Below are 230686 nucleotides of genomic sequence, written 5' to 3'. Positions count from 1 at the left end.
CCTAAATAATGTAAAATAACACAGGAAGGGACGTACTCCCTTCTTTTTCTTTTTCTATCTGTTCAAATACATTGCTTCACGCTATAATACCATTGTAAACGGAGGTGGAAGCTATGGCATTTCGCATTGTACACTGTAATATCAATGTTACAGATTTAGAAAGAAGTATTGCCTTTTATGAACAGGCGCTAGGACTTACGGTTGCCAGAAAGCTGGAGGCAGAGGACGGAAGCTTTACATTATGTTATCTGCAGGATGCTACAGGCAGCTTTCAGATTGAGCTGACCTGGCTGAAGGATCACCCGCAGCCCTATGAGCTGGGAGAAAATGAAAGTCATATCGCATTTGCGAGTGATGATTTTGAAGCAGCGCATAAGCTACATGAGGATATGGGATGCATCTGCTTTGAGAATAAGGAGATGGGAATCTATTTTATCAACGATCCAGATGACTACTGGCTGGAAATCGTCCCGGCATAATCTCACTGCATACGGAAAACATCTGCTTGCAGGTGTTTTTTTATATGCATTTCCTTCAGGTATTTTTCACTGTGAATAAACAGAGCAGTATGGTCTGTTTTGAGTCTGTTCCTGAGCTGTTTCATTATAGAGGATTTACTTACTGCCTCTTAAAAGCAGTCCTACACCTGAAAGCATAATTAGAAGTCTTAAACAAAATGCAGGAATACCAGCGTTTGGTATTTCAAAAGCTAAACCATGTCCCCACTCGTTGTATTATTGAATATTCCAGTTAATATGAGGCTGGCAGATCCAATCCCTGTATGCATTCATTTTGATAACTTCTTATAGCGTTAGTATGTAAAAATGAGAGAAAAACAGTTCATACAGGCATATTTAAGAAAAAAAGTAACTTTTTTTGAAAAAATTTAGGAGTTTTGCAGATTTCCTTCGTATAGATATATATAAAGACAAAGGAGGAAACTGTAAATGACGAAAGTGAAGGATAGGGAATATCCGATCCCCTTCCACAATGATGTTTTTTCAAGTACATGCTGATTGGTGAGGACGCAGGCTCTGCGATGCTGAGAAGCAGGATCATCGAGGAGATCTACAAGCTGAAGGTACAAAGGACAAGGGTGCTGAATCCGGAGCTGTTGCCGGAAACTTTTTTCGGTAAGCGGGCGATCCTGGATGTGGTACTGGAGGATGAGGATGGTCATTTCTTCAATTTGGAAATGCAGGTATCCGGGTACACGGAGGATGAACAGCTGCGCTTCCAGCAGTATGGCTACCGCCTGGCGGAAAGACAGCTGAAGAAGGGGGATGATTACACAAAGCTGAAGCCGTTCTATCAGATCATCTTCATGAACTGTAAGCCGAAGGATGGCAAACGAATGATACGCCACTACAAGGTAAGAGATGAGGACAATCAGGAGGAGCCACATGGTACACTGAATCGTGCAATCGTGTTTCTACCGATGATCGAGCAGCGCATAAAGGAGGCTGGAGGAATAGAGAAGCTGACAGAATTTGAGACCTTTTGTTATGTGCTTGCATATAATCCGGATGATGCTATACTAAAGATGAAGAGAAGGATGGTGGATGTAGCGATGGCAAAATATAATGAAATGAGAGAGGATGGACAACTGTTCAGCTGGGCGGAATCAGTGGAATTTGCTGAGCGAGCAGTCCAGGCAAATCTGCGGGAGCAGACTGCAGAAGCCAGAAAAATAGGATTGGAAAAAGGCTTTCAGCAAGGAATGGTAAAAGGAATGGAAGAAGGGTTAGAAAAAGGAATAGTAAGAGGAATGGAAAAAGGCTTTGAAAAAGGCATTGAAAAAGGCTTTGAGGAAGGTCAGGAAAAAAAAGGAAAGACCTTATTAAAGTCACTTGTATTACATAAGTATGGTGTTGATGATGACTGGGTGGAAGCATTGAATGAGCAACAAATCGATGAAGCTGTCATCAAGGTTCTGGAATGTGATACCTATGAAGCTTTGAAAAATAAGATTGCAAATACAGAAGCAAAATAATAGAATAATGAAAAAGCTGCATCCCGTAATATGAGGATTCAGCTTTTTAAGTCTAATAAATGCATATATCAAAAATACCTGTTTCTTGAATAGTGAATAAAACCTAACAATCTGCTTATCACTTTCATACATAAATGCAGATTGTTTCCGCTGACAACACATAATCATTGAATATATCCGACTGGCATATCGTAATATACGCTCTTTTCTATTAAGTCTGTGATTATATGCTTCTATAGCTCAGCAATTAACGTATTATTTTTTATACAATATACGTTTTCTTCCTGTTAGACATAAGACAGCTCCTGAGAACAGAAATAGCAAGATTGCTGCTCCTGTGGAGGTCGCATCCGCTGTATTCGGTGCTTCTGTTTGATTTGCTTGCACGATTGCTTCCTGCTTTTTACCACTTACGGTAAACCTAGTTTCCGCATACTGCCCGTCTTCATAAACAAAACGAACGGTATAGCTGCCCTTTTTCAATGTATCCAGATACTCCGGTTTCAGGGTTAGCACTGTGCTCCCGGATGTCAGCGTATAGGAATCACTGCTGATTGCACTGCCATTGATAAATATAGCATGAAGATCTCTGAGTTCACCGGAGCAGATTAGCTCAAGAGGCTTATTGCTGCCTGCGATATAGGTCTGATTCCCTTTCGTTATCTTTGGTGTTTTATTTCTGGCTTGGATAAGCCATGTACTGCCGGTAGAGTCAACCTTCAGAATACCGCCATTGGACTTGGTGATATATTGTTCTTCAATGGTGATATCAATAATCGCATTGCTGGTTTCTGTCGGTTTTCCACAGAATTTTACTTGTATACTTGTGTTGCCTTCCTTGATCTCGTCAGCAGCTATAACCCGCATTCCTTTCGGTAAAGAGAAAAACCAGGAGGAAATATCGCTACCTTTCGCAATCTTATGAAATGCCGCGTTTTCTAACGAAATTGTGCTGTAGCTTGCAATTTCTTCATTTACATAACCGGTAACCTTAATACTCTGTAGCGTTGCTTTGGGCTCAGTAGAAGCTGCTGTACCATAAATTTCAATCGTTGTGTCCTTATGAATATTCATAATACTGAGGGTATACATTGTATTCTCATCGGCAAACGCTCTCATATCGCGCTTTTCGCCATCAATGATTGCATACGGAGTGGATTCAAATGCTGTTTTCTCATCCGCTTTCAGCGTAAGAATTACATTGTCCCGTGGAGTAATACCTTCATTTTTCTCTAATGTGGCGGTTGCATTCTTCAAATTATCCGTATTCAGAATCAATTTGGAAGAAGTCAGTACGGCAGCTTCCCCTTTCACTGTAATTGTATAGGGATCGGTAACAGCACCATATACAGACACATCATAGCTATAAACCATATCGGTACTATCACCTTTCCTTAACAAGCTTACATAATTACAATCGCAACGAGCAACCGGACTGTCCGCAAAGTAATATCCGTTCTTCGCCTTGACAACCAGGGTAAGCTTACCATCCGCTGCTGTCTGTAAGGTTGCTTCTGCATTCTTCAATCCTGTCGTATCGAGTGATGCTGCTGGAGCCGCTTTTTCCTGTGCTGTGAGCAATGCTTCAGCCGTTTCTTCCTCCGCATGAATGTTTACGCCGCCATTCAGCATAAACAGCATGGCCAGAGCCATACAGGATGCACCTGCTTTTTCTAACATTTTTCTTTTCATATACGTATCCCTTCCGACAGCTCGCTCTGTCTTTTCCAATCACTTTAAAATCTGTGTATAGCGTCATAAGACACTATGGTCTGCTTAACGCTCTTTTTATATAAAGCTGTCATACTGAAGCCGGAGGCCATAAGCATGTACAGCAGCTTTCCTGCAGAAATCACATCTGCTGGATCTGCGTATCGGCAGCAGTTTTCCTGCTTGGTATCATAGCCCTTCTTTCGTTTTCCACATAGGAGCGTTCCCATAAGGCATTGACTTCGTACGCAGCAACACACCAACTGCCACTTGTTTAAAAAAGGCTCTTATACAGCTTCCTCCTCTCTGCTCAATCAGGAATTATAATATCCAAGAGTGTCCTGTGAATGCTTACAGGTAGAAATACTGCCTGGAATTATTCTATATATATATCATAATAGTTTAAAAGAATAATAGCGATACAGTAGGCTCTTTCTTGAACAAATCTTGAATGTTTTATCACACATATATCACGTTTATATGATATAAATCACAGCTGCATGCATATCCTGAAACATCCGCTTCAACATAAAAGAAGATGGATGCCCTCGTTACGATGCCATGCGGCTTTCCCGCTGTAAGACGGACAGGTAACGATTCCTTGTGCAAACATCTTGAAAATTTCATGTTCTGGTCCTATAATGAACAGGAAAAGCGAGGTACTATGAAAAAACTAACACTGGAAAACTGGCAGGAGCTGCAGCCGTATACAGCACTTGCCGATTATCATGAATACAATTCCAATACGATGACAATGCTGATGTGGGCCAGCATGTATGAAGTCCATTTTGAAACACACCCGAATTATGCCATCGCTTATACCTGTATGCCAGGCCGTGAACCGGTATGGCTGATGCCCTATTGCAGGAAAGAACATCGCAATGAAGCCGTTGATGCAATCCGATCCTATTCCCAGGAACATGCCATCGCCTTTGAAATTCATTCTATGACTAAGGAATTTAAGAATTGGCTGATGGATTCCTATCCGATGGAATTTCTTGTATGGGACTGCTATGACGCAAGAGATTATGTATACGACCGAAAACAGCAGGAAACCCTGTCCGGCAAGAAGATGCAGAAGCGCAGAAATCATTTCCATGCCTTTTTAAAGCAGTATGAAGGCCGCTTTGTGTACCGGAAGCTCGATGAAAGCACCAGGGAGGATGTGTATGCTTTTCTGCGCTATTGGCAATCCCTCAAGGATGCGGATGACAGCATATCCGCAGAGGATACCGGCATTCATGTATTACTGGAGCATTTGCAGGAGCTGCCGATTGAGGGTGGCTGTATTTATATCGATGGCAGGCTGGAGGCATTCAACATCGCATCCCGGCTATCAAAGGATATGATTCAGATTCATGTGGAAAAAGCGAATCGTGAAATCCGCGGATTGTATATCGCGATTTTAAAGCTGTTTCTTGAAACTCTGGAGGAGGACATCGTGTATGTCAACCGTGAGGATGATATGGGACTGCCGAAGCTTCGCAAGGCAAAAACAGATATGCAGCCGGTATGTAAAATTCAGAAATTCGGAAGTGCACACCAGACACTGCGCATACAGCAGGCGGATGCTTCCTGGGCAGAGAAAATCCGTGCCTTATGGGAACAGCAGTTTCAGGAGGAAACGGCAGAAAGCACGCAGTTTTATTTTGAGCGCCTCTATCATGAGGAGGATTGTCTGCTGCTGGTAAGTGAGGAGGAGCTGATTTGTATGCTGCAGCTTCGTCCCATGACAATCGTCCTAGATGGAAAGGATGTCCGTGTACCATTTGTTGTAGGGGTTGCCACTAATCCGGAATATGAGGGCTGCGGCTATATGGGCATGCTGATGCGGTATGCATTGCATATGGTTCAGGAGCAAGCACCGTTTGTACTGCTGCAGGCCTATAACTGGGATTTGTATAAGGGCTTTGGCTTTGTCGAGCAATATCATCGCGTATGCTGGAAGCTGAAAAAACAGGGGAACGGTGCAATGGTCGGCACATGGAAGGAGGCAGAGGATGCACAGGTGCTCTTATCCCTGTACCTGCAGTTCTGCGAGCATAAAAACGGCTGGCGGCATCGTGATCTGGCGTATTATAAGAATCAGTTTCTTCCCAATGCAGCGATATGGAAGCAGAAAGTCCGTGTCTATATGGAGAATGACCAGCCTAAGGGATATATTGTACAGGATGAAACAGCTGAGGAGCTTCATATCCGTGAATGTATCTATACAGATGAGGAAGTCCTGCAGCATATGATGCAGCATTTTGCACAGAAAGAAAAAACAGTCTATGTCGATCTGGATGCAGAGGCACAGGTGGAGGGCCGCAGTAAGCAGGAAACCTGCATGATGGTAAAACAGCTTAAAAGTCAGCCATTTCCACAGGAGCATCTGTTTATCCGTGAGGAATTATAAAATACATACTGCCTTATCATAGATTTCACAAGAGGCTGAAGTTTACAATAAGGAAATTCAAAAGAAAGCAGAGCAAGGTAAAAATTCACAGACTGGCATATTAAAGACTTCATACCTGCAGGAAAGACCTGCAATCACCGAAAGCAGACAGGTTCTATGGTAGTGCTCTGGGCAGAAATACCTAAAACAAGTAAGAACCCGTAAAAAGAAAGCAGTCTTATTTTATCAGAAAGAAGTATACAGCATAGATTACTGAGTGAAATGCGATTATAATAAACTCACAAGACTTTACTGATACATACAAAAAGGAAATCCATGCACCTTATCATGCTATAGGATTTCCTTTTTTCATATACGACTGGTCACTGTGCTGCCTTTAATAGCTCCCTCAGCTTTTCCACTGCCTCATCAAAGCTGCGCACAAAATATCCGTGCTTCAAAATTGCCCCCAGCACATAATGATTCATACCGATAGTCGGAACATCGTATCGGTTTGCGGAGCATAGACGGATATCGCTGTTGATACCGATAATGATGCTCGTATTCGTCTTGATTGCGATGCCAAGCTCCACCATGACACCCGCATCCTCGTTTGTCAGATCCGCTATAAAAATATCGCATTCTTCGACTGCCTTTGTATCTCCTTCATAAATCATTTCCGGTGTTGGAAGTGATTGCTTGTTTTCATTAAACGGCTGGTCAATGGGATTGAATATTTCCAGCTGCGGAAATTCTCTTCGCAGAACAGCACCCTCTTTTTTACGCTGTGCAGCCTCAGCCTCATTGAACAGAGAGCCTGCTATATAAACCTTCATCATACGTTCACTCCTTGTCTGTATGAACCGCATTATACTATAGATTATCTTATGCGTAAACCTCAACGCCTTGCTAGCAATACCACAGACGGTAAATCGCATGATATTGCGGACTTGTTTATAAGCCTTAAATCCAACCGACCAACAGATCCCCATATACAGGCCTGTGTTTTTCACAGAAGTATTACAGCATGATACGCATTTTAGCAGTTCTGATGGCTGCTGAGGTAAGCTGCGTGAAAGCTGCGCGTTTTTTCGTTTTTACATGCCACAAAAAAGGAAGCATCTTTTCTTTATCGGTATCCTGCACTGCCTTATCCCCTCTCTGTTTAACACAAATGCATATTGCATGCGCCAGCGACCTGTCAAAAGCAAATACGCCCGCTTGCCAGAAATCCTTCTTTTTTTTATACTATGCTCAGGTCATGACCTGCTGCCTGTAGCTTCTGCACAAGCACGCTGTTGCACTCCCTTCTACATGTGCAAAAAGCCAGGCAGCGCATCTGTGTTCACGACCTTAGCCGGCTCATGTATGCCACTTTCGGATTTCCTATGTATATCCTCCTTAAAATACTAGCAGCATATGTAAAAATCTGCGCAATTTGCGTGAAAGCCGTGAAAAACATGATACAATGGAAACAAAGGAAGGTGGTATACGATGAAAGGCTATCAGCTAAAAATCACCCTAAAAAATACGTCCCCTCCTGTGTGGCGCCGTATATGGATTCCGGCAGATATGACATTCCAAAATTTACATGAAGCAATCCAATATCTTTTTGGATGGATGGATTATCATTTATACGATTTCTACATCGCAAAGAAAAAAGTGAGAATCATCTGTGATGACTGTGAGGGACAATCCTTTGATTGCAATACTGACGTCAGGGATATGGATACCCCGCTGTATACATATTTGACAGAACAGCTAAAGCTTGTATATACCTATGATTACGGAGATAATTGGGAGCATCTCATCACAGTGGAAAAAGAGAGTGAGGAAGCAGCCTCTGAAATAAAGCTGTTAAAATGGAAGCAGGACAATCTTGCCGAAGATGCCGGGAATGTGTGGGGCTATCAGGAAATTGTTGCGATTGCTCAGGATGAGACACATGAGGATCATGAAAGTATGAAGAAATGGCTGGAAATGCAGCATATCCCTTTTGATACGCGTACCGTTCGTGAACAACTGTCCTCCATAGCACAGGAGGATATGTACTTTAGTTTGAGCCAGGAGGCAGGCATGGTGTTGAATGAAGCGCTTGCCAGTTTTATTGATCAGCTTGACAATATGGAGCTTCCCGGTATGAGTCTTATGGTCGCAGATAATCAGGAAACAAGAAAGGTGCTTGTGATTGCTCAATACGAACAGGGCTATAATATGCAGCTATATGAAAATGAAACAGACTATATGCGCGGCGTGGAAAGCACCCCTGCTTTGCCGGGATATAACCTGTATGCCAATGGAATCAGCATTATTTGTCTGGATCAGGGATTCCAGCAGGGAGAGGGCTGGGTTAGTGACGATGGACAGTGTATCGTAAAAATCATGCGTACAGGCTATCTGCCACTCGATCCGGATGATGATACCGCCTATATGGTAGCCTCTGATCTGCATGACTTTCTGGATATCCTGCAGGAATGCGGACATAACAATCTTCCGGATTATGAGGATGGGCATATGCTTTTGGGCGTATGGAAGAAAGACGGTACGCTGCAAATCACCTATCCCGATATCGGCATGGTAAATGACAGTATCACGATTCACCTGCATGCCGCTCAGGCTGAGGCACTGAAAAAGAAGAAGAAAATAATAGAAAAGCTGTATGTTGATCTGATTGCGGATGTTGCCAGTGAATTCAATGATATACGCCTGCCGCTGTATCTGACAATGGAAAATGATGATTATGAGCTCAAAGTACCTCTGGATGATGAAAGCTATCACAGCTATGAAGCATTGAATGCCAATGTTGTATCCCTTGTCTGCGGATTCATTGACGAATATGGCGGTATCATCAATCTGATTGTAAATAACGATAATCTAGCGCAGATGCTCAGCGGTCTATGTGAAGATCTTTCAATGCGCCTTAATATTGAGGATTTTATGAGTGAAGCACAAAAGGCTATTCTGGAGGAAGATATCCACCATGACTTTGAAATGCTGAATACATTGGCAGGCATGAGTGAAGAGGATTTTTATCTGTTTCTGGAGAATCTCGATGAGAATCAGTTAGAGGGCTTTAGTCAAATGATTGAACAGTATATGGATAAATACGGTGTCGATGACGAGGAGACAATAGAAAAAAAGCTTCCGAAATTAAAAACCAAGAAGCACTTTGATGCGTGATACAGGAAATCACATAGTCAGGCTGGTAACGTATAATGAGTGAAAAAAGTGCAATCGCACATAATAACTCTAAACCACTTTCGGATGCTGGAAGAAGGAACACAAGAAGAAAGCAGGCATCCAAATGGTTCTTCCCCGCCGTTCGCTATAAGTGTACACACCTAAAAAGAAGAAGGAACGCTCCCCAATGCATAGGAGTTCTCCTTCTTCTTTTCTTTTTCTACCGATACGCTCTTTCCCCACATCTGTGTGAGAATCAATGTAACTACTGGAGTTTTTTTCTTCCCTTTTACAGGGTGTGCCTTTTCTTCTGCTGTATGTAAGCCTGGTTTTGATAAGGATGCTTCTTATCTTCTGCGTACCTTTTATAAAGGCCTCTTTCCATATCAACTTTTCTGCAGGTATTTGTTGTTCCCTAAAACTTAAAGTCCTCATTATAGAATTCATGCAGCCTTCGCTGATACTGCTGTGGTGTTACCTGGCAGATTTCACGAAAATCATGAATGAAATGTGCCTGATCGTAAAAGCCGCACAAATGAGCGATCATGGTAAGAGAATGCTGCTGTTCCTTCAAAAGTGTAACTGCCTGGTTGATACGCTGAATTTTCTGTATGGTTTTCATACTGCAGCCCAGCCGAGTCTGCACCATCCTCTGCAGCTGCCGACGGCTGTAGCCGAAGCTATCCATGACATCCGCAATCCGCTCATTTCTCTGCAAGCCCTGCAGCAGCTGCTTCATCGCACCATCCTCTGTATGCAGCATGGATAAAAAAATTTCATCCAGCTGGTGAAAGAACATGGTTTCTTTAAACGCACTGTAATATGCAGTCTCTATGCGCTCACAGCAGTTCGCATGCAGCTGCTTTAATGCTATACGTTCATCCCGGTACAAATGCTGCGCTGTCGCAAAAAACGCATGTGATCCCGATGGATGAAATTCCACAAAATACTGAACGCGATCCTCTCCCGGCTCCTTCCATACCGTTACCATTCGGGTTGTCGGGCCCCAGTATTCGATAGTCAATCCACCATCCGATAAAACGGATATAACGATACAGCCGCTGACATCCGGAACCAGATACAGAGGTTCTCTTTTCTGATAAGAGCTGTGACAGATCGTGTAATGTGCAATATACGGGCGCAGCAGCGGATGCGGCAGAAGATACATATGCGTATCCGTTTTCAACATGCTTGTTTGAATATCCTGTTTTAGCTTCATATCATTTTTCTATATACTGTATCGCTATACAGTCAAGACCGGTATGTGCCGCAATCACTGCACTTATGGTATTGATTTTTATTTCCAGACGGCTGTTTCTTTCCAGCAGCAGCTCGCGGATTTCCTCTGCCTTCTCTAAGCAATCGGAATGAATCACATAGACATAGCCCTCTTTCCCAGCCAGCTTTTCACTGACCGTATCCACAGCCAAAGCCGCAGCCTTTTTCTCTGTACGCACCTTGTCAAAGACATCGATTTTTCCATTGGTTGACGGATCTATAATCAGCACCGGTTTGATTTTCAATAAGCTGGCCGCAGCCGCAGCCAGCGGTGTAAGACGACCGCCACGCTTCAAATGCTGTATATCATTGGGCAGTATCACTGTACCGCTTGTCTTGATTACGCTGTGTAACAGCTCCCGGATTTCCTCTCCGGTTTTTCCCTCATCCGCATACTTTTTGGCAAGCAGTGCCTCATGTCCCTGCAAATCACAGGTCGTATAATCCTCAATATGAATAACGGGAATTCCGATTTCTCTTGCCATGATCTGAATCGTGTTAAAGGTAGAGGATAGTCCTGATGATAATGGAACAGATACGATCTCATCATATCCCTGCTCCTTAATGGAACGCAATGTGCTTTCTATCACACTTCCCAAAGGCATACTCGTCTTTGGCGTATGCTGTCTGCGTAATGCTTCATACAATTCCTTTGTACTGATATCTACACCATCCTGATAGGTTCGCTCCTCATCAATCACCTGCAGCGGAAGAAGAAACAAGCCGTACTTCTTTGCCTGCTCTATCGTCATAGCACTACCGCTGTCTGTCAATATCGCTGTTTTCATTCTTAACACCTCTTTCGTATATTACTTATTCATAACATACATCTATTTTACACCTTTTTACTCGGAAATGAAAATGAAATTCCCAGGACAGCCGTAGCCCGACAGAAATGTGATACCATGCACCAGGGAACAAAAAGAGCTACAAAGCATGCAAAGATATGATCAGAATCGTTTTCCATAGCAATTTATCGAATATCAATAACGGCCATATGGCAGCTCCTACTGCCTATCAGCACATAATCATGAACCCCCAAACACGTAAACTCATCAAAAGAAAATTGTGTAATTTTCCGTATATTTAATCACACCGAACAGGAATTTCACCTCTTTGCGACTTTCACTTTGTGTCAGGAGGAACACACACATCTACACACTTTTACACAAAAGCGGTATAATTGCCAATAGATTTACAAATATCAGCTTTACACAGGTGATTTCTGTGTAAAATTTATTATCTTTGACAAGTATTCCTCTTTCCTTTATGATATGCATGTGAGATAACAATCACGTTCGATCAAAGCGTTTTACTACTGTGATAGAAAGGAGTACAGATATTCCTTATATATCTGATAGTGAAACAACATGAAATATTTATGGAAGGGATCCTATGTGGATCAGGAGGATATCCGTATTGATCTGCACGATCGCGGATATCAGTTTGGAGACGGTATTTACGAGGTAACCCATGTGTATAACGGTACTCTCTTTGCCCTGGATGAGCATATTGACAGACTGATCAACAGTGCTGCCTTTATCGAAATGAATCTGCGCCATACCAGAGAGGAAATTGCCGAGCTGTTCAGGGAACTGGCAGCAGTCAATCAGATTGACAACGGCTATGTTTATGTACAGGTAACACGTGGAGACGGCTTACTGCGCAATCACGGCTTTCTCAGCTATGAGGAGCAGCAGCCTGTATTCAGCGGCTTTGCACAGAGCAGTGTGCGAAGTGAGGAAAAGATGATACACGGGGCAGATGCCATCACTGTGGAGGATCGCCGCTCTCTCATGTGTAATGTTAAATCTCTGAATCTGCTGCCAAACTGTTTAGCGAAGCACGCGGCTCAGAAGAAGGGTGTAAGCAAAGCGCTCATGGTACGCGATGGCATTGTAACCGAGGAAAAATCCGGAAACATCTTCATCGTAAAGGACGGGGTTGTCCTCACCCATCCGGACGGGGGAAAAATTCTGCCCGGCATTACAAAAAAACTGATTCTCAACATCCTGCATACCCGGCATATTCCGGTATGGGAAAAGGAATTCAGCGAGGAGGAAATGCTTCATGCGGATGAAGTTATGGTAACCGATACCAACAGCGAGATCGTTCCGATCATCAAAATCAATGATCAAATAATTGGCAGCGGTAAACGGGGTGAAATCACACAGGATATTCAGATTGCCTACAAGGCTCTTATCGAGGAAACGTGCGGCAAGCTGTAACTGCGTAACAACGGGGAAGGAACACACCAAGTTTCTTCCCTTTTTCCATCAGGAGGATTTATGAAGAATTCAAGAAGAAATCAGTTGCTGCAGCATATTGCAGAAATCACATCCATCGCAATCGCAAATAAAGAATATACCGGAATCAATACGGATGCCTTTACCATCAGTCTTGATTTGAAGCTGGACCGTGCAAATGTCAGCCGGATGCAAAATGATTTATGGCGTGAGAATATACTGATTAAGATACAGGGACGCCCAACCTTTTATCTGCACCGGAAAACCATTCTCAAGCGTTATCCGAATTCTTATATACCGGCACTGATTCCCAAGGATGAGCAGCTGGGAAATTATCTGGAGCACTCGCTAACACTTCCTCACGAGACAGCACAGGAGGCATTTACCGGATGTATCGGTTATTCGCAAAGGGAATCTCTATATACCATAATTGAGGATATAAAAATCTATCTTTCCTATCCCCAGACACTGCGTTCAATTTTACTATCGGGGCCGGATAAAAGCGGCAGACACCATCTTTTACACGGCATTCTACAATATCTGAAAATAGATAGGGATCAACTGCTGCATATTGACTGTGCTGCGCTGATGCTTAATAAAACAACGATTGCCGATATCATGGAGCGAATCGATGCCGCACTGGATCAGGAGAAAGATAATATCATCCTATTGGAAAATCTGGATATGCTTGCCATGCAGCCCTCCTGTCTGTGCACGATGGAAACGTTGCTTCGTTTTTATCAGAAGCTAGCAGAGGATAATGACCTGCACATGCTCATACTGGCTGTTGGCCAAGAGAGTGAGCAACTGAAGCCAATGCATGCACTGTTTCAGAAAATTTGTCATATACCTTCTCTTGACGAACGAACACTGAAGGAAAAATACGAATTTGTGCTGTCCTTTATGCAAAATGAGGCGGATGCCATCGGCAAGACGATTTCGCTTTCCTCCTCCATCCTGAACTGCTTTGCCACCGCCCACTATCAGAACAATTTACAAAGCCTGATACAGGAGCTGCGCCATGCTCTTTCCTATGCCTATGTACAATCCGGCAGTCAGCAGGAAACCTTTATCACTATTGATTATCAGCATCTTTCCGATGATCTGCTCGCAAGCATACAAAATGTATCCGACCTCTTACCCATCATTGAAAGCATCACCGCAGCCCTGCAGGAAAAAAATCATTTTCTCATTCCGGAAACAGAGTGCCTTCCACTGCAGAAGCTGCTGCACAGCAGTATACAGGAGGATGGTATCATACAGGCATTTACCAAGCAGGAGCCGAAGCTCTCCGAATATTGCAAGCAGGAGCTGCGCCATGCACAAAAGCTGGAAATCAATCAGCTTTACTCCCTGTCCCTGCAAAAAATCCGGGACTGTATCCTGCCGGTTATGGATGCTTATAGCTTCTCCATGCAGGAAAAGCAGTTAGATAAGCTATGCTACCGGCTAAACAATGTGTTCTCCATCGTAAAGCATCAGACCTATGTTCCTGCCTTTTTACCGGATGTGGAAATGGAGGACGTCGCTATCCGTCCTCTTTGTGAAGCGCTTTGTACAAGTCTCATGGAATGCTTTCAAATTCAGCTTCCGGATATGGAACGGCTGTATCTCTACTGTTATCTTTTATATTCACGGGAGTATAAAAGGAAGGGAAGTATCGCTGTTTTAGTAGCTTGTCAGGGAGAGGGTATTGCCGAGAAGTATGCTACACATGTCAATACGATGAAATATCATGTAAAATGCCATTATATGGATGAAGCCGGCTCGGCATCCGCAAAAAATCTGACAGACTTTTTAACGAGTGTTGTGGATAAGGTCAGGGAAATAGATAACGGAAGCGGTGTTGTTATCATCACTGATCTTAATCCGCTTCTGGATTTTGACGCAACGATAAGAAGCAGCGCAGATATAGAAACCGTTACACTTTCTCCAACCTCGCTTCCCCTGCTGATTCAGATTATGAATATGGTAAACAATCCGCAAATCCATCTGGAAGATATTCGTACGTATGACTTTGGCACTGCGCTGCAGCTGCCGCAAAATGATACTACAGGCTATGGTACGGAAATTCAGAAAACGCTGGATGATGTAGCCGATAAGATTTTATCCGATTCCCTTGTTTTCCTGAATCCAAAGAAAACAACAATGGCTTTATTTCGGGTTCTGATGCAGATATATGAGGATCTCGGCCTGAATTATACAAATGATATTTCGATCCGCTTTATTTTTCACAGTGCGTTCATGATTGAACGTGTCATTCGCCGAGAACCACTCAGCTATAAGAATACAAACAGTATCATTTCAACAAGCCGTGATGTATACACTGCCATTGACCGCAATATGGAGCTGATCAATGATTTATTCGGCATCAGCATCCCTTCCAGTGAGATTGCACGTCTGTCTGAAATCTTTGTTGATTTAATCAACGGCTGTGAGATGGAGGAGGCAGATATGGAGCGGGATTGCCAACAGCAGACTACGGTGTAAAAAAAGCGTCAATGTCATTTTGAACGGGACGCTTCTTTCGTGGATATAGGAGTATAGGGGGAAAGCCTGCACGGAAGGCAGAACAGAATTGTACCACGGATTCACTATCCTCCTTTTAAAAAGGCTGATTTCAATCGTCAGCCTTTTTTCTGTTCTTTCTATAACGATATGAAGCTATATTATGCTGAGCATCACAGTATGGCATACATCAGCTTTATGCAGCACATCTGACTACTCGTCTTGCTTTTCATATCTATATGTCTCTGCAGTTAGAAACAGATCATAACCTTATCAGATTCACAGTCGATAAAGAAAATCTTTCACATCCTTTACACTACATTTTCCAGTATTTTTACAACGTCTGCTCCGTCCGCTCAATGATATCATCCTGTGTTGCCTTGGACAGGACATTAAAGAAGGCAGAATATCCGGCGACACGGACAATCAAATCCTTATGCTTTTCTGGATGTCTTTGTGCATCGAGCAGGGTATCTCTGGATACTACATTATATTGTACATGATATCCCTTTAAACGGTTGAAAAAGGTTCTGATCAGCATCATCAGCTTTTCTTTGTTTTCCTCGGTTTCCAGCATTTGCGGAGTTACCTTCTGATTTAACAGCACCCCTCCTGTAATTTCATGTGTTGGCAGCTTGGAAACTGTTTTAAATACTGCAGTCGGGCCTGCTTTATCGCAGTTATGTGCAGGTGAGCAGCCCTCCGCAAGCGGTGTATGCGCTTTTCTTCCATCCGGTGTACTCATCGTTTGAAAGCCCTGTCCCACGTTTGCACTGATAGAGGAGGTACCCGCATAACGAATGCCGCCGATGGGGCCTCTGCCATATCGTGTATTCGGATACTTTTTCATTTCATCAATATAAGAAGCATAGGCATTCACGACAAGCTCATCCACTTCATCCACATCATTGCCATATTTTGGAGCATCCTCCATCAGCAGCCGCTGAATCCGTTTGTTTTCCTCACTTGTAAAATCATCCGTAAGGGCATCCCAAAGCTGCTTTGGTGTTATTTTCTTTTCCTCATAAACAAGCTTTTTGATTGCCGCAAGACTATCCGCCATATTGGCAATTCCCACCTGCAAGCCGGAAATAAAATCATATACCGCTCCCCCTTCCTTGATTGTTTTTCCACGTCCAAGACAATCCTGCGTCAGCGTTGAGCATAAGATATCCGGCACCTCACGTTCCGATGCCAGATCAATCGCATTCTCCACAATCACACTCGCTCTGGTTAAGGCTCTGACAACATGATCCCATGCATGCAGCAGCTCCTCATAAGAGGTCATATCTGTGAAATGTCCACAGCCGGAGGTAAACCGTTTCCCCGAAGTCAGATCAACACCGTCATTCATCGCAATGAGTAAAATTCTCGGGAAATTCATATAGCTCATTCCTGTACAGCGATATCCCCATTTCCCCGGAACTGCTGTTTCCACACAGCCAATCGCAGAATAATTATACGCATCCTGCTCCATGACACCCTTTTCGATAAAGGAAGGAATGATAATTTCATCATTATTGAATGCAGGCATGCCTGTACCCAGCTTCATGACCTCGACAGCCTCCGCAAAGAAATGCGAATCCATTCCCTTATGATAACGAACCGTTAAATTCGGCTGCGGAAGTCTGGTTTGTGCAATTGAGCGCAGAATGAGGAAGGACAAAGGATTTACAGCATCCTGTTTCTCTGGTGTCTGACCGCCGATAGTCACATTCTGATACATTGGACTTCCCGCACTGCTAAAGGTATGTGCCTGACTGCGCACCTTATTGATTGTCAGGGTTTTGATCCAGAGATTTGTCAACAGCTCCACTGCTTCCTCCTCCGTGAGCCTTCCGCGTTCCAGATCATTCTTCAAATACGGATACATGTACTGATCAAAGCGGCCGTAGGAAAGAGAGTGTCCGTTGGATTCGATTTGCAGCACTAGCTGTATGAACCAGACGGATTGTACAGCCTCCTGAAAGCTTTGTGCCTGCTCATAGGGCACCTTTTCACAAATACGGCTGATTGTCTGTAATTCCTCCCTGCGCTTTCCTTCAGTCTGTTCGCTTTTGGCTCTTGCTAAAGCAGCGTAGCGGTGCGCAAAATCCGTTACTGCATCGATAACGATCAATACAGCGCGGTAGAAATGATATTTATCGATATTTTCAGGAACACAAAGATCCAGCGCCTCCTTTAAGCGTACAGTTCTCTCTCTGTATCCCTTCAAGCCAAGCCGCAGCAGTGCTTCATAATCGACAGCCAGATGGGCATCTCCGGAATTCAGCTTCCCCTCCATACCGAAAAATCCGGTTTCCATGAAAACACTGACCTCCTCGGGAAGCAGCGCTTCTCCTTTCGCACGCAGCGTATTATGTTCCCAATAAGGGGCAATAGAGCGCAGTGCTTCCTTTGTTTCCTCACGAATGTAAAATACATCCCCATCCCGCTTCTCAAAGGTATCCAGCTCATCTATGATAAAGCGCATCGTATATTCCGGAAAGACGGGTGCAGCTCTGTTTGCGGATGCCTGGTTTCCCACTATGCAGGTTTCATCCTCAATATAGATAGACATATGGCTCAGAATATTTTCCAGCATATAGGCACGCTTCAGGACAGCAGGCTCATTGCAGTGCTGCTGATAGGATTGTGTGACCAGAACCGCCCGCTCCGCACAAATATACGGCTTTTGGTCAAGAACAGCTTCTCTGTACTGCTTCATTCGTGGTGTTAATTCGCCGAAATGCTCTGTGTTTTTCATATTGACCTCTCCTTTATAATTTCATTTGAAAGTATAATATCTTTCATTATTCACCTATAGTATACTTCATCTTTTATTTAAGTCAATAATTATTTCATTAAAATATAAATTATATTTCATTTGAAACTTATTCATTTACTTTTCAAATCCGCTGTGCTAGAATACTGTTGTAAAGCGAGGATGGAATGATGGAGAATGGAATTGTTTTCAATATACAGAAATTCAGTATACATGACGGGCCGGGTATTCGTACCACTGTATTTTTAAAGGGCTGCCCATTGCGGTGTCAGTGGTGCTCCAATCCGGAATCCCAGCTGAAACAGATTCAGATTGTATGGAAGCAGCCGGACTGCATACAGTGTCAAAGCTGTGTAAACATCTGTCCAAAGCATGCCATTTCCCTGTCAAAGCAACGTATACAAATCGATCCCGGGCAATGTATCGGCTGTATGCAGTGTCTTTCTGCCTGTCCGGCGCATGCATTATCAAATGAAGGGGAACGCACATCCATTCAGAAAATCGTAGATATCTGTTTACAGGATAAGGATTTTTATGAGGAATCCGGCGGAGGTGTCACCATATCCGGAGGGGAGGGAATGAGTCAGCCTGCCTTTCTGGAAACACTCGTCATACAATTACAGAAGCAGCAGATTCACACCGCTATTGAAACAACCGGATATGTACCACAACAGACATTTCAGCAGCTTGCCCCTCTGTTTGATTTACTGCTGTTTGATATCAAGCATTATGATTCCCAAAAGCATAAAGAAGGAACCTCCGTTCCCAATGAACGAATAATACGAAATCTGCAATGGGCTGTATCCAAAGGATTAACGATTTTGCCACGGATTCCCGTGATACCGGATTTTAATTCTACAGCCGCAGATGCGTTAGGCTTTGCCAGGCTGTTACAAAGATTAGGCATACAGCGCGTGCAGCTATTGCCGTTTCATCAGTTTGGGGAAAATAAATATGAGCTTCTACAGCGGCCGTATTTGTATAAACAAAAAAAAGCCCTGCATCCACAGGAGCTGGAGGACTATCGCCAAGTCTTCCTGGATGCAGGCATAGATTGTTTCTTTTAGGAGCATGTACTGCTCCTTTTTATATGCTTTTATATACTGTGATTCCCTGCTGCTGAAGATAGCTTTCAATTTCTGCAGGAATTCCCTGATCTGTATAAACGCTGTCTATACGCTTGGTATCCATCAGACTGACAACACCCTTTTGATGGAATTTTGCGGAATCGCTCACTACGATAACACGGGATGCCTGCTTCGCCATATCACGCACCGCTTCACTGCGCATATAATCATTTCCGGTAAAGCCGGTTTCCTTTGTAAATCCGTCCGTCCCGATAAACAGCTTATCCACATAGAACGCTTCCGCACATCTTCTGGTCATCGGGCCGACCATAACCTGAGATTCCTTTTGGTACTCACCGCCAAGCAGAATGATGTTTATCGCTCCTGTCTTACGGACATAATCCGCAATGAAGGCAGAGTTTGTTATCAGTGTCACATCCTTTTTCGCAGCTGCGATTTCCAGCGCTACCAGGGCACAGCAGGAGCCTGATTCTATCATGATTGTTTCCCCGTCTTCAATGGACTGTACAGCCTGTTTGGCAATCCGCTGTTTACTAGCATAATGATATGCCATTCTCGTATTGATATCATCGCTGTCATTTAATACCGCATAGCCATGCGCACGAATCAGCATACCGCTGCTTTCCAATGCATCCAGATCCTTGCGTATCGTGACCTGTGATACCTGCAGGAGCTCGGACAGCTTTGTGACCTCTACTTTTTTATTCTCATTTAATAAATCCAGAATCTGTGACTGTCGTTTGTTCATAAAATCATCCTTTTCTATGCCAAATCATAGCACAGGATACCTTCATTTACAACCAGTACAGCTTTCATTTACGCATTCTTATATGTTGTATTGAAGCAGCAATTTACAGTGCTGACTTTTTTCACCGTTTTCCAAAGGATAAAATTTGCATTTCTTGAAGTACTGGCATCGTTGCTGGAAGAGCGTTTTCATTCATAATTATAAAAGCACCTGCCAAAAAACCGCTTTTCTAAATTCTGAACGGCTTTTATTGCTGCTCTTTCTATAGACATACCTAATCTACAATATTATAACTTCTAATAAATATATAATATTTTCTCAAGAAATCATATGTTTCCTTTAAATATGCTTATAACTCTATATTTCTTTTCCCCTTCTCAATATTCATCTCATGTTATAATGTATATAGTGCAAGTCGCTTGTTTATAAGGCAATATTGATAGGAAAAGGATGCATTTCTGCATCCTTCGTTACTTTCTGTACGTATCAATGATACTGCGTATTTTTTCTGCATTTTTTGCAATTTCCGCTTGTGTTCCCTTCGTAAGCAAACCGCCGAAGCCCACACAGGAAATACCGTTTCTCAGCCATTCCTGCAAATTGTCAAGAGTGGCTCCCCCACTTGCCATCAGCGGCATTTTCGGTACTGGCGTCTTAATGATTTTCGCAAGCTGCGGCCCGTAGAAATTGGAAATCGGAAACGCCTTGATATAGGAGGCTCCCACCTCCAGCGCCTCGATCATTTCCGTAATTGTTGTACAGCCCGGGGCATACGGTATCTGATAGCGATTGCACATACGCGCAACCTCTTTACTGAAATTGGGAGCAATTACAAATTTTGCTCCTGCCAGAATCGCTATGCGGCAGGTTTCCGCATCCAGAACCGTTCCTGCGCCAACCAGCATATCCGCTCCAAATGCATGATTCAAAGCTGTAATAACCTCTCCTGCATTGGGAAGTGTATAGCTGATTTCCATGACGTCGATTCCACCCTGTAAACAGCCTCGTGCGATTTCCTTCCCCCGTTCAATACTTTCCGTACGAACGATTGCCATGGCACCGCATGCCTCCATACGGTTTATGATATCTGCTTTAAACATGCTATCTCTCTCCTTCCAGCTCATACTGCTGCAGCATCATCCGGATTTCAGCCGATACAGCCTCATCCGGCATCCTAACCGGCTTTCTGCATTCCCCGGCCGATATCCCTGCCATGTTCATAGCAGCCTTTAATACCGATGGGATGCTGCCCAGCTTCAAAACCTTACGTAAGGGCTCGATTCGCTCCTGCATAGCCTGTGCTTCCGCTAGCCTTCCCTGCTCAAACAGAGTAACAATAGCAACATCTATTTCGGTGAGAAGATTGCTTGTCGCTGCCACAGCTCCCTTCGCTCCCAGCTGCAAGGCCTTCAAAATCAGAGAATCGCTGCCGCTGAGCACGGCAAATTCCATCCCCTTCGTTGCCTCAATATACTGCCGGATCTGTTCGATATTTCCGCTACTGTCCTTAATTCCTACAATATTTTTATGGCACGCAAGAGCGGCTGCGGTTTGCGGCTCGATATTGTTTCCTGTATTCTTCGGTATATTATAAAGGATAATCGGCACCTTTACAGCATCAGCGACTGCTTCATAATGCTGCTGCAGCTCTGTTTGTGTCAGCGGTACAAGAAACGGTGTAATCACACTGAGGGCCGTAATGCCTGTCTGTTGTAAATCCTGAGATAGCTCGATTACCTCCTGGGTGGAATTGCCGCCGCTTCCTGCATAAACCGGTACTCTGCCATTGGCAAAGCGCACCACCATGTCGGCAAGCCTGATCTTTTCCTCTCTGCGCAATACATGGAATTCTCCGTTTGTTCCTAATATAAACAATGCATCCACACCTTTTTGAATGAGACGCTCTACAAGCTGCCGCACACCGGCTTCATCGATTTCTCCATCCTTCATCGGTGTTATCATTGCGGTAATCAATCCTTTGACGGGCATAGCTGTTCCTCCCTTCGTGTCTGTTCTCCCAGGCTTCCTCCCGGATGCCATTTCAGATAATCCTTACCTGTAATGTTCTTTCGATACTGCAGCAATACGCTGAGACTCTGCAGCACCAGCAGCTCCACCAGGATACTCGCTCTTGGCGGCTTGTTGAGGGCATCACCCTCCTGCTCCACATGCGCATACAGCTGTGCATCGCTGTGTGTGTACAGCCAGGAATCCGCATTGCCACTAACGGCGATAATATGTGCACCATTTTGCTTCAGCGTCTGAATGGTCTGCTTCAGCTCTTGCGTATTGCCGGAATTACTGATCGCGATAACCACATCATTGGCAGCAACCTGCCCGGCACTGCCATGAACGGCTTCCGTCCCATCCAGAAAATAAGCAGGGGAACCCGTGGAAGAAAGCAGAGACGCCGCATACCCGGCGAGATAGGACGGCTTTCCGATTCCCGTTACATGAATACGGCACCCCTTCTGCTCTGCAGCCTGTATCATATCTGCCGCTTTTTCCAACTGCTTCATATCATATGTATTTACCACCTCATGCAGCTGCTGTTCTGCCAGCCTCATAAAGCTGTGTGTTTCTTTAATATCCTTCATAGTGCCTCCTTTAAACGATCTGTTTTTGAAAATTTCCATAAACCTGAATCTGCGAGCTGACAATGACAAACGCTTTTGGATCGATTGTCTGTACCAGCCTGACGAATGTCTGCATCTGATCTCTTGTCACAACACTGAGCAGCACATCCTTCTTCGACTCTGTATATGCGCCATAGCCGTTCCAGCAGGTAATGCCGCGTTCACTGCTGGCTAGCAGCTCCTTACGAAGCTCTGTGCTGTTTTCCGTAAAGACCATAATTTCAACCTCAATATTTCGCTTATGTATCCGGTCAACGGCAAAGGATAACAGGGTAGAGCTGATCATGGAATACACGGCTGTTTCAAAGTCATAAAATACCAGACAAATCAGATAGACCGAGGTATTTACCAGCATATAGATGCGGCCGACACTTCCCTTGTTATGCTGTGACAGATAGATCCCGATCACATCAATTCCACCTCCGCTGCCTTTTCCGTTAAAGGTGATTACCGTAGCAATGGCGCATAATACAGAGCCGAATAAAATGGATACCAGGGGATCCTGCAGCAGGAGCTCTTGTTGTATTGGCAGTAGTGACAGCATCAGACTCTGTACGGCGATCGTAAGCAGCGTCATGATGGCAAAGCGCCGAGATACATAGCGAAATGCGAATACAAAGATAAGAATATTCAAAAGAAAATTGATACTGCCGGCAATATCGAAGGGAAACTGTATCCCGCTGCACACACTCACAAAATCTCTGAGCAGCTGTGCGATTCCCATGAATCCTGCACTGTAAACATGTACCGGAATCAGAAATACATTCAACGAAACGGCAAACAGGAGCGAGCCAAGCAGAATCTGTAAAATATCCTTAACAGCTTCCTTCTTCATTCTCATATACTCGCTTTACGCGTTTTCCCATCCCGCAGGTAATTTCCACAGCAGTACCCCCGGTTTCCTTTCCAAGCAGATTGGCGCTGATGTGCTGCTCTCCATCACACCCCAAGACCGTAACGGCATCATTCACCACTGCTTCCGGTATATCCGTAAGATCAATCATCATAACATCCATACAGATTTTTCCTAAAATCCTTGTTTTCTTACCATGTACAAGGACATATACCTTATTGGAGGCATACAGACAGCGTGCATATCCATCCGCAAAGCCAAGCGATACCACGCCGATGCGCATGGGCTTCGGTGTGATAAAGGTACGGCTGTAGCCGATGCCTTCTCCCTGTGCAACCTCACGGATTGCATAGATTCGTGCTTTCCAGTTCACAATGGGCTTCAGCTTTAAGTATTCGATATCGGCATCCGACCCCAGTCCATACAGGTATAGACCCACTCGTACCATATCCAGATGCATTTCAGGATTCGTCAGGGTTGCCTTGGAATTGCAGCAGTGGCGGATTCCTGGATCAATTTGATCCTCTTTCAAGCGCTGTAAAATTTCACAGAACTGTTGGTACTGCCGCTCAAGAAAGGCTTCATCCTGCGCCACCTTACTTCCGGCTGTGGAAAAGTGTGTATAAATTCCAGTGATATGCAGAGCTTCTGTTTCATATAACTGCCGAACTTCCTCATAAGCCTCTTGTAAACGATTTTCATCACAGTCGATTCCCAGCCGGTGAAAGCCGGTATCCAGCTTAATATGCATGGAAAGACGAAGCTTCTTCTGTTCGCATAGGTGTGCCAGATGCATCGCATATTCATAGGATAGCGCACTGCAGGTGATATCCCTTTGCACTGCCTCCTCCACATGACTGTCATCAAGAAAGCCAAAGACTAAAATAGGTTTTGTGATGCCATGCTCGCGAAGCTCCTTCGCCTCATAAAAGGAGGCAACTGCAAACCAGTCACTCTCTTCCTCTATTGTCCGGGCAACCTGTACAGCACCATGACCATAGCCATCCGCCTTCAAAACGGATAACAGCTTCGTCTGCGGTTTCAGCAATGCTTTCACTTTTTTCGTATTTTCCAGCAGCTGCTGAAGATTTACCTGTGCATAGGTGCGGTAAGGCAGTTGTTCGCTTTGTTTATATTCCGTATTCCCTGTTTCTGACATACGCTTTGATATCTCCTTTCACAAAATATGCTGCTCATAAAAAATGAGCCAACATGTATCGGCCCATTCTATGATATTAGAACAATCCGATCAGTACACCAGCTGCGCTGACAGCAGCCAGAATCAGAATGATTTTTACTGCGGATACTTTTTTGTTAAGCAGATATACAGAAAGCAGCACCATACTTAACGGCAGAATATTTTTCAAAATGACATCCAGCACATCTGCCTGTAAGGCAATCTTACTGCCCTTTCCCAGCACAAATTCCAGCGGAGAGGTCAGTGTCACATAGCTGGCAGCCAATGCTCCCAATGTAATACCACCCAGCGTTGAGGTCATTGTGGTGATCCAATTCAGCTTACCGCTGGAGAAAATTTCCTGAATGCCCTCTTTTCCTGTATGATAGGATTTTTTTAGCAGCCAGATAGCAAACGGCCATACGATTGCGACCAGGATACCCTCCAGTAAAAACGGCGCAATCAGATTTCCTGTCTGTCCGATACTGATACAGAAGGCCGTGACGATCGGTGCAATCGTTCCTGCACGCACAGAATCTCCAAGTCCTGCCAGCGGCCCCATAAGTCCAGTTTTTAAAGAGTTGATTGCCTCATCTGTAATCGGTGCTCCGTTGGCACGCTCCTCCTCCAGGGCCAAAGTGATTCCGTGAATCGCAAGACCGCAGTACGGCTCTGAGTTATAAAACTGCATATGCCGCTTACATGCCGCTGTCAGCTCCTCCGGGTTATCTCCATACAGCTTTACCAGCACGGGAGAAATGGCATAGAAGAAGCCCGGTGCCTGTAAACGTTCATAGCTGACACTCGCCTCCTGAAAGAATACCCATCTCCACCAAACCCGCATGAGGTCTTTATTGGTAATCTGTTTTTTCTGCTTCAATTCCTTGTTTGTTTCTTCCATAATTATTCACCTGTCCTTTTTGAAGATAGATCTGTATAGAAATAGGCAATGATGATGGCGAACAATGCGACAACGATCATTGAGAATCCCTGATAAGTCACCATCAGGAAACCCAGCAGGAAGAATAAAATAACGGATTTTTTTGACATCAGCATACGCAGTGTCATACCGATACCTACTGCAGGCAGAACACCGCCGATTACCTCCAGCATATGCAGCGGCATACCGGACAGAGAATCAATCGCAGATTTTGCGACATCCGCACCGAAATATACAACCAGTGCCACTGGAATTGTCATTAAAAGCGCAGTTGTGATCTGTGGCGGCCATACATGCAGAAAGTTCATTTTCTTAACATCACCAGTTTCCGCAGCCTTGTCCATCATATGAACAAAGATACAGTTTTTCGTCATATGAACCGTCCACAACAGATTTCCCAGCAGACCGATTGGCACCGCCATAGATACTGCGACCTCCGGTGAAGCACCACTCGCCAAGGCAAGTGCAGTCCCTACAATACCTGCCAGCGCTGAATCTGTCGGCATCGTGCTTCCAACCATAATAACTCCGATAAAAGGCAGATTGATGGCAGAACCGATAATCAGTCCCTGCACGGGGTCTCCCATGATCAAACCAACGATTGCGCCGTTTACCAGCGGCTGACGGACATAATTCCCCATGAATGCAGTCAGCCATGGCGTACCACTCTGACACAGGAAGTACAGAAATCCGATCAGAATTGCCTGAATAACATTTATATGCATACGTATTCCATACGGCTGTTATACAGCCGTTTCTCCTTTCGTTTTAATAATGTATTGTATTAAAGATATTTCCCTAAATCCTCAGCTTTTTCCGTTGGAACAACCTGTACCTTCATGACAAGCTCACGATTGAGCAATTCACGAAATACCTCACGTTCCTCATCAGAAGCCGCAATATTTTTATAAAGCTTGCTTCTTCCGGCTTTCATTCCCATACCGCCGATATTGAGATATTCCAGTGTAATTCCGTTGTTCATCAGCGTTAACACTGCCTGCGGAGTTTTTACCAGAATCAGGATTTTTTCCCCTTTACCATCCTCCTTTAAATAAGAGGCGGCATCCGCATCATTGAACACCTTCAGGGAGATTGTGGATGGAATCAGTGATTTCATCATCATGACCACAAAGGTATCCTTACATAATTCATTGTCAATAATAACAACCTCATTGGCATCGCATTGCTTCAGCCAGGCCGTCATGACCTGTCCATGAATCAGACGGTCATCAATGCGCGCAAATACAATCTGTTTCATAATTCTATTCTCCTTTTCTATGTGCAAATACGTCCATTTGCACGATTGATCTACAGCAGTGTTTCCAGAGGAATCCCTTTTTCTTCCGGAACAATCTGTATTTTTACAGAAATACCGCTTTTGTACAGCTTTTTTAATACATCCAGCTCCTCGTCCGATGCACAGATATTTTTGTACAACACCTTCCGGTTTTCTCTTGCGCCCATTCCACCGATGATGATTTCCTGAAATTCAATACCGCCCTCCATCAGCAGATAGAAGGTTTGCGGGTATTTGGCAAGTAGCACAAGGCCTGGGCCCTGGTAATCCTGCAGAAAGGAAATCCCGGATTTTGTGTCTAGCACCTGAATCTGGATGCCTCTTGGTACCACCATGGTGATAAAGGATCGGATAAATGCATCATGATAGGTTTCATCGTCGATAATCAAAATGTTTTTTGACTTTACAAAGCGTACCCAGGATGTCATAACCTGTCCATGGATGAGTCTGTCATCAATTCGTGCCAATAGAATATTGCTCATAACGATTCTCCTTTTTACTGAATCATAGCGGTTTTAGAAACCTTGGCGAACTCCTCAAAAAACTCCTGAATCCCTTCCTTACCAGCATTCTGTGCCATCCGGCTGATTGCATCCAGCCCCAGATTCTGCATCCGCCCGCTGAGGGCCTCCAGAATCATCGGCAGATTGGCACCGGACAGGATACGGTATTCATGTTTTCCCTGTAGAGCACGATAGCTCATCGTCGCCTGGTTATAGGGGCTTGCCAGCAGCAGATCACAGAAGACGACAACACCTTCACCATCATCCAGCTCCACAATCTTATCAGTGAGCTCTTTTCCAAACGCATCAATGCTTGTCTCATGCAGAATGGAGATCGTATCAATGCGCTCCTGTCTGCCGGCAATCAGCTCAATGCTGTCAAGAATCCCTCTAGCAAAGCCTCCATGGGTTGCAATTAGAAATCCAACCATGCTTCCTCCTGACTAAAGTAATCAATTACTTTGTATATGTTCTATACATTCCATAGCACGATGTGAGAATTAGCGTCCGATCAAGAAAGCGATTACATCTGCTACACTGATAGTTTACCTATCTGTCCCAGCACTGTCAAACCAGGCATTTTTTACACAAAAGTGGGCTGTGTGGTCTGAAAATAGACGGTTTTTTCACTTCATGCTTACTAGCTGAAGTTTCTGTGTAAAGAAAGCCTGCAGAAAAAACACATAAAGAAATAAACAGGAATACCGTATATCTTCATGTGTGTGCCAATGCAGAAGGAAACCTACACTATTTTTCCTGTATTTCTGCGTAAAAACAGAAAAAAGCAGGATATCCTTCACGGTAAGCAGAGCAGATATTGAAAACGAACAATCCGCACGCAGGAAAATACAATAAGTAAAGATTCTGCTTACGGAAGCAGATATCATAACATCTTTAGAAACAATTAAAGCGCTCAACAGCATAGAAGGTGAATACGTGCAATGAAAAGCAATAGAAAAGCAGTATGGCTTCCTTGCACCGTCACTGTCCTGACTCCATATGGATTGTGGATGATTGTTTCCTTCGTATATTTACTGCATGCAAAAAAAGCCCTCTCGTATTGCCGCTGCAATGCAAAAGAGCTCTTTTCGTATTTGTTATATGCTATATTTTTATGAATCTTCCTGTCGTATCTTTCAGTTTTCAGCCTGCCAGGATAACAGCTTTTCCTGTTTTTTTCTTACTTCAATCCTATATTTTTTCTCATTTCATTCATATATACAATATCTATTAACCGGCTTTGTATTATTGCAGCTGCTGGAAGCGATCCGGTATTTCCGGCTTTTCCTTTGCCTCCTGCAGCATCTCTACATAAACCTCAAAGGCTCTTTCCGCATGTTGATAGATGCCGCTTTTCTTAATGATATTTGCAGGATATGCCCCCTCTATGAGCCAGTATTCATTGCCCGTATCCGTTTCAAGCAGCCAAACATCACTGTCTCCCTCCTGATCGGAAAAGCCTGCTTCATATGTGATGCTTTCCACGATTTCCGGCTGCAGGATGCCTTCCGCATAGCTGCGCAGCTGTTCCTTCTTTACTGTTTCATTCATAACATCTTGCCTTCTTTCTAAATTTCTCATGATTGTCACGCCAGATAGTGCAGAGCATATTGTACAAACACCGCTAAAGACAACAGCATCGCTTCCTCATCAATATCAAACTGTGCATGATGATGAGGCAACGCACTGTTTGCATATTGCTTATTTCTGGAGCCGATAAAGGCATAGCAGCCAGGTACCAGCGCCAGATAATCCGCAAAATCATCCGCCTGCATCATTTTCTCCTGATTGGAAATTACATAACCCTTACCGGCAATGCTCTCTGCAATCGGTGTAACATCTGCGACCACCTGTCTGTCATTGATCAGCGGTGCCGCATAATCCTGAAATTCCACCTCTGCAACAGCGCCATATAATGCTGCACTCTGCTCTGCAATTTCACATACCCTTTGCCTGAGGTAGGCCCTGGTATCGGTTGAAAAGCTGCGGGTCGTTCCCTCCAAAAGGGCTTCCTCTGCCACAATATTATATTGTCTCCCAGCACGCATCGTCCCAACACCGACAACCGCGGTATCCAGCGGCGATAATGACCGTGATACGATGGACTGCAGATTTATCACAAGCTGTGAGGCGATATACAAGGCATCAATTCCCTTGTGCGGAGTGGATACATGAGCGCCCTTTCCCTGGATATGGATACGGAAATAATCACAGCTGGCATTGATTGGTCCCGGCGTCAGGGATATCGTCCCCACATCCAGCGCACTGCACATATGCGCGCCATAAATACGGTCGGCTCCTTTCAGACAGCCCTCCTGTATAAAGGTACGGGCTCCCTGCCCGATTTCCTCTCCCGGCTGGAAAAAGAAGCGCACCTCTCCAGAAAACTCCTTTTTTCTTTCCTGCAGCAGCTTGGCGGCAAGCAGCAGTACCGCTGTATGCGCATCATGACCGCACGTATGTGCACAGCCCGGATGTACACTACGATAGCTTTGATCGAGCAGATCGTCCATGGATAAGGCATCGGTATCCGCCCGTAATACAAGCACCTTTCCACTTCCCTGTTCTCCGTTTATCTGTGCATACACACCGGTTTCCTTAATACGGCGATGTGTGATTCCATACCGGTCCAGCTCTTCCTCAATTTTCTCTGCTGTTTTATATTCCTGCAGACTGGCCTCCGGATGTGCATGAAACCAGCGGCGAAGCATGATTAAATGCTCCCGTTCTTTTTCTGTATATGGGGCAATTTTCATTTGTATTCATCCTTTCCTGATTACGAAACCATCAGATAAACAAGTTTCATGCTCACGCAAGTCTTATATTTCTTTCTGAAATTATAAGACGGCTGCCAGAAAATGGCAAGCAGGTTTTGCATGAGAATAACCCTGATGCTTCTTTTCCATAGCAAGACATAAACGAATACAACATTAGAAACAGGCAGGAAGCTCAATTGTTGCAAAGCACTGCAGAGTTTGAATAGTATACAGAACAAAAAAATGCCTTTTTCAGGAGCCTGCTGAAAAAGTCGCTAATCATAAAATTATGTTCCACAAGTGCTGTAAAAAACATTCATTTTAGATAGTTATCTACCACTTTTACCAGATACACAGTAATTTTTTTTGAAATACATTATAAAATTTGACTTTTTCAGCAGCCTATTTTGCAGGTTTTTTTTGTTTTAGGGTATTTTATAAATAGTATCATACCTGATTGCGTTATCTGCATTAAAAACTCCAGAATATTCATTTTCATATGCTATTATCAGATTTTGCACTTTTCTAATTCTGCCATTACCATAATATGGATATGACAAAAGTGATAAATTGAAATAAGGAAAGTCAATACACCCTTATAATTTTTAATAAAAATTTATTATAACATGTATATAAATAATAAAAAAGCATTGTGTTACATATAAATACGGTATATTATTTAACTATAAATAGATGGATGGGAACGTGAAAATATGGTTAATTTAGACTTTAAATTCATAAATAAATAGGAAAGGAGAAGCTTATGAAAAAATCAATAATTAATAAACACTCAGTCCTTATTCTCGTAATCATATCAGTATGTCTAGCAATCTTTATTTCAACTAATACACAACAGATACAAGCAAATAACAATATTTCTTCTAATCAAAATTATGATTTCAGTGATTTAGAGAAACAGGGTTTATTCATTCAGGACCATGCAATGCCGGTTACTATAAAGCCACTTATTCAAGAATTGGTGATGTATAAATGAAAACTAGAAAGATTGATATATTATTAAAAGTAATATTCTCTTTATGCTTACTTATTTACTTAAGTTCATGGGGTTTGATATCTATTAATCCTTTACTTTTAAGAATAAATTCCTGTATAGGAATCGCGAGTGGTATATATTTGATTTTTTTCAAAAAAAATCAATAAAAAATAATATTCTGTAAAATAATTTTGCATAATTTCAAGTTGTTGTTTATATCAGTGTTTACTTTTTGGTTGTTCTTCAAAAGAAAACAATAGTTTGAGTTCAACTGATAATATGAAACTAATCTATGAAGAAACAATATCTTCCCACAAAGAATAAGCTGAATAACAAGAGGATATTATAAATTATACTGTGAAAATATATCAGGGTAAAGATAATGCTCATGGAAAAGTAAGATATGAAGTTGGGGTAACGTATAGACTTCAACCCTGCCAGATATTCATCCATAATTTCTCGTTTCATATCATCCATTTTAAGGTCATGAAGCTATTTCATGTGACTGATTGTCCATTTTGCTGTACCATCATATGAGAAACCATGTCTTACAAAAAAGTTTAAGGTTATAAACGCTATGAAGAGTATAGATAAAATGCGTTACAGAAGGAGATGCCATTCAAAAAGATAGGATCACTATGATTCCCGTACTGTTTTAGGAAATTAGGAAACATAGTCCTAAAACACCCTTTTAAGTAATTTGAAAAAAAGCCTTGGCATTATCATAGAACACCCTTTGCAATGCCTGATCATCCAGTCCACTTACGATCACCTTTTGCATTTCCACGGATGGATGGTGAAAGGGGCCGTCTGTGCCAAACATAATACGGTCAGCACCGACACGTTCATATGCCTCTTTGATTTTCGTATGCATCGGCATTCCACTCATTTCCAGATAGAGATTTTTATAGCGCTTAGCCATTTTCAGACTCGCATCAATGTACACACCGTGTCCATGTCCCATATGAATCATCATCACTTTAACATTAGGAAAGCGTTCTGCCAGAAGTGCAATACTCCAGGGGAGGGAATATGGCGGATGTCCGCAATGAATGCAGACAGGAACATGATAGTGTTCTGCCAGCTCCATCACCGGGTCAACACACACATCATCCGCCACAAAGGCGTGCCGCAGCGGATTCAGCTTTACCGCATGAAACCCCTTGTCCAGGTATTGCTTTAATTGCTGTGTACAGGTGTCCTCCAGCGGATTTACATACACAGCGCCAAGAAAACGATCCGGCCATTTGTTTACTGCCTGATAAACCGCCTCATTATCCTGCGAGCAAATTACTGTTTTTTCTATTTCATACGTATCCATCAACGTAAGAAGCTGTTCCGGTGTTGCAGCTACATTCGCCCAGCCGCCGATTTCTCCAATATGTGCATGCGCATCTATCTTTTTCATATGCGGTTCTCCTTTTGGTGCTGAAGCAGCTCCGTACGAGACAGCATAGCAGAAAGGACGGTAAAAATCACCAGTCCGATAATCGTCTGCATACAGATTCTCGGTACAGATGCAATAGCCGGAACGAGCCCTGTCAGCGGTATTTTCACAAGTGTATAAGCGATGATCTGAAAGATACCGCCTGCACCAGCCGCAGCCAGCCTGTTTTTACATACGGTTTTCTCCATCAGATATCCCATGATCCAGCCCATTGCATACTTGATAAAAAAGGTTGGAAGAACCCAGATCGCTGCCCCGCTCAGTAAATCAGATAAGGCTCCCCCCAATCCTCCTGCCAAAGCCCCCTGCTTTCTCCCCAGAACCATCACACCCAGAAAAATCATACAGTCTCCCATATGCGTGTAGCCTCCGGTTGCAGGATTAGGTATCTTTATAATATAGGTAGCCGTGAATATCAAAGCTGTCATAAGCGCTGTCATTGCCAGCTCCTTTGTTTTTTCATGCTGCATATAATCTCTCCTCTCTTTGAAATTGTATACATTCTACCATTAAACTGTATATTCAAAAATGAACAGTTTTATATAAATTTTAGAGTACAGATGAATATAAAACATATAGAACGCAATTCTTATGAATATGTTCATACACTTTAACTCACGATAAGAAATCCAATTATATGTAAAATTAAAGTCATATGAGCAGAAAATTTGACAGCCTGCCATTTAAAACATTTTAAATACAGATTACCAAAGCCTGCATCATTCGTTTCCTTTTATTTCCGAATTCAAATATTTCTTAATACAAGCCGTATTTGTATATCGTGATAAACGCTTCTGGTTATGTTAAAAATACTTCCCTTGGATTTAATCAAATGTGACATAGTATTGTCATATTATGTCTGGTACAATGGTATCAGATAGTGAGGAGGGCTTGCATGCAGATACAGAGAATGTTTGAAATCGTATATATACTGCTGCAGAAGCGCAGAGTAACCGCCAAGGAGCTGGCGGAGCATTTTGAAGTCAGTACACGTACCATCTACCGTGATTTGGATGCATTATCCATGGCCGGTATTCCCTTGTATACCAACAAGGGGCATCAGGGCGGTATCTTTCTCATGGAGGACTATGTACTGCATCGCTCCCTGTTCAGTGAGGCAGAGCAGCAAAGACTGATGGCAGCATTGCAGAGCTATCACATCGCCGATCCTCAGGACGTGGATTCCCTGCTCACAAAGCTAAGTGCCACCTTCTCCGCAAAGCTGACCAACTGGATCGATGTGGATTTTGTGGACTGGGGCGATGATAACAGTGCCAACCGTAAATTTCTGCAGCTCAAGGACGCCATTTTGGATAAGCAGGTCATACAGTTTACCTATCATTCCTCCTATGGTGTCAGTACATTACGTACAGTTGAGCCCTTGCAGCTGCTGTTTAAAGGCTCTGCATGGTATGTAATTGGCTATTGTAGAGACAAACAGGCACAGCGCTATTTCAAGCTGAACCGCATGGAAAAGCTGATCTGCACAAACAAGCATTTTCAGCGAGAGCTGAATAAGGAAGAGCTTCCTCATGCACATAACGAATATAAAAAAGAAATGGTCCATCTTGTCTTGGAAATGCAAGAGAATGTCGCTTACCGAATCTTTGATGAATACGATACCTCCTGCTTTCAGCGCAGAGAGGACGGAAGCTTTCTGGTTACGATTGATTTCCCTATGAGTGAATGGGTGTACGGATATCTCATGTCCTTTGGAGATTCCCTGCGCATCCTGGAGCCTGTCGACATACGAGATGAGGTTTGCACAAGGATGCGAAATGCCGTAAAACAATATGAGTAATATGACATGCAGATGTCTTATATGCTGTGATACGATATAGAAAAAGGAGATATGTGGCATGGAAAAAACGACAAAGCTTGATTATAAAAAAGAATATAAGGAGCTGTATCTGCCAACAACGAAAGGAATGCTGATCGACGTACCTACAATTCCCTTTCTGATGGTGGATGGAAGCGGAGATCCGAATGATGCGGATGGTGATTACAGCAAGGCTCTGCAGCTCCTCTATGGTATTATCTTTACCATAAAAATGAGTAAAAAGGGCTCCAAAAAGCTGGAGGGCTATCATGACTTTGTTGTACCTCCGCTAGAAGGACTTTGGGAAATGAAAGGAAGCAGCGAAATGGATTACTCCAGAAAACAGGATTTTCAGTGGACGTCCATGCTTCGTCTTCCGGATTATGTAACAAGTGAGGTATTTGCCTGGGCATGCACTGAGTTTCACAAAAAGCACGCGGATGCGGATATAGACAGAGTACGGATGGAGCTTTATACAGAAGGCTTATGTGCACAGATTTTGCATAAAGGCTCCTATGATGAGGAACCTTCAACACTGGAAAAACTGCATGCATTCCTGGAAGAAAACGGCTGCTGTGTGGATATTGGTACAGCTGCAGCAAGCGGTCAAATCCGCAGACATCATGAAATTTATCTTGGAGACCCGCGGAAGTGCAAACCGGAGAATCTGAAAACAGTATTGCGGATTCCCGTAAGAAAACGATAACAGGGAAAGCCATAAAGGAGGAAACCATGGAATATATACAGCTCACCCCGGAAAATTTGCAGAAGGAACATATCTGCTGCAGTATGACGGAGAAAAAAGGAGATCATAGCGTTACGGATAAGAAGGAATGGCTGAAAAAGCGCATGAAGGAAGGACTTGTCTTTTACAAAGGAAATGTACGCGGTAAGGTTTTTATCGAATACATACCGGCAGAAGCCGCATGGGTACCCATTCAGGCGGAAAACTGGATGCATATCAACTGTCTGTGGGTTTCCGGCAGCTTTAAGGGACAGGGCTATTCGGATGAGCTGCTGCAGCACTGCATTACGGATGCCAGGGCAAAGGGGATGCATGGCATCACCATTCTATCAGGAAAAAAGAAGCTGCCGTTTCTCAGTGATCCATCGTATCTGAAGCATAAGGGCTTTACACCTGCGGATGAAGCCGGTGTGTTTACGTTACTGCAGCTGCCGTTTCATAAAGATGTCAAAGCACCCTGCTTCGCAAAGACTGTCTTTCAGCCAAAGCATCCGGAACACACCTTTGTTTTATACTATACCGATCAGTGTCCCTTCGCTATTCAATATGCCACCAGATTTGCACAATGGATGAATAACTGGGGACAGCCCTGCACCGTACACCATATCACCACGCGAGAAGCTGCACAAAAATGCCCTGCACCGGTGACAAGCTATGCCTTATTCTACGGTAACACTTATCTGACAAATGAAATAATGTCGGAAAAGAAGGCTGAAAAGCTGTGGAGAACATATGGAAGCCAGACAGTGCAGGCTGGATGACAGCTTCCTGGTAGGCTGTGAAACCAGGCTTAGTACATCACTGCAAGGGAATGCCCGTATATCCATGGCTTTTTGGAGAAGCTTTAATGAACAGCTGAAGCTGTATCATGTGAAGCAGGGAAAAACGTTTGTAAAGTATGCACTGACCTTACGGGATCACGGGCAGCTACTGTATGCCTGCGGTGTACCAAGCTCTCAGCTATACCCCGAGCAATTCAGGCTCTATCGTATACCGCGCGGTGAATATCTCTGCTTCGAGCATCATGGCGATATGGCATTGCTGCCGGATACGATCCGTAAAATATTTGAAGAAGAGCTGCCAAAACGGAGTATTACCTGTAGGAAAGGAACACTGGTTTATTTCGAGAAATACACTGAGCGGTTTCATTTTCATCAGGATTCCTCCGTGATAGAAATCTATGTCCCTCTACAGCAGGATACAGTTGCGGAAATGGAGGAAATAGAGGCAAAAACCATTCTACAGGGCGGCGGCACAACGATTGGTCAGTTTTCCTGGTTTGGTATGGATTTTAATATGAATCTGTATAAGGGCTGTAATCACGGCTGTATTTACTGCGATTCCAGAAGCAGCTGCTATCAGGTGCAGGAATTCGACCGCGTACGCAGGAAAAAGGATGAGCTGCTCATACTGGAACGGCAGCTGAAGGGAAAGCGGAAAAAGGGAGTCATCGGTATCGGCGCTATGTCAGATACCTATAACCCTTTTGAAAAGCAGCTGGAAATTACAAGAGGTGCCTTACAGCTCATTGACCGCTATGGCTTTGGTGTGGGGATCGATACCAAAAGTACTATGATTCTGCGCGATCTCGATATATTGTCTCATATATCCTCACACAGTCCTGTCATTGTCAAGGTTACAATTACCTGTGCGGATGATGCACTGGCAGGCATAATCGAACCGCATGCACCAAGCTCCAGTGAACGCTTCCATGTTTTAGAGAAATTGCATCAGGCAGGAATATACGCCGGGATTTTGATGATGCCGATTCTACCTTTTATCAATGACACACCGGAAAATATCATTAACATCGTAGAGCTGGCCGCAAGCCACCATGCGAAGTTTATCTTTCCGGCATTTGGTATGACATTGCGGGATAATCAGCGGGATTATTATTACTATCAGCTTGATCATTATTTCCCGGGAAAACGTAAGCTGTATGAGCATCGGTATCATAATGTTTACAGCTGTGATTCCCCGCATGCTGCTAGACTTTACAAGCTATTCAAGACGGAGTGTCAGAAATATGGTATCCGCTACCGGATGAACGATATCATACGGGGCTACAAAAAGCAGCAGGTGCAGCAGGGACAGCTAAAGCTGTAGGATAGGAGAGTGTATGAAACGACCAGAATTAACAAGAGCATTGACACCTGAGGATTTTCAGAATACTTATTTTCTGAAGGAAGAATTACAGGCGTTTGCGAAAAGCTGTGGAATTTCGGCAGGAGGCAGTAAGGCAGAGCTGAATGAACGAATCCTGCAGCTCCTTCGGGGCGAGTCTGTACAAAACAGCAGGAAGGAAAGAGTACGAAGGAATGTACGGGAGGAGCCCCTTTCTCTGGATTCCATCATCGAGGAAAACATCGTCTGTTCTCAAAGGCATCGCAGTTTTTTTCAGTCTGTCATTGGGAAGCGCTTCTCTTTCAATGTGGAATTTCAGGATTGGCTGAAGGCACATGCCGGACTAACCTACCAGGATGCCGTGGATGCATGGCATATGATTCAGGAGCAGAAAAAGCATACAAGGACTGTTATCGGCAGCCAGTTTGAATATAATACGTATATCCGTGCTTTTTTTGCGGATAATCCGGGAAGATCTCTGCAGGAGGCTATTCAATGCTGGAATTATCGAAAAGCAATACCGGGAGCACATGTATATCAAAAGGAGGATTTGCGCTGTTTGAAGGAGAAGGAAAGCAGATAATCAGGTGAGAATTATTCATAAGCAAAAGAAAGTGTATTTTATGTTGTTAAACTTATCATAAATATACGCTTTTTATTTTGCGGTTTTATAAAAGCTTAGAACAGCGCCGTAAACAGAAAAAAGGATACCCTCATACAAAAAGGTATCCTTATGTCGCTATTGATTGATATCCGTAATTCTCACAACGCGTGTCCCCACCTGCTTCGCAAAGCCCTCATCATGTGTGATAATAAGAATCGCCATCTCCTTACTCAAATCCTTGATGATCGAGGTTACCGAGGCAATGGATTCCACATCCAGCGCACTGGTTGGTTCGTCAAAGCATAGCACGGATGGCTGCAGCATACATGCACGGGCAATCGCCACGCGCTGCTTCTGCCCGCCGCTCAAAGTGGAGGGATAGGCATGCAGCTTATCCTGAATCTGCAGCCGTTTTAATAGCTCCTCAGCCTTTTGTATTGCCTCCTGCTTGCTCATCAGCTTGTGATAAATCGGTGCTTCAATCAGATTTTGCAAGACATCACGATGCGGAAACAACTGATAATTCTGAAACACCATACCGACTTCCTTACGCAGCAGCCTCTTTGTTTGTTTATCCGCATAGACGCTTTTTCCGTTTTCATTCTTCAGCAAATACGTGTCATTGATGATAATCTCACCACTATCTGCACGCTCCAGATCACACAGGCAGCGCAGCAGTGTTGTCTTGCCACTCCCGCTCAAGCCCATTAAAACAACGATTTCCTTCTCCTTCACATCCAGCGTAACACTGCGAAGAACCTGGTTATCCTGAAAGGCTTTGCATAGATTTCGAATTTGTATACTCATACTGCCACCTCTACTTATAATAATTCAGCCGTTTTTCCAGATAGTTTAAACCACGGGAAATCGGCATATTCAATACCAGATAAATCACACCGACATAGATAAACGGAAGCCCTGTCGCATACGTACCAGCCGCAATCTTTGCATAGCGCAACAGCTCATCGATGCCCAGAATGGAAACCAGACAGGTATCCTTCAGCAATGTCAGACTCTCATTGATAAAGGATGGAATACAGTTTCTAAGCGCCTGCGGCAGCAGGATATGCAGAAATGTATAGGCATTGGAATAGCCGAGAATCTTGGCAGCCTCCTTTTGTCCCTCATCAATGGATTGAATACCGCCACGCAGAATCTCTGTGAAATAAGCTGTATAATTCAATAGAAATGCCAGAATTGCCGCCGTCATCCGGTCCAGCCGGATTCCCAGATAGGGAAGCCCGAAATAAACGAACATCAGCTGCAGCAGCAGCGGCGTACCCCGCATGATATAAATATAGAAGCGAACGATGGAAGAAACAACCGCATTCCTAGACAGCCGGATATATACCATGGGGAGCGCCAGAACAAAGGAGCCCGCCAGCGTTACCACCCAGAAAAACAGGGTGATCTTCAGCCCTTCTACAAAGGCCGGAAGCAGCTGTATAAAGAAATCCATAGCTTACTGGAACCAGGTATCCTTAATGGTATCAAAGGTTCCATCGTCCTTCAATTCCTGCATTGCCTTGTTGATCTCCTTGCATAATTCCGTATCATCCTTACGCATACCAATCGCATATTCCTCTGTTCCGAAATTTTCATCCAGTACGACATACTTAACACCGTTATCCTGCTGCTTCATATAGTAACGCGCCAGCGTTTCATCCACAACGATTGCATCGCTTCGTCCGGATTCCAAATCCATGAAGCAGTCATTGTTCGTATCAAACTGTGTCGGCTTTCCACCCTTTAAGTCTGCCACAAAGTCCTTATCCTTCATCACAGCATCATAGGCGCTGGAGTTTTTCTGCACGGATAAGGTTTTACCCTTGATATCCGCCTTTGCCTTGATTCCCGTCTTATCCGTTGTGATAATCAGCTGACGGTTCTCCATATACGGATCGGAAAACAGCACCTGCTTCTTACGCTCATCCGTAATGGAATATCCGTTCCAAATCAGGTCAATATTCCCGGATTCCAGCTCAGTCTCCTTTAAATCCCAGTCAATGTTTTGAAATTCCACACTCTTTCCGATTTTCTTTGAAACTGCTTCTGCCAGCTCTACGTCAAAGCCGACCAGCTTTCCATCCTTTTTGAATCCCATTGGCGCAAAGGTATCATCAATACCGATGGTCAATACCTCCTTATCATCCCCCTTGCCTGCATCTGAACCACAGGCGGTCAAAGAAAGTGTGCACAACAGTGCGAGCATTGTCATTACGATCCTTTTCATACGTTTTCCTCCTCAAATTTCAAGCATGTGATGAAAAAAAGCCTCCATCCTCTGGTTATTCTCCAGAGGACGAAAGCTGTGCTTACGTGGTTCCACCTCAATTTATCAGTCCCTTACGGCTACTGACCTCAATGAGTATCCGATATTCTTTAAAACCAGATTGTTTCAGGAATACCATACTCTGACAGGTAACGGAGTCACCGGCAGATACTACTATTGGTTCGCATCTGCAGCTCCAAGATGTGTTCCACAAGCTGTACATATCCCCTTTCAGCGGATGGGGACTCTCTGTAATGCCAGGCTTTGTGTACTATTTCTTTTCATCGCTTGTATTGTAGTTACAGTATACGGGAACAGAAAGAGGATGTCAATATATTTTGAAAGAAAATGTAAAATGTTTCTAACAATGTAAGAAACAAATGTAAGTCTCTTACAATCATTATACCCAATCTATATCGATCCACTGTTTTATCTTGTAAAATACACAATCTCAAGTATGATACAATATGTATATCTGTTTGACATTATACTGTACAACGATATTCCAAAGTGAATCCATGCATGCATTTCCTTAGTCGTAATGAAAGAACATGCCTCTATTTTCCTGTACTGCTTTCGTGGAAACATCTGCCAAAAAAACAGTTTTTGTCTTACATTATCATAGCACGCCTGCATAATTTTATGTATAAAAATGCTTTTTTACATATTCCGTGTACATAAAGATATTTTAAACAATTCAACATTACATAACATACTTATCCCTCCCCTTATACAACTCATTCTGTACACTCATTTTATACAAAGCTTGAGATCATACACGATATGTAAACAGATTGAAAGAATATGAAATATATTTTGAAAATATATTGACAAACAATGTAAAGCAGCTTTATAATCAAACCAATACAATTCGATTGATTCAGGAAGAGTAACAGAACCCTCGAATCCATAGAGAGCTGATGATGGTGGAAATTCGGCGTGAAGAGATCTCGTGAATGGGCCTGAAGAGAAGCACCGGCGAAAAGGAATGAGTAGCTGGTGACGCAATTCCCGCGTTATCTAAGGAAGCAGACATGTTGGTGTTTGTATAAGAGTGCTTTGCAATTTTTTTCGCAAAGCGTATAGGTGGCTAAACGGAGATAACCTTCGTCCTATGATACAGGACGGAGGTTTTTATTTTATTCTCACTCTTATACAGAAACGAAAAAGGAGAATGAAAAATGAATGATATTTTAGCAAAAGCATTCTGTCAGACAAAGCGATGGCGCAGCCGGTATAACAGCCGCCAAAAGCATATGACAGGAGGAACCTATGATCTATCCCGATTTACAAACCGTGCGTATATACGCCGAAGCATATACACGAATCCCTATCTATTCAGCAATGGACTATGCAAAGGATGATTTACTCGATCTGTATGCAGCCCTGCGAAGACCGTATTCCTTTTTTCTGGAAAGCGGTGTTCTAAATTCCTATGGACGCTACTCTATCATCGCTCTGCCCGCAAAAAAACGTCTTGTTAGCAGAGATGATAAAACCTACCTTATGCAGCATGGGGAAACAAAGCAGCTGGATGGAAACCCGCTGGATATTTTGAAACAGCAGATGCAGGAGCGTGCTCCTATATATCCTGAGCTCTCTGTATTTACCGGTGGAGCGATTGGTCATTTCAATTATGATGTGATTCGGCTATTTGAAGCCATACAGGACAACCAGCTTCCATCCCTTCACCTCCCTCTGATGCAGTTTGCCTTTGTAGAGGAGCTGATCGTTTTGGATCATGAACAGCATCGTCTGTATGTGATCGTCAACATGCAGGAGCCGCAGATCAACCTGGACGTAAAGTATCACAGGGCTATACAGCGCATTCAAGAATTGAGTGCACGCATAACAAAGCAGGAAGCATATCGTAATGAACCGCTTGCGCAACGCAAGGTTACCAGCTCCCTAAGCAAAGAACAGTTTATAACCAGGGTAAAGGAAGCTCAGAAGCACATTCAGGAGGGGGATATCTTTCAGGTTGTGCTGAGTCAGCGGCTGCAGGCGGATTACACTGAGGATCCCTTTGCCGCCTATGTGCAGCTGCGTGCTCTTGGGAAAAGTCCATATATGTATTATCTTGATTTTGCGGATTATGTCATTGCCGGCGTATCGCCGGAGCTGCTGCTGCAGGGGCGGGGGCAATCCATTATGACGATGCCGATTGCAGGTACAAGACCACGGGGAAACAGCGTGCAGGAGGATGAAGCTGCAGCACAGTCCTTACGCAATGATCCAAAAGAAAATGCAGAGCATGCGATGCTGGTCGATCTGGGACGCAACGATATCGGTAAAGTAGCAGCGATTGGCAGTGTACGCGTAGAAAACATGAAACAGGTACAGCTGTATTCCCACGTCATGCATATGACCAGTGAGGTACACGGACGATTAAAAAAAGAATATGACATGTATGATGCGCTGGCATCTGTTCTTCCAGCAGGCACGCTATCCGGTGCTCCCAAAATCAGTGCAATGCAGATCATCGAAAGCCTGGAGCCTGTCAAACGCGAAATCTATGGCGGAGCAATCGGCTTTATTGGCTACAATCAGCAATTCGATGCCTGCATTACAATTCGTACCTTTGTTTTCCATAAAGACAAGGTATATTTGCAGGCAGGTGCCGGTATTGTGAAGGATTCTGTACCGGAAAAGGAATATGAAGAAACTCTGCACAAAGCCAAAGCCCTGTTACGAGCAATCCATGGGGAGGTGGCTGTATGATTGTGTTAGTCGATAATTACGATTCCTTTACCTATAATCTTTATCAGGCACTTGCCGCATACGATGCAGATATTCGCGTACTGCGAAATGATGCCGTAAACAGCAGGGACGTCAAGGCACTGTGTCCGGATGCTATTGTTTTTTCCCCGGGTGCCGGTCATCCAGGGACTGCAGGCAATATGGAGGACATCATACGCTGCTGCTATACGGAAATCCCCATGCTCGGTATCTGTCTGGGACACCAGGCCATAGCAGAGGTCTTTGCCTCTACAATTACCTATGCCAGGCAGATTCACCATGGAGAGGCTGATATCATACAGCAATGCGCCCCCTGTCCCCTCTTTGATAACATCCCGTGTGCATTTGAAGCAGCACGTTATCATTCCCTGGTCGTAGAAGGGTTGGGAACAGAGCTGATTGCCACTGCCAGAAGCCGCAGTGATGAAATTATGGCAATTCAGCATCGCCAGTATCCGGTATACGGCATTCAGTTTCATCCGGAATCTATTCTGACACCATATGGCGCAAGGATTATAGAAAACTTTATGAAAACTGTGAAGCTCCACATGTGAAAGAGAAGGAAATCAGATAAAAAACAATAGAAGCTAATCTTAATATAAAACTGTACCCGCAGAAAGCGGGAGAACGGAGGTCTATATGTTAAAGGACTATATCAGAAAGATCAGTGAGCATCAGGATCTTACAACAAAGGAAATGAAGGATGCTATGAATATCATAATGGATGGCAAAGCAAGCGGTGAACAGGTGAGCGCCTTCCTAATTGCCATGAAAATGAAAAAAGAGAGCCCTGCGGAAATAGCGGCTGCCTCCAGTGTCATGGTGAGCAAGGCTGCACCTCTGCCAACCGCAGTAAAGGGAATTGTAGATATCGTAGGAACTGGCGGGGACTGCCTGAACACCTTTAATATCTCCACAACCTCCTCCTTTGTATTATGCGGAGCCGGACTTCCGGTTGCGAAGCATGGTAACCGCGGTGTTTCCAGCAAAAGCGGCAGTGCTGATACACTGGAAGCACTGCATGTGAACATCACGCTGCCGCCAAAGGAGGCTGCCTATCTGTTGGAAAACGTCGGTATCACCTTTCTGTTTGCCCAGACCTATCATGAAAGTATGCGTCATGTCGGCCCGATCCGCAAGCAGCTTGGCTTAAAAACAATGTTCAATATCCTTGGGCCACTAACCAATCCGGCACACCCGGACACCTATGTCATCGGAGCATACAGTGAGGAAATGGCAGATGTTATGATTCATGTCTATCAGGAAATGGGTGTTAAGCAGGCCGTTGTGGTTCACGGGGACTGTGGCATGGATGAGGTTTCCATGACCGGAGATACGCTTGTTCATGAGCTGAAAAACAACCGTATTTGCACCTACCGCATATGCCCGGAGCAGTTTGGCATGAAGCGCTGTAAGCTGCAGGAGCTGGTTGGCGGTGACAGTGTGGAAAACGCAAAAATTCTTATGGATATTCTGCAGGGAGAACACAGTGCCAAACGAGATGCTGTACTGATGAACAGCGGACTTGCCCTGTATATCAGCGGAAGCTGCGATTCCATTGCAGAAGGCATCAAGCTGGCAGAACAAAGCATTGACAGCGGCTGTGCACTGGCAAAGCTTCAACAATTCCAAAGGCTGTCTCAGGAGGTATGCGCATGATACTGGATACGATTATCGAACAGAAAAGACTGACGCTGGAGGATGAGCTGATACAGCTTTTACCAAAAAAGCGCGGTAAGATAGCAAAGCAGATGAAGCTGTATGATTCTCTATTTGTGATTGGAGAAATTAAAAAGGCCAGTCCTAGCAAGGGCGTAATCGTAGAGGATTTCAGTGCAGCCCGCTTTGCGAATGCATACGATGAGGCAGGCATCAATGCAATTTCTATTTTGACGGAGCGCAATTTCTTCCAGGGTAATCTGGATCATATAACGATTGCGCGTTCTGTTACCGATCTTCCGATTTTACGCAAGGATTTCATCATGGATGCGCGTGAGGTCGTACAGACAAAGCGCGTCGGTGCTAACATGATGCTTCTGATCGTCGCTATGCTTACGGATACACAGCTCAGAGAATTTTATCAGCTGGCCCGCTGTCTGGAGCTGGAATGCATTGTAGAGGTGCACGATGAAAAGGAGCTTGAACGAGCACTGCAGCTACAGCCGGAAATCATTGGCATTAACAACCGGAATCTGCATACCTTTGAGGTTTCCCTGGATACAACAAAGCAGTTGGCCTCCCGCATCCCAGCAGATATCAGCATTGTTTCTGAGAGCGGGATATTCACGCATGCGGATATGGAGTATGTCAAAAATGCCGGAGCGGACGCTGTTTTGATTGGAGAAAGCTTCATGCGTTCCCCTGATATCCGTACGCACCTGCAGGAGCTGAAATATGGCAATCATAAAGCTGTGCGGTCTTAGAACCTATGCGGATGCCTTGCTGGTAAATGAGGTACAGCCGGATTATGCAGGCTTTATCTTCGCTTTCGGCAAGCGCCAAATAACCGTAGAGACAGCCTGCAATCTTTCCAAAGTGATCAAAGGAAGCCGACTGGTTGGGGTATTTGTGAATGAACAGCCTGCCCGTATACTGAGCATTGCAAAGCAGGTCTCTTTGGATGTCATACAGCTGCACGGTGAGGAAACCGATGAGGAACTACGCCTACTGAAGCAGTCGTGCACCTGTGAGATATGGAAGGCTTTGCGCATACAAAGCATAAAGGATGTATCGAAAAACGCATATCCGCATGCGGATCATCTGCTTTTGGACAGCTATGTTCAGGGCATGCAGGGAGGCAGTGGCAAACGCATCGCTATGGATATCCTGCAAAGGCTGGATGTATCTGAATGCATAATCGCCGGTGGTATTTCCCTGGATAATGTGGATGAAGTGCTGGCATTGCGGCCCTATGGCATTGATGTATCGAGCTCTCTGGAGACAGATGGCAAAAAGGATAAAAAGAAAGTACATGCATTTATGAGGCATGTGAATATATGAGGTAATGAAAATGACAAAAGGAATGTATGGAGAGTTTGGCGGACAGTATGCGCCGGAAACACTGATGATTGCTCTGGAGGAGCTGGAAACAGCTTATGAACAGCTGAAGGAGGATCCGGATTTTCAACAGGAGCTGCAGTTTTATTTGCAGGAATATGCAAACCGCCCATCTCTGCTGTATTATGCAAAGAAAATGAGTGAGGAGCTCGGCGGTGCGAAGATCTATTTGAAGCGTGAGGATTTAAACCATACCGGTGCACATAAAATCAACAATGTGCTAGGGCAGGTGCTGTTGGCAAAGCGCATGGGAAAGACAAAAATCATTGCGGAAACGGGGGCTGGACAGCATGGTGTGGCTTCCGCCACTGCGGCAGCCCTGTTTGGCATGGAGTGTGAGGTATTCATGGGTGTTGAGGATATGCGAAGGCAATCCCTGAATGTATTTAAGATGGAGCTGCTGGGAGCTAAGGTAACCGGAGTGTCCAGCGGTACCGGTACCCTGAAGGATGCCTGCAACGATGCAATGCGAGCATGGGCGGCAAGATGTGAGGATACCTTTTATGTCCTAGGCTCTGCAGTAGGGCCTCATCCGTATCCGATGATCGTCCGGGATTTTCAGAAAATCATATCGGAAGAAATGAAGGCGCAGTGTCTGGAAAAGGAGGGACGTCTGCCGGATGTGGTAATCGCCTGTGTGGGAGGCGGCAGCAATGCCATTGGTTCCTTCTATGACTTTCTGCAGGATCAAACTGTGCGTTTAATTGGCTGTGAGGCGGCTGGGAAAGGAATTCATACTGAACAGCATGCCGCAACGATTGCACGGGGTAGTGTCGGTGTTCTGCACGGGATGAAGTCCTTGTTTCTGCAGGACGATGACGGTCAGATCATGCCTGTATATTCCCTATCCGCCGGTTTGGATTATCCGGGAATCGGCCCCGAGCATGCAAATCTGGCAAAAAATGGACGTGTGGAGTATGTTCCTGTAACCGATGATGAGGCTGTGCAGGCTTTCCTGTATCTGACCAAGACGGAGGGAATCATACCTGCGATTGAAAGCAGTCATGCGGTTGCTTATGCAATGAAGCTGGCACCAGCCATGCCAAAGGACAGTATCATAGCTGTAACACTGTCCGGCCGCGGGGACAAGGATGTAAAAAGTATTGCGGAATACCTGGAGGTGGATATTGATGAATAGAATAGATACGACCTTTGCGAAGCTGAAGCAGGAACAAAAAACGGCTTTTATCGGCTTTCTGACAGCCGGTGATCCGGATATGGATACCTGTATGGAATGCGTAAGGGAGCTGGAAAAAAACGGCTGTGATATTATTGAAATCGGAATCCCGTTTTCTGATCCGATTGCGGAAGGCCCCGTCATTCAGGAGGCAAGTCTGAGAGCCTTAAAAAATAATATCACGACGACCGATGTTATGCACATGGTGTCGAAGATTCGCGAGTTCTCCCAGATTCCGCTTGTTTTCCTCCTATATTACAACCAGATATTCAAATACGGAGCTGAACGCTTTCTAAAGGAAAGCGAGCAGGCAGGTATTGACGCTTTGATTATTCCTGATCTGCCTATGGAGCATCGGGATGAAATAAAGCCGCTTGCGGATGCCTGCCATATCGAGCTCATATCACTTGTTACACCGATATCGAATAAACGCAAGAAGCAGATTGCCCAGGAGAGTGAGGGCTTTCTGTATTGTGTAACCTCTTTGGGAGTGACCGGTGAGCGCAGTGTGTTTCAGGCGGATTTGAAAGCATTCCTGCACGAGCTTTCCACCTATAGCGATACACCGAAGGCACTCGGCTTTGGAATTTCAACACCGGAACAAATCACAGAAATGAAGGATTATGCGGATGGTGTCATCGTAGGCAGTGCCATCGTACGACAGATTGGACGGCTGGCAAATAAGGAAATCACACGCGAGGAGCTCGGACGCTTTGTGAAAACACTTGCGGAGGCGGCACATGCATGAAACGAAAAGGACAGTACGTCCTTTTTTGCATTATACTGACAAAAAAAGACACTCTCCTAATAAAAAAAGCAGGTTGCGTGATAGTTGCTAGACGGTTTCGCTGTACTCTGTTATTCTAAAGCCGGGAGTTGATATTATGAATGTAAATGATAAAATCAAAATGCTGCGCACAGAACATCAGCTGTCGCAGGAAAGTCTTGCGGCGCTGCTGGATGTGAGCAGACAGTCTGTAAGCAAGTGGGAAAAAGGTTTGTCAAAGCCCAGTTCAGAGAATTTAGCCCGACTGGCTGAAATCTTTTCAGTACATATACAGGATCTTATGAATGACAGTATACAACTGGAGCGCAGCTTTCATACCACTCATTTTTTCACAGATATGTTGAAAAAGAAAGCCTTTCTGATTCCTTTCTGTATGCTTATTGTATTATTTATTATCATGTTTCTGACGGGAGTACTTCTACGATATTTTAAAATGAGTGAGACATCGGTAATAATCGTGATGACAATTTCCGCAGTTTCTTCTTTGAGCGCCGCAATTATGTTTATCTCCGTAATTCTTCGCTTTGTATATATGGACTGCAGAATACGTAATATCCCTCCGTTGCGGTATGTATTGCTTTCCATAACCTTACCGGGGCTTATATTCTATCTGCTGTGCCGGGATGAATTATCACAAAAAACATCTGCAAGGATCAAAGCGTATGACAAGGAAATATAAAAAAGCATTACCATCTCTCGCCCTGTTCGCCGGGACTGTTTGTAGCTTTTCCATAATCAGTGTACGTATCACGGGTATGGCAGCTTGGCTGCTTTTCATTACAGGGCTCTCATTATACAACCTTGTAAAAGAATATGGGCAAATTCAGAAAAAGGATATTCTGACAGGCAGTATTCTGAGTTTCCTTGTACTTCCTGATAATGCTATACTATCCATTGTAGTTTTTCTTGCTTTTCTCAGTGCTATGACAATACTGCATGGCACTACCAATCCAATTCCCTTTTTCAGCACAGATAAAGCCAATTCAAAATCACAATCGTGCAAAACACTGTTCTGTCTAGGTATTGGTATTGTATTGGCACTTGTTAATGTATTCCTAGCAGCCGGATTGACTCCTTCCCATCCCGGATGGAAGCTATCCTATTTGTTTTCTGCATTGCAGGCTGGTATTTTCGAGGAAATTTGCTTTCGTTTATTCCTGTTCGCATGGACAATGCGTTTGTATGGGAATCGTTCCTTTACATACTTGGATAATTTTCTTATTTATATCATTTTGGTACTGCCTCATGTTCTCCTTCACTTTCCGCAAACCATGGATTTGATGAGTATTCTGATTCTTTCTCTACTGTTTGGACTGCCCTTTTCCATGATGATGAGAAAGGTGAATCTTCTTTCGGCAATAGGAGCACATACAATCATTGATCTAATACGCTTTATCATTTTAGGCGGTTAAATTTAAACAGGATACAGGATGCAGATTTCTTGACACCCCTGCAGAACACCTCTATAATGAACAGTGTTCAAGTTGGAGGTGGTGTATGAATAAGGTAGTTACCTCAAAGGAGGAGCTTCTGGATATCGCACAGCAAATCGTATTTCAGGATGGCATCGATCAGCTCAGTATCCGGAAACTGGCAAAAAAACTAAATATCTCAGTTGGTGCTGTCTACAATTATTTTCCATCAAAATCAGACCTTCTGCTTGCGATTGTGGAAAACTTCTGGAAAAGCATGTTCCATAAGGATATCTGTACCCTGAGTGAAACACTTCCCTTTGCGGATTTTTATGAGCTTGTATATCTGCGGCTTGCGGAGCATATGGAGGATTTCTTCTCTGTACTGCTTGGTCAGATGGATATCCTGCGTACAACGGAAAAAGAACGCGGGAAGCTGATGGAGGAGCAATATCAGGTCCATATGCGAAACGGCTTTCTGTATGCTCTGCAGCAGGATCACAATATTCCTGACAATGTATGGAATGACTGCTTTACAAAAGAGGCATTCATTGATTTCCTTTTTGAACACATGATGCATGATCTCTCCGCTCAGAGAAAGGATTGCAAACTCACAAAGGAAATCATTCGCCGTTTGCTTTATATAAGGAAATAGTCTTATTTTTGTCTCAAAATGAACACCGTTCACAATAAGGAGGATGCCCTATGCAGGCTGTTATGGAAACTGTTTTTGATGCATGTTATTTACTTACTGTTATATTCACAGGCTTTATCATATTGCGAAAAGCAAACAAAAACCCCATGCTATTATTTTTTGGAATCATGGCGGTAACCCTTGGCGTTGGTGATGCTTTCCACCTGATTCCTAGAGCTTATGCGTTATGTACGGATGGACTTGCAGCCCATACCACAGCACTTGGAATTGGGAAATTCATCACATCGATTACTATGACTGTATTCTATGTACTCCTGTATCATATATGGGAAATGCGCTACACAATATATAGCTCAGCCTTGCGGATTTCCATCTACCTGCTCGCAATCATCCGAATTGCTCTGTGTTTTTTTCCACAGAATGCATGGACAAGCGCGCAGGCACCGATATCATGGGGAATCCTGCGAAACCTTCCCTTTGCCGCGATGGGCATTGTAATTATCGTCTTATTTTACCGGCAGGCGAAACAAAACAACGATCACGTATTTCGTTTTATGTGGCTTGCCATAACCCTTAGTTTTCTGTTTTACATTCCTGTCGTATTGTGGGCAGATACGATGCCTCTGATTGGAATGCTGATGATTCCTAAAACACTTGCCTATGTATGGGTTGTATTCATGGGGTATCAATTGATGAAAAAGGAGCTGATTTTAAAATGAAAAAAACAATAAATCTTGCATTTCTATATGCTACTCTCGCTATGGTCAGCGGTGTCTTTTACCGGGAATTTACTAAGCTGAGCGGCTTTACAGGACGCACAGCACTTTCCTTCGCACACACCCATCTATTTTTGCTGGGCATGATGATGTTTCTGATTGTCACCTTCTGTATCCGCTTATTCGCCATTCAGGAATCTAAAAAATACAAAGCGTTTCTCTGGATTTACAATGCTGGGGTTCTTCTGACATCCATCATGCTTATTGTCCGCGGTATTTTAGAGGTTAACGGCAGTGCATTGAGCAGCGCAACAAACGGTATGATTTCCGGCTTTGCAGGAATGGGGCATATTCTTGTAGGTATCGGTATGGTTCTGTTCTTCCTCATGCTGAAGGAACGGGTGAAGGGATGATGTATGTAAATAAAAAATATCTGGTTTTGACCGCAGGCATCGTATGGGCTATCGCCGGCTTTAATATTGTACGAATCGGCTGGCTTAGCACCAGCTATCTAAGTCTGGCAGTCATTGCCGCAGCAGTCGCCACCTTCCTTGTTTTCTACAACATGATATTCAAAAAGCTGATACATAAGCATACAGCACGTATACTGGGAAATGAAGAGGAGCGAATGCATATATTGCGATTCTTCGATACAAAGTCCTATATCATTATGATCTTTATGATGACCTTCGGCATCACATTACGGGCAATGCATGTATGGCCCGATCTCTGTATCAAATCCTTTTACACCGGACTTGGCTGTGCATTACTCGCAGCAGGCATTGGCTTTATCAGACAGTATGTAAAAAATTTCAGCTTTTCTCTCCATGCAGATTAAGGAGTCTTGCGACTTCCTTTTCACAGAATCATGGTATATATAAAAAAGAGAATTCTATGTTACTTCAAAAACGTAGCATCCTGAATTCTCTTTTTATTATACAGCCCTTTCCTTATCTGATGCTTTAGGGAACACTTGTCCGATTACCTGCCGGCTGGAAAAATCGTATGGATTTGTAAATGTCGGTGCTCCTGTCTGGCGAAAACACTTCCCTGCATTCCCTCACAGAGCTCCTTCACAATGGCAAGACCAAGACCGGTATCCCGTCCGGTTCCGGCATTGTTCTTTGTATAAAAGCGCTCAAATATAGCCTCCGCATCCACTTCATCCATAACATCATTTTGAAAAATCAGCTCACATGCTTGATCCATGCTCTTAGCCGTAATCAGAAGCGTCCCACAGCCATGCCGCAGCACGTTGACACATAGATTATGCAGCATCCTTTTCAGATATACGGGATCGGCCTTTAGAACAGCCATCGCATCCACATCCAGCTCCACCTGCAAATCCTGCTTTTTAAAATCCTCATAATAATGCAGCAGAACCTCACTCAGCAGATCATGAATACGCACCGGCTCCGGATGAAATTCAATACTGGCACTGCTCAGGCGGGTATACAAAAACAGCTCCTCCAAAAGATCCTGCAGATATGCCATACGTGCACGAATGACGGTAAAGCAATGTTCCCGTTCCACTTCATTCTCCGCTGTCTCCAGCAGCTGCAGATAACCGCTGATGCTCGTTAAAGGGGTTCGGATATCATGAGAGATATTTGTAATCAGGTGCTTGAAATTATGATCCATCCGCATCGCACGTACGCTTTCCTGCATATAGTATTCCCGCAGCTGCTGCATTTCTTCACATAGCGCCTTCATTTCCGGATCCATGGAATCGGAATAAAACCGGAAGGTACTATGCTCCCGGTTAGTGTAGGTCAGTTGTTCTCTTATATGCCGTAGATTCTTATGCTGAAGATACAAAAGCAGAATAAGGAACAGACAAAGAACGATCATAACTGTCATAATGATTTCCGGCATACTGTTCCCTCCCTTACTTATTTTAAATCCTTTTTTTGCAGCAGTATATAGCTACCTATATTATACAGGATTCCACTTGTAATTGCCACCATAGCAGCACGGCTGTATAACAGTGCATCCCATTGGTATGGCAGCTTGCCGGATACAGCATAAAGTATATAATCTGTATACTCTACCTTCAGCAATGACATGATACCGGTATGCAGCATAAACGTCGTCATACTTCCATAGGCGACAGCTACCAGAATCGTGACAACCCTGCTGCCTGTCGCATGGATCAGCAGATTGAGAAAGGATGCAATCACTGCAAGAATCAACAACTGCATAAAGGAATAGCTGAGAAAGGACACAAGCTCAAAGGCCGCAAAGGAATCCTGATGCCATATGTTTTCCACAGCAACCAGTATGATTACAGCAATCCAGTACACAAAGGCAGCTACGAAGGAAAACAGAAACCGTTCCAGTAACAGCAGCTCTTTATGGTGAATCATTGGATATATATTTTTCACAAATCCGCTGGAATATTCCTCACTGAAAAATAGGGAAAGGAATACCAGAACAGCAATCGTATAAAAGGCGCTTTTTGGAAAATAATAGAGGAAGTCAACCATTGTATCCCTATCTGCATAAAAGGATGCAAAGGGTGTATTGCTCTGCAGTCCCGATGCATTGCTCATCCAGAAATACAACAAGAGCATGATGATCATGGAAATATAAAACGACTTTTGCCGTACCATTCGATACAAATCCATCTTCAGATTATTCCACATGTGCTTCACCCTCCTTTAAGAAATAGGCTTCCAGATCCTGATGATGATCCTCCATGCCGTAAAGTGCTATATTATTCATAACCAGATGCTTTGCAATATGAGAAGGATCCTCATAGTGGTCATACAGGCGCAGTATTCCTTTTGGCAGCACCTCATAGGTTTCCACAAAGCATTTTTCCTCCAATATAACGCTAGCCCTCTTCACATCATCGACCTTTAGCTGGAAGCAGTCACGACAGCGCTCCAGCAATTCATCCTTTGTGAACTGCTCTACGATTTTACCAGAGCGTATCACTGCGAAATCTGTAGCGACCTTATCCAGCTCTGCCAGCATATGGGAACTGATAAGAATGCTCATGCCACGCTCCTCCTGTAGTCGCTTTAACAAATCACGCATATCACAGATTCCCTGCGGATCAAGACCGTTTGTCGGTTCATCTAGAATCAGCAACTCCGGATCACCCAGCAATGCCATGGCAATTCCCAGACGCTGCTTCATTCCCATGGAGAAATTTCCTGCTTTTTTCTTTCCTGTTGTGGAAAGAGAACACAGCTTCAGCAGATTCATAATCAATTCATGATTACAGCACCCCAGCATCAAAGCCTTCATTTTCAGGTTATCATATGCGGTAAGTGCCGGATACAAGCCTACATTTTCAATCAGAGTGCCAATACGACGGAAGATAAACGGGTCCTCCTTCGGATGCTTTCCAAACAGCTTCAATTCTCCCTCCGTAGCGTGCAGCATACCGCTCATGAGCTTCATCATGGTTGACTTACCGGCACCATTGGGGCCAATCAGACCGGTAATCGAACCCTTTTTCATATGAAACGAAACCTGATCCACCGCTGTAAAGCTGCGGAATTTTTTTGTTAATGCATTGGTTTCAACAATCCATTCCTTCATACTATCATTCCTTCCTTGTACATGTAGATTATAACAAATGAAGATTCAGAAACTATCTGGAAAAGGTTAAGAAAGCATAAAGAAATGCTTGTGTCCCTGTTTGTTCTTTATCGCAAAGCACCCTTTTCATATATGCCTTCATCCTCCTGCCATATACAAGTCCAGAATTTCATGAAAAGATCTTTTCATCATTTGCGAAATCAAGGAAGTGCGCAGCCTCCTTTTCTTTTATTCATCAAAAGAAGATTCCCGAAAAAAAAGGACGTTTAGTCCTTCCATTTAAAGCCAATGCCCCATATTGTTTCAATAAATTCACGCTCAGATACCGTACTCAGCTTACTGCGAATATTGCTGATATGCACATTGATCGTTTTATCATCCCCGAGATAATCATCCTCCCAGGCATATTCATAAATTTCCTTCTTGGTGCGTGCCCGTTTCACATCCTGCATCAACAGCTCCAGAATCCGATATTCATGACGGGTGAGTCTGATGCTGCTTCCCTCCAGCTCCATATGACGAAAATCCGGTAAAAGACGAACGCCATTTACAGCCAGCTCCCCTGTCTGCTGCGGATTGCGCTTTCGCAGCTGTACCTGGATTCTGGCTTTCAGCTCCTTTAAATCAAATGGCTTACATAGATAGTCATCCGCCCCCTCATTCAACAACGTGACGCGATCATCAATGCTGTCCTTAGCGGATAATACAATAACAGGAAGCTGCTTCTGCTTCAACTCCTGTAACAGCTGTTCCCCACTCATACCGGGAAGCATGAGATCAAGCAGAACCAGTGAAGCATCCGCCTGTTGTAACAGAAGCTGTGCCTCGGTGCCGGAATAGGCATCCAAACAGGTATAATCCTTCTGCAGATATTCCTTAATCATCTCATGAATCGTTTCATCATCCTCAACAATCAGGATGCGTTCCTCATTGCTCACAGCTTCGTAAAGTCCTTTAAGGGAAGGGTATCGGTAATATTCATACCATAGCTCTTTAACAAAGCGATTCCCGCATCACGGTATGTATCTGTCATTAGCGCTGCCGGTTCATGGGCATCCACACCGATAATTGCAGTATTCCCTACCTCGGCTGCGACCTTCCAAAAGTCTTTGTGCGGATATTGCATGGTATGCATGACATCATTATAGGCAGCTCCTGCAAGATTGTATTCCAGTGGTATCTGCAGTTTTTTTGCGGCCTGACACAGCCGGATGGATTCCCGTTTAGCGACCTCGTCAAATACACGGCGTCCCCGCATAAAAAGGTCTGGATGGCATAGATACGAATACAATCCTGTTTCCATGCCTGCAATCGCTTCATCCACATAGGACACAAGCCATTGCTCCTGCTCACAGGCCGTACCAAAATATACGCGTTCCTCGTCCGTTTTATAATAATGATTTCCAAAAATAATATAATCAACCTTTTTTTCTATGAGAAACTGTTTCAGCCAGTCTATGTATTTTGGAAAATATTCACATTCCAAACCGATTTTGATTGATATCTGATCCTTATATTTTTCTTGCAGGGATGAAATGGAAGCATAGTAATCATCGAATTTTGATAGTGGCATCCGCATGTTTGCCACAAAATCGCTGTCGTACTTCCATGGGGAATGATCAGAAAAGCCGATTTCCTCATAACCGTTTTGAATGGCGCTGAGCACATACTCCTCATCCCTGCCTGAGGCATGCATACAGCGCCTGGTATGCATGTGATAATTTGTTTTACGCATAGCTACTCCCTTCTTATATTAACAGCTATACTATACCACAAGTAAGGGAAGAATAACAAAAAACTGATTGGAAAATATACCGAAGTGCAGTATGCTTCCTATCAGTTTTCCTGTATACAGAATTGTTCCTTATATAAATACGCCTGATTTCTTCCCTTTTCCTTAGCCTTGTAAAGTGCCTGATCACTATGCTGATAAATATGTGTAAAGCTGCAGGGCTTCTGAATCAGGCAGCAGCCAATGCTCATCGTCAGCGTCATATCCAAACCAGGTAGACGAATTTCATGTACCTGCTTCAATATGGATTGCATGATTTTTTGTACCTGTGCTTCCTGCGCAAGACCACAGAGAAAAATACTGAATTCATCCCCGCCAATGCGTCCGCAGATATCTCCTGTCTGCAATACCTTTTTCATAATATCGACAATGCGAAGAATCGCTTCATCTCCTGCAAGATGTCCATAGGTATCATTCACCTCTTTGAAATGATCAATATCCAGAATCAGCAGAGCTCCCCAATTATGTTGATTAACTTTTTTAATCAGCTCATCAGCATGCTCCTGAAAGGCTTTTTTATGATAGATACCGGTAAAGCCGTCCAGCTCACTCGTATAGCGGAGTCGTTCATTCTGCGCCATGATTTTCTTTTGCTGATACTGACTTTCTTCCAGCTCCATCTTTAAAGCCAAACTCTGTCTGCCACGTTTCTGTTCCTCTTTCTTTGCCTGCAAATTAAGCTGATAGTTTTCAAGCAGCGCATCCTTTAGCTTTTCATCCTTAAATTCACTGAGCAGACGGATATACTGATTAGAGAGGCGGGCAAGCATGAGTGGATTATCAACAAGGCTTACCAGATGTTCCATTTTCTGATACACATGGTCGCATAAGCTGCGGTCTTTTTTCGTCAGACAGATATCAAACAGAAAGGAAAGCAACTGAAAGGTATTGTTTACATCCTGCTCCTGGTTCGTAATCGATACAATTTCCCGTACATGCTGCTGCAGGGCTTTGAAATCATTATGATAAGCATCCATATAAGCAAGAGTCAGAAGGTAGTTCAAAAAGGGAGAGGATACGCCCATTTTCTCACTGTTTTCTTCAAACAGCCTCTGCCATGGAGGGATTTGGTCAAATCGCTTTAGCTGTGCATAGGCGATAGTAATATTGGTTATCAGAACTGCATCGGAACGGTCAAAAGGAATTTTATTTTTTCTTCGTTCCTCATAGCCTTCCTGCAAATATTTCAGGGCATTATCAAAATCCTCTACCTTGATAAACAGTGTGCCGAGATTGTTCAAAATCAGATGGTGAAGATGCAGCTTCGGATGCTCCAGCGATTTATAATAGGCATTCAGAAACTGCTGAAGACCGGAGAGCAGATTATCCTGATCACTGTATAATACACCGGAAAAATTAGATAAGAGAATATAGGCTTCACAGCATGCCTCATCATTTTCACAAAGAGAAAGACCGGAAAGACAATCACGCATCGCCTGGGCGTTTTCTTTCTTTAAATAATGATACAGCGTACTATAGTAATAGGCGAGCGCTTCATACGTACGATTATGCTTTGCATGCGAAAGCTTCCGAAGTTCTGCGCTGTACGTTTGCATCCCCTCCAGATCGTTGCATGCCCTTTTCTTTTTTATTTCCTCATCCAGGATTTTCAACTGCTCATCCATTATATATATCTCCACCTTTGTGATAATTGTATCACATTTTCTCATGGTGCGATAGGAAACATTGCATCAACATTACGAATGATGGGGAAACCGGTTTCCACAGGAAATGTTTGTATCCGTCACATAAATTTTCATAACCACTAGTTAACGGTATGAAGTGGAACCGGTGGTTTTACTTTTTCATCAAAAAAAGGGGAACACCATCCATGAGTGTTCCGCCGTTTAATTAAAATACACCAGTTCATCCTCCAGCGGTTGAGCCTCTGACAAGCTTTCGACATACAAGACCGGGACATCCCCCTGATATTCCTCATCGTATTCCACAGCCAGCCTGGCGGTGACACAAACCCAGTCCTTTGGAATCAAATCCAGAGCATGCTCATAATGGCAAAGCAGACCGATCAAAGAGGTATCATCCGCACAGCAGACCATGGCATAGCGTCCAAATACAAATGCTTGCGGTATACCGTCCACATGCGTTGCAATCACCTTTCCCTTTAGCTGTATGCGCTTGCCCTCATATTTACGGGGATGCTCCAAGGCATCCATATACCACAGTCCATAATCGTCATCCTCGATTGCAATAACCTCTGCATGGATGTCGAATGGCAGCTCATCGTCTTTCAAATCTACAATTTGTCCGTCTCTAGTTTCATAAATGAGCTGAGCACCCTTGTTGATTGCCTTAATATTGTTTCGCAGATACAGCTTTTTGGTTGTTTCATCACAACGGTTAAAGATAATCGTTTCCGAGTGAACGAGCTGATCGTATATCATGGAGCGCATATTTCCCAAATACATCGCAAACGTGGAAGCATCCACTGTAGACAGTATCTGAACGAGCAGCCAGTCAAATGGATATTCTACATCCATAAAGCTATTAAGATTCCAAGTTCCGTTAAATTCAATCATAACACGGTCAGGTTCAATCAGACTATCGCATTTTTTCAAAAATTCATAGCTCATTGCTGCTTCGTTATCCACCGTGACCAGAGCAGTATTTGTCTTGGTAAGAAAATCATCATCATATTCTACCAAGCCCTCCTCACAGGCAAGCAGGAGCGTGCGCTCCCCTGTATTGAATCCCGCATCGAGCAATGTTTCCTTAATCAGTGTTGTTTTACCGCTTTCCAGAAATCCGGTAAACAAATATACAGGTACCGTCATAATCGTCTCCTATTCTGCCGCAAAAAGCTCTTTCAGTTTTTGTTCATTCAGCTTGGAGCCAATGACACAGAATCTTCCGGTATAGGTCGGCTGACCCTTACGGATTTCATATTCCTCCGGTACCAAATCAAAGTACAGCCATTCATTATGTTCTGATTTCAGCATACCCTTAGCACGCAGAATGATCCCATAGCCTTCCTTTTCAGATAACTCCTGCAGGATATGCGTAAGCTCCTGCTCCGTATAGGTGCGCACGGTCTCCATACCCCAGCTTGTAAAGACCTCATCCGCATGATGATGGTGATGATGCGTGTGTTCCTGTGTGCAGCTGCAGCTTTCTCCATGTTCATGATGCTCATGGTCATGACAGCATTCTTCTCCATGCTCGTGATGATGCTCATGGTCATGGCAGCAGCCTTCTCCATGCTCGTGATGATGCTCATGGTCGTGGCAGCAAGCTTCTCCACGCTCATGATGATGCTCGTGGTCATGGCAGCAGCCTTCTCCATGCTCGTGATGATGCTCTCCATGTGCATGGTGATGCCCGCATTCCGGACAGATTTCTGTTTCTTCAAGAAGCTCCTTTTCCAAAGAATGCGTATGCTCCATTGCTTCCAGAATCTGATCTCCGCTTAATTCATCCCATGGTGTTGTAATAAAAGTCGCATGTGCATTATGCTCTCTTATATCATGTGTAACAGCCTGCAGCTTATCCTCACTCAGATTCTGTGTGCGGCTTAAAATGATCGTATTCGCATATTCAATCTGATTGTTAAAAAACTCTCCAAAATTTTTCATATACATGCGGCATTTTTGAGCGTCTGCCACCGTTGTAAAGCTATTCATACAAATACCGGCTTCTTCTTCCACACCCTGTACAGCCCGAATTACATCGGATAGCTTACCAACACCGCTTGGCTCAATGACAATACGATCCGGCTGATATTCCTGCAGTACCTTTTTCAAAGCCTCTGAGAAATCTCCCACCAGCGAACAGCAGATGCAGCCGGAGTTCATTTCACGTATTTCGATTCCGGCATCCTTCAGAAAGCCTCCGTCAATGCCGATTTCACCAAATTCATTTTCAATCAGTACAACCTTTTCGTTATGTAATACGTCCTTGATCAGCTTCTTGATCAGCGTCGTTTTTCCAGCTCCCAGAAAGCCGGAGATAATATCAATTTTAGTCATTCAAAATACCTTCTTTCCTATTCCTTAGCAGTATTCCCAACGTCTGTTAGTATAACACCAGGACGTGAAACTTTCAAATATAAAACCATGAATCTCTTTTTGTAATAAAGCATCTAATCACTTATTAAGAACCTCGTGTCTTATGATCAATGAAAGAAAGATAAATTTCATTCTCATTTACAAGGAAGCCTTTCAATATTCTGCTTTTATGAAAGGTAAGAAAAAAGAATCCCTCAGGATTCTGTATATTCCTCATCAATGCTCTCCCAGCATTCTGCATGTTTAATGCCCAGCTTTTCCGGTTCAAATAAAGGATCTTTTCCCTGCTGCTTCTGCTTTGTATAGTCCTTTAATGCAAGGAAAGCGATATTGCCTAACAGCAAAATAACGATAATATTTTCGATTGCCATAAAGCCCATTAGCACATCGGCTAAATCCCATATGGTAGAGAAATCTGCCTGTGCCCCAAAGAAAATCACTACGATTGTCACCAGACGGAATATGAGCAATGCCTTCTTATCATTCATGATAAATTTCAAATTGCTTTCCGCATAGCAGTAGTTTCCTATCAATGAAGAAAATGCAAACAGGATTATAGAAATGGTTATGAAATGGATTCCCCATGCGCCTACCTCAGCAGAAACTGCAGTCTGGACATACGGCATTCCTGTCAGCCCGTCCTCAATACCGTAATTCAGCAGCATGAAGGCTGTCGTTGAACAGATGAGTATCGTATCAATAAATACTGAAATCGTCTGTACCAGTCCCTGCTTTACCGGATGAGAAACGTCTGCGGTTGCTCCGGCATTTGGTGCAGAGCCCATTCCCGCCTCATTGGAAAACAGTCCGCGCTTGATTCCATACATAACACAGGAGCCCGCAAAGCCTCCAAAAATAGCCTGCAGATCAAAGGCTTCCTGAAAAATCTGTGTGAATATCGCCGGTAGTCCGCTGATGTTGGAAGCTGTTATGTAAAGTCCCAGCAGTATATACAGCACGGCCATGATGGGAACAATCGTAGAGCTGATGATACCGATACGATGAACACCACCGAATATGACTGCTGCAGTAGCACCTGCAAGAACAAGCCCTACCATAAGAGAGGCTGTTTGTGTATCCGCTATATAATATTCCAGAGCACTGCTTACATTATACGCCTGCAATCCGTTAAAGCCGAAGATAAAGCAGGCAATCAGCAATACGGCAAACAAAATACCCAGCCATCTTTTCTGCAATGCTTTTTCTATATAATACGCAGGCCCGCCGCGAAACTGATCCCCATCGCGTTCCTTATAGATCTGTGCCAGCGTGGACTCCACAAAAGCACTGGCTCCTCCGATCAAAGCAATAACCCACATCCAGAAGATGGAGCCTGCCCCTCCTGCTGCCAGTGCGGTCGCAACTCCTGCGATGTTACCGGTTCCTACCCTAGAAGCAGTTGATATCATTAACGCCTGAAAAGAGGATACTCCATCATGATGATGTGCCTTTTCCTTTAAAAGACGAATCCCCTCCCCCAGCATACGAAACTGCACAAAGCCTGTCCGTATACTGAAATATAGCCCTGCCGCCACCAGCAGTACAAGCAATATATTACTATATAAAAATGTATTTAGATTTCCTAATAATTCCTGAATGAAATTCACGCATTCACTTCCTTTCCTCTTATCGTACCCCGCACCCGCTACTTCATTCGTATAACTTGCGCAAATAAAAACACGTTACTGGCGTGTTTATGGATGGAAATACCCGTAACAGTATATCATACTTATATAAAAATTGAAATCCTAGAATTTTAGTGATATATGATTACTTATCGCAAATCTTACTGCATCATGGTATACTAATACATATAAAATAACATTGTAAAAAAGGAGAAGCACATGAAATATCCAGTATTACGAACGAGGTTCTTACCTAATTTATATAAGCATTGCAAAAAAGTAAAGGTTCTTCATGTCAGCTATGAGGATATGGGATTCCTTCAACAGGAAGAACTGCGTTGCCAGTGGCTGCAGGAAGCTATAGAAAAATTGTATGAGCATATCGAAAGCAATTTTACCACCTGTCAGGCGACACGGGTGTTTTCCATGGAGCAGGAAACCTTTGTTGTATTCAAAGATAATCTGACAAAGAAGCTGCTTACGGAATTTTTGGAAAATCTGCTGGCAGAAATCAGTCATTATTGTGAGGATCAGGTACAGTTCAGCTATCAGCTGCTTACTGCGATTTTGTTTCAGGATGGCTGTGAGCCAAGAATGACGATGGCAAACAAGCTGGGAGAGGATATAAAAGACAGTGCAGAGTTTGAGAATGCTGCCGTATATTATACAGCAGGTAAACCGCCGAGAGGGAAATATTTCAAGAGCTGGAAAGATTATCAGCAGCATCATGTTGTAAAGGTGAAAAATCAGCCGATTACCACACCGAAAAAGCTGGCGGAGGAAAAGAAGGAAGCAAATAAAAAAGACGAAGCCTATATGTATTATATATGAAATCCAAATGTGCTTTATATATGAAAGGTGGCAATGCTGCCTTTTTTGTTCTTCCTGCTTGGTGAATAAAAAAGCTGTGCAATCATAAGGGCTCATACTCACTTTAGGATATAAGTATATAATGAAAAGGAAGAAGCAAAGCCCCCTGTATGATTAGAGACCTCATTTCCTCCTTCAGTTTTTTATCTATCAGTTCTTCATTACAGAGTAATTTTTTAGTAATTCTTTTTTTGATTTAGGAATTTCTGGATATAAGCTACCCTAATATTGGATTCCTACCATTATCGTTACTCTTTTTCATGTGATACTGCTTTTCTGCCATATCATTTCCACATCTTTTCCGGCATGTGCCAAACTGATGTATATAACCATCCCTGTTAAGTCTATATCATATGTCTGTTTTTGGATTTGCTGAAGCCCTTCCTGTGCCAGTACCTTCAATGCTTCCGGATGCTTCTTATATTCCTCTGTCTTCATATATTTCATTTCCATAACAAACGATGGAAAGCGATTCGTCTTTGCTTTTAATTCGATATCACTTCTGCCTTTGCCTTTCTCTTTATTGCTGGAAATCGTATAATCATTGCTTAACCACGCACACATTCCCAGCATCATCATGTGAAAGGAATTTTCATTCTTTAAATCGTAATAGGAAGGAAGCGTTAACAGAATCGTTCGATAGGTTTCCAGAAAGGCCGTCTCATCCTCTGTTAACAATGCCGCAAATAAGTCATTCAGCAATGTATCGGAAACATGTAGGTAATACGCTGTTAATGACATAAATTCTTCCTGCACTTCCTGATTGGGAATACGAATCCGCACCTTTTTCATGGGTAACTCTTGATCGATTGTTAAATATCCGGCATTCACGAACAGTCCCCATAAATTTTCAGTATTTGACTGTTCGTAGAAGCTCGTATTGATACTTACCTGCGTATCCAGCCATCCCTGTTCCAGTAACTTCTCATACCCCTTTTTGAATGTCCTATCGCTTTGTTCCATTGCATTCTTAATCATCGTATTCGAGCTTGTATTGACCCAATACGGCTTTAATTCCTTTTCATCCACATAATTGATAATCGACCATGGATTATACATATCGAAATCACCGATATGATAACCATCACGCCATGGGTGGGCACCGCCTACATCGCTTTAACTTCATCACTATACGACAAGTCATAATATTCCAGTAACTCTCTGACCTCTGTTTCTGTAAAGCCAAACCACTGCGCATACTCCTTATCCTGTACAGTGAATACCTTTAAATTATTCAAATCAGAGAAAACATTTTCTTTCGCTACGCGCTGTATTCCTGTCAGCATGGCATATTGCAGGGAATCATTATCCTTTAATGCGTTGTGCAGCAGGGATGATAACCCCGCGCGGATATCATGATAAAAGCCATGTACATGCGCTTCTATGAACGGTGTATCACACCAAAGGCGGGCTTTAGCCTATTCATCAATCAGAATTATCACCTTTTTATGATAATATACTCCAGCTTTTTCATAAGGAAGGATACTGCATTATCAATATTTGCAATATCACCATCCTCCGGATTTCCCAGACCATTGAGAATTACCTGATAATACGGCTGGTCAAAAAAGTTGATATCCTCCAGGACGAATTGATATTTCTTATAGGCATCCTTGACTTCCTCTTTTATAGCTTTTACAATAGCTGTAAGATTCCCTTTCGCATTTGCAAAGGATAGAAAAATAACAGGATACTGATTCATTTGAGATATATACTCCGAACCACTGATATTCGTTTTCTCAAATAACTGTTTTGAGCTTTTCGTGATATCAAAAAATTCAGCAAGCACACCAAGGGTGGGCAGCGCCTCGACATATTCGACGTCTTTCCAAACCTTCGCGGGCGGGTGATTAAGGTAACCTTGCTTTTTCGTTCCAGAAATTCCTGAACCATCATCGTTTTATCTACAGTATAATAATTTTCGTATTGTATCTCCCGATAATTCACAACGCCGATCGGCAATGCTTTTTTCACTATAAATCACCTGCTTTCTTGTTTCATTATACCCTATTTCCCTCTATTTAGGTATCACTTCTGTCACCTTTTCTTATTTCACAGCAGGACATGCTATAATAGAAAGCAGGAGGTAATATTCATGTCTGTATATCTGATTCCCATACAAACGGCTCTGCTTTTATTTCCGTTTCTTGCGGCAGTAATCACATTGCCTTATAGTATTGTACAATATAGAAAATATGGCTCTGTTTTGCCTATTCGTGTCTTACTTGTATATTCCTTTATCTTTTATCTGCTTTGTGCGTATTTTCTTGTCATTCTTCCTCTGCCGCCGATAGAGGAAGTAGCAAGCTATACAAAGCCAGTCATGCAGTTGATTCCATTTGCTTCCCTGAAAGAATTCACCATGAACAGCTCCCTGATTTGGAATAATCCCTCAACCTATCTGACAGCATTAAATGAACCAAGTCTGTATCTGATTCTATTCAACATCCTGCTGACAATCCCCTTTGGCGTCTATCTCCGTTATTATTTTCAATGCGACTGGAAGAAAACTCTGCTGTTTACTTTTCTATTAACATTATCCTTTGAATGTCTGCAGCTGAGTGCATTGTTCGGCATTTATCCGCGTCCCTACCGCTTATTTGATGTAGATGATCTGATAACGAATACAATGGGAGGAATGCTTGGTTATGCGATTACGCCATTGTTCGCTCACTTCCTTGTCAGCAGAGAGCGCATGGATGAAAAAGCCTTTGACCGGGGAAGAACGGTATCTCCTCTGAGAAGATCACTGGCCTTTATGTTTGATAACCTGATAATCCTTCTTACGGCATCCGGTATTACAGCATTGATCTTTAGGCTGCAAGAGCAGCTCATGTACAAGCATCCGCTTATGCTTATTCTGTGTATCTATTTCGGAGTGACACTGCTATTTCTGTTCCTGCTGCCAAATCTCACACATGGAAAAACACCGGGTAAGGCAATCGTAAAAATACGCCTGACCCGTACGGATGGAACACGTCCCCACTGGTATCAGTATTTTTTTCACTTCTTCATCCTTTACGATATCATTCTCCCCGCTCCCTTTTATGTCTTCTATGGCGTATTGGGCATACTCACCTGGAATGGTAATATAAAATGGATAACTGCAATCGTTATACTTATCCTAGCAGTCCTGTATATATACACCATGTATCAGTGTATTTTATCCTTATTTGATAAGGATATCCTTCCCTGGTATGACCGCATATTTCCAGTAAAAAACAGTTCTAGTATAGAAAATAAGGATATCGAAACTGCAGCAATAAAATCTGATGATATTACGACAAAAGCCTTAAAAGAAAATACGTTAAAAGAATAAATTATTAAGGACTTATTAAAATAATGTTTCCATAATACCAAAAAGAAGAAATAAATTTTCCTATGAATGATGAGTAGGGGCTTTATTTCTTCTTTAATTTTTTACAACTAAGCCCTATCGCTTTTCCTAAATGGTATTACAGACTTTTATAATTCTTCTCCGTTACTTTTGATAACCCTTTTATACCAATAGAAACTATCTTTTTTATAACGTGCTCCAGTCCCATTCCCATAATCGTCTATATCAACATAAACAAATCCATAACGCTTACTCATCTCTGATGAAGAACAGCTAACGATATCAATTGGAGACCATGCATAATAACCCACTACATTACATCCATCCTTAATAGCACCTTTGACTGCTTTAATATGCTCTCGAAAATATGATATACGATAATCATCATGAACAAGTCCATTATGATCTATAGTATCATATTCACCATATCCGTTTTCCGTAATCATCATTGGTTTATTATAACGATCTTGATACACATTTAATGCATATCGAAGTCCCAAGGGATCAATTCCCCATCCCCATGAAGATGTAGGAAGCAATGGATTAGCATAGCATGTCAGAGTTTCTTTTCTATGTGCTTCATCTGAAACACGTGTGTAGTAATAGGAAAATGTCATAAAATCTGCAGTATGCTTCAATTGCTGTATATCTTCCTGTTTTATAGAAATCTGAATATTTCGTTCTTCAAAATAGCTCCATACATAATCTGGATACTTCCCTTTCAACAAAACATCTCCGCAAAAGAAGTTTTCCATCTGATTTCTTTTTAATGTCCAGTATGCATCCTCTGGACGGCATGTAGCAGGATACGATATTTGACAATTTAACATGATACCAATTTGATTATCAGGATAATGCTCATGCACATATTGATGTATGCGAGCACAAGCCACCATTTCATGATGAAGCGCCTGATACTTTGCTTCCAACATATAATCAACACAATCATCCATAATGCCAAGAGAATTAAAGCACTCATAAACAATTAAATTAATTTGATTCACAGGAATCCAATACTTAACTTTTGTATGATACCGATCAATGCATATCTTTGCAAATTTGAAAAAGAAATCAATCATCTCTCTACTGTACCATCCATTATACTTCTGTGTCAGATTCAATGGCATTTCATAATGGGATAAAGTGATTAAAGGCTCCATCTCGTTTTTTATTATATCATCGATCAATTTGTCATAAAATTTTAACCCTTCTTCATTAGGCTTATCATCATCACCATTTGGAAATATTCTAGCCCAGCTGATCGATGTACGAAATGATTTCATACCTATTTCTTTAAAATACTGTAAATCCTGTGGATATGTATGATAAAAGTCAATTCCTGTTCTTTTTGGAAATACAGAAGCAGTGTCCGTTAACGCTTCCTGTACATCACTTTTACACATACCTAAATTTTCTTTCTCTTTAATATTCTTATCTGGTTCATACTTCAAGATATCCGCGACACTGATACCTTTACCACCTTCCAGCCATGCGCCTTCTATCTGATTAGCAGCTACTGCGCCCCCCCATAGAAAACCTTCCGGAAACTTATCTCTGCTATGCTTCATCCGTTGTACCCTCAAGCTTAACTTTTAGCAAATATATTTCATTTTTCAAAGAAGTGTACAATTGATATATATGGTGTGCTATATTTAATTCTGAATTTATAGTCATTAACGTATCCTGAGCATGCGTAAACAACAGTGTTGTTTCTAAATGGTCATTTTCTATTGACCCCTGGATCATTTCCGTCTGTATTCTGTGAGCTATTGTGATTTCTCCTTTTGCCTTTTTAAATTTATCCTTAATTGTATTTTCTGTATGATTTTCATTTAATGCATCCAATGCTTCTGTTAAAAGCATTCTACAATTACCGGCATGTAAAATTATTTGCATAGCTGCCTCATTCAATTCCTGTATATTATTCTCTATCATTTTAAATTCTCCTTATTTTAGATTGGCATTAAGCTTTATCTTTTTAAGCAATCTCTTTTGCCTGAGCTGCCGCTTCTTCTTCACAACATTGCCGATCATAGATTTTGAAGAATGGATAATAAATTAAACAGGAAAGAGCAAACATAACAAGCCCAAAGGTCAACCCACTTAATCCACCTAAAACATATTGAGAAATAGGTTTCGGTAAGTACCAGAAAGACCACAGTTGTGTAATTTTAGGGATGATATTAAAGTAAAAACCTAAATATGTAAGACTTGAAATCACAAAGGATGCGATCCACATAGGTACCATCATAATTGGATTAAATGCTAATGGTGCCCCAAACACCAATGGTTCGTTTATATTGAAAAGACTAGGTATAACCGTTACTTTACCCATTATTTTAAGTTTTTTTGATTTAGCAAAGAACAGCATCATGAACACCAACCCCAATGTCATGCCAGTACCACCCATTGAAATATAGGTGCCAATTCCATAACAATTAATTGCTGTAGCTGTCACTCCTGCTTTTGCAGCAACAATATTTGCATTTAATGCTGTCATTGTGATAGTAGTGTCAATTGGATCCAGTAGCCATGATGAAATTCCAAATGTGTATAAAAATGCACACAGAAAGTTCAGAATTATAAAGCCTATATAACTGTCTCCCAATGAAATAAGTGGACTGAAAATCGTATAGATAACATCTACCATATTAATTCCCATTTGGAATATCACAAACCATCCAATTAACAAAATGAGCAGCATAGGGATGAATGTGTCAAACCAGACAGTTATGAATTCCGGAATTGTGGTATCTTCTTTGAAAAAAGAATGATTTGCAAATTTGCTCATAACCATACCTACAAGTAAACCAGATAATAAGGCCGCCAGCATGCCCCCCATACCGAGGGAATCGATCATAAAGGATATGCTTCCATCCTCGAATGAGGGTGAAGTTAGCATCAAAAAGAAACCGACACCAACAATTCCTGCTTCTTTTTTTGATTTATTATGACGCTTTTTTTCCATTAATGTATAGGGTACCAGGAAAGCCAAATAAACAGATAGCAGACCCATGGAAAAAGTACTGACAGCGCTGATATCCGGCATAGAAATAAAGTTTCCTAAAATATTAAGCAGTGTCACGATAGAGCCTATAAAAATAACAGGCATAGAAACATTGATAGATTCCTGGATTGCAAGAACCCAAGGATTTCGTGCAATTTTATTCATTTTAGGTGCGAATTTGTTTGTAATCCAATCCATAAATTTTTTCATATACTCTCTCCTCGATTTACAGTTCTTTTAATATCTCACGTATGAGATTCAACACTGCGTCCCCATCCAAGTTACCATAAGATAATTGTGGTATCAATGCGACAGGAACGTGATAAGGTTCAGCAATACACTCCAGATCATGAAGCATATAATTCAAATGTGGTCCAACAAGTAAAAGGTCAATTTCATTTATGTAATCTTCAATTGCTGAATCACCCCTTGCTTTTACATCGATTTCAATATTCTGTTTTTTTGCTGCCTTTCGAATATTTTTTGCCATAAACCCGCTGGATGCGCCTGTTCCGCATACCAATAAAATCTTTTTCATATTCTCCTCCTTTTGTTGAAGCAAGTTCTATGAGGTAAAGCATCTCAAATATATGCAGATCAATACCAATATCCTTGCTTACATTCACAGTTTACAAAAATTATTAGTTTTTCACAAATTTTAAAAGTTCCTCTTATTAGGAACTTTTAAAACTGGTTAAATATCTTACATTCATATATACTAGATTTAGATAAACAAATATAATGGAGGTATCGGGTGGATTTATGTAAAGGAGCAATCTTATGGGAACTTCACAAACATCAAAGCTGCTTACGTATTTATTATCAGAGAGGGAAAGATGGGTCTCAGCTTCATTACTTTCTGAACGTCTTTCTGTATCCACCAGACAAATCAGAAAGTATATTACAAAACTTAATGAGGATGCTGCAGGTATGCTTATAATTTCAAGCAGTATGGGATATCGTTTAGACTTAAAGCGATATCAGGAGTACATAAAAAATAAAATAGACTTTGAAGAAACACCAGCCACAAGACAAAATTATATTCTGCAAAAACTGATCTGTGAAAAAGGCGGTTACGATATTTTTGATTTGGCAGATGAACTCTATGTCAGTAATGCTACAATTGAAAACGATTTGAAAATAGTTAGAAAAATCATAAGGGATTATCACCTTGTTATAAAAAGAGACAAGGATGCAATTCGTATAATTGGAACAGAAATTGAGAAACGAAAGCTAATGAGCCTTCTCATTTCCAGCGATTCCTATGATAATTTTATTCTAAAGGATGAGATTCCTATGCTAACCTTCCATTATAACTATAAGGAGATTTACAACGAAATAAAAAAAATCTTTAATGATGCTGATATATTTGCAAATGATTATACGTTGAATAATACAGTTCTACACCTTGTGATTACCATAGACAGAGTACGTAACCATCACCAGTTAGAAGATAGTGTAGACATGGATAAAATCATAGAAAGCAATCATTTTAATGTGGCAAAGCAGATTAATGAGTATATTGAGAATACATTTGACATATACCTTAATAATGCTGAGTTATATAATTTAGCACTCGTGATTATTAATAATACAACAATGTTGGATTATTCCTCAATTTCACCAGCTAATATTAGTAATTATATTGAGAAAAAATATATTGATATTGCTCATAAAATAATAAGGGATGTTGAAGTCTGCTATTATTTAGACCCTTTTGATGAAGATTTTATAACAAAATTATATGAAATTATATATGTCTTTTTGACTATCTTTTTATATCTTCTCAAATGTCCGCAAAGCCTTATTTTATCGGCTCTACGGGCATTTTGCTTTTGTGGTAAACCTCACATATCTAGGTCTATCTTCTTATATTTTCGCTATCAAGCGTGGTTAAAATCGTGGTAAATACTTCTATGCGATTAGACGCTGAACCTCTGATTTTGCGGTATCTATGGACGCATGAGCGTACCAGTTCATTGTGATACTGATATTTGAATGCCCCATGATATACTGTAAATCTTTCGGGTTCATGTTCTTGCTTGCCAGCCTTGTGCAGAATGTATGGCGTAGCGTATGCGGTGTGATATGTGGCAAAGGGTTATCCCTATGGTACTTGTTGTATTTCTTTACCATACGGACAAAAAGCATATTGTAATCAATCGCAACTTTGGGCTTGCCTTTCTGATTGACAAATAGAAAGTTGCCCCGTCCGTCTATCACAAATGGTTCTGCCTTTGGGCGTTTCTTCATCATTCGTTGAAATGCCTGTATCGTTTCTTTGCTTAATGGCACTTGCCTTGTTCCGCTTTTTGTCTTAGGCGTTTCAATATAATAGCCTTGTTCCTTGCTCTTTAGTAACTGGTGGTCGATAACCACAACCTCATGGATAAAATCAACATCCATGATTGTCAGTCCGCATAGTTCCGAAATACGAAGTCCTGTTTTTAACAGTATCAGCACATCATCATAATACTTGTGATACACGTTGTCCGTCCTGATGAATGACAGTAGGGCTTGTTCCTGTTCCTCTGTCAATGCGACTTTCTCTTTGGTATCATTTTCTAGGACTTCACTTAACTTGAAATCAAAAGGGTTTTTCCTTACACAATCGTCTTGTATGGCGATATAGAATGACGCTTTTAACGAGCGTTTATGGTTGTTAATGGTATTGTAGGAAAAGCCTTTCTCTTTCATGCGTAACGCCCATTCTTTAGCGTCAGAGGGTTTGATTGTATCAATGCTCCTAGCACCTAACTTGTCCTCTTTCAATAACCGCATAAGTTGTTCCCGTTGTTTCTGTGTGCTTTTCTTCACATTTGCCCTCTGTGCGTTCTGTTTGGCGTAGAGTTGGCAAAGCGTCATTTTCTTGCCTGTGCTGTCGATACCGTCCTCAATATCCCGTCTTATCTGCTGTTCCAGTTCACGAAGTGAGGGTTTTTCCCGTTTTCCCTTTGGTGTCGGGTCTGTGGGTGTCAATCTCCAAGCATACACATATTTTGTGTTTCCAAATGCGTCCACATATTTATATAAGTATTTTCCGTCTGTTCGTTGGCTCTCTCCAGTATGCAGGATACGACCTTTGTTATCCCGTCTTTTTTCTTTCATGGTGTCTGCTCCTTTCCTTGTTGGAAAGAGCCTTGATATGACTTGTGTTCATCATAACACATACAAGGCTCATTTGCATTAGATTGCGTCCAATTTATCAATAACCTGTTCAAACTGTCGGCGTTTAATCTGTATGCGGTTGCCATTCATAATGAGCCAGCCAGCGTCCTTGTTTTCCTCTGCCAATCGTCTTAACTTGTTTTCTCCGATACGGAAATATTTTGACGCTTCTTCAATGGTAAGGGTGTATTTTTCCCATACGGGAATATCGTTGTTATTCATCAGATACCCCCTTTCCCATGTTTCGTGTCATATTGGATATAAGGGATAAGGTCGGTGCGGTTTATCCTCTGTAAATGGGCGGTTAATTTACTGGAAAGGGAATTACTGTATCTTGCCTTATCAAGCATAGTTCCCACTTTTTCCAGTCCACCTAATGCGTCATGTTCTTCCAAGAAGTAAAAACTTTTGACAGCGGAAATCACGCCACCCTCTGTGAGCCATTGCTGTGTTTCTTCAAGGGAATTTTGCTGTTTTGGTACTTGCAGTTTTAAGACTTCCACAGCCCCTAAAAAGCGTTCCCAAAACCGACAAGTTTTCCACCTGCTCTTATTACTTTCGTTTCTGTTTGGTACGACAAAGCGTAGGTTGTTTGCCAATAGCCCGAAAGCCAGTTCTCCCAGTTCCAGCGGTCTGTCCTTGAATGTCATGGCAAAAGCATGAGCCTTATCATCACGCAGTTGCATTTCTGTCCGTTTCCAACTGCCGACTTCATCAAGTGTCTTATTATGTTTTGAACAGACTTCCTTATCCTTGTCATAAAAGCGGTAGGACAATCCCGATTTCCCAGCACCGATATAAACGGTCTTTGCGGTGTCGAAATCATCAAACTTGCTTTCGTCAAAGTGGTAGCCCTCACTATTCGAGATAAATTCCTCTTTTTCGCATTTCTTCTTTATCTGCTCTATGGTAAAAAATGGCTTTTCGTTCTTATCATCAATGGCAATATCCAGTCTAGTGAAATGGAAGTTATCCAGTCCATATCTTCGCTCACAATGTTTGAACATATCTCCAAAGGTATAATTCCTACTGTCGAGAATACGGAAAATATCATCACAACCTCTGCCAGTCATAACAAGATAACAGCCTAGCCCTTGTGGGTTGTCCTCTGTCTTTCTTGCGTCCCACGATACATAAATATCTCCAATCTGCCAGCGTGCTTGATAAGTCTTGAATTTAATGCTTGCCGGATAGACATTGAAAATATCAGTCGGTAAACCTAAAATGTGCATGATGACATCTTCGGCGGTTGCAGTATCGAATACAATACTGATGTAATCAATCTTAACGGATAAATTTTTGTGTGTAGTTATAGTGCATTACTCCTTTCGTACTTCCCGTTTTTTTGCGGGGTAAAAATCGTGTTTTTTCCTTTATTTATCACAGTTTCTAGGTACTATGACATGTATGCGCAGGGCGGTGTTACATATACGCCCTTTATAAACGCCTAAAGGCGTTCCCTTTCTTCCTGTGTCTGATCCGTTCTTGACGCTCACGAGCCTTGTAAGGCTCGTGGCTAAACGGAACAGCCCCAGTCAGAAACCTTATTTTCGGTCTGATAGTCCATGCTTATTCATGCTATCAAAATGAAAATACATCTTTCCTATGCTTACTCAAGCGTGTGATTGACCCTAGCGTGCTTAATCACTCAATCTACCACGATAATAACTACATTAGAATTACTTGTCAAGATATTTTTCTTGACTTTTTACAACAAAATAAGTATGATAGGCTTATAAAGGAACGTAAAAGACGGGAAAGGAGAAGCTATACTAAGTTATGGAACGTTATATAAAGAAAATGAGTTTTTTGGGAGAGAACATACAGACCATAAGAAAACACAGAGGAATGAAACAACAGGAACTGGCAGACAAAATCGGTATCAATATGCAGAGCCTTTCCAAGATTGAACGTGGCGTGAATTATCCTACCTTTGATACGTTAGAGAAGATAATGGACGTGTTGGGAGTAACACCCAATGAATTATTGTCGGGAGAATGGAAGTATATCGACCACACCGAGCCCTATATCATGGATATTATCAAACGGGAACAAGACTTCAATGTTTCCTTAGATTACCTGTCTGAAAATGAATTTTTCGATGATGAAAAAGAATGCACATTTTACAAGGCATATAAACTCATACAGTATATCCATAACTACATTACCAATGAGGTTACGGAGTTGGAAGAACTTATGGAAATCAAGCAGTTGATACAGCGTCAAAAACTGGAACGCATGATAAAAGTGCATAAGGAAATGCGAGGGTTAGACCGATACAGAGAACAGCCCAAAGAGTATAAATACCATGACCCTTATGATGATTGGATATTTCGTCAGCTTGCGGATATAGACAACAGAAACAACATTCCCGACACTTCTCCACAAGTAGACTTCAATGAAGCAGACTATGAAGATTATCTAAAGGCGAAATGGAACAGAGGTCTTTAATTTCCTCTTGCATGGAAGATACAGCAAACAAAAAGCCCAGTAAAGAGTGCAAAGCACCACCAATGGTGGCAAGGCTCTTGACAGGGCTTTTTCTTTTCTGTTGTGGGGTAATCAAGAGGAAGAAAGAAAAAGTGTGCATTTTTGTTCCATAAATGCTAAGGGTATGCTGATTTTTATTGTGGCGGATATATGGAACTGTTATAATATGGATATGAAGAAAGCGACAAATTTGAAAGTGTTAATAATTTTCAAACAGCCTCATTGCATGGAAATAAGAAACAGACTATCCTTAAAGTAGGAGGTGGCACAAATGGCAAATGAAGATAAAAAAGATTTTAATGCTATGTTGCATGATAGTAAGGATATGCCAAAATTTCAAATTATCATAGACCAGAAAAGTATTGAGAAATATGGTGGAAACAAAATGTATTTTGCTCCCCCGATTGACTATGACAAAGTAATGAAAAAAGTTCCGTATGGTAAAGTGATTACGGTTGGAAAAATACGAGAACACTTTGCAAAATTGAGTGGTGCAGATTTTACAGAGCCGATTACAGCGGGTATATTTGTTTCTATTGTAGCGTGGGCGAGTTATCAGCGTTCCGAAGATGAAACACCCTATTGGAGAACATTAAAAGCAAACGGAGAATTAAATGCTAAATATCCAAATGGTATTGAAGCACAGAAAGAAAAATTAGAAGCAGAGGGACATACCATTATTCAAAAGGGGCGTAAAAATATACGATACTATGTAAAGGACTATGAAAATTCTCTTTTTGATTTGAAATAGGCAAATTCTATTTCACAATTTCATATCTCTATACACAAAGCAGTTAGTCTTAGGATTGACTGCTTTTTTCATACCTAAATTTCAGATTGGAGTGATGAAATGGTGTTTGTTAGAGCTGTTCAATAAGATTATCGGTGCATAAAATTTTATTGTGGTGCAGATATGAAAATGATATAATGTGGATATGAAGAAACGGACAAATTAGAATTTGGAGTGAAACAGAATGATTATAATAATCGAAACCGTAATTTTATGTATCGCGTTTTTTCTAATATGTTTTTGGGGAACAGGTACAGATAACAAAAATTTAAAAAGCTATTCATCTTATCCAGATGAAGTGCAAAATCGAATAAAGAGTATTGCAGAATATCAAGGAAAATTTAAGGAAAGCAATAAAGTGGTTACATTTATATCCAATTTTCTGTTATTTCTGTTCGTACTATTTATATTAGGGTTGTTTATCAAAGAAAATGGCTTCACACATAATTTTCTTTGTTTAAGTATTATAGGACAGGGATTGAATATCTTTGACTTATTTATTGTAGACCTTTTATGGTGGCGGAATACAAAGCGTGTTCGTTTAAGAAAAATGCCAGAAAAGGAATTGTATCAAAATCCGAAAAAGCATATAGAAGCGTTTATCAGAGCCTTTATTATGTATCTGCTAATTGCTCTGATAGACGGATATATATTGACACTTTTATAGGAATAGATATAAGTAAATCCCAGTTTGACAATTTCATATCCATACACACAAAGCAGTTAGTCTTAGGATTGACTGCTTTTTAAAAAGACACCATTTAGGTGTAATGATGTCTTTTGGGTGTTATTTTATAGGTCATATCAAGGCTCATTCAATCGTGGTAAATTCGTGGTAAAATGAGTTTTTTCTATACTTCAAAATACTTGAAAGTATAGTGTTTATGCGGATAATCGAAAATTAGATATAAAATTTCACAATACATATTAAAAACATGTTTAGCAGAATGAAAAATAATTATTATGCTAAAAATCCTATGACAAATAAAATAAAAGCTACTTATCCTTTGATTTATGATATCGCTGTTTTCATCGCTCAGGAATTAAACCATGATTATAATATCACTTTAACTGAGGATGAAATCACCTTTATAGCTTTTCATATTGGTGCTTATTTTGAAAATAATGTGCAAAGCAAAGCAAAGGTCACATGTGCTTTTGTTTATGCAGACTATTATTCAATGCATAAACATGTATTAGAAAAAATCATTAAAATGTATGGCGATAAAATTGATATGAAGTATGCAATCAGTATAAACAATTATCATCCTGAGCTTTTACATGTGGACCTTATAATCTCGACCATTGATATGCCTTTTGAAAGCACCTATATAACACTTCATCCATTTCTAACAGACAGAGATAACAGAAATATTAGAGATACTATTGATCAAATATCTATAGTAAAAAGAAAAAATGCTATTAAGGATTACTTAATGAATTTTTTTGACGAAAGGCTTTTTTATAAGAATCCAGTATTTCATGATAAAGAAGAAGCAATCGCCTATTTAGCAAAAGATATAGTCTCTTTAGGCTATGCTCAGGACTCTTTATTTCATGAAGTTATAGCAAGAGAAAACCTATCAAGTACGGCTTTTGGAGATATTGCTGTTCCTCACTCATTATCTAAGAATGCGAAGAACAGCTTTATTTCAATCGTTATCAGTGATCAACCTATCAACTGGGGTAGTAAGAGTGTACATATTATTGCTTTTATTGGTGTAAATGAGGATTCGAGAAAAATTTTCTCAAATGTATTTGATGAGATTATTGATATTTTAAGTGAGCCTAGTCATGTCAAAAAGCTGTTACAGGTGCAAAACTTTAATGAATTTATCACACTAATTAAGCAGCTGATTCACAAATCAAGTAAAGTTTGATTTTACACTGAATTTGTATCCAGTAGCGTTTACTATTTAATCATATTCACACTTACCGTAAATAGTATGTATCATATTATATAACAAGTTTTCATATTCAGATTTTCGAATACTCTCTACCCTGCAGCAGCAATGCCTCAATCTCCTGTTCACGCTCCAGATCGTAATCACCCAGCAGTTGTCCTTCGTAATGATACTGAATGCCTGCTTCCTCATTCCGCTTTAAACAATCCATAACCTGCGCCACTCCCGCCTTACACATACAGCGGTTGAATACCTGAACCCTTTTTTTCTGCAGCATTTCCTCACGACATGGAAATTCACTGCATGCATAACAGCCCTCAATTCCCTTTTCCACACAGCAGGATAAAATACGGCAGACATGCGCATCCGCACAGCCTCTTGCATGACATCCAGGACAATCTGCTTCAGAGCATACACAGCAGGCAATCCCGCAATATGCCATTCCTCTTTTCTCAATCATAAACACACCTCTTTTCCTGCCAAGCATAACATAAAAACTACGACAGCATAACGTCATAGTTTTGTAATTACACCTTATACAGCTGCAGGATTTCCTGGCAATCCTTTGTGATTTTATCAATCAGCTCCTGCGGCTCCAATACACGTACACCAGCCCCCATGCCAAGCAGCTTTGCATACCAGAAGTACTCCTGCTTCGGCACGCGCATAGTATACAGAAAGGAGGCATCCGGATTTGTTTTTTCTATCGTCCCTTGAAAATACTCCTTCATTTTACCTGCGGTATCGGGCTGACAAAGCAAGCGTATTGTCCAGTAAGCCTGCGTATCCGTTTCCTCCAGCTTCCTGAGAATCGTGGAAAGTGAGGGATGCGGATGCAGTATTGACTCCTGCTCCTGTACCTGATCCATCCGACTCAGCTTAAACATGCGATAGTCTTGTTTCTTTAGATCCCAGGCTACCAGATACCATGCATACCAGCGAAAGATCAGACCGATTGGTTCACAGCTTCTATGCATAATATTCCCCAGCGCATCCATATAGGAAAAACGAACACCAAGACGCTCCTTTATTGCTTTTCGCAGAAGCTCTCTTTCCTGTGCAGCTGTTTCATCCGCTATGGAAAAATCCATCTGAATACTGGATTCATTTCCACTGCGCTGTGGAAACAGCAGCTTCGCCGTCTGTACCTCCTTTTTTAAGCCTGCACTCTCCATACTCTTTAAAGAGGCCGCTATAATGGCATAATCATGATCTGTCACCATAGCCGTTGGCAGCTTATAGCCCTCCTGCAGCTCATAGCCTCCATTCACTCCGCTGTACGCGATGATGGGAACTCCTGCCATAGAGAGCGTATCCATATCTCTTTGAATACAGCGAAGCGACACCTCGAAGGTTTCCGCAAGACACCTGCCGCTCGCCCGTTTATGATTTAACAGATACAGCGTTATACCATACAGACGATCAGCCTTCACTCTTCCAGCCCTTGCATACATCCACCCACTTTGCATCCGGAAGCAGCTCCTCCAGCTCTGCTATTGTCAGCTTTATAGCCGAATTTGCAGTACCGCACGCCGGATATACATAAGCAAAGCGCTTTAGCGATACATCCAGAAACACCTGTGTATCAGAAGGGACACCAAAGGGACAGACGCCGCCCACAGCATGATTTGTATAGGCTTCCACTTCCTCCCCCTTGAGCATTTTTGCCTTGCAGCCAAAGGTTTCCTTATAGGCATGATTATCCACTCTGCAATCTCCCGCAGCGACAACGATCAGCGCATGCTCCTTTCCCATAAAGGAAAGTGATTTCGCAATCCGCTCTGGCTGTGTTCCCAATGCCTGAGCCGCCAGCTCCACGGTTGCACTCGATGTATCCAGTATTTGTATATCCTGTTCCTTTTGATATTTTCTCAAATATTCTCTTGCCTGCTCTATTGCCATAAAGCCATCCTCCTCATTTAATATTCTACACCCTTACGCGCAGGAATGCCTTTCTGATAAGGGTGTTTTCGCTCCTGCATTTCCGTATGATAATCGCATAGCTCCATCAGCTTCTGTGACGGATTCCTGCCGGTAAGAATAATTTCACGCTCCAAATTCTCCTGTAAAAAGGATATAAGGGCCTCCTCCTTTAACAATCCAAGATGTAAAGCATCCAGAATTTCATCAAGGAAAATACAGTCCCACGCAGAAGCATGCTTCTGTACCCAGGCAAACAGCTCCAACACCGCCTGGCCTGTTTTCTTCCGATCTGCCTCATTCATCTGAAAATAAAAGCCCTTAGGCATATCAGTCGCATGAAGACTTACACCATGCAGCGCCCGCAATGCCCTTAGCTCCCCGCTTGTTCCATCCTTTAGAAACTGCGCAACCCCGATTTGCTTACCATAGCCTGCCATACGCAGTACCAGACCGAACCCTGCTGTCGTTTTTCCTTTACCGTTTCCACTATATATATGAATCATGTCCAACACCTCATTCCTGCAGTATTTCCTACGCTATTATACCACAGCCAACAATTTTGCGTAACGGTTTCAGCTATAAATGCAAATTTGTGAAACTTCATGATAAAAATGTGAAAGATTTTCATGAAAATATTGATTTTATGTACAAAACAAGGTATCATCATAATATCATATAGAAAAGAGAGGTTAGTCATATGAAGAAAAAATTATTGGGAGGACTTGCATTGGCACTGCTTCTTGCAGGATGTGGAAACAGTGGCAGCACCGACAAGGAAAAAACGGATGACGGCAAGAAAACGTACAAAATCGGTATCATCCAGCAGATGGAGCATCCTGCACTCGATAGCGCCAGAGAGGGACTGGAGAAATATCTGAAGGGCAAGACAGATGCAAACTTTGAAATTACAGTGAAAAATGCACAGGGAGATAATGGAACTGCTGATACGATCGCCAAACAGTTTGTTTCCGATGATGTGGATCTGATTTATTCCATTGCGACCAACGCTTCACAGGCTGCGGTCAACGCGACAGGAGGAACGGATATCCCAGTCGTATTCAATGCCGTTACAGACGGTGTGGAGGCCAAGCTGGTGACAAGCAATGAAAAGCCGGGTGGTAATGTAACCGGCGTCAGTGATGCTGCACCGCTGGAGAAACAGGTGGAAATGATTCGTGAATTCCTGCCGAAAGCTAAGAAAATCGGTATGATCTACAATATCGGTGAAGTAAATGGAAAGCTTCAGGTGGAACAGGTGGAAAAGCTGGCACCGAAATACGGCTTTACCGTTGTGAAAAAGGGGATCAGTGCTACAACTGAGGTCGCAACCGCTGCGGAACAGCTGTCCGGAGACGTTGACTGTATTTATAACATTACCGATAATATGATTGTTTCTGCAACTGCATCTATTACGGATAAGGCAAATGCGAAAAAGATTCCAGTATTTGCTGCTGAGGACGGACAGATGAAGGCAGGACTGCTCGCAAGTGATTCTATCAGCTATGAAAAGCTTGGTGAACAGGCAGGAAGTGTTGTTTACGATATTCTGGTAAACGGGAAAAAGGCCGGGGATATCCCTGTGGAAACTGCTAAGGATACGACGCTGTATATTAGTAAAAAGGTCGCAGAGCAGCTGGGCATTGATATTCCGGATTCTCTGGCAGAACGCGCAACATTTGTAGAAGAATAAATTAAGGTGTGATTATTATGGATTTTATATTAGATGTTATGGCGCAGGGACTGGCCTACAGTATCCTCGCCATCGGAGTCCTGTTAACCTATCAGGTTCTGGACTATGCAGATTTGACCGTTGAGGGGAGCTTCCCACTCGGTGCGGCTGCCGGTGCCATGTGTGTTACACATGGCATCAATCCGTTTCTGTCACTGATTGTGGCATTTATTGCAGGACTTGCGGCCGGGTATGCGACCGGCTTCCTGCATGTTAAATTTGGTATTTCCAGTCTTCTAAGCGGTATCCTCGTCATGACGGGACTGTATTCCATCAACCTGGTCGTAGCAGGGGATATGAGTAACATTCCGCTGTTCACCTATGACACGATTTTCTCCTATGGAGCGCTGTTTGGCAACTCTGTTGGAGGCTCGTTTGGTACCTGGATCGTCAAGCTGTGGCCGATTTTCATTCTGCTTGTTCTCGTCCTGCTTTTAAAGCTGCTGATGGACTGGTTCCTGGATACAAAGTACGGCTTTCTGATGCGGATTGCAGGAGATAATCCACAGCTCATCGCAACTCTTGGCAAGGATATCGGACACATTAAAATGAACGGTCTTGCCATTTCCAACGGGTATGCCGCCGTATCCGGTGCTGTTGTTTCACAGTTTCTAAAATACTTTGACATCACGCTGGGTACTGGTATGATCGTCATGGGACTGGCATCCGTCATCATGGGTCTTACATTGTTTAAACGCTTTAAATTCATCGGCTTTACGACAAGTGTCATTCTTGGTGCCATCACCTACCGTCTGACGATTGCGGCAGCCCTGAAGGTAGGCTTACCGCCAAGCTATCTAAAGCTGATCATGGCAGTTATCTTCATTGCGGTGCTTGTACTCGGCAATGGTGTGATGGGAAAATTCTTCCATCGCAAGGTTCAGGAATCGTGAGGTGAGAGTATGCTTAAACTAGAACATGTAAAAAAGACCTTCAACAAGGGCAGTGCCAACGAGGTCGTATTGTATAAGGATTTGAATGTGGAAATCCATGACGGGGAATTTGTTACGATCATCGGCTCCAATGGCAGCGGTAAATCCACATTTTTCAATGTCATCAGTGGGAATATCCGTCAAGATGCCGGAAGGGTTACCTTTAATGGCAAGGACGTATCCCGGCTTCCTGAGCATAAACGTTCCCAGTTTATCGGACGTGTGTTCCAGGATCCGCAGAAGGGAACCTCTCCTTCCTTAACGATCCTGCAAAATATGGCGATGGCATATAATAAGGGGAAAAGCTTTGGTCTTAGTAAGGGTGTCGATAAATCACTGATACCGCTGTTTGAAAGAGAGCTGGCAGATATGCAGCTGGGACTGGAAAGCAAGCTTCATGTCAGTGTCGGCTCCCTGTCCGGAGGTCAGCGACAGGCATTATCTCTGCTGATGGCTACACTGATTACACCGGAGCTTCTGCTGCTGGATGAGCATACGGCAGCTCTAGATCCGAAAACAAGCGATCTAATCATTCAGCTGACTAAGAAAATTGTGGAAGAAAAGAAAATGACAACGATTATGATTACCCACAATCTGAAGCATGCTATCACCTATGGAGACCGACTGCTGATGTTCCATAAGGGTGAGGTTATTATGGATATACCAAAAGAGGAAAAGAAAACACTCACAGTGGAAAAGCTGATTGAAAAATTCAATTCCCTGAATATGATGGATGCGCTGGATGATGAGCTTGCATTCAGTGCTCAGTAAGATAATATTAAGATAATAAAAACAGGTATTTACAGTCCTTTGACATGCGGATACCTGTTTTTTTGTATCAGAAAGACGATTGTCATATCCTACGTCTTCCCCTACCCTCATATGCCTTACGGATAGCTGTATGAATCAAGAGCGTTCCTCTTGCCGGTAATCATACCTTGTGTATGCAGTAGATAGCAGATCCTTCTTTCTGACGCTAAATTCATATTTCCTTACAACGCGCTTAGTTTCCACCCCGGATATCCTCTTTACTCTCCTGATTCAAATAAATTTCCTCAAACACAAAATCACCACCATCACCCAAAGGACTTTGTGCAACCAGACCGACCTTCAGCTCCTCTGCCATTTCCATACGCAGAATACGATGCATCCGCCAGGTTTTACCATCCATAGAATAATGAACAGCAAATACTTGATCCCTGCGGCATAACTGCAGCCATATGTAATCCTGACTTGTTTCCACCCCGTTGCAATCATCGGAAGTGCCATCTGTCATAACAGATACAACTGCTCTGGTATTCAAATCCGTATATTCAAAGCAGACCTTTGCCCATCGTGTTTCCGATTCCATTGCCATGATTGCAGGTGCATCATAGGTGGAAAGAAAGCTCTGTGATACCTTTGCATGGATTACAAAATCACCGGTTATCTTGCGGTAGAGAAAAGCAGCACTCGCATGGACTGTTCCATTTAACGGACTGACAACGAAATCGCTTTTTGCACTGGCATGGATCGTTATACGACCATCCGTTTCTGTATAGGCTGCGTGATTCATACATTCAAATTCCATATTCCTTCTCCTTATAATTTTCTTTTTCATTTCAATGCGTTCTATCAAATTCAAAATTGCTATGTGATAGTTACTATTTCTGCTGCTCATCCTTCGCCTTTAAACGGCAGACGTGGTAAGCCCTGTCTCTGTGTTCAATATTCTTTTCATAATTTTTCTGATAAATCCGGGAATATACCAGATCGAGCAAATATTGTGCGGACACATGTGAAGAAAAGGTTGTTATCTTCTGATAGGAGGACTCAAAGCCGCACAGATACAGACGGCAGGTCGCAAAATAATGCAGCGTTTTATCATGGCTGCTGGATAATAGAAGCACCGTTACCTTATTTTCATACAACTGCTTGACGCATTCCTGTACATGATCGGAAATACCGGCATAGGAGAGGATAATCGCCACATCTCCCTGCTTGGCGGAGGCACAATACAATCTCTGCTGCAGAAGTTCTCCTGCGACATGGATATGAACTCCGATTTCTTCCATCTTTCTTGCGAAATTCTCTGCCACCTGCAAATTGGTATTCGTCGTAAGAATATAGGTGAAGCGTGCCTGATATACATGCTCAGCGAATTTTTCAAGCTGTGCGATATCCAGCAGCCGTATCGTCTCGTCTATGGAGTTTTTGTACAGACTTCCCAGTGTCTGAATCAGCTCTGCCGTAGATTCCTGTGCAGTAAAGGGATAATCATAATTTACAGCGCTGGGGCTGCTCAGCTTTTCATTCAGTTCGCTTGCCAGTTGAATCCGAAAGGCCGCATAGCCGTCAAAGCCCAGCTTGTGACAAAACCGGTAGATACAGGAGGTACTAACCGCTGCTGCCTGTGACAGCCGGGCGGTATTCATGTGGATGACCTCCATGCTGTGCTCCAAAATATAATCACAAAGAACCTGTTCGTTCACACTCCATGTGCGATTATTCTGCAAGGTTTCCCGTATATGCATACACATCCATCCTTTCTTTTTCATTATAGCCTCATGACAAAACTTTGTCATGTGACTTTGCCGCTTTGAAAAAAATTTTTCATCATTTCCCATCTGCATAACGAAACGATGTCAACCTTTTATCAACCGTTCAGTAAGCTATTTACAGCCTTAGCTCTTTCAGGATACACTGAAGCTGTCAAAAGGAGGGCAATAGGATGTATAAACTAATCGTCTGCAGTGTCGATGATACGCTGCTAACCAATAACCACAACATAAGCAAGGATACAAAGGAAGCACTGCTGCAGGCACAGCGTGCTGGTGCCAGACTGGCTTTGATCTCCCGCCGTTCTCCAGAAAATCTTAGAAAAATTGCAGCTTTACTGCATATGGATGAATACGGCGGCTATATCGCAGCCTGTCATGGAGCATATCTGCAGGAAATAAAAAGTGAGCGCGTCCTTCAGCGAAAGGAGGTATCTTTGAAGCTGCTGGATCGTCTGCTTGCCGCAGTAAAAGAACAGGATGTTAATCTATCCATCGTGGAAGACGGACATCTGTACACTACAGGAACAGACCCCTATGTACAACTGGAGGCATTGTTAAATGAAATGAAGCTGCATCCATGGGAGGATTTTGAAGAAATCTGTGATGAGGTTTTAAAAATTTATGTCACAGGAGAAAGCAGTGCGTTGAATGGCTTTATAAGCTGGCTGCCGAAAGAGTTAAGAGAGGAAGTACAGCTGATTCGCAGTGGAAAAAACATGTTCAGTATTGTACATGCCAATGTAGATAAAGGAACGGCATTGCAGTGTATTATGGAAGATATGGGTATCGCAAAGGATGCTGTATTGTTGATTGCGGATAGTGTCAATGATAAGGCGATGGTTCCCTATGCGGGCAGTGTCAGCGTCATGGGAAACGCAGAGGATGAGGTGCGTAAGGATGCCTCCTTCCTTACCCAAAGCAATGATTGTGACGGCATCGTGCGGACACTGGAGGTTTTAACACAGGATGTGGAGGTAATCTAATGGCAATAAGCGGACATCGTAATACGATAACCTGCCGCTTTCCTTCCCCACCTGTAAGTAACAAAAAAGCAGTTATGAAGATGCTTGCAATGTGTGCCATTTTGATAGCATAAATTGAAATTTCGTGTTAAAGAGATACAGATTGTAACACTTACCTGCAGATAAACGGGAATTGTTTCAAAAGCAGTTGGAAAAGTTCCCGTTTTGTTTTATACTGAAATAGATGTAACCGTTAACAATAATGGAGGAATGCTATGAGCAGATTAACTATTATGACCGCTACCAAAGCACAGCGTGTCATCGAGGATCTATATAAGGATCTGGAACGAAGAATCATTGCCAGTCCGCCGGGACTTTGCCCTGTGGATATGGCGAGTGCTTTTCTGAAGCTCTGTCATGCGCAGACCTGCGGGAAATGTGTACCCTGCCGTGTCGGTCTTGCTCAGCTGCAGATGCTGCTGGAGGATGTGCTGGAGGGAAGAGCTTCCCTTTCTACCATTGATTTGATTGAGAAAACAGCACAAAATATTTCGTGGAGTGCCGATTGTGCAATCGGCTATGAGGCAGCGGAAATGGTGCTGCATGGTGTACAGGGCTTTCGTGATGATTATGAGGAGCATATCCTGCACGGTCGCTGTACCGCCAGCTTGAATCAGCCGGTTCCCTGTGTTTCCATGTGTCCGGCAGGTGTGGATATTCCCGGCTATATCGCCTTGGTGAAGGAGGGAAGAAATGCCGACGCTGTACGGCTGATCCGTAAGGATAATCCGTTCCCAACCGTATGTGCGTATATCTGTGAGCATCCGTGTGAAGCGAGATGCAGAAGAAATATGCTGGATGATTCTATCAACATACGTGGAATCAAACGCTATGCAGTAGATCATGCAGGCTATGTTCCACCGGAACCGTGCGCACCGTCAACCGGTAAGCGCATTGCTATTGTCGGAGGCGGCCCCGGAGGATTGAGCGCAGCCTATTATCTGCAGCTGATGGGGCATCAGAGTGTTGTTTATGAAAAAAGGAAACGCCTGGGCGGTATGCTGCGCTATGGCATTCCGAATTACCGTCTTCCAAGAGCGCGGCTGGATGAGGAAATAGAAGTTATTAAATCCGCAGGTGTGGAAATTCATACCGGTGTGGATATCGGAACGGATATCGCCATGTGTGATCTGGATAAGGAATTTGATGCCGTCTATCTTGCCATCGGTGCACAGACAGATAAAAAAGTGGGAATCCCCGGAGAGGATGGGGAAAATGTCATATCTGCCGTGACTATGCTGCGCAATATCGGTGATGATATCATGCCGGATTTCAAGGATAAGCGTGTTCTGGTAATCGGCGGCGGTAATGTTGCGATGGATGTTGCACGCAGCAGTAAACGGCTGGGCGCAAGCTATGTTGGTATTGCCTATCGCAGACGGCAGGAGGACATGACTGCCCTGCCACAGGAAATAGAAGGTGCTCTGGCAGAGGGCTGTGAGCTGTTGCAGCTGCAGGCACCAAAACGCATTGAACTAGATGAGGAAAACAAGGTTGCCGCCCTCTGGGTACAGCCGCAGATTATTTCCACCTACCGCGGTGGACGCCCGGCTCCCAAGCGTGCAGAGGTTGACGAAAAACGGATTCCATGTGATATCGTTGTTGTCGCAATCGGTCAGGGTATTGAATCCCAGCATTTTGCAGAGGAGGGTGTTCCAATACGGCATGGAGCGATTGACGCACTGGATCATTCCGGTGTGGAAAACATGGAAGGAATCTTTGCCGGTGGTGATTGTGTAACCGGTCCTGCAACGGTCATTCGCGCGATTGCGGCAGGCAAGGTCGCAGCGGCTAACATTGATGAATATCTCGGCTTCCATCATATTATAGAATGCGATGCACCGATTCCCCCTGCAAATTATGCTGACCGTCCAAAATGCGGTCGTGTACAGCTGAAGGAGCGAGAAACATCGCTGCGCAATGCGGATTTTGAGCCGATCGAGTATGGTATGAGCAGTGAAGAGGCACAGCAGGAATGCGGAAGATGTCTGCGCTGTGATCACTTTGGATTCGGTGTATTCAAAGGAGGAAGAACGACAAAATGGTAACGATTACGATAGATCATCAACAGATTGCAGTGGACGAGCAGCTGACCATCATGGAGGCCGCAAAAGAGGCACATATCGAGATTCCTCATCTCTGTTATCTGAAGGATATCAATGATATCGGCGCATGCCGCATCTGTGTTGTAGAGCTTCAGGGCAAGGATAAGCTGGTAACCGCCTGTAATACGATCGTTCAGGAGGGAATGGTTATTTACACAAACTCCCCCAAGGTTCGTTATACACGGAAATGCAATGTACAGCTTTTGCTTTCACAGCATGACTGCGAGTGTGCCTACTGTTCCCGCAGTGGTAACTGCTCCTTGCAGAAAATCAGCAATGACCTGGGAATCACCTCCCTTCCTTATGAGAAAAAGGTCGTGTACACCCCATGGAACCAAACGTTTCCTTTGATCCGCGAGAGTAATAAATGTATTAAATGTATGCGCTGTATTCAAATCTGTGACAAGGTACAAAATCTACAGGTGTGGGATGTACAGAATACCGGCTCCCGAACTACTGTAAACGTATCATTAAACCGCAGTATTGAAGAAGCAGATTGCAGTCTTTGCGGTCAATGTATCACCCACTGTCCGGTGAATGCGCTCCATGTGCGGGAGGACAGTGAGCGTGCCTTTGATGCCTTAAATGATCCGGATACGATCACCATTGTTCAGATTGCTCCGGCAGTACGTGCCGCATGGGGAGAATCGCTGGGTCTGAGCCGTGCTGAGGCAACGATTGAAAAGCTGGGTGATGCATTTCGCAGAATGGGCGCCGATTATGTGTTTGACACAGATTTTGCGGCAGATTTAACGATTATGGAGGAAGCGAGTGAATTTCTAAGCCGGCTGCAGCATACAGATGAACACAAGCTTCCCATGTTTACCTCCTGCTGTCCGGGATGGGTGCGTTTTTTAAAGTCCCAGTACCCTGATATGGTATCCCACTTATCTACCTCCAAGTCCCCGCATCAGATGTTCGGTGCAGTCACAAAAACCTGGTTTGCGGATAAGCTGGGTGTTGATGCTTCAAAAATTTATAATATTTCCGTTATGCCATGTGTGGCGAAAAAGCATGAAATTGACATTCCGGTAATGCAGGATTCCGGGTATCGCGATGTGGATGTCGTTTTAACAACCAGAGAAGTCATTCGTATGATACATGCAGAGCATATTGATGTGTCTTATCTGCAGGATATCCCCCTGGATGATCCACTGGGAACCGCCAGTGGTGCAGGCGTGATTTTCGGAGCGACAGGCGGAGTTATGGAAGCTGCGCTACGCAGTGCCTATTATTTCGTCACCGGTGAAAATGCAAACCCGGATGCTTTTACAGCTGTTCGCGGCATGGATGGCTGGAAGGAAGCAGCCTTTGATATTCAGGGGATTACAGTACGCTGTGCGATTGTGAGCGGTCTTGGAAACACACGCAGACTCATTGAGGCAATGCGCAGAGGCGAGGTATCCTATGACTTTGTGGAGGTCATGGCATGTCCGGGAGGCTGCAGCGGTGGCGGCGGTCAGCCGATTCATGATGGTGAGGAGCTGGCAGCAATACGGGCAGAAACACTGTATTGTCTGGATCAGCAGGCAGAGCTTCGTTATTCCCATGAGAATCCATCCATTCATACGCTATATGAGGAATATCTGGGAGAGCCGCTTTCTGAGCTTGCGGAAAAGCTGCTGCATACCGATCATGAGGCATGGCAGATGCCGCATACAAGGTGAGCATAAGATTCACTGGCAAATTTACAAAGAAATGACTGCATAAATTCGATTCTAACGCTGCTATGGTAGAGAATGCATCTGTAATGAGGTAAAGAAGTAGTTAAAAATTTTACAGGGCTCTCTCCTTGAGAATATGGGATTGATAAAACAGTAAAAATAAAGGAAGAAATAAAGCTCCTTATTATTCCATGGGAATTTATTTCTTCTTTTCTTACTATATACCTGATACCTGTGTCATAAATGTATATATACCAAAATATATAATTATATCAAACTGTATGTTTATATCCGAAACGTCTATTATTTCTTAACTGTATTTTATACTCTATTTATACACTAAATGTATATTTGTCCCGAAAATGTATTTCGTACCTTATATGTATAGTAGTACCCTGTCATGCATCCTCCCCTCTTAATACAAAAGCAGAAAGGATATCGCTTCCTTTTGTAAAAAGCAGGTGCTATATTACGTTCTTATGTATTCAAATCCATATTTTTCATATATAATCTTATTATATATTATAATGGAGATGATAGCATGACAGAATCCTTTCAGGAACAAGCACAGACCCTGTATAAAAACCCTCGCTTTCATGATGCCTTTCACAGGGAGCTCCTTCATTCCCTGCGTGTGAACGGATATTATGATTATCATTATATCAGCGGCAATATTGCACGCGCAGACGTCCTCGTCTCACAAACACCGGCACAGCAGCTGCAATATCAGGAGAATGTGCCGGATCGGGAAATTCTGCATTATACGCTGAAGCACGCTGTTCCTTCCGGAAGCCGGCATCTGCTTTTGAAGGAATTACTCAAAGCTGCCTCATATCCTTCAGACTTGCAGGTAAAGGAATCCTTTCTTTTTGATTCTGAAAGCGTTCAGCTTGTTGAAATCACATCCCTGCCCCAATATATTGAAACCATTTTGAAATACAGGAAAAAACATATCTCCTGTTATTTCCGCGGTCATCAGAATATGAATTACCGTCTAATGCCCTCACTGTTTCGCGAGCATGAACTGGCAATACATGAGAATAGCATCTATAAGCAAACACTGATTGAATACCCAACGGATTTTCAAAATTGCAACACACACTTTGAAAAGCTTGTAAAAATGCAGCATTACCAAATTTGTACCCGTCTGCTTGATGTGACCTCCAATCCACTGGTAGCTCTGTTTTTTGCCTGTGAGAATGCGTCTGCAGCATATGGCCGCGTTCTTATGTTTGAAAGTGATACAGCTCCTCTGTTTCCCGACAGCGACAAGGTGTGTATGCTTTCCAGTCTGGGCTTTTTAAAGGAGGAGGTACGGCAGGCTCTGCGCAGAGAATCTTCCAAAGCCTTTTTACACAGCAGTGCCGCACAGACACTTCTGCATGAAATACAGCGGGAACAGCCTGCCTTTCAGCCAATCATGAAGCAGGATGATCTGAAAACCGTTCAGCTTGTGAAAGCCTCCCTGGATAATGAACGGATACGGCGGCAGAATGGACTGTTTTTCCTCTGTGGAAATTATGCAGACGATGATGAGGAACTTCCGCTTGCATTACAAAGGAAGCTGATGCATTATCAGGGGAAACAGATGGTATTTTACATAAAAAAGAAAAAGCAGATACTGGAGGAGCTGCAACTCGCACATATGTCGCATAAGGATCTGTATGGAAACCTGCAGGAAGCCGCATGGGACATTATGAATACCTGCAGGGAACAGGAGTAAATATGGAAACCTATAAAATTTCTCAGATTGCCCGGCTGCTTGGTTTAAGTAGTGATACTATACGCTTTTATGAAAAAAAAGGACTGGTGCATCCTGCTACAAATCCGGATAACCAGTATCGGGAATATGATTTGAACAATATATTGGAGCTATTGGATATCATCTACTATCGGCATCTGGATATATCCCTCAATGACATTCAATCCATCTGTACCAGCGGCAGCATTGAAACTATGCATGAACTACTGTTGAAGAAAAAGCAGGAAACGGAGGAAAGGATTCGTTATGAACAACAGCTGTTAAAAAAGCTTACTCATATTTCCGAAACCTATCAAAGAGTGGAATCCAATCAGAATATATGCAGTATCAAAGCCTTTCCCACTTCTGTTATTCTGTTTGAGAGTGAGAAAACAAGTGATTTTTTTACACAGCAGATTGCACACCTGACACAGGATCAATTTGTGCTGTGTTCCCTGTATAAAACATATCAGCTTCAGCATTCCGATATTTTGCCGGGAAAAACGATCATCGCACTGGAACAGGACATTATGGAAGAGCTGCATATGAGCTATCCGCAGGAGCATATGATGGAAGCACAGCATCAGCCCTGTGTATTTCTCGTCATTCATATGCTGCACAGCCAGATTCAGCCGCAGGATATCGAGCCGCTATTAAGGTATGCAAAACAGCATAATCTCACACTGCAGAACACCCTCTATCTTCGGGAAATTCCTCTGACCAGCTATCAGGATAACCAGAATTATTATGCAGAGCTGTATATTCCTTTGTGTGAGGATGTCAAGCACGTGGATACAGAACAGGAAAAGTGATGAAGGCATAATTTCTTACCGTTTTATCCAGTATATAGTTTTCAATTAACTTTATTCTCCAGCTTCAGCGCTTGTGTATCTCACACTGGCGATATTGGACATGTTTCGTTCAGGTATGTTGTAAGGAAGTACAGGTCTTGTACGCTCGTATGCAGACTGTATCATTTATTTAATATACGCTTATTGCTTATATAGTATATGCGTAAAAATCGCCTGTAATTTTATGTTTTATAATGGAAAAGAAAATTTCAGAGCGGCTTATCAGAAATTACAGCAGCTGGAGGATATAAATTACTGCACAGCCTTACGCTGTAAATCTTTTCAAGGATTATATTATACAAATACACAGTGTACGAATATCATTACTGTGTGAGGATACCTTCCTCACTTTTTTTATATTTTTCTTGACCTTGGAGCTGCTTCAGGGTTTATACTGAAATCCGCACGGAGGTGAAGCTGAAATGAAAAAAGATTATATACATAAACAATTCTGGAAATATGTACTTCCTTCCATGTTCGCTATGCTGTTAAGCGGCTTCTATGCAATTATCGACGGTCTGTTTGTAGGAAATGCCGTTGGGGATACCGCATTGGGGGCAATTAACCTCGCCTATCCGATTCAGGTCATTCTGAATGCAACCGCCATCGGACTTGGAATTGGAGGCTCCGTTGTTATGTCGCGCAGCCGCGGAGATGGCAGGGAAGCTAAGGCACGTCATGCCATGGGCTCGACACTGGCCCTGCTGCTTGTTTCCGGTATCCTGTTATCAGGTATGTTACTGCTCCTGCACCCCAGACTATTGAGAATGCTGGGCGCACAGGATGTTTTATATGAACAGGCACGTTCGTATATATTTGTTGTTTTGCTGGGGGGAATTCTTCCGGTGCTTGGAAACGGTCTGAATCCCCTGCTGCGTAATTACGGAAAAACCTTTCTTGCGACCGTCATTATGAGCAGTGGTTTGATTACCAATATTCTGCTGGATTATCTGTTTGTCTTTCGCTTTCGTATGGGACTCTCAGGTGCAGCATGGGCAACCATTATCGCACAGGGTGTTGTCGCGATCCTGTCTCTTGCCTATATGTATGCAAGAGAGCTGCGCACCTATTCCTGGAAGGATGCCATACCGGATCTTCCCCTTGTCAAATCCATTGTACGCATCGGTCTTTCCCCCTTTGGTCAAACCATGGCACCATCGTTCGTTATCGTTTTAACAAACTGGATGTGTCTTCGCTATGGCGGCAATGCTGCTGTCACCATTTATTCTGTGGTATCCTATGTCCTGTGCAGTGCACAGCTATTATTACAGGGAATCGGTGACGGTGTTCAGCCATTGCTGAGCTTCTATTACGGCGCCGATCAGGAGGATAAAATTCATATATTGTATCGAAAAGCATTTATCGTTACCATTCTTACCTCGCTTATATTATGTGCTGCTGTAGTTGTGTTCCTCAACCCACTGACTGCTCTGTTTGGAATCAGCGATTCTGTATTTGAGGGAGCCAAAACAGCGATACTGATAACCACTCTATCCTTTCCGTTTCTTGGTATTACAAGAGTTACCTCAGCTGTTTTTTATGCGACGGAAAAAACACGAAATTCCACGATACTTGTGTATATGGAGCCATGCTTTTTGCTGCCAGTAAGCCTGTTTATCCTGTCCTGGCTGTTTCAGCTCAATGGAATCTGGATGGCATATCCTGCCGCACAGCTCATCCTTTGCGCGCTTGCCTTATTTATGAAAAATCCATTGCATGCCCATACTTCCATACTGCAAGGTGAGGAGCAGGCAATATGTTAAATAAAGAAAAGAGGAAGCTCTTTATAATGAATAAATAAAAAGGTTGATCCCAACAGCGAAACAATTCTGTATGCTGTCTTGGAATCAGCCTTTTATTCTTTTATTATATATTAACATGGCTTATATATTGCTTATATATGTTACTTTTATATGTGCTGCTTATATATCGCTTTAAAGCTTAACTCTCATTCACGTAAAATCAGCGCTTTCTGGCTGATACCAGCAGCATCATCGGTCTGCGCATTTCATCGCACATACCTTCAATACCCAGCATTTCCTGAGGTGGCTGCGGTTCTATGATATGCTGAAGCTCAAAGCCGCTGCTGAGCAATGTATCCAGATAGCTTGTCAGCGTACGATGATACTTCACCACCTTCTCCCCCAGAAAATTAGCTTCCCGTTTTCCTTCATAATAATAGTTATCGACTGGAAAATGCAAGATAGCTCCTTTGTCATCGTAATACCAGTCCTGTGAACCATAGGATGTGAAAACCGGATGCTCAACAGAGAATACAAACTGTCCCTGCGGTACGAGCCATTCAGCAATGGATAACACCAGCGGCTTGAAGTCTTTTACATAGTGAAATGCCAGCGAGCTGATGACAGCATCAAAGGATGCCGGAGGAAAATGTAAATCCTCCATTGCACTGCATTGATATGTGATATCATATCCTCTGCTTTTTTCCATGGCAACTGCCAGCATTTTTTGTGAAATATCCGTTCCAGTGACAGCTGCTGCGCCATGCTCGGCCGCATATATGCAATGCCAGCCATAACCACAGCCCAGATCAAGAACACGCTTCCCTTTGAAATCCGGAAGCAGACGTTTCAGCTGTGACCATTCACCGGCACCCTCCAGGCCCTGAACAGAGCGGTTCATTTCCTTATATTTATTGAAAAACACATCGTCGTCATATTTATTTTCTTTCATTTTAGCCTCCCATGCAAATCCTGCATCTATGTTTTCTTTTGGTGATTTCCATGGGTCTATGCAATCTTTTGCGCAATGATTCCCTTTCTCACAGGTCAGCACTCCTTTCCGAATCCATGCTTCATATAAAGTATAGCACATAGACTGACCGTTTTCATCACAGGATTTTTATACTGTAAATTTTGTCCTTCTTCAAAAAGCATCTACACTTATCACTGCATAAAGCAGGCAATAGCGCTTTCTAAGGCTTTATAGAAAACCGTCTATTACGCTATAAGATTTCCTATGATAGACAGCTTCCTTTACATATAGTTCTTATTTTATATCGGTTTTTATCATTTATTTGGTTACTTCTCCATATCGAAGCTCCTGGATTTCATCCTGTTTTCATAATCCCATCGCTTTTCCCTTTTGCTTTTTTACGTAACAGCCTTTTGACATTATCCGTGCTTCATATCGGCGATCACTACAGACAAAAAGAAAAAGCCTCCTGATTATAACAGGAAGCCGTTCTCTACTATCTCTCGCTGTTTAAGCTGGAGAAGAAGGAAAGCTGATAAATACCACAGATACCAACCAGAATATAAATTGCTCTGGATAAAATAGATCCGGTACCGAACAGCATATCTACCAGGTTGAAATCAAAGAGACCAATCAGTCCCCAGTTTACACAACCGATAATACTGATAATCAATACGATATAATTTATGACTTTCATATACATCCTCCTTGGTATTTAGTCTGGACATTTTCCATAGGTTTATACCGCTATCTTTTTTCGACGAACGTGTTAAGGAATGGTATAATGAAAGGAGAGGAGTACAAGCCTATGAACATACCATTAACAGTTAAAGACCGCGCAATCAGAATTTTATTTACAGAAGGAGCTGACAGAAGAATGATGGAAGCAGCAATACGTCTGCACAACGAACAGATCCTTACCCCTCTGCTTTATGGAACTACAAAGAAGCTGCAGCAGCTGGCAGCCGATTATGAGCTTTCCCTTGACGGAATCGAAATCATTGATCCTGAACTTTTTGCACACAGAGAAGCCATGGTAAGGCGCATGTTAAAGCTGCGGCGTGGAAAAACAGATGAACAGACATGCCGCAAGTGGCTAATGAAGGATACCTATTTCTGTACGATGTATGTGGAGCTGGGGTATGCGGATGGACTGCTTGGCGGCTCCGCCAATTCAACAGCAGAGACATTGCGTCCTATTATGCAGCTGATAAAGACACGGATGCCACATACCATCGTTTCCAGTTGCTTTCTTATGAGCAGAGGGGATGAGCATTATATTTTCGCAGATTGTTCTTTGAATAGAAATCCAAATGTAGACGAGCTGGTGGAAATTGCATTACAGTCTGCGGATACAGCGAGGACGTTCTGTATGGAACCGAAGGTTGCACTGCTTTCCTATTCCACACATGGCAGCGGGAGCGGTACCGATGTCGATACGATTCATGAAGCAGCCCAGAGATTGAAACGAATGCCTCTGGATTATGCAGTTGACGGTGAGCTGCAGGTGGATTGTGCTTTATCAAAACGTGTAGCCGGCTTGAAAGCGGCAGATTCCCCGGTGGCAGGGACTGCTAATGTTCTAATATTTCCGGATTTGAATGCTGGAAATATCGGATACAAGCTGGTTGCTAATTTGGGTGGCTTTGAGGCACTTGGCCCGATTTTGCAGAGTGTCCGCCTTCCGATGAATGATTTATCGCGCAGTGCAACAACCGAGGAAATATACAAGATGGCGATTATCACAGCTATGCAAAGGGAAGCCTTGACAGAAAGCGAACATGAGGGGAGTATGTATGCAAACGGATTACATATGGGAAAATAACGGTTATACAATGCGATCCTTTCGTTTAGAGGATAAGGAAGAGTATTATATTTGTGGATTTTCAGAATGGGATTGCGAGGTTGCACGTTTAACAGGAAGTAAGCAGCATTATGAAAAAGAAGAGATTGACGCTTATTTTTTAAATTGTCTGACAGATGTCTCCCGCTTTGATTTTCTTATTTTCAATCCACAGGGCAGAATAATTGGAGAAAGCGTCATAAACAATATTGATAACGAAACACGCTCTGCGAATTTCAGAATCTGTATTTTTCATTCAGCTGACTGCGGTCAGGGAATCGGAGGCTGGGCTGTTCGTATGACGCGGGATTTTGCGTTTCGTGAGCTAAGGCTGCACAGGCTTTCACTAGATGTATTCTCTTTTAATCCCAGAGCAAAAAGGGCATATGAAAAAGCAGGCTTCCGTGTAGAGGGAGTCCTGCGGGATGCGATACGTGATGGTGACAGCTATGCGGATGATATTCTAATGTCAATTTTAGAGGATGAATGGAAAAGCCGGAGCAGTACAGAACAGGATATCCGATCATAGTCTGCAGATAGGAGACTGACATCATGCAGCCTGCTAAAAAAGATATGCGGATCGCTGAGCCTTTAGCATAGATTATTGCTTAAGGTGTAATATACAAGAAATAGATTATCTAAAATGCAAAAGAAGAATTAAAGTACCTAAGTGGTTTTGGTGTCAGGGATCATGCGACTCATGATGTCGGGAGATTTGAAAGCAAATGAATAAGGGAAGATGGTGTAAGGCTAATGCTTATTTATTGTAATCTAAACATCCATAGGAAATTTACTTCTTCTTTTTCGTTATGCAGCTCTGTAGCCTAAAGCGAGTAAAGATCAATAACCTGTGCTGCCATATTTTATTTAATAAAAACCAGAAACTTGCATTTGTCTCGGTTAATAACTGATATTCTACACTAGGGAAGCTGCCAATTATAAGGTAAGCTAGATCAGCGGCTTGTCTGATGTGGCAGAGAATACAGCCAGGTATCAATCTTTTTTCTAATGCTCCTCGTTATCAGATAGCTTTCTTAAATAAGGCTCCTTACAGCTTTGCTGCGTAGAAGCTGTATGCTTAACCAGCTATTTGCATATTTTGATATTTCCTTACTTTTATGTTTATCCTTTACTGCTCTTGTCTATCTGTTTTTCCACAAGCCTTTGTCGTATTCTGTACCATATGACTTAACGGGATAGGGTTCCTTCGTCCAGTATTCCCCATGCGGCTTCTGCGTTTGCCTGTGTTTTCTGTATGGAGAATACCACCTGCGTACCCTGAAAAGTAAAGGTTCCGGTTCCCTGCGTACCAAAGCCATCATCGCTGAAGCTGAAGGCTGCCGTATTACCGCTTCGCTGTGCAGTTCCCTCAATCGTAGCTACCTGCTGTGCATCATCCGGATTCAGACTTGTTAATGTATAGGAAAAGGAAGTAGCTGTCACATTGGAAACAACTAGGGTACTGTGACTGCCGCTGTAGCTGCCGGCAATATCATCATTCTCAGACTCCTTCGGTTCTTCCTCTTTCTGCGGATTCTGGATTGCAGTACCACGAGTGAAGATATCCTTTTGATATGGACCACAGCCGATGGATTCTCCCTCGAAGCGCAGCTGATTACTGCTGCGGATTGCGAATGTATACGTTCCCTGCGTATTATGCAGCTTGATATTTTTATCTGTAATGCTCCATGTTCCATCCAGCTCATTCATCACCTGACAATTATTTACTATAAAGGTAAAGGTTCCATCACTTTTCAAAACCAGTGATGCAGGCGTCCCGTCGTGTGCATTCTCAGCCGTAAAGGTACCTGCCATATCCTCTTTACGGTATTTTTCTTTTTGTGAAAACAATTCATCTCCGTATTTCCAATATACATAACCACCTGCTGCTACAGCACCCGCCAGTACCAGCAATAGCAGCAGCACCAGAGGCCATACCCTGCGCTTTTTCACAACAGTTTCCTTTTTTGTTTTATAATCCGTTTTATGTCTTGTTTTCCGTTTCGTTTTCTTTTTCGTCTTTCCTTTTTTCACTTTCTGCTTTTTTTCTTTTTTATCCTGAGCAACTGGCTGCTTCTTTTTTTGTTTATCGCTACTCTCATCTGCATCACACAATTCGCTGACACTTACCTGAAACAGAGTGGCCAGACGATCCAGCTGTTCATCATTTGGAAAGCTTTTTCCCTGTTCCCATTCCTGCAGCTGTTCCTCCTTTATGTGCATATAATCCGCAAGTCTGCGCTGACTGATTTCATATTCAGTTCGCAGTTTTTTTATATTCCTACCAAGCATCTTATCACATCCTGTCTTATTGTCTGTATTATCCCCGAGATGCAGGAATAAAGTCAAGAAATCAAACAGAATCGTAAGAATAATTATTAGATGTAGGAGAGCAGCTCGTTATTTTTAACAAAAAAAAGATTCCTTTTTCACTGACGAATGTAAGGAATCATGAGCATTTCAACAAGATTGGCACTGGCATGATCTTCAAAGGTACGATATACAAGTCTTTGGCAAACAGGCCCTTTCGGAGTAAGATGTTCTCTTTGAAAAAAGGAGTGTATTTTTTCGTGTGTCAGGGCAGAACGCTTATCTGATTGTTCATATGCATATATGACTGCATCCCCGCCTGCAAAGTATTGAAACCCGTATTCTTCACTGACACCAATTGCAACAGCACAATCCTCATAAATACCAAAACCGTTCCTGCTGCTTCTAGCGCCATCCTCCTCACAAAGTAAAGAGCATTGGAAAAACATATCCGCATTTTTTTGAAAGATATTGAATTGTACTGAGTCTTTTGCGTCCTCCTTCATATTCAGACAGTCCTTTTGTGAAATGAAGAAGAAGCCGGGCTTCTGAATGAGAATGCAATTATACAGACAGTATGCGGTCAGCTTTAAAATATCGATATAGTGATCCATATTCATAAGCTTTTGTTGCAGGTGCTGTATTTCCTGAACATAATCCTTGCGCTTCTGATTGACCATTTCCCGATGGGAATGAACATTGCCTCTGAGTATATTCTCACGGATATCAGACAGTGATATTCCCATGTGTGAGAACCGCTGTATATAGAGCAGCTGATCGATTTGTTCATTTGTATAGTAACGATAGTTCGTATCCGGATCTTTGAATGGGATAATCAATCCCAGTCGTTCATAATGCCGGATTGCCTCCGGTGTAACCCCCATGATCTTCGCAATTTTTCCAATTTTATATTGCATGTCATCACCCCGCCTTTTGTATTATACTATACGAAACGAATTTGTAAATATAGTTTTAAAGAATACGGATAGATATTCCTGTTTTGCCAATGATTTTGCTATATCTGCATAACTTTGGCAGAGTAAAATTATGAAGTTATTTCATATTCCTGTGTATTATATGTTGTATGTAGCGGATGTTCAACATCCGCTGTTTCAGTCAAATGCAGGATTACACTGATAGTAATTTTCTGCGTTAAGCTGACTCTGAACGTAGGCAAGTGCTTCCCCGAATCGCTGAAAGTGTACGATTTCACGTTCTCTCAGGAAGCGAAGTGGTGCGATTACATCCGGATCACTGGCAGCACGTATCAGATTCTCATAGGTTGTCCGCGCCTTTTGCTCTGCGCCCATATCCTCAAACAAATCAGTGACAGGATCACCCTTTGACTGATAGTAGGAGGCCGTAAACGGTGCCCCGCTTGCTGCCTGTGTCCACACTCCGGTTGTATGATCGACATAATAGGCTGCAAAGCCGCCTTCTTCAATTTCCTCCACACTCAGATTTCTTGTGAGCTGATAAAGAATGGCAGATACCATTTCCAGATGTGCGAGCTCGTGAGTACCTAAAAGTTATCCGTCTGTAGAAACAGCTGCTTATTGGTGTACGAATACCGTAGATACAAGAGTATCTATTGTGTAGTGCGATATAACTATAAAGACCAATATGCATAATTAAATTTATTATTTTCATAGTAATAAATAAAAATACCTATATAGATAACAGGTTACTATATATTTTTTAATGACACATCGCAATCGCCTTTGCATAGTTTATATCGGAGGTGAGTGAAATGACAGGCACATTAACAATTGAAACTATGGAAGCAAACGGTGCTCCTGTTAATCAGGCAGCTATAAGAGTGTATGAGAGAACAGACAGTGCTTCTAACTTTATAATGGGATGTTATACCGATGAAAAGGGACTAAGTGAACCTATTACTCTCCCTACCCCAGACAGCACACATTCCTTGCATAGCATTCCACAGGCATGTCCTTATGCACAATATGATGTACAAGTTATAAAAGATGATTTTGATAAAGAAATAATCAACGGTGTACAGATATTTCCTAACACAAATTCCACTTTGACCGTTATTATGCAATGCTGTAATGGCAGGACACCAAAGACAAACACAATTGATATAGAGCATCACGAATTATATGATAAATGAATTGATACAAACAATGCTACTCTCCAATGTGGAGAGTAGCAAATTGGCTATTCATATACAGACTCTTAAATTACATTTTTACTGATGCAATCACAAATACACAGTTAAAAGCTAAATCAGAGTGAACAAATATACATTAAGTTTTAGTGCAAGTTACCAATTAGATCCGCACCGGGCATTTCTCATGCAGCGTACAAATTGTCGTGCGCAGCGATTTTCTCTACAGTCACGACGCATTGTGTTGCAAGCTACTCGTTCTGATTCATTCAATGCGTTTGTACCATAATCATCGCATCTACAATTTCTATCACACTCGAATCTGTCAAAATCATAATCGTTAAAGTCATAAGCATTACATTCACATCTGTTACACATATATATTTCCTCCTTACGTGTTATTGAGATACATCTGCGTATCTCAATATATGATATGGAGGAATTAGATGCCTAATTAGGCTTATTATAATACTCATTGATAAAAGATTAAACGTTTGATCACCATCAATTAAAAGACCACCATTAAGGTGGTCAAGTGCCGCAAAATACTGCCTAGGTATCTCTTTCTTTTTAATGGGCGGCAACGTAATCATTATATAGTTTATATGAACATTTGTAAATACGTTATGAATATTTTAGCGTTATTAAGCAAGATAATAAAAAAGTTCGGATAAATCCGAACTTCGCCAAAGATAGTGGCCGCCTTTGTTCAATACCTAGGCAATATACAACAGGCGAAAATATTCTATCATATATATTTTTAATTTCAAGTATTTTGTTTTTTCTGCACTTTTTTTGTGTTTTAACATATATTATAATGAGTGATAGTTATTACTCACACCTCTAATTCTAAGTATTGAAAAGAGTTACACGTTGACGCTCTTTTCTTTATGCCATACCTACATTTAATCAACATTTCATTTGCTTGCAGATTTAAAAAGCCGGTATACACCGGCCTGACTCTCTGTGGGAAAATATTGGGGTATTTCCGAAAGGGGTAGAGAGCCAATAAAAGTATATTACATATTCACATGTATGTAAACTCTAATTATTTAATTTTTCTTAATTTTAATTCGATAATAAAAAGCCAGCTTATAGCCGGCTTTTGTCCCATTGTCACTGCATAAACTGTATGAAAGAGTGACTACGAAATTATATAGCATTTCTTCAAAAATTGCAAATCATTATCGTAGTAAAACATTGGAAGTTCCATATTTAACAAAAAAGGCTACTCTCTGGTGTGGAGAGTAGCTTAATCTTGTTGTAAACACTTTCTATTTTGCCAGTCTTGAGGAAAACCTAATGATGATAAAATATAATTGTGATTTATCGATTTAACGTGTTTAGATAATTGCTGTGCCCTTTTTCGCAACGAATTATTCATTATAGCAAACTGATGCTTTTCAAGAAACATATTCATTGTTATAAAGACATTATAGACATCTTGTCTTGGCGAATCAGGATTGATTTCATAAAATGAATGAAGTTCTGGAAGATATAGCGTATTATTTTTGCATTTAAATCCTAAAAACTTGTTGCCATGTGCTTCAATGTTTCGGACTTCACATATATTATTAAGGTAAGACAATATATGTGTTGGAGTTACTATAGTATTCTCAATATTTAAATTTCCTCTTAAATATTGGCTGAATATTTTTGCTATCTTATTCTGTTCCGCATCCTTCATGTGCTTATAAAACATAATAGTTTGACCAAATGTCATGTAATTACATAATACCCAAAGAGGTACATTATGATGCTTTTTCATATAATGTTTGACAGAATTATCGTCCTTTTCTCGCTGCTTTCTTGTGATGATTTTTGAAAGACATGCTATTGTTTGAGTTACATCTATGATATCGTTGTTCTTAAAACTTTTTGCATTAAGATATGAAAAGTCCTCTTGGTGTTCTTCAGAAAAAACATAGGCAATAATAGATTTGATATGCTTTTCTATTTCCATGATTGTTTTAAAGAAAATTCCTTTTATCTCTTTATCAAAATAATAAACGTGTGAAACTTCATCAAATGTTGCTCCATTTATATAATAATCATTACCATTCATGAAGAATTTACTATAATAGTTTATCACATTATAGTAGTTATTAAGTAATAAATATGACTTCGCTTTCTCCTCATCATCAAAGTATAATCCCCTATTTTTCATCAACTCAACTTGTTCTTCTAAAGTCTTGAATGGTTTAGCCATGTCGATTCCTCCTATACAAAAAAGCCCCTCAATTAAGAGAGGTTTTTTTGCGCAAATAGGTCCGCTTAGGATTCTCTACCGCTGTTCCTTGCACTTACTTTAAACCTTTTTGACAAGATTGTCAATAGGTGTGCAACTTTTTTTGCAAATAGGTCCGCTTAGGATTCTCTACCGCTGTTCCTCTCTAGTATATGTATTTAATGCTAATAAATTCACGAAAATTATATCATATTTACTATAATAATACATCTTTTTTTTACATTTAAAAAGACCACCCATCCCTGAAGGAATGAGTGGTTATTTTATATATTAGACTTCGCGCAACGGTCCGGCATACAGCCAGATTTTACGACCTCCGACATTTGCCTGCACTGAATTTGTAGGTTTATCCACCGCAAGCACCTTAAATTTCTTGTCACATTTCCAGTAATCACCTACGCTGAAAACTTGTGACTTTGTTTCCTTGCCGTTCTTATCACATTTGGTAAGTGGTCCCGCCTGAATGGAGTTACCGCCGTTCCCGGTCATCTCCTCGCACCAGATGCTATCCATGTTGGCCAATACCTGGTCTACGCTATGCACTCCTGGAATGACGAAGTATTCTCCTTTATGCAAAATCTGATCAGGCTGTGCTGGTTTGGATGGTTTGGAAGGTTTATTCTGTGCTGCAGGCTTGTTCCCTGGCTTCTGCTCTGCGCTGTTTGCTTTCAACTGGAAGCCTTCTGCAATGCCGTCTACAATGCCCTGTGCCACGGATTCTTTGTGTGCCTGGTATTCGGCCATGTCCGCCTTGTTATCGATGAAACACGTCTCTAACAGGGCGGAGCTGATGCCTAAACACTTGCATGTATAAATCACCAGCCAGTTTGTCACCTTGACACCGGAACCACCACGCTTCACGAAGTGCTTTCCAAGCTTGTTCATGATGGCCTGTTCCACATCGGTATACTGCTCGCTGTCTGTTACAAAGATTTCTGTACCGTGTCCAGATCCATTGAATGCATTGAAATGTACTTCCAGCACATAATCGTACTTTCCGATTTTGAATGTACCGTTCTGTACATCATAGAATGCGCTGCGGTTTTCGTTGTACACATCCACTGTCGCATACTTTCTCAGCTTCGGCGCAATCAGGTTGACCAGCTCTCTGGTAAGGTTAGCTTCTCTGTATCCGCATCCGGAAGCTCCTGGTTCGCCTGCGCCATGTCCTGCAATAAGCAAAATTTTCATTTTTCTTCGTCCTCGCTTTCTTTGTTAATAAGTTTGTCGGCAACAGCTAAGCCGTTGCTCAAAACTTTTGGTACGTCGAATCCCGCTTCAACGAAGTTTTCACAGATGGAGCGTGCTTCATTCACAATCAAGCTTGCCAGTACGAACCATCCAAGCAGTGTTGTAATCTGCAAGTCTACACCGATTATCTCACCGATTTCGATCAAGCCTGCTGCAACCATAAATGCAAACGTGATCATGATCCAGTATCCAATCTTTTTAAGTACTCCTTGCCAACCCTTTACTGAATTTTCTTTTTTCATGATTCTTGACTTCATCCAACCTGTTACCCAGTCTGCAATATTTAGTGCAAGGAACAACGCAAACAGATACCAGTGTTCTCCGAATATCACGCTGATAACTGCTATAACAGTGCCCACAAATGCGTTGTAGTTGTCTGTGATTGTTTGTGCCATATGTTTCATATACCTCATCTCTTTCCGCCATTCTTGGCAATATGTAGGGCGTTTTACCCTCTTATACTACTTCGTTAATTCTTCGTGACCTATCTCAACCAGAATTTTTTTCACTCCGGCTTCTAGCGCTTTGGGGACATCAGCAAAATCAAGCTTTCCATCTAAGATACGATATACCAGAAAATTTTCCATTATGCTTTACCTCCTGCCGCCATCAGTATCAAATCTTGAACTGCCTGTGCAGTCACCTCTTGCTTAAGTTTCAATTCTTCCAGCATGCTTTCTGCTGTTTCTTTATATAAAGACAAGAAAGCGACTTCACCATAATCAGCTGCTTTTACAACTTCCCCATCACCGCCATATTCAACTGGCGATACCTCATAATGCAAATCTAATGATACGTAGCTGTCTAAAACCACATATCCATCACATACAGTAAGTGTCTCGCCTGTTGCGTTTTCTACACACAATGTCTCAATGTTTTCCTTTTTTGAAAATTCAGAATGAATTTCTTTTAGTGATCTATCAGCAATGAAAGCAAGTTTCACATGATTATCTCCGACATTGAATCCGTCTGTGATCAGCTGATATCTACTGCCATTTTTCAGTTTAATAAATTCCATATCTTAATGCTCCTTTCATTGGATAGTAGACTTGCCCGTCACATAGGTAAGATGCACATTTATTCCTGTATCGCTTGCTAGCTTTTCAAGAGGGGAAAACAAAATAGTTCCATCCTGTTTAATATTTATCTTTGCGATAATTTTTGTACTACCTACGATTTCATAGAAATTTAGATCTACTGTTGGGCGAAAAGCTTCCGGAATCATCGACGGCGTAGCTATCGTAGTCTCTCCGTTCGCTGCCAATTCCTTTTGCATATAACCAGCACACTTTAAATAAACAACTTGCCCACTTCTATACATATTGGCCGGAGGAAGATATACCGAATTAGTTAATTGAACAGTATTTCTGTTTAATTCGGTTTTTATATCATCGAATTTCTTTTTACAATATCCGGCACTAGGTACTTTTGCATTGGATGTTGAATCCGTCGTAACGATATCGCTAGGTGTTAATGCGTCAGGTATTGCATAAGGTAAACTATTCCAAGGTGTTACTCCATCCCCCATTTTCATTTTAACGATTCCCTTTCCAACACCTGCATTCGGTATTTCATAACCGATTTCGCGTTCTTTCAAAACCATATTTGATTGTTCCCATTGTGCCTTTGTTCCAGCACGTGGTCTTATTGTATAAAATGGCATTTCTCATTCTCCTCTCTTTAAATCGGATATCCACCGTTTACATCAATGTCTTCTTCGCTCGCTTGTGTGAACGGGTCACCGCCGTCCATATCGAATGTTTCAAGTTGCAGTGCTGATATAGCATCATAACATTGTGCCACTGCATTTTTTACATCCTTTTGAGATTCGTTAGTTTGGTCTATCAAATCATCTAATTTCTCTTTGCTTTTTTCAAAATAAGGATCAACATTACTCGTATACCATGACTTCATAGCACTTAATACTTCTCTTTGCCAATATTCTTCCGGTGGAGAAACTGCAGCTTTGATTTTGTTGGATACATCTACTTGTAGAGCTAATCTGTTAGATGTGATAACGATTTTATTTTCGTCAATCGCTGCCAAAGACAAATATACATCGCCTTCGTTTTCAAACACCCCATCAGGCAACAAAATGTATGTCCCATCATCCTTTTCTTGTAGAGGGCATACAATCGGCATATCTGATTTCCAGCTGCTACAGAAACCAGATAACACCATTCCCTTAAATGGATTTGTTTCCGATGTGTCTTTAATAAGCTTAATAAAAAGATTGGCTGAGTGCTGATAACCTACAAGACTGTTTCCGTCAAGCATTATCTCTCTACCAATCTGTTTGATTTGTGTTACTACTATATCCATTCAATCACCTCCTACATAGCTTTTAATCTATTCTTCAACGTAGCGTAATCAGCTGGTGTTATTTTTCCATCTCCATTAAAATCATAGTGGTAGACCATATCATCATCAGCATCCACAGTACCCATAATTATCAAACGGATAATATACAGGTCAGCCCATGTATAGATATTGGTGATTCCACTATTCTTAATTTTGACTGTACCGTTATACAAACCGTTGGAATTTATACTCCATCCTCCAATGTCCCCGTCGTTTGTCCTAATAGTTCCGCCATCGAATAATGTTCCTGTTATCATTGATCCTGATATCTTCCCTGTTATCTCTGCATTTGTTGCTTTCAATCCATTTGCAGAGACATTCCCATCCGCATCCACATTAAAGTTGTTACCATTTGTAATCCGGATACCTCTTAATGTTCCGGCTGTTATGAAATCAGCATTGAACTTCCCATCGATCGTCCATGCAGAATTATATGGTCCCTGCCATCCATTCTGACTGAAGGCTATACCTCCTAGATTCATCCTAATGCAATACTTCGCATTCTCTTTCGGTAATGCATCCAAAATATAGATCTCATTCTGTGTCTGGTAGATATATCCTTTCTCTGCCCATGCATTTATCAGCTTCGTTGCCATCTCCTGCGCCTGTTGCAGCACTGATCCTTTCAGTTTTTCACCATCGTTGCCAAGAATGGATATTGCATCATTCACCTTTCCTGTTATGGTTTGCGGTTCTGAAGACAATGTGATTTTGTTCTTCTCTGGTGAATCATGATACCTCTGCAGCTTGATCACCTTTTCAATGATCTCAGTGTGCCCGTCAATAATGACGTGTGCAATATCATACAGCCCCATCTTCAGGAAGCTGTACCTATCATCTGTTTCCGCAAGGTCATTGACCGTGACCTCAAAGGATAATACCGGATATGCCTGTTCCTTCAACTTCTTTTTCGCATCAGCAAGTAGGTTCTCCGGAATCGTATATCGTTCATCCTTCCATACAATCCAGATTGGATGCGCCTTGCCTGCATATGCATTATCTTCAACATAGGTCTTTCCTCCATTTATGGATGCAAAATTGACATAGCTGCCATCCTCATTCTGCTTTCCATATGCTGTGATCCTGGTGGCGAAATCTTTTGAATTGCCTTTCATCTTAACACTTTCCAGATTCAACTGTGGGGTGATATAGATTCCTTTATCTATGACCTGTTCAGGATCCTTTACAACGATCTGTTTATCAAGTGCTCGGATCTCATATGTAACACTGAATATCTCCTGACATTTGAATAACACTTCATAATCAGACGCATCTTCCATCTCTAGGGTCCTTCGATAATCCCGTATACCTGCGTTTAAGATAGACCAGCCAGACGGTTTGATCGCTTCCAGAATCTCTGATAGGCTCTTTGTCTGAAACTTTGCTATATCCTTCGTGTTGAGATAAGGCTCGTTTTGATGCCAGTCATCCATATCCAGGCTGCAGGTTATCGTGCATGCTGTCTTTCTCTTGTTGATATCTTTGATCAGATAGCGGTTCTCTTCATTTCTGACTGGTGTTTCATTAGCGATATACCGGTACATTTCATCACTGGGCGAAATGTCAAAGCATAAAGTCTGGGTACCATCATATTCATATGCTGTATAGTAATTCTGCCGATTGGTAATCGGTAACCAACCTTCCTTTGTGTAAATTTCAAGCATCTTGTTCCTCCTATACGAAAATTGGTGTATATTTCAATACGACTTTTACAGACGTACTGCTCATACTGATTTTTTGACTTCCCGGATCCAATGTAGGAAAGCAGTTCTGTTTCAGCGTACAATCCGGATATTTATTCGGCTCTGTATCTGTATAAACTTTTTTCAATTCACCATCGAAATAGACCGTTCTGTTTGCATACAGCTTCCGGATGGTGTGCCCATCAATAGTGAAGGAATCCATAGCTGCCATTGGCGTTATTTCATACACACATTCTGTTTGCCAATTACCTGCGACAACGATATGGTTGTCAACCTTACTGAGTAACAACTGGCGTCTGCTTCCTTCCTGTATGACGGACAACGGGATCGTCACCCTGTACCAGCCCTGCCAGTATTCGTCTACGGGTTGGCTCAGTTTGGATAGATAGCACCGATATTTGAATCCATCTTCGATGTCGATCATATTCTCTTCATGGTTCAATAGCTCTGCCAGAAAATCAGATATATCCTTCTTGCTGCGAAACTCAGCTATCAGTTGCATACTCTTCGGCGTCAGCACTCTTTTGCCAAGAACAGGACGCAGGGAGCGTTCAGGCTGAAAGACCTCACGCTCTACTGCATAGGGCTGATATGTGAAGGAATTTACTCTCATATGGAATCGTTCCATCCGCTTGTTGTTTATTCGCATGTCACACCCTCCTATCTAAGCTCTGCAAGCTCAACACCCATTTCAGGTGCAAGCCAATGCGCAACTTCTGCACCGTTATCCAATACGAATCTAAACTCATTAACACCATTACGTACTAGCTGCATAGTCTTTGGGAACGCGTTCACGACACTCTGCTGCTGCGTGATCCTGGCATTCGTTTCCAAAGGTACACCGATGTCATTCACGCTGGCATTCACTTGTTTCTGCAATTCCGCATTCATACCGTCAACCTCATTAAGGATATCCTTCGTTGACTTCGGCATGGCCATTTCAAATCCCACGGCAATACCTGGAGGCAGCATCTTACCTACAAGATCACGCAGCAGTCTGGAAGGGGAATGGATGCCGAAGAAATCCAACATACCATCGACGATTCCATCGCAAAACCCACTGATCTTATCCAGGATCCAATCCTTTACACTTCCGATACCTTCCCACAGCCCCTTGATAAGGTTTATACCGATATCTACCATCTTGCCAGGTAATTCCCTAGCTTTCTGAACCACGGAATCGACGAGCTGCTTTGCGGCATTGATACCGGTATTCCAAAGATCAGAACCCCATGCCCTTACTTTCAATATCGTGTTAGATAACCATGTTTGGACCTTTCCTGGCAATGAACGGAACCACTCTACGATCTTATCGATCGTTTTGGTAACCGACTCTTTAGCACTGTTATATGTATCACTTCCCCAGGTCTTGACTTTTTCCCAGGCACTCTTCAACCATTCCCATATCTTTCCTGGCAGTGATTTGAACCATTCAACTACCGAATTTATAAAAGCAGGAATATCTTCTGTAACGAAGTTCTTCAGATCGATGCCCCACTGGATGAAATGACCAATGATCTGTCCGACCATATAACCAATGTTATAAGGAATTTGGTTGAACCAGTCGATCACACTCTGGATCCACGCCGGAATCGTTTCTGTGAAGAAAGCTATGACGCTGTTCCATGCATCTTGAAACCATTGAACGATGCTGTCACACAGCTCCTGCAGGCTTGTCTTGAAATCTTCCCATGCCTGAGGTATCGTCACGGTAAAAAACTCGACAATACTGTCCACTGCACCTGAACACCATTCAACGATGCCGTTCCACAGGTCTATCCAGAACTGCCGGAATTCCTCAGAGGTATTCCAGAAATATACGAAGGCAGCCACTACTGCAGCTATAGCTGCAACGATCAATGTGACAGGCCCACCGGCAGCAGCCACCAAAGCGCTGCCCAGCCCCTTGATACCTCCACCAGCACCGATAGCACTTGTAGCTAATTTAGAGAATGCTCCGCTTCCAGAACCAAGTTTGATAAAAACAGTATTCATCAAACTATTACCATTGCTCATTAGATCAAAGAACCCAGAAATAGACTTGCTCGCTCTGCTCACTGTATTTGTGATCTTCCAAGCAGCGAACGCACTACCCACGCTGATTACGACCGGTAGCAGCTTCTTGATCAATGAGATCAACTCTGGAAGATGCTCTGCAGCATAATTCAATCCCTTTTCCATGACCTTCCCCACATCTGAGATCATTTCCTTCAAGGTTGGCAGACCATTACTCTGCAGCACTTCGTCGATCGATTCTATGATTGCTACCATCCCTCGTGTGATAGCAGCCTTCATATTATCGAATGTTCCCTTCCAGGAAGCACCTGCCTCTTTGGCAGCACCATCAATGGCCGCGAACTTGTCAGTTCCTTTTTCCATCGCATCCTGCAGGACATTCAGAAATTCTTCTGATGAGATGCTGCCATCTGATAATGCTTCGCGTACATCAGAAAAGCTCTGGCCAGTCGCATCCGCAAACAGCTGCACTGCAGGGATACCGGCATCCGTCAATCGGTCCAGCTGATCTCCCTGGACCTTCCCCTGTGCGACCATCTTTGCGATCGCATCTGTTACATTGGCGTATGTCTCATTCGTACCATCTCCATAGAATGCAACCGCATCTGCCCAGGTCTTCACCTGCCCTGTTGCCTTGTCCATCGACATACCGGATGTTACGAACTTCTGACAGCTCTGTGCCGCTACATCAAGTCCGTATGCAGTCCCTGTCACGGTGTCCTTGATCTTGGCCAGTGCCTGTTCTGCAATCTTGGAAGAGCCTGTCATCGTCGTCATGGTACGTGTGAACTGATCCATCGTATCAATGCGGTCCATCGCACTTCCTATGGATGATTTCATGGCGTTGAAGCCTGCAGAGACAGCCTTGGTGATTCCGACTGCACTCAGAAGGCTTTTCAGCTGCGTACCGAAAGATTTCGTTTTCCCCTCCATCGACTTCAGGCGTGATTCATAGTCTTTATCATTAAGATCTACCTCAATGATGATGGAGCCATCACTGTTCCCTAACAATCCGCATCACCGCCCTTCAGTCCTGACAGGATCTCTGCCTCCAGTTCCTCCTGCGACCTATCCTGCGCCTTTTCCTTAGGAAGTGCATAAAACTTTTTCAATTCCGTATAACGCTGTTTCTGTTCCTTATCCAGTTTGGAGATATCCGCAGTACGATAACCTACCACCTGGATGAACTTCGTCTGATCTGTAAGTCCCTCAAATAGACTTTTGAATTCCCACCAGTGCAACTCTGCGGCAAGCAGATCGATGCCATACTGCTGGCGGAATGCAGCTACGATGAGGTCCATATCATAGTCAAAACGATATCCGATTTCACCTTGCTTGCCAGAGGTCTTCCGTATCGGTTTATCTAGCCTGTAGAAAGAAAAAAGAGCCTGTATCAGCTCTTCTGAAATATCATCAGGCATGTTCATGACTCCTCGTATCATGAAATACAATTTATAATCCATTTCGATTCCTGCATCGACCATGATATTCTCAAATTTCATCCAAGTACGGAAATCTGTATCTATCGTATAGTCTCTGTTATCTGCTCTTACGGTTCTTGGCAGGTCGTCTCTTGTTAGCCACATTCTTCATACCGTACTTTCCATCCGCATATTCCATCTGCTTTGTGAACCGCTCCATGCTATTGACGATCCCCTGTACTGCCTGAAGCTCCTTTTCTGCGGACTGCTGACGCTTTTTCATCTGCTCTGTCGTAGCAGCTTCCTCCAGACGTTCTTTCAGTGCCTCTGCAAGCTGCAGGATTACATAATAAGGCTTTAAGTCATCCTTATGGAAGATCTTACGATATGTACCAGCGCCCAACAGTCCGTCAATAGTATTCCGGCAGTCGTCGATAAAGTTTTCCGTTACAAGTCGGTTTCCGCGATATTTATCCATGAAATCGCTGATTGTCTGATGCAATGTGATATCATCCGCATCCATTTCGAAGTGTAGTCCTGCGATATCTAGTGGGATGATGTTTTCCTGTAATGTGATCTTCATCTGCTATGCCCCCACTCCATCTGTTTTGAAGGTACCGGTTTTATAGTCGTACACGCCTTCTGTGAATGTTCCATCAGCGATATTGTATTTACCATGCAAGCTGTCACCCTTTTGTGCGAACGTTCCTTCCAGTGCAATCTTACCGCCACCCTCACCGGATCCTGGATTGGATGGCTGGATCTCATACTCGGATTTATGTGCTGCAAATTCACCTGCAGACCCTTCGATCGGCGCCCATGTTTCTACTTCATAGGCCGTAAACATCTCCCCGATCAGCTTTTTCTTACCTACCTCATACACATGCATGACAAAGGCGTTATCCGGAATAAGTTCTCCCGAATACGAAACTGATGGTGCATATCCTGTCATATTGGAATGCTGGTTCTTCTCATTAATATACTGTCCGTCATCTGTATTCGGTGATGCGTCCTCTGTCCAGTCCGTGATACCGGTTCCGGCAAGGACCGGCTTCTCGATACCATCCCATATAGCATAGTTCAGATTCTCATGTCGATTGACGACGGTACTTTTTGGTGTAAATGCCATTACTCAAACGCTCCTTTCTTTTCATATACTAATTTGTAGGCTGCCACGAAGGTAGCCGTCTTTTCTTTTTCTCCGGTATCATCGACCGGTGTTGATGTCATTTCCAGACTGATCGGCTTCGCATCCGTAAGGTGGAGATTCGGAAAGCCTTCTCTTGTCTCTCGGGCAAATGTCGCAGCCAGGTCATTCAATGGCTTCGTGATGTCCAGATTATGTCTGGTATCCTTAACAGATGCCTGCATGCTTACCGTGAACGAAAACTCTGCCTTATATCCACCGGTGATATACTGCTGAAGGATCGGAACATCATTCATTCGTTTGAAACAGATCGCCGTTTCTTTGGAGTTTGGGAAATACTCCAGATACCATCCCTTTGTGTTTGGGATCCGGATATTACTGATGTATCCCATGAACAGATCTTCTACGATCTGCCTGACATCCTCCAGTGCTACATTAGCCATGCTTGAACCATCCTTTCGTCAATTTCACCCATTTCCCTCTGTTTTTGCTTTTGGAACGGATATACCATTCAGGGCCGGCAAGCGGATGCGTCTTACCATACTTCAATGCCTTGCTCGTAGTCTCTTTGACTTCTCCAAGTCTTGCCCATGCTCTACGTGAACGTATACCGACCATGACCAGCCCTTTATATAAAAATCTAGCATATGGACCATTCCATACGACCTTATCTTTATAGCGGTTCTGATTTGTGATTGCGGATTGGGAAAGATTTCCTTCCTGCATAGGCACATATGGTGTCGTGTCCTTGATGACCTGACTGATGAGCTTCTTTTTACACTTTGTTAGCTTCATCCGGTCTTTCAGCATACGCTTGTTTCCATCGAACTGGACCTTTACCTTGACACTCATTTCCCTGTCATCTCCACTCTGATCGGCTTCGTACCATCGAGAAATATCTCATTCACTCCTGTGATGGTGTATTCATCATCACGGAATTTCAGTGCATCATTGGTACTGATAATAAAATCTGTTCCGTACTGCAGTACACGGTCATTTTCATCATAGGCAGTGTAATCACCAAGCTCTACATACACGATGATCTTGTCATCAGTTGTGATCCCGCGCTTTGACTGCTGCATACCGTAGCTTAGATCTGCTTTCACATGCAGTATTGTGATGACCTGTTCAGCTGCCACTCCGTTATCATCCTCAGGAAGCTGCTTGATCAGCTGTACTGTATGCGGTCGGAATCTTCTCGGTAGCACCCTCACCAGTTCCACCCCAGTTTGAGCAGACCGTTGCGGCGAAGTTCCGCCATGATCACAGACTTAGCGAGCGGAGAAAATGGGATCCCTTTATAGGACTGCCCGCCGTTTCCCATCTGAAATGTATAGCCGCTTGACTGTACCTGCTTCAGATCCAGGTCAGATGCACCGTTCACCGCTGCTGCACCGCCATTTTGATCGATATAATCGACTTCAAAGCACAATGCCTTATCAAAGTTTCCATACCCATCTAATGTATCATGCAATTGATCCGTCCTTACGCGGTCATCTATATACATCTTTAAGACTGCTTCAGCTTTTGGAAGCAATACATTGAACTCCGCTTCTCTGACCGTCCCCTTGTAATCATCTCTATAATACTGATAATCCATTTCAGCACCTCCTTAAAGGTAAGGAGAGGATTCCCTCTCCTACTGGTTCTTGATCAATGCGACATCCTTCGTTACTGCAGTCTTTGCTACGACTACAGTATCGTTGACCGTGATGTGGTCTTTCTTCGTGATCTTCACAGGATAAGTCCCTTCACGTAAATTAAATTCCACAGTACCATCAGCACCTGTCATCAGTTTAGCGCCGTTTACATCGACGCGTGCTTTCTCTACCAGATTAGCATCTTCACCACTGCCATCCTTGACAGTGAAAGTCACCTTTTGTGCCGTATACGGCGTTGCGGGCTCCAGATATGCGAATGCGCAGCCGGTACGATTCTCATCAAGACGGGTTGCTGCGTTCGGCAATGCCCAGCCCATACGGAATACGACACGAAGCGCGATCATGTCCTGCTGTGCAAGGTTATATACGATCTCCTTGGTGACCGGATCCTGAATAACGCCCTGGTCGAGGATCTTTACTGTGATATCCTGACGGATCGCATATACCGCCTGCTTGAAGTCACCGGCTACCAGCTGCGCGATGTTTTTGTCATAGCTGCCATTCGTAGGGAAATACATCGGTGCTCCATCAAGTGCATACTGTGTAGACCCCTGCATATCGCTCTTGAAGATCAATGCCCCATCTGTTGCACGAAGTCCTCGCAGCTTAGCACGCATGCCTAGCGCAGACAGACAGCCGCTTACCATGTAGCCGTCCTCTTCTACCTTGGAGAATACACCGTCTTCACCCAGCAGCTTGTCATACAGATCCTTGTCACCTGTATCAGCGACATTGTTCCCTGCCTGACGTGCCAGTGTGATGATATCAGACTGCCATTCTGCCGGGCGGTTATATCCGAAGATGGTAGCGGAATCGACACACTGTCCGATTGCCTCATTGACACGTGGTGTGATCTCACCCATGATATCAAATTCTGCATCATCAAGAACTGCTTCCGGAATCGGTACGATAACGGCCAGCTCACCTGCTGTCAGATACACGTTGTCCCATGCCTGACGGGTCGTCTGTTTCATACCGGTATCACCATTCACCCAGTATGCGGTCGGTAAAAAGTCCAGAACACGGATGCGTGTCTGTTTGCTCGTCATGTTTGGCAGCTTACGTGCCATCCCCATGAATACGGACTGCTTCGGTGCGTCCTGAAAAATTGTCGATACGACCTGCTCTCTGATAAGAGCTTCCGCATCCTGTCGATTTGTAATATTTACTGGCATAACTTACTCCTTTCCAAACAGCGATCTAAACGCTGCGTTTGCCTGATCTTTCTGATCAGCTGTATTCTGATTTGGCCCCTCTGTCCTCGAAACAACATACGGTGTCTTGGAGTCCTGAAATAGATAGGCGTTGTCTTTTTTGACTGCTTCTAAGGCTGTGGTGATATCTGCCTGACGATTCTTGCTTTTCTTAAGATTAGCTACATCCAGCAAAGCAATAACAGCCTTGTCATTGCGGGCCCCTGCTCCTTTAACAGCATCTTTCAACAGACCGGAAAATTCCAATTCATCAAGTTTTCCCTGCCATTCTGTATCCTTATTCGCAAGTTGAGTATTCAGCGTGGATATCTTTGTCTGCAGTTCATTGACATCAACACCTTCAAAACCTTTCAAAGCAGTTTGTGCAGTTTCATACTGGTTTTTGAAATTATCACGTTCTGTTGTCAGTTTCGTTACATCTTTTCCATGCTCGTCCATGATCTTATCGATCGTTTCTTTTTCGAGCTTGAGATCTTCTAAAAACTTTCTTTTCATTTTTTTACCTTTCCGTCTACGCTTTATTCACATGGGTTGCATCCACTTGACTGCACGCCTTTTTACGCCTTGCGCCGTGGCTATTGAAATGTGGTCCAAAATAGGGCAGCTTCCGCTTCGGTGGATCATTCATATAGCTGAGACGTTCTTCTGTCTTGCGTCCACAAAAAATGCAGGTATCATATTCCCGTATGATCCTGCATCCTTTATCATAATAAATTCGCTGCTTCGTGATATATGCATGCTGGCACATTATCTCACCCTCTTCCAGGTATTAAAAAAGCACCCGCTATGAGTGCTTATCTGCTGCTTCTCTGATTTTCTTTTTGTATACTTCTAATAGTTTTCTTTTCGGTAACACTTTTCTTGTACTAAGCTGCTGACCTTTCAAAGGAGGAAAAGATGCTTCTAACTCCTGGTCTTTCTTGACCCATTCTTCAAAAAGTGCTTTTTGTTTATCATTTAGCTTTTGATTTGACATATTTGATATATCCCTCCTTATCCAGCTGCTTAAAGATCAATTCATGGATATCTCCTTCAATCTCCCCATACATCAACGCTGTTCCAATGTCACCATACATATAGCTGTCATAATCAATTGATGAGATATCTTTCAAGACTTTTACTTCATAACGCAGATTTCCATATGTTGCTCTTAATTTATCGATGACAAGACCATAATTTTGTAAGAACCAGAAATCATCATTTTCAAAAGAATTTGTTTCAACATCTTCTAAAATAGGGTGGTTATGTAGGATAATCGCATCTTTCAGATTGGCTTCATCAAATCTGACTGACTTCTTATCTCCTGTATAATGAAACACTTTACCATCAGCCTGTAAAACATAGGAATGCTCAATCGGTAGATTCTCAATTTTATTTTCATATTTATGGATGTAATTGTCAACATGTTTCATGTCGATTTGCTCAATCAGTATCCCTACAGCATCATTTGCTTTACCGCCAGCACTGCTTCCCAGCATTACTTTACTATTTGATATGCTTTCTCTAGCGTAATTCCGCTTCATATCCGGATGTGCTTTCAGGAAGTCTGCCTGACGTTTCTGCCATGCCCTGACTTTCTTTGCTTCTCTGGTATTGTCTACACCTCCAGCCTTGTTCACGGCCTGCCTGCGCTTCCATTCACGTATCTTCCGCTCGTTGTAACGCTGTTCCTGATCAAGCTTATACTGCTTCGCATTGGCTTCCTCGTCATAGTGTTCAAAGGATAATTCACCATCGAAATTCGGAAAAAAGTTATGCCGACAGTTCCATCCGCATAGACCAGCACCTGTCCCATATCCTGTAGCTTCATAGAAGTTCTGCAATCCATTGACCGGTGTTTTCCGCCAGAACAGCATTCCTTGCCATTTGGCATGCTCCGGTCTTGCCCCCATATGGGATGTCGTTTCCACCAGATTGCAGTCCATCTCATCCAGATTCTGCTCCTGGCATCTGGCCGCGGTCTGATTGACACCTGTCCGCAATGCATTGCGTATGGCACTATCAGCTCTTCTATGTGCACCGGTTGGATAATCTATCCATCGGATCCCGTTTTTTCCTAAATCGTTGACTGCTGTTTTCACTGCATCTGCGAAGGAAAACGCTCCGGAGGATACAGAAAGATATGCCTGATCCAAAGCGTGCTCAAATGCCATGTTAGCTGCAGATGCCATCGAATTGCAGATGTTACGTATTTCTGTATTCGTAGAGCGGATACCATTCAGAATAGCTTGTGTCAGATCTGGATGCGGAGGTTCTATCCCTGCTGCTTTAGCCATATCATTATCTTTCTGCACAGACCGATAAGAGGAATCGTGTATGATCTCCTTCACTTTCGTATCTGTGATGTTCAGAACTTCCGATATCGCCTGTTCTATCTCGGACATCGAAACACCGAGCTCCTCCAGTTTATGCATCTGATATTCAGCTGTACTGGTCATCATGTAATCATTCTGTGAGATCCTTCTAGCAATGTCTTTCAGCATACGTGTTTCCAGTTCGTCGAAATACTCAGCGATCCCCTCCGGTACATCCCTCAGATATCTAGGATTGAGCATTATTCATCACCGGGAAAGTCGATACCCTGCGATTCTTCAGCAGCCAGTTCAGCTTTCGCCTGCTTTTCCGTCAGCCCCTGCCACTTCACCTTGTATTTCCATTTCGGCATCAGCCCCTCACGTACCTCCTGCATGTCCTGTAGACGTTCCTTCTCAGCATCGACCACGATACTGTCATCCCAATCAAATGATACGTCAAAGCTACCGTAAGGGCACAGATTATAGATACTGCAGTAGAAGTCTATCGCATCGATCAGATCTGTCAAGGCATCCTGTAGTGCCATCTGTGTGTCAGACACCAGAGTATAGGACCTCTGCTTACTGCTTTTGATCTCTTCTGCAGTCTTATCCACATTCTGCGGATCACTGATCGTACCATAAGCAAGGCTGCAGTTAAACTCTATGAGCTTCAGCTGCGCATTGAAGCCTTTGAACAGTGGATCAGAGCGTATGTCCGGACTGAAAGTATCCATCAACGGTTTATCTCTTGCTCCGACATCGAATGTCAATGGGCGATAAAGTCTGTCTTTCCCATGTGGATACAGTTTCTTGCTCTTATCGTTTGGGTCATCCTGCAGCATACTTTCTCCGATGTGGACAGCAGCTTCCTTTGCTTCATACTCCCAGCTGATCTGACTGTAGCGTACGTCTGCTTCACGTATCAGATCGACTGCACGGGAATATACTGAGCATCCAAGTGGACTGTCTGTATCATCAGCGTTGGCCAATGGTACCTTAAAATAACCGAAGGGTACTTTCGCAACACCGGAGAATATCACTTCATATTCCAGCCGCGACCATTCCTGAACACTTTGAACCGGTATCTCCGTCCCAAGCGTTGCATCAGTCGTGCTACGGTATGCGTGATTCGTGATACACAGCTTGTCACCTTTCAATTCATGGTCTTCCAGCCTAGTGAAGATCGACTGGCCTTTCCGCATCTGTTCTGCGAACACGCACCTTGTGATATTTCCCGAGTCGTCAAACGATACAGGAAAGAATGCGTCAGCCTGGATGAATTGGATACTGATCCCCTGTTCTGTCACATACGGTTTGAATACCAGTCCGCCCTTTGCACATCCGTATTCAACGTACCTTCGGATGTCCTTCAGCATCTTTGCATAGGGCTTCTGTAGATACTCCGCTCTAGGACTTCCGGATATCTCTGATTTCAATTCCAGAGTGACCAGCCTTGCAATCTCGGAAGCGATGGCTGCGGGCAGGTTGCAGCTCTTCACATTTCTATTCAACCAGAAGGCTTTGTTTTGGAACATCTTAGACCAAAGCTCTATCTGTGTAGCCATCTTCATAGTTAGAGCCATATCTACCTGCGTTTCTGAAGTCTTGTTCAGTTCTTTTGCAATAAGGCTCATCATCCTTGTGAAATTCATTCCATCACCTCCTACTCATACCGGATGAACTTCTTGATATACCGTTCGATCGTATATTCAAATGCATCCAGGGTATCTATATCGCTGGTCCCATCATCCAGCCGCTCATCCACTGTGATCTCCTTAGGATTCCAGATAGCGGTGCATAATGCAGATACCAGTGTGTCACACATCTCTGGCATATAAGAAAAGCGCATCTGCGCCATCATCCTATTGGTGAGGCGGATACGCTCCGTTATTACTTCTTTCAATGCGTCGTCGATACGCAGCCAGCCGAGTCCGTTCTTTCTAGCTGCACTTTTCAGTCCATTGATCAATGTCTGTTCTGCGCTGTCACAATAGACATGTGTGATATTACCATACATGTTCAGTACCTTCAGGCAGAAGTCAATGAATAGCTGCCCCAGCTTGTCCGGATCGATATCTTTCTTGCTGCAATCATGCCATTCCGAAGCCAGTGGAATGATCTCCTGATATCCTCTGGTAATGCCAGTCGCAACGAACGCATGACCGGAACCGTTGCCTCCGAAGTCCACACCGATGATGATCTCCATGAGGTTCTTCGGTTTTTCCTTACGCTTGAACCGGTTCTCACCTGTTTCAGCTTCAGATAGTACGGCATCAGCGAATGCACGATAGATAAGTCCCTCCGCGATCATACGCTTTCCAAGGATATCACGTTGGTACCAGATGCTGTTCTTATCATACTGTGCCATGATCTCCTGAAAACGTTCTTTTGTTACAGTTACGTTGTCGAATATCGTGAAGTGCTGATAGTTGTAGCCACCGATCAGCGTCCCTTCTTCTTCCTGTTTCGCATATTTGTCGATGTAGTCTGTATAGATCTTAGCCTTTGGGTTGTCTGGATTGAGGTCCCAGAATATCTTACGCTTGTCAGCAGCCAGCTGCCGGTTGAATGCCTCACGGATCGTATTCTCGTGATGCAGGTTGATCTCAGTTGCGATCCACATGCCATATGAGTTTCCACGTATCTTCTTGAAGCTGTCTGCCTTGGCCGCACCTGCAAAGATGACGATACGTTGTCTATATCCTGTTGCGGGTCCTTTGATATACAGACAGTCATTGTCCTTGTATTTCCCCCAGTGCGATTGTCCGCGGAAGATGTATTCCAAGCCGAAGCCATTGGCATCACCGATATTCAGTTTCGCGTTGGCTACTGTAGAACCAGTGGCCAGATGGATGCGGTCTTTCGTGAAGCGCAGTTCATGAGCGAACGCATATACGTTATCGACAGTCTTACCGGCACGTACAGCACCTTCAGCTACATTGATCGTACACTGAGCACACTTCCGGATGTAGTCGATATGCTTTTGGCCGAATCTATACCGTATCGTTTTTTTCTTTGTTATCTTCGCCATAGATCATATCGTCCGTTTCTTCCAGGTCTTCAATCTCAGCGTTATTACCCGTAAGCTTATCCGTCTGTGCCTGTATCTGTGCAAGCTGTGCTTTCTGAATCTCACTGGCAGTGTCCCAGTTCTTATGCAGCAGCTCGTCGTATTCCTTGATCATCGACATCAGTGTCTTCATAGACCTGCTTAGAGCACTCATGTTGCCTGCCTGTTTGTCCCAAGCTTGCTGGATTTCATACCCTTCTCCCTTTTCGCCGGAGAACGTCGTTTCTTCTGTCTTATCGTCCTTGTCTTTCACATAAAGGATCTGCTGGGAGTGGATAATATTTGCGTACTGCAGCTGAATGTTATGCCACAGGATATCGAGAGGATTCTCCGGTATCTCTCCAATGATCTCATTGATTTCTTCAGGCAGCCACTTTGAAAAAAGCCCGTGCTTACGGGCATGTTGATTTCTGGGTGGTCCAGTGGCATTCTTATTGCCTGGCTGGCCTCCTCGTTTTTTCCGAACGTTCGCATCCTTTTTATCCGAACGCTCGCTATCCCATTTGTGAGTGGACTTCCAACGCCGAACAGTCCCTTCTGGCAGATCCAGCTGCTTCGCTATATCGATCAATTTCATACCGTCAAGATACATCTGCTTGGCTGGTTCAATACGCTCATCCGGTTTCTTCGGCATCTTATCACACTCCTTTCTAGGTAAAAGAAAAGCACCTCATTGGGTGCTCCCTAAATATAGCCAAGCTCAAATATTTAGTTTCTTCATTAACGCATTTTGCAGTACGTTTGAAAAGTTAACGTTTTTTTCCTCAGCCAATTCATTAAGCCAAGCTGGAATCGTAACATTTTTCCTTATCGCTTTTTTGTTATAACGCTTATTGAATTCAATGGAATCAAATTCAATCATCATAACAAACATTCCGTTTGCACAGTCGATCGTAGATGGATCACTCATCTCAGGAATTTCTTCTTTGTTTTCTTTTCTCACATCCAAACAAAGACCTAAACACTCCTTAGCCATCTCAATCGCCTGCTCTAATGTGTCTCCACACGTAATGGCTTCTGGCAAATCTGGAAACGTAACATTGTAGCGACTATCTTCTTTTTCAAACAAAGCTGGATAAATCACCTTCATAATCATTTCCTCCTTTAATTTTATTTCTTTCGGTATATTCTTATTTCAGGTCAGGGGCTATAACAGCCCCGCCTGTTTTAGAATATTCCTTTCAGTGCCTTTTGGTAAATCTTTTGCATGAAAAGGAACAACGACGCTTCTATTGGTCACAGGATTATTCAATATTTTATGAGAACCTGCCTGTCGTATCTCAATAAAACCGTTTTGTTTAAGCAGTTTGACCATCTGCTTTGAAGTCATTGGCATCGTATGACCTCCCTTCATGTCTATATTATAATACGTACTAATGCGCATGTCAATATTTTCATACACATTTATACACACTGTATGCCATATCAAATTAAAAGCGCCCTTTTCAGACGCTTTACGTAAGTCCGCTTAGGAACCCTTACCGCTATTTCCTTTTGGTCAAAGCAGGAAGTTCTACCTCCCTGCTATATCCATGCTATCATGATAACACACTTGACATGGAAATGATTGGACATTTTAAGAAATTCTCCTTGCAAAGTTCTTAATCAGCCTTTTTGTCGCTTTATATACATTACTTGGAGAAGTGGAGCATAAGTCAGCGACCATCTCAACATTTTCACCTCTGTTGTTAATCAGATACTCCACAATGATATTCTTGTGATCTGGATTTTTAATTTTTGCAAGCCACTTATGTACGACCTCCATAGCCTCTTCATGCTTATCCTGCTCCTGGATCAGCTCGTGTTCCCTTGCCAGCAGTTCATTCTCCCAAGGTGTGCAGCTGCCCTTGTCCTTCGATACTCTGATGATGCTGGTTGAAGTAGATCCGGATGAAAGCTCAGCAGCTATGTTGACCAGTTCCTCCTGGATAAGATCTGAGGCATGCTTATGATACAGGTAATCCGTGAAACAGCTCAACACATGATTTTCTTTGATACTCAGTACGTCTTCTTCTTTTACTTCTTTTACTTCTTTGATTTCGATCATCCTGATCCACCTTTCTATTTTCAACCTCTGATCAATACGACATTCCAATTCAGCTGATAATACAGCTTCACCTTTTTAGGCAGTGACATGAACCAGGCACAATCCACAGTCACTGCTACAGGTCGTTCTTTGTTACGCAGCAGTATGTACCCCTGGTGATGCTCCGGCCTCATGAGGAAACCTCCTGAAGGAGCCACTCCTCTAATTTTTGTGCATTAGCGCAGACACCTTCAAGTACACAGTTTGTACACACAGGCCAATCATCAGGACTCTGTGATGAAATCAAATCCGTAACTGGACAGATTGCAGAATCAGCCAGTATTCCTGCAATCTGTTTGGCATACTTTTCAGCATTCTTCATCTTCTGTCTCCATTTGCACATCAGGCCCTTCACCATAATCTGCGGCACATCTTTTACTGTCTGGCATTAAGTACATGCACTGATCACCGGTCACTTCACAGCAATATCTTCCTTCATCAGGATCATAATACTTAGCGCATTTACATCCCATGTTGTTTACCTCCTTTCAATGGACACCAGCGAGGTGATGTCTTTGTCGGTATAACATTACCTTTCGCCTGTGCTATTCTTCTGTGTGGTTCACACACAGTTCTAGCAATAGCGCACCACCAGTTACTACGTGAATTGTTATGCTGGGATATGCCTGCAATCAGATGTTTACACTCACTGCACTTCATCTTCTTCCTCCTTGTTGCATGACAGATAATCAGCAACGACCTTTGCATATTCAAGATTACCGGTTTCCAAATATCGTTCAAATGCTTCTGCTGCCTGTTGCTTTGTTGTCATTTTTCTTAACTCCTATCTTTTCAGCGCCTCAATCAGCGCTTTTTGTGATACATCTTTCTGCTCTAAAGACTTCATCATATCCTCATCCACCGTCCCTTTTGCAACCAAATGGTAGATTCTTACCGTCTCTGTCTGACCCTGCCTGTGTAGTCTTGCATTGGCCTGCAGATACAGCTCCAGATTCCAATTAGGCAGCGTGTACCAGATGATGATGGATCCTCCATGCTGCAGGTTCAAACCGTGACCGACAGATGCAGGGTGTACGAGCAGCATATCGATCTTCCCGTCGTTCCAGTCTGCTACATCCTGCTGATCTTCGATAGTGCGGATATTGTCATCAGGGAAGTGTTCGGTGATACGTTCATAGTCATGTCTGAAGTAATAGAACACCATGACAGGCTGGCCGTTTGCAGCTTCCAGAAGATCCTCTAAGGCCTCTAGCTTCGCCGTATGTATCTGTCTCACTTTATGGGCTTCGTCGTACACAGCGCCTGCAGTGAACTGCAACAGCTTGTTGGTGACCACGCCAGCATTAGCTGCGGTTATCACTCCGTCCTCACAGATTTCCAGAATCTTTTCACGTTTGAATCTGTGGTACTGCTGCATCGCTTGTTTACTCAATACGACCTCCTGAGTGAGATATTGACAGTCCGGTAGTTTCAGCCAGTCTTCAGCTTTTAAGCTCATACAGATATCTCCAATGGCATCATAGATTCGTCGTTTTGCACCTTCCTGCAGTAGCCATTCATAGATCACATGTCCGTTTCTTCTCCCAGGCATCAGATACCGGCTTCTGAATGTAGACAATGTACGGCCAAGTCGTTTCCCCTGATCCATCAGATACAGCTGTGGCCAAAGATCAGGCAGACCTTTCGGTGCAGGTGTTCCGGTTAAGCCTATGAAGCGGTCTACTAAAGGCATTACCTTCCTCAAAGCTTTGAATCGCTGGGCTTGAGGATTTTTGAAACTGGACAATTCATCAACCACAACCATGTCGAATGGCCAATCACGCCCGACCTCTTCCACTAGCCATGATACGTTTTCCCGATTGATCATGTAGATGTCAACTTCCTGCTTCAATGCATTCAGTCTTTGCTGTCTGCTTCCCAGCACACGGGCGTACGTCAAATGCTGCATATCCTCCCACTTACTTATCTCGTCCGGCCAAGTAGTCTGCGCCACCCTTATCGGTGCGATGATGAGGACCTTCTCAACATTGAAATAATCGTACATGAGCTCGTTGATTGCTGATAACGTGACACTTGTTTTTCCCATCCCCATTGGAAGGAACAGTCCTGATTTTGGTTTATCAAGTACCCACTGGATAGCTTTACGCTGATACTCATGCGGATGATATCTCATTCCGGCAATTCTCCACGCATCATGTGACTTATCAGGTAGTCGATCTGTTCTTTGTTTCGCAATACATACGCCTTCATGCCCTGTCTACGTAATTGATTGATGCGCCACTTCTGCATATCCGAAATTCTCCCACCTGTTGGTCGCTTCAGTTCTACGAAACAGATCTGTCCATTCATGATTACGATCCTATCCGGCACACCCGCTGTACCAGGTGATGTGAATTTCCATGCAAGACCTCCGAGGTTGCTGATACGATCAGTCAAGTATTTTTCAACCTGGCGTTCTGGATCGGTCTTTGTTGTACTTTGCCACCCCATAAAAACACTCCTTTCCTTCCGCAACGGCGCAACATTCTCACGCGTAGGCACTATGTATGTGCGTATTAGGCGTGTGCCCTTATGTGTGTACTCCCTAATAGTATATATTTTATAATTATAGAGATTTATTGTTGCACTGTTGCATTACCTATATTTCGCCTATATTTAAAGTGTTTCCGGCGCAACGCTCGTTTGTTGCACAGTGTTGCGTCTGTTGCACTGTTTTTTCCTAATGTTGCACTTTTTTTCGTGCTGTTACGGTTTTGTTGCAGATTCTATTTCCTTATGAACCCTCTTGCTGCTCCATAAGCCTTCCCATATCTTAGTGATCCGCTTTTATCCCACTTGCCTGTTTCCATGACGATATGTTCGATCTCCTTCTTTTCCTTGGAGCCAAGCGCCTTGATATCTCCACCCAAGGCCTCGCACCAGATTTCCTGAACGCACACCTTGTTTCTTCGGATACAACCTTCCTGCATTGCTGAATCCTGAATGTAGTTCCTTCGTTCATATATGTCCTTGGTGTACCAATCTTCCGTAATCGGGGTATCCAGGTACTCCAGCACCTGTCCTTTATAGGGGGAGACATATTCATGCGCCTTCTGTATTTTGTCTGCCTGAGCCTTTAAATCGCCTTCCAGAATGAGGGATTCACCTTGGTGGTATCTGTATACCGCTTCTGCCCATATTTGATCTATAGTCTCTTGTGTCATCTCAAACATGTTCAGACGCTTCTCATGTAACATGACATCCACAGGCCAGAAACGTCTGTTCCCCGCATAATCTCTCAGATAATCATCATCATTAGCTGTTCCAAACAGCACACACTGCCTTGGATTATCCGTTGTTATTCTTGCATAAGCCTTACGATAGTTGTCGCTGGTGGAAGTTATGAATAGCCTTACGGCCTCGATTTCACTCTTTCTCGTTGCATTCAGCTCCCCAAGCTCTAGGATCCATTTACCATCAAGTGCCTCATAGGCATCCTTACCTTTGATAGCTGGGATCGTGTCACTGAACCACTCCTGTCCTAGTCTTGATATGATGTAGGACTTTCCAACACCCTGAGGACCACTTAACACCAGCACTGTATCGTACTTGCACCCAGGTTCATACGCTCTCTTAACAGCCGCACAGAGCTGTTTACGTGTAACCGCCCGTACATACTCACTATCCTCAGCACCCAGATAATCAATAAAAAGTGTGTCGAGCCTTTCCACCCCATCCCAGTTCAAAGCACTAAGGTATCTGGTAACACTGTTGTATGAGTTTTCTCGATGGACATTGATCAATGCATCCAGTACTCTTTCCTTGCTATTGATTTCATAATATTTTTCAATATAGCTTCTTAAAGCTGAATCATCATCGTCTATCCATTGACTTCGATATTTGTCATACTTCCACCAAGGCAGATTGGCAGTCTTATATACTCTGCTTTTGAATATATCCAGTCCCCCTACCCCATCCTTTAGATTAGGATCATTTTTCAAGATTATTTCAATATTGCTTCTGGTAGGCAGGATATCATTGTTTTTTCCACCACGCTTTAATTCAGACATCCACATATAATTATCTTCTTCAAAATCTTCTTCGAAATCTCTTATGCGCTCCATGTCCATCGTCTTGATAGTTTCCGAATCCTTTCGAATGAAGTCCATCATGGCTACCCAGGAAGGCAGCTTATTCACTGGTGTCTCCGGTTTAGCCTCCGCATCCAGATCATGAAACTTATGAATGCGCACTAAGTCGAAGGCATTGCATAATTGCATACTACACGGATCCGTAGCATGATTGCTATATGCAAAGCGGTCATTGTATGTCACAAGTCCCCCTGCAGTAGATCCTTTTATATACGTATAGCGGTTCTCTTCCCTGCATGGCTCATACACATCAGCCAGGAAAGTGGTTATCGCAGAGCGTATATCATATGTACGGCAGAATGCACCTATCAGTCCATCTTTCTCTAATGGATCCCCTTGCTTCTTCGCTGCGCGTTTCTTGATCTCCTGAACTCTCGAAGACATTGGCCAGAAGCTGATGTCTCTCCAATCCGGATATCTATCAAGGACACACTGCGGATCCAGGACAGGGCCGTCAAGACAATGATAAACATATTCACCGTCTGCAGATGTACTTGGCCAGTACATCAATCTCGAGGGCTGATATGTCGTATCATCGAAATAGTCGATTCCTATATCTTCAGCCAATTTTCGTGCAATTGCTTCATATTGTTCAGGTCCTACTGGAGTTGACAGCGGTATGATCAAACGATAACGAGGACTATCTGGTCTGTGTTTATGTGTACTGTACATACAACAGCTATAACCAAACAGCAGATCGATATCGTCCCATAGGTCTGGTGATGCATAATCTGCATCAAGAGTGATCAGAGTGCGATTCGTGACGTTCGTATCTAGGCGGCGTCCTTCTTTTAGTTGTCCACCAACGAATCCGCCTATATCCTTGATCTCATCCTGTTTCTTCTTTGTCAGCTTTAGATACTCAGACATCGTTTCTCTGGTCCTGTATGTATCCCTGACCTTGTCCAGGAAGGCAGACCACATCATCGTTTGATTTTTCCATTGTTTTTCATAGCGGCTCTTTCCGACCGATATCTGTATCTCCATATCATGCATCTGCCTTTACCTCCATACCATTTAATCTTTTCTGTAATACTCACTGACGAATCCGTCAGCCGTAAGTATAGCACCCGGTGCCCAGCTCAACGGCTCTGCCATGATACTCTCTATTTCCTCTAAAGCGGCACGAGCATTCTCCTTAGGCACCTCCACGACTACCTCATCATGCACATGCATAACTATCCTATAGCCTTGCTGATCAAGGCGCAGCATCGCTGTTGCCAGACAGTCACGTGCAATGGCCTGGATAAGGTTCTCGAACAGTTTGCCGCCCCATGTCTTCTGCCGGCACCACTTTTTTGTTTGTTTACCATCCTGATCAGATCCATATCCTTCATAGGTGAGTTCTTCTCCATACTTGCCTGGTACGAGTTTAGGCCTGATATATGCCAACTTTCGACCGGATGGCAGCTGCGCAAAGAGGACACCCGATTGATAAAAGTAACTCACACCATGTGCCACTTGTACTCTTCTTCGGTCTCTCACAGCCGAATAGGCTGCATCCTGAACCTGATACCACATCTTCTTGATATTTGGAGATGCTAATCTCCATTTATGTACGATATCCTGCATCTCCTCTTCCGATAGTCCCATAGACGCGCCTCCCATACGTTCCAGTGCAGATACACCTCCGCCATAGCCCAGTGCCAACTCCGCCACTTTCCCCTTCTTACGCAGGTCAGAGCCTTTCGTGACCTGTTCGACTGGTACATGAAACATCTGTGCAGCCGAAGCTTCATAGATCTTTCCTGTTGAAGCAAATACATCCTGTCTCCATTTTTCATTACAAAACCATGCAGTGAGCCTTGCCTCGATAGCTGAATAATCTGCTACAGCAAACATATGTCCATCAGGCGGAATAACTGCCGTTCTGATCAGAGTGCTGAATACCTGATTATAGGATCCGTACAGCATATCTATTGTTTCAAAATCTTTTTCCTTGACCAGCTGTCTTGCCAATTCGATATCATCGAAAGCATTTCTAGGAAGGTTCTGAGGCTGAAAGATACGTCCTGCCCAGCGCCCTGTCCGATTTGCTCCGTAGAAGCGGAAGATTCCATGCAATCGGTCATCTTTACATATCGCTCTGACAATTGCATCATATTTCTTTACTGAGGTCTTACCTGCTTCCTGTCTCAGATGCAGAAGTCTCCTTGTTTCACTGGAAAGCGTTTCATCCTGCAGGAGCTCTTTGACTGCATCCTTGTCCAGTTTATCTACTACTCGGTTCTCTCTGTTTCCTATCCATTCCTTCAGCTGAATTACGCTGTTCAGATTGATCCCTCCTGTGATGCGGATGCATTCATCTTTCATCTGCTCGTCTTTTTTCATGCCAAACTTAAGTACGTTTTTTACAAGCTCGGTATCGATCCTTGCCCCATAATCATTCATTCTCTGATCCCAGCACCACAGTTCCTGCTCTTCCTTTGGTATTGGAAACTTGTCAAGCTTATAGCTGATCTCACGTTCTGTTTCTACATCTCGCTGACAGTATTCCTTGAACAGCCGCCATTTCTCAGGCGCATGACGAGGAAGGTTTCTTGTTCTTTGTCCATTCGTTCTGGTCGGTTTACAGGGTTTGCAGAAATAACTGATCAAGGCTGTTCCTGTACGAAGCTTCTGCTTATCTTCGTCCAGCCCCAGTACGATGCCTACGTCCTTCAATGATGCAGGCATACCGAGCATGGAAGCGTGCACCATTGAACAATGCCATTGATCTGCAGTGAAATGCTCGCTTAAGTGTTTGGACAGGCACAGTCGCTCGAATGCTGCATTATGTGCGCACTTGATGATGGAAGGATCTCTAATCAGCACCTGAATCGGCAGGGGGATGATATCTCCCGACACCAGATCAATCACTCTGACGGGCTGATCGTCGATCGCATAAGCAAAGAGGAGGATTTCAAAGTCCTCGCTCTCTACATATTTATATACACCACATGAATTAAGGTCAATCGAGCTATAGGTTTCCAGATCGATATGCAGTGTTTTCATGAGGCTAACCTAACAGATCGTCTTCGGCATCATTGAAACCCGGAAAGCTGCTCTCATCTTTAAATTCATCGGCGAAATCAACTTCACCAGATACACGACCTCCGAGATTATCACCGTCTCTTGTCTTCAATACATTGTTCAATCCAACACCGATGCCGGTATTCCCTGCTTTACTATATGGATAAAGATTAAAGGTCACTTTCCCATAGCAGCCGGAGTAGACAAGTTCCTGATCCTGCAAAGTTAACTTCCTTGTACCAGTCTCTTTTGTGTATACACCGGGAGCCGTAGAACACTTACAATTCATAATGTATTTTCCTGCATATGTATCTTTGTCATCACTATATCGAGGATCAGTATCTCCATCACGCACAAGTCCGGTCTTGTCACCAGGCTTACACATCAGATCATTGACCAACTGACCAAATTTCTGACCGAATTTGTTGATACCGTTCTGCTTTGCGTTCTTATAAGCTTGGCTGATAAATCCAGCAGTTACTTTATCATTCTTATCAAAGATGATCTGCACAGAATACTTAGCTTCCTGCCCTTCATCGAATGCATGTGGTTCGAACAAGTGACAATAAGATAATCTCACTTCACCTGTCTTCACCTTTGTATTTAATTGTCCATTACTTGTCATATTTATTTTCCTCAACTTTCTTATTCATTACTAATCGTATTATTGTATCAGCAAGGTACTCCTTGGAGTTCCTCCTTGAAGTCATTTTCTCCGCTATCGTATTCTGGACGTTTATCTGACTCTGGTGCAATAGTAGGAGAACCTTTTGGCTTTTCGACACAGCCGGCTGATAAGATGGCAAAATCTTTCTTACTGGTCAGCTTCTCCAGCTTCGTGATCGTCAGTAATTTTTTCTCATAGAGAACGGCTTCTTCATACCCTGCATTCTTCAGGTTATCAACCAGCATCTGCTCATCAGTCACCTTACGTATACTACGCCCTTCGACGACCTTGAAACCTGGTATCTGCGCCCCTTTGAGCATGGCATCAAGTGCGAATTCTTTCACATCGTTCGCCCACTTAGTAAGCTCATCAACCCCTGTAAGGATCTTTCCAATCTCCTCATTATTCAGTAGATCTGGATCCATGAAGCCATATCTACGAATCTGTTCATTATGTTCTGCTCTTGCCTTGCATGCACCTTTAGCACGGCACCACCGGCATGTTTCTTCACTTGGATGATAATCTCCTTCGCCTTTCATTGCGAGCACTGAGGCGGGTTTAACGATCTCATCACCCCAAGCTATAAGATCATCGACTGTCATTACTTCATCCCTCACGCCACCGGCACGAGGCTGGAAGATATGCATATGCACTTTTGTGAAATCATAGAGCAGCTGATACTCTTTAACAGAACCTAATGCATAGAGCCTTATCTGTGGGTTATCTCTAGCTTCCACCAAGATACCCTGACCATATTTTAGATCGATGATATGAAGAGTATCGTCTCCGATTATGATAGCATCGGCGGTTCCACCATCTTCTAAGATCCATTCTTTCAGATCGAGATGCTGCTCTATTTTGATGATTGGATCTTTACATGTCTTTTTAACTTGGTTGTATACTTCAATAACATAATCCCGATAATCATCAGTATAAGTATCCATATCCTTATCATCGCAGACAATCTTATTCCTCTTCCGAAGTATCCATTTGTTCAGTTTCTGCTCGGCTATACTGTGCGCAAGTGTCCCTTCCTTGGCAGCTTCACTTGTACCTTTCTCCGGAAAATTCTGTTCCAGTTTGATAGATGGAGTGCAGGCGATCCATTGCTTAGCCTTGGATGGACTGAGATAAGCATGAGCTCCTGGCATGTCATTGTACCTCCTGGAGCAATCTATCATAAAGTTTTGGGTAATCAGCAGCTTCGAATTGTGATAATTTTACCTTATCAAATTCTTGGAAAATACTGTGTAGGGTTTCCTTACCTTTTTCCGTTTGTACTTTTCTAGCTAGCGCTCTCATCTGCTCGATTGTATAGGACTTTGCAGCTTCGTCTTGCACTGTGCAGGCTTTGATGACCTTGTCCCAATTTGCAGGTTGGACACCGCCATACTCACCGTTATCACTGTAGGCGGTCAATACTTCTTTAACTTTAGCAGGTCCCTGCGTCTCTCTCGCATGGTCAAGCGCTTTGCACATATCGTCCCACTTGGTATAGGTGCTTACACCATCTGCCTGCAGCCCATAATGCAGATGCTTAGTTGTCTTTGGCGTTTCTGCCATAATCGTATCGCTCAGCTCACTAGGATCGGTCTTACCGGCTGCTTCTGTTAAGGGCTCAGCGATGGTCTTTGTTAAACTCTTTCCGATATCTTTACCCTCTACTTTTAATTTTCCGGATGTGGCCCCTGTAAGGATCTTAGCCGCTTCAATTAGATCCGGACATGTGAATTTCACCTCCCCGAAATTGATGTTGATTTCAAACTTGTGTTCCATATTCATACTCTTCTCCTTCCTTTGCAATGATGTCATCGATTGCATATGCATTTTCGAACATATCCCTATGCTGCCGGACAAAATCCCTTTCAATCGGATACAGATCTTCGATTTGTGTGCATGCTGCAGTATCGCCACTGTGATACCAGACAAAGGCCTTTGTACCATCTTTGCTGAGGCGTTTGACCTTGCCAAGCTCTACCTTATATCCAGGGTCATACGCGACCAGCATTCCAGGCTTAATCACCGGCAGATAGATTGCCTGCAGAAGCTGCTTGTACCATTCTTCTCCTTCAAGTTCTGCATCCTCATGCGTTGCGGTACCTTCTGGTCCATAGTAGTGAAACTGCTCACCATCATCACTGACGAGTATCGTTGCACTCCTGTCCTGTTTCATTAGTTGGTACGATCCATCAGTGTATCCCATCGTTTCTCGGAAGCCAAGTTTCTGAAGTCTGTGGATAATATTACTTTCAGAACGTGGATTCTTGTACATTTCCATTACTTTTATCCTCCATTTTCATTTACAACATATGCCAACGAAAATATAAACTCTGAATTAGTCATTTTATTTTTGTATGGCGATACGCCGATTAAATTTTTAATTTCTCCATGATCCAAATAGATTGCTTTACTTATTGCATGCCGGATATCCCTCTCTACTCTTACAGGAGTAGAGCAAAATGCTTTGGCTATATCCGGGTAAAGTGTCTTTGTTACATTTCTGTACTTTGCCTTATCCGTTATAACGAATGCTACCGCCAATCTAATATAATCGAATCCTTTCAAATCAGGAGTGATACCCATATCCATCAATAGGGTTGCTGTTGTGCTCATTTATTCCTCCTTTACATAAACTATAGTTTCATATGATTCATAGTGAGGTACACTGCTATAAATATCAATAACATTGCCTTTTACAGCTCCGCCTATATCTTCTGCTATGTATTCATGGCCGTTTATCAGCACTGCACTTCCAGGTGGTATCACGCTTGGATCCACTGCAATCGTATGCCCTTCTATGGCCTTGTGCTCGCCATCACATGGATACTTGCTGATATCACCCCACTCGTCTTCACCTGGCCAGTAATACGTTATCCTCACTTCGAGAGCTGTTCATTTCGGTTGTGATTCCAGCTCGACGATCTTTTTTTCTTTGATTCTTAATTCTGCATTCAGTTCCTTGACCTTAGACTGCAGCATATCGATTTCTTCATGATTTACCTGATTCAACACCTGCAGCTCTTCGATCTTATGTTCCCAGTCAGCTTTGGCCAATAAGGCGCAGGCTGATATGGTCAGGACCGCCACGCTGGCTGCTGACACTCTCCATATCTTCACTGCCGGTATTCCTTCGCCTTCCGGATGATGCTACAAATTTTACATACGGTTTCCAAGTCTTCCATGTCGATAAGAAATGCAAGAAACTTTCTTTCTGCATCATTGAGCGTCAAACCGGATACGGCCTTATCGATTTCTTCATTTTTAGCTTTGCGACATTCTGCATTTATTGATTCATTTGCTGTCATGCGCTACTCCTCCTTGCTTTTCGCATATGTATCCCTTATAATAAAGGCGTATCCTTTTTATAAGGGTTTGAGTTTGGATGCTGCACTTTCGACGGGGTGAGCATCCTTTTCTTTTTGTCTACGCAGACGCGATCTTGTGATGATACCTCTGACACGTTCATAGATGAGCTCCTGCTCCTCTTCTGGTTCTATCGCATCATCCAATATAACGATACGGGTATTCCCTCGCATATAATCTGCAATTACATTTGCTGTCACATCCATTACATCCCTCCTTTATAAGGTATGCGTATTCTTTTGAATTGACCTTTCCTAATCTGAATCACTGGTTTCAAAAATATCTTTACCTCCTGTGTGATATAATATCGTTGAAAGGAGGAATCGATCTATGAAAGACTTTAAACGATTTGTTGAATCTCTCACACCCGAAACCGTTGCTAAAATATTCGACGATGCGGGAAGAAACACGAAATCTGTTACCGTTTATAGTGATGACTTGGAAAAAACGTTGGGCAGCCTCGCCACGTCGCAAGCGACGATTGATTTCAAGATTTCGTTGCGCCTACTTCATCTCTATCATGATTGGCTAAATACGAACGAATAACCTCAGCGGCTTCCTTTTTGTTTATAACCAATGGAATTGAAATAGAAATTGGCTTTTTCAAATTGGCAGATTTGGATGAAGCCTTTTTCTTTTTCCTTTTGTTCATTTTCTCACTTTCTTTCTCTATCGCTCCTGAGGAACTCGCCTTGATACAAATCTGCCACCACTTTATTCATTTCTTCGTTTGCACGGCTAATGGTTAAATCCTCTAATTTCTTGCCAATATTTAAGACTACATTTCTGTCAAATAAATCATGGTACTTGATACAATCCAAATAATTACCACGCAGATCATCAATAAATACTTCTGTTTCTCCACGCTTCTTGCATTCTTCACACGTACAGATTTCGGATACTCTGCCGATTACACCATAAGATAGAACAACATACATATTCAGATACCGCCTTTCTTACCTGGCATATTCATAAAAATAAACACAAACTAATGCGGTAATTATGATTGCGGTTGTTACTGCAAAAACCATTAGCCATATATTCAATTTCTTTTTCGTACATATATACAAGAAACTTACAGAACCACAGGCGTAAGCAAATCCAGAAATTAACCATAATAAGACTATTATCGCACTGGATATTTGCATAAATAAAATCATCAGATTTCTCACTTCCCTTCCTAATCTGAATCGCTGGTTTTAAAAAGCTCGCTTACATTAACACCAAGAGCAAAAGCTATCCGCGGGAGATGTTCCGCCCTGATGAGCTTTCTTCTATCATTCAGCATATTGCTAAACTCACTCTCAGTAAAATGTGCTCTTTTGGCCACTACTCCCTGTTTTATTCCTTTCTCAAATATCAATTTTTTGATATTACTTACTAAGGTTTCGTAGGTGAATTCTTTCATTTCATCTCTCCTTCCTGTTATAATAAGAATAATTGGTGCCTCCGCTAGATAGGAGGTGATTTAGTGAGAAAAAAGAAGTTTTGTACCTCAAAGCCATCTGTTGTAAAGAGTGCAATAGCAAAAGGCTATAAAATCGTTTCAATGGCTTACTGGATAGGCAGTCCAGCTCGTACTTTCTTTTTAGAAAAACAGAACTATTAGGGAAACACCAATTTAATAGTAGGGATGTTAATCACTATGCGGAGGTAACATCCTTTTTAGTTACAAGAATCTTGTAACACCTTTATAATATCAATATTTCTTGTAAAGTCAATACATTTTTACAAGTTTTATGTAAATAAAGTATTGAAAAATCAAAAGTTCTTGTTATAATGAACATATATACAGAAAGTTAGGTGATTTTATGAGCTTGAATAGCAGAATCAAAGAAAGAAGAGAAGATTTAAAGTTAACCCGGATCGAACTAGCTAACTTAATCGGAGTAACCCCTTCTGCCATTGCTAATTATGAAAATGGCGTTAGTTCTCCGAAAGTTGAACTATTGTATAAGCTCTTTGATGCATTAAAATGTGATGCAAATTATCTTTATCAAGATGAAATGACAAAGCTAATAAAAGCTGAAGCACAACTTTCCGAGAGCGAAAGCAGCCACATAAAGAAATATCGCAGTTTAGAAGAATGTGATAAAAAAATAGTTAATGATATTATAGAAAGATTATCTATTTCTCGGCGGACAGAGCAAGCAAAGGAATTCATAATGCTTCAGCCCCCTTTATTAGTACCCTATTATGGCCATGTGGCATCTGCCGGGACCGGGCAATATGTATTCGATGACATCCCACCAGAAATGATTGAAATAGAAAATGAGATGGATAACATGCAAGTGGATTTTGCTATCGGTGTAAATGGAGATAGTATGGAACCTACGTACTATGATGGTGATACGCTACTGATAAAGAAGCAGTCAGAGATATGTGTCGGTGAGACAGGTATCTTCATGATCAATGGAGAAGCGTTTGTAAAAGAACTTGGTGACGGTGTTTTAATTAGCCATAATAAAAAGTATAAGAATATCCCTCTTACAAACAATACCATCTGTATCGGAAAAGTTATATCAACTAAATAAGAAATAAGGTGATATATATGGGAATTTTTGATAAGCTGTTTTCACATAAAACTACTAATGTATCTGTAAATAAAACTAATGAATATTATCAGTTTGACACCATAAATGAAGATGAGCAAAATTTAATTATGAAAATAATTAAGATGTCTAATAAAGCTGATATAAAATCACTAAAATTTTATTCTCTTTCAAACAACGTTATCTATAAATGTCGTTACATATTGTTTGAGCTGATGGTCTTAAAATATAAAGATTCGCCTTTACTTTATGATCAATTAGTAACAGGACTAGCATATAAAGAAAAAGGTGCATTTTATCGTCCTGCAGCAATCGAATATATACAAAATTATGTTGATAAGGCTAATAATGAAGATTGGTTTCGAGTAAACCAACTTATTCCTAAATCGTCAATATTACTCATATTATCGGAACTCTACGAAAAAGAATATGATTTTACTAGCGCTCTTAGTATTTTATCAGATATAGCAATTAACGAAGTGGGTTGGGATTCTTCAATTTTAAGAGCTGCTAAAATACTAAAAAAAATAGATATAAATAAGTGTGTGGAGTATTGTGAAAAAGCATTAACAAAAAGGGAAATTCATGGAATAAAACAGGAGCTTCAAGAATTTTTATATGAAGCAAAAAAATCACAAGCAAAAGGATACGTATATAGACCTAGAAAGAACAGAGTTATAGAAACTGATAAACAAATGGATGATGAAATCAATTCAATAGCTCTCTCTTTTTTGAAATACATGCATTAAAAAACAAAGAATAATTATATGCGTCCATAAAAAAAGAAAGGCACCCTGTTGCAATGATCCATTCCTCAACTATGCAAGAAGAATCCGAAGCTCGTGAGAAACAGCTTTTAAACATATAAAACAAAAAAACACCCCCTGCGCCAACAGAGAGTGTCCGATATCAGCGCCAACTGATATCAAGCATAGAAAAATGACCTACCCAGTCATATCTTTTTCTATGCCTCTATTTTACCACAACTAAGCATAAAATGTAAATGGAGGTATCAACATGCAATATTTAATTTATCTAAGGAAGTCCCGCGCTGACCAGGAAGCGGAGCTGCGTGGTGAAGGAGAAACACTTGCCCGTCATGAAAAAGCGCTCCTGGAGCTTGCCAGACGTCAGCACCTGCCGATTGCTGACATTTATCGTGAAGTCGTATCTGGAGAAACCATTGCCTCCAGACCGATGATGCAGCAGCTTCTGTCTGAAGTGGAACAGGGTGTATGGGATGGTGTACTGGTCATGGAAGTAGAACGTCTTGCAAGAGGTGATACGATCGACCAGGGCATCGTAGCCCAGGCCTTCAAGCTGTCCGATACGAAGATCATCACACCGATTAAAACATACGATCCAAACAACGAGTTCGATGAAGAGTATTTTGAGTTTGGACTTTTCATGTCCCGCCGTGAATATAAGACGATCAAACGCAGACTGAACAACGGCAGACAGGCATCCGTTAAGGAAGGCAAATATGTGGGCAACCGTCCTCCATACGGCTATGAACGTATCAAGATAGAGAACGACAAGGGGTATACTCTAAAGCCGCTGGAGAAGGAAGCACAGGTCGTAAGGATGATGTTTCGCTGGTATGCATATGGAGCACATGGCATCTCCACCATTGCTGATCAGCTGAACGAAATGGCGATCCCATCCAAGACCGGTAAACAATGGGTGTACCCTACTGTCAGAGATATCCTACAGAACCCGGTCTATGTTGGGAAGATCCGCTGGGGGTGGAGAGGACAGCGTAAAAGAGTAAAGAACGGCTCCGTATCTGTAAGCCGTCCCCGCAGTGATGACTATCTGCTGGCTGACGGTATTCATCCGCCTATCGTTGATCAGCAGCTCTTCGACCAGGTCCAGAAGAAATTCTCCATGCATAAACCACTGCCAGCCTCCGCTAGAGAAATGAAAAATCCACTGGCAGGGCTTGTGATCTGTGCGAAGTGCGGTGCCAAGATGCAAAGACGTCCTTATCAAAGAGAAAACATTCGAACCGGGCTGATCTGCCCCAACAATAAATGCAGGAATGTCAGTGCACCTTTTGATGATGTTGAACAGAAGCTCATCGAAGTTCTGGCAGAATATATCAAGGAAGAAAAACTGAGAATCAGCAATGGCCACACACAGATCGACGACAGTGTTCTTCAGATATTGCAGAACCAGCTGGCTGATCTGCGGGAAGAGACAGTGGATTTGAACAAGCAGAATGATAACATTCACGACTTTCTGGAAAAAGGCATCTATGACGTGGACACCTTCCTGCAGCGTTCTCAGAAGATATCCTCCAGAATAACAGAAATCGAAGAGAAGCAGAAGACACTGCAGCAGGAAATAATAGAAGAGAACAAACGCATTGAAAGTGCCACCAGCATCATCCCGATGACAGAGCAGCTTCTCCTGCAGTACGAGAATATGAGTGCCCTTGAAAAGAACTCCATGCTGAAGGAAGTCCTGCGCTGTGTCAAGTATGAAAGAGAGTGTTCCATACGCGATGGCGGCACCGCAGATAATTTCACGCTCTACCTATACCCGAAAATCTCCCATAAATAAAGGCTTTTTTGACGGATAACTTTTATGTACGCATTCCTCCGTACCAATATCCGTCAGCATTGCTCTTACCCTGTCATAAGGCATCGCATAACGCTGATTCAGATATCGCATGGAAGCAGCCAATTCACCATCTGGTCCTCCGATTTGCGAAATTACAATCTTTGCGAATGCAGGATCCGGCTTTTTGATATTCACTGGAAACTGCAGCTTTTTTTCATATGTCCACATAGACTAATCCTCTCTTTCCCATGGCCATGGCCCTTTGATATACTCCCAGCTTTCGCTTTGATTATCCCGGTTCGTCAACGGGCCGTAGCATCTTTCAAAATCACCTGCGATACTCTTACGCTCCCGCAAAGCATTCTGATAATACTGCATCGCATCTTTGTCTTTTGGATGAGAATTTAAAAACAAGGCTGTTTCCTGAATCGCGAAATCCAGTATTTGCAGTCTTCTTAACAATCGTTCTCTGTTCATCAGCACGCCCCCTCATCTCCTAAAAACGGTTTGTCCAGAGCATGGAAGATTGTCCCTCTCTGAAATCCTATCTCCATTTCATACGGTTTTTTCCATACCTGCATCGGTACATATGCCATACCCGGCGTCTGTACCTGCTGAGGTTTTTTCGCAGGCTTCAGATTCATAAAATCCACATCATCATAGCAATACTCTTCTGTATCAGCCTTTTCTCCCTGTAACCAGGGGCAGCAGGCTCCATTTGCATACTTCATATAAAATCCTCCTAACTGAGGCTCTCACCTCATTTCATAGTATGAGGGAGAAAACCTGCCTGGATAGGACAAAGATATAGAAAAAACGATATATGCAGCAGCGTTCCCTTTCCAGTATCAGAGAAAAGTAGCTTTTCATATATCGTTTAATATAGACTAATGAAACTGTGCCAGCGGTGTCTGTTGAAAATGTTCCTCACTGATTCCTGCCTTCCAGTGGTAGAACAGTATGGATAATGCAGAGAACACAATAAGCATACCTGCAAAGACAAGTGCATCAGCCCCAATAGATCCTCCAATCGCCAGTGTATTACGGAAGGCATGTACACTGTAGCTGAACGGCATAAACGGATGAATGGCATTATAAAACCCGGAGGATGTTTCAATCGGATAAGTGCCTGCTGCCCCGCCAAGCTGCAAAACCATAAAAATTAAAACAAGGAAGCTGCCAATTTTTCCGCAGGTGATATTGAAAAACACAATCATTGACATAAAGCCTGCCGATATCAGAGCAGCCATGACAAAGGTCTGGAATGTCTGATACGGAGATAAACCGTTAACCAGCATCAGTACTGTGATCATGATAATTGCCATCAGTGTTGATATTGCATACATGACAGAGGCTTTGGAAAGCCATAGCCGGAAGCCGGAAGTTGTCTGACATGTATTCTTCAGTAACGGATACATCAAGGTAAAAGCCATGCAGGCAACATACAGACCAACCGACATCATATAAGGAGCCATGGCTGTCCCATTGTTTTCCACCTTACTCAGCTCCTGATGACTGGTTGCAACCGGCTGCGCCAGCATATCTGCGGTCTTTGGGGCTGATGAAACAGAGCTTTGCTTTGCTCCTTTCTTCAAAGAAGTGGTTAATGTGCCGGAGCCATCCTTTAACTGCAGTAGCCCGTCCCCCAGTGTATTGGATCCCTGAGCAAGCTGCTGTGCCCCGCTGCTGATCTTTGATGAACCCTCACGAAGCTGCTGTAATCCGTTCACCAAGTCTGCACTGCGGCTATTTAATACGGATGCTCCTTGATACAACCCGTCAGCACCCTGTTGCAGCTGTGTAATACCATTGCGTAGAACAGGAACGGCTGCATAGAGCTGTGCTGCCCCTGATTGCAGCTGTACTGCTCCGTTTGTAAGAGAAGCAGATTGCTGATTCAATGCAGATAGTCCGTTTCCAATCGTATCTGCCCCCTGTGTATAGGCATGGATACCGGTCGACAATCCCTGTTCTCCTGACAGTGATGCATCTGCTGTATCAAGACCGCTCTGTATTTGCTGCATTCCCTGAATCAGTCCCATGGTATCAGCTGTTGTTCCCTGTTTATCCAGTGCCTGCTGCATATTGGTAAGTCCCTGCTGCTGCTTAACCAGAGCCTGATCATTACCGGCAAGAAGCTTCGCCATATCCTCACTTTTAGACACCATACCAGACAGCTTTGCAATCCATGCTGTATAGGTATCATTTTCCTCTTTTAACTGCTCTGCCGCCGCCTCAATGCTTGCAATCGTTTCTTCAGACATCTTGTTATTGTTATCCTTCAATGCCTGTACAGCTGTGTTAAGATTTTGTCTTGTTGTCTCATTTGCTTCGATTTGTGAATTCATCTTCTGCACCAGCGTTTTTGCATCCTGTGAAAGCTGCATTAAATCCAGACTGCCCTCGGTATTCTTTTGATGAAGATCATTCAACAGCTTGGCATTGTAAGAGGCACTGCCCTTTAAGGATGCGGAAGCCTCCTGTAATTTCTGCAGGATTAGATGACTGCCCTTTTTCAAATCTGAGGTGCCCTGCGCAAGAGCATCGACACCCTGATTTAAAGCATTGGAGTTTTCCATGAGCTGCCCGCTGCCCTGTTGTAAAGCAGCAACTCCAGCCGTATAAGCCTGTACACCCTGACGCAGTTCATCACTTCCTGTATCCATAGCAGCTACTCCACTCACCAGCACAGCGCTTTTGCTATCCATGGTGCGTACCCCGCTTCGCAGCTGCTGAGTTCCCTTCTGAAGAGATGCAACGCCGTTTGTATATGCCAGTAAACCATTCTGCACAGCTTCACTACCATCTCGAAATGTCAGCGAGCTGGACGCCAGAGTATTCAGATTTTCCGTAATTGTGCGATTTCCTGAAATACTGTCAGATAAGCCGTTTTGGATTTTCTGACTACCCTGTCCCGCCGTTTTCAATCCGCTGCTCAATACCTTTACATTTGAAAACAATGTATCCGCATAGCTTTTTGTCACAGTGGCAGAAATCTGTTCCCGAATTTTGGATATCGCAGTTTCATCCATTTTCGATGCAATATAATTCGTACCCGGATTCGTAGTATACTTCAACTCCATTTTCTTTGGCTGTTCCTCCAATAGTGTCGTTGCATTGGCTGAAAAATTCTTTGGTATGGTGATAATCATATAATAGGAACCATGCTTCAGTCCCTGCTCAGCCTGCTTTGTATCCACAAATTGAAAGTCCATTTCCTTTGCCTTTTTTAAATTTGAAACCAGATCGTCCCCTATATGAAGTTTGGACCCGTTATAAGATACTGTATGATCCTCGTTAACGACTGCAACAGGAATTTTATCCGCATTCCCGTAAGGATCCCACATAGATCCCAGAAAAATACCTGCATACAGCATGGGAATTACCACAATTGCCGCAAGCACGATTTTTATCCAGGTACTGCTCATAATCTGTTTCCATTCTTCTTTCATCGTATCCTCTTCTTTCTAATCCATAGATATTACATATCCACGGAATACTGGAATTATAGTACATTATATGCAGGTGTCAATGCTATTTACAGAATGTTTAGATTTGTTATGAAAATTTCACAGAGAAATGGACGATCAAAAAAAAGAAAAGGCTTGCAATAGGAAAGTAGATACCGCTATACTATAGCTGTTAGAAGGTGATGCTATGAGGATACGCGGCAGTCTGGAACAAGCTATCTGCATTGTACTGTTAATCAGCACAAGCAGCCGGCCGGTAAAAAGCGGTGAGCTTAGTAAAAAACTGGATGTATCAGATTCCTATTTAAAGAAAATTATGCGACAGCTTGTAAAAGCAAATATCGTTTCCTCCATTGCCAGTAAAACTGGTGGCTTTGTTCTGCTTCGCTCCCCCTCCCAAATCACCTTTCTCGATTTGTTTAACGCCATTGAGGGAGAGGAAGAATTTGCCGTCAGTACAAATCTTGTGGATAAGGTTTTTGATTCTCGTAAGCAGGTTAAGGAAAAGGAACGACAGATTATGCATTATTTATACGGGGCAGAGCTGGAATATCGAAAAAAGCTGAGAGAAATTACAATTCAGCAAATTCTAACGGATGTATAGACGCCTGATATATGTACACAGAAACAGAGCTTTTGAATATGGAGGTTAGGATATAAGGTGTTGCTTTCACAGCTTCAAAAAATTTCATCGAAAAGTGCAGCTCGAAATGAAACCTATCAGATAAATGATTCCTTTTTCTTGATGAAGTTTTTTGTTTCATATACTACCAGTTTCAACCTGCTGTAGTATTAACAGGTGTTTGAAAGCATAATTTCTATGATGTATCTATTTTTCATACACATGTGAGCTGAATTAAAAAAACCGATTGTTCACTCCAAGGATGAAAGCATCGGTCTTTTTTCCTTTGTCAGTTACCGCCAGGCCCGTCTTGACGCTCCCGCTCATCCGGATAATATTTCAGGTTATTACTTGTCCATTGATTATTACCGGCAGTCTTTTTCGCTTCTTCCATATGCAGCAGCTCCTCACTGTTACAGCAGGGTTTCTTTTTTTGTTCCATATCTATCACACTCCGGTCTTAGTATGCATCCTAAGACCTGCCCCTATACACAATCTGTCATATCATAAGGCCCTGTAATCTCCAATTCGTTTCCCTCCGGGTCTGTCAAATTGAAATACCAGTACGGCATGGAAATAGACACATAATACAATGGTGAAAGCTCCCCGATTTTCAGGTACTGTAATCTCTCATATTCTTTTTTCAAATCGTTACACACATAATTCTGAATCATGACATCATTTCCCTGATTCACTTTTTGAATGCAATCTCTGATATACTCCTTATTATAATGCTTTTCTACTTCCTGTTCCCATTGTAGCCGCTCATCATCATACGCTGCATTCATGACAGCAAGTGTATGTCCGCAGGAAAACTCCACCCAGCGATTTGGCGTTATCTCTTTTCCCACCTGCTCCAGCAGCTGCTCATAAAAGGCTACTGTCTCATGAAAATGCTGTGCAGAGATATAGACACAGGCCAGCTTCATAAGAGAACCTCTCCTAACCATATATCCTGTTCCTTGGGATGCTTTTTCATCCATGCAAGGGCATAAGGGCAGGTTGTTATACACTTCCACTGGTTCCCTCGTATGACAGTGGCCGCTTCCCTCATTAGTACCCCTGCCATACCCTGACCGCGTAAATCCGTATGGACAAAGGTATGATTGATATCCACAATCTGATTTTTTACAAACGGAAATGTTATCTCTGCAAGCAACTTTCCTTCCTGTTCCACATACAGGCGATGCTTCTCATTCATTATTATCATAATTACCTCCATTCTCTCGCTACAAACGATTACAAATAATGAAGAATTTGCTTATAATATTTTTATATTATCAAACAAATTTCTTAATTCATTTCTCTTTTTTATACGCTGTAGTTTTTTGAGCTGCAAAACGTAATCAATCTATCATTCTATTCAAATGCTCATCCTCATTGTAGCATATCCGTTTCCTGCGTCAACAGTCCTGTACAGGGAATCCACATGTAATTGCAGGATTACAATAGTTTTCCACATCCTACAGCTATGGTGAAAACATATACGCGTTCTATGAATCTATTTCGATTTAGCACTGTAATCGTTACATTTATGTCAGTATCATCTATTCTCTGCAGCTTGCTTTCGTGATTCATGAATCGGCAATCCTATTTTAGTGGCGATATTGTAAATCATTAACTGAAAAAAAAAGTGAGGATGAAAAAAGGCTTCAACCATGATTGTTTTCGTATACGGTTATGACCGAAAGGACTTGCTTGCCGATACGCCAATGCAAGAAACCATATACTGCGATATTGCAGACCCTTGCTAAACTGTTGATGTGAGCGCCATCCTGTATTTTTTATACTGAATTCATCATAGAATTAGGAAGCAGCATACAAAAAAAGGCATAGAAAAAGCAGAGAATCCGAAATTACTGACATTCTCTGCTTTCTAAATTTAATATGTAAGCGCCAGCTTCTTTGCCAACCGATTCTATTCCTATGACAAAGTACTGTACTTTATGTATTCAGTGTATTGACTTCTTTTCAAACAGAAGCACTGCAATTTATGCAAACAGCGGGATAATTTCCTTTTTCAAAACATTGATCAATCCCAGATCAGACATTTTTGCTTCTGGAATAACCGGCAGTGCCAAGGTGACGATTCTCAGCAGTGGATTTTCCATATCCACTAAACCAAGGGCACGGTTTGCATCCTTCATTTTCGCATTATCTACAGCAAGCTCTTCCGCAGGCTTCAAAGAAATCAGACCAGCAAGCGGCAACTGCAGGGTATGCAGAATCTCGCCATCCTTAACTGCACACATTCCACCGCCGCATGCAATCAGCTCCTTTGCCGCAAGCAGTGCATGTTCTGCATCATCAAATACAATGGTCAGATTATGTGAGTCATGTGATACTGTGGAAGCAAGCGCCCCCGTTGTCGTACCAAAGCCACGCACAACGCCAAGTGCAACCGTGTCGTGCCCCTTGTGACGGTTGACAACAGCTACAAATTTCAAATCCGGATCCTGCAGCTTCAGATATCCGTTTTCCACCGGAAGCTCCTCACAGGAAACCAGAGTACTTGACAGCAGCAAATCCTTATATTCCATCAGATTCACCTTCACTGTTCCGTTTTTCACAGGTGCCTGAATGCGGAAATCCTCTGCCGTTAATTCCTTTACATGCATGGAATTGCGGTGTTCTATAGCATAGCTTTCATCCTTGATTTCAGCCAGCAGCTTTCCATTTTCCGCCACGAGTGTGCCATTGAAGAACACATGACTTGGCTTTAATTCCTCCAGGCTTTCCACAATCAGCATATCTGCCACAAAGCCCGGAGCAATCGCTCCCAGATTCTCGATTTTAATTTCACGCGCCGTATTATAGGTGGCACTCTTGATTGCTGTTACCGGATCCATTCCGCAGCGGATTGCATTACGTACAACATCATTCATATGGCCGTTGTTCAGGATATCATCCGCCTCACGGTCATCCGTACAAAAGCACAGATGATCAAAGAATTTAATATGTTTGACACCTTCCCAGATATCTTTTACATTCTTTGTGATGGAGCTGTCTCTGGCATCCACATACATGGCACTGCGCAGCTTTTCCAGTCCTTCCTCAGATGCACGGGTTTCATGACAGGTATTCGGGCCGCCGCACAGATAGGCTGACAGCATACGCCCGCTTACATACGGAGCATGTCCCTGCATATACAAACCGCGCTCCTCCGCAACCTTCAGTATATCCATCATGCGATCCTCGCCGTGAATAACAGCAAGAAAATCCATGACCTCCGCAAGACCGATTACACGTTCTAAGCCGCACAGCTCTTCAATCTGTTCTGCCAGAAAATCCGCCCCGGCATTCTCCAGACCGGGTACAGCAGGCACACAGCTTGGAATATCAATCAGCTGACGCATCGGCAGACCTTCACCGCTGTCATGCATATACCGTACACCGTCCATTCCCCATACATTGGCAATCTCGTGGGGATCAGTGATAACAGTTGTTGTCCCATGCGGAATCACAGCCTTAGCGAAATTACGCGGTGTCATCATGGAGCTTTCGATATGCTCATGCGCATCCAGAAAGCCGGGAATCAGATAGCGTCCCTGTCCATCCACAACAGTCTTTGCCTTATCCAGATCAGCCTGCAGATCCTTATATTCCACATGGGCGATCATACCGTCATAAACAAATACATTTGCAGGATAAATTTCTCCGGTAATCACGTTGACCAGCTGAATATTTTTAATCAGCAGATCACTTGGTATTTCTCCAAGCGCTGCCTTTAGCAGTTGTTTTTTATTTTTTGGCTGTAGCCTCATATACAACACTTCCTTTCTCAAAAAGATGCATTCTCATGCATCCTTTACTTTATCCAAATACAAAATAGCAGACCAGAGGTATCGCCATCACATACATGATCGGATGCACCTCTTTGAATTTTCCGGTAGCGGTTTTGATAAGAACAAATGCCAGAATACCGGCAGAGATACCGCTGGCAATAGAGCCTGTAAATACCGTAAACATAATCATGACAAAAGGCCCGAAGGATTCTGTGAAATCTGCGAAATCAATATCCTTAAATCCGCTGATCATTAAAAAGCCTACAAAAATCAAAGCCGGTCCGGTTGCAGCATCGGGAATCATCAGTACCAGCGGTGAAAGAAATACCATAACCATAAAAATCACGGATACGACGACACTGGTAAAGCCGGTACGTCCGCCTGCTTCCACACCTGCACTGGATTCTACAAAGGTAGTAATGACCGTATTACCGGTAAGTGCACCTACGCAGGTTCCGATTGCATCGACCAGAAACGGCTGCTGAATATTCGGCAAATCACCATTTTCATCCAGCATTCCGGCCTTTGCACTAACACCCAGAATTGTTCCCAGGGTAGAAAAGAAATCCCCACAGAATGCTGTAAAAATCAGAATAACAGATGAAAAGCTGAATACGGATTTAAAATCCAGATTGAACATGACATTTCCCAGACCAGTGAAATCAGGTACCTTGGCAAAGGTGGACGGAACAGTTGTAACACCTGCCGGAATTCCCACCAGCGTAACAATGATAATACCGATCAGAATGGCACCGTTGACCTTATAAGCAGTCAGAATAGCGATGATGACAAGTCCCAGAACAGCCAGCATAACCGCCGGGTCTTTGAAATTTCCCATTCCCATGCCACTATCTGTAAAGGCTGCGATTCCTGTGTTTTTAAATCCCAGATAAGCAATAAAAAATCCGATTGCAGTACCAATGGATATTTTGATATTCTTCGGTATCGCCTTGACGATCAAATCACGAATACCGAAAATCGTCAAAAGCAAAAAGATTAGACCGGAAATCAGCGTCATAGCCATTGCCCCGCCAAAGGACAGCTTCTGACTCTGAATCAATGCCCCAAACATGAAATTGCTTCCCATACCGGTTGCCAGTGCAAACGGCAAGTTCGCATACAGCGCCATGAAAAGGGTGATTATCCCGCTGATAATGGCACAGGTGACAACGATTGCCTCCTTGGTAATCATGACACCGTTAACATCTGTAATAAACGCGGCATCCCCATAACCGACAATCGCTCCCGGCTGTACGACGAGTACATACGCCATTGTCATAAACGTTGTGATACCGGCAATAAGCTCAGTCTTATAGCTGGTATTGCGTTCTTTAAATTTGAAAAAATCTGCGATCTTGCTCATAATTTCCTCCTATTCCATGTCCTCACCATATTCCATGATAATCATGAAAGAAGAAGCACCATAGTATCTCATTTCCGGTGAGATGTAGAAACTGCCGGCCATATCCCGACATTATATGGTGAGCACAACAGAGTTCATTATACCGATAGTAGAACAAATTGTAAACGGCTATGCATAGGTAATTGTTACCTGATTGTTTACAAATACTTCCTCAATGCCTCCAGCAGTAGCTGACACCCATCTCTGCAGTCCTCTTTGGTACTGTATTCCTCACAGCAGTGAGAGGCTCCCTCATGTTGAGAGCGTACAAAAATCATCGCAGTCGGACAAATATCCCTGAAGTTCATACAGTCATGCCCCGCACCACTGGCAAGCTGCATGGTCTGTAATCCGAGCTGTTCACAGCACTGTTTTAGCTCCTGCTTCAGACTCTCATTGCACAAAGAGGCATTTAGCTTCTGTTCCAGCCGGCGCTGCACCTGTACTCCCTGTTCCTTTTCCAACCGCTTTTCAAATTCCTGCATGACATCTAGAATCCTCACAATTACAAGGTCGTCAAGGGAGCGTAAATCCAAGGAGAAGCGTACATGATCACAAATGATATTACACGCACCCGGAAGGGTATGAATTTCTCCGATCGTTGCCACTGTATGCGGATATTGCGAAGCCAGCTGTGTAATCTGCGTAATCCAGCGTGCCATAGCAGTTACTGGATCATGCCGCCGCTGCATCGGGGTAGCCCCTGCATGTGCACTTCGACCGCTGATGGTAACGGTATAGCGAACAAGTCCGGCAATCCCTTCTACGATTCCTACCGGACAATCATGCGCATATAAAACATCCGCCTGCTCAATATGCAGCTCGTAATAGGCAGCGAGCGGAGCTATACGGCATGAAATATAGCGTTGGGGATGATAGCCCGCCTCCTGCATAGCCTGTGCAAGCGTTATGCCGTCATGATCCTCACTTTGCAGGCCTGCAGCATCTACGTTACCGCAAACAGAGCGACTGCCAATCATACCATAGCCGAAGCGGTTTCCTTCCTCATCCCGAAAGCCGATGACCTTTAAAGGCCGCTTGGGCTGTATTCCTGCTTCCTGTATCGTCTGTAATACCTCTATACCTGCCAGAACACCGAGACAGCCGTCAAAGATTCCGCCCTCCTTCACCGTATCAAAATGTGAGCCGCAGATTACCGGAGCGAGCTTCTCATTCCTCCCCGGTATGGTTCCTATGATATTTCCACACGCATCCACACGAACACACAGACCTGCCTCCTGCATCCAGCCTTTCAACAGCCTGGCAGCAGCCTCATCCTCCTTCGTGAACGGAAAACGCGTCACACTGCCATCCGCTGAGCGTCCAATCTGTCCAAGCTCCTGTATATGTCTCCATAAACGTTCCTCATTGATTTTCATAACCTGCCTCCTGATTATGAACATTATAGCGGATTGTCGCTAAAAAGCCAAGACAGCAGAAAAGACACCGTCTGTTGGGTGCCTTTTGATTTGCCGATTCTAATGACTGCTGGAATTAAAGGATTTGGTTATACTGATGAAATCCAGTGTAAGACGTACCTTTGTAGTCTCATCCTTAACACTTCGCAGCTCACGAATCAGATTTAATTCAATAGGAAGCAGTACCTGTTCCGTTTTCACTCCACAGACTCTGCTGATATCCATATTCAGATAATTTGCGATTTTCAAGGCCGCATGCAGAGGCATAGCCCGTTCCTTTTTCAGATATTTTGTGACAGAATTTTTATCCAGACCGACACTTCTTGCCAGAGAAGACTTTGTCATATCCAAATCCTCTATTCTGTCATTTACATAATCAATGAATTTTTCAATCATAACGTCATTTTCCATAGTATCACCACTTATATATTTTATTATAGTATAAGTGTTACCAGTATTTTCTGATTTAAACTTATATTATGCTATTTGTAACATTTCTTATGATTATTAGCATATTTTTAGTTACTATATTATAAATAATATATTGCATTTTGTGCAAAAATCGTTTATAATAACCATACCGTCATCGAGATATCTGGCTTTTAACTTCATTCTCACAAATCAGTTTCCCGATGATGGCCTGCCTAGGTTTCTGACAGTGATATGCTGTCGGATTTTTTTATTTTTATGGAAAAAATTTACATTTAAAAAGTTATCAGAATCATATCCTATGTATGAGAAAAAGTGATATGATATACATATGGAGGCGTTTACTATGAAAAAATTATTGTTTGCTTTACTTGCAGGAATGCTCATCCTTACCGGATGCAGTAATGGGGATAATTCAAAGGGTGATTCTGAGAAAAGCAGTGAAAGCTCATCCGAGCTGTCAGTAAAGGAAGTGAAGAATAAGCTGCGTGAAATCAACGACTGGTATATCACGGATATCTGGAATTTGGGTCTATGCGATATGGCCTATTATACATCCAGTGGTACTTCCGCGACCGGACAGGAGTTGGACATTGAGCTGACGCTGAAGCAATACAAGGAAGCTGTCGCAAAGCTTGAAGAGTATAATACATTTATAACCGGATTGAAGGATAAAACGTATGATGATGTAAAATATGCGTGGAAGAAGCTGTACGACGGTATCAAGGAATCGGATCAGATTGTACAAAATAATGAAATCAAGGCGAATTCCGGACTGGATTTAAAAACAGACAAGCTCAGTCAGTATCAGACAGCGTTCCAGAAATATGTCAATCAGCTGGGTGAGGAGTAGCAGGTCAGCATAAAAAAATTCACAGCGTAAAGCATCGCAAAATGATAAGATTCTTCTTATATGAGGACATAAAAAAGAATGCTTTTATCCATTGTATCGACAATGGTATAAAAACACTCCGCAGCTTATGTTCTGTAAAGGAATCACTTCATACGCGATGCTTTTTCCTTTGATTTTCAGCTTTTTTGTCATGAAGCCTATAATAGTCTGAGCTCCATATACACATCACCCTGGTATGACCGGTATCCATATTTCCATATGAAAATCCTGTGCTTCACAATTCCCTTCTCCATACTTTTCCACTGTTGGTAATGCCGTATTTCTATCATAGCCGCATGCGGGCAGCACTTCGGTGTAAATCGTTTTCCACAGAGCAGGCAATCTGGTGGATACAGGGCCGGTATTCTGAAATACCATCCACTGTGCTGCAGGAAGCACATATGTTTCAAGCGGCTTTGCCAGCAGTCCCTCCACCGCAATCATATAGCGATTGCTTCCATCTGGTTCATAACCAAAGCACAGGCCATAAGAAATAGCTGTACCCGCTTCCTTCATCATGCTTTGCAGAGTGCCATCCGCTTTAACCTTCGCCCAGAAGGCTATGGAGCGGTTTTCATTTTGTGAAGAAATCACAGACAGCCCGCACAGCTTTATGGCTGCTTTTGTCATACATTCATATTTCATTCCTTTATCACCATGAATGGCAAGGTCAAAGGTTCTTGGCAGAAACAGCTGTAGCTGCATATTTTGCTTCCGAGCCTTACTGGGGGAACAGCCATAGGCTTTGCGAAATGCCATCGCAAATGCATCACCGCTTTCATATCCGTACTCCAACGCAATATCCAGAATCCGCTTTTTTGTATGAAGAATATCCACAGCTGCCTGTGACAGCTTTCTCGCTCTGACATATTCCAGATAGCTCATATTATTTATTAAAGAAAACATGCGCTGAAATTCCGCATAGGGACATCCGCAAAGCAAAGCAATTTTCTTTGGATCAAGCTCACCCTTCAGGTTTTCTTCCGTGTATGCCATAACCTTATTGATTCCAGTAATCAGTTCCATCACCATTCTCCTTCCATCCCTATTCTAGCTGTTTGTTATGAAAGAAACCCGATATTTTCTGAACATATAGTATCGTGTTCTGTACTATTTAGCTGTCAAAGCCTTTTCCATGATGATTATCTCATAATCCTCTGTTTGTGTCCGCTGCCCTGTCACTTGAAATCCGTTTCGCTTCCAAAAGGATAAGGCTTCCTGATTATCTGCAATACAGCCAAGTCTTATACGGGAAAATCCCTGTCTGCCTAGTTGTTTTAAAACATCCTGCAGTATTGCTGTACCAATCCCTTTTTTCTGCAGATTAACTGCCATCATAAAAAGTCCGATAAATGCTGTATCCTTATCCGGATATCCTGCAATCAAATCAAGAATAGCTGCAAGTGTTTCATCCTGATGAAAGAAACCGAGAAAATATTTATCCTCACTTGTCGTTCCTTGCGGTGTACGATATAAATCCTCTGTGATATTTTCCACTGTTGGCTCTGTTTTAAAATATTTATAATAGGTTCTGTTTGCTTTGCATAAGGCATATATGCTTTGTGCATCCTGCTCATTTAGCTTGCGCACCTGCAATGTATTAGAAAATGCTGTCACTGTAAGCTTCATAAATAGCCCTCCCTGTATTTACATGTTAATGGAATTCATAATATTTTAACATTCCTCGTTCAGAATCCTCTGATTCTTATGTGTAGTGAGAAGCAATAATTTGTGAATTCGCATGAAATCTTGAAATGAATTTAAACTCTCCCTGTTGTTCTTCCATTCACAAGAAAACACAGATCTCTTATAAGATCTGTATCATCTTTCATATTGACGGCTCATTCATTTTCACATTATATGTCTCCATATATTCCAATGTTTCTTTCAAAAAACTGAGTTTATCGTTCAGGCGCTCTTGACATGATATGAAAATCCTTTTAAGCTCTGCATATTCATTTTCTGTTTGAGCCCTGTATAGAGCCTCTTTATATTGTTTTGAGTATTCATCGTCAATCAGTATCAAATCAATACAATTCTCTATACATTGCTTCAGCATTAGGAATCTTCCAATGCGACCATTTCCATCTTGAAAGGGATGTATTTTCTCAAATCTTGCATGAAACCTCATTATATCATCAAGTTTTTTTTCTGACATATTCCATTCATTTAATAATTCCTCAATCCTTATTTCAACTTCCCAAGGCTGAGCTAACTCTAACTGTGTCCCTGTTATCATGTTAGGAATTTTTTTCCAACATCCTGCAAAACCTCGTTCCTGATCCAGTGTATTCTTTTTTAACATACTATGAAATTCAAGTATCAAACGTTTTGTTAAAGGTTCGCTTAATGTAGCTACAACAAAATCAAACAGCTTTGTAGAATTTATTGTTTCGTATATATCATCTATTTTATGACTACCTTCTACGATATTTTCTTGCAGATATTTTTCCAAATTATCTTTTGTGAAGGTGCTTCCCTCTAATTTATTTGAATGGTATAAAAATTCTGTTTTTATAGAATTGTACGCTGAGTTAGGAGTATCTTTTAAAAACTGTATTATTGAGGTTTTAATGATCATATACTATTTCCTCCTTCTCTGTTTTCTTATTATAGCACAACTGAATAGAAACAATCATTAGTTTCTGTTTTTGTATTTACACTTTTATTCTATTTGTCTCAATAATTCTATTATCTCATTTTTAGCAACAAGGATGTTTCTTCCATAACTTGTGAAGATTCTTCCAGCATTTGATTGATCACCCTACTGTTTTTGAACATTTTCTATCTACTGTTCTTTTGCTTGTATTTGTTTCTGCAGTTCTTCTATCTCCATACAGATACATCCGATTACAGCGCTTCCCTACGACTGTAGATCCTCAGCTATCTCATATTCAATTTATTTGGATAATACTTCATATCATAATCTGTATGATGAAATAATGAATCAGTCTCATAAAACGGCAACTCATGGTAGGACATATCTTGATCCTAATACTTTTCTTTTAATTGATCTATGAAAAAAGTTGCTTCATACCTTCTCAATACAGTTCCCACTGGAAAACTTTTTATTAACATATTCAACTTTTTCATTGCTAAGAGCTTCAAACTTGATAATTTTCGAGCAGTATTTGCACTTGCTCTATCTTTTATCCATAAAGTATTCTTCTTATGTCTTTAATTTAAAGATTGTCAAATCACCAATTTTATTACATAGCTTATACCAAGCATATCACAAGATGCCATCCCTCACAATATTTGATACAGTGTCGTCCAACTTGGCACAGTTCTTTAAATTTCAGCACCCAAAAATCGCTCATTTTTCATAAAATTCTGATGACATCCACGGTGAATGGGTAAATGAAAAAGTTGGACAAATCATCGAATAAGCCTTTATTTATCGGCTTTTTTCGATGGCATCCAACTTGGCACTTTTATTTGGTGGAGGTGAGGAGAGTCGAACTCCTGTCCAGAAACAGCCCCACGTACAGACCTCTACAGTTTAGTTCATGAAGAGTAAGACATCAGACGGTCATGAACAGCCACTGATGAATGCGCCTGAAATGATTTTCGTGAGCCCGGCCCCAGGCAGACCGGATTCCTTATCCCTTGCGTCTTTTGCGCACATCTACATGGTCAAGGAAGAAGCATGCAGAGGCGGCTGCGAACCTATGTCGGTTATTAAGCAGCGAAAGCTACTCTCTGGTTTGCACCAAAAAGGTTAGCTAATTTAGTTTTTCCGTTTAAATTTAATTGGTTATTACGTAACCACTCGACTGCAATCTGTACCAGACATATCCCTGTCGAAACCAGTACACCCCCGGTTTTCAGGCATTGTTAGTTTACCACAAAATACCGTAAACTACAATGCCGTTTGTTTTTTTGATAGAATAAGCAGTTAATACTGATTCTTCAGCGCCTTTTCAATTTCCCGCTTGGCATCTTTTTCCTTCTGCGCATTCCGCTTATCATGAAGATCCTTTCCCTTGGCAAGCGCAATCTCCATCTTCGCCATCCCCTTTTCCAAATACACCGAAATCGGAATGACCGTGTAGCCCTTCAGCTTCACCTTCTGCTGCAGCTTGCGTATTTCTTCCTTATGCAACAGCAGCTTACGGATTCTGGTTTCATCATGATTGAACCGATTACCGAATGCATAGCCAAGAATATGCATCTCCTTCACATATGCCTCATCATTTGTAAAGCTGATATATGCATCACGGATCTGCACATGACCCTGACGGATTGACTTGATCTCCGTCCCCTGCAGAACCAGACCTGCTTCAAAACGTTCTTCCAGAAAATACTCATGCGATGCTTTTCGGTTGAATACAATAATCTTTTTTCCTGCCATGCATGTACTCCTTTACTAATATACGATTTTCACTTTATCATTCATAACCTTATTTGTAAGGCTGATGTAATATTCTCTTGTATTATCCTGTTGATACTGTGTTGTCAGCGTATGCCGCGCCGCCAGTTCATTTGTATAATCCTTTAAAGCATATGTACGGAAAAAGGAAAAGTTTCCTTCTATGTGTGTAACGGTAGGAAGAAATTCCACATTCTTAAAGCTGATATCACCATTCGCCTTATTATAGGATAATGTCCACCTGGCCATACCACCCAGCATATTCTCATGATCATCCTGCGCAGACAGGAAATTTCCAAGAGAGTAAATGACCAGCGTTTTATTTCCATCTTTCCCGGTTACATAATCCATCGGCTGTATCACATGCGGATGCTCACCGATAATGACATCCACCCCCAGATCACTCAGAAGCTGTGCCAGCTCCATTTGTTCCTCATTAGGTTCAAAAGAATACTCTGTTCCCCAGTGCATGCTGACAATCTGAACATCACTCACCTTTTTCAGCTTTTCCACATCACTTCTTATTTTATCCTTATCAATCAAATCGATCATGAACTCTTTTCCCTTGGGCAGCACATAGCCGTTTAACCCATACGTATAGCCAAGAATCCCGAAGCGCACATCATCGCGTGTAATCACCTGCAGCTGTTCGCTTTCTTCCTTAGTTGCATGACTTCCAGTAACCCTGATATCCGGATGATGCTTTTTCATATACTCCAGTTGATTCAAAATCCCCTGTGTACCTGCATCCAGTGTATGATTGCTGGACGCTGCCATCCAGTCAAAGCCGGCATCCGCAACAGCATCCAGAACCTCATACGGCCCGTTAAAGGATGGATAATGACTCAACCCCAGCTCGGTACCTCCGCAAATCGTCTCCTGATTGATATAGGCAATATCCGCCTTGCGTGTATAGCTGTTTGTATGCTCATAGATATCCTTAAAATCATAGGTACCATCTTCCTTCGCATTGTAATAGAAAATAGCCCCGTGAATCAGATTATCGCCTACGGCTACAAAGGATACATCACGGATATCATCCGCCACCTCACTCTTAGCAACCGGTGTTTCCTTTTCTGTCTTGTTTTGCTTACTGACTTCCTTTGCAGAGCATCCCCCTGTCAGCAACAAGCACCCCAAAATGATCCATGCTTTCCTCATACACTTTCCCTCTACAGCTTAACGAGCTGCTTTTCTGCGCTGTCTGTTTTTCTTCTTTACGATTTCAAAATCCACTTCCCGTTTGAAGCGATCCGCCCCGGTGCATTTTACACGCACCTTCTGTCCCATTTTATAAACCTTGGCAGTATGCTCTCCTATCAGAGATTTTGTCATTTCATCATAATGATAGAAATCATCGTCAAGAGTTGTTACATGCACAAGCCCCTCAACGGTATTATCCAGTTCCACAAACATGCCGAATTTCGTAATCCCGCTGACTACGCCATCAAAGCTTTGACCGACATAGCGTTCCATATACTGTGCCTTCTTCATGTCATCGACTTCACGTTCTGCATCAACAGCATTGCGCTCCCGCTCACTTGACTGATTAGCAGCTGCTTCACACCATTGCTCATCACGTTCCATACGCTGTGCGTCATCACAGGTAGTAAAGACATAACGCCGCAGCATACGATGCACCACCAGATCGGGATATCGCCGGATGGGTGAAGTGAAATGCAGATAATTTTTTAATGCCAGACCAAAATGTCCGATACAGCGGTTATCATAACGGGCCTTCTGCATCGCCCGCAGCATAAAGCTTGATAGCACGGAATAGTTTTCCTGACCTCTTGCCTCATTTAACAGATTCTGCAGCTGTGCAGGATACACATTTTGAATACCGCCCTGGAACGTATAGCCCAAAGACTTCGCCGTTTTTGCGAAATCCTGCATTTTTTTCGCCTCCGGAGCCTCATGAATACGGTACATGGAAGGAACCTCCATCCATTTTACGTGCATCGCAACACATTCATTAGCGGCAATCATAAAATCCTCAATGATCCGCTCGCTCTCTCCACGCTCTCGCAGGACGATATCGGTCGGATTCCCCTTTTCATCCACAAGAATTTTTGCTTCCTTTGTATCAAAGTCAATCGCTCCAAGACGTTCTCTCCTACGGCGGATAATACCGGCTAATACCTTCATATCCAGGCACAGCTTCAACAGCTGCGGATACTCGTTCTGTACACCTTCATCCCCTGCAAGAATCGCATTGACCTTTTTATAGGTCATTCTCTCATCACTGCAGATAACCGATGGAACAATACGGTAATTGGTAACCTCTCCCTTTTTATCAATATCCATACAGCAGGTCAATGTTAAACGATCCACCTTTGGATTCAGGGAACAGATACCATTGCATAATGCATGCGGCAGCATCGGTACCACACGATCCACTACATACACAGAGGTTCCCCGAGCATAGGCTTCCCGATCGATTGCACTGCCTGCTCTTACATAATGGGAAACATCCGCTATATGAACATACAGGCGATAGCCCTTGTTATTATCCAGCTTTTCCACAGAAATTGCATCATCCAGATCCTTTGCATCGTCTCCGTCAATGGTTATTGTCAACAGCCTGCGGAAATCCTCACGCTGTGTAATTTCATCCTCATGAATGGTTTCTGGAATCTGCTGCACCTCCTGCATGACATCCTCAGGAAACTGCGGATTGATATCCTTTTCCAGCAGTACGGATAAAATATCAATTCCGGGATCATATTTATATCCGATTTCCCTTATGATATGACACTTTAAAACCGTACCATAGCTGTCAATTCCCAATAATACCTTGGAATCATTGACCAGACGGAAATCATCGAAATTGGTCACCCGCACCTTGCGGTAATTCAGAAATCCATCCGACAGGAAATATTTTCTTCCTTCCTTGATTTTTACAGTTCCTACAAGCTGCTTAACACTGTGCTCCAGAACCTCTACAACCTCTCCTTCAACACTCTTATCATTATTCGTCCAGGTTCTTGCATACACCGTATCATGATCCATGCCAAGCCCCAGATGATCCCTTCCGATATAGTAACTGTTTTCCGCAGTCTCCACAAATCCAAATCCCTTCGGATTGATTCGCAGAGTTCCGCTAACATAACCTAACTCTTCACTTGTGAAATAACGTTCTTTTGCATCTCTGGCAAGTATATGCTGTGCTTCCAGTTCATTCAATAGCTTCATCAGCTCCGTGAACGATGCACTGTCTTCCATATCCAGGGCTCTTGATAGCTGCGCAGCATGCATTCCCCGATAACCGTTTCCATGAATGAGCGCAAGCAATTCTTCTTTTTTATTCATAGCTTATCAGCACTCCTTTTTTCCATATATTTATTATACCATTAAAAAAAGACCTTAGACGGTCTTTCTTGCTTACTTAACAATACGAATGATTATAACAAGTGCGAAAAACACGACTCCTGTAACCAGGGTGACATTGGACATGACTTTTTCAGAGCCACGTTCCTTGACATTGGCAAACAGATTCAGACCTTCGCTACCACCGAAGGCGCTTCCCAATCCGTCAGATTTTCCGCTTTGCAATAAGGAGAGTATTATTAAAACGACCGCTGCAATCATCAGTAAGGTGTCTAAAATGCCCATAATAATCCTCCTTTCTCAATACGTTCCTAATCATTATAACAAACACTTTCATAAAAAACAATTTATTTTTTGTAAAAGACGATCTTCCTGATACATTTCGTATAATAATTCACCATGCAATATGGCAAATTAAGTAAATCCGCTGTTTCTTTTTCTGCCACTTACATAACAGACATATCATACCATATAATAATTTTTGCATCTCAGATATTATTTTTAACTGCTTCAGGAGGCTTCAGCCTTTTGTCATGTATACCAGTTTATCCTGCCTGCATAACAAACAGATATTCACAGAATAGGTTCTTTTTCGACCAATGGGCATATGAGCATCATGAAGAACAACATACTCAATGTCTTATAAGCCTTTTATCCTTATACCTTAAAGAAGAAACCACAAACCAAACTTCCCTTTCCTGTACAACAGGATTTCAGCTTTTCATTATGTCACATAATATAGGGAACACTGATAACTGATACATTGCGCAGTTTACTAAGCTGCAGCTTCAACTGCATGGAGGTCTGGTTATGAAGGGCATGAAACCGTTTCTTTTTCATAACAAACTGCGGCAGAATCACAGTCACACTTTCCTTTGGCTTCAAATCCTTTTGGGCAGCTCTCACATGCTGTAATATCATTTCATTTACATTGCGATAGGGAGCTTCCTCCATAACCAGCGGAATATTCAACTGCATCTGCTCATACACAGCCTGTAATTTCATTGCCGCCTCCGCATTCGTATTGACATGGTAAAATTCCATCTGCTTTACCTGCAAGGAGCAGGCATAATGATATGCTTTCAGAAAGCTGCGATTGATAGAATCCACCGGCAATATAACTTTTCCACCACTCTGTATAGCACAGGGCTGCAGCTCCTGGTCGCTTCGTATCTTCAGACTTTCTTTGACATATGCATAATGCCGGTGAATCCGTTCCATAAGATATACCAGAACAGGAATACAGAGCAGTACGATCCATGCACCATGCATAAATTTACTAGCTGCAATAATCACACAGGTTATGGCTGTAATCAGCATACCGGAACCATTGATAACTGCCTTATGCCGCCAGTTTCCTTCCTTTCTCTTCATCCAGCGTACAAACATCCCTGCCTGTGAAAGAGTAAATGACAGAAACACGCCCACTGCATACAACGGCATTAGCAGATGGGAGGAGGCATGAAAGGCAATAACGAGTGCTGCAGACAGAAGAAACAACAATAAAATCCCATTGGAAAAGCTCAAACGGCTGCCGCGTGACAGAAACTGTCTCGGCACAAAGCCATCTCTTGCCAGGATAGACAGCAGCAGGGGCAAATCAGCAAATGCAGTATTGGCAGCCATCGTCAAAATTATCGCAGTGGTAATCTGCACTAGGTAAAACAGCAGTGTACCTTTGCCAAATACCTCCTCTGCAATCATAGCTATTACCGTCACATTCGCATGAGGCACAATATGATACACTGAAGCAAGGGATAAAATCCCCAGGAAGATGATAAACACCAGGGCAGCCAGCAGATACAGCACCCGCTTTGCATTTTTCTGGGCAGGCGCACGAAAATTCGGAATACCGTCACTGACCGCCTCAACTCCAGTCAGCGCTGTACACCCACTTGAAAATGCCTTCAGGAACAGAAGCAGACTAAGGCTTTCCACAGTGCCAGGGACAGCTGCTGGAGGATTTGGAATCTCGTGAAAAACGAATACCTTCACAAAGCCAGTCAGAATCATAAGGAGTATTGTAAATACAAAAAGATACGTGGGAATCCCAAACAGAATACTGCTGTCCTTCATACCACGCAGATTGCCAATCGTAAGCAGCGTGATAATCAGCAATGCAATTTCCGTACGGACAGATAACAGCTGGGGAAATGCAGATGTAATCGCAGCTGTTCCCGCACATACACTGACTGCAACCGTCAGCACATAATCAATAGCTAGGGAAGAAGCCGCAATCAGACCGAACACCTTTCCCAGATTGTCACTGGCTACAATATAAGAGCCGCCTCCCTGCGGATAACAGTTGATTGTCTGCCGATAGGAGAATACCAGAATAAACAGCAGAAATACAATCGCAAAGCCAACCTTCATCAACGGCCCGTAGGAGGCCAATCCCATAACCGGTATCAATACCATCAAAATCTCTTCACAGGCATAGGAAACAGATGATATCGCATCACTTGACAGCACGGGAAGTCCCCATAACACACTGAATTTTTCATGTGCAAGCGCATCACTGCGCAGAGATTCCCCCAGTATCAGATGCTTTATTTTCTTTAACATAGATGCACCCTCTATTTCTATAAGTACGCAGAGCTTATCTGCTGACACTATTTTATGCCTCTAGAGAAAATAGTCAATCCAGTCACGGTTTTATTTAGATAAACTTTATATACGATATATTTTCGCAAAAAATGATAGAAAATCATTATAGAAATGAAAGTATTTCTTGTGATGTTTGTGCATGGATGTCCTATAGAAGCAAACAATCCTGTATAAAATTACATCGCTTGATGCTGGTGTGCCTACTGCATTCTCGGTATGAAATGGAAATGTTACCTTATAGCAGGCTCCATATCATGATATTTCACAGCGATAACCATGTATGAGGTAACAATCCTTCCCCCAACCATCCCCAATCACTCTCTTACCCTTTTATAATAATAGCCAATTTACCTTATTCAGCTTACTAAAGCCTCTTATATTCCATACAATAGATGATTTCTGACATACCTTCTCAGCACATAAAAAGGCATCCCGCTGTAGGAACAGACAGGATACCCGTTTCATTTTGCTTATGTAGAACGCTGATTAGTGCTTGAAGATGTTATAGAATGCTGATTTTCCGTTGAATACTGCGACATCGCCCAGTTCTTCCTCAATACGGATCAGCTGATTGTATTTCGCAATACGATCTGTTCTAGACATGGAACCTGTCTTGATTTGACCTGCATTGAATGCAACTGCGATATCCGCAATGGTTGTATCCTCTGTTTCACCGCTTCTATGGGATACGACAGCAGTGTAGCCATGCTTCTTAGCAAGCTCCATAGCATCAAAGGTTTCCGTCAATGTACCAATCTGGTTAACCTTGATCAGAATGGAATTCGCGATATCCTTATCGATACCTTCCTGCAAAATTGCAGGATTCGTTACAAACAGATCATCTCCGACTAACTGAATTTTCTTACCAAGATGCTCCGTCAGCTTCTTCCAGCCATCCCAGTCACGTTCACCAAGACCATCCTCGATTGAAATGATTGGATATTTTTCAACAAGCTCATCATACCAGGCAACCATCTCGTCCGTTGTCTTGGAGCCCTGTCCGGATTTTGTCAAATCGTACATTTTGGTTTCCGTATTATAGAATTCACTTGCCGCAACGTCCATTGCGATGCAAATGTCTTCTCCAGCCTTAAAGCCTGCCGCCTCAATCGCTTCCATAATGCATTTCAAAGGTGCTTCATTATCCTCCAGGTTTGGCGCAAAACCACCTTCATCACCGACAGCGGTAACCTGTCCCTTATTCTTTAATACCTTTTTCAGAGCATGGAATGTTTCAGCACCCATACGGATTGCTTCACGAATGCTTTTCGCCCCGACCGGCATAATCATAAACTCCTGGAAATCTACAGAAGAATCTGCGTGGCTTCCACCGTTTAATACATTCATCATAGGAACCGGAAGTGTCTTTGCGTTGATACCGCCCAGATAGCGATACAGCGGTAATCCGTAGTAATCAGCGGCAGCATGTGCGACTGCCAGGGAGATACCCAGAATTGCATTTGCTCCGTATTTTGATTTATCCTTTGTACCATCGGCATCAATCAGTGCCTTGTCGATTCCGGTCTGGTCAGTAACATCCATTCCCAGAACCACATCAATCAGAATATTGTTAACGTTCTCCACTGCCTGCAGAACACCCTTTCCGCCATAACGGGAAGCGTCACCATCTCGCAGCTCCAGAGCTTCTCTTTCTCCTGTGGATGCACCACTTGGAACCATTGCGCGTCCTACAAAGCCGGAAGCTGTTTCCACTTCTACTTCAATCGTAGGATTTCCTCGAGAATCCAGAATTTCTCTGGCATGAACATTGGTAATCAATGACATAACGTATGTCCTCCTTTATCTACAATCTTATACATGCTCAGTATAGCACAAACACCCTGCTCTCAAAAGGAGTTTGCTCAATCTAACACATTTTCACACAATTTATTTATCTATCAATTCCCTGAGATCATCGATCGTTTGCGTCGGATGGATGTTCAGCTTTTCTACATCCTCACGCTGGTGGACACCGCTGGTCACGAATATTGTATCCACATGATTCTCCACGCCCAGAAGAATATCAGTTTCCAGATTATCGCCCAAAATGACAGCATCTTCTCTGCGCAGTTGAAAGTACTTCAGCGCTTCCTCCAAAATCGGTGCATGCGGTTTCCCGATTTTCGGAGAAGCCTGCCCTGTCGCATATTCAAACATTGCCACAATAGAGCCGTTTCCAACCGCAAAGCCTCCAGGCTGTGCAAGCAGCCGGTCATTGTTGGTACCAATCAGTTTCGCCCCATGCAAAAGGAAATCCAGAGCCTTGGAATATTTATCATAGGTTCCTTCTGTATCCAGTCCTACAAAAACCAAATCCACATTTTCCTCCGCTATGGTGAAGCCGGCATCCACCAATGCCTCCTTCAGACCATCCTGTCCGATATACCATGCATTTCTGCCCTCATAATGCGCAGCCGCATATCTTGCCGCAGCCATACTGGAGGTAAAGAAATGATCTTCCCGTATACCGGTAAAGCCCATACGCTCCATATGCTCCACATTCTGCCGTTTTGTTCTTTTTGCATTGTTTGTCAAAAAGACAAAGCTCTCATTGTTTTTCAATAAAGCGTCAATGAATTCCTTAGCGCCCTCTATGATCTGAGAGCCTCTATACATCGTTCCATCCAAATCTATTAAATATGTTTTTTTCATACAGCCACCTGCTTTCTACTCCTTAATGATATAGAAAGCACTGGTTTTGTCAAGTAGCGGCTATCTGCTTTTCCCTCTTGTTTTCTTCTTCCTCGGGTTGACAAGGAGCAGTCCTACGATAATCAGTATGGCTGGCCAGTAATTTCCCACAAGATAATTGAAATACATCGCCATTTGTTCCGGATCAAAATTCGGCTTGAGAAGAAGCACAACACCACTGATACCTATGATAAATCCTGCCCGTTCCCGCATTTTTATCACTTCCTGCCTTTATTATAAGAACTCTGTGCGACGAATTTTGTCACTTTCACACAGTCACAGGCATAATTTTTTAATCTGCTGCATATGCATGGAACCGTCAGTTTTTTCCACAATGATACAGGAATGATTTTATATCGTCATGCGCTGATACACATGCAGCTTAGATACAGTGATACCACACGATAGCTGGTTTTTGAATTCTTTATTCAAGCAAACTTACCGGACAAAAAACGAATACCTCAGGTTGTCAGGACTACACAGATAGCAGAGTCTGAATTTTCATATGGAGCACGAAAAATCAGATAACGCGATCCGTATTTTTATATGATAGCTAAATTTGCGTTTCCATAGGATTTCCAAGAAACAGATAATAGCATTTGAATTTCCATATAATACAAAAAAACAAACAGCTGCGTTTGCATTGTCATACACTATTGGTAAAAGATTACTCAGTTTAAGTTTGCATTGCCATATGGTGCAAAAAAAAATGATGGAGCCTCCACTTCAAGCTGTAAGAGCTGCTCCTTATACTTTGAAAACCGGGATACTGCTTTTCCTTCCTGTAAACGAAAAAAAGAATCTTATCGCTAAGATTCTTACAGCTCTACTTTCTCCAGCTCGCCATAGCCGATTTCTGTTGGTGTTTCACGACCAAACAGAATCGTAAGCACGACTGCTGTCTGAGAATCCTCATGCAGCTCCTCAACCGTTCCTTCCACATTCGCAAAGGCTCCGCTCAGGATACGCACACGGTCTCCTACCGCAAAATCAATCTGTACCTTACGCTCACTCATACCCAGACGGCGCAGGATGCTTTCCATTTCCTCCTCTGCGACAGGAAACGGCTTTGCACCACCACCACTGGAACCGATAAATCCGGTTACACCCGGCGTATTACGTACGATATACCATGCTTCATCTGTCATAATCATTTCAACAAACAGATATCCGCTGAACAGATTGGTCGTCTTTTCAACTTCCTTACCATTCTTATATTCAATCTCTTTTTCTTCTGCGACAACCACACGGAACAAATAATCCTGAAGTCCCATGGATTCCACACGACGCAGCAGATTTTCTTTTACACGATTCTCATGTCCGGCATATGTATTGACCACATACCACTGCTTTTTATTTTCCTCAGCCATGCTTTTCCTCCTACACGATTCCGATCAGCTTCAAGAAACCGGATGATACTACCTGGCACAGGAAAAAGAATAAGGCCAGGAATGCTACAAATCCAAATACTGTTACACTGTCGCGGGCAAGATCCTTTGCCTTTGGCCAGCGTATTCTCTTCATTTCAGTTAAAATCCCGTTAATACTGAACCATTTCATAAAAAGCCTCCTTATTTCGTTTCCTTGTGAAGTGTATGCTTACCGCATTTCTTGCAGAACTTCATCAATTCGATACGCTCATTATGCGTTTTTTTGTTTTTTGTAGTTGTATAGTTTCGAGAAAGACATTCGGTGCAGGTTAATATGACTTTATCGCTCATCAGGAACACCTCTTTCTTTGCCTATTTACTTTATCATAAAGAAGTGGTTTCGTCAATTTAATTTCCAATTCCTATCCGGATTGCCTGTGAAAACATCACGAATCCATGCTGCAATGATGATAAATACGGCATATTTACTGTATCTGCTGTTTTACAACACCAACGAAGACAGGTATTCCTGCTTTATGCACCTACCTCCCATGCTTCGCTTTTCCACACCGCAAGTATGTTACGCCTTTTCTGCACCCTCTTTATCCTTGCGTATCTTTTGAAGCGTATTGTCAACCTTCTTTGCCTTGATATGCAGAGTGTCGGCAATCTGCTGATACGTATAACCGAGGGCACGCAAATCCAGAATTCTTTTTTCCAGACTGCTGAGTGTTTCCTTGCGGCTGTTTACACGATGCTGAAATTCATAGGATACATAAAAGCTCTCATTCGGCTTCTCCATAATATCCAGAAGACAGTAGCTTCCCTCCTCCTCCTGAATACAGGAATCCAGAGAGACAATATGCTTTTCTCGCAAAGAATGCCGATATAGATCAATCAGCAGATTATGAAACACATTACAGAAGTAATGGTAAAAGCTGGCCTCCTGATCCTCGCGATATTCATTGATCGACTGCAGCAGCTTTATTCTCGCCATTTGCAGATAATCATCCTCGGATATACCGATTTTATACGTCCTGCTATATTTTTTCATCAGCATAACCGCAATCTCCTCATATTTCTTCATAAGAAGCGCGAATGCCATATCGTTTTTCTGTCGTATTAAATATAGTAATTCATAATCATTATAGTATACTTCTTCCATATATTCTCTCCCCGTAAGGGAAGCGAATATTACAGAGGGTGGCGCTGTGCGTGAATCTGATAGAGAAGAATTCCTGCAGCAACGGAGGCATTCAAAGAGCTGACACTTCCCTCCATTGGCAGGCGGACACAATAATCACAATTCTTTTTCACAAGAGAGCTGATTCCAAAGCCTTCACTGCCAATCACCAAAACAAGTGGAACATCGTATTGTCCCTCCCGATAATCGCGGGAGTTTTCAAAATCTGTACCAACAACCCAGTATCCCTGCTTTTTCAGATATTTGATAGCCTGTGCAAGATTGGTAACCACGCTTACCTTCACCGTATCAATGGCTCCGGTACTCACCTTGGCAACGGTCGGTGTCAGACGTACATTACGATGCTTGCCGATAATGACACCATCTGCGCCAATACAGTCACAGGTACGAAGAATTGCCCCCAGATTGTGGGGATCCTCCAATCCATCCAGCATAACAAGCAGCGGCTGTTTTCCCTGTGGAATAGCTTCCAGCAGCTCCTCCAGCTCCCATGTCTTATAATCATCAATACTGGCAGCAATGCCCTGATGATTTCCGTTCAGCAGCTGATCCATTTTTTTTCTACCAAGAATTTTAACCGGTATCTGCTTCTTACGGATCTCATTTTCCAGCGCGGTATCGCGGATACCCTCCTGAATCAGAACCTCATGGATGGTTTTGCCATCCTGCAGAAGCTGCTTCACTACATTTTTTCCATATACATACTGCGTCATTGATATTCTCCTATCTTCTGGATTTCCTCCCACAAAGCCTGCAGGCGAGCTTCTTGATGCGTCAGGTACAGCCAGCCAAACAAAGCCTCCAGACCGGTTGACATACGATACGTCGTAACATCTGCGTTCTTCGCCTTACTTGCGGAATGGGTATTGCGTCCCCTTAGAACGATTGCATACTCCTCCTCACTGAAAAATTCACGCTCCTTCAGCTGAATCAGGAAATATGCCTGTGCCTTAGCACTGACCCATGATTCGCTTTTTTTCTGCAGAATTTTAGACTTCTGCCAGCCCTGTGCCAGCAGCATCTCTCTGACCAGCAGCGACATGACAGCATCCCCCATATAGGCAAGTGATGTTCCGTTATATTCCTTAATATCCATTACAGGATACCTTTTTCTATCAACTGTGCACGGTACTGATCGGCAGTAGCGAAATCCTTTTCCTTCACTGCTGCCTTCCACAGCTTGTGCAGCTGCTTATCCTCCTCACACATCGTAAGGCGCGGAATATCGATTCCCAGCACTTCCATCATTTTCTCCAATGTATGAACAAGGGCTGCAACAGCGTTCAAATCCGCATCACGCTGACGCAGTGTCTGATTTAACACCTTAACGGTTTCAAACACTGCCGCAAATGCATTCGGCGTATTCAGATCATCCTGCATTGCATCTAGAAACGGCGCAAGCTGTGTCTCATCATATGCTTCCGCAACCGTAACATCTGCCAAATTAAGCTTTACATATGCCTGCTTCATAGCAGTAGCTACGCGGTTCAGCTCCTTCTTTGCCGTTTCGATTGCTTCCTCATTGATATTTAACGGTGCACGGTAATGTGCAGACAGCATTACCCAGCGCAGCACATTGCCACCGATTTTCGCAATCATATCCTTTGCCCAGATAACATTACCCAGACTCTTTGACATCTTCTCCCCATCAATATTCACCATACCGTTATGAATCCAGTAATTGGCAATCGGTGAATCATAGGCAGCTCTTGATTGTGCAATCTCGTTTTCATGATGCGGAAATTTCAAATCCATTCCACCACCATGAATATCAATGGTATGCTCACCATGAAACTCCTGATTGATCATGACCACACATTCCGTATGCCAGCCGGGACGTCCGACAGACCACGGGGAATCCCATTGAATCCCCTCCTCCGTCTTCTTCCACAAGGTGAAATCCAATGGATTCTCCTTCTTGCTGTTTTCATCTATTCTCGCACCTACCAGCAAATCCTCTACCTGCTGGTTTGACAGCTTTCCATAGCTCTCCACGCTATTCACTCTAAAATATACATCGCCATCAATTTCATACGCATTTCCTTTATCCACCAGCAGCTTAATGAATGCAATAATCGCATCCATGGTTTCCGTTACCCTGGGAGCCGCATCCGGCATCATGGCATGCAGGGATAAACGATCCTTATTGTATGCATCGATAAATTTCTCTGTAATATCTGCTTCGCTTACTCCACATTCCTTAGCGACCTTGATGATTTTATCATCAACATCGGTATAGTTTGATACCATTTTAACGTTGTATCCGATCGCCTGAAACGTACGCTTCAGCGTATCGAATACAACGATGGGCCGGGCATTCCCAATATGGGGATAGTTATATACTGTTGGTCCGCATACATACATATGCACCTCATGCTCATGCAGGGGTTTAAAATCCTCCACCTTCTGATTCATGCTATTAAATAATTTCATCATAATTTCCTCCTTATAAATAAAAAAAGCACTTATATTATAGAGACGCTGTATCCGCGCGGTTCCACTCTATTTGAAAAATGCTTTTCCACTTGTACCGTTAACGCCGAACTACGTATTCTTCTACATTATCGAAAAATCCCTCCAAGGGGCATTCCCAGCCTGCTTTGTCTCTGCTTCCACCATTCAGAAATCGCTGTTTTCCACACATATGCCGGTACTCATCCTTGTCACTGGTTTATCTTGTTTTAGTATAGCAGGGAATATCGCAGATTTCAATACTACCGCTCATTTCCCTCGCTTTTTTCCTTTTCCAAAGCCTTTGAAATATCCATAAACTGGGCCATCAGATTCTCACTCAAACCGGATTTTTTCAGCTCATCCACATAGACTGCATCCAGATCGTCCAATTCATCAAGACCGTTTGTTTCACCCTCATCATTTGTATTCAGCTTCGTACGCAACGCCATGGTATTCACCTCACTCAAAACTGTGGTTATAGTTTACACCTTTCTCTTATATTTGAAAAGGGTTCTACTCATTTTTTTATCTTGTTTTTCATTTTATACATTTGTTCATCCGCCTGCTGGAATACATCCTGTATGGAGCATGCATCGCAGGGATCATATATCGCAAAGCCTACTGACAAAGAAACAGCGTAAGCAGAATCATTGGCACCAGCTTGCGTATAAGCAAGAATCCTTTCACACAGCATCTTCATAGCTTTATCATTCCCCTCGTTCACAAGAATGACAAATTCATCACCGCCAAACCGGTATACAGGATGAATACCGGCACATTTGCTAAGAATAACAGCCGCCCTTCTTATATACTCATCCCCTATCTGATGACCTAGCTCATCATTGATTTTCTTTAAACCGTTTAAATCCGCAATCAATATTCCCAGCCTCTTATCCTGTCTGTTTTCAATATCAAGCTCAAAAGCATTTCGATTTTTCAAGCCGGTTAAAAAATCTGTATTCGCCATGTCCTTATACATGGGATTGCTAATGCGCTTAAATAAATGCACAGCAATACATACAGCGATCAAACAGGCAATCACAGCGATAATCGGCGTTCCGATTTGTATCATCTGAAATGCACGGTATTGATGAGAGGCATCAAATTCAATCCCAAGCACCCCCACCACCTTATCATTTTCATGAATTGGAAAATAGGATATAAAAATAGGCCCCCATTCCGTATTTTTTATCTGGTTTGGCAAAATGATTTTATCATTCAAAGCAGCTTGCAGCTCCGGTATGATCTCCTGTTCAATTTTATCACCGGGATTGCGGAAATCAGCGCTGTCAGATGGCAGGCCATCCACCAAATAGACATATTCCCCGTTTTCATTCCTCTGCGCGGTATACAGATAGCGCACATTTGTGCTTGCTTTTACTTCCTTCAGCTTCTCCTTCATCCGAATATAAGCAGGATTCTCTTTTTTTAATTTCGTTGTATTATGAAAGGTTGATTTATCTACATAATCGTCAACATAAACATATATACTTTCCGCACGCTCCTGCAGACTGTTAATCATATCCTCATGGGTTATATAATAATTAAAAAAGTAGACGCAGATGAAAGATGTGATAACAATAACTGCTGTCACTATAGATACCTGTACGTCTACTCTGCTGATTCGTTTTTTTCTATCCATACATTTCTCCCCATAATTGATATGACAATTATAGCACGCCTATGGATAGCAAGACAACGTGGAAAACGGGAATCGACAAAAAAAGAGTTCCGCTTCACAGCCAGCTTGAACGAATGCTGTTTGCGGTTAAAATATTTTTACATGTAGGAATATGCGTATCAGTCATGCATCCAGCATTCTGTTACAGCTTACGTAACTCTACTGATATTTTTAGCTATAAATAGAAAAAAGAACCACATTTGTGATTCTTTTTCATAACACTCTTTACCTTCTAAAATTAAGCTAATTCAGAGAAGTATTTGATTGTTCTAACCATCTGGCTAGTGTAAGAGTTTTCGTTGTCATACCAAGATACAACCTGTACCTGAGTATTTCCATCTTCCATTTCGATAGCCATCGTCTGAGTAGCATCGAACAGAGATCCGTAACGCATACCGATAACATCGCTAGAAACGATTTCGTCAGTATTGTATCCGAAAGACTCAGTAGCAGCAGCCTTCATAGCAGCGTTGATTTCATCAACTGTTACTTTACCCTTAACAACAGCAACTAAGATTGTAGTTGATCCTGTAGGAGTAGGTACACGCTGTGCAGAACCGATCAGTTTACCGTTCAGTTCAGGAATAACCAGACCGATAGCCTTTGCAGCACCAGTAGAGTTAGGAACGATATTTACTGCAGCAGCACGGGAACGACGCAGATCGCCTTTTCTCTGAGGTCCGTCCAGTGTCATCTGATCACCTGTATAAGCGTGGATTGTAGACATGATACCGCTCTGGATAGGAGCTAATTTGTTTAACGCATCAGCCATAGGAGCTAAGCAGTTTGTAGTACAAGAAGCAGCAGAGATTACTGTGTCTTCTGGTTTCAGGATATCGTGGTTTGTGTTGAATACGATAGTAGGCAGATCGTTTCCTGCAGGTGCAGAGATAACAACCTTACGAGCACCAGCTTCAATGTGTGCAGAAGCTTTTGCTTTAGAAGTATAGAATCCTGTACATTCCAGAACAACATCTACACCTAATTCTCCCCAAGGCAGGTTTTTAGCATCAGCCTCAGCGTAAATAGTGATTTCCTTTCCATCAACTGTGATAGAGTTTTCACCAGCAACTACTGTATCAGCTTTAGCGTATGTACCCTGTGTAGAGTCGTATTTTAATAAGTGAGCCAGCATTTTTGGAGAAGTTAAGTCGTTGATTGCAACTACATCATAACCTTCAGCCCCAAACATCTGTCTGAATGCAAGACGTCCAATACGTCCAAATCCATTAATAGCAACTTTTACTGTCATCTTCAAAGTCCTCCTTTTAACACTCTTATTATACGTATTTCATAGGTAAATGTCAATTGAGAATCTTTTCACTTATCGTTTTTTTCAGCCTTCTATCCATTTTTGACGATATCCGCCAGAAATTGCGAAATCCCCTTTGAAAACGGGCTTTTTTTACGATTTCAAACAACCGCGTTTTGTAAACGATTACATGGAATCCTGCTGCTCATGCAGTATTAAAACCAGCCTTTCGAGCATACTGTGTATAGAGACGGGAGTGATAGCATGGTCTTTGTACCGACAATTATAGAAAGAAATGCAAGCAGTGAACGGGTGTATGATCTGTACTCCTGCCTGCTGAAAGAGCGAATCATCATTCTGACAGGGGAAATTGATGATGCGATGTCAAGCTCCATATGTGCACAGCTGCTGTATCTGTCCAGCATGAACAATGAGCCGATTCAGATGTATATCAATTCACCGGGCGGCAGTGTCAGTGCAGGGCTGGCTATTTATGATATCATGAAATATATCCGCTGTGATGTAAGTACCATTTGCATGGGCATCTGTGCCAGCATGGCAGCGGTGCTCCTCAGTGCAGGAACACGCGGAAAGCGGAGTGCTTTATCGAATAGTGAAATTATGATTCATCAGCCGATGGGCGGTATGCAGGGGCAGGCAAAGGATATGGAAATTGCGGCATTGCATATACAGAAGCTGAAGGAACGCCTGTACAGCATACTGAGCGAGAATACACACCAGAATATAGAAACACTGCGGCAGGACTGTGACCGTGATTGTTATATGGATGCTGGGGAAGCACTTGCCTATGGATTGATCGATACGATCATCTGATGCAAAAAGCTCTGCCCTTTCCTTATATGATATGGTAAAATATAACATATAAAGGAAGTGATATAATGGAGCGAAAAGCAAAGAAGGTATGTGAATCTGAAGCAGAACAGGTGCAGCTGGTCATGGCAAATCATTTGAATGGCAGTGGACGTCTGTTTGGCGGGCAGCTTGCGGAGTGGATTGATGTACTGGCCGGTGTGGTTGCCAGAAGGCATTGTAACCGTAACATTACCACAGCTTCTATCGACAGCCTCAATTTTAAGGAAGCAGTCCATCTGAATGAGCTGATGGTACTGCATGGCAAGGTTACTTATGTGGGTAATACTTCAATGGAAATCCGCGTTGACAGCTATGTGGAAAACCGTGACGGTGTGCGACGGCTCGTCAACACTGCCTACCTGACAGAGGTAGCTCTCGATGATGAAGACCGTCCTGCCACTGTTCCTGCATTGATTTGTGATACTGAAGAAGAAAAGCAGGAATATCAGACAGGTATCCGCAGAAGAGAAATCCGCCTGCAGTTACAGAATATGGCAAAGAATAAAGATTAACATTAACTGAGATGGTTCTTATGAACTGTCTTTTTTTCAGGAAAAGATGTATGAATCAGAGAATGTAAAGCCTCTTTTGCATAAATTTGGTCAGGATACCCGCGATTAGCAGCACCCTGACCTTTTTTCCTTCAGCATTTCCTTTTTAGCATACGATTTCATACTGTAGCTAACACGTAGCTATCATCATTTCAGAGTGGATATCGCACGGCGAAGCTGCGCAACATCCTTATGGGTATAAATTTTTTCCGTAGTGGCATATGAGCTATGTCCAATCAGCTTCTTTATACAGGTGCTGTTTGCGCCATAGTTGCTGAGCCGTGTCGCAAACGTATGCCGGCAGTCATGGGGAAGGTGCTCCATATCCAGCATGTCCATGATCTTATCAAAATACTGGTTCCGATACATATGGTAATTGAATTTCTTTCCCGTATCCGTATCACTGATCAGATATTCATAGTTTTGCAGATAATAATCCATAACATACTTCTGAATCTTTTCATGCACCGGTACTAGCCTGTTTTTACCGGCCTCGGTTTTACTACCGCCCCGTATGGTCATATTCTGTACATCGACGTCCTCTCTGCGTATATTAAAGAGCTCGCCTACCCGGAACCCGGTATAAATCATAATCAGTACCGTATCTACAAATGGAATGTTATCATGATCAAACAACTGCTCAATTTCCCATTCTGTAAAGGGTTTGTGTATCTCCGGATGATCCTCTTTTCGATTGATAATCACGTATTTTGCGTAATTTTTCTGAATGATATCATTCTGCACCGCATATTCACATACCAGCATCATCAAAGAGCGCAGCTTCAAGTCACTGGATAAGGAAAGGGTGCTTTCATCCATGATCCTTTGAAAATGCATGGCTTTTAAATCCGTCATGCGGACATTCCATATACTGGAGCAGCGGGCATAGGCTGCCTTGTAGCCATTGATTGCAGTCTGTGATATATTTTTATATTTCGTTGAAGACCATTCCATATATACATTTTCAAAAGTGATCGTTCCAAGCTTTTCGATTTCCGCAAACAGAACAGGATTCTTATTATAATTCCAGAGAGAAAACTCCGCCATTTCCTCCGTTTCATAATAGCCGATGATTTTCCGTTTCTGATGCCGTGCACCATCCTTACGCTGATAGGCGACGGTTACGCATGCAACCCAGGGCTTTCTCCTGTTTCCCTGCAGCTTGTATACACTGCCCATACCGTTTGCTTTTTTTATACCGATTGCTTTCCCTCTCATGCTTACACCTTCCAACTGCTTTCTTCATATAAACCATACAATGTCAGCTGCGGAATTGCAATAATGAAATCATCGGTTGCGAACACGTAGCTAACATAGGTGGCTTTTCATCGGAATTCGATTTCTCCTTTCTTATAGCGGTTATTCTTACCTATATGATGTATTGTATGAATTATTCAAATAATAATTTGTTAATGTAATCTTTAATAATTTGAAAGGAGAAACAACATGGATGTAAATATTATTCAGGCTTTACTGGTATTCGTAGTGGCATTCATTATGGGTATTGATCAGTTCAGCTTCTTGGAATCTTTGTATCAGCCAATCGTATTGTGTCCGATTATCGGCGCAATCCTTGGAAACTTCCAGCTGGGTGTTGTCGTTGGTGGTGCTTATCAGTTGATTCAGATTGGTAGTATGCCAATCGGTGGAGCACAGCCGCCTAACGCTATTCTGGGTGGTATCATGGCAACTGTATTCGCAGTTTCTATGAACATGGAAGCAACAGCAGACGGTGTCGGAGCAGCAATGGGTCTTGCAATTCCATTCGCAGTATTCGGACAGTATGCAGTTACTTTAACATTTACAATTATGTCCGGTATGATGGCAAAGGCTGATGCTTGTGCTGAAAATGCAGACGTAAAAGGTATTCGTAATATCAACTTTATCGAAATGGGTATCCTGGGATGTCTGTTCGGTGCACTGGCTGTAGCTGGTTTATACGGTGGATCTCAGTTAGGTATCACATTGAAAGACCTGTCATTTGAATATTCTTGGGTAATGGCTGGTTTGGATGCTGCCGGTGGCGCTATGAAGTTCGTTGGTTTCGCTATCCTGATGAAGGTTATGATGTCCGGCGAAATGTGGGGCTTCCTGCTTGCAGGCTTCGCTATGTCAGTTATCTGCAGCAATATCAGCGCAATCTCCGGAGCAACTCTGCTTCTGTGTGCATTCGTTGGTATCGCAATCGCACTGTACGATTACCAGGTTAACATGAAAATTAAAAATAATGCAGGTTCAAATGTAGGAGGTGTTTCTGATGGCATATAATATTCCTGAAAGATATAGTGACTTAACTCCGGCTCCTCAGCTGGATAAAAAGACATTAAACAAAATGGTATGGATGTCATGCTTCCTGCAGGCTTCTTTCAACTATGAAAGAATGCAGGCCTGTGGATGGCTGTGGGGTATTCTCCCAGGTCTTCAGAAAATCCATACAAACAAGGATGACCTGAAGGCTTCTATGGCGCACAACCTGGACTTCCTGAACACTCACCCGTTCCTGGTTACCTTCGTAATGGGTATCGTATTATCTCTGGAACAGAACAAAACAGAAACACAGACAATTCGTTCTGTACGTATCTCCGCTGCCGGGCCTTTAGGTGGTATCGGTGATGCATTGTTCTGGCTGACCTTAGTTCCGATTACTGCAGGTCTGACTGCAAATATCGCAATGGAAGGCAACATTCTGGGTGCTGTATTGTTCCTGGTTATCTTCAACGCTGTACAGTTCATCGTTCGCTGGTGGTTAATGCACTGGTCTTACAACCTTGGTACTAAGGCTGTAACCATGCTGACAAGCAATGCGAAGGAATTTACACGTGCTGCTTCTATCCTTGGTATCTTCGTCGTTGGTGGTCTGATTGCTAACTACGGTGCTACTTCTCTGCGTATTACTGTTGGTTCTCCTACAATCAACATTCAGAGTCTGATTGACGGTATTCTGCCTAAACTGATTCCATTACTGATTACATTAGGTATTTATACACTGATCAAAAAAGGCTGGACACCTGTTAAATGTATCCTTCTGATTCTGGTTACCGGTATCGTTGGATGTGCATTCGGTATCTGGGCTGGTGATTCCAAAGCTATGGACAATGATGGAAACACAATCGCAGGTGGATACAATCCATTGGTTGAATGGTATACCTATGATGGCGGCGAAAAAGAACCATCCGCTATCGAACAGAAGCATGCAACTCAGGAAATTGTTAAACAGCTGCAGGATTTGGGTATCAAAATTGATGCAACTGCAGATGCTATCGGTGGCTTAGGCTACGGTGGTTCTGGTTACGAACAGAAATAATAGCTAAACTGCTGTTATCAATATAGTAAAGGGCTCTCTCTCCTTTAACGTACAGTTCATGCGTGGAAAAGGTTTCTTCGGAAACCTTTTTTCTTAAATACCGCATCCTGTACTACAGACAATACCTTTTATATAGATAACAAGAGTGCATATCAATTCTGATTTTGTATCATTTTACAAAAAGAAATGAGGTAATTTATGAACACTGCTTTAATTACGATCCTTATCATTGGTGCCATCCTTGTTCTCCTGTATCAGATTATGAAAAACAGTCTGTTAAACCGCTTGAATAAAGCACTTGCATCTGATAATACAGCTGTGATTCGTCAGATTGCAGAGAAATCCTTCAACCAGCGTATCCTGAGTCCCTATGTTTGCGATTTGTATATGCTGCGTGTTTTATTTAAGACCGGTCAATTACAGGAATTAAAAGAGTATCTGAATGAGGTTTTGGACAAGCCGTATACACTGGACAAGCGTAAGGAAATCCTGGATATATATTATTATCAGTTTTTGTTCAAAGAGGATGCAGATTACGCACAAGCCTTACTGGATAGGATCAGAGAGACAAATGATGCTTCCTACATAGAATATAATGCCAATGCCTATGATGTAATAATTTTAAAGCATACCGATTTACTGGAGGATATGATCCAGGATATTGATAATAAAAAATACCACGGACTTGCATTGGGAATAACATTATATTTGGCAGCGATGCAATATTACTATCTGAAGGACATGAAAAATGCAAGGATTTTCTTTTATAACAGTTTAAGCTGTTTTCATGCAAAGTCCATTTATGCGGCACATGCAAAGGCATGGGTTGACAAATTAACAGAGGATATGAATGAGACGGATTTGGATTATTAAACATATGGAAAGCATGCGAATCACAGTGCTGTGACAAGTGTATGCTTTTCCAAATATATTTCTTTTACGTTTTCATGAATAACAAGAATTACGCAAAACAACTGTTCTGCAGGCTGCTTTTGCGTTTTTTTTGCTAGATTTCTAATGTGGATACAGGTATAGGGAAAAATAGAGTCCTTCTGTTACTGCAGGAGTATGTGGAAAGACTGTTTACTGCATCGTCGGCTATCACTAAACGTAAAAAAAGCAGTTTGCCTGCTTCTTTTCATAGTATATCATTCCATTAAAAAAGTACTGTACTGAAATGTGCCTTCGTAACTGATTCACTTCAAGAAATAAAACAAATAAGAATAGAAGATGTATGTTTCCTATAAAAATAAAGAATCTAAACTGTAGAAGCTCTATTTTTCATTCTTACCAGCATAATCAGTTCTCCATTGTGAATAAGAACCAATCTTTTTCTCAAGCCTTTTCTTTGTTTATTTCAATAATCCAGTGCTTCGACATTCATTTCTTCTGTTAACTGATCAACATAGGCTTTAGCCTCTGCGTAATAAAAGGATTTTTTATGAAAGCAGCTGAGACTGTTATAAAAATAGGTTCTCGCATTTTCTTTATCATTTAACAGCTTATACTGCATACCTACCATAAATACAGCAATTCCAAGACCAAGACCTCCATATTTCTTATTCTCAATGCCTTCAATCATGGATTCCAGTAAATCCGTTTTTTTCTCAATCATTACTTCGTAGGCTTCCTCATTATACGTTATATACTGCCGGTCGTTTGTTTCTCTTATTTTCTCTAACAGTTTAAAAGACCATTCCTTATCCTCACGGAAAATAAAATGATAGAAATATATATCGAGAATCTCTTTACGTTTTTCCAAAGGATAGGGTTTATCTAACGTATCCATAAGATACTGTTTAAATCCTGCATCATCCCCTTTGTTCAGCAAAGCGCGCAATACATATAAGTCACAAGTATATATACCCATAAACCTTTTATATAAAGGCTTTTCTGACATATTCAACACCAAATCATAATTTTGATTCTGCATTGCTTTACTAATGTTGGATAAAACATGATTTTTCATAATTTGATAAGCAAGAAAGCATACGATGAAGCCAACTGCAATAACGATTGCCATACCGTCCATAAATTCACCTCTTTTATTTAATTTAGAAAAAGACCATAGACCGAAGTGCTATGATCTTTTTCTTTCGATACACATTCATGTATCTTAAGTAGGATGAGAGAGTTTTAGATTATCGTAATACTTATTCAGGCATTGTTACGTTGACACCAGCTTTATTCAGCTGATCTACAACGCCCTGGATAGCATCATATGCCTGCTGTCCAGATTTTTCTGCAGGAGCAGGTTCTGGATAGTCATACCAGGAAACAAGCGGATTGTATCCACCATTGATTGAGTTACCATTTTCATCAATTGCCTTAGAGTCACCAGCAAAGATACCGAATGCGCAACCTACGATTCCTGCTACCAGAATCAGAAGGATACATTTGATTGGTGTCCAACCCTTTTTGATCAGGAAGTACAGACCGATTGTGATAACAAGAGGCAGCAGCTTCGGCAGGATACCGTTTAACAGATTTTGTACATTGATTGCAGGATCTGCAATAGCAATACGCAGAGAAGTAGAACCGTAGTTAGCAATCAAAGCACCTACTGTAAAGATACCAAGAATACTAGCAGCACGTGTAAACTCTTTTGCGTTGCTTGTCAGCATGGTTACAGCCTTAGTACCAAGGTTGTAAGACCAGTGCATCAGGAAATAACGAACCGCAAACTGTACAGCATTGAAGATGATCAGGAACAGAATAGCACCAATAATGCTCTTGTCATTCAGTGCCATATTTGCAGTGATACCTGCAGTAATTGGAACTAAGGTCAGCCAGAACAATGCATCACCGATACCACCTAAAGGTCCGGCAGCGGAGATACGTACGGAACGGATGGTAGCTGTATCAGCTTTGTTCTGTTCCAGAGACAATACGATACCCATTACAAAGGTAACCAGGAACGGGTGAGTGTTCAGGAAGTCCAGGTTGTGCGCCATGGAAGCCTTCAGATCATCCTTGTTTGTATGGATTTTCTGAAGACCTGGGAGAATACCCCACAGCCATCCACAGGCCTGCATTCTTTCATAGTTGAAAGAAGCCTGCAGGAAGCATGACATCCATACCATCTTGTTCAGTGTTTTCTTATCCAGCTTAGCTGCCGGAGTTAAGTCACTATATCTTTCAGGAATATTATATGCCATCAGAAACACCTCCTACATTTGAACCTGCATTATTTTTGATTTTTGTGTTGATCTGGTAGTCATATAATGCAATAGCCAGACCTACGAAAGCACACAGCAACAGAGTAGCGCTGCTTACGGATTCAATACCCATACAGATATTTGCCATAACGAAACCTGCGAACAGGAAGCCCCACATTTCGCCGGACATCATAACCTTCATCAGGATAGCGAAACCAACAAACTTCATAGCACCACCGGCAGCGTCTAATCCAGCCATTACCCAAGAGAACTGGAAGGACAGGTCTTTCAGAGTTACACCAAGCTTGGATCCTCCGTAAACACCAGCTACAGCCAGGATACCAAACAGGATACCCAGAATTGCCATTTCAGTGAAGTTGATCATTGCGATTGCTTTTCCGTCTGCTTCTTCAGCAGCTTTATCAGCCTTCGCCATTAAACCGGACATAATTGTAAATGTTAAAGTAACTGCATACTGTCCGAATACTGCGAATGGAATAGCCAGACCTACAGCCAGACCTACACCCTCAGCAGTTGGTTCAAGATTCATGGAAACAGCGAATACAGCAGTCATGATAGTACCCATGATTGCGTTAGGCGGCTGTGCTCCACCGATTGGCATACTACCAATCTGTACTAACTGATATGCACCACCGACAACGATACCTAATTCAAAGTTGCCTAAGATAGCACCAATAATTGGTCCCAGCACAATTGGCTGATACAGGGACTCTAAGAAACTGAACTGGTCAATACCCATAATGAACGCCACTACGAATACCAGTAAAGCTTGAATGATATTTACATCCATGTTGTTTCTCCTTTCAAATCAATGATTTAAGATACGAAAATCTAAATTTTTTGATAAATTGTTATTTGAATAATTTATCAATATTTTCTGCAGGTGTATCTGGAACACGTTTAATTTCCAGCTCTACGCCCAAGTCCTGCAGCTTTTTGAAAGTTGCAACGTCGTCATCATTTACAGCAACAGATGTAGCAACCTGACGTTTTCCATCTGCCATGTGCATGTTTCCGATGTTGACCTTCTTAATAGGTACTCCACCTTCTACTAATCTTAGTACATCCTGTGGAGTTTCACAGATAATTGCAATGTGCTGTGCTGGACTAGCTTTTCCAATAATGTCAATTGTCTTCTGAATTGAGAAGAAACGTGTCTGTGCGTAAGCCGGTGCTGCCATGTTCATCAGTCCCTGACGGAAGTCATCTGTGGACACTGCATCATTAGCTACTAACAGCAGGTTTGCTCCTACAACTCCACACCACTGTGTTGCAACTTGTCCGTGAATTAAACGGTTGTCAATTCTTGTTAATACGATATCTGGCATTTTGCTCTCTCCCTTCTACCATTAGACATGAACTAAATTACCGAACCTTGATGAGGTGGGTTCGATAAGTAAACCCTTTCAGTTCACTTAGATTCTATGTCAAAAAATAGCAGATTTCTTTACACTTTTTATCAGTGATTTTGCACTTTTTAGTAATTTTTAAGAGATTTCACAGGTAAATAATGCAAACTATCAGAAATATACATACCTGCATCAAAATTTTACATATCACGTTAAATTTTGTTAATTATGTGATAAAAAATTGATTTTCGTCTTTTTTTATTACCATTTCCATTTTATGAAAACACTTACATAAAAACGGGCTGTTTTCAGTGATTTCATACAATTCGTTTTTATTCCTTTTTACTTTTCTATCAAATCCGAATTTGCTATACTAATAGTAATGAGAGGATGACGGTCATGTTTAATAAAACAACAAGCTTTATTTTCAATAAATATGGAGAAATCGTTAATGAGCTGACAAAGCGTCAGACACCGAAGCTGACACGGACGATTGTGAAATTGAAGGATAAGAGCTTTGATAATTTCATGTACTACAACAGTGACATCTATGTACGCGTGCAAAGCGGGATCGTTATGCTGGTTGTTACCAAGGATGATACCGCCAGAAATTATGAACGCTTTGTAGTACATCGCCATATCAAAATCCGAAAGGGTGTGAAATTCAATTTTCTTTGCATTTCCTCGAGTGCAAAGCTGGAGGTGGAAATGGATTTCAAGGCAAAGAAATTGCAGATGTCCACCTATGACCACAATCCTATAGTATATGAGCCAATTATCCCGACCTTTGAAGTAAAGGAAATTCTTGCGTATTACTACCAGGTTCGCAATGCAAGCTATACCTTTCCAGGGGAAAAACACAATTACTGGGAATTAACCTTTATTGATAACGGTGAATTGGAAACCACCGTCGATGGAGAAACCTATCAGCTTGATGAGCTGGATCTGATTCTGTATGCCCCTGGTCAGTACCATACACAGAAAACTGGTCATGCGAAATCCTGTTCATATCTCACCATTATGTTTGATATGGAGATTCCGGATTCCTATCTGGTAACAAACCGTGTCTATAATGCACACCGCGATATCCATAATGCATTAAATAACTTTATCAAGGTATCCAGCAACGATATGCTGTATGACAGTGAACTCATGCTCTGTTATTTAAAAGAGCTCCTTATTAAAATCCTGCAATATGATTTTCTCTCCAGCTCACCGGTTGCCTCCACACCGATGCAGCAGCGCTTTGAAAATGAGCTGTTAAATGAAATTGTCATTTTTATTAACGACAGTATTTATGAACAGATTACCATTGAGGAAATCTGTCTGAAATTCTCCATTTCACGCTCCAGTCTGCAAACACTATTCAAAAATAACCTCGGAGTTGCACCGAAGCAGTATATCAGCGATCTGAAGCTGAATAAAAGCAAGCTGCTCATTAAGGAAAGTGTTTATACAATAAGTGAAATTGCGAGTATGATGGGATTTACCTCCATTCATTACTTTTCAAGGAAGTTCAAGCAGCAGTTTGGTATCACACCGACAGATTATGCAAAAACCATTTATAATTAAATATACGTAAACAAAGCCATTATCAAAGCACCAGTCCTGATAAGTGAAATACGCTGGTATGCGATACCGGATTTTATGAGAGCATCTGCTAAAGCCTTTTCTCTATAGATAAAAAAATATACATTTCCATCAGCCTCTTCCTTACTTTCGAATGAGACAAAAAAAGAGACTTCCGAATCCATTGATACATAGTCAATAGATTTTGAAATCTCTTATTTTTTTAATACACATGATCAAATAGGAAGCTTCAATCTGCGTATCTGTTTCTATTATTTTTTTGCTTTTTTCTCCAGCACCTGGTTGACAGCAAGTCTGGAAATTGTAATTTCAATTCCCTTTGCCACTTCAACATCCAGATACTCATCCTTAGCGCGGATAATCTTTCCTCTGATACCTCCTGCGAACAGAATATCCTTGCCAGGCTTCATATGAACAAGCTGTTCCTTTAATTCTTCTCTCTTCTTTTTCATCATTCGTGCACTCACGATATAATAGATGATAAGAAAGCATACGAGAAGAAAGCCAAGCGTGATACAGCACCAGAGTATGGTATGCCAATCAATCATGAATTAGCAGCCTTTTAGATTCCGTCCGTTGGTTCTTCCTGCTGAACAGGCTTAAATTCATAACGAACAACCTGATCTTTTCCAGTGTTCATTGCCATTTCGGTAAGCATACCCAGCTCTTCAACAAACTGACGTCCCATGTTGACCTCAATCAGCATTGGCAGGTTTGTTCCGGCAACAACTTCCACGTTGCCTCTTGGATATCCAACCATAACTGCTGTTTTGAATGGAGAGCCTCCACCAAGGTCAGAAAGAACAAGAACGCCTTCGCAGTCCTTCAGCTCATCCAGTGCTTTTGTCAATTCACGTTCCAGATCATCCACAGAATAGCTTTCCAGGAAATCTACAGCCACATAGTTTTTAGGTTCTCCGGCAATCAGCTTCAGTGAGCTGGTTAATCCGGTAGCAAAATTACCGTGTCCGGTTACAATTAGTCCGATCATATTATTATCCTCCGTTTCTATCTCTTTGTGTAAGGGTGCAGAGTTACACCTTTTACAACACGGTTAACCTCTCCCGTAGGACATGGGTTATCCGGAGTTATATCATATGATAAAGATTTGAATAATGCAAGTACCTGAGCGGCAACGATGTAATCAAATCCAAGGAATGCATTTTCATGTTCATTCTCCAGATCAAATGAGAATGCGTAATCTACCAGTCCAGCAACCTCATCGTCTCTCTTATTCATAACAGCCATCAGCTTGTTTCCCTTACGCTGCGGACTCATTTCCTTAATCAGATCAACCTCATACTGGCGGGTATACGGATCATCACTCAGATAAATAATGGTCAGCGTATCATCATTGATAATAGATTTTGGCCCATGACGGAATCCCATTGGTGAGTCATACATTGTAGCAACTCTTCCGGCAGTCAGCTCCAGAATTTTCAGCTGAGACTCCTGCGCGATTCCCTTAAGACAGTTAGCACCAAGATAAACAATACGGTTGAAGTCGTAATCTGCGACTGCATTTTTAAAGAATTCCCAATTATTAGCGAGCATCTTTTCAGCACCCTGAATGATATCCGCAAGCTCAGCCTTTACTTCATCCAGATTGTCCAGACTGAAGCACAGCAGCGTAGCCAGCATCATGTTGGAGAAGCTGGAAGTCATAGCAAAGCTTTGATCGTGTGTTTCAGGAGTCAGATTGATAGCATAAGCATTTTCTCTTTTTTCTGCAGCTTTTGAAAGAGCACCCTCATGATTACAGGTAATGAACAGGTGGTACAGGTTCTTACCGCATACCTCGTCTGCCACATCGACAGCACCTACAGATTCCGGTGAGTTACCGCTGCGTCCGTAAGAGATCAGCAGTGTTGGCTTTGTCTGAGACAGATAGTTTTCCGGAGCTGATACGATATCTGTAGTAGCATATGATTTTGTTTTGTAATTTGTTCTCTTGCTTACATATGTGAAAATAGCATTTCCAACAAATTCACTGGTACCTGCGCCTGTCAGGATAATATCGTAATCATCGTGTTTTGTGACATTTTCAATAAATGCCTTGATTTCTTCTTTGTGTTCCTCCACCTGTTTAATGGTTTTTTTCCAGGTGTCCGGCTGCTGGTTGATTTCTGTTGCCGTGTAAATTCCTTTTAAACTTTCCCATTCTTTTGTGTCTTTTCCAAAGATCATGTTCATTCACTCCTTTTCTGGATTTGAAATCCTTTTCATTACGATTTCATTATAGCTCAGCGTTTATAAAAAAACAACGAGAGCCGTAAAATGTTGTTAATTTGTGCAAAATTATTGCTAATTTATATTCTTGTTTTGCTAGACGAAAAAAGCGTTTCCATATATAATGTACACAAGAGGTGATAACATGGCTAATAAAGCTGTAAATAAGAAGAAAAAGGGCATGAATGGCGAAGAGCTCGCCGGCATGCATATCTATAAGGATGATCACAACCGCTATGTGTATTATAATGTTTTCAATCATGTAGGCTACATCCTGAATGATATTCCAAAATACAAAACCTACAGTTCTCGCTTCATCGTAGGTCTGATTGGCGGAATTCTGGCATATTCCCTTGATTTGGGGGCTCTGCTCTCTATCGTTATTGGAGTGGCAGCCTATGTACTGATGGAAGTGAAGTTTCGTTTATTCCTGAAGAAGCAGACGCAGATTCCAAATTTTAAACCGAAGGAACGACCGCCAAGACTGCTGACTGCCGCAAGTGAGGAAACGAAGAAAATCTATATGAAGATTGCAGCCTACCTGCTGTTCGGCATTCTGATTATTCTTCTGCCGTTTTCTGAGGGAGGCTACGATGACCTGATGAAAGCCATGTGTATCGCACTGGGAATCCTTGCGATTTGTATTTCCCTGTTTCAGGTACGTGCTTTATTTTATAAAAAAGCAAATCCTTCTCTTGCAGACAAGAAGTAATCCGGATACGGAAAGCTGTTGAAACTCCTATTTGCTTTCATGTATTTTATTCATAATAATCAGGCACAGGTTCACCTATACGTGGACTTGTGTCTTTTTTCATATATAAAACAAGTACTCTGCCTTTTTATCGAACTCATATAATACTGTTGGATATCTACTTTTTATTGGATATCTTCCTTTATCCTAATATAGCTGCCCATACCAGGAGCTTTTACAATAACGGGGTAATCATGATGCTTTACGCAGTAAGAAACGTATTAACAAATACACTGTTTCAGCTTATCTCATGACTAATATGTTAAAGCCTTACAAAATAATAAAAAGATATGCACCAGGCACATCCTTCAATAATATTCATGAATCCACAACGGACGACTTGCCGAAGCAAACGCCTCAGCTGCTGACTTCACTTCCAAATTATAAAGCTTGTTAAACAGCTCCAGATTATTGATCCTTGCCATGATAAACGGCTGTTTCTTTGGTATTAGCAGTGGAAATATCTTTTCCAGCTTTTCACTCTGTGAAACCTCTACAAGTATCTCCTGCTCCTTGCCGATTGCGGCCTTCAACAGACGCATTAAAACCACAGATTCCAGATATACCGCTTCTTCCACATGAATCTCCTGCTTCTTTTTTTGAAAGATAACATAGCCGCATACTTCCCCTTGCCTGTTCCTGTAAACGACCATCTGTTTCTGCGTAATCACAAGCTCATTTTGCAATAGCACATAATATTCACGGTCGCGAACATAGTTCCCGTCAAAATGCTTGGTAAAGCTCTGGTAGGCCTGTAAGAGCTCCTGCGGCTCTGCGGAGTAGGATATATTTTTTAAAGAAACCTTATGCAGACATTCTCTGGGAACTGTATACAGCTTTCGTTCATAGATGGTTTCAAAACCAAACTGCTCATAGAGCTTCGGATAAAAGCCGCGAATCAGTGTTACCAGATGATTATGCCCTGCTTCATCAATCGCGGATTCCATCAGCCTGCGCATATGTCCCCTTCTGCGGTAATCCGGCAGTGTGGATACTCCGAGTAAATAGCTGATTTTCAGTTGCTTCTCCCGCAAGCGCAGGATATGCTCATTGATCTGCAGACTGGAAATGATGCGCTGATCCTGTTCCAGCGCAGTACAGCGTCCCTTGTCAAATAAATTTTTAAAATAAAAATTCAGATAATTTCGATTCTGATTCGGATAGGATTGCTTCCATAATTCATATATCTCTGCCTTGTCCTGTTTTCCTGCATTTCTCAGCATAGCTTACTCGTCTTCTTCCCGTTCTGTAAATTCCACATCTATAATATCATCAGAACCCAGATCCGAGCTGTTTCCTGTTGTATAATCCTCCTGCTGCTGATTCCAGTCATTTTCATATTCCTCCATATGCTTACGCACCTTGCGTTTGGCATACCAGATAAGAATGGAAAAAGCTATGACGATGAAAGCTACAATCGGCAGTATCACCGGCAGCAGTGTTATCACCAAAAAAATAACCAGGCAGATAAAGAGTAAATAAATGATAACATCCATGTACGATTTCCTCGCTTTCTTCTCTCATTATAATATAAAACCGCACATCTGTGAATGTAAAAGCGTAAAAACTTGATTAGTCTGGTGTTTCTGTCTGTTTCCTTTGTACCGGCTTCTGTTTTTTTCTGCGCCGGTATAGGATATACAACGCCATCACACACCACAGCAGCAGTGCGCCTGCAAGATACAGCGGGCCAACCAGTGCCGGACGGCTTTTTGTGTTTATCTCTGCCGGCTTTGCCATCGTCTGGGTCGCATCATAGGCCGCTTCCAGTCGCTTTTCATATGTATATTCCGGATTGCGGATCATTGGGTATGCATACCCCTGCTTCATCAGCTCCTCCTGTACCAGCTTATCATCCGCAAACAGATAGACCGGTACGGGTTCTTCGATTTTACTTGACGGATCGATTTCAAAGCGAATGGTTTTAGCATCCTCCAGCAGCTCGCAGGCTTCCTTCCACCCTTCCTCTTTTGTTATTTTTGTATTGAACAGTGCAACCTTTACGTCACTGTCCTGACTTTTCAGTATGATTTGATCCTGATTGCAGCTAACAAGCTTTGCCGTATAGCTTGTCGCATGCAGAAAAGGAAAAAGTGCAAACATGATAAACAGTCTTAATTTCATAAGATCACCCTTTATAGTCTGCACTTTTTATTCAATTTTATTCCTTTCGATATTGATCTGCCAGCTCCCGCAGCTTTGCGAGACGATGCTTCATACCGGATTTTGATATCGTCTCCTGAAATTCATCAGCGCAATATTCACACAGCTCATTCAAGCTTGCCTCGGGAAGCTCCTTTCTAGCAAGGGCCACATGCTGCAGCTTCTCCGGTAGGCTGTCCAGTGTACGGTAGGTTTCAATCCACTGTATATCCTCCAGCTGCTTCTTTCCTGCTGTTATGCTTTTCATTTCATTTGCCAGTTCACAGTTATCCAGACGTGTCAGGGAATTCATAAAATCACGCTGAATGCGGCTGTCTTCAAAGGTGAATACAGCATCGCTTGCTCCTACACAGCGCAAAAAATCACTGATTTTATCACTCGCTTTCAGATACACGACCTCCTGATTCCTACGCTTGATCTGCTTTGCAGGTAAATCAAAGCGCTGCATCAGCTTCCATATAAATTTTGCCAGATCAGCATTCTGTGTACTGATTTCCAGGTGATAATTGGATTTACTGGGAGAATTCACAGAGCCTCCCGCCAGAAATGCACCGGCAAGATAAGCTCTTGCACAGCATTCCTTGCGTACCATTTTACTGGAGGGATGATTCTGCAATCCCTTTTCCGTCATGATTTCCAGATCACGCAGGATTTCCATCGCTTTATTCTTTACGCGGATCACATAGATATTGTTTTTCTTCAGCTTCATTTTCTTAATGACAGAAAGCTGGGTTTCCACATGATACAGCTCCTTCAGAAAACGAAAGACACGCTTTGCGGTATTGGCATTTTCCGTTTTAATTGTCAGATGCATTCCCTCTGATGTGAAATTCATCGTAGAGCACATCTGCAGGACTGCTGTCAGCTCCGCCTTCATGCAGCAGGGATGCAGTTCATTTGCTGCAATCTGTGATTTTACTTCTGTTGTAAAAGACATTCCTCTTCATCCTTACTGTTTATAATCTCACCGAGAACATCCCGGATTTTATTTGAATCATGACGAATCAGGTCGTCATCGAAGTTTAATACATCCCGATACAGGATTTGATAGGAGTGCTCCTTTTGCGCCACCCGTACCGGCTCGCTTCCCATTTCTTTATATTTCTTTAGGATATGATCCGATGCACGGTTATTGTGGGTAATAACGATATCCACTGCTTCCGGGAAGGAATGCTTCTGAATCGCCGCAACATGATCCTCCAGTGTAAAGTCATCCGTTTCTCCCGGCTGGGTCATCGCATTGCAGAAATAGATTTTTTTCACTGTATTGCTGCGCAGCTGCTCTACAACACCGTCTACGATCAGATTCGGCATGATGCTTGTATACAGACTACCGATCCCATAGACGATGACATCTGCCTCATGAATAGCCTGTAATGCTTCTCTTGTTGGCTCCACCTTACGCTGATAAAATACCTTTTCAATCCGGTTGTTGAAGTTTGGTATGTTGCTTTCTCCGCGGACGATCGTTCCATCCTCCATTACGGCATACAGGGTAATAACCTGCAGGGAGCTTGGTATGATCTGTCCCTTAACATTCAGGAATTTGGAAAATGTGCGGATTGCCTCCATAAAGCTTCCGGTTGTCTTGGTCATCGCAGTAAGAATCAGATTCCCCAGATTGTGTCCGCCCACATCCCCGCATTCTCCATCAAAACGATAGTTCATAAGTGATGTAAAGATACTCTCCTCCTCCGCCATGGCACACATGACATTACGCACATCGCCCATAGCTGGAATATGAAACTGACGTCGGATCCGTCCGGTACTTCCCCCGTCATCCGCTACCGTTACAATGGCGGTCAAATTGATATTTTCAATCTGCTTCATACCACGTAGCATAACAGATAAACCAGTCCCTCCACCGATTACGACTACATTTTTCATTCGGTCAGCCTACTTTCTTATCTCTGTGTGATTTATAACAATGATACTGGTCTTTATAGTGGGAATACAGCCAGTTGGTGACAGACACGCTTCTATGATGTCCGCCGGTACAGCCGATACCTACTGTAAGATGATTTTTCTTTTCATTTTTATACTGGATGAATACATAATCCAGAAAGCTTTTGAGATGGCGGATAAATTCCGTTGTCTGTTCAAAGCTCATGACATAATCATAGACCGGTGCATCATCGCCTGTTTGTTCACGCAGCTCCTCTATATAATATGGATTGGGAAGAAATCTGACATCAAAAACAAGATCAACATCCATCGGCACCCCGTGCTTAAAGCCAAAGGATACAAAGGATATGGAAAATACCTGTTTGCTGTTCAGGGACAGCTTTTCCATCAATACACTTTTCAGACCGTGCTGATCCATCATCGTCGTATCAATATGCAACACAGCGCGCTCATTCAAAGCATTAAACATATCACGCTCCACCTCGATGGCTTCCTCCAGCGTATTCGCCTTGGAAAACATCATCATCGGATGATGGCGTCTTGTAAATTTATAGCGCAGCAGCAGTTTTTCATTGGATGCATCCAGGAAAACCACGCGTACATTCACATCGATATTTTCAAAATACTGCAGAAATTTCGGATAATCAATCGCTGTCGTTGCCAGAGCAATATTGCTGTAACGCGGATCCGGCTTGGCGTTTATGATTTTTCCCAGAGATTCCAGCAGCTGCACAGGAAAATTGTCGATACAGTGATATCCCATATCCTCCAGAATACCCATGGCTGTTGTTTTCCCGGCACCTGACATTCCCGTAATCAATACTACGTTTTGTTCGTTCATTGCTACCACCTCATATCATAAGTTTACCACAGCATACAGGTGTACGCCAGTTTTTAAACAAAAATTAAAAAAGTGCCTCTTATCTGTTATGATTCTCAGCCGAATCAGGTTTCTGTGCAATACACTCAAAAGCAGGGAAAAAATACAGTATAGTAATGATCATTTCTATAGCAGGCTGTTTCAACATTTTCTCTTTTCTTAGGGATGTGAATCGATGCCTTATATTCTGTTTACCACTGCAGGCGGCTATGACATATCACTACAATAGAATATATCTATCCTCTGCATGTATGTGGAAATACTCAGCGGCCATTCCATACTGCTTTTCGTTAGCAGGAAACTCATCATATACGTTCAAGCATGCTGCTGTATCCAGCTTTATTTATTCAGCGAAGGATCAATCACAGCTCCTTCTGAATTTTACATAATATCATCTTGGTATATTATAAATGACTCATTTAACAGTCATCCTAGTATACCTTCTCCTTAACATCAATCTTTCAAGCCGAGATTGATAACGGTTATGTTTACTTCTAAAATATTGAATATGTGATTGTGGATTTGTATTCATCCGTTCTCCTTCTTCATTCTTTAATGTATGCAAATTTCCTGTTCTTCAAAAATACAGCACTACCGCGGTCTATGCTTTCCCGCCTCTATGCGATAAGCTCCCGGTACTATGCAAGAATCGCAAGCGCTTTCTCGTTTTCATGGTGTAAGCGGTTTAATTTTACCACATCATTAAGGTAAAACGTTTTATCTAAACTATTGACACCGCTTTCACTCTGTGATATCATACCCTCGTAAACGTGGTAAAACGTTTTATCAAAGAGGTGAAGGACATGAGCTTGCGCTGTATGGATCACGCGCTAACCGCTGACATCTATATTGAGCTTCGTAGGAAAGTAGACTTCAAGGAATACAAAAAGAAGGATGTGGAAATCGCACTCGCTAATTCCCTGTATTCTATTGTTGTATTTGATGAGGAACGGCCGATCGGTATTGCCCGCATTGTCGGAGACGGACGCATTGCATTTTTTATAAAGGATGTGGTTGTTGATCCGGCATATCAGAAAAACCGGATTGGCAATCTGCTGATGGAGAAGCTTCACGAATATCTGGCAGCTACAGCCTGTGAGGGTGCCTACATCGGTCTCATGTCTACACCGAACTGCGTTCCCTTCTATAAAAAGCATGGCTTTCTGGAACGTCCATGTGATGGAATGGGGCCGGGCATGGTGAAATTTTACAATCCCTGTGAGGTGAAAGAATGAAAAAAGTAATTGTATTAGGTAGTTTAAACATGGATCTGACCATTCAATGTGTCGATCTTCCAAAAAACGGTGAAACCATCAACGGATCTGATTTCTTTATGAATCCTGGTGGGAAAGGCGGCAATCAGGCAGTTGCGGCAGCTAAGCTGGGTGCTGAAACACATATGATTGCCAATATCGGCAGGGATGTATTTGGTGAACAGCTTTTAACTGCATTAAACAGCTACAAAGTTCACACAGAAGGTGTCTTTTGCGACGAGCAGGTGGCAAGCGGCGTAGCTATGGTAATCCGAAGTCATGGTGATAACCGGATTATTCTCGGAAACGGTGCCAACCATACGCTGTCGGAAGCAGCATTTGTAAGCATGTTAAATCAGCTGGCACAGCGTAATGATATTTTTCTGACACAGCTGGAAAATGATTACTCCCTTGTCAGATCAGCAGTAAGGCACGCGAAGGAAAAGGGAATGTATACGATATTGAATCCTGCACCTGCCAGAGTGCTGGACAGCGATGTATATGAGAATCTGGATCTGATTGTCGTGAATCAGAGTGAATGTGAGTTACTGACAGGAATTTATCCAAGCGATGAGGATTCCTGCATGGAAGCGATGCACAGCTTTGAAGCAAAAGGTGTTGCGGCCATCATCACGCTAGGCACACACGGCAGTATGAGTAATGCCTTCGGACGGTATCTGTTTGTACCGGCACAGAGGGTCGAAACAGTGGACACTACAGGAGCTGGAGATTCCTTCATCGGAGCCTTATGCAGCTGCCTGTCAAGGGATATGGATATGAAGGAAGCAATGGAATTTGCGACCCGAGTTGCTGCACTCACCGTAACACGCATTGGTGCACAGGCATCCATTCCATATAAAGAGGAAGTAGAGCAGTACTTCAAGGAGGAAAAATGAAATGAACAAACGTCCGATTATCATTGATACCGATCCGGGTATCGATGACGCACTGGCCATTGCCATCGCATTATTTTCAGAGGAGCTGGATGTCCGGCTGATAACAACCGTCGCAGGAAATGTAGGCCTGGACAAGGTTACCTACAATGCATTGCGGCTATTGAAATACTTTGAACGCGAGGATGTTCCTGTCGCAATGGGTGCAGATCGTCCCCTTATTCGCGAATATGAGGATGCCGCAAGCGTACATGGAAAAAGCGGTATGGAGGGCTTTGATTTTGAAGAGCCTATACAGCAGCCACTCAAGGAAAATGCGGTAGACGCCATGCGCAGTGCCATCATGAGCAGTACAGAACCGGTTACGCTGGTTCCGATTGCACCGCTGACCAACATCGCCCTGCTCTTAAAAACATATCCTGAGGTAAAAGAAAATATCCAGGAAATTGTATTGATGGGTGGCAGTGCCAGTCGTGGAAATAAGGGTGTTATGGCGGAATTTAATATCGCCTTGGACCCGGAAGCTGCACACATGGTATTTCACAGTGGAGTTAAGCTGACAATGGTCGGACTGGATGTTGGTTTAAAGGCACTCGTTCTGCCTCAGGACAGCGAAGAAATCCGCACGATGAACAAAACCGGGGGAATGGCCTACTGCCTGTTCAAGAAATACCGCGGAGGGAGCTTTCATACCGGATTGAAGATGTACGATGCAACAGCGATTGCTTACCTGCTGAAGCCGGAGCTGTTTGAAGCGGTAGAGACGTATCTGGATGTCGAGTTGTACGGTACCATGACAGCCGGCTGTACACTGGTGGATTTAAAAGGCTATTTAGGGAAAGCGCCGAATGCCACTGTATGTCTGGATATCGACGGGAATGCATTCCGTACCTGGTTTAAAGAAGCCATTGCGAAATGCAGATAGAATGAGAAAAAAAGGAGAGAACTCATATGAATGATATCATCATGTATGGATCGGCACTGATTGCAGTTATTATCGTTGTCATTATGCTGATTAAAAAAATGGATATAAAAATCACACTGTTTGCCATGGGCCTTGTCTTAATGTATATCGCAATCGCCATGGGAAATCCAATTGCTATTAAGGAATTTGAATCAACCGGGCTTACCGTTCTGGATCCGTTAAAGGCTGTAATTGATCAGTTCAAGAGCACCTTGCCTGCAGCCGGCTTTATCATTCTGATTCTGGGAGGCTATTCTGCGTATATGACCAGTATCGGAGCTAACGAGGTTACTGTTCACACCCTGACAAAGCCGATTAAGAAAATCAAATCAGTTTACATTCTGGTACCGCTTGTATTTCTTATCGGTAATGTATTGTCACTGGTTATTCCAAGTGCATCCAATCTGGCAATTATCCTGTTAGCAACACTGTATCCGGTACTGCGTCAGGCCGGTATGTCTCCCCTGACTGCTGCTGCAGTCATTGCAACAACTGCCACTGTTATGCCGACTCCTCTTGGCGGTGACAATGTAGCTGTAGCAACAGAGCTGGCAAAATATCCGGCATTTGCAGGTATGAGTGTAACAGATTATGTCATTCAATATCACGCAATGATTTCCGTACCTACTTTGATAGTCATGGCTGTTGTACATTTCTTCTGGCAGAAATTCATGGATAAGAAAAATACCACTGCGATTGCAGATACGGTAGAGATCGAACAAGGAAAGGCAATACCGGAGGGCGGCTTGTATCGTTTCGTATATACGCTTCTTCCAATCTTCCCGATTCTGCTGCTGATTGTGGTTTATATCATCCGCAGTGTTACTGGAAGTAATGTGGATATCAGCGTTGAGGTCGCTTCTCTGCTTTCTTTCCTGATCGCCATCGTATGTGAAATAATCCGTACAAGAGATACCGGCAAGGTATTGAAGCAAACTGAGGATTTCTTTAAGGGAATGGGAAATTCCATGCCAATCGTTGCGCTTTTGGTTGCTGCAAGTGTCTTTGTTCTCGGTCTAAACTCCATCGGCTTAATCAATGCATTGCAGACAGCTATGCTGGGTGTTCAGGGATCTGGAATGGGCTTTGTACTGCCGCTGATTTTAATGGGTCTGACCATCTTGATCGTATTACTGAGCGGAAGTGGAACTGCATTGTTCTATGCTATGGTTCCGTTAATGGTACCACTGGCTGAGGCTGCCGGTATCTCAGCGATTGCTGTTTCTATCCCTATGGGACTATGTGGAAACCTGATGCGCGCAGTATCTCCGGTTGCTGCTGTGGTCGTTATTGTTGCAGGTACCATCAAAGCCAATCCGCTTGATATTGTAAAGCGTACTTCCGTCCCAATGATTGCCGGAGTCATTACCATGTTTGTCTTATCTATGATGATGTTCCTGTAAAATCATCAGCAATCCCTGCAGGATTATGATAAAATAAAGGTAATTATCAGGAAGGGTAATTACCTTTTTAAAAATTACAAAGCAGGAGGAACTTATGAAAGTGACCATTAAGGACATCGCAAAGAAAGCGGGAGTCAGTGCCAGCACCGTATCCCTGGTACTGAATAATCGTCCCTGCCGTGTATCACAGGCAACACGGGAAACCATCTGCACTATTGCGAAGCAGTATAATTATAAGGTCAATCAGACCGCGAGAAGTCTGGTCACCAGAAAATCCAATATCCTGGGCCTCATCATCCCGGATATTGAAAACCTGTTCTTCTCTGCATTATGCAAGCGGATGGAGGAGTATTTACGGGAGCTGGGATATGCACTGATGATCGTAAATTCTAACGATCATGTGGAGGATGACAGTATGCTGATTGATCTTCTCGTATCCAGAGGAGTCGATGGGCTGGGAATTACCGTAAGTAATGAGTCCTTTCAGGATGATAGAATACGACAAAAGCTTTCCTCCCTTTCCATTCCCTATGTGATGATTGACCGTCAGTATCCCGACCTGCATTGCAGTAAGGTTTATTTTGATAACGAAACAGGTGCTTATATGGCCATACAAAAGCTTGTTGAAAGCGGCCACAAAAAAATTGCATGCATCGGAATTTCCTCAACGAGCAAAACTGGAGCGAGCCGTGTTGCAGGCTATCGCAAAGCTATGCAGCAGTTTCAGCTTGAGGTTCGTGAGGATTATATTCTCGATGGAAACTATCGGTTTCAGGGAGGCTATGCCTGTGCCGAAAAGCTGATGAAAATGGATGTCACTGCAGCTTTTATTTGTAATGATATGATGACGCTTGGTGTCATGCGCTATTTCCAGGAGCATTCTATACGCATCCCACAGGACATATCCATCATAAGCTATGATAATACCTTAAACAGGTTTACATTAGGAACAGAAATCACCAGTGTGGATCAGGATGTTGCACTGCTGGCAAAAACTGCCTGTGATGAACTGCTGGCACAAATCAATGAACCAGAGCATCCAAAGCAGGATATCTGTTTAAAGCCGCAGCTGATTGAAAAGGACAGCGTACAAATTTTATAAAAGAGTCAGAACTATTCACTGCTTACATCGGCTTACTTTATAAACTTTTATTTGAATGTATCATAAAAGAAAAGCAGGATTCTATAAGGACAAATCGCCTTTCAGAATCCTGCTTTTTTATACGCATTCCTTTATAACTGTGTAAACATATCCTTTGGTGCCCCGCATAGAGGACACTTGAAATCCTCTGCCAGTTCTTCCCATTTAGTTCCCGGAGCAATACCTTTATCCGGTATCCCGACTTCCTCATCATATTCCCAGTTACAAATATCGCAAACGTATTTTGCCATTCTTCATCAGATCCCCTTTATCTCATGGAATGCATGCTGTGCCGCTATCGCTCCGTCATTGGTTGCCGTAACAACCTGACGCAGCTTCTTCGCAATCACATCACCGGCACCATAGATGCCCTTTGCCTTTGTTTCACAGTTCTCATCAACAACCATATAACCGCGCTCATCCAGAATACCAAGCCCTTCCAGAAAAGAGGTAGCCGGATCCAGACCGATGTACGGAAAAATACCGTGTGTTTTGATTTCTGTTTCCACATCCGTATCCACATTGCGTACGACTAGACCGGTTACCCGCATACCGTCATCCACGACGCGTACAGGGACATGCTTTGTCACTACTGTGATTTTTGGATTGTCCTTGATGGCATTTTGTACGATGCTGTCGGCACGGAATACATCCCGTCGTATTATGATATTCACCTTGCTGGCAAACTGTGTCAGATAATTTGCTTCCTCCAGTGCAGAGTTACCTCCGCCGATAACCACAACCTCCTGGTCGCGGAAGAAAGCGCCGTCACATACCGCACAATAAGATACTCCGCGTCCGACATTTTCCAGTTCGCCCGGGATATTCATCATACGTTCCTGTGTACCAGTAGCCACAATAATCGCCCTTGCTTCATATTCCGTACCATCCTCACAGATGATTTTTTTATATTCTCCATCCTCTACACGGATAACATTGCCATACAGATATTCCGCCCCAAAGGATGTGGAGTGCTCAAACATATCACTTGCAAGCTTGGCACCATTTGTTTCAATGATTCCCGGCCAATTACTGATTTCTGCAGTCTTGATCAGCTTACCGCCAGGCGCACCCATTTCCAGCATTGCCGTTTTCAGCCCGGCTCTGCTTCCATAGATTGCTGCACTCATGCCGGCAGGTCCGGCACCGATGATAATTAAATCGTAACGTCGCTCCATTCGTGATCCTCCTTTATGATCGTAATCAGTTCGTTCATGTCCTTAATGATAGCACAAGGCTTCTGTAAACGCATCTCTTGTGCTCTACTGTCTTCATAAACAAAAGCTACCGAAAAGGCTCCCATATTCTTACATGCCTCAATATCCGTAGGCGCATCCCCTACATAAATCACATCATCATGGGGAACATGCAGCTGCTCACAGGCTGTCAGAATACCAATCGGATCCGGCTTTGGACGCTGTACATCCTCACCGCCGAGAATTACCTCAAAATACTGTTCCAGCTGATACTGCTTCAGACCCATGCGGACGATATCCTGCAGCTTATTGGACATGACAGCAAGCGGATACCCCTCAGCCTTTAAATACTCCAATGTTTCCGCAACATGGGGGATCGGCTTAACAAATTCATCATGATGGGTGTGGTTGTATTCACGGTAACAGGCGATGACCTCATCCACCTGGGATGCATCGAAATAGCGGGAGAAGGACTGCTTCAGCGTTGGCCCGAGAAAGGACTGCTTTTCCTCCTCGCTTAATACATAGCCTGGCTTATATTGTGCAAAGGTATGCTCAAAGGATTTGTAAATCAGCTCCTTTGTATCCACCAGTGTACCGTCCAAATCAAAAATAACCGCCGGTTTATGCTTTTTAAACGGATAGATATTTTTAAACAGCCTGTCCCACACGCCGAGAATGCCAAGGATACCGATCAAAACACCCAGCAGGGATACCAGCTGTGCAATACGTAAACCGCCCAGCATGAGCGAATCCGTACGCATTCCTTCGATAAAGAAACGGATCATACCATACCAAGCCAGATAGGCAAAAGCCAAATCTCCGCGCTTTTTTCTGCCGTATTTCTTATAGACAACCGTAATCAGAAAGAAGCCGATCAGGTTACCGACACTTTCATATAAAAAGGTAGGCTGACGGAACGCACCATCGATATACATATGATCACGGATAAAGGATGGAAAATGATCATAGAAGCTGGCATTTACTACACCGCCATAGGCTTCCTGATTCATAAAATTCCCCCAGCGGCCGATTGCTTGGGCAAGCATCATATTTGGAAATATCACATCCAAAAGCCGTAAACCGTTATACTGATAATGATGGAAATAAAACCATCCGAAAATCGTTCCTGCAATCACACCGCCATGAATTGCCAGACCGCCCTCCCATATATAGAAGATACGGATCGGGTCTGCCGCATACAAAGTATTCCATTCAAAGGCAACATAATACAGACGAGCACCGATGATGGCAATCGGCAGCATCATTAGAAAGAAATTTTCAAATACCTCTTCCTTATAGCCCCATTTTTTGAATTGACGAAGGGACAGAAAATATGCCAGAAAGGCACCCGACAGAATCAGCACGGCATACCATGTGACCTGCAGGGAGCCAATCGTTAAAACAGTTTTAAAATCGGGAAAAAAGTTCATAAAGGCCTCCTATTGTTCATTCTTGTTCTTTTCAATATAGTCCAGGACACGCTGCTCAAATTCCTTGGCACTGTCCATCCCCATAACGGATAACATATAATTTGTCACCGCAGATTCAATAATGACTGCCATGGAACGGCCTTCACGTACCGGTACAACGATTTTCGGTATATCGATGCCCAGAATATTTTCATGCTTCTTTTCTTCAATACCAACACGGTCATAGTCCTGATCCGCTTTCCACGGCTCCAGGTTGACCTGAAAGTTGATTTCTGCTTTCGGCAATACAGAGCTTACACCAAACATACGGGATACGTTAATCACGCCGATTCCCCGTATTTCCAGCATCTCCCTTAACAGCTCCGGTGCCTTACCGACGATTTTATTATGAATACGATAACAGTCCACACGGTCATCCGCGACAAGAAGATGGCCGCGTTTGATCAGCTCCAGTGCGATCTCACTCTTTCCCATACCGCTCTCACCGCGAATCAGCACGCCTTTTCCATATATAGAAAGCAAGCCGCCGTGAATGCACATACTGGTGGCCAGCTGCTCATCCAGAAATGCGACGATATCGACAATCAGACGATAGGTAGGTGAGCTTGATAAAAAGATGGGGAAGTTTTTCCGTTTTCCATAACGCTTTAATACATCCGGGCATTTATGTCCCTTGGTAATGATGATTGCCGGCGTTTGGTCATTTGTGATAAAATCAAAGGATTTGCGCTGCTTCTGGACACTCATGGTCGAGATATAGGCGATTTCCTTATCACCGAGGATTACCAGACGCTTTTGCTGGGAATTTTCAAAATAGCCGGCCAGCTCCAGACCGGGGCGGTTGGTATCCGCTATGACGATAGGACGCTCCAAAGAAGCATCATTACCGGTTATCTGTATAAAGTCAAAATTCTCGACGAGCGTTCTGACCTTAACGGTATTCTGTTCTTCCATATGCTTTATCCTTTCTCCAGTACCTTTTTCAGATACTGACCGGTATAGCTGTTTTCCACCTTGACGATTTGTTCCGGTGTTCCGCTCGCAATGATCGTTCCGCCCTCATCTCCGCCTTCCGGCCCGATATCAATGATATAATCCGCACTTTTGATAACATCCAGATTATGCTCAATCACGATAACGGTATCTCCGTTTTCCACGATTCGCTGCAATACCTCCAGCAGCTTTTTCACATCATGGGTATGCAGACCGGTTGTCGGCTCATCCAGGATAAACAGCGTTTTTCCGGTAGCTTTTCTCTGCAGCTCGCTTGCCAGCTTGACACGCTGTGCCTCACCGCCGGATAAGGAGGTTGCACTCTGTCCCAGCTTAATGTAGCCCAGTCCGACATCCTTCAGCGTCTGCAGCTTATGTTTAATTTTATGCATATTGGAGAAAAAGTCAATCGCTTCCTCTACACTCATTTCCAGAACATCATAAATATTCTTTCCTTTATAGGTGACCTGCAAGGTTTCCTCATTGTATCGCTTTCCACCGCATTCCTCACATGGCACATAAACATCCGGTAAAAAATGCATGGAAATCCGCAGGATACCATCTCCCTGACAGGCTTCACAGCGACCGCCCTTCACATTGAAAGAGAAGCGTCCCTTTTCATAGCCGCGCATTTTTGCCTCCGGTGTCTGTGTATACAGGTCACGGATATCGTCAAACACGCCGGTATAGGTCGCCGGATTGCTTCGCGGCGTCCTTCCGATCGGATCCTGGGAAATATCAATCAGCTTATCAATATGCTCGATTCCCTTGATTCTTTTATGCTTTCCTGGACGGATTCTTGTTCTTCCCAGCGCATGCATAACCCCCTTGCTCAGCACCTCATTAACAAGAGAGGATTTTCCGCTTCCGCTGACGCCGGTCACCACTGTCAGGGTTCCCAGAGGTATTTTCACATTGACGTTTTTCAGATTATTTTCACTGGCTCCAACAATTTCCAGCTTCTTTCCATTCCCCTTGCGCCGCTTTGCAGGGATTTCAATTTTTCGTTTACCGCTCAGATACTGGCCAGTCAGAGAATTTTCATTCGCCATGACCTCCTCTGGTGTACCGGCCGCCACAACATGTCCGCCATGGATGCCTGCCCCCGGCCCGATATCAATGACGTAATCGCTGGCGCGCATCGTATCCTCATCATGCTCTACGACAATCAAAGAATTTCCCAGATCACGCATATTTTTTAATGTGTCGATCAGGCGGTCATTATCGCGCTGATGCAGACCGATACTCGGCTCATCCAGTACATAGAGCACACCGCTTAAACGGGAGCCAATCTGGGTAGCCAGACGAATTCGCTGTGCTTCTCCACCGGATAAGGAGCCTGCCAGACGATCCAGCGTCAGATAGCCCAGACCGACATTGTTCAGGAAGCCCAAACGATCACTGATTTCCTTCAAAATTAGCTTGGCGATATCCTTCTGCTGCTGTGTCAGCTCCAGCGTTTTCATAAATTCGATTGCCTGCTTGACAGACATGGTTGTCCATTCATAGATATTGATGCCACCAACACGCACACTCAATGCCTGCTCATTCAAACGGCGTCCACCACAGACCGGACATGGAGCTTCTGCCAGGAAGGTTGCATACCATTCTCTGGACATCGTGGAGCTTGTTTCCATATACCGGCGCTCAATCAGGGTACAAACACCCTCGATAAATTCCGTTTTCTTCATGACATTGCCGCTGCGGCTTGCCAGACGGTAAGAAATTAAATCCTTGGAGCCGTACAGTAAAATATCCAGCTCACTCTTTTTCAATTCCTTAATTGGTTTGTCGATATCAATTTTATAATAGTCAAGCAACGCCTTAAACCGCTGCCATTCCAGATTTTCTGTTCCTACAATATTCTTATAGTAAATGATACCGCCCTGACGAATTGACTTACTGCGATCCGGAATCAGATAATCCACATCCACCTTTTGTGTAATTCCCAGTCCCTTACAATGATCACATGCGCCAAACGGGGCATTAAAGGAGAACAGCCGCGGCTCCAGCTTCGGTATATTAAAGCCGCAGTATTTACAGGAATAATTGCTGGAGAACAGAATCTCCTCCTCATTATATGTAACAACTGCCAGACCATCACTCAGCTTCAGGGCTGTTTCCAGGGAATCATGCAGACGAGAACGGTCATTTCCTTTGACAATGCGATCCACGACAACATCTATATTATGCTTTTTATTTTTTTCCAGTGCCTCTACATCTTCCAGAAGCTTCATCTCACCATCTACACGGACTCGGATATAGCCCTCCTTGCGAAGGTGTTCAAACAAATCCTTGTGTGTTCCCTTTTTCCCGTGAACGGCCGGAGACAGGATGGTTAAACGGGTTTTATCCTCAATTTCCATGATGCGGTCCACCATCTGCTTAATTGTCTGGGATGTGATGGGCTCGTTGTGCGTCGGACAGTAAGGAACACCGATTCTCGCGTACAAAAGTCGTAAGTAATCATATATCTCTGTTACTGTTCCAACAGTGGAACGGGGATTGTTGCTGGTTGTTTTCTGATCGATGGAAATCGACGGGGAAAGTCCCTCAATGGAATCCACATCCGGCTTTTCGCTGTTGCCAAGAAACTGGCGTGCATAAGCACTCAGCGATTCCACATACCGCCGCTGTCCCTCTGCATAGACCGTATCAAATGCCAGAGAGGTTTTGCCGGAACCGGAAACCCCGGTCATGATGACAAATTTATCTCTTGGAATACGGATGTCGATGTTTTTCAGGTTGTTTTCTCTTGCGCCTTTAATGTCTATATAGTCATGATTCATAATCATTACCTCCAAACGTACCATATTATTATACATTAGTATTCCCGAAAAAGCCTAAGATTTCGCATCTTTTTTGTAGGAATTTCACTATCAGGCATTCCTATGCATGAAAAACATAAAGTTTTTTTACAAAGTATCCACGATAAATAACAGCAGAAGGTGTAAAGCAGTGCGTGGCTTTAAGCGTTTTTTAGACACGGTTTCTACTGCCGTTTTGTATATTTAAAGTCCAATTCCTATACAAAAGCAGCAGGGAAGCAGGCTGCAATGAAACAAGCATATGTGCGCTTACTGCTATATCCGGTATTCTTTTTACTGGTATTGTTTGAGAAGCCCATAAGCCTGAATTGACAGCAGATCTAAAAAATTTGAAAAAAATAAAATCTTTTGAAAGTTTTTTTAGGTATGCTGCATGTTATAGGTGTAAACAACCAGGAGGAAATGAATATATGAAAAAGAAAACCATAGTAACCGCACTGTTGATGGCAGGAATTGCCGCAGGTGTCGGAACACAGATTCATGCACAGGATACAGCTTATGTTTGCGGAGGTAATCACTCCGGCATGCATCATACAGCACATGAGTGCATACGCACATTGCAGGAACAGCAGGCGGCGAAAGCTGCTGCTGAAAAGCGGCAGGCAGAGGCTACACAGAAGCAAAAGGCAGCGGCTTCAGCTTCCTATGCTAAGACTGCAGCACAGTCAGGTACAGCTGTGAATACAAATACAGCTGTTTCCAATCAGGCAGCCACAGAGCTACCTACATCAACACCGGTACAGCGCACAGATACAACGAGCCCAGCAGTCCCTGGCTGCCCTTACCATGAGAATTGTGATGGCACACATCAGCACAATGAAAATTGCAATGGGAATCATTCATTTGGTGAAGATTGCAATAACAGCAGACAGGGCTATCACCATGGCGGTGAAGGCGGACAGGGTATGCACCACGGAAACGGGCATCACGGAAGGTAGGACTACACAAATATACAGGATTTCCTGTATAATGGAGGCATAGAGGGATGATAACGGTATGAAAAGTGAAGAGGAAATACAAAATGCCATAGAGCTGTATGCGGATATGGTGCAGAAAATTTGTGTTCTGCATATGAAGCAGCGAGCAGATGCAGAGGATGTATTTCAGACAGTCTTTCTGAAATATGCACAAAGTGCTCCGTTTCGTGACCGCGAGCATGAGAAGGCATGGCTGTTAAAGGTAACGATGAATGCATGCAGGGAGAGATTTCGCGGATGGTTCCATAAACATGTAGATTTACAGACTGATGTGGAAGCCTGTGGCAGTACCCTTACTACTTCTGCTTATTTGCTGGATGCGTTAAACCAGCTCCCTCCACATTACCGGGATGTCCTGTATCTGTTTTATTATGAAGGCTATAAGGTACGGGAAATATCTGAAATCAAAGGAAAAAAAGAGAATACAATACATACTTGGCTGAAAAGGGGCAAAGAAGCACTGCGGGAAATACTGGGAGGTGAGCTTGATGATTTTCGATGAATTTGACGGCATTCATGCCAGTGAAGAAATCAAACAAAAAACACTTCAAAATGTCATAAAGCAAAGAAACAGAAGAAAAAGAACCGGTATCGTGACGGCTCTGACAGTCTGTGTTACCTGCCTTCTGGTTATGATTCTTCAGCCCTGGAATATGGTGAAATCCAATCCTTCAGTAAAGCCTTCTCCTGCTTTGGCAGCGTACAGCTATGTAACACTGGATATCAATCCCAGCATGGAATGGAAGCTCGATGAACAGCAGAGGGTAATCGAAGTGACAGCCTACAACAAGGATGCAGATCAACTGCTTCAGCAGCTGCATTTAAAGGGTGAGCAGCTCAATGATGCGCTGGGGATGCTGCTGGAAAATGAACAGTTTTCTGCATATATGAAAAAAGGGTTTCTGGAGGTCAGTGTCTATTCTAAAAACAGCGATACGGCATTCGCCTTGGAACAGGATATCAACCGGTATCTGGAGCAGTCCCTGCCGCAAAATCAGTTTCATTGCGCGCACCTGGATGAGGAAACACATCATGAAGCACAGCAGCACCACATGTCAGGAGGAAAATATCGTGTGATTGACGAAATTCTGACGTTTGATGATACGAAGAATGTGGAAGACCTGCAAAAGCTGAGCATGAAGCAGCTCTATGCTTTATTGGAACGCTATGATCCTTCCGCTGTTCCGGAAGGCTGCCATGGACAGCAAATGCAAAAGGGGCATCATCACGGAAGATAAAGAAGCAGAATGCTTCATTATTCTGTATCAAGCCCTATTATGTTAAATGAAAAAGCAGGCAGATTTTAAAATGCTTATACAGGAATAGAAATTGCAGCATGTACGATTGCATCATATAAAAATATAAAGAAGAAGGAAGCTCCTATTTACTAAAATTATGGAGATTTCCTTCTTCTTTTCGTTATGGATATTTGTATCCGTTTATGGGTAAGAAGCATGGCAATCTGCTTTTTACGATTGCATTTCGTTAAGAGTTAAATGGTTTCAACATTTTTCATGCCGCTATTTGTCTGTCTGGAATCAGCATCACAGACTGCATACCTTATCCTTGTTGAAAATACCGTTTCGTTATTCCTTGATCTGTTTAAAATACTGTACAGCCTGGCATCCGCGTCCGGTATGAACACCTACAACACTGACAAGCTTAATAATCTGATGCGTTGCATTAGGAAATGCCTGCTTCAGCTTATCCATATAAACTTCGGCTTCACTTTCATCATCCGCATGAGCCACCGTGATCAGATAGGAATCATCCACATGCTCATTTTTCATGATTTCGATAACGCGGTCCATTGCCTTGTGCATCGTACGTACCTTGTCCAGCACGTCGATTTTACCACTGGTCTCCTCATTGATTTTCAAAATCGGTTTGATTTTCAGTAAGCCTCCCAGAGTTGCCGCAAGCGGTGTCAGCCGTCCCCCGCGTTTCAGATGCTGCAGGTCATTTGGCAGAAGAATCGTATTGGTGGTGTGAATGATCCGTGTCAGCACCTCCTTGATTTGTTCTATACTCTTCCCTGCTTCATGCAGCTGCTTTGCCAGTTTAATCATATACTCCTGTACAACAGCAGTTACATGGCAGTCTACATAATCAAAGACTATACCCAGCTGCCTTGCGATCATCTCCATCGCATTGATGGTACCGCTCAGGCCGCTGCAGATCGGCACAGCAAAAATCATTTCATATCCCTGCTGCTTCAGATTTTGAAACAGCTCCTCTATTTTCCCAAGTGAAGGCAGAGATGTGGAAAGCATCTTTCCCTCTCTCATCAAAGCATAGATTTCATCAATGCCCAATTCCTCCAAATCCTGATAATTCTTGTTGTCACAGCTTACCTGCAGAGGTACGCTGTAGATTCCATCCTTCGCAAGCTCCCCTACCGATTTGCCAGTCCCACTATCTGTCACAAATGCTATTTTCATATGATTCAGCCTCCTGTTACTCTTATTATACCTTATTTTACCGTCGAAAAAAACAGTTCTACCTATGTTGTGTTACATTCATCCATGATAGACAAAAGGTGCACGGCGGCACCTTTTACATTTCTACCTTGCGGATATACTGTATTCCCAGACACCCTACACCCGTATGTGCGCTGATAACGGCTCCGATCAGACCATAGTACAGATCAAGACCCGGGAAGGCCTCTTCCATCATGGCTTTCAGCTTTTCACCCTCCTGGGGTGCTCCGCTATGAAGGACGGTAAGTGTATATTCCGTAGTTAATCCATGCTCCTGGAAGGTGGAAATCGCCTTGGACTGTGCTTTGCTCATTGTCCGCACTTTATCAAATACGTCCACTTTCCCTTCACTTTCACGATCCAGTCGAAGAATCGGTTTGATTTTCAACAAGCCACCCAGAGCTGCCGCTAATGGTGTCAGACGGCCTCCGCGTTTCAGATGCTGTAAATCATCCGGTATAATCAAGGTTCCGCTGTCTGCCGCACTGGCGTTTAACCGCTCACAGACCGTATCCAAATCAAGCCCCTGATGTACCAGCTTTATGGCACTTTCTGCCAGATACCGCTGGATATTGCAGGTTGTATAGGATTCAATAATATGCAGCTTCACATCATGCTCCTTTGCTACTGCCTGCATGATGCTTGAGGTTGAGGATAATCCTCCGCTAAGTGGTACTGCGATTACGGCCTCATAGCCTTCCTCTTTTAGCTGTGTAAACAATTCCTCCACCAGCCCCATGGGAGGCATGGAGGTTGTCGGCATTTCACCGTTTCTTAAATATTCATAAATTTCCTCTACTGTTATATTCTCTCCATCCAGAAACATCTTATCCTGTATGATAATCTGTAAAGGAAGATAAAAAATTCCTAATTCGTCGGCCTGCTGTTTCGTCAGACCACTGCCGCTGTCGGTTACTACTGCGATTTTCATAGACTCGCCCCTTTTCCGTATTCGTGTTCCCTCGCGAATGAGGGGTTTCCTTATATTTTCACACCGCTGTGTAAAAATATCCTGTTTCATTATACCAAGTTTATTTTGATTGTCAAACGAGAATATCAGAGTTTGTCTTAGAATACTGTTCCCTCAGGCTTCAGAAAATCATTACGGCTGAAGATAATCGTACTGTAGGGTTCTATATTGACCTTTTTTATCAGAATATCCTCTGATGCCCCATTATAATAAATCAGGGGATATGCTTCCTCAAATTCATATGAGAAATGCTCTCCTGTCGGATTGAAAATAATCACCATATCATCGTGCTCATCCCGGATTTTATACAGCAGTACCTTCTGTGCGATATCCGCAAAGGAAACATGCTGCTCCACATCCTCCTTCATACAATACCGCAAAACGGCATGCTCTTTCCGGATACGAATCAAGTCCTTAGTAATATTTACGATTTCCTGATACTGGTTTCTGCGCATATAATCCAGCTTATTGATTTCATCGCTTTCTTCATAGGTATTGGGAAGACCGTGTTTACTGCGTGCAAATTCCTGTCCAGAGTGAATAAACGGGATTCCCTGTGCAAGCAGTACCGCTGCCATCAGCATTTTGGCACGCTGAATCCGTACCTCCTTGCTGTCTTCCTTACAGCATTCCTTGAGCTTGTCCCAGGAGGTCATATTATCATGACACTCCACATAATTGACTGCATTTCTTGGATGCATAAACATCGGCTCCATACCGATATTCGTACAGCTTCCACTCAGACAGTTCTTCATGATATCAATCAGATAAACAGCGCCTGTACAGTATCCCTTGACATTGACCTCATTGGTATTCGTACGTCCCTTGACAACATCTCGAAAGCGGTCGGAAAAATGTCCGATATACGGCATCTGTGCGTTGTTGGATATGCTGGCACGTTTGTTGGAATCCAAAAAGCTCGGCATATCCCAGCCCTCGCCATATACCATGAAATCCGGATTCAAAGCTGTACACGCTTCATATACCGCATTGATCGTAGCAACATCCAGTATTCCCATCAGATCAAAGCGGAAGCCGTCAATATGGTAGGTACGCACCAGAAAGGTACAGGCATCAACAATATATTTGTGGCACATTTTCCTGCTGGAATCCACATCATTTCCGCAATAGGTTCCATTTGAAAAATCTCCATTCTCATTCATCTGAAAGTAATAGTTTGGCACAGTATTCTCAAATGCATGGTTTTCTTTGTCATATACATGATTAAAGACAACATCCAGATTTACACGCATTCCCTGCTTATGGCAGTCCTCCACCAGCTTTGTCATGCCGAACATCCGCCCGTATGGGTTAGCTGGCTCTGTACAGAAGCTGCCCTCCAATACCCGGTATTGCACCGGATCATAGCCCCAATTGTAATGCATCAGCGGATAATTTTCGTCAACTGAACCGAAATCTGTGACTGGCATGAGTTGCACATGTGTTACTCCCAAGGTTTTCAGATAGGAAAATCCTGTGCACATCTGTTTGGTTGTTTCATTTTCTTCCGCAAACCCGCGGAATTTTCCAGGCATGGTGATGCCGATGCCTTTCTGCATGGTAAAATCACGTACGCTCATTTCATAAATAATCGCATCGCAGGCACTGTTCATTTTAGGCAGCGGAACATCCCGTACCCTGATTTTATCCAGATCAACAACTGCGCTTCTGCGTGAATTTTCTATAGACGCCGTTCCATACGGATCCAGACTTTCCCGCCAGACTCCATTAACGCGTACCAGATATACATAGGTGGCATTTTCCAGGTTTTCCAGTATCGTATACCGGAATACGCCTTTTTCCGTACGCTTCATTTCATAGGTGTACAGACGGTTATTTTTACAGATTTCCAGCTTGACTCTGCTCGCTGTCGGTGCCCATAAGGCAAAAGCGGTCTGATCCCTGTCATATGTGTATCCCAGATCATTGCCGTCATAAAAAAACTGCTCATCAAAACGCTCCGTCTTGACAATCCCGCTGTATTCCAGCACAACACCACGGGCATGCTGGTGCATAACCTGGTATTCAACACCGATTTCAATTGGTTCATATAAGGCTAATGTATATTTATTGTAGTTATTCTGTGTAGTTTCTATAGACTGAATGTGAAGATCAAACAAATGTCCCTGATCATCCTTCAAATAGAATTTATTACTGACTCCCTCATAGCTATTCCTGGACATAAACACGATCACCTTATCGTAATCATCCAGATACGCCTCGTAGTATTTCTCCTGTCGCATACTTATCACCATTTATTATTATACCAGAGTTTTCCAGGTTTATCACCAGAAAGGGGAAAACAGGTAATGAATCATGCAAGTAATCATTACCGTGCATCAATATAGTATAGTAAGGATGACATGCAGAAAACCGCGTGATTTGTCTATGGAGCGTAAAGGCGGCCTCATCCTTATCGATATCATAAGGAACGAAAAGCACTACGTCAGCTCCATAGCTATGTAAATGGCAATATTATAAGGCATGGATAGAAAACAGTATGCAAAACTGGTTTCTTATGTGTAGCAATGGTCAGTCAGGTATATTTTTTTTCATAGCTTACGTTACATTTTTCAGATGCAGTATATACTTCTTTTTCACTGCTGCCTGCATATACTCATAGCATATCCTGATCCTGGCTATAAAATTACCGGCAGAGCTCTCTGCCGGTTTTTATCATTTCCTAAGTTTATCCATTTCCTGCCATGCCTTTTGTAAGGTTTCCGGCTCTGTAATCAGGCGTCTGCCGATATCAGCAAGTGCGAGAGCACCATCCAGTAATGCCTGTGTTCCCTGTGGTGAAATCGTCGCGGCAGCAAGCTCACGGGAATGTCCGTTTACACTGCTGTCTGCTATTTTGATATACCCCTGCAGCGTCGGGCAGCAATAGCTTACACTTCCAACATCACTGCTTCCCTGCGGCGTTTCATCAACCCCTTCCCAATCATAGCCAAGCTCATGAAATTCATCCTTCAGCATATCAGCGAGTGTATAGTTGATGACACAATCATCATAAGGGCATTCATAGGTGGTAATACGGCTGGTACACCCGCACATGGTACAGGCTCCCTCCACGCATTGCTTTGCTTTTTCACACAGCTCTTTTACATACTCCATTGTTTCTCCACGGAAATAGTACTCCAGACTTGCATATGCCGGTATGACATTGGCTGCTTCCCCGCCATGTGCAATAACACCATGAATGAATGTGTTGGGTTCTGCAAACTGACGCAGTAAATTGATAGACATGTAACTCATAACCGCTGCATCCAGTGCACTTTTTCCATTTTGCGGTGTGCAGGCGTGGGCATTCTGACCAAAAAATTCAAAGCGGAGCGGATATATTGCCAACGTTCTTCCACCCAGTGAGTTCTTCGTATCCGGGTGCAGCATCAATGCCGCATCCACATCATCAAATACATGTGCGGCTGCCATCGATACCTTTCCACCGAAATTTTCTTCTGCCGGTGTTCCTATGATCCGCACCTCTCCGCCAATTTCTGACAGAATGCTTTTCAAAGCACAGCCCGCTCCGATAGACATTCCTGCGATCAGATTATGTCCACAGCCATGTCCTACCTCCGGCAGTGCATCATATTCGCACATATACGCTATGACAGGGCCAGGTTTTCCACTGCTCCACACTGCCAGAAAGCCTGTCGGTACCACATACTCCTCCGTAACCTCAAAGCCTTCTCTGCGCAGGTGCTTACACAGGACTGCCATTGAACGAAACTCCTGGTTTCCTATTTCCGGATGTTCATATAAATCATTTACCAGATATTTGTATTCCTCCAGATGCTCCTGAAGATACTGCTGTAGCTGTTCCTTCATATTATCCCTCATTTCCTTTTCTCATTGTATAAGTGAAACAGAAATATTTCAACCCATGTTTGTATTTTCATGCATACCTGCGTATACTATCAGATTCTGTAGGATGATCATGTACTGATTATCACCGTTTTAGGAACTAGCTTTTCACTGAACACAAAATAAATCATGATTTACTCACTTTATGGTAAACTGCCGGATCTAGTCGATGCTTCATCGTTATATTTATAATGCGGGATGGTTTCGCTGCTTATGTATATGTGTGATATTCACTGTTATTCTGCATATGTGAATTTTTCCTATCTCATATTTGCATACTGTGCTTAACGGCTCACAAGACGTATGGCATAGTCACAGGGGGTACAGGATTTTCATAGAAGCCCTGATAAAAGATATAATATATCAGAAATCATGAAGCCGCACCTGTTTTCTTAAACAGGTCTTTTATTTTATTGCAATCAGAACCACTTGTTGACTAAATTAAGTGGAACTGGTGGTTTTCCTTTTCACCAATAGAAAAAGGACTGTTTTTATCAGTCCTTACAGTTTATTACATTTGAACAGGTTCAATATTCCAGATTTCCTCTGCATACTGCTTAATTGTACGATCACTTGAGAAATATCCTGACTGCGCAATATTGATCAGGCAGGTTTTTGCCCACGCTTCCTTATTGCGATAGCGTTCCTCGATATTTTTCTGTGCATGGGAATATGCTTCAAAATCAGCCAGCAGCAGATATTCATCATTCTTGAACATCAGTTCATTGTAAATCTGTTTAAAATCCTTTGGATCGTTGGAGAACGTAGAATCCACGAAGCTGTTTACCACCTTCTGAATGTTCGGGTTATCGTTGTATTTTCGCCATACGTCATACGTATTTTCATGCTTGACAAGCGCAACATCATCCGCACGGAGACCAAAAATCTCCGCATGGTCATATCCGACCTTCTCAACGATTTCCACATTGGCACCATCCATGGTTCCCAGGGTGATTGCCCCGTTCATCATGAATTTCATATTTCCGGTACCGCTTGCTTCTTTTCCTGCTGTGGAAATTTGTTCTGATACATCGGCTGCATTCATCAGGATTTCCGCAATGCTTACACCGTAATTTGGAATAAAGACAACCTTCATATATGGAGATACATCAGAATCATTGTTGATCTTATCTGCCACACAGTGAATCAGCTTGATAACCTCTTTAGCGAACGTATAGCTTGGCGCTGCCTTCGCCGCAAAGATAAAGGTTCTTGGATAAATGCGGAAGGATGGGTCCTGCTTCATGCGAAAATACAGGTCAATGATGTTCATGACATTTAAGAGCTGACGCTTGTATGCATGCAGACGCTTTGCCTGTACATCAAAGATGGAATTGACATCCACATCAATATGCAGTGTTTCCTTGATATAAGCCGCTAGGATTTTTTTACGCTCCATCTTTACATCCATAAATTCCTTTTGCAGATCTTTATCATCCACATACTTCATCAGATCCTGCAGACGTTCCGGATTTGTTTTGAAATCCGGGCCAATAGTCTTTTCCAGCAGCCTGCTCAGCTGAGGATTGGAATATAACAGCCATCTTCTGTGTGTAATACCGTTTGTCTTGTTATTGAACTTATTTGGATAGATGTCGTTGAAATTTTTCATAACATCCTCTTTTAAAATCTTTGTGTGCAGTGCAGCTACACCGTTCACGCTGTGAGAACCGATGATAGCAAGATTTGCCATATGCACCTGTCCGTCCTTCAAAACACAGCACTCGTTCATCAAATCGGATCTACCCATATCGTGGCTTACTTCATATTTAAAGTGCCGGTCGATTTCTTCAATAATCATGAACACACGTGGCAGCAGATCTTTTACATACTGTATCGGCCATTTTTCCAGAGCTTCGCTCAATACTGTATGGTTTGTATATGCCATTGTGTTTTTCGTGATATTCCATGCCTGATCCCAGTCATACTTGTAATCATCCATCAGAATACGCATAAGCTCCGGAATACACAATACCGGATGGGTATCATTCAACTGAATCGCAACCTTTTCTGCAAAGTTGTCCAGTGTGTGATAGGTGGACATATGGGATTCAATAATATTATTCAGCCCTGCAGCAACGAAGAAATACTGCTGCTTCAGACGCAAAATCTTACCATGCTCAGTGGAATCATCCGGATAAACATTGCGGCAGATTTCACGTACCTCATTTACATATTCATTCAGACTGCTTGCATCACAGGCATCATCCGCAACCTCTGCACTCCACAGTCGCAGTGTATTGGTCAAATTGGTGTTCTGTCCGACGATTGGCATATCATAAGGCACAGCTCGTACAATTAGGGAAGGTACATGATTCACGATTGCTTTCCCGTCTTCTCCCATCCACATGTCTACGTGTCCGCCAAAGTTGACGTTGACAGCATGTTTCGGTTTCCGCACTTCCCAGACATTGCCTAAGGACAGCCACTGGTCAGGTACCTCCACCTGTTCGTTGTTTACGATTTTCTGTTTGAACAGACCATATTCATAACGGATACAGTTTCCATGCCCCGCCAGATTCAGACTGGCAAGAGAATCCAGGAAGCATGCCGCAAGACGTCCTAGACCGCCGTTACCTAAGCCTGCATCGCTTTCCAAATCCTCCAACTCATTGATATCAAGACCAAGCTCTGCCAGACCATCTTTTGCGATATCGTAGATACCCAGATTCATCAGATTATTTGTAAGCAATCTCCCCATAAGAAATTCCATGGAAAAATAGTACATCTGCTTTTCCTGCTTTTCAGCGACCACATTCTTACTGGCATTCCAGTGAATGCTTGCATAATCACGAACCATTTCTCCCAGGATCATATATTTTTCAGTGATGTGGGCCTGTTCAAATGAACGGCCGTAGCGCTCAATAATTCTTCTTTGAAACTCCTCTTTGAACTCATTTTTATTCTTAAATTCGTTAGCCATAACTTTAACTACTCCTTCCAGCTCGCCTTTTATTTTACATTATTTTACACATAATTACAAATACAAATCCTGCACGCGACGTGCGCAAAGCCTCCCTTCTCCCGCTATTTTATGGTCTTTCTTCCCTTTTGTGACAATACGGGAGAAAGGATACCGCTTCCACGATTTATGAAAATTTTAAAAGAAAAGAATATCAGACCATTTCTCTGACATTCTCTCCATTTTTCCTGATTTTAAACGCCTGCTTTTGATGATTTTTTAAATTGTAAAAATGTATACAATCCAATATCAAGCTGCGTAAATGCTACTCAATATCCTGTAAAAGTACCCAGCTTTGAATTTCCTTCAGGAGTACACGGTCAGCTTTGATTTGTTGGATCGTGTAGGTCTGCTCCTTGACCCAGCTGGGAATATGCTGTCCGCTCGCATAGACAGTGGCAGACCTTTTGATACGAACCCTGTTTCCAATCTGCAGTCCTGTGCTTTGTGTCTTCTGAATTTGTAAATCCGTTAGTCTAACCCAAGATAAGATTTCTTTTAATAAGGCTTTGTTTTTACTGACCTGTGAAACGGTGAAGGATTTGCTCTTTACCCATGACGGAATACGCTCCCCGCTTGCATACGTTGTAGCGGTATCCTTTATTCTTACTTTTTTCCCTGGCTTGATTGCAGGTGCGGGTGAAGCTGATGCGGTTTGCTGATTTTTTAACAGCTCATCATGGATGAGATACCCCAGAAACTGCATTCCTTTGTATCCGTTTGGATTCCCCTTTACGTATTCAAACATTGCTCCTCCATAATTTGACTGACTCCACGTTATTGTGTCCGTATCAATCAGCTCTTCACAAACAGCTACATGACCATATCTGCCATAGCTCCATATCATGAGTGCTCCAGGCTGTGCATATCTGGATTGGTGAAAGCCCTGTGAGTAATGTGTCCACAACTCCTGTGCCCCATTGATGCGGGGGTCATCCAGATATTCCCTTCGATTCAGGATTTCACTGATTCTGGCTGTAGCATAGGTTACACAGTTGGGCATGGGTACTCCGGTTCTATGTATCGCCCATTCCATCCATTTACTATCTGATAATGTGGACAGGCTGGTTCTCTTTTTAAATGTCATTTTATTCTCCTTGATTTTTACGATTTTCTAGCTTCATAATATGCGATAAACCCAATGCTTAATAAACAGGTCTATAGTCTATCCATGCTGATAACACCTTGTTTTTATGTCTCTTATAAACAGAGTAAGACGGTTGTCAACAGCTTTCCTTACACCATGAGAAGCTTGGCATTATTCGTTGCTTCCTATATGTATTCTGCTTTATCTTTTATTTTGTAGAATATAAGGCTGAACAGACTGTCATTATTCTTTTTTATGCTTAGCACTAACGATGCCGCTATTTAAAATATGAATAAATGTTTGATAAGCATCTTTTATATAACGCCATGCGGCTACACCTATTGTAGCTGCGATCATTGCGACAGTAATGAATTCATGTGTTTGCTCATTGATATTTACAGCGGATTGTGTGAGCCATATGGTGGCAGCATCGACAGACGCAACCATGAGCAGGGTACCAAGCATTAAGACAATTGCTTTTTTTACTCCCTTTATTAAGCGTTTTGTTTCAAAAATTTCTTTGGATATGCTTATATTATAATAAAGACTCAATACAATGTTAGCTGCTATGGCAAGCAAAAGGACTGTATAACAAATAAAGATCATTTGGAAATCTGCTGCTATATTCGTACATAATTCTTTCATTCGCATTCTCCTTTCAAGAATCGGTTATGGGCAAAGAGAAGGATCTATTTTGCTGCATTCCCATTTGATGCAGCTTTTAACGCTGTCAGTTCACCTTCTAAGGCTTCAATTTTTGCATATGCTTTCTGCAGCATATGGGTATTCAAGGCGATGAATTCCTCCATACGCAGTAAATGCATTTCAGTGATTCCTTTATCCACAAGACTGTTTACATCCGTGTCATCCTCCGTTCGAGTGATATGCTTATCGATGATGACACCTGCAAAATCATGAGTGGAAAGGCCAGCAGCATATAATGCCTGCTCCACATCCTGTGCGATAAAGCCAAAATGGTCACGCCTGGCGGTTCCGTTTTCATATTTAAAAATCTGTGGCTGTAGCTTCTTAAAAAATATCTCATGCGCTTCATTGAATTTACGTACGTCTGTTTTCAGATTTTTATCTGAGGTTATCGCCGCACCATTTACTCTGCAGTATCCTCCGGAGTGGTTATAAAGCTTAACATACTTTCCGCGAATATTTGTGACAGTTTCACGCGAGAAATCTGCAGGACCATGATAATTAGCGAGATTATCACTCCCTATGGAAACTATATCATGTAAAGCACCATCAGCCCAATAACATGCAAGGGAGCGGGAACCGCTCGTTCCATCAATACGAAAGCCAGGAGACCAGACACTTTGATTGAAATATATTTTGGCACCACTTATTTCATTTATAAAACGAAAATCTGACCCAGAATGCTGTATATATCCGCGCCGTGACCCACCATAAGCACTATACCAGCCCATCCAGTCACCACCAGATGCATATTGTGCGCCAAGCCATGTCGCATAAGAATGATTATGGGTTGCAGGCGTCATCGTATCGGACGTTTTTGCTGTTTTCACCCAGCCACTCCAGGTACCATTATAAAGTGTTCTTGTCCACACACCATTTCCATAATAATGATAATAGGTCTGATAAACATATCCGGCATTATATACAAGAAGAAGACCGGCCTCTGCGATTGGATAGTGGCTGCCTGTAGCAGCATTTGCATTGCTTGGCTGATGATAGAAGCCAGTAGCTTTATAGCCATTTAAGTCAGCATTTCCTGGTATGGTTCCCCGATTGATACAGGTTTCCGCTATATTGGCAAGACGCTGCCCCTGCGCATAAACAGGCCATGCACTGTCTAATCGATTATCCGTTTCTGAAACCTTCCCAAAAGCCACACCCTTACCGCCGGATTTGAAATCCATTGTAACAGCACCTGTAGGCACGGTGGTCTGAGCAGATGCTGTTTTTCCAAGGCTGTCTTTTATTGTCACCGTGGCAATATATGACTGATCAATTGAAAGAGCACCGCCGATAACAATAGCATTCCCACTGCTGAATGCTGTATTTGTGTATGATCCTATGGTTATATTTTTTTCAACAATGCTGTTTTTCCCCCCGAGAGAAGTATAAGAATAAACAGCTGCTGCTTTTACATAAGTACCCTCTGTATTAGCAGATCCATCTGAATTGCATCGTTCCACAGTTAATGAGACCGTAGGTGCACTATAATCAAGAACCGTAATGGAAGCTGAAGCACTTGCCGCCCTTCCTCTGCTGTCTCTAACAGTACCTGTAAAGGTAATCGTTCCCGGTGTATTCAAAGTTCCGGTTGTTAAGGCGTTTTTATTTTCATTACTGCCACCGCCACTAATGGTATAGGTGGAAATACTGCTTCCATAAACACCAGTACCACCAATACTCACACTTGCTTTGGAATAGCCCTTGACATAGATTCCCCATGATGAGGGAACACCATTATCTACTCTGCTTATAGTCGGACCGCTGATGGAGGGAACAACGGATGCCGGCAGATTTAGTGTAAATGATTTTGAAACGGCAGAACCAACAGCAGTACTGCCGGAATAAGTCTGAATAGTGATACTGGCTGTTCCAGAGGTTGCATTAGGAATCTGTGATGCATCACTTAAAGCCGGCGTAAAGGTACAGGATGTGGCTTTTCCGGTAAAAGATTGTGTTGAAGATCCAAATTTATAGGTTACAGTATGCGTAAAGGTACTATCCAATCGAGTAATGTTTACTGTGACTGGTGAACCTAAGGTACTGCCACTGATTGAGCTAATGGAAGAAGCTCTGGCTATCTTTTTCAAAGTGAGAGAAGCAGAACCGCTGACTTTGTATCCTCCGGAATACGGTACTGTCCATGATGCACTGGCATTGACAGTCTTACTTCCGTCAGAATTATGTTTAATTCCTGTAAATTTTACAGAGCCTAAATTTTTTGAACCATTTGCGCCTATATTATAGGCACCGAATTTTAAAGTCTTGCTGGTGCCATTACAGGTTACAGTCATACTGCTTCCTGCATCTGCCGCCGCCCACCAGCCGTCTGTGAATTTTACAGTAACGGCGACTGTGACATCGGAAGTATTATTAGCGACACTGCTATTACTTTCTGTTAGTGTTAAAACTAATGATGACATAGTTTATACCTCCTATGATATATATTTGATTGACATGTTACCATTGCTTCGGGGAATGAAATGAAATTTTCCTATGGACAAGCTGTTTCTGATATTCGCGTCTGTAATAACAAGCTGTGAATTAGATATATACGCAATTTCTGAGCCGTTGTCCTGAAAAGATATTTTTTCATTTGTAATTTCCAGGGAAAACGCAGAGCTATTTTCACCCAGTTCAATACGACCTTCAATAAATCGAATAAATTTGTTTATTTCCTCCTTATTCGTATCTACAACACCCTTTAAGCTGCTTATCAGTTCACTGGTTGTTTTAAAATTTATATTGATTGCATCCTTCGTCTGTTCCATAACAGATTCCTTAATGCTTTGTTCAATATTCCCCTGATCATCTTTTGAGATATAGCCATCCATAACGGTCGAAATGATTTCACTTCTGGTTTGTTGAATTGCTGTATTATAGAAATTCGTAACAGTCTGTTCAACAGCATCAATATCTGCAGTAAAATCATTTACAACCTCCCATATCTCTGTCTCCGTATTGTATTTCTTCAGCATTCCCGGAGCGATTGTAGTATCTAACCACATACAATCCTTACGCTCAGGTGCAGTGTTGGATGCTATGATATCATTGTCACCCTTGACCTTTGCCCAGGTATAGGCAGTGACATCCGGACTGTCCGTCTGTGTAAAATCAGTATATTGCCCGATATAAATACCCGGTGTTTTCCCATCCAAAGATGTAAAGGTCTGCCCACCGTCATCCGAATACCGAATATGCAGATAGGAGGTTTTCCCGTCAGCTCCGTTAATTCCGTGGATTCCATCTTTTCCCTGAATTCTCGCCCAGGTATATGCAGCCGCCATGGTGCTGTCTTCCGGGGAATAATCCACATATGTACCTATATAACTATTCGGCGTTTCACTTATCTGGTCATCGCTCGGATTTTCAACGGGTGCATATTTTACATGAAAATAAGTTGTCTTTCCATCTTCTCCTGCCTTACCCGGTGCTCCCTTTTGCCCGTCATAAACATTCACGAGAGAAAGCAGTGTGCGGTATCCGTTCCATTCACACGTAAAGATTGCAGAATCTGTAAAATCTGCCGCTGTAATCTGTACGCTTTTCCCTGTACGGGACCAGGTTTTATCTCCTGTGGTATCTGCGGATATCCGAGTCCAGCTTACTGCCTCATCCGATACTACAGATGTGATATCCTCATCCCAAGATAAAATCTGAACAGAAAGCACGGTATCAATATCTCCATTGCGAAAGACCGTGCCATTGCCGGACTGCACCTTTACTTCATATCGCCTGCTAGCCTCGATTCTTTCCACCTTCGTAACCGTATCCTGTATCTGTGATGTGATTTCTCCTTTGACCTTATCAACCTTCAGCTCTGTTTGCAGAATTCGCTTTTCGATGGAATCCGCTGCGCTGTATTCAATTTGTGTTTTGGTAAGCGCCGGTGTTTCCACCGTGGAAATCAGAGCACCGTCAAAGCTCAATTCGTGTTGGAATACATAAGAATCCATATGCGTATCCTGCAATAGTGTTACCTGCAGACGGTCTCCTCTTTCCAGGGCAGGGTTTCCTTTCCCTTCCATATGCAGCGGCGTGTAGCTGAAGCCTTTAAGACGCTCGAAAATTGGCTGAATTGTTGTTTTACGATCCAGATCAAGAATCGGATTATCATTGATTTGAAATTCACACAAGCCATTTGCTTTCACACTTTCCTCATCCCGAAGATAAATATTGTCATTCTGGGGCTGTCTGCCCAATACAACCGAATTGACAGGCCCAAACACATCGTGACTTTCCAGTGTAAAATAGGTATCCGCATTCCATTGGGATACAGTATCAAAGAACCATCTGATACAAAGCGCGCCATCCGTTGTTATCAGCGCAAACCCTGCGACAGCCTGTGCAATTACCTTAACCGCATCCGCACAGGTCGCATTTTCTCCCCAGTACACCTCCTCGTTAATAATAAAGTCTGCATTCGGTAAACCGGTGATATCCATACATGGCACCTGTACCTGTTCACATACCGTATCCAGCATTTGCTTCACACTCAGCGGATATGTTACCTCCTGCAATGGTTTGTTAAAAAGGATTCTCGCATCCGCAAACCGTATTGTTTTCTGAATGTCGTGCTGCTCCTCCTGTACCTCGTAAATATAAAATGTTCCCTGTGTTACATATTCCATGCTGCCATCCGCAAGCTGAAAACCGGTATATAATTGGAATTGTTCATCCTGTAATGGCAATTCGCGTTCTAAAATTAACACCATTTCCCCATAACGGGAGATGAAGGTTCCCAGAAAATTCTGGGAATCCTCATCATAAACAGCATCCTGCAGCTGATAAGAGACAGGAACGATACGTTCATCACCAAGGACGATATACGATGCCGGATGTATTACATCAGCACCAGCGGCATGTGCAAATGCCTCGCTAACCTTAATCATATCCTCACCATCCTTTGCTGCCCTCATACGGGATCAGCTCAATACTCATCGCATCATAAAGAAGCGGACTGGTACTTTTTATTTTCGGTACATGCTCCCCGCAATAGAACTGCTGCTTCTTGTAAACACCGAGCTCTGGTACAAACCACTCCACCTCAAATGACGGCTTTGCAAGGGATTCCAGCAGCGGCTGCATCTCCTCCTGCGGCATGACTGCAAATTCCAGCTTTAAAGACGGGATTCGGTCAATCATATACCGCACCATCTTACCGGATGCGGTAATTCTACCGGATTTATCACTGACAAGATCATTTATTCCTGAAGTACATGCAGTTACATGTGGAAGAATCCGTCCATCCAGCTTTACAATATATTCAATATTCATATCCATCACCTCATTTCAGCATAGCCAGTTCTTTTTTGGAAGCGGCGAACAGACCGACCGCTTTTTTACCGTCAATATTCAGGTTCAGCGAACGAATTGCATACAGAATTTCCTTTAGCAATGCATCATTTTGTCCATTGCCATTTGTCTCCGTATTCAAACGCTGCGCAAGCTGTGTGATCCATCCGGTATTGCGTTCCAACGGCATTACCGCCTCCGCTCCGCCTTCACCAACCAGGGCAAGTGTCGGCTGTCGCAGTATACCACCTGTCGCAAGACGTGGAATATGCGGTACACTCAGTCCGACATGACCGCCGCCAAGAATATCCGGTATATCAAAGCCTATCGAATTGATACCATCAATTCCCTTATTGATTAAATCGATTGCGGCATTTAACGGTGTTTTCAATATGTTCATTAACCCACCGAATACATTTTTGAAAATATCACAAACGCCCTGCCATGCCTTTCTCCAGTTTCCTGTGAAAACACCGGTCACAAAATCAATGAGACCTGAGAAGATTCCACGGATGTTTCCGATAATGGATTTTACGCTGGTAAAAATACTGTTCAATTTGCTGGCAAACACATCAGCCAGATAGCTGACCAGTGGCTTTAAAACACTGTTCCACAAATTCATAAATATATCCATGATCATCTGTATATACGGCTTCCAGGAATTCCAGACCTCTATAGCGCTTTGAATCACCTTGGTGAATGTATCCAGCAGGAAGGTGGCAAGCGGTACCAGCACATTATTCCACAGAGATGTCAGAATATCGTACACTGTCTTGACAGCAATTGCGAATACATCACAGAGAACATCGGATAGCGGCTTTATCACCATATCGCAAAATTCAAGAAATGCATCCTTTAATGGCAGCAGTGCATTGTTCCATAAATTATCAAAGGCTGCCTTAATCAGTTCAATTCCGGGAGACAGGGAGTCAATGAAATCACCTGTCAGCTGATTGATGCTGTTTCGAAATTCCTCATTTGTCTGATACAGCAGAGCAAACACTGCCACGACGGCGGCAGCCGCAATCAGGAATGAACCAAACGGATTATTCAATATGATCGTAAACAACTGATTCATGTTTTCCATCAGTCCCGGTACCAGCTCCTGAATTTGGGTGAACGTATCATACCAGCCCTTTATATTTTCAAGAAAATCGGTGGCCCCCTGAAGACCTGCGGTTATGGTATCTACAAACGGCTGCAAAACCGGCCCAAGCTGCGGTGCCAGTTCCAGCACAAGGGAAGATAGAGAGGAAAACTGATCCTTGATAGAGGAAACAAGATCGGGTACCTGCAACAGCTCCTTGATACCGCCTGTGCCTCCTTCACCGCCAGCATCTTCCATGCCTGAATTCGTTGATTCGCCTGAAGCCAATCCCTTCCTGCTGTTTCCAATAGACTGTATAGCCTCTCTGGTTTTGTTTACGACACCCTCTGCTGTTTCCTTTAAAGAGGAAATGCTTTCTGATATCTGGGTGGTTACCTTTGACTGTACCGTCTGCAGTGTATCGCCGACCTTCCCAAACGAATTTTGTATACCGCCACTCATATCCTTTAAAGACCCGGATATGCTTTGCTGCACACTGGTTATGTTCTTTGAAATAGAGCTTTTCATATTTGTGAATACTGTATTCAGCATGTCTGCTGTCTTGATCTGTATGGAAGAGGTCAGCTTGGCCAGCCCTTCCTCCAATGTTTTCATCACGGAACTGATATCAATATCTACCTGTACCTCTGCAGCATTTTTTTCTTTTTTTCCCATTATTAACCTCCTTTCTAAAAACAGCACTCGTAGAAGGAGTGCTGTTAATGAAATGCAGCTTCCAGTACGGCCTGTAATTCTGAAAGCTTTTCTAATCGGTCTCCCTCGCAACCGTTCTTTGGATACTGTTCCATGCAATATGTCCGCCATTGTGTGCGTAACTGTTTCTGTTCAACACTGAACTGCTTCAAAATCTGCGGATCCTCTTCACTGCGTATGGCAATCATCTGCCCTAATGGTGTTTCTTTCCGCAGTCCTGCAAGCAGTGTGATGAATTCTTTCCAGTCCATCGTATCATCATACAGGTCCTTTCCCGGATATTGCATTGCGAAAGAGGCTTCAATCAGCTCCCAATCCTCAAACAGGTCATACCAGACTCTGTCATTTACTTTTTTATAGCCTGTTGTTCACTTTCCTCAAGCGACATATCTGCCATGGCAGCCATAATTGTCTTCATGATTTCCTGAAGAGCCGCAATGCTGATTTCCTGTGCGTTCAGATATTGCAATGCATCCTCCCCCAGACTCATACGGATGACATCGTCAATCATAGAAAGATCTGCCGCTTCCTCTGATTTTCTTTGATCCATCAATGCCATAATTGCAAGTGCGTTGGTCTTGCTGGTATTGATGCTGTACACATGCTGTTCATCCAGAACAAGAAACGGACGTTCATTTTTCGCTTTCAGGCGTTCTACCAGATCATATTTTCTGGCCATGGATTACTCCTGTACCGGTGCCGGTGTATACAGCGGTTTTCCATCTGCAATCATGTCAAATTCCAGAGGTGTCACATTTGTGCTGTCACCGCCAAAGGTTTTCACATCCAGTACGCAGTCAAAGCTCAAAGCAGCTCCGTCAGGGAATGCAATGGACGCCTTTGTTTTGCATTCAGCGGCATCCTTGTAAAGAGAGGCTGCCACATAGTCATTGCCTGCATCACCGATAGAGCGTTTTCCCTTAACGGATACCGTCATTTTCTTTGCCGTCATAAGGGAATGCGCCCATCCGCTGCTATCCATGGATGTCCAGTTCTCTGTTCCTCCCTCCATTGCGATGGAGAAGGATTCCAAATCCTTTACCGGAACCATATCAGCCTCTGCGGATGCCAGTCCCTTTGTACCGATTTTAAACTCCATCTGATATACCGGATATACTCCTGTTGTTACGTTTGCCATAGTTGTTATTCTCCTTTTCTGTATGTAATCATTACTTCAATACGGTATTCTATACCATTGTCAGGCAGCGGCTGCATATTGACAGGGGTGTCATATGGAAGCGCACACTGCACGATGTTCCAGATGCCAATTGTATCCGGCTGTGCAAGAAAGAAATCATATAGCTGCTGTGCAGTCTGCTCTGCCTCTGCTTCATCATTCCATCGAATGACAAGCTCAATCGTTTTGCTGGCGTAGCTTTGTTCATAGCTTTGAACAGCCTGCAGCACTCCCTGCTTGCCAAGAACTGCAATGCTTTTGGGCTTATCACTGTGGATACAGCCAATGCTCCAATCTGGACATTCCGTAATCGATTGCAGATGCTGTTTGATATCACTTAGCAGCAATCGCTATCCCTCCCTTCTATGAAGGCTCTGCCGCATGCTGCAGAACCTCTGTGGATGAAATCACCGGTGTTCCTTACCACGCCTATATCATACCGATATCGCCCTGTCCGCGAACGGACAATCACAAGCTCATGGCAATTTTTCTTATCACGCGCTTTGCCGTCTTATACACATTGGATTCCGTATTGTTAGTCGCTCTTGCACAGTAACAGCCATTTTTACAGCCATGCTCGATCGCGTAGATTCTCATGATATTCTGCTGATTCTCTCCCAGCTGTTTCAGCCATTGCTCGACCTGATTCATCTGCTGTATATGTATGTTCAATTCTTTGATCAGCTCTGTTTCACGATAGATCAGCTCTTTCTTCCAGGGCGTTACATCTGTATACTGATTTCCAGAAAGCTCCCTATTGATCTCTGTAAGCTCCTTTTGAATTTCTTCCAGCATCCATTGATGATAAGGATATTCTGTAAATTTGTTTAGTACATACCGTTCTTTTAATTCCGTTTCAGCTTTTCCCATAGTTTCCTCCTTGCTGTCCCATTTCTGGGATATATTTTCATATTACTCGCGTGGCGGCATTCTGTCAATCCATTTTTAGGACATAATCTTTCATGCTTTGTTGCAAAATCGGGACAATGCGTTATAATAAAAGAAAGAGGTGATACAATGTCCAGATGCTCTGATAAAATCCTGTCCAGGCTGAGCGAAAAAAATATGTCCTATGGAGAATTGTCCCGACGTACTGGGATACCGAAATCTGCGCTGCAACGGTATGCTGTGGGTGAAACAGAAAAAATTCCAGTTGACAGGCTGGAACAGATCGCTTATGCGCTTGATACAACACCAGCTGAATTGTTGGAATGGGAGAGTGATACAGGAAACAGCTTGTATGGTAATCACGTTCAGAATTTGCTGTACTTTGAAAAGAATCAGGAGCTGCTGGATTTGTATAAAGAGATTTATGATAACCAGACACTGGCTTTGCTGTTTGATAAAACAAGAGATCTTGATCCCAGTGACCTGGAAATGGTTTTAACGATTATCAACGGCATTCGTAAGGAGCGTGGATTGGATTAAGATATAAAGGAGGGATATACGTGGGGAGCTGCTTTAATTTTGAAGACTTCTGTACGGAGCATAATATTATTTTGCGAATTGAAAAAAACCTCGGATCAAAAATCAGAGGCTTCTGTTATTATGACGGATTTTATTATTATATTATCTTGAATAACCGCTGCTCCTGTGAGCAGCTGCAGAAGACGGTTATCCATGAAATGATCCATGTTTTTGAAAACCATTTTATATGCAATAATCATGATTCAGAAAAATGTGAAGCAGAAGTACATCAGATCATGCAATGTCTGAAGAAGTCAGAAAACTTTTTCCATACAAGCTAAAAAAAGATTAAATATTTAATTGTTTTCTTTGAATCATACTGCTTAAATATTTATAGGCTGTAAAATCCTGCTTTATTTTTTATTATGGTTTTGCTTTTCTGTGCTGCTAGTTATTCACCCTGTAAATGAATATTATTCTTTACATACATGGTGAGGAAACAAATAGCCTACAAATACATTCAATTCTACTAAAAGAATAGTTTTCATTTTTCATGATATATATGAGGACATACAACACTATCATTATACGCTCAAAAAAACAGCAGATCAGTTATTCTGCTGTTTCTTACGTTCTTTATAATCAATTTTATTACGCTGTACAAAAATAGGACGGCGTTTTGTTTCCATATAGGTTCTAGCCAGATACTCTCCCATAATTCCCAGGCAGAATAGCTGAATACCACCTATCAATAAAATCAGGCATATCGTTGTTGCATATCCCGGAATTGTAATTCCCATGATAAGCTTTTGAATCAATACTACAATAAGATATAGAAATGCAAGGAATGAAAAAACTATTCCAAATACCGTTGCAATCCGTAATGGCATAGTTGTAAATGATACAAAGCCCTCGATTGCATATTTAAACAGCTTCCAAAAAGACCAGCTGGATTGACCATTCACGCGATCCTGTACATCATAAGCCATATAGTATGTATGAAAACCAACCCATGAAAAGATTCCCTTGGAGAAGCGGTTATTCTCCGGCAAATCAAGAATGGCGTTTACCATGGGACGGCTAAGCAAACGAAAGTCACTTGCCCCGTCAACAAATTCCACCTGTGAAATTTTATTGATTAAATGGTAAAAGGTGGATTTAAAGGCTCTGAGAACCTTTCCTTCGCGACGCTTTTCCTGAAAAGCAGCCACGCTGTCCAGATTATCATCCTCATCCAAAATCTGCATCATACGAAGAACATAGGCAGGATCCTGCTGAAGGTCTGCATCTATAATGACTGTATAATCACCAACAGATTCCTTCATCCCTGCATACATAGCACTTTCTTTCCCAAAATTTCTTGAAAAGTTAATGACATTTATATTGGCAGTTGGATGATCCTCAGCGAGCTTTTTCAGATTCGCATAGGTCTGATCACGGCTTCCATCATTGATGAAGATATATTCATAAGCAAAGCTTTGCTCAGAAAATGTATCCTCAACCTTTTCATAAAATAGCTTTACATTATCTGCCTCGTTATAACAAGGCACTACCAGCGATAGCTTCATACTATATCCCTCGTTTCGTTATTCCTGTGCTTTTGGCTTAAAAATCATAAATTTGCAAAATACATAATTTCCTACAACTGTCACAATACTTACAATAATCTTCGCGATGTTCTCATTCATGGACATGAGCTGAATACATAGAAACAGCAGCAGGCTCTCTACCACCAATGTCACTGCACGAAGTGATACAAACTGCATGAACTCCGCTTTCTGATCATTGCCTTCACTTTTAAATACGTATTTTCTATTTGCTACATATGCAAATAATACTGCAAATACCCAGGCGATTACATTGGCAATCAGATAATGCAGTTGTACATGTGTACAGAAGAAATATACAATAAAATTTACCAGTGTTGTCAAGCCTCCGACTACTATATAATTGATAAGCTCAATCAAATTCTTTTTCTTCTCGTCCATATAATACCTCTCTTTTGATTATTCAAAGTTACTGCTATTTATAAGAATACGCTATTTTTTTCCTAATTTCCAGCTTTTCTTTCTGTTCCAGCCCCATATGATAACAAGCACCGCCAATGCTCCTCCACTGACAAATATTCCTAAAGCTTTCCCCGGCATTGTATACCGTATTTCAATCAAGTGGTTTCCCTGTTTGATATCGGCACCTAGAAAGGCAGTATTAACCTTTTTAGCAGCAGCTTTTTGGCCATCAATATATATTTGTAATCCCTTTTGATAAGGGATTGAGGTCACAAATACCCCATCATCTCTGGCATTCACATTCCCTGATAGCAAAGAACCATCCGTATTCTTAACTTTCATTTCAGTAACAGCAGCTTTTCGTGCTTTCATTAAGGATGCATCACTGATATAAAATTCAAAATTCTCCAGGGTATAGGAGCCTTTTGTAAATTCGAAGGTCAAATCATGCAATCCATTTGTATCTCCAATCACATATTCAAAATCAGCTTTGCTGCTTGCATACACTGCAGAGGTTGCTGTTTTTTTGTTATGGATACGATTGATTGCTACAGTGGTATCCCTACTATTCCCTTGCTCGATATCTGCTATATTGCAACGTATAATCAGCAGTTGATTAGCTAACAGTGGCTCCTTAAGGGAAAGCTTCATACGACCTTTTCCCTCACTCTTTATACGCATTCCCTTTTTTACTTTTTCTATTTTCACGTTATCTGAAATATCGGAAAGTGTAAATGACGGCTTAACTTTGTGAACCGATTGGTAAAAGGATACATCTGGTAAATCATCCTCAACTACGGTATTCATGTATAATGCTTCTATAGAATATGGATATGAATAAGAATCAAATTGACGACGACTTATCTTATCATAAGATACATATGCTAACGGCATGACATTTTCGTTTTCCTCTATGAATTTCGTCTTCTTCTTTAATACTGTATGGTATCCATAGCGATTAGGCTTCCCTTTTCCCTGATCATACAAAAAGCGCACACCCATAAATCCAGAAAAATAAGGATTTTCAACACTTGACATGATTACATGATTTCGATTCAGCATTGGCTGCTTCATAATCGTATAATAAAATTCGTTATAATCGATGTTGCTGTTTGAGGAATATTGTGTTGTTTTAAACTGCCGTATATCCTCTACACGGTTAACACTGTACGATGTTGAAGCATCATCCAGTCTGTAAAGTCCTGGGTAGGTGTCCAGCGTCTTACTGATCAGCTTTGTTTTGGTTGCACTGGTAACCTTTTTCATAGCCGTATTGGTTACAAAGTCTTCCTTTACATTTAATTGCATACAAACAAAAGCCGGTACAATGAGATACACAATGAAATATTTTTTCCACTGCGTTTTTCTTAATATCAGAAACAGCAGCAGCATTAGCAGGATATCCGCAGCAAACAATTCCTTCAATCTGTTTGATTTCAAGCCAAATGCCTGAAGGAGACAAATTATAAGAATCCACCATGGAAATTTTTTCTCACTATGCTGCCAATCCTCCAACATGATACCAATTAACATAACTGCCAATGGCAGAAACGGTATTAAAGATTTTGCTCTCACGTATTGCATTCCGCTTAGTACATACTGGCATAGAGGAATGCAGATAATAAGCAGCAAAAACAAGGATAATAAACGTCCTGCTTTATTTTTTTTCACAAAGCCATATACAACTGCCGCTATGCTGATAGCGGTTAAGCCAATATTATAATCATCATATAACATCGCTGAAAAACCGGTTTTCGGGATAAATAATGCAGCCAGGGAAGGATGCTCCAATGCAGGACGCGTTTGTAAAAGCATTGCGTAGGCTGTCGGTATCAGATAAAAGCAGGAGACGAGTACACCGGCTAGAAGCCATCCTATATATTTCAGGATATAAATGAAGAATGCCTTCCAGGTTCCCTGCGGATATCGCTTCATCCATGCATAAATGCTATAAATTCCTGTTACCACTAAGCCAGCCACACTAAAAAAGTAAGAGGTAATAATCATGAAAAAGACGCCAGTCACAAGCAGGAAAGTTTTTTTCCTTTCCAGATAATGATCAGTACCAATCAGACACAGAAGCAATCCAGGAAAATAACTGATAAACATGATATGTCTATGACTATGAAACAGCAAAGGCCCTGAAAGAGCAAATAAGCAGCTCACAAATAAAAGTATCCAAGGTGTCTTTACTTTTGTTTTCATCCATTGATAAAATAATTGAATGGATAGAAGCATATAACATATACTTGCTGTAACAATTATATCTCTCATCGCAATCCCTGGAAGGAAAAATGAAATCAGAACATCTGGTCTTAACAATCCGTAATATGTATATTGAGCAAAGTTCTGACCGCCTCCAAGATTTAATGAAAAATCAGGGAAAAGCTGGCCTGTCTCTTGAAATATCATTCGAAAGTAATCAGGAAATGTGATATGCTGTGATAGCCAGTCTGTTAAAGAGCCATAAATATCATTTTGACTCAGCATCAAAGCTACAAAGAGCAAAGGCAAGATCAGCAGAATTAGTCTATGTATCCATTCCGTTTTATTCCAGTTATGAAACATGTATTCACACTCCTTGTTCTTACTTATTTTACCATTCCTGTTTTTCGTTTACCATCCGCATTATCTTAAGGTTTCTTAAACATTCATTAAGAACGGTATTGTATTTTCATTCTTCCCAGAAAAAACGGCTTCATTCT

General features: G+C 42.6%; 236 protein-coding genes, 1 other RNA gene, 4 pseudogenes, 1 riboswitch and 2 other annotated features (2 of these 244 running past the window's edge). Of the genes and pseudogenes, 71 read left to right on the top strand and 170 right to left on the bottom strand.

Translation table 11 applies throughout. The annotated features are described in order from the left end of the window. From GKZ87_03545 to GKZ87_03535, 3 genes and pseudogenes are all read left to right on the top strand, one after another. Nucleotides 1-19, top strand: the final stretch of a protein-coding gene (locus tag GKZ87_03545) for a penicillin-binding transpeptidase domain-containing protein (protein QSI24645.1). 1946 nt of this gene lie to the left of the window's left edge; the window shows 19 of its 1965 coding nt (coding positions 1947-1965); its start codon lies beyond the left edge, outside the window; its stop codon occupies nucleotides 17-19. A 94-nt stretch (nucleotides 20-113) separates the two neighbouring features. Continuing rightward, complete coding sequence (locus tag GKZ87_03540) at nucleotides 114-479, top strand: lactoylglutathione lyase (protein ID QSI24644.1); 366 nt, start codon at nucleotides 114-116, stop codon at nucleotides 477-479. A gap of 468 nt (nucleotides 480-947) precedes the next feature. Then, nucleotides 948-1993: pseudogene (locus tag GKZ87_03535) on the top strand (transposase). 255 nt (nucleotides 1994-2248) lie between these two features. Here the strand turns inward: GKZ87_03535 and GKZ87_03530 are convergent. After that, complete coding sequence (locus GKZ87_03530) at nucleotides 2249-3646, bottom strand: hypothetical protein (protein ID QSI27871.1); 1398 nt, start codon at nucleotides 3644-3646, stop codon at nucleotides 2249-2251. A 721-nt stretch (nucleotides 3647-4367) separates the two neighbouring features. Between GKZ87_03530 and GKZ87_03525 the strand changes: the two genes are divergently transcribed. Then, nucleotides 4368-6101 carry a GNAT family N-acetyltransferase gene (locus GKZ87_03525; protein ID QSI24643.1) on the top strand — a complete coding sequence of 578 codons (1734 nt, stop codon included), beginning with the start codon at nucleotides 4368-4370 and terminating at the stop codon, nucleotides 6099-6101. Nucleotides 6102-6463: 362 nt separating this feature from the next. On the opposite strand, the gene GKZ87_03520 is transcribed toward GKZ87_03525, so the two are convergent. Next, a complete protein-coding gene (locus GKZ87_03520) occupies nucleotides 6464-6919 on the bottom strand; it encodes a nucleoside 2-deoxyribosyltransferase (GenBank protein ID QSI24642.1) in 456 nt (151 codons plus the stop codon). A 655-nt stretch (nucleotides 6920-7574) separates the two neighbouring features. Between GKZ87_03520 and GKZ87_03515 the strand changes: the two genes are divergently transcribed. Beyond that, nucleotides 7575-9260 (top strand): plasmid pRiA4b ORF-3 family protein, encoded by a 1686-nt coding sequence (locus GKZ87_03515; protein QSI24641.1) that lies wholly within the window; start codon nucleotides 7575-7577, stop codon nucleotides 9258-9260. A 69-nt stretch (nucleotides 9261-9329) separates the two neighbouring features. On the opposite strand, the gene GKZ87_03510 is transcribed toward GKZ87_03515, so the two are convergent. From GKZ87_03510 to GKZ87_03500, 3 genes are read right to left on the bottom strand one after another with little or no spacing between them, the layout of a single operon-like run. Next, complete coding sequence (locus GKZ87_03510) at nucleotides 9330-9695, bottom strand: hypothetical protein (GenBank protein QSI24640.1); 366 nt, start codon at nucleotides 9693-9695, stop codon at nucleotides 9330-9332. Continuing rightward, on the bottom strand, nucleotides 9676-10479 hold the full coding sequence (locus tag GKZ87_03505) for a helix-turn-helix domain-containing protein (protein QSI24639.1): 804 nt from the start codon (nucleotides 10477-10479) through the stop codon (nucleotides 9676-9678). Before GKZ87_03505 ends, GKZ87_03510 begins: the two co-directional genes overlap by 20 nt. 1 nt (nucleotide 10480) lies before the next feature. Further along, nucleotides 10481-11326, bottom strand: coding sequence for a DegV family EDD domain-containing protein (locus GKZ87_03500; GenBank protein QSI24638.1), 846 nt, complete (start codon nucleotides 11324-11326; stop codon nucleotides 10481-10483). Nucleotides 11327-11908: 582 nt separating this feature from the next. On the opposite strand from GKZ87_03500, the gene dat reads away from it, so the two are divergent. Then, nucleotides 11909-12766, top strand: coding sequence for a D-amino-acid transaminase (gene dat, locus GKZ87_03495; protein QSI24637.1), 858 nt, complete (start codon nucleotides 11909-11911; stop codon nucleotides 12764-12766). Nucleotides 12767-12826: 60 nt separating this feature from the next. Then, nucleotides 12827-15274, top strand: coding sequence for a PRD domain-containing protein (locus GKZ87_03490; protein ID QSI24636.1), 2448 nt, complete (start codon nucleotides 12827-12829; stop codon nucleotides 15272-15274). A 352-nt stretch (nucleotides 15275-15626) separates the two neighbouring features. On the opposite strand, the gene GKZ87_03485 is transcribed toward GKZ87_03490, so the two are convergent. Then, nucleotides 15627-18038 (bottom strand): formate C-acetyltransferase/glycerol dehydratase family glycyl radical enzyme, encoded by a 2412-nt coding sequence (locus GKZ87_03485; protein QSI24635.1) that lies wholly within the window; start codon nucleotides 18036-18038, stop codon nucleotides 15627-15629. Nucleotides 18039-18226: 188 nt separating this feature from the next. Between GKZ87_03485 and GKZ87_03480 the strand changes: the two genes are divergently transcribed. Beyond that, the gene (locus GKZ87_03480; GenBank protein ID QSI27870.1) at nucleotides 18227-19123 is read left to right on the top strand and encodes a glycyl-radical enzyme activating protein; all 897 of its coding nucleotides are present in this window, start codon (nucleotides 18227-18229) and stop codon (nucleotides 19121-19123) included. Between the two features lie 19 nt (nucleotides 19124-19142). Here GKZ87_03480 and GKZ87_03475 read toward each other — a convergent pair whose 3' ends face one another. The 13 genes from GKZ87_03475 to GKZ87_03415 all read right to left on the bottom strand — a co-directional run bounded on the left by GKZ87_03475 (nucleotide 19143) and on the right by GKZ87_03415 (nucleotide 30054). Then, a complete protein-coding gene (locus GKZ87_03475; protein ID QSI24634.1) occupies nucleotides 19143-19892 on the bottom strand; it encodes a DeoR family transcriptional regulator in 750 nt (249 codons plus the stop codon). Nucleotides 19893-20362: 470 nt separating this feature from the next. Further along, the gene (locus GKZ87_03470) at nucleotides 20363-20992 is read right to left on the bottom strand and encodes a ketohydroxyglutarate aldolase (protein QSI24633.1); all 630 of its coding nucleotides are present in this window, start codon (nucleotides 20990-20992) and stop codon (nucleotides 20363-20365) included. Nucleotide 20993: 1 nt separating this feature from the next. Then, nucleotides 20994-21881 (bottom strand): 4-hydroxy-tetrahydrodipicolinate synthase, encoded by an 888-nt coding sequence (gene dapA / locus GKZ87_03465; GenBank protein ID QSI24632.1) that lies wholly within the window; start codon nucleotides 21879-21881, stop codon nucleotides 20994-20996. Further along, nucleotides 21863-22489: an SIS domain-containing protein gene (locus GKZ87_03460; protein ID QSI24631.1), complete on the bottom strand. Its 627-nt coding sequence runs from the start codon at nucleotides 22487-22489 to the stop codon at nucleotides 21863-21865. The genes dapA and GKZ87_03460 overlap by 19 nt, the downstream gene beginning before the upstream one ends. Nucleotides 22490-22499: 10 nt before the next feature. After that, nucleotides 22500-23369 (bottom strand): DUF2179 domain-containing protein, encoded by an 870-nt coding sequence (locus GKZ87_03455; GenBank protein QSI24630.1) that lies wholly within the window; start codon nucleotides 23367-23369, stop codon nucleotides 22500-22502. After that, a complete protein-coding gene (gene alr, locus GKZ87_03450) occupies nucleotides 23344-24540 on the bottom strand; it encodes an alanine racemase (protein ID QSI24629.1) in 1197 nt (398 codons plus the stop codon). The genes GKZ87_03455 and alr overlap by 26 nt, the downstream gene beginning before the upstream one ends. Nucleotides 24541-24616: 76 nt before the next feature. Next, nucleotides 24617-25459, bottom strand: a complete 843-nt coding sequence (locus tag GKZ87_03445) for a PTS system mannose/fructose/sorbose family transporter subunit IID (GenBank protein QSI24628.1) — start codon at nucleotides 25457-25459, stop codon at nucleotides 24617-24619. A 2-nt stretch (nucleotides 25460-25461) separates the two neighbouring features. Next, nucleotides 25462-26223 (bottom strand): PTS sugar transporter subunit IIC, encoded by a 762-nt coding sequence (locus GKZ87_03440; protein QSI24627.1) that lies wholly within the window; start codon nucleotides 26221-26223, stop codon nucleotides 25462-25464. A 59-nt stretch (nucleotides 26224-26282) separates the two neighbouring features. Continuing rightward, complete coding sequence (locus GKZ87_03435) at nucleotides 26283-26756, bottom strand: PTS mannose/fructose/sorbose transporter subunit IIB (protein ID QSI24626.1); 474 nt, start codon at nucleotides 26754-26756, stop codon at nucleotides 26283-26285. Nucleotides 26757-26806: 50 nt separating this feature from the next. Continuing rightward, entirely contained in the window at nucleotides 26807-27277 is a 471-nt protein-coding gene (locus tag GKZ87_03430; GenBank protein QSI24625.1) for a PTS mannose/fructose/sorbose transporter subunit IIB, read from the bottom strand. A gap of 14 nt (nucleotides 27278-27291) precedes the next feature. Next, nucleotides 27292-27729 carry a PTS sugar transporter subunit IIA gene (locus GKZ87_03425; protein ID QSI24624.1) on the bottom strand — a complete coding sequence of 146 codons (438 nt, stop codon included), beginning with the start codon at nucleotides 27727-27729 and terminating at the stop codon, nucleotides 27292-27294. 814 nt (nucleotides 27730-28543) lie between these two features. Beyond that, nucleotides 28544-28849, bottom strand: coding sequence for a hypothetical protein (locus GKZ87_03420; protein QSI24623.1), 306 nt, complete (start codon nucleotides 28847-28849; stop codon nucleotides 28544-28546). Nucleotides 28850-28884: 35 nt separating this feature from the next. Next, nucleotides 28885-30054 (bottom strand): amidohydrolase, encoded by a 1170-nt coding sequence (locus GKZ87_03415; protein ID QSI24622.1) that lies wholly within the window; start codon nucleotides 30052-30054, stop codon nucleotides 28885-28887. A 763-nt stretch (nucleotides 30055-30817) separates the two neighbouring features. On the opposite strand from GKZ87_03415, the gene GKZ87_03410 reads away from it, so the two are divergent. Beyond that, nucleotides 30818-31048 (top strand): hypothetical protein, encoded by a 231-nt coding sequence (locus GKZ87_03410; protein QSI24621.1) that lies wholly within the window; start codon nucleotides 30818-30820, stop codon nucleotides 31046-31048. A 691-nt stretch (nucleotides 31049-31739) separates the two neighbouring features. On the opposite strand, the gene GKZ87_03405 is transcribed toward GKZ87_03410, so the two are convergent. Next, complete coding sequence (locus tag GKZ87_03405; protein ID QSI24620.1) at nucleotides 31740-32456, bottom strand: amidohydrolase family protein; 717 nt, start codon at nucleotides 32454-32456, stop codon at nucleotides 31740-31742. After that, entirely contained in the window at nucleotides 32453-32965 is a 513-nt protein-coding gene (locus GKZ87_03400) for an ECF transporter S component (GenBank protein ID QSI24619.1), read from the bottom strand. Before GKZ87_03400 ends, GKZ87_03405 begins: the two co-directional genes overlap by 4 nt. 425 nt (nucleotides 32966-33390) lie before the next feature. Here GKZ87_03400 and GKZ87_03395 point away from each other — a divergent pair, with 425 nt between their 5' ends. From GKZ87_03395 to GKZ87_03375, 5 genes are read left to right on the top strand one after another with little or no spacing between them, the layout of a single operon-like run. Then, nucleotides 33391-34296, top strand: coding sequence for a WYL domain-containing protein (locus GKZ87_03395; GenBank protein ID QSI24618.1), 906 nt, complete (start codon nucleotides 33391-33393; stop codon nucleotides 34294-34296). A gap of 58 nt (nucleotides 34297-34354) precedes the next feature. Continuing rightward, complete coding sequence (locus tag GKZ87_03390) at nucleotides 34355-35020, top strand: transcriptional regulator (protein QSI24617.1); 666 nt, start codon at nucleotides 34355-34357, stop codon at nucleotides 35018-35020. Nucleotides 35021-35046: 26 nt separating this feature from the next. Beyond that, nucleotides 35047-35820 (top strand): GNAT family N-acetyltransferase, encoded by a 774-nt coding sequence (locus GKZ87_03385; GenBank protein ID QSI27869.1) that lies wholly within the window; start codon nucleotides 35047-35049, stop codon nucleotides 35818-35820. Further along, on the top strand, nucleotides 35792-37165 hold the full coding sequence (locus tag GKZ87_03380; GenBank protein ID QSI24616.1) for a radical SAM protein: 1374 nt from the start codon (nucleotides 35792-35794) through the stop codon (nucleotides 37163-37165). Before GKZ87_03385 ends, GKZ87_03380 begins: the two co-directional genes overlap by 29 nt. Before the next feature lie 13 nt (nucleotides 37166-37178). Further along, nucleotides 37179-37766 carry a hypothetical protein gene (locus tag GKZ87_03375; protein ID QSI24615.1) on the top strand — a complete coding sequence of 196 codons (588 nt, stop codon included), beginning with the start codon at nucleotides 37179-37181 and terminating at the stop codon, nucleotides 37764-37766. A gap of 156 nt (nucleotides 37767-37922) precedes the next feature. Here GKZ87_03375 and GKZ87_03370 read toward each other — a convergent pair whose 3' ends face one another. The 3 genes from GKZ87_03370 to GKZ87_03360 are packed head-to-tail and all read right to left on the bottom strand — an operon-like array spanning nucleotide 37923 to nucleotide 40020. After that, nucleotides 37923-38594 carry an ATP-binding cassette domain-containing protein gene (locus tag GKZ87_03370; GenBank protein ID QSI24614.1) on the bottom strand — a complete coding sequence of 224 codons (672 nt, stop codon included), beginning with the start codon at nucleotides 38592-38594 and terminating at the stop codon, nucleotides 37923-37925. A gap of 10 nt (nucleotides 38595-38604) precedes the next feature. Further along, complete coding sequence (locus tag GKZ87_03365; GenBank protein QSI24613.1) at nucleotides 38605-39246, bottom strand: ABC transporter permease subunit; 642 nt, start codon at nucleotides 39244-39246, stop codon at nucleotides 38605-38607. Between the two features lie 3 nt (nucleotides 39247-39249). Beyond that, nucleotides 39250-40020 (bottom strand): transporter substrate-binding domain-containing protein, encoded by a 771-nt coding sequence (locus tag GKZ87_03360; protein QSI24612.1) that lies wholly within the window; start codon nucleotides 40018-40020, stop codon nucleotides 39250-39252. Between the two features lie 62 nt (nucleotides 40021-40082). After that, nucleotides 40083-40353: a binding site (T-box leader), on the bottom strand. 978 nt (nucleotides 40354-41331) lie between these two features. Between GKZ87_03360 and GKZ87_03355 the strand changes: the two genes are divergently transcribed. From GKZ87_03355 to GKZ87_03295, 13 genes are all read left to right on the top strand, one after another. Continuing rightward, complete coding sequence (locus tag GKZ87_03355; protein QSI24611.1) at nucleotides 41332-42780, top strand: anthranilate synthase component I; 1449 nt, start codon at nucleotides 41332-41334, stop codon at nucleotides 42778-42780. Continuing rightward, nucleotides 42777-43352 carry an aminodeoxychorismate/anthranilate synthase component II gene (locus tag GKZ87_03350; GenBank protein QSI24610.1) on the top strand — a complete coding sequence of 192 codons (576 nt, stop codon included), beginning with the start codon at nucleotides 42777-42779 and terminating at the stop codon, nucleotides 43350-43352. The genes GKZ87_03355 and GKZ87_03350 overlap by 4 nt, the downstream gene beginning before the upstream one ends. An 85-nt stretch (nucleotides 43353-43437) precedes the next feature. Continuing rightward, nucleotides 43438-44457: an anthranilate phosphoribosyltransferase gene (gene trpD / locus GKZ87_03345; protein QSI24609.1), complete on the top strand. Its 1020-nt coding sequence runs from the start codon at nucleotides 43438-43440 to the stop codon at nucleotides 44455-44457. Continuing rightward, the gene (gene trpC / locus GKZ87_03340; GenBank protein QSI24608.1) at nucleotides 44454-45221 is read left to right on the top strand and encodes an indole-3-glycerol phosphate synthase TrpC; all 768 of its coding nucleotides are present in this window, start codon (nucleotides 44454-44456) and stop codon (nucleotides 45219-45221) included. Before trpD ends, trpC begins: the two co-directional genes overlap by 4 nt. Continuing rightward, nucleotides 45193-45798, top strand: a complete 606-nt coding sequence (locus tag GKZ87_03335; GenBank protein ID QSI24607.1) for a phosphoribosylanthranilate isomerase — start codon at nucleotides 45193-45195, stop codon at nucleotides 45796-45798. The genes trpC and GKZ87_03335 overlap by 29 nt, the downstream gene beginning before the upstream one ends. Nucleotides 45799-45808: 10 nt before the next feature. Beyond that, nucleotides 45809-46993 (top strand): tryptophan synthase subunit beta, encoded by a 1185-nt coding sequence (gene trpB / locus GKZ87_03330; GenBank protein QSI24606.1) that lies wholly within the window; start codon nucleotides 45809-45811, stop codon nucleotides 46991-46993. Further along, nucleotides 46986-47780, top strand: coding sequence for a tryptophan synthase subunit alpha (locus GKZ87_03325; protein ID QSI24605.1), 795 nt, complete (start codon nucleotides 46986-46988; stop codon nucleotides 47778-47780). Before trpB ends, GKZ87_03325 begins: the two co-directional genes overlap by 8 nt. A 136-nt stretch (nucleotides 47781-47916) precedes the next feature. After that, complete coding sequence (locus GKZ87_03320; protein ID QSI24604.1) at nucleotides 47917-48498, top strand: helix-turn-helix domain-containing protein; 582 nt, start codon at nucleotides 47917-47919, stop codon at nucleotides 48496-48498. Next, entirely contained in the window at nucleotides 48443-49231 is a 789-nt protein-coding gene (locus tag GKZ87_03315) for a CPBP family intramembrane metalloprotease (GenBank protein QSI24603.1), read from the top strand. Before GKZ87_03320 ends, GKZ87_03315 begins: the two co-directional genes overlap by 56 nt. A gap of 85 nt (nucleotides 49232-49316) precedes the next feature. After that, nucleotides 49317-49886, top strand: coding sequence for a TetR family transcriptional regulator (locus GKZ87_03310; GenBank protein ID QSI24602.1), 570 nt, complete (start codon nucleotides 49317-49319; stop codon nucleotides 49884-49886). A 50-nt stretch (nucleotides 49887-49936) separates the two neighbouring features. After that, nucleotides 49937-50605 (top strand): hypothetical protein, encoded by a 669-nt coding sequence (locus GKZ87_03305; protein ID QSI24601.1) that lies wholly within the window; start codon nucleotides 49937-49939, stop codon nucleotides 50603-50605. Then, on the top strand, nucleotides 50602-51015 hold the full coding sequence (locus tag GKZ87_03300) for a DUF2871 family protein (protein ID QSI24600.1): 414 nt from the start codon (nucleotides 50602-50604) through the stop codon (nucleotides 51013-51015). Before GKZ87_03305 ends, GKZ87_03300 begins: the two co-directional genes overlap by 4 nt. Then, nucleotides 51015-51440: a hypothetical protein gene (locus GKZ87_03295; protein ID QSI27868.1), complete on the top strand. Its 426-nt coding sequence runs from the start codon at nucleotides 51015-51017 to the stop codon at nucleotides 51438-51440. The genes GKZ87_03300 and GKZ87_03295 overlap by 1 nt, the downstream gene beginning before the upstream one ends. 143 nt (nucleotides 51441-51583) lie before the next feature. On the opposite strand, the gene GKZ87_03290 is transcribed toward GKZ87_03295, so the two are convergent. The 9 genes from GKZ87_03290 to GKZ87_03250 form a co-directional block, all read right to left on the bottom strand. Beyond that, nucleotides 51584-52477, bottom strand: coding sequence for a sensor histidine kinase (locus GKZ87_03290; GenBank protein ID QSI24599.1), 894 nt, complete (start codon nucleotides 52475-52477; stop codon nucleotides 51584-51586). Nucleotides 52478-52494: 17 nt separating this feature from the next. Beyond that, on the bottom strand, nucleotides 52495-53247 hold the full coding sequence (locus GKZ87_03285) for an ABC transporter permease (GenBank protein QSI24598.1): 753 nt from the start codon (nucleotides 53245-53247) through the stop codon (nucleotides 52495-52497). Next, nucleotides 53237-54154, bottom strand: a complete 918-nt coding sequence (locus GKZ87_03280; GenBank protein QSI24597.1) for an ATP-binding cassette domain-containing protein — start codon at nucleotides 54152-54154, stop codon at nucleotides 53237-53239. The genes GKZ87_03285 and GKZ87_03280 overlap by 11 nt, the downstream gene beginning before the upstream one ends. A gap of 266 nt (nucleotides 54155-54420) precedes the next feature. Further along, the gene (locus GKZ87_03275; GenBank protein QSI24596.1) at nucleotides 54421-55092 is read right to left on the bottom strand and encodes a response regulator; all 672 of its coding nucleotides are present in this window, start codon (nucleotides 55090-55092) and stop codon (nucleotides 54421-54423) included. After that, the gene (locus tag GKZ87_03270) at nucleotides 55089-55889 is read right to left on the bottom strand and encodes a histidinol-phosphatase HisJ family protein (GenBank protein QSI24595.1); all 801 of its coding nucleotides are present in this window, start codon (nucleotides 55887-55889) and stop codon (nucleotides 55089-55091) included. Before GKZ87_03270 ends, GKZ87_03275 begins: the two co-directional genes overlap by 4 nt. 101 nt (nucleotides 55890-55990) lie before the next feature. Continuing rightward, the gene (locus GKZ87_03265; protein QSI24594.1) at nucleotides 55991-57616 is read right to left on the bottom strand and encodes a diguanylate cyclase; all 1626 of its coding nucleotides are present in this window, start codon (nucleotides 57614-57616) and stop codon (nucleotides 55991-55993) included. A gap of 177 nt (nucleotides 57617-57793) precedes the next feature. Next, nucleotides 57794-58738, bottom strand: a complete 945-nt coding sequence (locus GKZ87_03260) for a hypothetical protein (GenBank protein QSI24593.1) — start codon at nucleotides 58736-58738, stop codon at nucleotides 57794-57796. 9 nt (nucleotides 58739-58747) lie between these two features. Next, the gene (locus tag GKZ87_03255) at nucleotides 58748-59929 is read right to left on the bottom strand and encodes a cobalamin biosynthesis protein CobW (GenBank protein QSI24592.1); all 1182 of its coding nucleotides are present in this window, start codon (nucleotides 59927-59929) and stop codon (nucleotides 58748-58750) included. 233 nt (nucleotides 59930-60162) lie between these two features. Continuing rightward, nucleotides 60163-61575, bottom strand: a complete 1413-nt coding sequence (locus GKZ87_03250; GenBank protein ID QSI24591.1) for an amino acid carrier protein — start codon at nucleotides 61573-61575, stop codon at nucleotides 60163-60165. 237 nt (nucleotides 61576-61812) lie between these two features. On the opposite strand from GKZ87_03250, the gene GKZ87_03245 reads away from it, so the two are divergent. Next, the gene (locus GKZ87_03245) at nucleotides 61813-62424 is read left to right on the top strand and encodes a hypothetical protein (GenBank protein QSI24590.1); all 612 of its coding nucleotides are present in this window, start codon (nucleotides 61813-61815) and stop codon (nucleotides 62422-62424) included. A 297-nt stretch (nucleotides 62425-62721) separates the two neighbouring features. On the opposite strand, the pseudogene GKZ87_03240 reads toward GKZ87_03245, so the two are convergent. From GKZ87_03240 to GKZ87_03230, 3 genes and pseudogenes are all read right to left on the bottom strand, one after another. Beyond that, nucleotides 62722-63848 (bottom strand): annotated as a pseudogene (locus GKZ87_03240) (AAA family ATPase). 53 nt (nucleotides 63849-63901) lie between these two features. Continuing rightward, on the bottom strand, nucleotides 63902-64267 hold the full coding sequence (locus GKZ87_03235) for an AAA family ATPase (GenBank protein QSI24589.1): 366 nt from the start codon (nucleotides 64265-64267) through the stop codon (nucleotides 63902-63904). After that, nucleotides 64162-64437 (bottom strand): AAA family ATPase, encoded by a 276-nt coding sequence (locus tag GKZ87_03230; protein ID QSI24588.1) that lies wholly within the window; start codon nucleotides 64435-64437, stop codon nucleotides 64162-64164. Before GKZ87_03230 ends, GKZ87_03235 begins: the two co-directional genes overlap by 106 nt. A gap of 121 nt (nucleotides 64438-64558) precedes the next feature. Between GKZ87_03230 and GKZ87_03225 the strand changes: the two genes are divergently transcribed. Further along, complete coding sequence (locus tag GKZ87_03225) at nucleotides 64559-65782, top strand: hypothetical protein (GenBank protein QSI24587.1); 1224 nt, start codon at nucleotides 64559-64561, stop codon at nucleotides 65780-65782. Nucleotides 65783-65928: 146 nt separating this feature from the next. On the opposite strand, the gene GKZ87_03220 is transcribed toward GKZ87_03225, so the two are convergent. From GKZ87_03220 to GKZ87_03205, 4 genes are read right to left on the bottom strand one after another with little or no spacing between them, the layout of a single operon-like run. Continuing rightward, on the bottom strand, nucleotides 65929-67368 hold the full coding sequence (locus GKZ87_03220) for a family 1 glycosylhydrolase (GenBank protein QSI24586.1): 1440 nt from the start codon (nucleotides 67366-67368) through the stop codon (nucleotides 65929-65931). After that, the gene (locus GKZ87_03215; protein QSI24585.1) at nucleotides 67358-67735 is read right to left on the bottom strand and encodes a PTS lactose/cellobiose transporter subunit IIA; all 378 of its coding nucleotides are present in this window, start codon (nucleotides 67733-67735) and stop codon (nucleotides 67358-67360) included. Before GKZ87_03215 ends, GKZ87_03220 begins: the two co-directional genes overlap by 11 nt. Before the next feature lie 43 nt (nucleotides 67736-67778). Further along, nucleotides 67779-69017 (bottom strand): PTS sugar transporter subunit IIC, encoded by a 1239-nt coding sequence (locus GKZ87_03210; GenBank protein QSI24584.1) that lies wholly within the window; start codon nucleotides 69015-69017, stop codon nucleotides 67779-67781. Nucleotides 69018-69033: 16 nt separating this feature from the next. Then, the gene (locus GKZ87_03205) at nucleotides 69034-69345 is read right to left on the bottom strand and encodes a PTS sugar transporter subunit IIB (GenBank protein ID QSI24583.1); all 312 of its coding nucleotides are present in this window, start codon (nucleotides 69343-69345) and stop codon (nucleotides 69034-69036) included. Nucleotides 69346-69587: 242 nt separating this feature from the next. Here GKZ87_03205 and GKZ87_03200 point away from each other — a divergent pair, with 242 nt between their 5' ends. Further along, nucleotides 69588-70715 (top strand): HTH domain-containing protein, encoded by a 1128-nt coding sequence (locus GKZ87_03200; GenBank protein ID QSI24582.1) that lies wholly within the window; start codon nucleotides 69588-69590, stop codon nucleotides 70713-70715. A 6-nt stretch (nucleotides 70716-70721) separates the two neighbouring features. On the opposite strand, the gene GKZ87_03195 is transcribed toward GKZ87_03200, so the two are convergent. The 3 genes from GKZ87_03195 to GKZ87_03185 form a co-directional block, all read right to left on the bottom strand. Beyond that, nucleotides 70722-71915, bottom strand: a complete 1194-nt coding sequence (locus GKZ87_03195) for a tyrosine-type recombinase/integrase (protein QSI24581.1) — start codon at nucleotides 71913-71915, stop codon at nucleotides 70722-70724. A 78-nt stretch (nucleotides 71916-71993) separates the two neighbouring features. After that, nucleotides 71994-72197: an excisionase gene (locus GKZ87_03190; GenBank protein ID QSI24580.1), complete on the bottom strand. Its 204-nt coding sequence runs from the start codon at nucleotides 72195-72197 to the stop codon at nucleotides 71994-71996. Continuing rightward, nucleotides 72197-73207, bottom strand: coding sequence for a replication initiation factor domain-containing protein (locus GKZ87_03185; protein ID QSI24579.1), 1011 nt, complete (start codon nucleotides 73205-73207; stop codon nucleotides 72197-72199). Before GKZ87_03185 ends, GKZ87_03190 begins: the two co-directional genes overlap by 1 nt. Before the next feature lie 547 nt (nucleotides 73208-73754). On the opposite strand from GKZ87_03185, the gene GKZ87_03180 reads away from it, so the two are divergent. From GKZ87_03180 to GKZ87_03160, 5 genes are all read left to right on the top strand, one after another. Beyond that, entirely contained in the window at nucleotides 73755-74426 is a 672-nt protein-coding gene (locus GKZ87_03180) for a helix-turn-helix domain-containing protein (protein QSI24578.1), read from the top strand. A gap of 46 nt (nucleotides 74427-74472) precedes the next feature. Continuing rightward, on the top strand, nucleotides 74473-74724 hold the full coding sequence (locus tag GKZ87_03175) for a hypothetical protein (protein QSI24577.1): 252 nt from the start codon (nucleotides 74473-74475) through the stop codon (nucleotides 74722-74724). Nucleotides 74725-74736: 12 nt separating this feature from the next. Next, entirely contained in the window at nucleotides 74737-75216 is a 480-nt protein-coding gene (locus tag GKZ87_03170) for a methylated DNA-protein cysteine methyltransferase (protein QSI24576.1), read from the top strand. 223 nt (nucleotides 75217-75439) lie between these two features. Beyond that, nucleotides 75440-75922, top strand: a complete 483-nt coding sequence (locus tag GKZ87_03165) for an ABC transporter permease (GenBank protein ID QSI24575.1) — start codon at nucleotides 75440-75442, stop codon at nucleotides 75920-75922. Nucleotides 75923-76190: 268 nt separating this feature from the next. After that, nucleotides 76191-77135 carry a PRD domain-containing protein gene (locus tag GKZ87_03160; protein QSI24574.1) on the top strand — a complete coding sequence of 315 codons (945 nt, stop codon included), beginning with the start codon at nucleotides 76191-76193 and terminating at the stop codon, nucleotides 77133-77135. A gap of 97 nt (nucleotides 77136-77232) precedes the next feature. On the opposite strand, the gene GKZ87_03155 is transcribed toward GKZ87_03160, so the two are convergent. The 4 genes from GKZ87_03155 to GKZ87_03140 form a co-directional block, all read right to left on the bottom strand. After that, nucleotides 77233-77619: a DUF3795 domain-containing protein gene (locus GKZ87_03155; protein QSI24573.1), complete on the bottom strand. Its 387-nt coding sequence runs from the start codon at nucleotides 77617-77619 to the stop codon at nucleotides 77233-77235. A 67-nt stretch (nucleotides 77620-77686) separates the two neighbouring features. Then, nucleotides 77687-78592 carry a WYL domain-containing protein gene (locus GKZ87_03150; GenBank protein QSI24572.1) on the bottom strand — a complete coding sequence of 302 codons (906 nt, stop codon included), beginning with the start codon at nucleotides 78590-78592 and terminating at the stop codon, nucleotides 77687-77689. Continuing rightward, complete coding sequence (locus GKZ87_03145) at nucleotides 78582-79061, bottom strand: YbaK/EbsC family protein (GenBank protein QSI24571.1); 480 nt, start codon at nucleotides 79059-79061, stop codon at nucleotides 78582-78584. The genes GKZ87_03150 and GKZ87_03145 overlap by 11 nt, the downstream gene beginning before the upstream one ends. A 17-nt stretch (nucleotides 79062-79078) precedes the next feature. Next, the gene (locus GKZ87_03140; protein QSI24570.1) at nucleotides 79079-79585 is read right to left on the bottom strand and encodes a cob(I)yrinic acid a,c-diamide adenosyltransferase; all 507 of its coding nucleotides are present in this window, start codon (nucleotides 79583-79585) and stop codon (nucleotides 79079-79081) included. A gap of 194 nt (nucleotides 79586-79779) precedes the next feature. On the opposite strand from GKZ87_03140, the gene GKZ87_03135 reads away from it, so the two are divergent. Genes GKZ87_03135 through GKZ87_03125 form a run of 3 tightly spaced genes read left to right on the top strand, consistent with a single transcriptional unit; the run spans nucleotide 79780 to nucleotide 82514 of the window. Beyond that, nucleotides 79780-80772, top strand: a complete 993-nt coding sequence (locus tag GKZ87_03135) for an ABC transporter substrate-binding protein (GenBank protein QSI24569.1) — start codon at nucleotides 79780-79782, stop codon at nucleotides 80770-80772. A gap of 17 nt (nucleotides 80773-80789) precedes the next feature. Next, nucleotides 80790-81704 (top strand): ABC transporter permease, encoded by a 915-nt coding sequence (locus GKZ87_03130; protein QSI24568.1) that lies wholly within the window; start codon nucleotides 80790-80792, stop codon nucleotides 81702-81704. A gap of 9 nt (nucleotides 81705-81713) precedes the next feature. Next, entirely contained in the window at nucleotides 81714-82514 is an 801-nt protein-coding gene (locus tag GKZ87_03125) for an ATP-binding cassette domain-containing protein (protein ID QSI24567.1), read from the top strand. 232 nt (nucleotides 82515-82746) lie between these two features. On the opposite strand, the gene GKZ87_03120 is transcribed toward GKZ87_03125, so the two are convergent. Continuing rightward, the gene (locus GKZ87_03120; GenBank protein ID QSI24566.1) at nucleotides 82747-83313 is read right to left on the bottom strand and encodes a DUF1349 domain-containing protein; all 567 of its coding nucleotides are present in this window, start codon (nucleotides 83311-83313) and stop codon (nucleotides 82747-82749) included. Nucleotides 83314-83386: 73 nt separating this feature from the next. Continuing rightward, nucleotides 83387-84262: an SIS domain-containing protein gene (locus GKZ87_03115; GenBank protein ID QSI27867.1), complete on the bottom strand. Its 876-nt coding sequence runs from the start codon at nucleotides 84260-84262 to the stop codon at nucleotides 83387-83389. Nucleotides 84263-84453: 191 nt separating this feature from the next. Here GKZ87_03115 and GKZ87_03110 point away from each other — a divergent pair, with 191 nt between their 5' ends. From GKZ87_03110 to GKZ87_03085, 6 genes are all read left to right on the top strand, one after another. Then, complete coding sequence (locus GKZ87_03110; GenBank protein ID QSI24565.1) at nucleotides 84454-85266, top strand: Cof-type HAD-IIB family hydrolase; 813 nt, start codon at nucleotides 84454-84456, stop codon at nucleotides 85264-85266. 254 nt (nucleotides 85267-85520) lie between these two features. Next, a complete protein-coding gene (locus tag GKZ87_03105) occupies nucleotides 85521-87353 on the top strand; it encodes an NAD(P)-binding protein (protein ID QSI24564.1) in 1833 nt (610 codons plus the stop codon). Further along, nucleotides 87347-89077, top strand: a complete 1731-nt coding sequence (locus GKZ87_03100) for a 4Fe-4S dicluster domain-containing protein (GenBank protein QSI24563.1) — start codon at nucleotides 87347-87349, stop codon at nucleotides 89075-89077. Before GKZ87_03105 ends, GKZ87_03100 begins: the two co-directional genes overlap by 7 nt. 538 nt (nucleotides 89078-89615) lie before the next feature. After that, nucleotides 89616-90797 carry an FRG domain-containing protein gene (locus GKZ87_03095; GenBank protein ID QSI24562.1) on the top strand — a complete coding sequence of 394 codons (1182 nt, stop codon included), beginning with the start codon at nucleotides 89616-89618 and terminating at the stop codon, nucleotides 90795-90797. A 2-nt stretch (nucleotides 90798-90799) separates the two neighbouring features. Then, the gene (locus GKZ87_03090; protein ID QSI27866.1) at nucleotides 90800-91627 is read left to right on the top strand and encodes a MerR family transcriptional regulator; all 828 of its coding nucleotides are present in this window, start codon (nucleotides 90800-90802) and stop codon (nucleotides 91625-91627) included. Nucleotides 91628-92088: 461 nt separating this feature from the next. Next, a complete protein-coding gene (locus GKZ87_03085; GenBank protein QSI24561.1) occupies nucleotides 92089-93429 on the top strand; it encodes an MATE family efflux transporter in 1341 nt (446 codons plus the stop codon). A gap of 199 nt (nucleotides 93430-93628) precedes the next feature. On the opposite strand, the gene GKZ87_03080 is transcribed toward GKZ87_03085, so the two are convergent. Together GKZ87_03080 and GKZ87_03075 are read right to left on the bottom strand one after the other, a co-directional pair. After that, nucleotides 93629-94360: a methyltransferase domain-containing protein gene (locus GKZ87_03080; protein ID QSI24560.1), complete on the bottom strand. Its 732-nt coding sequence runs from the start codon at nucleotides 94358-94360 to the stop codon at nucleotides 93629-93631. Between the two features lie 517 nt (nucleotides 94361-94877). Next, nucleotides 94878-95078: a DUF378 domain-containing protein gene (locus GKZ87_03075; GenBank protein ID QSI24559.1), complete on the bottom strand. Its 201-nt coding sequence runs from the start codon at nucleotides 95076-95078 to the stop codon at nucleotides 94878-94880. 111 nt (nucleotides 95079-95189) lie between these two features. Between GKZ87_03075 and pta the strand changes: the two genes are divergently transcribed. Together pta and GKZ87_03065 are read left to right on the top strand one after the other, a co-directional pair. Further along, nucleotides 95190-96206 carry a phosphate acetyltransferase gene (gene pta / locus GKZ87_03070; protein QSI24558.1) on the top strand — a complete coding sequence of 339 codons (1017 nt, stop codon included), beginning with the start codon at nucleotides 95190-95192 and terminating at the stop codon, nucleotides 96204-96206. After that, entirely contained in the window at nucleotides 96178-96753 is a 576-nt protein-coding gene (locus tag GKZ87_03065; GenBank protein QSI24557.1) for a GNAT family N-acetyltransferase, read from the top strand. The genes pta and GKZ87_03065 overlap by 29 nt, the downstream gene beginning before the upstream one ends. Nucleotides 96754-97412: 659 nt before the next feature. Here the strand turns inward: GKZ87_03065 and GKZ87_03060 are convergent. The 3 genes and pseudogenes from GKZ87_03060 to GKZ87_03050 form a co-directional block, all read right to left on the bottom strand. Next, a complete protein-coding gene (locus GKZ87_03060; GenBank protein ID QSI24556.1) occupies nucleotides 97413-98516 on the bottom strand; it encodes a helix-turn-helix domain-containing protein in 1104 nt (367 codons plus the stop codon). 137 nt (nucleotides 98517-98653) lie between these two features. Beyond that, the gene (locus GKZ87_03055; protein QSI24555.1) at nucleotides 98654-99451 is read right to left on the bottom strand and encodes a MerR family transcriptional regulator; all 798 of its coding nucleotides are present in this window, start codon (nucleotides 99449-99451) and stop codon (nucleotides 98654-98656) included. A gap of 195 nt (nucleotides 99452-99646) precedes the next feature. Next, nucleotides 99647-100060, bottom strand: a pseudogene (locus GKZ87_03050) (manganese catalase family protein). Between the two features lie 224 nt (nucleotides 100061-100284). On the opposite strand from GKZ87_03050, the gene GKZ87_03045 reads away from it, so the two are divergent. Then, a complete protein-coding gene (locus GKZ87_03045; protein QSI24554.1) occupies nucleotides 100285-100665 on the top strand; it encodes a hypothetical protein in 381 nt (126 codons plus the stop codon). Between the two features lie 153 nt (nucleotides 100666-100818). Here the strand turns inward: GKZ87_03045 and GKZ87_03040 are convergent, their stop codons facing one another. From GKZ87_03040 to GKZ87_02830, 43 genes and pseudogenes are all read right to left on the bottom strand, one after another. Beyond that, the gene (locus tag GKZ87_03040) at nucleotides 100819-101040 is read right to left on the bottom strand and encodes a hypothetical protein (GenBank protein ID QSI24553.1); all 222 of its coding nucleotides are present in this window, start codon (nucleotides 101038-101040) and stop codon (nucleotides 100819-100821) included. 874 nt (nucleotides 101041-101914) lie between these two features. Beyond that, a complete protein-coding gene (locus GKZ87_03035) occupies nucleotides 101915-102871 on the bottom strand; it encodes an Abi family protein (protein QSI24552.1) in 957 nt (318 codons plus the stop codon). A gap of 309 nt (nucleotides 102872-103180) precedes the next feature. Next, the gene (locus GKZ87_03030; protein QSI24551.1) at nucleotides 103181-104101 is read right to left on the bottom strand and encodes an N-acetylmuramoyl-L-alanine amidase; all 921 of its coding nucleotides are present in this window, start codon (nucleotides 104099-104101) and stop codon (nucleotides 103181-103183) included. Beyond that, the gene (locus tag GKZ87_03025; GenBank protein QSI24550.1) at nucleotides 104098-104556 is read right to left on the bottom strand and encodes a holin; all 459 of its coding nucleotides are present in this window, start codon (nucleotides 104554-104556) and stop codon (nucleotides 104098-104100) included. Before GKZ87_03025 ends, GKZ87_03030 begins: the two co-directional genes overlap by 4 nt. Before the next feature lie 191 nt (nucleotides 104557-104747). Further along, nucleotides 104748-105179 (bottom strand): hypothetical protein, encoded by a 432-nt coding sequence (locus tag GKZ87_03020; protein QSI24549.1) that lies wholly within the window; start codon nucleotides 105177-105179, stop codon nucleotides 104748-104750. A 15-nt stretch (nucleotides 105180-105194) separates the two neighbouring features. Further along, the gene (locus tag GKZ87_03015; protein ID QSI24548.1) at nucleotides 105195-105824 is read right to left on the bottom strand and encodes a hypothetical protein; all 630 of its coding nucleotides are present in this window, start codon (nucleotides 105822-105824) and stop codon (nucleotides 105195-105197) included. Between the two features lie 17 nt (nucleotides 105825-105841). Next, entirely contained in the window at nucleotides 105842-106483 is a 642-nt protein-coding gene (locus tag GKZ87_03010) for a hypothetical protein (protein QSI24547.1), read from the bottom strand. Between the two features lie 371 nt (nucleotides 106484-106854). Continuing rightward, nucleotides 106855-108186, bottom strand: a pseudogene (locus GKZ87_03005) (hypothetical protein). Nucleotides 108187-108196: 10 nt separating this feature from the next. Beyond that, nucleotides 108197-108874 carry a hypothetical protein gene (locus tag GKZ87_03000; protein QSI24546.1) on the bottom strand — a complete coding sequence of 226 codons (678 nt, stop codon included), beginning with the start codon at nucleotides 108872-108874 and terminating at the stop codon, nucleotides 108197-108199. Nucleotides 108875-108885: 11 nt separating this feature from the next. Continuing rightward, nucleotides 108886-111252, bottom strand: a complete 2367-nt coding sequence (locus GKZ87_02995) for a tape measure protein (GenBank protein QSI24545.1) — start codon at nucleotides 111250-111252, stop codon at nucleotides 108886-108888. Next, a complete protein-coding gene (locus GKZ87_02990) occupies nucleotides 111246-111827 on the bottom strand; it encodes a hypothetical protein (GenBank protein ID QSI24544.1) in 582 nt (193 codons plus the stop codon). Before GKZ87_02990 ends, GKZ87_02995 begins: the two co-directional genes overlap by 7 nt. Next, a complete protein-coding gene (locus tag GKZ87_02985) occupies nucleotides 111781-112245 on the bottom strand; it encodes a hypothetical protein (GenBank protein ID QSI24543.1) in 465 nt (154 codons plus the stop codon). The genes GKZ87_02990 and GKZ87_02985 overlap by 47 nt, the downstream gene beginning before the upstream one ends. A gap of 3 nt (nucleotides 112246-112248) precedes the next feature. Then, nucleotides 112249-112791, bottom strand: coding sequence for a hypothetical protein (locus GKZ87_02980; protein QSI24542.1), 543 nt, complete (start codon nucleotides 112789-112791; stop codon nucleotides 112249-112251). Further along, complete coding sequence (locus GKZ87_02975; protein ID QSI24541.1) at nucleotides 112791-113252, bottom strand: ABC transporter permease; 462 nt, start codon at nucleotides 113250-113252, stop codon at nucleotides 112791-112793. The genes GKZ87_02980 and GKZ87_02975 overlap by 1 nt, the downstream gene beginning before the upstream one ends. Continuing rightward, nucleotides 113245-113661, bottom strand: a complete 417-nt coding sequence (locus GKZ87_02970) for a minor capsid protein (GenBank protein QSI24540.1) — start codon at nucleotides 113659-113661, stop codon at nucleotides 113245-113247. Before GKZ87_02970 ends, GKZ87_02975 begins: the two co-directional genes overlap by 8 nt. Further along, the gene (locus GKZ87_02965; protein QSI24539.1) at nucleotides 113658-114023 is read right to left on the bottom strand and encodes a hypothetical protein; all 366 of its coding nucleotides are present in this window, start codon (nucleotides 114021-114023) and stop codon (nucleotides 113658-113660) included. Before GKZ87_02965 ends, GKZ87_02970 begins: the two co-directional genes overlap by 4 nt. Continuing rightward, nucleotides 114020-114409: a hypothetical protein gene (locus GKZ87_02960; GenBank protein QSI24538.1), complete on the bottom strand. Its 390-nt coding sequence runs from the start codon at nucleotides 114407-114409 to the stop codon at nucleotides 114020-114022. The genes GKZ87_02965 and GKZ87_02960 overlap by 4 nt, the downstream gene beginning before the upstream one ends. Nucleotides 114410-114448: 39 nt before the next feature. Further along, nucleotides 114449-115645 carry a phage major capsid protein gene (locus GKZ87_02955; protein ID QSI24537.1) on the bottom strand — a complete coding sequence of 399 codons (1197 nt, stop codon included), beginning with the start codon at nucleotides 115643-115645 and terminating at the stop codon, nucleotides 114449-114451. 3 nt (nucleotides 115646-115648) lie between these two features. Further along, nucleotides 115649-116179 carry a hypothetical protein gene (locus GKZ87_02950; protein QSI24536.1) on the bottom strand — a complete coding sequence of 177 codons (531 nt, stop codon included), beginning with the start codon at nucleotides 116177-116179 and terminating at the stop codon, nucleotides 115649-115651. Between the two features lie 16 nt (nucleotides 116180-116195). Continuing rightward, nucleotides 116196-116432, bottom strand: coding sequence for a hypothetical protein (locus GKZ87_02945; GenBank protein ID QSI24535.1), 237 nt, complete (start codon nucleotides 116430-116432; stop codon nucleotides 116196-116198). A 36-nt stretch (nucleotides 116433-116468) separates the two neighbouring features. Next, nucleotides 116469-116660: a hypothetical protein gene (locus GKZ87_02940; protein QSI24534.1), complete on the bottom strand. Its 192-nt coding sequence runs from the start codon at nucleotides 116658-116660 to the stop codon at nucleotides 116469-116471. Next, nucleotides 116638-118239 carry a minor capsid protein gene (locus GKZ87_02935; protein QSI24533.1) on the bottom strand — a complete coding sequence of 534 codons (1602 nt, stop codon included), beginning with the start codon at nucleotides 118237-118239 and terminating at the stop codon, nucleotides 116638-116640. The genes GKZ87_02940 and GKZ87_02935 overlap by 23 nt, the downstream gene beginning before the upstream one ends. Then, a complete protein-coding gene (locus GKZ87_02930) occupies nucleotides 118239-119630 on the bottom strand; it encodes a phage portal protein (protein QSI24532.1) in 1392 nt (463 codons plus the stop codon). Before GKZ87_02930 ends, GKZ87_02935 begins: the two co-directional genes overlap by 1 nt. An 11-nt stretch (nucleotides 119631-119641) precedes the next feature. Then, nucleotides 119642-121009, bottom strand: a complete 1368-nt coding sequence (locus GKZ87_02925) for a PBSX family phage terminase large subunit (protein ID QSI24531.1) — start codon at nucleotides 121007-121009, stop codon at nucleotides 119642-119644. Beyond that, nucleotides 120972-121682: a terminase gene (locus GKZ87_02920; protein ID QSI24530.1), complete on the bottom strand. Its 711-nt coding sequence runs from the start codon at nucleotides 121680-121682 to the stop codon at nucleotides 120972-120974. Before GKZ87_02920 ends, GKZ87_02925 begins: the two co-directional genes overlap by 38 nt. A 66-nt stretch (nucleotides 121683-121748) precedes the next feature. Further along, complete coding sequence (locus tag GKZ87_02915; GenBank protein QSI24529.1) at nucleotides 121749-122138, bottom strand: HicB family protein; 390 nt, start codon at nucleotides 122136-122138, stop codon at nucleotides 121749-121751. Nucleotides 122139-122195: 57 nt separating this feature from the next. Further along, complete coding sequence (locus GKZ87_02910) at nucleotides 122196-122384, bottom strand: addiction module toxin, HicA family (GenBank protein QSI24528.1); 189 nt, start codon at nucleotides 122382-122384, stop codon at nucleotides 122196-122198. A 240-nt stretch (nucleotides 122385-122624) separates the two neighbouring features. After that, nucleotides 122625-123086, bottom strand: a complete 462-nt coding sequence (locus tag GKZ87_02905; protein ID QSI27865.1) for a hypothetical protein — start codon at nucleotides 123084-123086, stop codon at nucleotides 122625-122627. Between the two features lie 29 nt (nucleotides 123087-123115). Beyond that, the gene (locus tag GKZ87_02900) at nucleotides 123116-123268 is read right to left on the bottom strand and encodes a hypothetical protein (protein ID QSI24527.1); all 153 of its coding nucleotides are present in this window, start codon (nucleotides 123266-123268) and stop codon (nucleotides 123116-123118) included. Next, nucleotides 123265-123456, bottom strand: coding sequence for a hypothetical protein (locus GKZ87_02895; protein ID QSI24526.1), 192 nt, complete (start codon nucleotides 123454-123456; stop codon nucleotides 123265-123267). The genes GKZ87_02900 and GKZ87_02895 overlap by 4 nt, the downstream gene beginning before the upstream one ends. Nucleotides 123457-123918: 462 nt before the next feature. After that, nucleotides 123919-125268: a DEAD/DEAH box helicase gene (locus tag GKZ87_02890; protein ID QSI24525.1), complete on the bottom strand. Its 1350-nt coding sequence runs from the start codon at nucleotides 125266-125268 to the stop codon at nucleotides 123919-123921. Further along, nucleotides 125265-125585, bottom strand: coding sequence for a VRR-NUC domain-containing protein (locus GKZ87_02885; GenBank protein QSI24524.1), 321 nt, complete (start codon nucleotides 125583-125585; stop codon nucleotides 125265-125267). The genes GKZ87_02890 and GKZ87_02885 overlap by 4 nt, the downstream gene beginning before the upstream one ends. Before the next feature lie 275 nt (nucleotides 125586-125860). After that, complete coding sequence (locus GKZ87_02880; GenBank protein ID QSI24523.1) at nucleotides 125861-128221, bottom strand: hypothetical protein; 2361 nt, start codon at nucleotides 128219-128221, stop codon at nucleotides 125861-125863. A 21-nt stretch (nucleotides 128222-128242) separates the two neighbouring features. After that, nucleotides 128243-130219 (bottom strand): hypothetical protein, encoded by a 1977-nt coding sequence (locus GKZ87_02875; protein QSI24522.1) that lies wholly within the window; start codon nucleotides 130217-130219, stop codon nucleotides 128243-128245. 4 nt (nucleotides 130220-130223) lie between these two features. Further along, nucleotides 130224-130862: a DUF2815 family protein gene (locus tag GKZ87_02870; protein ID QSI24521.1), complete on the bottom strand. Its 639-nt coding sequence runs from the start codon at nucleotides 130860-130862 to the stop codon at nucleotides 130224-130226. A 47-nt stretch (nucleotides 130863-130909) separates the two neighbouring features. Next, the gene (locus GKZ87_02865) at nucleotides 130910-132085 is read right to left on the bottom strand and encodes a DUF2800 domain-containing protein (GenBank protein ID QSI24520.1); all 1176 of its coding nucleotides are present in this window, start codon (nucleotides 132083-132085) and stop codon (nucleotides 130910-130912) included. Further along, nucleotides 132057-132686: a hypothetical protein gene (locus GKZ87_02860; GenBank protein QSI24519.1), complete on the bottom strand. Its 630-nt coding sequence runs from the start codon at nucleotides 132684-132686 to the stop codon at nucleotides 132057-132059. Before GKZ87_02860 ends, GKZ87_02865 begins: the two co-directional genes overlap by 29 nt. After that, complete coding sequence (locus tag GKZ87_02855) at nucleotides 132664-133077, bottom strand: hypothetical protein (protein QSI24518.1); 414 nt, start codon at nucleotides 133075-133077, stop codon at nucleotides 132664-132666. Before GKZ87_02855 ends, GKZ87_02860 begins: the two co-directional genes overlap by 23 nt. 110 nt (nucleotides 133078-133187) lie before the next feature. Further along, nucleotides 133188-133517, bottom strand: a complete 330-nt coding sequence (locus GKZ87_02850; protein QSI24517.1) for a sporulation transcription factor Spo0A — start codon at nucleotides 133515-133517, stop codon at nucleotides 133188-133190. Next, entirely contained in the window at nucleotides 133518-133784 is a 267-nt protein-coding gene (locus tag GKZ87_02845; protein ID QSI24516.1) for a hypothetical protein, read from the bottom strand. 12 nt (nucleotides 133785-133796) lie between these two features. After that, on the bottom strand, nucleotides 133797-134021 hold the full coding sequence (locus tag GKZ87_02840; protein QSI24515.1) for a hypothetical protein: 225 nt from the start codon (nucleotides 134019-134021) through the stop codon (nucleotides 133797-133799). Beyond that, nucleotides 134018-134209, bottom strand: a complete 192-nt coding sequence (locus GKZ87_02835) for a hypothetical protein (protein QSI24514.1) — start codon at nucleotides 134207-134209, stop codon at nucleotides 134018-134020. The genes GKZ87_02840 and GKZ87_02835 overlap by 4 nt, the downstream gene beginning before the upstream one ends. Before the next feature lie 57 nt (nucleotides 134210-134266). Further along, entirely contained in the window at nucleotides 134267-134473 is a 207-nt protein-coding gene (locus tag GKZ87_02830; protein QSI24513.1) for a hypothetical protein, read from the bottom strand. 124 nt (nucleotides 134474-134597) lie between these two features. On the opposite strand from GKZ87_02830, the gene GKZ87_02825 reads away from it, so the two are divergent. Beyond that, nucleotides 134598-134813 carry a hypothetical protein gene (locus GKZ87_02825; protein QSI24512.1) on the top strand — a complete coding sequence of 72 codons (216 nt, stop codon included), beginning with the start codon at nucleotides 134598-134600 and terminating at the stop codon, nucleotides 134811-134813. Between the two features lie 110 nt (nucleotides 134814-134923). Here GKZ87_02825 and GKZ87_02820 read toward each other — a convergent pair whose 3' ends face one another. Then, nucleotides 134924-135205: a hypothetical protein gene (locus GKZ87_02820; GenBank protein ID QSI24511.1), complete on the bottom strand. Its 282-nt coding sequence runs from the start codon at nucleotides 135203-135205 to the stop codon at nucleotides 134924-134926. Between the two features lie 242 nt (nucleotides 135206-135447). Further along, on the bottom strand, nucleotides 135448-135675 hold the full coding sequence (locus GKZ87_02815) for a helix-turn-helix domain-containing protein (protein ID QSI24510.1): 228 nt from the start codon (nucleotides 135673-135675) through the stop codon (nucleotides 135448-135450). Nucleotides 135676-135738: 63 nt separating this feature from the next. On the opposite strand from GKZ87_02815, the gene GKZ87_02810 reads away from it, so the two are divergent. The 4 genes from GKZ87_02810 (at nucleotide 135739) to GKZ87_02795 (ending at nucleotide 139384) form a co-directional block, all read left to right on the top strand. Further along, nucleotides 135739-135876, top strand: a complete 138-nt coding sequence (locus tag GKZ87_02810) for a hypothetical protein (protein ID QSI24509.1) — start codon at nucleotides 135739-135741, stop codon at nucleotides 135874-135876. Between the two features lie 202 nt (nucleotides 135877-136078). Next, on the top strand, nucleotides 136079-136801 hold the full coding sequence (locus tag GKZ87_02805) for a helix-turn-helix domain-containing protein (GenBank protein QSI24508.1): 723 nt from the start codon (nucleotides 136079-136081) through the stop codon (nucleotides 136799-136801). Between the two features lie 17 nt (nucleotides 136802-136818). Next, the gene (locus tag GKZ87_02800; GenBank protein QSI24507.1) at nucleotides 136819-137568 is read left to right on the top strand and encodes a hypothetical protein; all 750 of its coding nucleotides are present in this window, start codon (nucleotides 136819-136821) and stop codon (nucleotides 137566-137568) included. 268 nt (nucleotides 137569-137836) lie between these two features. Continuing rightward, nucleotides 137837-139384, top strand: coding sequence for a recombinase family protein (locus tag GKZ87_02795; protein ID QSI24506.1), 1548 nt, complete (start codon nucleotides 137837-137839; stop codon nucleotides 139382-139384). Here the strand turns inward: GKZ87_02795 and GKZ87_02790 are convergent. The 4 genes from GKZ87_02790 to GKZ87_02775 form a co-directional block, all read right to left on the bottom strand. Next, nucleotides 139358-139612, bottom strand: coding sequence for a spore coat protein CotJC (locus GKZ87_02790; protein QSI24505.1), 255 nt, complete (start codon nucleotides 139610-139612; stop codon nucleotides 139358-139360). The genes GKZ87_02795 and GKZ87_02790 overlap by 27 nt on opposite strands. 3 nt (nucleotides 139613-139615) lie before the next feature. Then, nucleotides 139616-139864: a spore coat protein CotJB gene (locus GKZ87_02785; GenBank protein ID QSI27864.1), complete on the bottom strand. Its 249-nt coding sequence runs from the start codon at nucleotides 139862-139864 to the stop codon at nucleotides 139616-139618. After that, nucleotides 139861-140115 (bottom strand): spore coat associated protein CotJA, encoded by a 255-nt coding sequence (locus tag GKZ87_02780; GenBank protein ID QSI24504.1) that lies wholly within the window; start codon nucleotides 140113-140115, stop codon nucleotides 139861-139863. The genes GKZ87_02785 and GKZ87_02780 overlap by 4 nt, the downstream gene beginning before the upstream one ends. Nucleotides 140116-140271: 156 nt before the next feature. After that, complete coding sequence (locus GKZ87_02775) at nucleotides 140272-142836, bottom strand: DUF3533 domain-containing protein (GenBank protein ID QSI24503.1); 2565 nt, start codon at nucleotides 142834-142836, stop codon at nucleotides 140272-140274. A gap of 205 nt (nucleotides 142837-143041) precedes the next feature. On the opposite strand from GKZ87_02775, the gene GKZ87_02770 reads away from it, so the two are divergent. Further along, a complete protein-coding gene (locus GKZ87_02770) occupies nucleotides 143042-143458 on the top strand; it encodes an Rrf2 family transcriptional regulator (protein ID QSI24502.1) in 417 nt (138 codons plus the stop codon). A gap of 503 nt (nucleotides 143459-143961) precedes the next feature. Here GKZ87_02770 and GKZ87_02765 read toward each other — a convergent pair. The 6 genes from GKZ87_02765 to GKZ87_02740 all read right to left on the bottom strand — a co-directional run bounded on the left by GKZ87_02765 (nucleotide 143962) and on the right by GKZ87_02740 (nucleotide 150492). Continuing rightward, nucleotides 143962-144405 (bottom strand): hypothetical protein, encoded by a 444-nt coding sequence (locus GKZ87_02765; protein QSI24501.1) that lies wholly within the window; start codon nucleotides 144403-144405, stop codon nucleotides 143962-143964. Then, nucleotides 144402-144686 (bottom strand): N-acetyltransferase, encoded by a 285-nt coding sequence (locus tag GKZ87_02760; GenBank protein QSI24500.1) that lies wholly within the window; start codon nucleotides 144684-144686, stop codon nucleotides 144402-144404. The genes GKZ87_02765 and GKZ87_02760 overlap by 4 nt, the downstream gene beginning before the upstream one ends. A 781-nt stretch (nucleotides 144687-145467) precedes the next feature. Beyond that, nucleotides 145468-147240 carry an adenine deaminase gene (gene ade, locus GKZ87_02755; GenBank protein ID QSI24499.1) on the bottom strand — a complete coding sequence of 591 codons (1773 nt, stop codon included), beginning with the start codon at nucleotides 147238-147240 and terminating at the stop codon, nucleotides 145468-145470. 49 nt (nucleotides 147241-147289) lie between these two features. Beyond that, nucleotides 147290-148624 (bottom strand): NCS2 family permease, encoded by a 1335-nt coding sequence (locus tag GKZ87_02750; protein QSI24498.1) that lies wholly within the window; start codon nucleotides 148622-148624, stop codon nucleotides 147290-147292. A gap of 41 nt (nucleotides 148625-148665) precedes the next feature. Continuing rightward, nucleotides 148666-148763, bottom strand: a riboswitch (purine riboswitch). Nucleotides 148764-148821: 58 nt separating this feature from the next. Then, nucleotides 148822-150042 (bottom strand): hydantoinase/carbamoylase family amidase, encoded by a 1221-nt coding sequence (locus GKZ87_02745; protein QSI24497.1) that lies wholly within the window; start codon nucleotides 150040-150042, stop codon nucleotides 148822-148824. Between the two features lie 99 nt (nucleotides 150043-150141). Beyond that, nucleotides 150142-150492 carry a helix-turn-helix domain-containing protein gene (locus GKZ87_02740; GenBank protein ID QSI24496.1) on the bottom strand — a complete coding sequence of 117 codons (351 nt, stop codon included), beginning with the start codon at nucleotides 150490-150492 and terminating at the stop codon, nucleotides 150142-150144. A gap of 364 nt (nucleotides 150493-150856) precedes the next feature. Here GKZ87_02740 and GKZ87_02735 point away from each other — a divergent pair, with 364 nt between their 5' ends. Then, a complete protein-coding gene (locus GKZ87_02735) occupies nucleotides 150857-151363 on the top strand; it encodes a hypothetical protein (protein QSI24495.1) in 507 nt (168 codons plus the stop codon). A gap of 225 nt (nucleotides 151364-151588) precedes the next feature. On the opposite strand, the gene GKZ87_02730 is transcribed toward GKZ87_02735, so the two are convergent. The 22 genes from GKZ87_02730 to gap all read right to left on the bottom strand — a co-directional run bounded on the left by GKZ87_02730 (nucleotide 151589) and on the right by gap (nucleotide 172363). After that, nucleotides 151589-152428: a helix-turn-helix domain-containing protein gene (locus tag GKZ87_02730; GenBank protein ID QSI24494.1), complete on the bottom strand. Its 840-nt coding sequence runs from the start codon at nucleotides 152426-152428 to the stop codon at nucleotides 151589-151591. Between the two features lie 84 nt (nucleotides 152429-152512). Further along, entirely contained in the window at nucleotides 152513-153031 is a 519-nt protein-coding gene (locus GKZ87_02725) for a GNAT family N-acetyltransferase (protein ID QSI24493.1), read from the bottom strand. Between the two features lie 199 nt (nucleotides 153032-153230). Continuing rightward, nucleotides 153231-153983, bottom strand: a complete 753-nt coding sequence (locus tag GKZ87_02720; protein ID QSI24492.1) for a cell filamentation protein Fic — start codon at nucleotides 153981-153983, stop codon at nucleotides 153231-153233. A gap of 858 nt (nucleotides 153984-154841) precedes the next feature. Continuing rightward, nucleotides 154842-155224: a transfer-messenger RNA gene (gene ssrA / locus GKZ87_02715) on the bottom strand. Nucleotides 155225-155300: 76 nt separating this feature from the next. Then, entirely contained in the window at nucleotides 155301-155756 is a 456-nt protein-coding gene (gene smpB / locus GKZ87_02710; protein ID QSI24491.1) for an SsrA-binding protein SmpB, read from the bottom strand. A gap of 15 nt (nucleotides 155757-155771) precedes the next feature. Beyond that, a complete protein-coding gene (locus GKZ87_02705; protein QSI24490.1) occupies nucleotides 155772-156935 on the bottom strand; it encodes a CapA family protein in 1164 nt (387 codons plus the stop codon). 18 nt (nucleotides 156936-156953) lie between these two features. Then, on the bottom strand, nucleotides 156954-159086 hold the full coding sequence (rnr, locus tag GKZ87_02700) for a ribonuclease R (GenBank protein QSI24489.1): 2133 nt from the start codon (nucleotides 159084-159086) through the stop codon (nucleotides 156954-156956). Nucleotides 159087-159158: 72 nt separating this feature from the next. Next, entirely contained in the window at nucleotides 159159-159389 is a 231-nt protein-coding gene (gene secG, locus GKZ87_02695) for a preprotein translocase subunit SecG (protein ID QSI24488.1), read from the bottom strand. Between the two features lie 444 nt (nucleotides 159390-159833). After that, nucleotides 159834-161669, bottom strand: coding sequence for an amino acid permease (locus tag GKZ87_02690; GenBank protein QSI24487.1), 1836 nt, complete (start codon nucleotides 161667-161669; stop codon nucleotides 159834-159836). Between the two features lie 528 nt (nucleotides 161670-162197). Further along, complete coding sequence (gene eno, locus GKZ87_02685; GenBank protein QSI24486.1) at nucleotides 162198-163496, bottom strand: phosphopyruvate hydratase; 1299 nt, start codon at nucleotides 163494-163496, stop codon at nucleotides 162198-162200. Nucleotides 163497-163598: 102 nt separating this feature from the next. Next, the gene (locus GKZ87_02680) at nucleotides 163599-164363 is read right to left on the bottom strand and encodes an HAD-IIA family hydrolase (GenBank protein ID QSI24485.1); all 765 of its coding nucleotides are present in this window, start codon (nucleotides 164361-164363) and stop codon (nucleotides 163599-163601) included. Between the two features lie 60 nt (nucleotides 164364-164423). Then, nucleotides 164424-164615 (bottom strand): hypothetical protein, encoded by a 192-nt coding sequence (locus tag GKZ87_02675; GenBank protein ID QSI24484.1) that lies wholly within the window; start codon nucleotides 164613-164615, stop codon nucleotides 164424-164426. 605 nt (nucleotides 164616-165220) lie between these two features. Continuing rightward, nucleotides 165221-165772 (bottom strand): transcription termination/antitermination factor NusG, encoded by a 552-nt coding sequence (gene nusG, locus GKZ87_02670; protein QSI24483.1) that lies wholly within the window; start codon nucleotides 165770-165772, stop codon nucleotides 165221-165223. A 10-nt stretch (nucleotides 165773-165782) separates the two neighbouring features. Continuing rightward, nucleotides 165783-165962, bottom strand: a complete 180-nt coding sequence (secE, locus tag GKZ87_02665) for a preprotein translocase subunit SecE (protein QSI24482.1) — start codon at nucleotides 165960-165962, stop codon at nucleotides 165783-165785. Nucleotides 165963-165973: 11 nt separating this feature from the next. Next, complete coding sequence (gene rpmG / locus GKZ87_02660; protein QSI24481.1) at nucleotides 165974-166123, bottom strand: 50S ribosomal protein L33; 150 nt, start codon at nucleotides 166121-166123, stop codon at nucleotides 165974-165976. A 229-nt stretch (nucleotides 166124-166352) separates the two neighbouring features. Then, a complete protein-coding gene (locus GKZ87_02655) occupies nucleotides 166353-166937 on the bottom strand; it encodes a sigma-70 family RNA polymerase sigma factor (GenBank protein ID QSI24480.1) in 585 nt (194 codons plus the stop codon). Between the two features lie 29 nt (nucleotides 166938-166966). Continuing rightward, nucleotides 166967-167689, bottom strand: a complete 723-nt coding sequence (rlmB, locus tag GKZ87_02650) for a 23S rRNA (guanosine(2251)-2'-O)-methyltransferase RlmB (GenBank protein QSI24479.1) — start codon at nucleotides 167687-167689, stop codon at nucleotides 166967-166969. Next, on the bottom strand, nucleotides 167686-168072 hold the full coding sequence (locus GKZ87_02645) for a Mini-ribonuclease 3 (protein ID QSI24478.1): 387 nt from the start codon (nucleotides 168070-168072) through the stop codon (nucleotides 167686-167688). Before GKZ87_02645 ends, rlmB begins: the two co-directional genes overlap by 4 nt. Continuing rightward, nucleotides 168072-169409 (bottom strand): cysteine--tRNA ligase, encoded by a 1338-nt coding sequence (locus GKZ87_02640; protein QSI27863.1) that lies wholly within the window; start codon nucleotides 169407-169409, stop codon nucleotides 168072-168074. The genes GKZ87_02645 and GKZ87_02640 overlap by 1 nt, the downstream gene beginning before the upstream one ends. Nucleotides 169410-169447: 38 nt before the next feature. Continuing rightward, nucleotides 169448-169652, bottom strand: a binding site (T-box leader). Between the two features lie 38 nt (nucleotides 169653-169690). Further along, nucleotides 169691-169879: a hypothetical protein gene (locus tag GKZ87_02635; GenBank protein QSI27862.1), complete on the bottom strand. Its 189-nt coding sequence runs from the start codon at nucleotides 169877-169879 to the stop codon at nucleotides 169691-169693. A 68-nt stretch (nucleotides 169880-169947) separates the two neighbouring features. After that, on the bottom strand, nucleotides 169948-171072 hold the full coding sequence (locus GKZ87_02630; protein ID QSI24477.1) for a diguanylate cyclase: 1125 nt from the start codon (nucleotides 171070-171072) through the stop codon (nucleotides 169948-169950). Between the two features lie 277 nt (nucleotides 171073-171349). After that, the gene (gene gap, locus GKZ87_02625) at nucleotides 171350-172363 is read right to left on the bottom strand and encodes a type I glyceraldehyde-3-phosphate dehydrogenase (protein QSI24476.1); all 1014 of its coding nucleotides are present in this window, start codon (nucleotides 172361-172363) and stop codon (nucleotides 171350-171352) included. 264 nt (nucleotides 172364-172627) lie between these two features. Between gap and GKZ87_02620 the strand changes: the two genes are divergently transcribed. Together GKZ87_02620 and GKZ87_02615 are read left to right on the top strand one after the other, a co-directional pair. After that, nucleotides 172628-173197 (top strand): ATP-dependent Clp protease proteolytic subunit, encoded by a 570-nt coding sequence (locus tag GKZ87_02620; protein QSI24475.1) that lies wholly within the window; start codon nucleotides 172628-172630, stop codon nucleotides 173195-173197. A 65-nt stretch (nucleotides 173198-173262) separates the two neighbouring features. Next, a complete protein-coding gene (locus GKZ87_02615; GenBank protein ID QSI24474.1) occupies nucleotides 173263-173748 on the top strand; it encodes an acyl-CoA thioesterase in 486 nt (161 codons plus the stop codon). 186 nt (nucleotides 173749-173934) lie between these two features. On the opposite strand, the gene GKZ87_02610 is transcribed toward GKZ87_02615, so the two are convergent. Continuing rightward, nucleotides 173935-175005 (bottom strand): tyrosine-type recombinase/integrase, encoded by a 1071-nt coding sequence (locus GKZ87_02610; GenBank protein QSI24473.1) that lies wholly within the window; start codon nucleotides 175003-175005, stop codon nucleotides 173935-173937. A gap of 228 nt (nucleotides 175006-175233) precedes the next feature. Here GKZ87_02610 and GKZ87_02605 point away from each other — a divergent pair, with 228 nt between their 5' ends. The 3 genes from GKZ87_02605 to GKZ87_02595 all read left to right on the top strand — a co-directional run bounded on the left by GKZ87_02605 (nucleotide 175234) and on the right by GKZ87_02595 (nucleotide 177964). Next, nucleotides 175234-176055: a PTS sugar transporter subunit IIC gene (locus GKZ87_02605; GenBank protein ID QSI24472.1), complete on the top strand. Its 822-nt coding sequence runs from the start codon at nucleotides 175234-175236 to the stop codon at nucleotides 176053-176055. Further along, complete coding sequence (locus GKZ87_02600) at nucleotides 176045-177091, top strand: PTS system mannose/fructose/sorbose family transporter subunit IID (GenBank protein QSI24471.1); 1047 nt, start codon at nucleotides 176045-176047, stop codon at nucleotides 177089-177091. Before GKZ87_02605 ends, GKZ87_02600 begins: the two co-directional genes overlap by 11 nt. 198 nt (nucleotides 177092-177289) lie before the next feature. Beyond that, entirely contained in the window at nucleotides 177290-177964 is a 675-nt protein-coding gene (locus GKZ87_02595; GenBank protein QSI24470.1) for a hypothetical protein, read from the top strand. Between the two features lie 484 nt (nucleotides 177965-178448). On the opposite strand, the gene GKZ87_02590 is transcribed toward GKZ87_02595, so the two are convergent. The 4 genes from GKZ87_02590 to GKZ87_02575 form a co-directional block, all read right to left on the bottom strand. Continuing rightward, nucleotides 178449-179123 carry a hypothetical protein gene (locus GKZ87_02590; GenBank protein QSI24469.1) on the bottom strand — a complete coding sequence of 225 codons (675 nt, stop codon included), beginning with the start codon at nucleotides 179121-179123 and terminating at the stop codon, nucleotides 178449-178451. Between the two features lie 121 nt (nucleotides 179124-179244). Continuing rightward, nucleotides 179245-180249, bottom strand: coding sequence for a PTS system mannose/fructose/sorbose family transporter subunit IID (locus tag GKZ87_02585; GenBank protein ID QSI24468.1), 1005 nt, complete (start codon nucleotides 180247-180249; stop codon nucleotides 179245-179247). Beyond that, entirely contained in the window at nucleotides 180239-181060 is an 822-nt protein-coding gene (locus GKZ87_02580; protein ID QSI24467.1) for a PTS sugar transporter subunit IIC, read from the bottom strand. Before GKZ87_02580 ends, GKZ87_02585 begins: the two co-directional genes overlap by 11 nt. A 61-nt stretch (nucleotides 181061-181121) precedes the next feature. Continuing rightward, nucleotides 181122-181598: a PTS N-acetylgalactosamine transporter subunit IIB gene (locus tag GKZ87_02575; GenBank protein QSI24466.1), complete on the bottom strand. Its 477-nt coding sequence runs from the start codon at nucleotides 181596-181598 to the stop codon at nucleotides 181122-181124. A 420-nt stretch (nucleotides 181599-182018) separates the two neighbouring features. Between GKZ87_02575 and GKZ87_02570 the strand changes: the two genes are divergently transcribed. Next, nucleotides 182019-183191 carry an AraC family transcriptional regulator gene (locus GKZ87_02570; protein QSI24465.1) on the top strand — a complete coding sequence of 391 codons (1173 nt, stop codon included), beginning with the start codon at nucleotides 182019-182021 and terminating at the stop codon, nucleotides 183189-183191. A 269-nt stretch (nucleotides 183192-183460) separates the two neighbouring features. On the opposite strand, the gene yajC is transcribed toward GKZ87_02570, so the two are convergent. Genes yajC through GKZ87_02555 form a run of 3 tightly spaced genes read right to left on the bottom strand, consistent with a single transcriptional unit; the run spans nucleotide 183461 to nucleotide 185396 of the window. Then, a complete protein-coding gene (gene yajC / locus GKZ87_02565) occupies nucleotides 183461-183757 on the bottom strand; it encodes a preprotein translocase subunit YajC (GenBank protein QSI24464.1) in 297 nt (98 codons plus the stop codon). Between the two features lie 14 nt (nucleotides 183758-183771). Beyond that, on the bottom strand, nucleotides 183772-184200 hold the full coding sequence (locus GKZ87_02560; protein QSI24463.1) for a PTS fructose transporter subunit IIA: 429 nt from the start codon (nucleotides 184198-184200) through the stop codon (nucleotides 183772-183774). Between the two features lie 17 nt (nucleotides 184201-184217). Then, nucleotides 184218-185396 (bottom strand): SIS domain-containing protein, encoded by a 1179-nt coding sequence (locus GKZ87_02555; protein ID QSI24462.1) that lies wholly within the window; start codon nucleotides 185394-185396, stop codon nucleotides 184218-184220. Nucleotides 185397-185583: 187 nt separating this feature from the next. Here GKZ87_02555 and GKZ87_02550 point away from each other — a divergent pair, with 187 nt between their 5' ends. Next, nucleotides 185584-186150 (top strand): hypothetical protein, encoded by a 567-nt coding sequence (locus tag GKZ87_02550; protein ID QSI24461.1) that lies wholly within the window; start codon nucleotides 185584-185586, stop codon nucleotides 186148-186150. Nucleotides 186151-186497: 347 nt separating this feature from the next. Here GKZ87_02550 and GKZ87_02545 read toward each other — a convergent pair whose 3' ends face one another. From GKZ87_02545 to rapZ, 6 genes are all read right to left on the bottom strand, one after another. Continuing rightward, the gene (locus GKZ87_02545; protein QSI24460.1) at nucleotides 186498-187412 is read right to left on the bottom strand and encodes a GNAT family N-acetyltransferase; all 915 of its coding nucleotides are present in this window, start codon (nucleotides 187410-187412) and stop codon (nucleotides 186498-186500) included. Nucleotides 187413-187415: 3 nt separating this feature from the next. After that, nucleotides 187416-187685 carry a hypothetical protein gene (locus tag GKZ87_02540; GenBank protein QSI24459.1) on the bottom strand — a complete coding sequence of 90 codons (270 nt, stop codon included), beginning with the start codon at nucleotides 187683-187685 and terminating at the stop codon, nucleotides 187416-187418. Nucleotides 187686-187761: 76 nt separating this feature from the next. Next, on the bottom strand, nucleotides 187762-188313 hold the full coding sequence (locus tag GKZ87_02535; protein ID QSI24458.1) for a nuclease: 552 nt from the start codon (nucleotides 188311-188313) through the stop codon (nucleotides 187762-187764). Nucleotides 188314-188350: 37 nt separating this feature from the next. Continuing rightward, a complete protein-coding gene (gene whiA, locus GKZ87_02530; protein QSI24457.1) occupies nucleotides 188351-189289 on the bottom strand; it encodes a DNA-binding protein WhiA in 939 nt (312 codons plus the stop codon). Beyond that, nucleotides 189268-190239, bottom strand: a complete 972-nt coding sequence (gene yvcK, locus GKZ87_02525) for a uridine diphosphate-N-acetylglucosamine-binding protein YvcK (GenBank protein ID QSI24456.1) — start codon at nucleotides 190237-190239, stop codon at nucleotides 189268-189270. Before yvcK ends, whiA begins: the two co-directional genes overlap by 22 nt. 4 nt (nucleotides 190240-190243) lie before the next feature. Continuing rightward, the gene (gene rapZ / locus GKZ87_02520; GenBank protein QSI24455.1) at nucleotides 190244-191098 is read right to left on the bottom strand and encodes an RNase adapter RapZ; all 855 of its coding nucleotides are present in this window, start codon (nucleotides 191096-191098) and stop codon (nucleotides 190244-190246) included. Nucleotides 191099-191940: 842 nt separating this feature from the next. On the opposite strand from rapZ, the gene GKZ87_02515 reads away from it, so the two are divergent. The 5 genes from GKZ87_02515 to GKZ87_02495 all read left to right on the top strand — a co-directional run bounded on the left by GKZ87_02515 (nucleotide 191941) and on the right by GKZ87_02495 (nucleotide 196752). Continuing rightward, the gene (locus tag GKZ87_02515) at nucleotides 191941-192372 is read left to right on the top strand and encodes a GNAT family N-acetyltransferase (protein QSI24454.1); all 432 of its coding nucleotides are present in this window, start codon (nucleotides 191941-191943) and stop codon (nucleotides 192370-192372) included. After that, the gene (rbsK, locus tag GKZ87_02510; GenBank protein ID QSI24453.1) at nucleotides 192369-193286 is read left to right on the top strand and encodes a ribokinase; all 918 of its coding nucleotides are present in this window, start codon (nucleotides 192369-192371) and stop codon (nucleotides 193284-193286) included. The genes GKZ87_02515 and rbsK overlap by 4 nt, the downstream gene beginning before the upstream one ends. 1 nt (nucleotide 193287) lies before the next feature. Then, nucleotides 193288-194208, top strand: a complete 921-nt coding sequence (rihC, locus tag GKZ87_02505) for a ribonucleoside hydrolase RihC (GenBank protein ID QSI24452.1) — start codon at nucleotides 193288-193290, stop codon at nucleotides 194206-194208. Nucleotides 194209-194234: 26 nt separating this feature from the next. Continuing rightward, nucleotides 194235-195650, top strand: coding sequence for a TRAP transporter large permease subunit (locus tag GKZ87_02500; protein QSI24451.1), 1416 nt, complete (start codon nucleotides 194235-194237; stop codon nucleotides 195648-195650). A gap of 94 nt (nucleotides 195651-195744) precedes the next feature. Next, the gene (locus tag GKZ87_02495; GenBank protein ID QSI24450.1) at nucleotides 195745-196752 is read left to right on the top strand and encodes a substrate-binding domain-containing protein; all 1008 of its coding nucleotides are present in this window, start codon (nucleotides 195745-195747) and stop codon (nucleotides 196750-196752) included. Nucleotides 196753-196883: 131 nt separating this feature from the next. Here GKZ87_02495 and GKZ87_02490 read toward each other — a convergent pair whose 3' ends face one another. The 5 genes from GKZ87_02490 to uvrA are packed head-to-tail and all read right to left on the bottom strand — an operon-like array spanning nucleotide 196884 to nucleotide 203202. Then, nucleotides 196884-197042 (bottom strand): rubredoxin, encoded by a 159-nt coding sequence (locus GKZ87_02490; GenBank protein ID QSI24449.1) that lies wholly within the window; start codon nucleotides 197040-197042, stop codon nucleotides 196884-196886. A 6-nt stretch (nucleotides 197043-197048) separates the two neighbouring features. Next, nucleotides 197049-197969, bottom strand: a complete 921-nt coding sequence (gene trxB / locus GKZ87_02485) for a thioredoxin-disulfide reductase (protein ID QSI24448.1) — start codon at nucleotides 197967-197969, stop codon at nucleotides 197049-197051. Further along, entirely contained in the window at nucleotides 197948-199420 is a 1473-nt protein-coding gene (locus GKZ87_02480) for a prolipoprotein diacylglyceryl transferase (protein QSI24447.1), read from the bottom strand. The genes trxB and GKZ87_02480 overlap by 22 nt, the downstream gene beginning before the upstream one ends. A gap of 9 nt (nucleotides 199421-199429) precedes the next feature. Beyond that, a complete protein-coding gene (gene hprK / locus GKZ87_02475) occupies nucleotides 199430-200374 on the bottom strand; it encodes an HPr(Ser) kinase/phosphatase (GenBank protein ID QSI24446.1) in 945 nt (314 codons plus the stop codon). Between the two features lie 5 nt (nucleotides 200375-200379). Next, nucleotides 200380-203202 (bottom strand): excinuclease ABC subunit UvrA, encoded by a 2823-nt coding sequence (gene uvrA, locus GKZ87_02470; protein ID QSI24445.1) that lies wholly within the window; start codon nucleotides 203200-203202, stop codon nucleotides 200380-200382. A 449-nt stretch (nucleotides 203203-203651) separates the two neighbouring features. Here uvrA and GKZ87_02465 point away from each other — a divergent pair, with 449 nt between their 5' ends. The 3 genes from GKZ87_02465 to GKZ87_02455 are packed head-to-tail and all read left to right on the top strand — an operon-like array spanning nucleotide 203652 to nucleotide 205456. Next, nucleotides 203652-204179, top strand: a complete 528-nt coding sequence (locus GKZ87_02465; protein ID QSI24444.1) for a hypothetical protein — start codon at nucleotides 203652-203654, stop codon at nucleotides 204177-204179. A gap of 58 nt (nucleotides 204180-204237) precedes the next feature. Then, complete coding sequence (locus GKZ87_02460; protein ID QSI24443.1) at nucleotides 204238-204720, top strand: sigma-70 family RNA polymerase sigma factor; 483 nt, start codon at nucleotides 204238-204240, stop codon at nucleotides 204718-204720. Continuing rightward, the gene (locus tag GKZ87_02455) at nucleotides 204707-205456 is read left to right on the top strand and encodes a hypothetical protein (protein ID QSI24442.1); all 750 of its coding nucleotides are present in this window, start codon (nucleotides 204707-204709) and stop codon (nucleotides 205454-205456) included. The genes GKZ87_02460 and GKZ87_02455 overlap by 14 nt, the downstream gene beginning before the upstream one ends. 348 nt (nucleotides 205457-205804) lie before the next feature. Here the strand turns inward: GKZ87_02455 and GKZ87_02450 are convergent, their stop codons facing one another. The 16 genes from GKZ87_02450 to GKZ87_02375 all read right to left on the bottom strand — a co-directional run bounded on the left by GKZ87_02450 (nucleotide 205805) and on the right by GKZ87_02375 (nucleotide 225435). Then, entirely contained in the window at nucleotides 205805-206659 is an 855-nt protein-coding gene (locus GKZ87_02450) for a DegV family EDD domain-containing protein (GenBank protein QSI24441.1), read from the bottom strand. 115 nt (nucleotides 206660-206774) lie between these two features. Beyond that, the gene (locus GKZ87_02445; GenBank protein ID QSI24440.1) at nucleotides 206775-207629 is read right to left on the bottom strand and encodes a DegV family EDD domain-containing protein; all 855 of its coding nucleotides are present in this window, start codon (nucleotides 207627-207629) and stop codon (nucleotides 206775-206777) included. Nucleotides 207630-207766: 137 nt separating this feature from the next. Continuing rightward, entirely contained in the window at nucleotides 207767-209911 is a 2145-nt protein-coding gene (pulA, locus tag GKZ87_02440) for a type I pullulanase (protein QSI24439.1), read from the bottom strand. A gap of 433 nt (nucleotides 209912-210344) precedes the next feature. Beyond that, entirely contained in the window at nucleotides 210345-211502 is a 1158-nt protein-coding gene (locus GKZ87_02435; protein ID QSI24438.1) for an amidohydrolase, read from the bottom strand. 547 nt (nucleotides 211503-212049) lie between these two features. Further along, complete coding sequence (gene glgP / locus GKZ87_02430; protein ID QSI24437.1) at nucleotides 212050-214461, bottom strand: glycogen/starch/alpha-glucan family phosphorylase; 2412 nt, start codon at nucleotides 214459-214461, stop codon at nucleotides 212050-212052. A 304-nt stretch (nucleotides 214462-214765) separates the two neighbouring features. Continuing rightward, nucleotides 214766-215587 carry a CHAP domain-containing protein gene (locus tag GKZ87_02425; GenBank protein QSI24436.1) on the bottom strand — a complete coding sequence of 274 codons (822 nt, stop codon included), beginning with the start codon at nucleotides 215585-215587 and terminating at the stop codon, nucleotides 214766-214768. A gap of 243 nt (nucleotides 215588-215830) precedes the next feature. Continuing rightward, a complete protein-coding gene (locus tag GKZ87_02420; protein QSI24435.1) occupies nucleotides 215831-216232 on the bottom strand; it encodes a hypothetical protein in 402 nt (133 codons plus the stop codon). Nucleotides 216233-216276: 44 nt separating this feature from the next. After that, nucleotides 216277-218715, bottom strand: a complete 2439-nt coding sequence (locus GKZ87_02415) for a hypothetical protein (GenBank protein QSI24434.1) — start codon at nucleotides 218713-218715, stop codon at nucleotides 216277-216279. A gap of 12 nt (nucleotides 218716-218727) precedes the next feature. Continuing rightward, nucleotides 218728-221184 carry a hypothetical protein gene (locus GKZ87_02410; protein ID QSI24433.1) on the bottom strand — a complete coding sequence of 819 codons (2457 nt, stop codon included), beginning with the start codon at nucleotides 221182-221184 and terminating at the stop codon, nucleotides 218728-218730. 4 nt (nucleotides 221185-221188) lie between these two features. Then, on the bottom strand, nucleotides 221189-221569 hold the full coding sequence (locus GKZ87_02405; protein ID QSI24432.1) for a hypothetical protein: 381 nt from the start codon (nucleotides 221567-221569) through the stop codon (nucleotides 221189-221191). A gap of 10 nt (nucleotides 221570-221579) precedes the next feature. Further along, complete coding sequence (locus GKZ87_02400; GenBank protein QSI24431.1) at nucleotides 221580-223349, bottom strand: hypothetical protein; 1770 nt, start codon at nucleotides 223347-223349, stop codon at nucleotides 221580-221582. 44 nt (nucleotides 223350-223393) lie between these two features. Then, nucleotides 223394-223714, bottom strand: coding sequence for a hypothetical protein (locus tag GKZ87_02395; GenBank protein QSI24430.1), 321 nt, complete (start codon nucleotides 223712-223714; stop codon nucleotides 223394-223396). A 20-nt stretch (nucleotides 223715-223734) separates the two neighbouring features. Continuing rightward, nucleotides 223735-224067 (bottom strand): hypothetical protein, encoded by a 333-nt coding sequence (locus GKZ87_02390; protein QSI24429.1) that lies wholly within the window; start codon nucleotides 224065-224067, stop codon nucleotides 223735-223737. Nucleotides 224068-224070: 3 nt separating this feature from the next. Next, nucleotides 224071-224526, bottom strand: a complete 456-nt coding sequence (locus tag GKZ87_02385; protein QSI24428.1) for a hypothetical protein — start codon at nucleotides 224524-224526, stop codon at nucleotides 224071-224073. 5 nt (nucleotides 224527-224531) lie between these two features. Further along, a complete protein-coding gene (locus GKZ87_02380; GenBank protein QSI24427.1) occupies nucleotides 224532-224912 on the bottom strand; it encodes a hypothetical protein in 381 nt (126 codons plus the stop codon). 121 nt (nucleotides 224913-225033) lie between these two features. Next, nucleotides 225034-225435: a hypothetical protein gene (locus GKZ87_02375; protein ID QSI24426.1), complete on the bottom strand. Its 402-nt coding sequence runs from the start codon at nucleotides 225433-225435 to the stop codon at nucleotides 225034-225036. 147 nt (nucleotides 225436-225582) lie between these two features. Here GKZ87_02375 and GKZ87_02370 point away from each other — a divergent pair, with 147 nt between their 5' ends. Both GKZ87_02370 and GKZ87_02365 read left to right on the top strand, forming a co-directional pair. Then, entirely contained in the window at nucleotides 225583-225993 is a 411-nt protein-coding gene (locus GKZ87_02370) for a helix-turn-helix domain-containing protein (GenBank protein ID QSI24425.1), read from the top strand. 20 nt (nucleotides 225994-226013) lie between these two features. After that, entirely contained in the window at nucleotides 226014-226313 is a 300-nt protein-coding gene (locus GKZ87_02365; GenBank protein ID QSI24424.1) for a hypothetical protein, read from the top strand. Between the two features lie 267 nt (nucleotides 226314-226580). Here the strand turns inward: GKZ87_02365 and GKZ87_02360 are convergent, their stop codons facing one another. The 4 genes from GKZ87_02360 to GKZ87_02345 all read right to left on the bottom strand — a co-directional run. Further along, nucleotides 226581-227540: a glycosyltransferase gene (locus tag GKZ87_02360; GenBank protein QSI24423.1), complete on the bottom strand. Its 960-nt coding sequence runs from the start codon at nucleotides 227538-227540 to the stop codon at nucleotides 226581-226583. Between the two features lie 18 nt (nucleotides 227541-227558). Continuing rightward, nucleotides 227559-227960 (bottom strand): GtrA family protein, encoded by a 402-nt coding sequence (locus tag GKZ87_02355; GenBank protein QSI24422.1) that lies wholly within the window; start codon nucleotides 227958-227960, stop codon nucleotides 227559-227561. A 51-nt stretch (nucleotides 227961-228011) separates the two neighbouring features. Then, complete coding sequence (locus GKZ87_02350) at nucleotides 228012-230549, bottom strand: YfhO family protein (protein QSI24421.1); 2538 nt, start codon at nucleotides 230547-230549, stop codon at nucleotides 228012-228014. A gap of 130 nt (nucleotides 230550-230679) precedes the next feature. Continuing rightward, a protein-coding gene (locus tag GKZ87_02345; protein ID QSI27861.1) for a GHKL domain-containing protein crosses the window boundary here: on the bottom strand, nucleotides 230680-230686 show its final stretch. The gene runs 1490 nt beyond the window's last position; only the last 7 of its 1497 coding nucleotides appear in the window; its start codon lies beyond the right edge, outside the window; the stop codon is at nucleotides 230680-230682.

The sequence above is a fragment of the Erysipelotrichaceae bacterium 66202529 genome, assembly GCA_017161075.1.
GTDB lineage: Bacteria > Bacillota_I > Bacilli_A > Erysipelotrichales > Erysipelotrichaceae > Clostridium_AQ.
The sequence above is the reverse complement of the archived record's forward strand: the minus strand, read 5'-3'. Positions and strand labels throughout refer to the sequence as shown.

Excerpts from the sequence above, each read along its gene's own strand:
- GKZ87_02805 (QSI24508.1), top strand. The coding sequence starts at position 136,079 with ATGAGCTTGAATAGCAGAATCAAAGAAAGAAGAGAAGATTTAAAGTTA.
- GKZ87_02550 (QSI24461.1), top strand. The coding sequence starts at position 185,584 with ATGGCTAATAAAGCTGTAAATAAGAAGAAAAAGGGCATGAATGGCGAA.
- GKZ87_02675 (QSI24484.1), bottom strand. The coding sequence starts at position 164,615 with ATGCGGGAACGGGCAGGATTTATCATAGGTATCAGTGGTGTTGTGCTT.
- GKZ87_02515 (QSI24454.1), top strand. The coding sequence starts at position 191,941 with ATGAGCTTGCGCTGTATGGATCACGCGCTAACCGCTGACATCTATATT.
- GKZ87_02735 (QSI24495.1), top strand. The coding sequence starts at position 150,857 with ATGAAAAAATTATTGTTTGCTTTACTTGCAGGAATGCTCATCCTTACC.
- GKZ87_03205 (QSI24583.1), bottom strand. The coding sequence starts at position 69,345 with ATGAAAAAGATTTTATTGGTATGCGGAACAGGCGCATCCAGCGGGTTT.
- GKZ87_03480 (QSI27870.1), top strand. The coding sequence starts at position 18,227 with ATGGAGAATGGAATTGTTTTCAATATACAGAAATTCAGTATACATGAC.
- GKZ87_02415 (QSI24434.1), bottom strand. The coding sequence starts at position 218,715 with ATGTCATCATTAGTTTTAACACTAACAGAAAGTAATAGCAGTGTCGCT.
- GKZ87_02775 (QSI24503.1), bottom strand. The coding sequence starts at position 142,836 with ATGAAAGAAGAATGGAAACAGATTATGAGCAGTACCTGGATAAAAATC.
- GKZ87_03305 (QSI24601.1), top strand. The coding sequence starts at position 49,937 with ATGCAGGCTGTTATGGAAACTGTTTTTGATGCATGTTATTTACTTACT.
- GKZ87_03165 (QSI24575.1), top strand. The coding sequence starts at position 75,440 with ATGATTATAATAATCGAAACCGTAATTTTATGTATCGCGTTTTTTCTA.
- GKZ87_02630 (QSI24477.1), bottom strand. The coding sequence starts at position 171,072 with ATGGATAGAAAAAAACGAATCAGCAGAGTAGACGTACAGGTATCTATA.
- GKZ87_03470 (QSI24633.1), bottom strand. The coding sequence starts at position 20,992 with ATGTTTAAAGCAGATATCATAAACCGTATGGAGGCATGCGGTGCCATG.
- GKZ87_03035 (QSI24552.1), bottom strand. The coding sequence starts at position 102,871 with ATGGCTAAACCATTCAAGACTTTAGAAGAACAAGTTGAGTTGATGAAA.
- GKZ87_02620 (QSI24475.1), top strand. The coding sequence starts at position 172,628 with ATGGTCTTTGTACCGACAATTATAGAAAGAAATGCAAGCAGTGAACGG.
- GKZ87_02425 (QSI24436.1), bottom strand. The coding sequence starts at position 215,587 with ATGACATTTAAAAAGAGAACCAGCCTGTCCACATTATCAGATAGTAAA.
- GKZ87_02460 (QSI24443.1), top strand. The coding sequence starts at position 204,238 with ATGAAAAGTGAAGAGGAAATACAAAATGCCATAGAGCTGTATGCGGAT.
- GKZ87_03300 (QSI24600.1), top strand. The coding sequence starts at position 50,602 with ATGAAAAAAACAATAAATCTTGCATTTCTATATGCTACTCTCGCTATG.
- GKZ87_03080 (QSI24560.1), bottom strand. The coding sequence starts at position 94,360 with ATGAAAGAAAATAAATATGACGACGATGTGTTTTTCAATAAATATAAG.
- GKZ87_03055 (QSI24555.1), bottom strand. The coding sequence starts at position 99,451 with ATGCAATATAAAATTGGAAAAATTGCGAAGATCATGGGGGTTACACCG.
- rapZ (QSI24455.1), bottom strand. The coding sequence starts at position 191,098 with ATGAACGAACAAAACGTAGTATTGATTACGGGAATGTCAGGTGCCGGG.
- GKZ87_03490 (QSI24636.1), top strand. The coding sequence starts at position 12,827 with ATGAAGAATTCAAGAAGAAATCAGTTGCTGCAGCATATTGCAGAAATC.
- GKZ87_02595 (QSI24470.1), top strand. The coding sequence starts at position 177,290 with ATGAACACTGCTTTAATTACGATCCTTATCATTGGTGCCATCCTTGTT.
- GKZ87_03115 (QSI27867.1), bottom strand. The coding sequence starts at position 84,262 with ATGTGTATGCATATACGGGAAACCTTGCAGAATAATCGCACATGGAGT.
- GKZ87_03105 (QSI24564.1), top strand. The coding sequence starts at position 85,521 with ATGAGCAGATTAACTATTATGACCGCTACCAAAGCACAGCGTGTCATC.
- GKZ87_03400 (QSI24619.1), bottom strand. The coding sequence starts at position 32,965 with ATGCAGCATGAAAAAACAAAGGAGCTGGCAATGACAGCGCTTATGACA.
- GKZ87_02870 (QSI24521.1), bottom strand. The coding sequence starts at position 130,862 with ATGACAAGTAATGGACAATTAAATACAAAGGTGAAGACAGGTGAAGTG.
- GKZ87_02560 (QSI24463.1), bottom strand. The coding sequence starts at position 184,200 with ATGATCGGACTAATTGTAACCGGACACGGTAATTTTGCTACCGGATTA.
- GKZ87_03135 (QSI24569.1), top strand. The coding sequence starts at position 79,780 with ATGAAGAAAAAATTATTGGGAGGACTTGCATTGGCACTGCTTCTTGCA.
- GKZ87_02945 (QSI24535.1), bottom strand. The coding sequence starts at position 116,432 with ATGTGCCAGCATGCATATATCACGAAGCAGCGAATTTATTATGATAAA.
- GKZ87_03280 (QSI24597.1), bottom strand. The coding sequence starts at position 54,154 with ATGAAGGAATGGATTGTTGAAACCAATGCATTAACAAAAAAATTCCGC.
- GKZ87_02930 (QSI24532.1), bottom strand. The coding sequence starts at position 119,630 with ATGAATTTCACAAGGATGATGAGCCTTATTGCAAAAGAACTGAACAAG.
- GKZ87_03155 (QSI24573.1), bottom strand. The coding sequence starts at position 77,619 with ATGATTGAGAAAAGAGGAATGGCATATTGCGGGATTGCCTGCTGTGTA.
- GKZ87_02820 (QSI24511.1), bottom strand. The coding sequence starts at position 135,205 with ATGTATGTTGTTCTATCTTATGGTGTAATCGGCAGAGTATCCGAAATC.
- secE (QSI24482.1), bottom strand. The coding sequence starts at position 165,962 with ATGAAATGGTTCAGTATTAACGGGATTTTAACTGAAATGAAGAGAATA.
- GKZ87_03380 (QSI24616.1), top strand. The coding sequence starts at position 35,792 with ATGGAAGCCAGACAGTGCAGGCTGGATGACAGCTTCCTGGTAGGCTGT.
- GKZ87_03040 (QSI24553.1), bottom strand. The coding sequence starts at position 101,040 with ATGTGTAACAGATGTGAATGTAATGCTTATGACTTTAACGATTATGAT.
- GKZ87_03530 (QSI27871.1), bottom strand. The coding sequence starts at position 3,646 with ATGGCTCTGGCCATGCTGTTTATGCTGAATGGCGGCGTAAACATTCAT.
- GKZ87_02555 (QSI24462.1), bottom strand. The coding sequence starts at position 185,396 with ATGATCTTTGGAAAAGACACAAAAGAATGGGAAAGTTTAAAAGGAATT.
- GKZ87_02835 (QSI24514.1), bottom strand. The coding sequence starts at position 134,209 with ATGACAGCAAATGAATCAATAAATGCAGAATGTCGCAAAGCTAAAAAT.
- GKZ87_03215 (QSI24585.1), bottom strand. The coding sequence starts at position 67,735 with ATGATAGAGAATAATATACAGGAATTGAATGAGGCAGCTATGCAAATA.
- GKZ87_03225 (QSI24587.1), top strand. The coding sequence starts at position 64,559 with ATGTCTGTATATCTGATTCCCATACAAACGGCTCTGCTTTTATTTCCG.
- GKZ87_03025 (QSI24550.1), bottom strand. The coding sequence starts at position 104,556 with ATGGCACAAACAATCACAGACAACTACAACGCATTTGTGGGCACTGTT.
- GKZ87_02790 (QSI24505.1), bottom strand. The coding sequence starts at position 139,612 with ATGTGGACATATGAAAAAAAGCTGCAGTTTCCAGTGAATATCAAAAAG.
- trpB (QSI24606.1), top strand. The coding sequence starts at position 45,809 with ATGACAAAAGGAATGTATGGAGAGTTTGGCGGACAGTATGCGCCGGAA.
- GKZ87_02900 (QSI24527.1), bottom strand. The coding sequence starts at position 123,268 with ATGAGGCCGGAGCATCACCAGGGGTACATACTGCTGCGTAACAAAGAA.
- GKZ87_03015 (QSI24548.1), bottom strand. The coding sequence starts at position 105,824 with ATGCCATTTTATACAATAAGACCACGTGCTGGAACAAAGGCACAATGG.
- GKZ87_02855 (QSI24518.1), bottom strand. The coding sequence starts at position 133,077 with ATGAAACAGGACAGGAGTGCAACGATACTCGTCAGTGATGATGGTGAG.
- smpB (QSI24491.1), bottom strand. The coding sequence starts at position 155,756 with ATGGCAGGAAAAAAGATTATTGTATTCAACCGAAAAGCATCGCATGAG.
- GKZ87_02420 (QSI24435.1), bottom strand. The coding sequence starts at position 216,232 with ATGAAAGAATTATGTACGAATATAGCAGCAGATTTCCAAATGATCTTT.
- GKZ87_02390 (QSI24429.1), bottom strand. The coding sequence starts at position 224,067 with ATGGCCAGAAAATATGATCTGGTAGAACGCCTGAAAGCGAAAAATGAA.
- trpD (QSI24609.1), top strand. The coding sequence starts at position 43,438 with ATGTTAAAGGACTATATCAGAAAGATCAGTGAGCATCAGGATCTTACA.
- GKZ87_02935 (QSI24533.1), bottom strand. The coding sequence starts at position 118,239 with ATGCTCAATCCTAGATATCTGAGGGATGTACCGGAGGGGATCGCTGAG.
- GKZ87_03435 (QSI24626.1), bottom strand. The coding sequence starts at position 26,756 with ATGAAACAGATTGTATTTGCGCGCATTGATGACCGTCTGATTCATGGA.
- GKZ87_03540 (QSI24644.1), top strand. The coding sequence starts at position 114 with ATGGCATTTCGCATTGTACACTGTAATATCAATGTTACAGATTTAGAA.
- pta (QSI24558.1), top strand. The coding sequence starts at position 95,190 with ATGAACATACCATTAACAGTTAAAGACCGCGCAATCAGAATTTTATTT.
- GKZ87_02645 (QSI24478.1), bottom strand. The coding sequence starts at position 168,072 with ATGGATATTAAGGAATATAACGGAACATCACTTGCCTATATGGGGGAT.
- GKZ87_03485 (QSI24635.1), bottom strand. The coding sequence starts at position 18,038 with ATGAAAAACACAGAGCATTTCGGCGAATTAACACCACGAATGAAGCAG.
- GKZ87_02745 (QSI24497.1), bottom strand. The coding sequence starts at position 150,042 with ATGAAAATCAATGAGGAACGTTTATGGAGACATATACAGGAGCTTGGA.
- GKZ87_03140 (QSI24570.1), bottom strand. The coding sequence starts at position 79,585 with ATGATTCATATATATAGTGGAAACGGTAAAGGAAAAACGACAGCAGGG.
- GKZ87_03390 (QSI24617.1), top strand. The coding sequence starts at position 34,355 with ATGGAAAAAACGACAAAGCTTGATTATAAAAAAGAATATAAGGAGCTG.
- GKZ87_02705 (QSI24490.1), bottom strand. The coding sequence starts at position 156,935 with ATGAGGAAAGCATGGATCATTTTGGGGTGCTTGTTGCTGACAGGGGGA.
- GKZ87_03285 (QSI24598.1), bottom strand. The coding sequence starts at position 53,247 with ATGTGGAATAATCTGAAGATGGATTTGTATCGAATGGTACGGCAAAAG.
- GKZ87_03415 (QSI24622.1), bottom strand. The coding sequence starts at position 30,054 with ATGAAAATTGCCCCATATACAGAAAAAGAACGGGAGCATTTAATCATG.
- GKZ87_03455 (QSI24630.1), bottom strand. The coding sequence starts at position 23,369 with ATGAGAATGAAGAAGGAAGCTGTTAAGGATATTTTACAGATTCTGCTT.
- GKZ87_02385 (QSI24428.1), bottom strand. The coding sequence starts at position 224,526 with ATGGCAAACGTAACAACAGGAGTATATCCGGTATATCAGATGGAGTTT.
- GKZ87_02495 (QSI24450.1), top strand. The coding sequence starts at position 195,745 with ATGAAAGTGACCATTAAGGACATCGCAAAGAAAGCGGGAGTCAGTGCC.
- GKZ87_02795 (QSI24506.1), top strand. The coding sequence starts at position 137,837 with ATGCAATATTTAATTTATCTAAGGAAGTCCCGCGCTGACCAGGAAGCG.
- GKZ87_02740 (QSI24496.1), bottom strand. The coding sequence starts at position 150,492 with ATGGAAAATGACGTTATGATTGAAAAATTCATTGATTATGTAAATGAC.
- secG (QSI24488.1), bottom strand. The coding sequence starts at position 159,389 with ATGGGCATTTTAGACACCTTACTGATGATTGCAGCGGTCGTTTTAATA.
- GKZ87_03245 (QSI24590.1), top strand. The coding sequence starts at position 61,813 with ATGAAATATCCAGTATTACGAACGAGGTTCTTACCTAATTTATATAAG.
- GKZ87_02830 (QSI24513.1), bottom strand. The coding sequence starts at position 134,473 with ATGGATGTGACAGCAAATGTAATTGCAGATTATATGCGAGGGAATACC.
- GKZ87_03065 (QSI24557.1), top strand. The coding sequence starts at position 96,178 with ATGCAAACGGATTACATATGGGAAAATAACGGTTATACAATGCGATCC.
- GKZ87_02960 (QSI24538.1), bottom strand. The coding sequence starts at position 114,409 with ATGGATTATCAGTATTATAGAGATGATTACAAGGGGACGGTCAGAGAA.
- GKZ87_03090 (QSI27866.1), top strand. The coding sequence starts at position 90,800 with ATGGAAACCTATAAAATTTCTCAGATTGCCCGGCTGCTTGGTTTAAGT.
- GKZ87_03145 (QSI24571.1), bottom strand. The coding sequence starts at position 79,061 with ATGGCAATAGAGCAGGCAAGAGAATATTTGAGAAAATATCAAAAGGAA.
- GKZ87_02940 (QSI24534.1), bottom strand. The coding sequence starts at position 116,660 with ATGTCAAATCAAAAGCTAAATGATAAACAAAAAGCACTTTTTGAAGAA.
- GKZ87_03030 (QSI24551.1), bottom strand. The coding sequence starts at position 104,101 with ATGAAAATTTTGCTTATTGCAGGACATGGCGCAGGCGAACCAGGAGCT.
- GKZ87_03195 (QSI24581.1), bottom strand. The coding sequence starts at position 71,915 with ATGAAAGAAAAAAGACGGGATAACAAAGGTCGTATCCTGCATACTGGA.
- GKZ87_02575 (QSI24466.1), bottom strand. The coding sequence starts at position 181,598 with ATGCCAGATATCGTATTAACAAGAATTGACAACCGTTTAATTCACGGA.
- GKZ87_03210 (QSI24584.1), bottom strand. The coding sequence starts at position 69,017 with ATGAAAAAATTTATGGATTGGATTACAAACAAATTCGCACCTAAAATG.
- GKZ87_02975 (QSI24541.1), bottom strand. The coding sequence starts at position 113,252 with ATGGCTAATGTAGCACTGGAGGATGTCAGGCAGATCGTAGAAGATCTG.
- GKZ87_02640 (QSI27863.1), bottom strand. The coding sequence starts at position 169,409 with ATGAAATTATTTAATAGCATGAATCAGAAGGTGGAGGATTTTAAACCC.
- GKZ87_03505 (QSI24639.1), bottom strand. The coding sequence starts at position 10,479 with ATGAAGCTAAAACAGGATATTCAAACAAGCATGTTGAAAACGGATACG.
- GKZ87_02615 (QSI24474.1), top strand. The coding sequence starts at position 173,263 with ATGGAGCGAAAAGCAAAGAAGGTATGTGAATCTGAAGCAGAACAGGTG.
- GKZ87_02860 (QSI24519.1), bottom strand. The coding sequence starts at position 132,686 with ATGAATATGGAACACAAGTTTGAAATCAACATCAATTTCGGGGAGGTG.
- rpmG (QSI24481.1), bottom strand. The coding sequence starts at position 166,123 with ATGAGCGATAAAGTCATATTAACCTGCACCGAATGTCTTTCTCGAAAC.
- GKZ87_02815 (QSI24510.1), bottom strand. The coding sequence starts at position 135,675 with ATGAAAGAATTCACCTACGAAACCTTAGTAAGTAATATCAAAAAATTG.
- GKZ87_03075 (QSI24559.1), bottom strand. The coding sequence starts at position 95,078 with ATGAAAGTCATAAATTATATCGTATTGATTATCAGTATTATCGGTTGT.
- GKZ87_02725 (QSI24493.1), bottom strand. The coding sequence starts at position 153,031 with ATGAAGCTTACAGTGACAGCATTTTCTAATACATTGCAGGTGCGCAAG.
- GKZ87_03110 (QSI24565.1), top strand. The coding sequence starts at position 84,454 with ATGTATAAACTAATCGTCTGCAGTGTCGATGATACGCTGCTAACCAAT.
- GKZ87_02500 (QSI24451.1), top strand. The coding sequence starts at position 194,235 with ATGAATGATATCATCATGTATGGATCGGCACTGATTGCAGTTATTATC.
- GKZ87_02540 (QSI24459.1), bottom strand. The coding sequence starts at position 187,685 with ATGGATGTTATCATTTATTTACTCTTTATCTGCCTGGTTATTTTTTTG.
- GKZ87_03120 (QSI24566.1), bottom strand. The coding sequence starts at position 83,313 with ATGGAATTTGAATGTATGAATCACGCAGCCTATACAGAAACGGATGGT.
- GKZ87_03200 (QSI24582.1), top strand. The coding sequence starts at position 69,588 with ATGGGAACTTCACAAACATCAAAGCTGCTTACGTATTTATTATCAGAG.
- GKZ87_03430 (QSI24625.1), bottom strand. The coding sequence starts at position 27,277 with ATGAGCAATATTCTATTGGCACGAATTGATGACAGACTCATCCATGGA.
- GKZ87_03510 (QSI24640.1), bottom strand. The coding sequence starts at position 9,695 with ATGAGGACTTTAAGTTTTAGGGAACAACAAATACCTGCAGAAAAGTTG.
- GKZ87_03445 (QSI24628.1), bottom strand. The coding sequence starts at position 25,459 with ATGGAAGAAACAAACAAGGAATTGAAGCAGAAAAAACAGATTACCAAT.
- dapA (QSI24632.1), bottom strand. The coding sequence starts at position 21,881 with ATGCCCGTCAAAGGATTGATTACCGCAATGATAACACCGATGAAGGAT.
- GKZ87_02825 (QSI24512.1), top strand. The coding sequence starts at position 134,598 with ATGAAAGACTTTAAACGATTTGTTGAATCTCTCACACCCGAAACCGTT.
- GKZ87_03310 (QSI24602.1), top strand. The coding sequence starts at position 49,317 with ATGAATAAGGTAGTTACCTCAAAGGAGGAGCTTCTGGATATCGCACAG.
- GKZ87_03160 (QSI24574.1), top strand. The coding sequence starts at position 76,191 with ATGTTTAGCAGAATGAAAAATAATTATTATGCTAAAAATCCTATGACA.
- GKZ87_03525 (QSI24643.1), top strand. The coding sequence starts at position 4,368 with ATGAAAAAACTAACACTGGAAAACTGGCAGGAGCTGCAGCCGTATACA.
- trpC (QSI24608.1), top strand. The coding sequence starts at position 44,454 with ATGATACTGGATACGATTATCGAACAGAAAAGACTGACGCTGGAGGAT.
- GKZ87_02990 (QSI24544.1), bottom strand. The coding sequence starts at position 111,827 with ATGTGGCTAACAAGAGACGACCTGCCAAGAACCGTAAGAGCAGATAAC.
- rnr (QSI24489.1), bottom strand. The coding sequence starts at position 159,086 with ATGAATAAAAAAGAAGAATTGCTTGCGCTCATTCATGGAAACGGTTAT.
- GKZ87_03315 (QSI24603.1), top strand. The coding sequence starts at position 48,443 with ATGAATTATCACAAAAAACATCTGCAAGGATCAAAGCGTATGACAAGG.
- GKZ87_03410 (QSI24621.1), top strand. The coding sequence starts at position 30,818 with ATGAAAAAATCAATAATTAATAAACACTCAGTCCTTATTCTCGTAATC.
- GKZ87_02850 (QSI24517.1), bottom strand. The coding sequence starts at position 133,517 with ATGAGCACAACAGCAACCCTATTGATGGATATGGGTATCACTCCTGAT.
- GKZ87_02760 (QSI24500.1), bottom strand. The coding sequence starts at position 144,686 with ATGATAATAATGAATGAGAAGCATCGCCTGTATGTGGAACAGGAAGGA.
- GKZ87_03385 (QSI27869.1), top strand. The coding sequence starts at position 35,047 with ATGGAATATATACAGCTCACCCCGGAAAATTTGCAGAAGGAACATATC.
- rihC (QSI24452.1), top strand. The coding sequence starts at position 193,288 with ATGAACAAACGTCCGATTATCATTGATACCGATCCGGGTATCGATGAC.
- GKZ87_02570 (QSI24465.1), top strand. The coding sequence starts at position 182,019 with ATGTTTAATAAAACAACAAGCTTTATTTTCAATAAATATGGAGAAATC.
- GKZ87_02780 (QSI24504.1), bottom strand. The coding sequence starts at position 140,115 with ATGAAGTATGCAAATGGAGCCTGCTGCCCCTGGTTACAGGGAGAAAAG.
- GKZ87_03295 (QSI27868.1), top strand. The coding sequence starts at position 51,015 with ATGTATGTAAATAAAAAATATCTGGTTTTGACCGCAGGCATCGTATGG.
- GKZ87_02445 (QSI24440.1), bottom strand. The coding sequence starts at position 207,629 with ATGAAAATCGCAGTAGTAACCGACAGCGGCAGTGGTCTGACGAAACAG.
- GKZ87_02915 (QSI24529.1), bottom strand. The coding sequence starts at position 122,138 with ATGAAGGTGATTTATCCAGCTTTGTTTGAAAAAGAAGATAGTCGCTAC.
- GKZ87_03520 (QSI24642.1), bottom strand. The coding sequence starts at position 6,919 with ATGATGAAGGTTTATATAGCAGGCTCTCTGTTCAATGAGGCTGAGGCT.
- GKZ87_03475 (QSI24634.1), bottom strand. The coding sequence starts at position 19,892 with ATGAACAAACGACAGTCACAGATTCTGGATTTATTAAATGAGAATAAA.
- nusG (QSI24483.1), bottom strand. The coding sequence starts at position 165,772 with ATGGCTGAGGAAAATAAAAAGCAGTGGTATGTGGTCAATACATATGCC.
- GKZ87_02610 (QSI24473.1), bottom strand. The coding sequence starts at position 175,005 with ATGAGAGGGAAAGCAATCGGTATAAAAAAAGCAAACGGTATGGGCAGT.
- GKZ87_02680 (QSI24485.1), bottom strand. The coding sequence starts at position 164,363 with ATGAAAAAAACATATTTAATAGATTTGGATGGAACGATGTATAGAGGC.
- hprK (QSI24446.1), bottom strand. The coding sequence starts at position 200,374 with ATGGAAGAACAGAATACCGTTAAGGTCAGAACGCTCGTCGAGAATTTT.
- GKZ87_02985 (QSI24543.1), bottom strand. The coding sequence starts at position 112,245 with ATGAAGATCACATTACAGGAAAACATCATCCCACTAGATATCGCAGGA.
- dat (QSI24637.1), top strand. The coding sequence starts at position 11,909 with ATGAAATATTTATGGAAGGGATCCTATGTGGATCAGGAGGATATCCGT.
- GKZ87_02720 (QSI24492.1), bottom strand. The coding sequence starts at position 153,983 with ATGATCATTAAAACCTCAATAATACAGTTTTTAAAAGATACTCCTAAC.
- GKZ87_02450 (QSI24441.1), bottom strand. The coding sequence starts at position 206,659 with ATGAAAATAGCATTTGTGACAGATAGTGGGACTGGCAAATCGGTAGGG.
- GKZ87_02350 (QSI24421.1), bottom strand. The coding sequence starts at position 230,549 with ATGTTTCATAACTGGAATAAAACGGAATGGATACATAGACTAATTCTG.
- GKZ87_02950 (QSI24536.1), bottom strand. The coding sequence starts at position 116,179 with ATGAAAAGAAAGTTTTTAGAAGATCTCAAGCTCGAAAAAGAAACGATC.
- GKZ87_03220 (QSI24586.1), bottom strand. The coding sequence starts at position 67,368 with ATGAAGCATAGCAGAGATAAGTTTCCGGAAGGTTTTCTATGGGGGGGC.
- GKZ87_02410 (QSI24433.1), bottom strand. The coding sequence starts at position 221,184 with ATGATTAAGGTTAGCGAGGCATTTGCACATGCCGCTGGTGCTGATGTA.
- GKZ87_02770 (QSI24502.1), top strand. The coding sequence starts at position 143,042 with ATGAGGATACGCGGCAGTCTGGAACAAGCTATCTGCATTGTACTGTTA.
- GKZ87_03010 (QSI24547.1), bottom strand. The coding sequence starts at position 106,483 with ATGGATATAGTAGTAACACAAATCAAACAGATTGGTAGAGAGATAATG.
- GKZ87_03500 (QSI24638.1), bottom strand. The coding sequence starts at position 11,326 with ATGAAAACAGCGATATTGACAGACAGCGGTAGTGCTATGACGATAGAG.
- GKZ87_03255 (QSI24592.1), bottom strand. The coding sequence starts at position 59,929 with ATGACTAAAATTGATATTATCTCCGGCTTTCTGGGAGCTGGAAAAACG.
- GKZ87_02655 (QSI24480.1), bottom strand. The coding sequence starts at position 166,937 with ATGGAAGAAGTATACTATAATGATTATGAATTACTATATTTAATACGA.
- GKZ87_03395 (QSI24618.1), top strand. The coding sequence starts at position 33,391 with ATGCAGATACAGAGAATGTTTGAAATCGTATATATACTGCTGCAGAAG.
- GKZ87_03085 (QSI24561.1), top strand. The coding sequence starts at position 92,089 with ATGAAAAAAGATTATATACATAAACAATTCTGGAAATATGTACTTCCT.
- GKZ87_03325 (QSI24605.1), top strand. The coding sequence starts at position 46,986 with ATGAATAGAATAGATACGACCTTTGCGAAGCTGAAGCAGGAACAAAAA.
- GKZ87_02435 (QSI24438.1), bottom strand. The coding sequence starts at position 211,502 with ATGAAGGAACAGCTACAGCAGTATCTTCAGGAGCATCTGGAGGAATAC.
- GKZ87_02590 (QSI24469.1), bottom strand. The coding sequence starts at position 179,123 with ATGGACGGTATGGCAATCGTTATTGCAGTTGGCTTCATCGTATGCTTT.
- GKZ87_02400 (QSI24431.1), bottom strand. The coding sequence starts at position 223,349 with ATGGGAAAAAAAGAAAAAAATGCTGCAGAGGTACAGGTAGATATTGAT.
- GKZ87_02465 (QSI24444.1), top strand. The coding sequence starts at position 203,652 with ATGAAAAAGAAAACCATAGTAACCGCACTGTTGATGGCAGGAATTGCC.
- rbsK (QSI24453.1), top strand. The coding sequence starts at position 192,369 with ATGAAAAAAGTAATTGTATTAGGTAGTTTAAACATGGATCTGACCATT.
- rlmB (QSI24479.1), bottom strand. The coding sequence starts at position 167,689 with ATGACGCAGTATGTATATGGAAAAAATGTAGTGAAGCAGCTTCTGCAG.
- GKZ87_03180 (QSI24578.1), top strand. The coding sequence starts at position 73,755 with ATGGAACGTTATATAAAGAAAATGAGTTTTTTGGGAGAGAACATACAG.
- GKZ87_03045 (QSI24554.1), top strand. The coding sequence starts at position 100,285 with ATGACAGGCACATTAACAATTGAAACTATGGAAGCAAACGGTGCTCCT.
- trxB (QSI24448.1), bottom strand. The coding sequence starts at position 197,969 with ATGGAGCGACGTTACGATTTAATTATCATCGGTGCCGGACCTGCCGGC.
- GKZ87_03190 (QSI24580.1), bottom strand. The coding sequence starts at position 72,197 with ATGAATAACAACGATATTCCCGTATGGGAAAAATACACCCTTACCATT.
- GKZ87_02690 (QSI24487.1), bottom strand. The coding sequence starts at position 161,669 with ATGTTAAAGAAAATAAAGCATCTGATACTGGGGGAATCTCTGCGCAGT.
- GKZ87_02920 (QSI24530.1), bottom strand. The coding sequence starts at position 121,682 with ATGCCGAAGAAACCGGATGAGCGTATTGAACCAGCCAAGCAGATGTAT.
- pulA (QSI24439.1), bottom strand. The coding sequence starts at position 209,911 with ATGCGACAGGAGAAATACTACGAGGCGTATCTGGATGATTACGATAAG.
- GKZ87_03405 (QSI24620.1), bottom strand. The coding sequence starts at position 32,456 with ATGAAAAAGATAGATGCGCATGCACATATTGGAGAAATCGGCGGCTGG.
- GKZ87_03420 (QSI24623.1), bottom strand. The coding sequence starts at position 28,849 with ATGAATGAAACAGTAAAGAAGGAACAGCTGCGCAGCTATGCGGAAGGC.
- GKZ87_02980 (QSI24542.1), bottom strand. The coding sequence starts at position 112,791 with ATGGCATTTACACCAAAAAGTACCGTCGTCAATCGACATGAGAATCTG.
- GKZ87_03375 (QSI24615.1), top strand. The coding sequence starts at position 37,179 with ATGAAACGACCAGAATTAACAAGAGCATTGACACCTGAGGATTTTCAG.
- GKZ87_02455 (QSI24442.1), top strand. The coding sequence starts at position 204,707 with ATGATTTTCGATGAATTTGACGGCATTCATGCCAGTGAAGAAATCAAA.
- GKZ87_02730 (QSI24494.1), bottom strand. The coding sequence starts at position 152,428 with ATGGAACTGATTACTGGAATCAATAAGGTTATGGCATACACGGAAGAA.
- GKZ87_02535 (QSI24458.1), bottom strand. The coding sequence starts at position 188,313 with ATGAAATTAAGACTGTTTATCATGTTTGCACTTTTTCCTTTTCTGCAT.
- GKZ87_02750 (QSI24498.1), bottom strand. The coding sequence starts at position 148,624 with ATGAGCAAGATCGCAGATTTTTTCAAATTTAAAGAACGCAATACCAGC.
- alr (QSI24629.1), bottom strand. The coding sequence starts at position 24,540 with ATGTCAGAAACAGGGAATACGGAATATAAACAAAGCGAACAACTGCCT.
- GKZ87_03095 (QSI24562.1), top strand. The coding sequence starts at position 89,616 with ATGACAGAATCCTTTCAGGAACAAGCACAGACCCTGTATAAAAACCCT.
- GKZ87_02970 (QSI24540.1), bottom strand. The coding sequence starts at position 113,661 with ATGAGTGTCAAGGTAAAGGTCCAGTTCGATGGAAACAAGCGTATGCTG.
- GKZ87_02865 (QSI24520.1), bottom strand. The coding sequence starts at position 132,085 with ATGATAGATTGCTCCAGGAGGTACAATGACATGCCAGGAGCTCATGCT.
- GKZ87_02875 (QSI24522.1), bottom strand. The coding sequence starts at position 130,219 with ATGAAAACACTGCATATCGATCTGGAAACCTATAGCTCGATTGACCTT.
- GKZ87_03360 (QSI24612.1), bottom strand. The coding sequence starts at position 40,020 with ATGAAAAGGATCGTAATGACAATGCTCGCACTGTTGTGCACACTTTCT.
- GKZ87_03350 (QSI24610.1), top strand. The coding sequence starts at position 42,777 with ATGATTGTGTTAGTCGATAATTACGATTCCTTTACCTATAATCTTTAT.
- GKZ87_03290 (QSI24599.1), bottom strand. The coding sequence starts at position 52,477 with ATGCCGGAAATCATTATGACAGTTATGATCGTTCTTTGTCTGTTCCTT.
- GKZ87_03130 (QSI24568.1), top strand. The coding sequence starts at position 80,790 with ATGGATTTTATATTAGATGTTATGGCGCAGGGACTGGCCTACAGTATC.
- yajC (QSI24464.1), bottom strand. The coding sequence starts at position 183,757 with ATGATTGATTGGCATACCATACTCTGGTGCTGTATCACGCTTGGCTTT.
- GKZ87_03270 (QSI24595.1), bottom strand. The coding sequence starts at position 55,889 with ATGCGTAAAACAAATTATCACATGCATACCAGGCGCTGTATGCATGCC.
- GKZ87_03440 (QSI24627.1), bottom strand. The coding sequence starts at position 26,223 with ATGCATATAAATGTTATTCAGGCAATTCTGATCGGATTTCTGTACTTC.
- GKZ87_02600 (QSI24471.1), top strand. The coding sequence starts at position 176,045 with ATGGCATATAATATTCCTGAAAGATATAGTGACTTAACTCCGGCTCCT.
- GKZ87_02545 (QSI24460.1), bottom strand. The coding sequence starts at position 187,412 with ATGCTGAGAAATGCAGGAAAACAGGACAAGGCAGAGATATATGAATTA.
- GKZ87_02375 (QSI24426.1), bottom strand. The coding sequence starts at position 225,435 with ATGGGAAAAGCTGAAACGGAATTAAAAGAACGGTATGTACTAAACAAA.
- GKZ87_03260 (QSI24593.1), bottom strand. The coding sequence starts at position 58,738 with ATGACGGTACCTGTATATTTGTTTACCGGATTTCTGGAAAGCGGTAAA.
- GKZ87_02480 (QSI24447.1), bottom strand. The coding sequence starts at position 199,420 with ATGAACTTTTTTCCCGATTTTAAAACTGTTTTAACGATTGGCTCCCTG.
- GKZ87_03125 (QSI24567.1), top strand. The coding sequence starts at position 81,714 with ATGCTTAAACTAGAACATGTAAAAAAGACCTTCAACAAGGGCAGTGCC.
- GKZ87_02800 (QSI24507.1), top strand. The coding sequence starts at position 136,819 with ATGGGAATTTTTGATAAGCTGTTTTCACATAAAACTACTAATGTATCT.
- GKZ87_03265 (QSI24594.1), bottom strand. The coding sequence starts at position 57,616 with ATGAGAAAATGTGATACAATTATCACAAAGGTGGAGATATATATAATG.
- GKZ87_03100 (QSI24563.1), top strand. The coding sequence starts at position 87,347 with ATGGTAACGATTACGATAGATCATCAACAGATTGCAGTGGACGAGCAG.
- GKZ87_02585 (QSI24468.1), bottom strand. The coding sequence starts at position 180,249 with ATGGCATATAATATTCCTGAAAGATATAGTGACTTAACTCCGGCAGCT.
- GKZ87_02895 (QSI24526.1), bottom strand. The coding sequence starts at position 123,456 with ATGAAGAATGCTGAAAAGTATGCCAAACAGATTGCAGGAATACTGGCT.
- GKZ87_03185 (QSI24579.1), bottom strand. The coding sequence starts at position 73,207 with ATGCACATTTTAGGTTTACCGACTGATATTTTCAATGTCTATCCGGCA.
- GKZ87_03370 (QSI24614.1), bottom strand. The coding sequence starts at position 38,594 with ATGAGTATACAAATTCGAAATCTATGCAAAGCCTTTCAGGATAACCAG.
- yvcK (QSI24456.1), bottom strand. The coding sequence starts at position 190,239 with ATGAAAAATGTAGTCGTAATCGGTGGAGGGACTGGTTTATCTGTTATG.
- eno (QSI24486.1), bottom strand. The coding sequence starts at position 163,496 with ATGTCATTGATTACCAATGTTCATGCCAGAGAAATTCTGGATTCTCGA.
- ade (QSI24499.1), bottom strand. The coding sequence starts at position 147,240 with ATGAGGCTACAGCCAAAAAATAAAAAACAACTGCTAAAGGCAGCGCTT.
- GKZ87_03060 (QSI24556.1), bottom strand. The coding sequence starts at position 98,516 with ATGCTTGGTAGGAATATAAAAAAACTGCGAACTGAATATGAAATCAGT.
- whiA (QSI24457.1), bottom strand. The coding sequence starts at position 189,289 with ATGTCTTTTACAACAGAAGTAAAATCACAGATTGCAGCAAATGAACTG.
- GKZ87_03425 (QSI24624.1), bottom strand. The coding sequence starts at position 27,729 with ATGGTTGGATTTCTAATTGCAACCCATGGAGGCTTTGCTAGAGGGATT.
- GKZ87_02910 (QSI24528.1), bottom strand. The coding sequence starts at position 122,384 with ATGCCAATGACTTCAAAGCAGATGGTCAAACTGCTTAAACAAAACGGT.
- GKZ87_02355 (QSI24422.1), bottom strand. The coding sequence starts at position 227,960 with ATGGACGAGAAGAAAAAGAATTTGATTGAGCTTATCAATTATATAGTA.
- GKZ87_03320 (QSI24604.1), top strand. The coding sequence starts at position 47,917 with ATGAATGTAAATGATAAAATCAAAATGCTGCGCACAGAACATCAGCTG.
- GKZ87_02490 (QSI24449.1), bottom strand. The coding sequence starts at position 197,042 with ATGGCAAAATACGTTTGCGATATTTGTAACTGGGAATATGATGAGGAA.
- GKZ87_02925 (QSI24531.1), bottom strand. The coding sequence starts at position 121,009 with ATGGCGAAGATAACAAAGAAAAAAACGATACGGTATAGATTCGGCCAA.
- GKZ87_02580 (QSI24467.1), bottom strand. The coding sequence starts at position 181,060 with ATGGATGTAAATATCATTCAAGCTTTACTGGTATTCGTAGTGGCGTTC.
- GKZ87_02635 (QSI27862.1), bottom strand. The coding sequence starts at position 169,879 with ATGGCGTTGCGTACGAAGCTGAATACAAATGATGAGGGTGAAACAAAC.
- GKZ87_02885 (QSI24524.1), bottom strand. The coding sequence starts at position 125,585 with ATGGGGTGGCAAAGTACAACAAAGACCGATCCAGAACGCCAGGTTGAA.
- GKZ87_03170 (QSI24576.1), top strand. The coding sequence starts at position 74,737 with ATGGCAAATGAAGATAAAAAAGATTTTAATGCTATGTTGCATGATAGT.
- GKZ87_02370 (QSI24425.1), top strand. The coding sequence starts at position 225,583 with ATGTCCAGATGCTCTGATAAAATCCTGTCCAGGCTGAGCGAAAAAAAT.
- GKZ87_03460 (QSI24631.1), bottom strand. The coding sequence starts at position 22,489 with ATGAAGGATATTAAAGAAACACACAGCTTTATGAGGCTGGCAGAACAG.
- GKZ87_03335 (QSI24607.1), top strand. The coding sequence starts at position 45,193 with ATGGCAATCATAAAGCTGTGCGGTCTTAGAACCTATGCGGATGCCTTG.
- GKZ87_03020 (QSI24549.1), bottom strand. The coding sequence starts at position 105,179 with ATGGAATTTATTAAACTGAAAAATGGCAGTAGATATCAGCTGATCACA.
- GKZ87_03365 (QSI24613.1), bottom strand. The coding sequence starts at position 39,246 with ATGGATTTCTTTATACAGCTGCTTCCGGCCTTTGTAGAAGGGCTGAAG.
- GKZ87_03355 (QSI24611.1), top strand. The coding sequence starts at position 41,332 with ATGATCTATCCCGATTTACAAACCGTGCGTATATACGCCGAAGCATAT.
- GKZ87_02765 (QSI24501.1), bottom strand. The coding sequence starts at position 144,405 with ATGAAGCTGGCCTGTGTCTATATCTCTGCACAGCATTTTCATGAGACA.
- GKZ87_02360 (QSI24423.1), bottom strand. The coding sequence starts at position 227,540 with ATGAAGCTATCGCTGGTAGTGCCTTGTTATAACGAGGCAGATAATGTA.
- GKZ87_03515 (QSI24641.1), top strand. The coding sequence starts at position 7,575 with ATGAAAGGCTATCAGCTAAAAATCACCCTAAAAAATACGTCCCCTCCT.
- GKZ87_02955 (QSI24537.1), bottom strand. The coding sequence starts at position 115,645 with ATGCCAGTAAATATTACAAATCGACAGGATGCGGAAGCTCTTATCAGA.
- glgP (QSI24437.1), bottom strand. The coding sequence starts at position 214,461 with ATGGCTAACGAATTTAAGAATAAAAATGAGTTCAAAGAGGAGTTTCAA.
- GKZ87_03000 (QSI24546.1), bottom strand. The coding sequence starts at position 108,874 with ATGCGAATAAACAACAAGCGGATGGAACGATTCCATATGAGAGTAAAT.
- GKZ87_02605 (QSI24472.1), top strand. The coding sequence starts at position 175,234 with ATGGATGTAAATATTATTCAGGCTTTACTGGTATTCGTAGTGGCATTC.
- gap (QSI24476.1), bottom strand. The coding sequence starts at position 172,363 with ATGACAGTAAAAGTTGCTATTAATGGATTTGGACGTATTGGACGTCTT.
- GKZ87_02405 (QSI24432.1), bottom strand. The coding sequence starts at position 221,569 with ATGAATATTGAATATATTGTAAAGCTGGATGGACGGATTCTTCCACAT.
- uvrA (QSI24445.1), bottom strand. The coding sequence starts at position 203,202 with ATGAATCATGACTATATAGACATTAAAGGCGCAAGAGAAAACAACCTG.
- GKZ87_02880 (QSI24523.1), bottom strand. The coding sequence starts at position 128,221 with ATGCATGATATGGAGATACAGATATCGGTCGGAAAGAGCCGCTATGAA.
- GKZ87_02890 (QSI24525.1), bottom strand. The coding sequence starts at position 125,268 with ATGAGATATCATCCGCATGAGTATCAGCGTAAAGCTATCCAGTGGGTA.